At 36.4% G+C, this 230,686-nt stretch carries 208 protein-coding genes, 4 tRNA genes and 1 pseudogene (1 of these 213 only partly in view); 82 read left to right on the forward strand and 131 right to left on the reverse strand.

All coding sequences use genetic code 11. The features are described from left to right. The 5 genes from GGR42_RS10810 to GGR42_RS10830 all read right to left on the reverse strand — a co-directional run. Window positions 1-594, reverse strand: the 5' portion of a protein-coding gene (locus GGR42_RS10810; RefSeq protein ID WP_167963743.1) for an acyltransferase family protein. 510 nt of this gene lie to the left of the window's left edge; 594 of the gene's 1,104 nt are visible here — the first part of the coding sequence; its start codon is at window positions 592-594; its stop codon lies beyond the left edge, outside the window. A gap of 21 nt (window positions 595-615) precedes the next feature. Then, window positions 616-1,149, reverse strand: coding sequence for a hypothetical protein (locus GGR42_RS10815; protein ID WP_167963745.1), 534 nt, complete (start codon window positions 1,147-1,149; stop codon window positions 616-618). Between the two features lie 285 nt (window positions 1,150-1,434). Beyond that, window positions 1,435-1,845: an EthD family reductase gene (locus GGR42_RS10820; RefSeq protein ID WP_167963747.1), complete on the reverse strand. Its 411-nt coding sequence runs from the start codon at window positions 1,843-1,845 to the stop codon at window positions 1,435-1,437. A 192-nt stretch (window positions 1,846-2,037) separates the two neighbouring features. Next, window positions 2,038-2,664: a DUF4386 domain-containing protein gene (locus tag GGR42_RS10825; protein ID WP_167963749.1), complete on the reverse strand. Its 627-nt coding sequence runs from the start codon at window positions 2,662-2,664 to the stop codon at window positions 2,038-2,040. A gap of 169 nt (window positions 2,665-2,833) precedes the next feature. Then, entirely contained in the window at window positions 2,834-3,451 is a 618-nt protein-coding gene (locus GGR42_RS10830; RefSeq protein WP_167963751.1) for a class I SAM-dependent methyltransferase, read from the reverse strand. Window positions 3,452-3,619: 168 nt separating this feature from the next. Here GGR42_RS10830 and GGR42_RS10835 point away from each other — a divergent pair, with 168 nt between their 5' ends. The 3 genes from GGR42_RS10835 to GGR42_RS10845 all read left to right on the forward strand — a co-directional run bounded on the left by GGR42_RS10835 (window position 3,620) and on the right by GGR42_RS10845 (window position 5,242). Next, a complete protein-coding gene (locus GGR42_RS10835) occupies window positions 3,620-4,036 on the forward strand; it encodes a hypothetical protein (RefSeq protein ID WP_245201435.1) in 417 nt (138 codons plus the stop codon). Window positions 4,037-4,295: 259 nt separating this feature from the next. Further along, window positions 4,296-4,808, forward strand: a complete 513-nt coding sequence (locus tag GGR42_RS10840; protein WP_167963755.1) for a hypothetical protein — start codon at window positions 4,296-4,298, stop codon at window positions 4,806-4,808. A gap of 47 nt (window positions 4,809-4,855) precedes the next feature. Further along, complete coding sequence (locus tag GGR42_RS10845) at window positions 4,856-5,242, forward strand: DUF423 domain-containing protein (protein ID WP_167963757.1); 387 nt, start codon at window positions 4,856-4,858, stop codon at window positions 5,240-5,242. A gap of 1 nt (window position 5,243) precedes the next feature. Here the strand turns inward: GGR42_RS10845 and GGR42_RS10850 are convergent, their stop codons facing one another. The 9 genes from GGR42_RS10850 to GGR42_RS10885 all read right to left on the reverse strand — a co-directional run bounded on the left by GGR42_RS10850 (window position 5,244) and on the right by GGR42_RS10885 (window position 13,345). Further along, window positions 5,244-5,957 carry a DUF4097 family beta strand repeat-containing protein gene (locus GGR42_RS10850; RefSeq protein ID WP_167963759.1) on the reverse strand — a complete coding sequence of 238 codons (714 nt, stop codon included), beginning with the start codon at window positions 5,955-5,957 and terminating at the stop codon, window positions 5,244-5,246. A 49-nt stretch (window positions 5,958-6,006) separates the two neighbouring features. Further along, entirely contained in the window at window positions 6,007-6,759 is a 753-nt protein-coding gene (locus GGR42_RS10855) for a DUF4097 family beta strand repeat-containing protein (protein ID WP_167963779.1), read from the reverse strand. A gap of 20 nt (window positions 6,760-6,779) precedes the next feature. Further along, window positions 6,780-7,580 carry a HEAT repeat domain-containing protein gene (locus tag GGR42_RS10860; protein WP_167964477.1) on the reverse strand — a complete coding sequence of 267 codons (801 nt, stop codon included), beginning with the start codon at window positions 7,578-7,580 and terminating at the stop codon, window positions 6,780-6,782. Beyond that, window positions 7,580-8,104, reverse strand: a complete 525-nt coding sequence (locus tag GGR42_RS10865; protein ID WP_167963781.1) for an RNA polymerase sigma factor — start codon at window positions 8,102-8,104, stop codon at window positions 7,580-7,582. The genes GGR42_RS10860 and GGR42_RS10865 overlap by 1 nt, the downstream gene beginning before the upstream one ends. A gap of 156 nt (window positions 8,105-8,260) precedes the next feature. Further along, a complete protein-coding gene (locus GGR42_RS10870; RefSeq protein ID WP_167963783.1) occupies window positions 8,261-9,787 on the reverse strand; it encodes a carboxypeptidase-like regulatory domain-containing protein in 1,527 nt (508 codons plus the stop codon). Between the two features lie 167 nt (window positions 9,788-9,954). Further along, on the reverse strand, window positions 9,955-10,104 hold the full coding sequence (locus GGR42_RS16835) for a hypothetical protein (protein ID WP_209023957.1): 150 nt from the start codon (window positions 10,102-10,104) through the stop codon (window positions 9,955-9,957). Between the two features lies 1 nt (window position 10,105). Continuing rightward, the gene (gene feoB, locus GGR42_RS10875; RefSeq protein WP_167963785.1) at window positions 10,106-12,343 is read right to left on the reverse strand and encodes a ferrous iron transport protein B; all 2,238 of its coding nucleotides are present in this window, start codon (window positions 12,341-12,343) and stop codon (window positions 10,106-10,108) included. Further along, window positions 12,340-12,585 (reverse strand): FeoA family protein, encoded by a 246-nt coding sequence (locus tag GGR42_RS10880; RefSeq protein WP_167963788.1) that lies wholly within the window; start codon window positions 12,583-12,585, stop codon window positions 12,340-12,342. Before GGR42_RS10880 ends, feoB begins: the two co-directional genes overlap by 4 nt. Window positions 12,586-12,676: 91 nt before the next feature. Continuing rightward, a complete protein-coding gene (locus tag GGR42_RS10885; protein WP_167963790.1) occupies window positions 12,677-13,345 on the reverse strand; it encodes an SCO family protein in 669 nt (222 codons plus the stop codon). A gap of 158 nt (window positions 13,346-13,503) precedes the next feature. On the opposite strand from GGR42_RS10885, the gene rseP reads away from it, so the two are divergent. After that, entirely contained in the window at window positions 13,504-14,859 is a 1,356-nt protein-coding gene (gene rseP / locus GGR42_RS10890; RefSeq protein WP_167963792.1) for an RIP metalloprotease RseP, read from the forward strand. A 72-nt stretch (window positions 14,860-14,931) separates the two neighbouring features. Further along, a tRNA-Asn gene (locus tag GGR42_RS10895) sits at window positions 14,932-15,005 on the forward strand. A gap of 289 nt (window positions 15,006-15,294) precedes the next feature. On the opposite strand, the gene GGR42_RS10900 is transcribed toward GGR42_RS10895, so the two are convergent. Continuing rightward, window positions 15,295-18,540, reverse strand: a complete 3,246-nt coding sequence (locus GGR42_RS10900; protein WP_245201436.1) for a ligand-binding sensor domain-containing protein — start codon at window positions 18,538-18,540, stop codon at window positions 15,295-15,297. Window positions 18,541-18,985: 445 nt separating this feature from the next. Between GGR42_RS10900 and GGR42_RS10905 the strand changes: the two genes are divergently transcribed. From GGR42_RS10905 to GGR42_RS10920, 4 genes are all read left to right on the forward strand, one after another. Next, a tRNA-Arg gene (locus tag GGR42_RS10905) sits at window positions 18,986-19,057 on the forward strand. A gap of 171 nt (window positions 19,058-19,228) precedes the next feature. Further along, window positions 19,229-19,663, forward strand: coding sequence for a molybdenum cofactor biosynthesis protein MoaE (locus GGR42_RS10910; protein WP_209023958.1), 435 nt, complete (start codon window positions 19,229-19,231; stop codon window positions 19,661-19,663). Window positions 19,664-19,884: 221 nt separating this feature from the next. Then, complete coding sequence (locus GGR42_RS10915) at window positions 19,885-20,193, forward strand: hypothetical protein (RefSeq protein ID WP_167963796.1); 309 nt, start codon at window positions 19,885-19,887, stop codon at window positions 20,191-20,193. Window positions 20,194-20,289: 96 nt separating this feature from the next. Beyond that, window positions 20,290-20,781: a hypothetical protein gene (locus tag GGR42_RS10920; protein WP_167963798.1), complete on the forward strand. Its 492-nt coding sequence runs from the start codon at window positions 20,290-20,292 to the stop codon at window positions 20,779-20,781. Between the two features lie 19 nt (window positions 20,782-20,800). On the opposite strand, the gene GGR42_RS10925 is transcribed toward GGR42_RS10920, so the two are convergent. From GGR42_RS10925 to GGR42_RS10935, 3 genes are all read right to left on the reverse strand, one after another. Further along, window positions 20,801-21,496 (reverse strand): hypothetical protein, encoded by a 696-nt coding sequence (locus tag GGR42_RS10925; RefSeq protein WP_167963800.1) that lies wholly within the window; start codon window positions 21,494-21,496, stop codon window positions 20,801-20,803. Window positions 21,497-21,593: 97 nt separating this feature from the next. Beyond that, entirely contained in the window at window positions 21,594-22,403 is an 810-nt protein-coding gene (locus tag GGR42_RS10930; protein WP_167963802.1) for an SDR family oxidoreductase, read from the reverse strand. Then, entirely contained in the window at window positions 22,396-24,678 is a 2,283-nt protein-coding gene (locus tag GGR42_RS10935) for a M28 family peptidase (protein WP_167963804.1), read from the reverse strand. Before GGR42_RS10935 ends, GGR42_RS10930 begins: the two co-directional genes overlap by 8 nt. Window positions 24,679-24,798: 120 nt before the next feature. On the opposite strand from GGR42_RS10935, the gene GGR42_RS10940 reads away from it, so the two are divergent. Continuing rightward, window positions 24,799-25,269 (forward strand): CBS domain-containing protein, encoded by a 471-nt coding sequence (locus GGR42_RS10940; RefSeq protein WP_167963806.1) that lies wholly within the window; start codon window positions 24,799-24,801, stop codon window positions 25,267-25,269. Window positions 25,270-25,311: 42 nt separating this feature from the next. Here GGR42_RS10940 and GGR42_RS10945 read toward each other — a convergent pair whose 3' ends face one another. The 7 genes from GGR42_RS10945 to GGR42_RS10975 all read right to left on the reverse strand — a co-directional run bounded on the left by GGR42_RS10945 (window position 25,312) and on the right by GGR42_RS10975 (window position 29,934). Further along, the gene (locus GGR42_RS10945; protein ID WP_167963808.1) at window positions 25,312-25,662 is read right to left on the reverse strand and encodes a hypothetical protein; all 351 of its coding nucleotides are present in this window, start codon (window positions 25,660-25,662) and stop codon (window positions 25,312-25,314) included. A gap of 262 nt (window positions 25,663-25,924) precedes the next feature. Next, window positions 25,925-26,287 (reverse strand): nuclear transport factor 2 family protein, encoded by a 363-nt coding sequence (locus tag GGR42_RS10950; RefSeq protein ID WP_167963810.1) that lies wholly within the window; start codon window positions 26,285-26,287, stop codon window positions 25,925-25,927. Window positions 26,288-26,297: 10 nt separating this feature from the next. Next, window positions 26,298-26,927 carry a DapH/DapD/GlmU-related protein gene (locus GGR42_RS10955; protein WP_167963812.1) on the reverse strand — a complete coding sequence of 210 codons (630 nt, stop codon included), beginning with the start codon at window positions 26,925-26,927 and terminating at the stop codon, window positions 26,298-26,300. 14 nt (window positions 26,928-26,941) lie between these two features. Then, window positions 26,942-27,514: a pentapeptide repeat-containing protein gene (locus tag GGR42_RS10960; protein ID WP_167963814.1), complete on the reverse strand. Its 573-nt coding sequence runs from the start codon at window positions 27,512-27,514 to the stop codon at window positions 26,942-26,944. Window positions 27,515-27,648: 134 nt separating this feature from the next. After that, on the reverse strand, window positions 27,649-28,938 hold the full coding sequence (locus GGR42_RS10965) for a serine hydrolase domain-containing protein (protein ID WP_167963816.1): 1,290 nt from the start codon (window positions 28,936-28,938) through the stop codon (window positions 27,649-27,651). A gap of 31 nt (window positions 28,939-28,969) precedes the next feature. Continuing rightward, entirely contained in the window at window positions 28,970-29,236 is a 267-nt protein-coding gene (locus tag GGR42_RS10970; protein ID WP_167963818.1) for a hypothetical protein, read from the reverse strand. Window positions 29,237-29,238: 2 nt separating this feature from the next. Beyond that, on the reverse strand, window positions 29,239-29,934 hold the full coding sequence (locus GGR42_RS10975) for an SIMPL domain-containing protein (protein WP_167963820.1): 696 nt from the start codon (window positions 29,932-29,934) through the stop codon (window positions 29,239-29,241). Window positions 29,935-30,070: 136 nt separating this feature from the next. On the opposite strand from GGR42_RS10975, the gene GGR42_RS10980 reads away from it, so the two are divergent. The 6 genes from GGR42_RS10980 (at window position 30,071) to GGR42_RS11005 (ending at window position 34,970) form a co-directional block, all read left to right on the forward strand. Continuing rightward, window positions 30,071-31,537: a phytoene desaturase family protein gene (locus GGR42_RS10980; protein WP_167963822.1), complete on the forward strand. Its 1,467-nt coding sequence runs from the start codon at window positions 30,071-30,073 to the stop codon at window positions 31,535-31,537. A 5-nt stretch (window positions 31,538-31,542) separates the two neighbouring features. Further along, on the forward strand, window positions 31,543-32,379 hold the full coding sequence (locus GGR42_RS10985; RefSeq protein WP_167963825.1) for a phytoene/squalene synthase family protein: 837 nt from the start codon (window positions 31,543-31,545) through the stop codon (window positions 32,377-32,379). A 4-nt stretch (window positions 32,380-32,383) separates the two neighbouring features. Continuing rightward, the gene (locus tag GGR42_RS10990; protein ID WP_167963827.1) at window positions 32,384-32,830 is read left to right on the forward strand and encodes a sterol desaturase family protein; all 447 of its coding nucleotides are present in this window, start codon (window positions 32,384-32,386) and stop codon (window positions 32,828-32,830) included. Then, window positions 32,831-33,514 carry a lycopene cyclase domain-containing protein gene (locus tag GGR42_RS10995; protein WP_167963829.1) on the forward strand — a complete coding sequence of 228 codons (684 nt, stop codon included), beginning with the start codon at window positions 32,831-32,833 and terminating at the stop codon, window positions 33,512-33,514. 62 nt (window positions 33,515-33,576) lie between these two features. Continuing rightward, entirely contained in the window at window positions 33,577-34,500 is a 924-nt protein-coding gene (locus tag GGR42_RS11000; RefSeq protein ID WP_167963831.1) for a MerR family transcriptional regulator, read from the forward strand. A gap of 8 nt (window positions 34,501-34,508) precedes the next feature. Beyond that, complete coding sequence (locus tag GGR42_RS11005) at window positions 34,509-34,970, forward strand: hypothetical protein (protein ID WP_167963833.1); 462 nt, start codon at window positions 34,509-34,511, stop codon at window positions 34,968-34,970. Here the strand turns inward: GGR42_RS11005 and GGR42_RS11010 are convergent. Next, window positions 34,967-35,788 (reverse strand): DUF1349 domain-containing protein, encoded by an 822-nt coding sequence (locus tag GGR42_RS11010; protein ID WP_167963835.1) that lies wholly within the window; start codon window positions 35,786-35,788, stop codon window positions 34,967-34,969. The two genes, GGR42_RS11005 and GGR42_RS11010, sit on opposite strands and share 4 nt — an antisense overlap. A gap of 202 nt (window positions 35,789-35,990) precedes the next feature. Here GGR42_RS11010 and GGR42_RS11015 point away from each other — a divergent pair, with 202 nt between their 5' ends. Then, complete coding sequence (locus GGR42_RS11015; protein WP_167963837.1) at window positions 35,991-37,151, forward strand: endo-1,4-beta-xylanase; 1,161 nt, start codon at window positions 35,991-35,993, stop codon at window positions 37,149-37,151. Between the two features lie 411 nt (window positions 37,152-37,562). On the opposite strand, the gene GGR42_RS11020 is transcribed toward GGR42_RS11015, so the two are convergent. The 5 genes and pseudogenes from GGR42_RS11020 to GGR42_RS11040 all read right to left on the reverse strand — a co-directional run bounded on the left by GGR42_RS11020 (window position 37,563) and on the right by GGR42_RS11040 (window position 41,667). Continuing rightward, window positions 37,563-38,051 carry a hypothetical protein gene (locus tag GGR42_RS11020; RefSeq protein ID WP_167963839.1) on the reverse strand — a complete coding sequence of 163 codons (489 nt, stop codon included), beginning with the start codon at window positions 38,049-38,051 and terminating at the stop codon, window positions 37,563-37,565. A 78-nt stretch (window positions 38,052-38,129) separates the two neighbouring features. After that, the gene (locus tag GGR42_RS11025) at window positions 38,130-39,899 is read right to left on the reverse strand and encodes an FAD/NAD(P)-binding protein (protein ID WP_167963841.1); all 1,770 of its coding nucleotides are present in this window, start codon (window positions 39,897-39,899) and stop codon (window positions 38,130-38,132) included. Between the two features lie 136 nt (window positions 39,900-40,035). Then, complete coding sequence (locus GGR42_RS11030) at window positions 40,036-40,701, reverse strand: NAD-dependent epimerase/dehydratase family protein (protein WP_167963843.1); 666 nt, start codon at window positions 40,699-40,701, stop codon at window positions 40,036-40,038. A 201-nt stretch (window positions 40,702-40,902) separates the two neighbouring features. Beyond that, window positions 40,903-41,334, reverse strand: a pseudogene (locus tag GGR42_RS11035) (GDSL-type esterase/lipase family protein); the annotation flags it as partial. Window positions 41,335-41,352: 18 nt separating this feature from the next. Next, window positions 41,353-41,667, reverse strand: a complete 315-nt coding sequence (locus GGR42_RS11040; protein ID WP_167963845.1) for an SGNH/GDSL hydrolase family protein — start codon at window positions 41,665-41,667, stop codon at window positions 41,353-41,355. 327 nt (window positions 41,668-41,994) lie between these two features. Between GGR42_RS11040 and GGR42_RS11045 the strand changes: the two genes are divergently transcribed. Continuing rightward, a complete protein-coding gene (locus GGR42_RS11045; RefSeq protein WP_167963847.1) occupies window positions 41,995-42,327 on the forward strand; it encodes a single-stranded DNA-binding protein in 333 nt (110 codons plus the stop codon). Between the two features lie 119 nt (window positions 42,328-42,446). Further along, the gene (locus GGR42_RS11050) at window positions 42,447-42,719 is read left to right on the forward strand and encodes a GIY-YIG nuclease family protein (protein WP_317169692.1); all 273 of its coding nucleotides are present in this window, start codon (window positions 42,447-42,449) and stop codon (window positions 42,717-42,719) included. Window positions 42,720-43,054: 335 nt separating this feature from the next. On the opposite strand, the gene GGR42_RS11055 is transcribed toward GGR42_RS11050, so the two are convergent. The 5 genes from GGR42_RS11055 to GGR42_RS11075 form a co-directional block, all read right to left on the reverse strand. Further along, a complete protein-coding gene (locus GGR42_RS11055) occupies window positions 43,055-45,196 on the reverse strand; it encodes a Tex family protein (protein ID WP_167963849.1) in 2,142 nt (713 codons plus the stop codon). Between the two features lie 21 nt (window positions 45,197-45,217). Then, on the reverse strand, window positions 45,218-46,696 hold the full coding sequence (locus tag GGR42_RS11060; RefSeq protein ID WP_167963851.1) for a hypothetical protein: 1,479 nt from the start codon (window positions 46,694-46,696) through the stop codon (window positions 45,218-45,220). Window positions 46,697-46,712: 16 nt separating this feature from the next. Continuing rightward, entirely contained in the window at window positions 46,713-48,839 is a 2,127-nt protein-coding gene (gene metG, locus GGR42_RS11065; RefSeq protein ID WP_167963860.1) for a methionine--tRNA ligase, read from the reverse strand. Between the two features lie 117 nt (window positions 48,840-48,956). Continuing rightward, window positions 48,957-50,675 carry a DUF1501 domain-containing protein gene (locus GGR42_RS11070; protein WP_167963872.1) on the reverse strand — a complete coding sequence of 573 codons (1,719 nt, stop codon included), beginning with the start codon at window positions 50,673-50,675 and terminating at the stop codon, window positions 48,957-48,959. Window positions 50,676-50,686: 11 nt separating this feature from the next. After that, window positions 50,687-52,195 carry a DUF1800 domain-containing protein gene (locus tag GGR42_RS11075; RefSeq protein WP_167963874.1) on the reverse strand — a complete coding sequence of 503 codons (1,509 nt, stop codon included), beginning with the start codon at window positions 52,193-52,195 and terminating at the stop codon, window positions 50,687-50,689. A gap of 226 nt (window positions 52,196-52,421) precedes the next feature. On the opposite strand from GGR42_RS11075, the gene GGR42_RS11080 reads away from it, so the two are divergent. Then, window positions 52,422-52,781 (forward strand): YraN family protein, encoded by a 360-nt coding sequence (locus tag GGR42_RS11080; protein WP_167963876.1) that lies wholly within the window; start codon window positions 52,422-52,424, stop codon window positions 52,779-52,781. Between the two features lie 51 nt (window positions 52,782-52,832). Further along, a complete protein-coding gene (locus tag GGR42_RS11085; protein ID WP_167963878.1) occupies window positions 52,833-53,492 on the forward strand; it encodes an aspartate kinase in 660 nt (219 codons plus the stop codon). A gap of 11 nt (window positions 53,493-53,503) precedes the next feature. On the opposite strand, the gene GGR42_RS11090 is transcribed toward GGR42_RS11085, so the two are convergent. The 7 genes from GGR42_RS11090 to mfd all read right to left on the reverse strand — a co-directional run bounded on the left by GGR42_RS11090 (window position 53,504) and on the right by mfd (window position 64,435). Next, window positions 53,504-54,835 (reverse strand): TlpA family protein disulfide reductase, encoded by a 1,332-nt coding sequence (locus GGR42_RS11090; RefSeq protein WP_167963880.1) that lies wholly within the window; start codon window positions 54,833-54,835, stop codon window positions 53,504-53,506. Window positions 54,836-54,851: 16 nt separating this feature from the next. Continuing rightward, a complete protein-coding gene (locus tag GGR42_RS11095; protein ID WP_167963882.1) occupies window positions 54,852-56,777 on the reverse strand; it encodes a CocE/NonD family hydrolase in 1,926 nt (641 codons plus the stop codon). A 29-nt stretch (window positions 56,778-56,806) separates the two neighbouring features. Further along, window positions 56,807-58,090 carry a serine hydrolase domain-containing protein gene (locus tag GGR42_RS11100; RefSeq protein WP_167963884.1) on the reverse strand — a complete coding sequence of 428 codons (1,284 nt, stop codon included), beginning with the start codon at window positions 58,088-58,090 and terminating at the stop codon, window positions 56,807-56,809. A gap of 83 nt (window positions 58,091-58,173) precedes the next feature. Further along, complete coding sequence (locus tag GGR42_RS11105; RefSeq protein WP_167963886.1) at window positions 58,174-59,025, reverse strand: SDR family NAD(P)-dependent oxidoreductase; 852 nt, start codon at window positions 59,023-59,025, stop codon at window positions 58,174-58,176. A gap of 19 nt (window positions 59,026-59,044) precedes the next feature. Then, complete coding sequence (locus tag GGR42_RS11110; protein ID WP_167963888.1) at window positions 59,045-60,064, reverse strand: zinc-binding dehydrogenase; 1,020 nt, start codon at window positions 60,062-60,064, stop codon at window positions 59,045-59,047. 109 nt (window positions 60,065-60,173) lie between these two features. Then, window positions 60,174-60,881 (reverse strand): DNA alkylation repair protein, encoded by a 708-nt coding sequence (locus tag GGR42_RS11115; protein WP_167963890.1) that lies wholly within the window; start codon window positions 60,879-60,881, stop codon window positions 60,174-60,176. A 173-nt stretch (window positions 60,882-61,054) separates the two neighbouring features. Continuing rightward, window positions 61,055-64,435, reverse strand: a complete 3,381-nt coding sequence (mfd, locus tag GGR42_RS11120; protein ID WP_394352754.1) for a transcription-repair coupling factor — start codon at window positions 64,433-64,435, stop codon at window positions 61,055-61,057. A 62-nt stretch (window positions 64,436-64,497) separates the two neighbouring features. Here mfd and GGR42_RS11125 point away from each other — a divergent pair, with 62 nt between their 5' ends. The 4 genes from GGR42_RS11125 to GGR42_RS11140 all read left to right on the forward strand — a co-directional run bounded on the left by GGR42_RS11125 (window position 64,498) and on the right by GGR42_RS11140 (window position 68,713). After that, entirely contained in the window at window positions 64,498-64,920 is a 423-nt protein-coding gene (locus GGR42_RS11125) for a tellurite resistance TerB family protein (RefSeq protein WP_167963892.1), read from the forward strand. Window positions 64,921-65,083: 163 nt separating this feature from the next. Continuing rightward, on the forward strand, window positions 65,084-65,566 hold the full coding sequence (locus GGR42_RS11130; protein ID WP_167963894.1) for a GNAT family N-acetyltransferase: 483 nt from the start codon (window positions 65,084-65,086) through the stop codon (window positions 65,564-65,566). Further along, window positions 65,563-66,813 carry an aspartate kinase gene (locus GGR42_RS11135; RefSeq protein ID WP_167963896.1) on the forward strand — a complete coding sequence of 417 codons (1,251 nt, stop codon included), beginning with the start codon at window positions 65,563-65,565 and terminating at the stop codon, window positions 66,811-66,813. The genes GGR42_RS11130 and GGR42_RS11135 overlap by 4 nt, the downstream gene beginning before the upstream one ends. A gap of 85 nt (window positions 66,814-66,898) precedes the next feature. Beyond that, window positions 66,899-68,713: a GNAT family N-acyltransferase gene (locus tag GGR42_RS11140; RefSeq protein ID WP_167963898.1), complete on the forward strand. Its 1,815-nt coding sequence runs from the start codon at window positions 66,899-66,901 to the stop codon at window positions 68,711-68,713. Here GGR42_RS11140 and GGR42_RS11145 read toward each other — a convergent pair whose 3' ends face one another. From GGR42_RS11145 to GGR42_RS11240, 20 genes are all read right to left on the reverse strand, one after another. After that, complete coding sequence (locus GGR42_RS11145) at window positions 68,714-69,346, reverse strand: arsenate-mycothiol transferase ArsC (protein ID WP_167963900.1); 633 nt, start codon at window positions 69,344-69,346, stop codon at window positions 68,714-68,716. Between the two features lie 5 nt (window positions 69,347-69,351). Then, the gene (locus GGR42_RS11150) at window positions 69,352-69,840 is read right to left on the reverse strand and encodes a GNAT family N-acetyltransferase (RefSeq protein ID WP_167963902.1); all 489 of its coding nucleotides are present in this window, start codon (window positions 69,838-69,840) and stop codon (window positions 69,352-69,354) included. A gap of 13 nt (window positions 69,841-69,853) precedes the next feature. Beyond that, window positions 69,854-70,348: a DUF6428 family protein gene (locus tag GGR42_RS11155; RefSeq protein ID WP_167963904.1), complete on the reverse strand. Its 495-nt coding sequence runs from the start codon at window positions 70,346-70,348 to the stop codon at window positions 69,854-69,856. Between the two features lie 15 nt (window positions 70,349-70,363). Next, window positions 70,364-70,687 (reverse strand): ArsR/SmtB family transcription factor, encoded by a 324-nt coding sequence (locus tag GGR42_RS11160; RefSeq protein ID WP_167963906.1) that lies wholly within the window; start codon window positions 70,685-70,687, stop codon window positions 70,364-70,366. 81 nt (window positions 70,688-70,768) lie between these two features. Continuing rightward, a complete protein-coding gene (locus GGR42_RS11165; protein WP_167963908.1) occupies window positions 70,769-71,257 on the reverse strand; it encodes a TM2 domain-containing protein in 489 nt (162 codons plus the stop codon). Window positions 71,258-71,310: 53 nt separating this feature from the next. Continuing rightward, window positions 71,311-71,697, reverse strand: a complete 387-nt coding sequence (locus GGR42_RS11170; protein WP_167963910.1) for a VOC family protein — start codon at window positions 71,695-71,697, stop codon at window positions 71,311-71,313. Next, window positions 71,687-72,151 (reverse strand): DUF1801 domain-containing protein, encoded by a 465-nt coding sequence (locus GGR42_RS11175; protein ID WP_167963912.1) that lies wholly within the window; start codon window positions 72,149-72,151, stop codon window positions 71,687-71,689. The genes GGR42_RS11170 and GGR42_RS11175 overlap by 11 nt, the downstream gene beginning before the upstream one ends. A gap of 6 nt (window positions 72,152-72,157) precedes the next feature. Beyond that, window positions 72,158-72,667: a DUF4199 domain-containing protein gene (locus tag GGR42_RS11180; RefSeq protein ID WP_167963914.1), complete on the reverse strand. Its 510-nt coding sequence runs from the start codon at window positions 72,665-72,667 to the stop codon at window positions 72,158-72,160. Between the two features lie 95 nt (window positions 72,668-72,762). Next, window positions 72,763-73,179, reverse strand: coding sequence for a response regulator transcription factor (locus GGR42_RS16965; protein ID WP_167963916.1), 417 nt, complete (start codon window positions 73,177-73,179; stop codon window positions 72,763-72,765). Window positions 73,180-73,188: 9 nt separating this feature from the next. Beyond that, window positions 73,189-74,127, reverse strand: coding sequence for a 2-hydroxyacid dehydrogenase (locus GGR42_RS11190; protein WP_167963918.1), 939 nt, complete (start codon window positions 74,125-74,127; stop codon window positions 73,189-73,191). Continuing rightward, window positions 74,127-74,504, reverse strand: a complete 378-nt coding sequence (locus tag GGR42_RS11195; RefSeq protein WP_167963920.1) for a cupin domain-containing protein — start codon at window positions 74,502-74,504, stop codon at window positions 74,127-74,129. Before GGR42_RS11195 ends, GGR42_RS11190 begins: the two co-directional genes overlap by 1 nt. After that, window positions 74,504-75,460: a TolB family protein gene (locus GGR42_RS11200; RefSeq protein ID WP_167963922.1), complete on the reverse strand. Its 957-nt coding sequence runs from the start codon at window positions 75,458-75,460 to the stop codon at window positions 74,504-74,506. The genes GGR42_RS11195 and GGR42_RS11200 overlap by 1 nt, the downstream gene beginning before the upstream one ends. A 16-nt stretch (window positions 75,461-75,476) precedes the next feature. Beyond that, window positions 75,477-76,829, reverse strand: coding sequence for a magnesium transporter (mgtE, locus tag GGR42_RS11205; RefSeq protein WP_167963924.1), 1,353 nt, complete (start codon window positions 76,827-76,829; stop codon window positions 75,477-75,479). Beyond that, the gene (rsmA, locus tag GGR42_RS11210) at window positions 76,816-77,685 is read right to left on the reverse strand and encodes a 16S rRNA (adenine(1518)-N(6)/adenine(1519)-N(6))-dimethyltransferase RsmA (RefSeq protein WP_167963926.1); all 870 of its coding nucleotides are present in this window, start codon (window positions 77,683-77,685) and stop codon (window positions 76,816-76,818) included. Before rsmA ends, mgtE begins: the two co-directional genes overlap by 14 nt. A gap of 4 nt (window positions 77,686-77,689) precedes the next feature. After that, window positions 77,690-78,007: a gamma-glutamylcyclotransferase family protein gene (locus GGR42_RS11215; protein WP_167963928.1), complete on the reverse strand. Its 318-nt coding sequence runs from the start codon at window positions 78,005-78,007 to the stop codon at window positions 77,690-77,692. A 6-nt stretch (window positions 78,008-78,013) separates the two neighbouring features. Next, window positions 78,014-78,325 (reverse strand): DUF4286 family protein, encoded by a 312-nt coding sequence (locus GGR42_RS11220; protein WP_167963930.1) that lies wholly within the window; start codon window positions 78,323-78,325, stop codon window positions 78,014-78,016. Window positions 78,326-78,335: 10 nt separating this feature from the next. Further along, window positions 78,336-80,120 carry a tetratricopeptide repeat protein gene (locus tag GGR42_RS11225; protein ID WP_167963932.1) on the reverse strand — a complete coding sequence of 595 codons (1,785 nt, stop codon included), beginning with the start codon at window positions 80,118-80,120 and terminating at the stop codon, window positions 78,336-78,338. A gap of 87 nt (window positions 80,121-80,207) precedes the next feature. Further along, window positions 80,208-81,479 (reverse strand): serine--tRNA ligase, encoded by a 1,272-nt coding sequence (serS, locus tag GGR42_RS11230; protein ID WP_167963934.1) that lies wholly within the window; start codon window positions 81,477-81,479, stop codon window positions 80,208-80,210. Between the two features lie 96 nt (window positions 81,480-81,575). Beyond that, window positions 81,576-82,901 (reverse strand): HTTM domain-containing protein, encoded by a 1,326-nt coding sequence (locus GGR42_RS11235; RefSeq protein ID WP_167963936.1) that lies wholly within the window; start codon window positions 82,899-82,901, stop codon window positions 81,576-81,578. 7 nt (window positions 82,902-82,908) lie between these two features. Further along, window positions 82,909-83,829 (reverse strand): bifunctional riboflavin kinase/FAD synthetase, encoded by a 921-nt coding sequence (locus GGR42_RS11240; protein WP_167963938.1) that lies wholly within the window; start codon window positions 83,827-83,829, stop codon window positions 82,909-82,911. Window positions 83,830-83,880: 51 nt separating this feature from the next. On the opposite strand from GGR42_RS11240, the gene GGR42_RS11245 reads away from it, so the two are divergent. Continuing rightward, window positions 83,881-87,678 (forward strand): reprolysin-like metallopeptidase, encoded by a 3,798-nt coding sequence (locus GGR42_RS11245; protein ID WP_167963940.1) that lies wholly within the window; start codon window positions 83,881-83,883, stop codon window positions 87,676-87,678. Continuing rightward, on the forward strand, window positions 87,675-88,355 hold the full coding sequence (locus GGR42_RS11250) for a hypothetical protein (protein WP_167963942.1): 681 nt from the start codon (window positions 87,675-87,677) through the stop codon (window positions 88,353-88,355). The genes GGR42_RS11245 and GGR42_RS11250 overlap by 4 nt, the downstream gene beginning before the upstream one ends. On the opposite strand, the gene pth is transcribed toward GGR42_RS11250, so the two are convergent. From pth to GGR42_RS11265, 3 genes are all read right to left on the reverse strand, one after another. Beyond that, the gene (gene pth, locus GGR42_RS11255) at window positions 88,356-88,982 is read right to left on the reverse strand and encodes an aminoacyl-tRNA hydrolase (RefSeq protein WP_167963944.1); all 627 of its coding nucleotides are present in this window, start codon (window positions 88,980-88,982) and stop codon (window positions 88,356-88,358) included. A 71-nt stretch (window positions 88,983-89,053) separates the two neighbouring features. Next, a complete protein-coding gene (locus GGR42_RS11260) occupies window positions 89,054-89,698 on the reverse strand; it encodes a 50S ribosomal protein L25/general stress protein Ctc (RefSeq protein WP_167963946.1) in 645 nt (214 codons plus the stop codon). Between the two features lie 55 nt (window positions 89,699-89,753). Then, window positions 89,754-90,695, reverse strand: a complete 942-nt coding sequence (locus GGR42_RS11265; protein WP_167963948.1) for a ribose-phosphate pyrophosphokinase — start codon at window positions 90,693-90,695, stop codon at window positions 89,754-89,756. A 144-nt stretch (window positions 90,696-90,839) separates the two neighbouring features. On the opposite strand from GGR42_RS11265, the gene GGR42_RS11270 reads away from it, so the two are divergent. The 11 genes from GGR42_RS11270 (at window position 90,840) to GGR42_RS11320 (ending at window position 101,728) form a co-directional block, all read left to right on the forward strand. Further along, window positions 90,840-90,920 (forward strand) — tRNA-Leu (locus tag GGR42_RS11270). Between the two features lie 236 nt (window positions 90,921-91,156). Next, the gene (kduI, locus tag GGR42_RS11275) at window positions 91,157-91,993 is read left to right on the forward strand and encodes a 5-dehydro-4-deoxy-D-glucuronate isomerase (protein ID WP_167963950.1); all 837 of its coding nucleotides are present in this window, start codon (window positions 91,157-91,159) and stop codon (window positions 91,991-91,993) included. 2 nt (window positions 91,994-91,995) lie between these two features. Beyond that, window positions 91,996-92,760, forward strand: a complete 765-nt coding sequence (locus GGR42_RS11280) for an SDR family oxidoreductase (protein WP_167963952.1) — start codon at window positions 91,996-91,998, stop codon at window positions 92,758-92,760. 13 nt (window positions 92,761-92,773) lie between these two features. Next, complete coding sequence (uxaC, locus tag GGR42_RS11285) at window positions 92,774-94,177, forward strand: glucuronate isomerase (protein ID WP_167964485.1); 1,404 nt, start codon at window positions 92,774-92,776, stop codon at window positions 94,175-94,177. Window positions 94,178-94,195: 18 nt separating this feature from the next. Further along, the gene (locus GGR42_RS11290) at window positions 94,196-95,236 is read left to right on the forward strand and encodes a sugar kinase (protein ID WP_167963954.1); all 1,041 of its coding nucleotides are present in this window, start codon (window positions 94,196-94,198) and stop codon (window positions 95,234-95,236) included. A 12-nt stretch (window positions 95,237-95,248) separates the two neighbouring features. Further along, window positions 95,249-95,920 carry a bifunctional 4-hydroxy-2-oxoglutarate aldolase/2-dehydro-3-deoxy-phosphogluconate aldolase gene (locus GGR42_RS11295; protein ID WP_167963958.1) on the forward strand — a complete coding sequence of 224 codons (672 nt, stop codon included), beginning with the start codon at window positions 95,249-95,251 and terminating at the stop codon, window positions 95,918-95,920. 45 nt (window positions 95,921-95,965) lie between these two features. Then, a complete protein-coding gene (locus tag GGR42_RS11300; protein ID WP_167964487.1) occupies window positions 95,966-96,895 on the forward strand; it encodes a TRAP transporter substrate-binding protein in 930 nt (309 codons plus the stop codon). Between the two features lie 8 nt (window positions 96,896-96,903). Beyond that, window positions 96,904-97,365 carry a TRAP transporter small permease gene (locus tag GGR42_RS11305; protein WP_317169681.1) on the forward strand — a complete coding sequence of 154 codons (462 nt, stop codon included), beginning with the start codon at window positions 96,904-96,906 and terminating at the stop codon, window positions 97,363-97,365. Next, window positions 97,358-98,656, forward strand: coding sequence for a TRAP transporter large permease (locus GGR42_RS11310; RefSeq protein WP_167963960.1), 1,299 nt, complete (start codon window positions 97,358-97,360; stop codon window positions 98,654-98,656). The genes GGR42_RS11305 and GGR42_RS11310 overlap by 8 nt, the downstream gene beginning before the upstream one ends. A gap of 12 nt (window positions 98,657-98,668) precedes the next feature. Further along, window positions 98,669-100,114, forward strand: a complete 1,446-nt coding sequence (locus GGR42_RS11315) for a tagaturonate reductase (RefSeq protein WP_167963962.1) — start codon at window positions 98,669-98,671, stop codon at window positions 100,112-100,114. Window positions 100,115-100,123: 9 nt separating this feature from the next. Continuing rightward, entirely contained in the window at window positions 100,124-101,728 is a 1,605-nt protein-coding gene (locus GGR42_RS11320; protein ID WP_167963964.1) for a UxaA family hydrolase, read from the forward strand. Between the two features lie 4 nt (window positions 101,729-101,732). On the opposite strand, the gene GGR42_RS11325 is transcribed toward GGR42_RS11320, so the two are convergent. After that, window positions 101,733-102,773 carry a LacI family DNA-binding transcriptional regulator gene (locus GGR42_RS11325; RefSeq protein ID WP_167963966.1) on the reverse strand — a complete coding sequence of 347 codons (1,041 nt, stop codon included), beginning with the start codon at window positions 102,771-102,773 and terminating at the stop codon, window positions 101,733-101,735. Window positions 102,774-103,038: 265 nt separating this feature from the next. On the opposite strand from GGR42_RS11325, the gene GGR42_RS11330 reads away from it, so the two are divergent. The 9 genes from GGR42_RS11330 (at window position 103,039) to GGR42_RS11370 (ending at window position 116,912) form a co-directional block, all read left to right on the forward strand. Then, window positions 103,039-104,505, forward strand: a complete 1,467-nt coding sequence (locus tag GGR42_RS11330) for a glycoside hydrolase family 28 protein (protein WP_167963968.1) — start codon at window positions 103,039-103,041, stop codon at window positions 104,503-104,505. Window positions 104,506-104,516: 11 nt separating this feature from the next. After that, window positions 104,517-107,690, forward strand: coding sequence for a SusC/RagA family TonB-linked outer membrane protein (locus GGR42_RS11335; RefSeq protein ID WP_245201437.1), 3,174 nt, complete (start codon window positions 104,517-104,519; stop codon window positions 107,688-107,690). 13 nt (window positions 107,691-107,703) lie between these two features. Continuing rightward, window positions 107,704-109,320, forward strand: a complete 1,617-nt coding sequence (locus GGR42_RS11340) for a RagB/SusD family nutrient uptake outer membrane protein (protein WP_167963972.1) — start codon at window positions 107,704-107,706, stop codon at window positions 109,318-109,320. Window positions 109,321-109,471: 151 nt separating this feature from the next. Further along, on the forward strand, window positions 109,472-110,464 hold the full coding sequence (locus tag GGR42_RS11345; protein ID WP_167963974.1) for a DUF4861 family protein: 993 nt from the start codon (window positions 109,472-109,474) through the stop codon (window positions 110,462-110,464). Between the two features lie 48 nt (window positions 110,465-110,512). Then, window positions 110,513-111,748: a glycoside hydrolase family 88/105 protein gene (locus tag GGR42_RS11350; protein WP_167963976.1), complete on the forward strand. Its 1,236-nt coding sequence runs from the start codon at window positions 110,513-110,515 to the stop codon at window positions 111,746-111,748. 22 nt (window positions 111,749-111,770) lie between these two features. Beyond that, the gene (locus tag GGR42_RS11355) at window positions 111,771-113,006 is read left to right on the forward strand and encodes a glycoside hydrolase family 88/105 protein (protein ID WP_167963978.1); all 1,236 of its coding nucleotides are present in this window, start codon (window positions 111,771-111,773) and stop codon (window positions 113,004-113,006) included. Window positions 113,007-113,172: 166 nt separating this feature from the next. Continuing rightward, window positions 113,173-115,182, forward strand: a complete 2,010-nt coding sequence (pelA, locus tag GGR42_RS11360) for a pectate lyase (protein WP_167963980.1) — start codon at window positions 113,173-113,175, stop codon at window positions 115,180-115,182. Then, complete coding sequence (locus GGR42_RS11365) at window positions 115,166-115,921, forward strand: rhamnogalacturonan acetylesterase (RefSeq protein ID WP_167963982.1); 756 nt, start codon at window positions 115,166-115,168, stop codon at window positions 115,919-115,921. The genes pelA and GGR42_RS11365 overlap by 17 nt, the downstream gene beginning before the upstream one ends. Before the next feature lie 4 nt (window positions 115,922-115,925). Then, window positions 115,926-116,912, forward strand: a complete 987-nt coding sequence (locus GGR42_RS11370) for an alpha/beta hydrolase (protein WP_167963984.1) — start codon at window positions 115,926-115,928, stop codon at window positions 116,910-116,912. A gap of 116 nt (window positions 116,913-117,028) precedes the next feature. Here the strand turns inward: GGR42_RS11370 and GGR42_RS11375 are convergent, their stop codons facing one another. Continuing rightward, the gene (locus GGR42_RS11375) at window positions 117,029-118,642 is read right to left on the reverse strand and encodes a RagB/SusD family nutrient uptake outer membrane protein (RefSeq protein ID WP_167963986.1); all 1,614 of its coding nucleotides are present in this window, start codon (window positions 118,640-118,642) and stop codon (window positions 117,029-117,031) included. A 17-nt stretch (window positions 118,643-118,659) separates the two neighbouring features. Next, window positions 118,660-121,743 (reverse strand): SusC/RagA family TonB-linked outer membrane protein, encoded by a 3,084-nt coding sequence (locus GGR42_RS11380; RefSeq protein WP_167963988.1) that lies wholly within the window; start codon window positions 121,741-121,743, stop codon window positions 118,660-118,662. Window positions 121,744-122,059: 316 nt separating this feature from the next. Between GGR42_RS11380 and GGR42_RS11385 the strand changes: the two genes are divergently transcribed. The 4 genes from GGR42_RS11385 to GGR42_RS11400 all read left to right on the forward strand — a co-directional run bounded on the left by GGR42_RS11385 (window position 122,060) and on the right by GGR42_RS11400 (window position 127,949). Continuing rightward, window positions 122,060-123,079 carry a LacI family DNA-binding transcriptional regulator gene (locus tag GGR42_RS11385; RefSeq protein ID WP_167963991.1) on the forward strand — a complete coding sequence of 340 codons (1,020 nt, stop codon included), beginning with the start codon at window positions 122,060-122,062 and terminating at the stop codon, window positions 123,077-123,079. Between the two features lie 32 nt (window positions 123,080-123,111). Further along, a complete protein-coding gene (gene pgmB / locus GGR42_RS11390) occupies window positions 123,112-123,765 on the forward strand; it encodes a beta-phosphoglucomutase (protein WP_167963993.1) in 654 nt (217 codons plus the stop codon). Further along, window positions 123,762-126,065 carry a glycoside hydrolase family 65 protein gene (locus GGR42_RS11395; RefSeq protein WP_167963995.1) on the forward strand — a complete coding sequence of 768 codons (2,304 nt, stop codon included), beginning with the start codon at window positions 123,762-123,764 and terminating at the stop codon, window positions 126,063-126,065. The genes pgmB and GGR42_RS11395 overlap by 4 nt, the downstream gene beginning before the upstream one ends. A gap of 96 nt (window positions 126,066-126,161) precedes the next feature. Continuing rightward, a complete protein-coding gene (locus tag GGR42_RS11400) occupies window positions 126,162-127,949 on the forward strand; it encodes an alpha-amylase family glycosyl hydrolase (protein WP_245201438.1) in 1,788 nt (595 codons plus the stop codon). A gap of 52 nt (window positions 127,950-128,001) precedes the next feature. On the opposite strand, the gene GGR42_RS11405 is transcribed toward GGR42_RS11400, so the two are convergent. Beyond that, the gene (locus GGR42_RS11405) at window positions 128,002-128,424 is read right to left on the reverse strand and encodes a hypothetical protein (protein WP_167963999.1); all 423 of its coding nucleotides are present in this window, start codon (window positions 128,422-128,424) and stop codon (window positions 128,002-128,004) included. Between the two features lie 188 nt (window positions 128,425-128,612). Here GGR42_RS11405 and GGR42_RS11410 point away from each other — a divergent pair, with 188 nt between their 5' ends. After that, the gene (locus tag GGR42_RS11410; RefSeq protein ID WP_167964001.1) at window positions 128,613-129,365 is read left to right on the forward strand and encodes a glycerophosphodiester phosphodiesterase; all 753 of its coding nucleotides are present in this window, start codon (window positions 128,613-128,615) and stop codon (window positions 129,363-129,365) included. Next, window positions 129,365-130,645 (forward strand): BaiN/RdsA family NAD(P)/FAD-dependent oxidoreductase, encoded by a 1,281-nt coding sequence (locus tag GGR42_RS11415; RefSeq protein ID WP_167964003.1) that lies wholly within the window; start codon window positions 129,365-129,367, stop codon window positions 130,643-130,645. The genes GGR42_RS11410 and GGR42_RS11415 overlap by 1 nt, the downstream gene beginning before the upstream one ends. Here the strand turns inward: GGR42_RS11415 and GGR42_RS11420 are convergent. From GGR42_RS11420 to glpK, 3 genes are all read right to left on the reverse strand, one after another. After that, on the reverse strand, window positions 130,637-130,936 hold the full coding sequence (locus tag GGR42_RS11420; protein WP_167964005.1) for a LytTR family transcriptional regulator DNA-binding domain-containing protein: 300 nt from the start codon (window positions 130,934-130,936) through the stop codon (window positions 130,637-130,639). The two genes, GGR42_RS11415 and GGR42_RS11420, sit on opposite strands and share 9 nt — an antisense overlap. A 112-nt stretch (window positions 130,937-131,048) precedes the next feature. Continuing rightward, complete coding sequence (locus tag GGR42_RS11425) at window positions 131,049-131,777, reverse strand: MIP/aquaporin family protein (RefSeq protein ID WP_167964008.1); 729 nt, start codon at window positions 131,775-131,777, stop codon at window positions 131,049-131,051. 6 nt (window positions 131,778-131,783) lie between these two features. After that, the gene (gene glpK / locus GGR42_RS11430) at window positions 131,784-133,277 is read right to left on the reverse strand and encodes a glycerol kinase GlpK (protein WP_167964010.1); all 1,494 of its coding nucleotides are present in this window, start codon (window positions 133,275-133,277) and stop codon (window positions 131,784-131,786) included. A gap of 189 nt (window positions 133,278-133,466) precedes the next feature. On the opposite strand from glpK, the gene GGR42_RS11435 reads away from it, so the two are divergent. Next, the gene (locus GGR42_RS11435; protein WP_167964012.1) at window positions 133,467-134,000 is read left to right on the forward strand and encodes a DUF1697 domain-containing protein; all 534 of its coding nucleotides are present in this window, start codon (window positions 133,467-133,469) and stop codon (window positions 133,998-134,000) included. Here GGR42_RS11435 and GGR42_RS11440 read toward each other — a convergent pair. Continuing rightward, window positions 133,997-134,470, reverse strand: a complete 474-nt coding sequence (locus GGR42_RS11440; RefSeq protein WP_167964014.1) for a TspO/MBR family protein — start codon at window positions 134,468-134,470, stop codon at window positions 133,997-133,999. The genes GGR42_RS11435 and GGR42_RS11440 overlap by 4 nt on opposite strands. 96 nt (window positions 134,471-134,566) lie before the next feature. Between GGR42_RS11440 and GGR42_RS11445 the strand changes: the two genes are divergently transcribed. Genes GGR42_RS11445 through GGR42_RS11460 form a run of 4 tightly spaced genes read left to right on the forward strand, consistent with a single transcriptional unit; the run spans window position 134,567 to window position 138,380 of the window. After that, window positions 134,567-135,649, forward strand: a complete 1,083-nt coding sequence (locus GGR42_RS11445; protein ID WP_167964016.1) for a diphosphomevalonate/mevalonate 3,5-bisphosphate decarboxylase family protein — start codon at window positions 134,567-134,569, stop codon at window positions 135,647-135,649. Between the two features lies 1 nt (window position 135,650). Continuing rightward, window positions 135,651-136,589 (forward strand): mevalonate kinase family protein, encoded by a 939-nt coding sequence (locus tag GGR42_RS11450; protein WP_167964018.1) that lies wholly within the window; start codon window positions 135,651-135,653, stop codon window positions 136,587-136,589. An 8-nt stretch (window positions 136,590-136,597) separates the two neighbouring features. Next, window positions 136,598-137,503: a geranylgeranylglycerol-phosphate geranylgeranyltransferase gene (locus GGR42_RS11455; protein ID WP_167964020.1), complete on the forward strand. Its 906-nt coding sequence runs from the start codon at window positions 136,598-136,600 to the stop codon at window positions 137,501-137,503. A gap of 43 nt (window positions 137,504-137,546) precedes the next feature. Further along, window positions 137,547-138,380, forward strand: coding sequence for a pseudouridine synthase (locus tag GGR42_RS11460; RefSeq protein ID WP_167964022.1), 834 nt, complete (start codon window positions 137,547-137,549; stop codon window positions 138,378-138,380). Window positions 138,381-138,790: 410 nt separating this feature from the next. Here GGR42_RS11460 and GGR42_RS11465 read toward each other — a convergent pair whose 3' ends face one another. The 24 genes from GGR42_RS11465 to GGR42_RS11580 all read right to left on the reverse strand — a co-directional run bounded on the left by GGR42_RS11465 (window position 138,791) and on the right by GGR42_RS11580 (window position 164,874). Next, on the reverse strand, window positions 138,791-140,374 hold the full coding sequence (locus GGR42_RS11465; protein ID WP_167964024.1) for a M1 family metallopeptidase: 1,584 nt from the start codon (window positions 140,372-140,374) through the stop codon (window positions 138,791-138,793). A gap of 5 nt (window positions 140,375-140,379) precedes the next feature. Then, window positions 140,380-141,408 carry a glycoside hydrolase family 43 protein gene (locus GGR42_RS11470; protein ID WP_167964026.1) on the reverse strand — a complete coding sequence of 343 codons (1,029 nt, stop codon included), beginning with the start codon at window positions 141,406-141,408 and terminating at the stop codon, window positions 140,380-140,382. Window positions 141,409-141,411: 3 nt separating this feature from the next. Beyond that, on the reverse strand, window positions 141,412-142,698 hold the full coding sequence (argH, locus tag GGR42_RS11475; RefSeq protein ID WP_167964028.1) for an argininosuccinate lyase: 1,287 nt from the start codon (window positions 142,696-142,698) through the stop codon (window positions 141,412-141,414). Continuing rightward, window positions 142,695-143,765, reverse strand: a complete 1,071-nt coding sequence (locus tag GGR42_RS11480; protein ID WP_167964030.1) for a M20 family metallo-hydrolase — start codon at window positions 143,763-143,765, stop codon at window positions 142,695-142,697. Before GGR42_RS11480 ends, argH begins: the two co-directional genes overlap by 4 nt. Next, window positions 143,762-144,610 carry an acetylglutamate kinase gene (argB, locus tag GGR42_RS11485; protein ID WP_245201439.1) on the reverse strand — a complete coding sequence of 283 codons (849 nt, stop codon included), beginning with the start codon at window positions 144,608-144,610 and terminating at the stop codon, window positions 143,762-143,764. The genes GGR42_RS11480 and argB overlap by 4 nt, the downstream gene beginning before the upstream one ends. Before the next feature lie 95 nt (window positions 144,611-144,705). Further along, on the reverse strand, window positions 144,706-144,885 hold the full coding sequence (locus tag GGR42_RS11490; protein WP_167964032.1) for a hypothetical protein: 180 nt from the start codon (window positions 144,883-144,885) through the stop codon (window positions 144,706-144,708). 2 nt (window positions 144,886-144,887) lie between these two features. Then, entirely contained in the window at window positions 144,888-145,826 is a 939-nt protein-coding gene (locus GGR42_RS11495; protein ID WP_167964034.1) for an N-acetylornithine carbamoyltransferase, read from the reverse strand. Window positions 145,827-145,829: 3 nt separating this feature from the next. Beyond that, entirely contained in the window at window positions 145,830-146,591 is a 762-nt protein-coding gene (gene proB, locus GGR42_RS11500) for a glutamate 5-kinase (RefSeq protein ID WP_167964036.1), read from the reverse strand. Then, window positions 146,591-147,790 (reverse strand): glutamate-5-semialdehyde dehydrogenase, encoded by a 1,200-nt coding sequence (locus GGR42_RS11505; RefSeq protein ID WP_167964038.1) that lies wholly within the window; start codon window positions 147,788-147,790, stop codon window positions 146,591-146,593. The genes proB and GGR42_RS11505 overlap by 1 nt, the downstream gene beginning before the upstream one ends. Beyond that, window positions 147,787-148,914: an aspartate aminotransferase family protein gene (locus tag GGR42_RS11510; RefSeq protein ID WP_167964040.1), complete on the reverse strand. Its 1,128-nt coding sequence runs from the start codon at window positions 148,912-148,914 to the stop codon at window positions 147,787-147,789. The genes GGR42_RS11505 and GGR42_RS11510 overlap by 4 nt, the downstream gene beginning before the upstream one ends. 110 nt (window positions 148,915-149,024) lie before the next feature. Beyond that, window positions 149,025-149,825, reverse strand: a complete 801-nt coding sequence (gene proC, locus GGR42_RS11515) for a pyrroline-5-carboxylate reductase (RefSeq protein WP_167964042.1) — start codon at window positions 149,823-149,825, stop codon at window positions 149,025-149,027. Beyond that, on the reverse strand, window positions 149,822-150,244 hold the full coding sequence (locus GGR42_RS11520) for a VOC family protein (protein ID WP_167964044.1): 423 nt from the start codon (window positions 150,242-150,244) through the stop codon (window positions 149,822-149,824). Before GGR42_RS11520 ends, proC begins: the two co-directional genes overlap by 4 nt. 9 nt (window positions 150,245-150,253) lie before the next feature. After that, window positions 150,254-151,228 carry an N-acetyl-gamma-glutamyl-phosphate reductase gene (gene argC / locus GGR42_RS11525; protein WP_167964046.1) on the reverse strand — a complete coding sequence of 325 codons (975 nt, stop codon included), beginning with the start codon at window positions 151,226-151,228 and terminating at the stop codon, window positions 150,254-150,256. Further along, entirely contained in the window at window positions 151,221-152,411 is a 1,191-nt protein-coding gene (argG, locus tag GGR42_RS11530) for an argininosuccinate synthase (protein WP_167964048.1), read from the reverse strand. Before argG ends, argC begins: the two co-directional genes overlap by 8 nt. 87 nt (window positions 152,412-152,498) lie before the next feature. Further along, on the reverse strand, window positions 152,499-153,110 hold the full coding sequence (locus GGR42_RS11535) for a GNAT family N-acetyltransferase (RefSeq protein WP_167964050.1): 612 nt from the start codon (window positions 153,108-153,110) through the stop codon (window positions 152,499-152,501). 246 nt (window positions 153,111-153,356) lie between these two features. Further along, complete coding sequence (locus tag GGR42_RS11540; protein ID WP_317169682.1) at window positions 153,357-154,727, reverse strand: mannosyltransferase; 1,371 nt, start codon at window positions 154,725-154,727, stop codon at window positions 153,357-153,359. 301 nt (window positions 154,728-155,028) lie between these two features. After that, on the reverse strand, window positions 155,029-156,858 hold the full coding sequence (locus GGR42_RS11545) for a glycoside hydrolase family 2 protein (RefSeq protein ID WP_167964052.1): 1,830 nt from the start codon (window positions 156,856-156,858) through the stop codon (window positions 155,029-155,031). Between the two features lie 368 nt (window positions 156,859-157,226). Next, a complete protein-coding gene (locus GGR42_RS11550; protein WP_167964054.1) occupies window positions 157,227-157,832 on the reverse strand; it encodes a hypothetical protein in 606 nt (201 codons plus the stop codon). 387 nt (window positions 157,833-158,219) lie between these two features. Further along, window positions 158,220-158,402, reverse strand: coding sequence for a hypothetical protein (locus GGR42_RS11555; RefSeq protein ID WP_167964056.1), 183 nt, complete (start codon window positions 158,400-158,402; stop codon window positions 158,220-158,222). 148 nt (window positions 158,403-158,550) lie between these two features. Then, complete coding sequence (locus GGR42_RS11560; protein ID WP_167964058.1) at window positions 158,551-159,234, reverse strand: outer membrane beta-barrel protein; 684 nt, start codon at window positions 159,232-159,234, stop codon at window positions 158,551-158,553. 266 nt (window positions 159,235-159,500) lie between these two features. Then, entirely contained in the window at window positions 159,501-160,985 is a 1,485-nt protein-coding gene (locus GGR42_RS11565) for a cellulose synthase family protein (protein WP_167964060.1), read from the reverse strand. 1 nt (window position 160,986) lies between these two features. Further along, on the reverse strand, window positions 160,987-161,676 hold the full coding sequence (locus tag GGR42_RS11570) for a glycosyltransferase family 2 protein (RefSeq protein ID WP_167964062.1): 690 nt from the start codon (window positions 161,674-161,676) through the stop codon (window positions 160,987-160,989). A 259-nt stretch (window positions 161,677-161,935) separates the two neighbouring features. Next, on the reverse strand, window positions 161,936-163,528 hold the full coding sequence (locus GGR42_RS11575) for a 4Fe-4S binding protein (RefSeq protein WP_167964064.1): 1,593 nt from the start codon (window positions 163,526-163,528) through the stop codon (window positions 161,936-161,938). Next, the gene (locus GGR42_RS11580) at window positions 163,525-164,874 is read right to left on the reverse strand and encodes an NAD(P)/FAD-dependent oxidoreductase (protein WP_167964495.1); all 1,350 of its coding nucleotides are present in this window, start codon (window positions 164,872-164,874) and stop codon (window positions 163,525-163,527) included. The genes GGR42_RS11575 and GGR42_RS11580 overlap by 4 nt, the downstream gene beginning before the upstream one ends. 120 nt (window positions 164,875-164,994) lie before the next feature. Here GGR42_RS11580 and GGR42_RS11585 point away from each other — a divergent pair, with 120 nt between their 5' ends. Both GGR42_RS11585 and GGR42_RS11590 read left to right on the forward strand, forming a co-directional pair. After that, window positions 164,995-165,996 (forward strand): glycoside hydrolase family 113, encoded by a 1,002-nt coding sequence (locus GGR42_RS11585; protein WP_167964066.1) that lies wholly within the window; start codon window positions 164,995-164,997, stop codon window positions 165,994-165,996. Between the two features lie 85 nt (window positions 165,997-166,081). After that, the gene (locus GGR42_RS11590; protein ID WP_167964068.1) at window positions 166,082-167,155 is read left to right on the forward strand and encodes an N-acetylmuramoyl-L-alanine amidase family protein; all 1,074 of its coding nucleotides are present in this window, start codon (window positions 166,082-166,084) and stop codon (window positions 167,153-167,155) included. A gap of 14 nt (window positions 167,156-167,169) precedes the next feature. Here GGR42_RS11590 and GGR42_RS11595 read toward each other — a convergent pair whose 3' ends face one another. From GGR42_RS11595 to GGR42_RS11615, 5 genes are read right to left on the reverse strand one after another with little or no spacing between them, the layout of a single operon-like run. Further along, entirely contained in the window at window positions 167,170-167,877 is a 708-nt protein-coding gene (locus tag GGR42_RS11595; protein ID WP_167964070.1) for a TIGR04283 family arsenosugar biosynthesis glycosyltransferase, read from the reverse strand. Further along, entirely contained in the window at window positions 167,864-168,571 is a 708-nt protein-coding gene (locus tag GGR42_RS11600; RefSeq protein WP_167964072.1) for a DUF547 domain-containing protein, read from the reverse strand. The genes GGR42_RS11595 and GGR42_RS11600 overlap by 14 nt, the downstream gene beginning before the upstream one ends. A 10-nt stretch (window positions 168,572-168,581) precedes the next feature. Continuing rightward, a complete protein-coding gene (gene arsM, locus GGR42_RS11605) occupies window positions 168,582-169,547 on the reverse strand; it encodes an arsenosugar biosynthesis arsenite methyltransferase ArsM (RefSeq protein ID WP_167964074.1) in 966 nt (321 codons plus the stop codon). Beyond that, entirely contained in the window at window positions 169,544-170,359 is an 816-nt protein-coding gene (locus GGR42_RS11610; protein ID WP_167964076.1) for a purine-nucleoside phosphorylase, read from the reverse strand. Before GGR42_RS11610 ends, arsM begins: the two co-directional genes overlap by 4 nt. Continuing rightward, window positions 170,356-171,033: a TIGR04282 family arsenosugar biosynthesis glycosyltransferase gene (locus tag GGR42_RS11615; RefSeq protein WP_167964078.1), complete on the reverse strand. Its 678-nt coding sequence runs from the start codon at window positions 171,031-171,033 to the stop codon at window positions 170,356-170,358. Before GGR42_RS11615 ends, GGR42_RS11610 begins: the two co-directional genes overlap by 4 nt. Window positions 171,034-171,121: 88 nt before the next feature. Here GGR42_RS11615 and GGR42_RS11620 point away from each other — a divergent pair, with 88 nt between their 5' ends. Further along, complete coding sequence (locus GGR42_RS11620; protein ID WP_167964080.1) at window positions 171,122-172,675, forward strand: glycoside hydrolase family 32 protein; 1,554 nt, start codon at window positions 171,122-171,124, stop codon at window positions 172,673-172,675. Here GGR42_RS11620 and GGR42_RS11625 read toward each other — a convergent pair. From GGR42_RS11625 to GGR42_RS11640, 4 genes are all read right to left on the reverse strand, one after another. Continuing rightward, entirely contained in the window at window positions 172,665-173,942 is a 1,278-nt protein-coding gene (locus GGR42_RS11625; RefSeq protein WP_167964082.1) for an ADP-ribosylglycohydrolase family protein, read from the reverse strand. The two genes, GGR42_RS11620 and GGR42_RS11625, sit on opposite strands and share 11 nt — an antisense overlap. Further along, the gene (locus GGR42_RS11630; RefSeq protein ID WP_245201440.1) at window positions 173,939-174,913 is read right to left on the reverse strand and encodes a phosphotransferase; all 975 of its coding nucleotides are present in this window, start codon (window positions 174,911-174,913) and stop codon (window positions 173,939-173,941) included. Before GGR42_RS11630 ends, GGR42_RS11625 begins: the two co-directional genes overlap by 4 nt. A gap of 90 nt (window positions 174,914-175,003) precedes the next feature. Then, complete coding sequence (locus GGR42_RS11635; protein WP_167964084.1) at window positions 175,004-175,228, reverse strand: hypothetical protein; 225 nt, start codon at window positions 175,226-175,228, stop codon at window positions 175,004-175,006. A 338-nt stretch (window positions 175,229-175,566) separates the two neighbouring features. Continuing rightward, a tRNA-Phe gene (locus GGR42_RS11640) sits at window positions 175,567-175,639 on the reverse strand. A gap of 100 nt (window positions 175,640-175,739) precedes the next feature. Between GGR42_RS11640 and GGR42_RS11645 the strand changes: the two genes are divergently transcribed. From GGR42_RS11645 to lptC, 4 genes are read left to right on the forward strand one after another with little or no spacing between them, the layout of a single operon-like run. After that, entirely contained in the window at window positions 175,740-176,468 is a 729-nt protein-coding gene (locus GGR42_RS11645) for a type III pantothenate kinase (protein WP_167964086.1), read from the forward strand. Continuing rightward, entirely contained in the window at window positions 176,469-177,752 is a 1,284-nt protein-coding gene (locus tag GGR42_RS11650) for a hypothetical protein (RefSeq protein ID WP_167964088.1), read from the forward strand. A gap of 38 nt (window positions 177,753-177,790) precedes the next feature. After that, window positions 177,791-179,161 (forward strand): tetratricopeptide repeat protein, encoded by a 1,371-nt coding sequence (locus tag GGR42_RS11655; protein WP_167964090.1) that lies wholly within the window; start codon window positions 177,791-177,793, stop codon window positions 179,159-179,161. Window positions 179,162-179,163: 2 nt separating this feature from the next. After that, window positions 179,164-179,763, forward strand: a complete 600-nt coding sequence (gene lptC / locus GGR42_RS11660) for an LPS export ABC transporter periplasmic protein LptC (protein ID WP_167964092.1) — start codon at window positions 179,164-179,166, stop codon at window positions 179,761-179,763. A 38-nt stretch (window positions 179,764-179,801) separates the two neighbouring features. On the opposite strand, the gene GGR42_RS16970 is transcribed toward lptC, so the two are convergent. Beyond that, window positions 179,802-179,984: a hypothetical protein gene (locus GGR42_RS16970; RefSeq protein ID WP_209023995.1), complete on the reverse strand. Its 183-nt coding sequence runs from the start codon at window positions 179,982-179,984 to the stop codon at window positions 179,802-179,804. Window positions 179,985-180,031: 47 nt separating this feature from the next. Between GGR42_RS16970 and GGR42_RS11665 the strand changes: the two genes are divergently transcribed. Continuing rightward, window positions 180,032-181,261 carry a hemolysin family protein gene (locus tag GGR42_RS11665; RefSeq protein ID WP_245201442.1) on the forward strand — a complete coding sequence of 410 codons (1,230 nt, stop codon included), beginning with the start codon at window positions 180,032-180,034 and terminating at the stop codon, window positions 181,259-181,261. Window positions 181,262-181,351: 90 nt separating this feature from the next. Beyond that, window positions 181,352-183,472 (forward strand): peptidylprolyl isomerase, encoded by a 2,121-nt coding sequence (locus GGR42_RS11670; RefSeq protein WP_167964096.1) that lies wholly within the window; start codon window positions 181,352-181,354, stop codon window positions 183,470-183,472. A 12-nt stretch (window positions 183,473-183,484) separates the two neighbouring features. Here GGR42_RS11670 and GGR42_RS11675 read toward each other — a convergent pair whose 3' ends face one another. Both GGR42_RS11675 and GGR42_RS11680 read right to left on the reverse strand, forming a co-directional pair. Next, the gene (locus GGR42_RS11675; protein WP_167964098.1) at window positions 183,485-184,393 is read right to left on the reverse strand and encodes a GYDIA family GHMP kinase; all 909 of its coding nucleotides are present in this window, start codon (window positions 184,391-184,393) and stop codon (window positions 183,485-183,487) included. Then, window positions 184,394-185,707 (reverse strand): hydroxymethylglutaryl-CoA reductase, degradative, encoded by a 1,314-nt coding sequence (locus tag GGR42_RS11680; protein WP_167964100.1) that lies wholly within the window; start codon window positions 185,705-185,707, stop codon window positions 184,394-184,396. It lies immediately after the preceding gene. Window positions 185,708-185,873: 166 nt separating this feature from the next. On the opposite strand from GGR42_RS11680, the gene GGR42_RS11685 reads away from it, so the two are divergent. Both GGR42_RS11685 and GGR42_RS11690 read left to right on the forward strand, forming a co-directional pair. Then, window positions 185,874-188,105, forward strand: a complete 2,232-nt coding sequence (locus tag GGR42_RS11685; RefSeq protein WP_167964102.1) for a S9 family peptidase — start codon at window positions 185,874-185,876, stop codon at window positions 188,103-188,105. 21 nt (window positions 188,106-188,126) lie between these two features. Then, complete coding sequence (locus GGR42_RS11690; protein ID WP_167964104.1) at window positions 188,127-189,695, forward strand: peptide MFS transporter; 1,569 nt, start codon at window positions 188,127-188,129, stop codon at window positions 189,693-189,695. 14 nt (window positions 189,696-189,709) lie between these two features. Here GGR42_RS11690 and GGR42_RS11695 read toward each other — a convergent pair whose 3' ends face one another. The 5 genes from GGR42_RS11695 to surE are packed head-to-tail and all read right to left on the reverse strand — an operon-like array spanning window position 189,710 to window position 194,472. After that, window positions 189,710-191,722 (reverse strand): ComEC/Rec2 family competence protein, encoded by a 2,013-nt coding sequence (locus GGR42_RS11695; RefSeq protein ID WP_167964106.1) that lies wholly within the window; start codon window positions 191,720-191,722, stop codon window positions 189,710-189,712. Window position 191,723: 1 nt separating this feature from the next. Beyond that, the gene (locus GGR42_RS11700) at window positions 191,724-192,272 is read right to left on the reverse strand and encodes a C40 family peptidase (RefSeq protein ID WP_167964108.1); all 549 of its coding nucleotides are present in this window, start codon (window positions 192,270-192,272) and stop codon (window positions 191,724-191,726) included. Between the two features lie 32 nt (window positions 192,273-192,304). Continuing rightward, window positions 192,305-193,417 carry a lipid-A-disaccharide synthase gene (gene lpxB, locus GGR42_RS11705; protein WP_167964110.1) on the reverse strand — a complete coding sequence of 371 codons (1,113 nt, stop codon included), beginning with the start codon at window positions 193,415-193,417 and terminating at the stop codon, window positions 192,305-192,307. A gap of 1 nt (window position 193,418) precedes the next feature. Further along, window positions 193,419-193,700 carry a hypothetical protein gene (locus GGR42_RS11710; protein WP_167964112.1) on the reverse strand — a complete coding sequence of 94 codons (282 nt, stop codon included), beginning with the start codon at window positions 193,698-193,700 and terminating at the stop codon, window positions 193,419-193,421. After that, window positions 193,693-194,472 (reverse strand): 5'/3'-nucleotidase SurE, encoded by a 780-nt coding sequence (gene surE, locus GGR42_RS11715; RefSeq protein ID WP_167964114.1) that lies wholly within the window; start codon window positions 194,470-194,472, stop codon window positions 193,693-193,695. Before surE ends, GGR42_RS11710 begins: the two co-directional genes overlap by 8 nt. Window positions 194,473-194,668: 196 nt before the next feature. Between surE and GGR42_RS11720 the strand changes: the two genes are divergently transcribed. Further along, window positions 194,669-196,771 (forward strand): carboxy terminal-processing peptidase, encoded by a 2,103-nt coding sequence (locus GGR42_RS11720; RefSeq protein ID WP_167964116.1) that lies wholly within the window; start codon window positions 194,669-194,671, stop codon window positions 196,769-196,771. Window positions 196,772-196,850: 79 nt separating this feature from the next. Here the strand turns inward: GGR42_RS11720 and GGR42_RS11725 are convergent, their stop codons facing one another. After that, window positions 196,851-197,159: a hypothetical protein gene (locus GGR42_RS11725; RefSeq protein WP_167964118.1), complete on the reverse strand. Its 309-nt coding sequence runs from the start codon at window positions 197,157-197,159 to the stop codon at window positions 196,851-196,853. A 440-nt stretch (window positions 197,160-197,599) separates the two neighbouring features. Between GGR42_RS11725 and GGR42_RS11730 the strand changes: the two genes are divergently transcribed. Continuing rightward, window positions 197,600-200,503 carry a PEP/pyruvate-binding domain-containing protein gene (locus tag GGR42_RS11730; protein WP_167964120.1) on the forward strand — a complete coding sequence of 968 codons (2,904 nt, stop codon included), beginning with the start codon at window positions 197,600-197,602 and terminating at the stop codon, window positions 200,501-200,503. Then, on the forward strand, window positions 200,503-201,762 hold the full coding sequence (locus tag GGR42_RS11735) for a serine hydrolase (RefSeq protein WP_167964122.1): 1,260 nt from the start codon (window positions 200,503-200,505) through the stop codon (window positions 201,760-201,762). The genes GGR42_RS11730 and GGR42_RS11735 overlap by 1 nt, the downstream gene beginning before the upstream one ends. 77 nt (window positions 201,763-201,839) lie before the next feature. Here GGR42_RS11735 and GGR42_RS11740 read toward each other — a convergent pair whose 3' ends face one another. Further along, entirely contained in the window at window positions 201,840-202,775 is a 936-nt protein-coding gene (locus GGR42_RS11740; RefSeq protein WP_167964124.1) for a serine hydrolase, read from the reverse strand. Between the two features lie 244 nt (window positions 202,776-203,019). Here GGR42_RS11740 and GGR42_RS11745 point away from each other — a divergent pair, with 244 nt between their 5' ends. The 4 genes from GGR42_RS11745 to GGR42_RS11760 all read left to right on the forward strand — a co-directional run bounded on the left by GGR42_RS11745 (window position 203,020) and on the right by GGR42_RS11760 (window position 207,090). Beyond that, window positions 203,020-204,081: a pyridoxal-phosphate dependent enzyme gene (locus GGR42_RS11745; RefSeq protein WP_167964126.1), complete on the forward strand. Its 1,062-nt coding sequence runs from the start codon at window positions 203,020-203,022 to the stop codon at window positions 204,079-204,081. A 7-nt stretch (window positions 204,082-204,088) separates the two neighbouring features. After that, a complete protein-coding gene (locus GGR42_RS11750) occupies window positions 204,089-205,162 on the forward strand; it encodes a DUF1611 domain-containing protein (protein ID WP_167964128.1) in 1,074 nt (357 codons plus the stop codon). After that, on the forward strand, window positions 205,159-206,217 hold the full coding sequence (locus GGR42_RS11755) for a mandelate racemase/muconate lactonizing enzyme family protein (protein WP_167964130.1): 1,059 nt from the start codon (window positions 205,159-205,161) through the stop codon (window positions 206,215-206,217). The genes GGR42_RS11750 and GGR42_RS11755 overlap by 4 nt, the downstream gene beginning before the upstream one ends. A gap of 66 nt (window positions 206,218-206,283) precedes the next feature. Continuing rightward, window positions 206,284-207,090 (forward strand): DNA/RNA non-specific endonuclease, encoded by an 807-nt coding sequence (locus GGR42_RS11760; RefSeq protein ID WP_167964132.1) that lies wholly within the window; start codon window positions 206,284-206,286, stop codon window positions 207,088-207,090. On the opposite strand, the gene rodA is transcribed toward GGR42_RS11760, so the two are convergent. The 14 genes from rodA to miaB form a co-directional block, all read right to left on the reverse strand. Further along, on the reverse strand, window positions 207,087-208,370 hold the full coding sequence (gene rodA, locus GGR42_RS11765; RefSeq protein ID WP_167964134.1) for a rod shape-determining protein RodA: 1,284 nt from the start codon (window positions 208,368-208,370) through the stop codon (window positions 207,087-207,089). The two genes, GGR42_RS11760 and rodA, sit on opposite strands and share 4 nt — an antisense overlap. Beyond that, complete coding sequence (locus GGR42_RS11770; RefSeq protein ID WP_167964136.1) at window positions 208,360-210,228, reverse strand: peptidoglycan D,D-transpeptidase FtsI family protein; 1,869 nt, start codon at window positions 210,226-210,228, stop codon at window positions 208,360-208,362. Before GGR42_RS11770 ends, rodA begins: the two co-directional genes overlap by 11 nt. Further along, entirely contained in the window at window positions 210,228-210,734 is a 507-nt protein-coding gene (locus GGR42_RS11775; RefSeq protein WP_167964138.1) for a rod shape-determining protein MreD, read from the reverse strand. The genes GGR42_RS11770 and GGR42_RS11775 overlap by 1 nt, the downstream gene beginning before the upstream one ends. Then, window positions 210,724-211,542: a rod shape-determining protein MreC gene (gene mreC, locus GGR42_RS11780; protein ID WP_167964140.1), complete on the reverse strand. Its 819-nt coding sequence runs from the start codon at window positions 211,540-211,542 to the stop codon at window positions 210,724-210,726. Before mreC ends, GGR42_RS11775 begins: the two co-directional genes overlap by 11 nt. Before the next feature lie 49 nt (window positions 211,543-211,591). Beyond that, window positions 211,592-212,620 carry a rod shape-determining protein gene (locus GGR42_RS11785; protein ID WP_167964142.1) on the reverse strand — a complete coding sequence of 343 codons (1,029 nt, stop codon included), beginning with the start codon at window positions 212,618-212,620 and terminating at the stop codon, window positions 211,592-211,594. A 58-nt stretch (window positions 212,621-212,678) separates the two neighbouring features. Further along, window positions 212,679-214,211: a bifunctional phosphoribosylaminoimidazolecarboxamide formyltransferase/IMP cyclohydrolase gene (purH, locus tag GGR42_RS11790; RefSeq protein WP_167964144.1), complete on the reverse strand. Its 1,533-nt coding sequence runs from the start codon at window positions 214,209-214,211 to the stop codon at window positions 212,679-212,681. Between the two features lie 93 nt (window positions 214,212-214,304). Next, window positions 214,305-214,757: a GAF domain-containing protein gene (locus GGR42_RS11795; protein WP_167964146.1), complete on the reverse strand. Its 453-nt coding sequence runs from the start codon at window positions 214,755-214,757 to the stop codon at window positions 214,305-214,307. Between the two features lie 200 nt (window positions 214,758-214,957). Continuing rightward, window positions 214,958-216,592: a chaperonin GroEL gene (gene groL, locus GGR42_RS11800; RefSeq protein WP_167964148.1), complete on the reverse strand. Its 1,635-nt coding sequence runs from the start codon at window positions 216,590-216,592 to the stop codon at window positions 214,958-214,960. 20 nt (window positions 216,593-216,612) lie between these two features. Further along, a complete protein-coding gene (locus tag GGR42_RS11805) occupies window positions 216,613-216,891 on the reverse strand; it encodes a co-chaperone GroES (protein ID WP_167964150.1) in 279 nt (92 codons plus the stop codon). 153 nt (window positions 216,892-217,044) lie between these two features. Next, the gene (gene secG / locus GGR42_RS11810; RefSeq protein WP_167964152.1) at window positions 217,045-217,404 is read right to left on the reverse strand and encodes a preprotein translocase subunit SecG; all 360 of its coding nucleotides are present in this window, start codon (window positions 217,402-217,404) and stop codon (window positions 217,045-217,047) included. Window positions 217,405-217,407: 3 nt separating this feature from the next. After that, window positions 217,408-218,286: a hypothetical protein gene (locus tag GGR42_RS11815; protein ID WP_167964154.1), complete on the reverse strand. Its 879-nt coding sequence runs from the start codon at window positions 218,284-218,286 to the stop codon at window positions 217,408-217,410. Between the two features lie 5 nt (window positions 218,287-218,291). After that, window positions 218,292-218,810, reverse strand: a complete 519-nt coding sequence (locus GGR42_RS11820) for an LptE family protein (protein ID WP_167964156.1) — start codon at window positions 218,808-218,810, stop codon at window positions 218,292-218,294. A 127-nt stretch (window positions 218,811-218,937) separates the two neighbouring features. Next, entirely contained in the window at window positions 218,938-220,218 is a 1,281-nt protein-coding gene (locus tag GGR42_RS11825; protein ID WP_167964158.1) for a sigma-54 interaction domain-containing protein, read from the reverse strand. Window positions 220,219-220,222: 4 nt separating this feature from the next. After that, a complete protein-coding gene (gene miaB / locus GGR42_RS11830; RefSeq protein WP_167964499.1) occupies window positions 220,223-221,668 on the reverse strand; it encodes a tRNA (N6-isopentenyl adenosine(37)-C2)-methylthiotransferase MiaB in 1,446 nt (481 codons plus the stop codon). Window positions 221,669-221,810: 142 nt separating this feature from the next. Between miaB and GGR42_RS11835 the strand changes: the two genes are divergently transcribed. The 6 genes from GGR42_RS11835 to porM all read left to right on the forward strand — a co-directional run bounded on the left by GGR42_RS11835 (window position 221,811) and on the right by porM (window position 230,655). Continuing rightward, window positions 221,811-223,055, forward strand: a complete 1,245-nt coding sequence (locus tag GGR42_RS11835; protein ID WP_167964160.1) for an LVIVD repeat-containing protein — start codon at window positions 221,811-221,813, stop codon at window positions 223,053-223,055. A gap of 116 nt (window positions 223,056-223,171) precedes the next feature. Beyond that, the gene (topA, locus tag GGR42_RS11840; protein WP_167964162.1) at window positions 223,172-225,655 is read left to right on the forward strand and encodes a type I DNA topoisomerase; all 2,484 of its coding nucleotides are present in this window, start codon (window positions 223,172-223,174) and stop codon (window positions 225,653-225,655) included. Window positions 225,656-225,657: 2 nt separating this feature from the next. Further along, on the forward strand, window positions 225,658-226,815 hold the full coding sequence (locus GGR42_RS11845; RefSeq protein ID WP_167964164.1) for a formimidoylglutamase: 1,158 nt from the start codon (window positions 225,658-225,660) through the stop codon (window positions 226,813-226,815). A gap of 119 nt (window positions 226,816-226,934) precedes the next feature. Further along, a complete protein-coding gene (gene porK, locus GGR42_RS11850; protein WP_167964166.1) occupies window positions 226,935-228,296 on the forward strand; it encodes a T9SS ring complex lipoprotein PorK/GldK in 1,362 nt (453 codons plus the stop codon). 77 nt (window positions 228,297-228,373) lie between these two features. Further along, window positions 228,374-229,027, forward strand: a complete 654-nt coding sequence (gene porL, locus GGR42_RS11855) for a type IX secretion system motor protein PorL/GldL (protein ID WP_167964168.1) — start codon at window positions 228,374-228,376, stop codon at window positions 229,025-229,027. Between the two features lie 59 nt (window positions 229,028-229,086). Next, on the forward strand, window positions 229,087-230,655 hold the full coding sequence (gene porM / locus GGR42_RS11860) for a type IX secretion system motor protein PorM/GldM (protein ID WP_167964170.1): 1,569 nt from the start codon (window positions 229,087-229,089) through the stop codon (window positions 230,653-230,655). The last annotated feature ends 31 nt before the right edge of the window (window positions 230,656-230,686 follow it).

The following is a 230,686-nucleotide window of genomic DNA, read 5'->3' on the forward strand; positions in this document are numbered from 1 at the left end:
CCTGCCAAAAATTAAATGGTCAATGTACAAAGCAAAACTACTGTCTGGCAGTAACGTACTCCTTCCAACACCGGGAACATAGGGAACCGTTAGAATCACTGCGTAAAGAATAAGGCACAATACAAAAATGAGGTAGAGCCATTTTCTTTTCAGGTGAATATATGCAATGCAAGAAAAAAAGTAGCCAACAGCTATGGCCTGTAACGTATTGCTAAAGACATGAAATTTCTCGGCATCCAGTGCCAATAGATTGCCCTGCACGATCCACCCAAGAACAAATAATATGACAAAACGCTTTATAAGCTTTCTGTATATGGAGGCCGCACCCTTACTTTCTTGGATTCTTTTGGATAGTGAGAATGGAATTACCGCACCGACCACAAACAAGAACAAGGGCATTACTATGTCATAGAAAGTGGAACCAAACCATTCTGGATGATTAAATTGTTCTGCTAAAGATTTTGTAAAGGAAGACCCTACACCTTGGTGGAGATTTATAAAAAATTGGTCTGCAAAAATAATCAACAGCATATCAAAGCCTCTCAAGGCATCAATTGAAAGTATTCGTTCAGATTCTTTTATATTTTTATGCATCGTATTATTTCCTGATAAGCTTTAGTCCCATAAAGGTTTTACTTTCTTTACTGGATTAGAAGTTTTTGAAAACCAACTTAATCCATATCCAAATAGTTTTGGAGGTGAGTTCCTTACTGTATCCTTAACATAATCAATATTAACACTGCTAATTGACCCATTTGTTCCTAAAACCCAATTGGATTGTACAGGTAATAGGGTCATGCTCAAAGAATCACTTGTAAGATTTGGACGCTGAGCAAGGAAAGGCGTAATCTGCGCAAAAACTTCATTTCCATTTGCAATGGTAAGGAACTGTGCATCAACTGTATGTTCAACTGTTTTTGTTGTGTCATTCTTTCTTCTTGAGGCCCAACCAATTTTGATAGGATATCCCTTTCTTATTAAAGATATAAGTTCGTCTTTACTGCCAAAGACTTTGTTTCCGCCCCTATCCGTTTTGTAAACCAATTTCCATTCGTCAGTACTTAATGTATTCTCTTTTTTGTTTTCCCCTAGGCTACAGCCTACGAGAACTAGTGCTATTAAAATATTTAAAAGAGGTTTAATTTTCATGATGTTCTATTTAATGTACGCTATACCATTTGTTTGTGTATGGAACGAGTGTATAAAAGGACGCTAACTTTTCGGATTTACAAAGAGCCTAATTTTTATATTTTGTAATTATCTTTCTTTTTCAATATTCAAATCAAAGGATTTGGCAGACTTCGAAAACACGCCCAAACCAATTAATTTATCACTCTATGCCCTATTTGCAATTGCTAATGTTGTGGCCAGTGTCATCTTGGAAAATCTGGAAATAGCTTTTAGCTTGCCTCTTCTTGACTGACCTTTGCATAATCATTGGAATATTTTGCTAATTTGTACAACTGGCTGAATATTGGTATAGTTAGGGATGTCACTAACGATTTTTTCCGCATTTGGTCCGAAAGAATTTTGATAGGACGAAAGCTTGTCAAAGGATAAATATCCAATAGCCAAATATGGAATTGGGTCATCTGGCGTTCTGCCGGCTATTCCCTCATCAATTGCCAAAAGCTTTAATGAGTCGCCCAATAAACTAGCAACCATTGGCATGTGTTTATTGGAATAGTAGTCCATGTCAAATGTCTTTCCGTCACCGTTCGGATATAGTATCGTCACTTTGATCATGCCCTTTTTATTTGTGAAAGTATCTGTTGGTGCATTCTGCTGGCAATTGGCATGGAGTGCAATGACACCAAGGATTAAAGTGATAATTTTGATTTTCATTTTGTTGAGATTTAATGATTCGTTAAAAGCTAATATTTTCTAATGCCTTTGTTATATGGCGTTTTCTTTTCTTTAAAGATATCTTATTCATCGATATCTGCTATTTTCTTTACTTTTCCATCGTTCATTTAAACAAATCAAATTTCTTTTCCCTACCAATCCCACGGGGCTCTAATTGCAATTTTACTAAAATTAATTTTCAGGGAGTTTTTTTCTTTTCACTATAAGCCAGATACTTAGTGAAAGTTCTGCCATAAGCATTGTTGACATTATTATTAACTGAAGTGTTTTGGGCAGATGAAGATCTACAAAAAATACAATATATGTAAACGATGCAACCACTAACAAAATACCTAGGCTTTTTGGGATATAGCCTGACTTGAGAACCGAATAACCAAGTACAAAGATATGTAAGGCAAAAAATATGTATCCAATAAGTTTTATGGATGCATAGCCGTAAACATCGATAATTTGAATTGCCAGACAAAACAATCCAATTATTAAAGTAAAAGCGTATAAAAGCCTGAGAACTGCCATAAGCAAAGCAAGATTCTTATGGGCTGGTTTAAGCACCACAAATAGAGCGAGACCTATAATAGAATCAAGAATAAGTACGAGTAGATAACCAATTATAGCAAAACCAAAGAGTTTCCCATTAGCTTTAATATCGTTGGCTAAAGCTTCTGTATCACCAGGAACTACAAAATTAGCTAAAAGAAAATCATCAACTAAGGTTACAATGAAAACCGAAGTTATAAACGCTATCCCTACAACCATTGCTGCTTTGCTTGGTGATGAATGAGTTATAGAACTTTTCATACATATTACTTTTTATAGAATGCCATATAACCGTCTCGGCCATGAGTAGTTGCGTGGGTTAGTACTAAACTTTGCAAGTACGCACCAAACTGGAAATCCGCGAGGATTTTCGCAGGTAGGCTTGCACTAGCAATTAATTTTATATGGTGTTGGTCACTGGCTTTTTTGTTCAGTTCAATTGCCTTTTAAAACTACAAAACAAGAAATTCTGCGTGGTGTCAAATGGTGTTAAGTGGTCTTCTGTTACACACTTAATTTTGTCAAAACCATCCTTCAATTCCGATGTTAACTCCTCTTCGTTGTATTGTTTTATTTCAAGTCCGCTACATTTTTTAGGTCCATTTTGCGAAAAGGTTCCTATTGTCAAAAATCCGTTTACAGATTTTCTTGCTGTTTTCATATATTTTTTTATTTGGTCGGTCGAAGTTAGAAAATGAAAGGTTGCTCTGTCATGCCAAACATCAAAAGTCATATTTGGTTCAAATTCTGTAATGTCGCTTACAATCCAATTCACTTTGTTCGCTTTTTCCCCAAGTCGGTTTTTTGCTTTTTCAAGTGATTTAGAAGAAATGTCAAGAACACTAACATTTTCAAATCCTTCATCAAGCAAGTAATCCACAAGTTTACTGTCACCACCGCCTATATCTATTATTTTTGCAGTTTTCTCTAATCCGAAAGAAAGGATAAATTCAAGTGAAGTTTTCGGCTTTTCTTGCGTCCAACTAACTTGGTCTGGATTTTTGGTTTCATAAACTGTTTCCCAATGTTTTTTTCTGTTTAATTTCATTGTTAGGTTCGTTTTTTATGCTTGTTGCCAACTTTTGAGTTAAACGTAGTTCAGCTATGAGAATGAAGATACGATAAAATGGTGGTACAAAGCCATAGTTAGTGGCCAGTTGCATTCTTCCAATCTATTGCGTAGCTTAGAGTAACCAAAAGAATAATGAGAATGGCAATGAAGAAAAGAAATTGGTTTTGGAATGCGTTGATTGTACTTACACTGGTCACGTGTATATTGGCTTTTGTGGCACATTATAAAAATTGGACAAAAGTAGAGGGAGATGAGTTCCAGATATTATCTGGAATCTACTATCAAAAAATATTGTTTTCGGACATCGACAAGGTCTCTATGGTAGACAAACTGCCGGCGCTGGAAAGGGCGTCTGGATTTTCTGTGACCACCACTGAGAAAGGAGTTTTTAGGGATTCCATTTCCAATCATAAGGTGTATGTTTTTGTGGACGATCTAGAGCAGCAAAAGATAAAGTTGGAATATAAGGACTCACTAGAGCTGTTCCTTAATTTTAAGGATTCCCTTAGAACCCAAGAACAATTTAAATTTTTTAAGGCCAATGTGATGAAAGAAGAATAAAGTGTTTTTTACTCCTATACCAACCCATTGTTTTTGGAAATTTTACTATAAAATTTTTCTGTTGTTATTGGAGCCCAAAACCTTGGAATGGCCTTTAGTTATGGTGTAGGAAAAAGATTATTAATATTTTATAAGATATTAAATTCCAGCAGTTTGGAATAAACACGTTTTTTTTGCGTTCAATTATAGGGTGAGCCTACATGAAATTAGTTTTCCGTGAATGTAGAGATCCTAAATCTTAACCAAAAACCTTTAATCTATGAAAAAGAACACAAGCCTACTGTTTTTACTTTTCATCACATTGTCACATTCATTAAAGGCCCAAGAATCCGTAGATATTGATGGACGTTTGCAACCACTTTTAAATGATTTTTTTGAACAGTGTAAAAAGTACAATATTGACTATCACTCTAAATTATTTGAATTAGAAAAAATTGACATTGTACAAACTTTGCCACTGGCCGAAAACGGAACAGTTTTGGGTAAAGTCGAAAGGAACGCAGCTGGTGAAGCACAAAACATTCTAATAAATTGGGCCGCATTACTGGACCCAGAGATTCTAAAAGTGGTAGCGTTTCATGAGTTTGCCCACCACTTTTTAGATTATAAACACACTTGCCAAGATTGTAATGAAATTATGGCCGTAACCAATACCAGTTATTTTGATATAGCTAGGGATTGGGATAACCAAGTGGAACATTTGTTTATTAGTTCGCCTTTGTATATGGCCCAAAATACAAGTGCCCATGTAACATCTTTATCGTTTGATTGATATTTTTATGGTCTTTACCATTAAATTTGTGCTCTTAAAATAGAACTATGATTTTTTTGGTACAAATAGTAGGGGCGGTATATGGATTGCTGGCAGTGATTTTTGGTGCTTTTGGCGCCCATGCCCTAAAAAAGAAGTTTACAGAAGACCAATTAAAAAGTTTTGAAACTGGAGTTAAGTACCAAATGTACCATGCTATCTTATTGTTGGTATTGGGCTTTAATTTGCCGTTTAGTTCTTCTTTGGAAACTAATATGGCCTATTGTTTTATACTGGGCACTTTTTTATTCTCTTTTAGTATTTACGGCTTGTGCCTTACGGCTTCCAAAGGTAAAAAGTGGAAGTTTCTTGGACCTATTACCCCCATCGGCGGACTTTTTTTAGTCCTCGGATGGGGGTTGTTGCTGTATAGGTTTGTTAGGAATTTTATATAGCCTAAAGCCTTAAGTACATGTTTCCGTTGATTGTGTTCAAACGCAGTCTGTATTTGCCTTCTTGGACGCTGCCTTCTATTTTTTGACCTACATGACGATTGGTGGAAGTGAATTTTAGTTTTTCATCTGCATAGATATCCCCATGAATGGTTTCTGCAACTAAATTTGCATTTATCATTTTAAGGTCTATTTCGCCATTTATGGTTTTTAAATCCATATTTCCCGCATATTTGGCAATGTCTATATCTCCATTGATGAGGTCGGCACTAAATTCACCTTCAATAAGTTCGGACTTTAAATTTCCGTTGATGCTGCTAACATTGAATTTTGCATTTTTTGGCACGTAGAGAACGTAGTTAAATTCATACTCGTCACCCGTGGAAAAATATCTTTTTCTTTTACCGGGATTGTTCTTTTCGTACTCATCCCAAATCTTTTTAAAGATGGGCTCCGCATTGGAAACAATACTAATTGTGGAGCTATTCTCCTTTACATCCAATTCATACAAATCCAAATACTTACCATCTTCTGTAAAAATATCCGCCTTAAAATAAATGGTGGACTTATCCCAAGTTTTTACCTCAATCTCTGAGGCGAACTTTAATTCTACATCGATGGTTTGATTCTTGTACTCGATGTTCTTTTCAATAACTTTTTGCGCATTGATCGTAAAGCTGATGAAGCTTAACAAAAAAACTAATTTAATGTTTTTCATGACTGTTCGTTTTTTAGACGCTGTTCTGGTTTCAGCACCAATTAATTGATTATTCTTTTCTTAGATATATATTTCCGTTGATGGTATTTAGTTTAATAGCCACACCACCATTATTTATAGCACCTTTGATTTTGTTTCCGGCAACTGCCCTTAGTCCATTTTTATCTGGGAGGGCCAGGTCAAAGTTGGTATATACATTTCCATTGAGGGTGCCCATATTTAGGTCTGCAGGCGTATTGGCAGGCATGGTAATATCCACTTCACCATTTACTGTGTTAATTGTAATTGGAGATTTCTGGCTCACCTTGGTAAACAACACTTCTATAGCTCCGTTTAGAGAATTGGCCGTTAAGGGGCCAGTAACGTTTTCAATAGTAATACCCCCATTTAACTCGGCGGTGGTTTCTATTTCTCCCTGGAAACCCGATATTTTTATGTCTCCCTGCCATGTGGTCTTGACCAAAACGTTTTGTGAAGCAGGAAGATAGATTTCTGCACTTTCGGATTTCTTTAAATTTCTAACAATAAGATTGTTTCCTTCTTTAATTACATAGAAACCTACATTGGTATTGTCCGAACCGCCTTCGCCAACCAATTTTAATCCTTTGGCCCTATCCGGGGTCTCATTTGAGCTTCTTGATTTGATCAAAAGTTCATTACTGCTATGGGTTTTTAATGTTACATCTGCTTGGGATTCTATTTTTACCCACTCAATCCCATCCAAGGACTTCTTATAATCTTCTTGTGCAAATAAGGTTGCACAAATAAAGCATGCTAAAAAAGTGATTTTTAATGATTTCATAATTTTTCGTTTTTTGATGTTTAAATTATACTTGGCAATACTGTTTTAATATGTTTCTTTACATAGGGTTGGGTGTCTTCTTGTTCCAAAAGTTCCTGCATGGGAGCAACCGCTTTTTTCTCTTGTATTTTCACCAAGGTTTGTATTACAGCTATTTGTATTCCGGGGTCTTTTTCTGTTTTCAATGAAATAATAAGCGCTTTTTTTACGGTTTCGGATGTGGTAAATTTTTCCAATGCCTCTACCGCTGATAGCCTTACATTGGCGTTTTCATCATGTAGCATCCTGTCTGCCAAAGCTTTTACTATAGCTTCATCTGGGGCAGAAAATTCATCAATATAATTAACGCCCTGTATGCGCTTACTGGCAGATTTGTTCTCCATAAGGGAAAGCATTGCCATTTGCTTTATGCCCAAACTTTCATTTTGAAGGGTGGCAATTTCTAAATTCATTTTTTGTTCTTGTTGATATTTTCCAAGAGCAAAACCCCCAATAAGTAAAGCAATACTTGCCGCTAGTTTTAACAGGTTGGGCATCCAAGCATTTTTTCTTGCTTGGGGCTGGGAATCCATAACAACTACTTTAGGGTTTTTTTGTTTTTCCAGCTCCAATGCCTCATAAAAATTGGACTTCAATTTCTCTGATGGAAGCACTTCTTTTTCACTATCAAAGGCTGTATGGAGGACTTGGAATTGTCGTAGTTCTTCCTTACATGAATCACAATCCTTTAGATGGGTTTCAATATTTTTAATTTGGGATTTCGTTAGTATACCATCCAAATACTCTGGCAGTAAATCCGTTATATGTTTTTTGTTCATCATTATATATTTTCAAAATAAATGGTCTTCAATTTTTTTAATGCCCTACTCACCCTTGTTTTAATTGCACCTGGGGTACTGCCCATTATTTCTGCCAATTCCGCATATTTTATTTCTTGGAAGCGGTTTAAGATCAGCAACTCTCTATCTGCAGTTTCTAGCTTGGAAAGTGCCTTGTGCAAATGGGTGTGCTCTTCATTTTTTTCTTCTATTTCATCATGCTCAAAGTGGATTACAGTATCCAAATCTTGATGTTTTTCAGCACTCCTTGTATAATGTGATTTAAGGCTGTTTCTCGCAATAGTAAATATCCATGAAACAAATTTTCCATTATTATAGGAGGTTCTGTATTTCATCACCTTATAAAAAACATCTTGCGTAATATCTTCGCTCAACATTTTGTCCTTCGACATTTTTAGAAGAAAATTAAACACATGTACATGATGTCTTTCAAATAAAACCTTGAGAAGGTCAAGGTCTCCCTTGGCAACTTCAGCCATAAGTTTTTCATCTGTTTGCTCTTCCAAGAACATGCTTTTAGTTGGTGTTCGTTATTATATAGTCAGGAATTTACAAAAGGTTACAACAATGTTTAAAATTATTGCGACTTATAATGAAAGAACAAAGGAGCTTAGAAACAAGTTCAGCAGAAGAAATGCCAGGTATGGGGAGAGTTTAAGGGATTATTTTGGAGAGGCGGGAACGGCTTCAAACCCCTTTATAGCTTGGTTGGGTTCTATGATATTGTGGCCTTCCCAAAATGTTGGGTCATAGCTTGGCATATAGGTTGGGAGCATATTGTTGTCCTCTTTAAAACTTTCAAAATTTTCATTGCTAACACCTTCGGTTTCAAAAACCACAATTTCATTTTTATCAATACTGGAAAAAACAAGGTCAATGTCCGCTGAAAGTTCGTTTTGTTTCCTACGCCCTTTTACATGCTTGTTCTTTTCAATAATTTTTAGAGGCCTTTTTATACCCATTCGGTTTCCAGTTTCTGATTCAAAGAAGCGTAGGCCATATTGGTTGTCATCATCTTTTGAGAATATAATTTTTCCCCTGGACAGATATGCATTGAGCGAAATGCCCAATAACCTAAAGGTTTTAACAGATTTTACATTTTCATAATCTGCTCGGATCAGTGCAAAATCATCGACATTTATATAAAGGGTGCCTTTGTAATCTTCGGAACGTTTGGGTTCAAAATCTACCACGTAAACGGCATCTTTACCTAAGTAGGTAAAATCCTTTAAAACAAATTCATACCTATTGGATTTTGACAGAAAATTTAAGTGGGAATCCTCTCGTATGGGTAAGCTGTTAAAAATGTCACCAAGTGCTCCTCTGCGGTATTTGGCAAAGTTTTTCTTTCTTTCCTCTTCCCATTTTTTTGTTTGTTCCAATTCTTTGTTTACGGCTTCAACATCAGTGGAATCCACATCCCCTTCAAAAAGCTCATCAGCATCCAATTTTGTTCCAAAAAGACCAGATTTCACTTTAAAATAGGAATCGGTTTTCACATTTTTTTTGATGATGTCATTGAACTTTTCTTCCAATTTCTCAAAATCCATTTCCATACTTTTATCATAAAGTTCCGACGCTTTAATAAGATCTAGTTTTTGTTTTTCTTTATTAAAATTACCATACAGATCACCTAGAACTTCTGTGTAGTAACTGTTGCTTTTTGGGACTGTGCTGATAACACTGTCCAGAAATTTTTTGTTGAGTGCTTCAATGGTGGACTTTTTTAAGGTATAATCCGTTTTGTTCATATTCTGAAAGGAAGACTTTCTAAAGAACAATCTTTTTTTGGTATAATTGGAACTGTAGTTTTTATCCAGGTTTTCTTTCACCAAATCAATAATTTCTTCTGCAGTAAACTCTTTGTTGCTTACAATTACCTCATTTAGTTCAATTTCTTTTGGACGTAATTGAATTGCATTTTCTGTGAATTCGCGCAGTGGTTTCTTAATGGTTTCGTACCCGATACAGGATATAAAAAGAGAGTCTGTTTCGGTTGCTCCATTCTCCAAAAGAAAAGTAAACCTACCTTCTTCATTAGTGATAACGCCTTTGTTCTTAAGCTGAACAGTTGCATAGGGGACAGGTTTTTGAGTGGCGGAATCTATAATTTTAGAACTAATGGTCTGCCCATAAGAAAATGAGTAGAATGCCAAAAAAATTAGAATGGAGGTAGAGGTCTTGTTCATAGAATGGTTTTGCAAGTAACAAATAAAGTAATGCGTTCTGTGATAGCAGGTGCTTTTTGGATTTCTTTAATACCTATTTATCCTTTTTTTAACGATTAAAGAAAAAGCGTTCTATTATAAAAGACATCACAACCAAGGAAAAGGTTGCCTAGGTAAACAAAAATGTGCTAGTGACAACCACAATTATCATTTCCACAGGCAGAATCCTTGCCTTTTTTAGAGGAGAAGAGTTTTTTAGGAAGAAAATAGGTTTTAACTAGATAGGCAATTGCTGCAGCTAAGATCAAATAAACCACTATGTTTTGAAAAATATCCATGCTATTTCAAAATTTGATAAGCAATTAAAGCTACAATGTAAGCAAAAGCGCTCATAAATACCAATTGCATAATAGGCCATTTCCAACTATTGGTCTCCCGTTTTACAATGGCCAGCGTACTCATACATTGCATGGCAAAAGCATAAAAAAGCAACAAAGATATTCCGGACGCCAAATTAAATAAAGGCCGTTGTCCAGTTGGGTCAACTTCAGCAGCCATTCTGCTGGTAATGGTTTCTTGTTCATCACTGCCCACACTATAAATAGTAGCAAGAGTTCCCACAAAAACCTCTCTAGCAGCAAAAGAAGTAATAAGTGCAATGCCTATTTTCCAATCATACCCCAAGGGTCTTACAATGGGTTCAATGGCTTTGCCAGCATATCCTATATAAGAATGTTCCAATTTGTAACCTGCTACTTCTTGGCTTTCTGCCTTGTTTGTAAGGTCCAGCTTTCTAACTTCCAAAGAATCTTTAATAGCTTCAATACCTATGGTGTATTTTTTTTGAAGAACACTGTCATTAAGGGCAACGGAATAGGCATTTAAACTTTCCTCAATGTTTCTTTTATTATAGTCGGATAGACCCTTGGATGCAATTCTTTCTTTTACAATTCTTTCTGCATTCTTAAAGTTGGACGAAATCCCATTAGAGCCCAAAAACCAAAGAATAATACTAATGGCCAAGATTATTTTACCTGCACCATAAACAAAACTTTTTGTTTTTTCCAGAACAGTGTAGACTACATTTTTTAACAATGGAAGTTTGTAGGTGGGCATTTCCATTACAAAAAAGGAGCGACTCTTTATTTTTAAAATTTTGTTTAAAATCATTGCAGATACAATAGCCGCACCAAAACCGATAAGGTATAACAACATTAATGTTAATGCTTGATAACTTAATCCTAAAAATCTACCTTCAGGAATAACTAAAGAAATAATGATTAAATATACTGGCAAACGAGCGGAACAGGTAGTAAAAGGGGTCACCAAAATAGTAATTAGCCGTTCTTTCCAGTTTTCAATGGTTCTGGTAGCCATAACGGCTGGAATGGCACATGCGGTACCAGAAATCAAGGGAACAACGCTTTTCCCACTTAACCCAAATGGACGCATTAATCGGTCCATAAGAAACACAACCCTACTCATATAGCCTGTCTCTTCCAATAGGGATATAAAAAGGAACAGGAATGCTATTTGGGGCACAAAAACAAGAATACCACTAATTCCCGCTAAAATTCCTTCTGTAATTAAATTCGTCAATACCCCTGCCGGCAGCCCATTTTTTATCCATTCTATTGCCGATGCCATTAGATTATCAATAAAATCTGTAGGATAACTGCTCCAGTCATAAATGGCCTGAAATATTGTTAATAGGATGAAAAAGAAAATTAGGTAGCCAAATACCTTATGGGTAAGGATTTTGTCCAATTTGGCCCTAAACCCTTTTGCTGCGGATAAATCTACTTTATAGGCTTCTTTAAGGATGTTGTTTATAAATTGATAGCGAACTACAGTTTCTTTGTGCTGTAATTTTTTAAGTTCGGACTTGGATTTAATGTCAAATGAGGAGAACCCTTTTAACATATTTTTCTCTATGGGCATAAAGTTGACATCTTGTGTAATGACCAACCATAGTTTATATAAATCCTCATTTGGGAATGCCTTTTTTAATCGCTCAAAATAGTCCGGGGCAATAATGGAGGTGTCAATATTTGGCTTGGAGGAAAGGTTTTTATAGTCCGCAATGAGTTCTTTTATTTTCTCTACACCGGTACCCTTCCTGGTGCTCACCAAGGCAATTTTGGTGTCTAATTTTTCCTCCAACAAGGGAATGTCCATGGAAATCCCTTTTCGCGACATTCGATCGGCCATGTTAATTACTAAAAGCGTAGGGATTCTTAAATCCTTTATCTGCGTAAAGAGCAAAAGGTTTCTTTTTAGGTTTTCCACATCACTTATGACCACCGCAACGTCTGGAAAATCTTTATTGTTTCTATTTAAAAGTAATTCCACTACCACACTTTCATCCAAGGAAGTGGTATTAAGGCTATAGGTTCCTGGAAGGTCCAAAATGTGGGCTTTTACCCCTCTGGGCAATTTGCAGATCCCTTCTTTTTTCTCTACGGTAATTCCGGGATAATTACCTACTTTCTGTTTAAGGCCTGTAAGTTCATTAAAAACAGAGGTTTTACCTGTATTGGGGTTTCCAATGAGCGCAACGTTTATTTGTTTGCTCATGCTTTTTGGGTATCATCTATGAGTTCCAGCTCAATCTGAATGGCAACAGATTTTCTAATGGCGATATGGGTTCCGTTCACATTGATATAAATAGGGTCTTTTAAAGGAGCTACTTGTACCAATTCCACCGTGTTTCCAGGTAAACAACCTAATTCCAGGAGTTTTATGGGCAGTATATCATGAACAAAGTCCTTTATGATTCCTTTTTGGCCTTTTTTTAAATGTGCAACAGTAATATTCAATTCTTATTTAGATTGATTATAAGTAAGGCAAAAGTAAATTAAAAAAGTGAAACAGTGGGTAAATGGCTCATGGAAATAGTTAAAATTATGGTTAGTAAGAAGCTCTTAGGATTTCTAGATCTTCCAATAATTTTTTAATTTCTTCCTCCTTGGTGCCATCATAGAAACCTCTAATCCTTCTTTTTTTATCAACTAGAATAAAGTTCTCGGTGTGTATCATATCATATGGCCCTCCATCACCATCGGTCTTAACCGCTAAGTAAGATTTTCTGGCCAGTTCATAAATTTGTTTCTTGTCTCCCGTTACTAAGTTCCATTTGGCATCATTTACACCTTTTTCCAAGGCATATTTTTTAAGTTGGGCAACAGAGTCTATTTGTGGAGTAACGGAGTGGGAAAGCAATAAAACATCATTGTCATTTATAATGTGTTTCTGTAGATCTGCCATATTTTTTGTCATGATGGGGCAAATAGTGGGGCAGGTGGTAAAAAAGAAATCCGCCACATAGATTTTATTCTTGTAATCTTCTTGGGTAATGGTCCGGCCGTTTTGGTTGGTCAATGAAAAATTGGCTATGGTGTGGTATTTTTTTACATGATACAGGGTACTGTCCACCAATTCTACATTTACCATGGAAGGTTGATAAATAGGCAATGTTTTTTTGGGTTGTAACGCATTGTAGAATAAGTAAACAATAATGCCCGAAAGCACTAAAAGTGCTATCCCAAAGAATTTATATTTACTAAAAAAAGAAAGCATTTATTTTTGTACAAAGGTAAGGCAGGGATAAAGAATTTAAAAGCAATACCACTTCTTTGCTGCTAAATGTTTCTTAAAAAGGGATGGTAGAAATTACTTTGCTTTTATAAGACCTGCTAAAAGTGTACTTTTGGGCGTTTTAATTATAGAAAATATACATGAGTCCTATCGCGATAAAGGTTATCCAATTTTTTTTAAGCCTTTCCTTTTTAATTGTCCTACATGAATTGGGACATTTTATTCCCGCAAAACTATTCAAGACCAGAGTAGAAAAATTTTACCTCTTTTTTGATGTTAAGTTTTCCCTTTTTAAGAAAAAAATAGGAGAAACCGTTTATGGTATTGGTTGGTTGCCTTTGGGGGGTTATGTAAAAATTTCCGGAATGATCGATGAAAGCATGGATACCGAAGCCATGAAAGAAGAACCTAAGCCATGGGAATTTAGAAGTAAACCAGCTTGGCAACGTTTGATCATAATGCTTGGTGGTGTAACAGTGAATTTTATTTTGGCTGTTATAATTTATATTGGTCTTGCCTATAACTATGGAGAAGAATACATCCAGGCAGATAGTGTAAAGGGTGGTATCTGGGTCACTGAAAAGGCTTTGGGAGATAAGTTGGGAATAATGACAGGAGATAAGATTATTGCCGTGGATGGCAATAAGATTAATAAACTTAGAAGAATAATTCCTGACATTGCCTATGGAAATACAATTACAATCAATAGGGACGGTAGAACATTTGAACAAGAAATTCCGGTAGATTTTATATCGGCAATATCCGAGGACAAGGATAAAATGAGGTTCATTAACTTTAGAAGACCTTTTGTAGTTAAAGAGGTTTCCAAAGGCTCTATCAATGAAAATGCTGGCTTTAAGGAAAACGACGCGGTGCTTGCCATAAACAATATAAAGGCGACCTATTTGGATGAGGTATCCCCAATTTTGGAAGACAATTTAGGCAAGAGTATTGCTGTTACCGTAAAAAGGGAAACAGGGGAGACAGCAACTATAAATGCCATGGTTTCCAAAGAAGGGAAGCTCGGTATTGCATTAAGGGGAGGATCCTATGAAGAGTTTGAGAAAATGGGGGAGTTTGAGTTGAAGACCCAGAAATATACTTTTATGGAATCTATCCCTGCGGGAATTGATATGGGGATTAAAACACTATCTGATTACATAAAAGGGATGAAAAAAATATTTAATCCTGATACCGGGGCGTATAAAGAAGTGGGCGGATTTGCGGCTATAGGGAGTCTTTTTCCCGATAGCTGGGATTGGGTTGCTTTTTGGAACACAACAGCTTTTATTTCCATTATCTTGGCCTTTATGAACATATTGCCCATACCTGCCTTGGATGGGGGACACGTAGTGTTTTTGTTGTATGAAATAGTCACGGGAAGAAAGCCCAGTGACAAGTTTTTGGAATATGCACAAATGGTTGGATTCTTTGTTTTAATAGCCCTTTTGTTATTCGCAAACGGAAACGATTTGTATAAATGGCTTTTTAAATAAGAAAACCCATCTTTTTTCTTTGAGATATATGAAAAATACATTTATATTTGCACCCGCTTAATGAGAATAAATTCCTCCTTAGCTCAGTTGGTTAGAGCATCTGACTGTTAATCAGAGGGTCCTTGGTTCGAGCCCAAGAGGGGGAGCAAAAAGCGAAAAGAGCTGCACATGAGTGTGGCTCTTTTTTTTTGCCCTTTTGGCGAGAAGTTTATGCCGAGCGCAGTCGAGGTAAGCCCAAGAGGGGGAGCAAATTAAGCTAAAGCCTTATCAGAAATGATAAGGCTTTTTTTGTTTTAAGCAAGTACATGCAAGGAATACGGGTTTTGTTTATACCAACTACACACTCTCCAATAAAAAGTTGGCCTATAAAGTTTTTAGGGGAAAAAGGATCTTATTGCGTGTTCTATATAATAAATTAAAATGTTAAAGCTTAAACTAATTGGATTGTAGAGCACCAATACTTAATTCGCTATTTTCTATTGCAATGGCCGCTTTGGGTAGCGTAATGGAAAAACTTGTTCCAAGACCTTTCCCTTCTGATTCTACGGTAATTTGACCATTATGCGACTCTATGATTTTCTTTATCATATAGAGACCCAACCCGGTTCCCTTAACTTTGGAATGGAAGCGCTGAAAAGGTAAAAATAGCTTTTTTAAGGATTTTTTATCCATCCCTGATCCGTTGTCTATGACTTGAAATTTTACAGAATCATCTATCTCGTAGGCTTTAACATGAATTGTGGGCAGCTTTTGATCGCCCATATATTTGATGGCGTTGTCCAAAAGGTTTCCAAATACCTGAATTATTCTATTTCTATCGCCATAAATGCTAGGTAGATTATCCTGGATATGTAATTTTACATTACCTGTATTTAGCTTTGCACTTACCAAATCCTTGGCCACCATCATTATCTGGTTGGCATCAAGAAGTTCTTTTTTGTTCTCGATCGTTCCAAGTCTTGCAATTTCAGTGATGTCCGAAATTAGATCACTCATGATATTACATGAAGTGTCTATTAATTCCAGACATTTTTCCATTTCAGTAGTGTCTTCGGCATTAAACTCCATAGGTAGAATACTTGCGATTCCCTTTATATTGTTTAAAGGGGTTTTTAAATCGTGTGAAACTGCATATGTAAATCGCTGTACTTCTTCATTCTTGGCGGATAATGCGTTGGCCGCTTCGGCCAGCTTTTTTTTCTGAAGCTGGAGCTCTTTGGTTCGGTCATGGATAAGTTGCTCTAGGTGGGCTTGGTCTTTTTTCATGCTCCGTACCCTAATTTTATAAAAGAGTATACCACCAAGTATGATGCATGCAATGAGTAAAGAACGAAACCACCATGTTTTCCAGAAGGGAGGTGTTATGGTTATGAATAGGGATGTTTCTTCATTGTTCCATACCCCATCTGAATTGGTGGATTTAATGCGTAGCAAATAAGTGCCTGGATTTAGGTTGGTATAGGTTGCTGTTGTGGTATGCCCAACATAGTTCCAATCCTCCTCAAAACCTTGCAAGAAATAGGCGTAATTTACTTTTTTGGCATTTCTAAACGTAAGGGCATTAAATTCAAAATTGATTACAGATTGATTAGGACGCAAGGTTATAGAATCTACCTGGCTAATATCTTTTTTTAAAACACCAAAGGTATCATTGGGTTTTACCCGTTTGTTAAAAATTTTGAGTCCAGAAATAACTACCTTGGGTTGATCCGTTCTTTTTTCGGCCTTGTCCGCTTTTAAAATATTGAAACCGTTGTTTCCTCCAAAAAGTATTTCATTGTCCGCTGTTCTGTAAGATGCATCATCATTGAACTCGTTTCCTTGCAAACCATCATGTATGTCATAGTTTATGAATTCACCGGTGTCATCATTGTACCGCACAATACCCATACCGGTACTAAGCCAAAGAAAACCATATTCATCCTCTACAATTCCATTAATTACATCACTTTTTAATTCATTGGATTTGGTAATTGCCTTAAAAGTGTCTTTAGTGGGTAGATACTTGTTGAGCCCACCTTGTGTGCCCACCCACATAGTTCCTTGGTCATCTTCAACAATGGTTTTTATATTATTGTCGCTCAATACTCTATTCTTGCTCAAATTGTGGTACTGTTGCGAGGTCCAACCGTTATTAGTTTCTTTAATTCGAAAAAGGCCATTGGTGGCCGTGCCTACCCATATGTAATTGTTATCGTCTTCGTGCAATCGTACAAGTGTTTGTACTTCTTCACTATTTTTTTCAGATTGAATGCTTACATCTTTGAACTTTTTAGTTTCTGGATAGTATACTTGTAGCCTACCATTAAAAGCAGCAATCCAAATGCGCCCCTTTTTATCTTGAAGCATACTCTTTATGTTATTGGAGGCTAAAAAAGAATTTTCGCTGGTCCAAACTTCGCTATCCATGCTATTTAAATCAAAAATGGTAAGTCCATGGCCCCAAGAACCCACCCAAAGTCTATTTTGGTCATCGTGTAGCATTGAAATCACCACATTGCTATTTAGTTTGCCATTGTCCAGCGAATAGTGCTCAAAGGAACCAGTTTTCCTGTTCCAATAGTTTAAACCACCCCCATCCGTACCAATCCAAATATTTCCCTTTTTATCTTCACTAAAACAGTGCACTATATCATTGCTTAAAGATTCAGAATTAAAAGGATCTGTTTTAATGTGTCCAAATTTATAGTAGTCAGAATCATAAAAACTAAGCCCTTTTTTAAAGTAACCCATCCACATAACCCCATTGCGGGCTTTGTGTAAACTCCATATGGAGTTGTTTGATATGGAACCAGGTTTTTTATAGCTGGATTTAAAATTGTTTATGTTACCGGTTGAAGGAGTATAAATCCAAAGCCCATCATTTTCAGTGCCCAGCCATATATTGCCATGTACATCTTGCTCCATAGTCAAAATGGTATGTCCAGGACTAATTGAGATTGGGTCTTGGTAAATTAATTGATTGTTAAAAATATTGAACTGTAGAAGATTTCCATTTCTAAAGCCAAGCAAAAATTTGGACGAGTCCAGTTTATGTACACTACTTGTAAAACATGTCCCCTCGAATTTTTCCTTTATTTGCAATTGGAAATCTATAATATATCTAGAACCTTGTGTAACAACAAATAACTTGTTATTTGGCAATTCAAAAGTCTCAATGATTTCATTGTTATCCGGTTCACCCTTTTGTGGGGCTTTAAATCCTAGATGGGATGTTTCTCCAGTTAGTATATTATAACGGTACAAGCCGCTTTTGTAGGTGCCCAGCCATAGAAAATCTCCTGTTCTATTGATGGTTCTAATCAATTTAGATTGGATATGCTGTCCTTCAGGCTTAAAAGGATAGGGTTTTACTATGTTTAGTTGTCTATCATAATTGCTAAGCCCCTGCCCAGTCCCTATGTATAAATTTCCGTAGGTATCTTCATAAATACTTTCAATATTGGCATTGGTAAGCCCTTGGATACCGTCTAAACTTTTTTCATATACCTGAAAGTCTGTGCCGTCATATTTGTTGAGCCCGTTTTCCGTACCGACCCATAAAAAGCCCTGACTGTCTTCAAATATCTTTGAGATGGTACTATGGGACATTCCTGTTTTAATGTGCTCAAAGCGCAGTGTATCTTTATTTAGTTGCGCATATAAGGTTTTGTTTTGAGGGAAAAATAGGAAAAAGGCCAAGAAGATATAGGTAACATATCTTAAGGCACATGATATGGAGTACGTATGGCAGAAAATCAATTGTAGTTTATTTCTTACAAAAATAACTTAATTATTCCTTCGCTAAAATATTTGTTGGAAAATGGTGTAATAGTGTTGCGAAACGAAGAGAATTTGATTTGTAAGGTAACCAAAGTGTTTTTATATAGAGTCAAATCTTGGTATAACCAAATGGATACTATAATTGTAGAGAGGTAAGTTGAATAGTAATCCTGTAATTTAGCATTAAATCAAATGAAGCTTTAGGTTGGAGTTTTAGAGCAATGGGTATAAGTAGTTTGTCCCTTAACTTGTATTACCCAAATTGGATTCAATGGATAACGTGCCCATAAAGGCGTGGAATCCTAAACTTTAGTTTTTTATTTTGGGAAAAGGTTTATTTTTGCTATCCTTTTTTAATGGAAAAGGCCCCGTAGTTCAATGGATAGAATAGAAGTTTCCTAAACTTTAGATGCAAGTTCGATTCTTGCCGGGGCTACAAAGTGGGTTTGGCAATAGTGCCAAGTACTAAAGAGCTGTAGCTTTTCTAATAGAAGTTTATTCAAAACAGTGCCGAAGAGATTCTTGCATGGACTACAAGACCTATTTCTTTAACTTTTGTTTACTAAAATCTCTTTATCTTAGTAAAAAGTCTTTTTAAATAACTAAAATGGCCATAAAAAATGTATTTGTTCAAGGTGCTATTACTCCCGAGTATATAGCAAAGTCCATAGCCAATCACCAGTCCAAAACTACTATTGGTGCCCACGATATTTTTCTTGGCCAAGTACGTGCCGATGTCATAGATGGAAAAACCGTATCTGCTATTGAGTATTCCGCTTATGAAGAAATGGCCAATGCCAAGTTCCATGAAATAAGGGAAAGTGCTTTTGAGAAATACGACTTAAGCTGTATGCATATTTACCATAGCAAAGGAATCGTAAAAACTGGCGAAATTTGTTTGTTTGTATTTGTATCCTCTCCACATAGAAAAGAGGTCTTTAATGCGTTGCACCATATAGTTGAAGAGATAAAGTCACAGGTGCCTATTTTTGGAAAGGAGCTCTTCCAAGATGACTCTTACCAATGGAAGGTGAATACATAAAAACATCCTTTTTTACCTTAGTCCTTACTTATTAAACAATGTTTTATTGATAAATCCTTAACAAATAAACTTTTTTGGGAATATATCTTTACTAAAAATGTGGGCTTGATAAATATTTTTCAATTCTTATTGGTTGGGAATCTAACCATAGCATTTTTATTATAAATTTAGTTTGAAAACTATTCAAGCATTCATTTATATTATTTCATAAGTCATAGATTATGAACAATTTAAGAAGGGTAATAGTGGATTACAAGAAACTTACACCAGAGGTGCTAAAGCTATTGATAGATAGGTATCCAGATGGGTATGATGATAGTGATATTATCTCCTTTAAGAATGGAAGCGGAGAGCTTATTGAAGCTGTAGAAGTTACTACTTTGGACACCAAGTACTTGGTTAAAATCAGTGCAAAATTGGAATATACCATGGAGAATTATGATGAAGGTGATTATGAAGATTTTGATGATGATGACCCAGCCGCCATTCCTGACCTTATGATTGAAGAGAATTTGGACGAGGTGGACTAGACTATATAGGTTTTGTTATTGTTCCAACATATAAATTGTAGTTAAAAGGATTTACTCCTAAAGAAATCTCTTCCTAAAATTTGTACTTTCGCTCCCATGGAGAAGCTTTTTTGTTTGGGGATGATTTTTTTACTTTTTGTTTCCTGTGATGGAAATAAAAAAGATGAGGTAACCAATGTGGATACCGCTCAGGAATTTAGCTTGGGAAAACTCAAAAAACCAATTGCAACAAATCCCAAGGCCAAAGAAATACTTAACAAATGGCCAGAATTTAATGCCTTGGAAACTAGTTTTAATGCTTTGTACAACGTGAATAGCCAGGAGGATTTAACACTTGTGATCGAGGATTTAATCGAAAAACAAAAATTGCTTGCCGCTTCAAATTACCCCCTGCAGTTTAATGTAGCGCAGATAAAGAGTAGGCAAAATGTATTTAAGTCCTTTGTTTTAAAAACAAAGGGGGATTTGGAATATCGTATTGCTCCACAGGAATCGGTCAAAGAAATGGTAACTGCCTATAACGCCCTAAGAAACCAATTTAATGTTATCACGAACAACCCATTGGATATCAAATCTTTACTGGAATAGAAGGTAAATAGATGATTTTCTAATCAGTAGTCTCTGGTGTTTCTTTTCTAGCTTCCAAAGCCTGTTTGCTTAAACTCGCCAAATTAAAATTGGGTTCAATTTGTAAGGCTTCATCAATACTGGCTATCGCCTTATCAATGTCGTTTTTATCCATATTGTATTGTACCAGACCTTTTAAGTAAGTAAAAGCTGCTTTTAGCGGCACTTCATAAGGCTGTTGCCTTTCATAATAGGCATACTTCATGTCATCCTTGGAATTGGCAATTCCATACTCTATCAAGGTAGAGGCACCCGGGTTATCACCTGTTAGGATTTTTAAATCTGCCAATTCATAGGCCAAATAGGGGGAGGGTGTTCTTTTGTATAATATTTCAAATTGTTCCAAGGCGCGTTTTGGCTGGTTCATTGCCTTTAAAGAAATGGCCTTTACTTGTACGGCCAAATCAGAATCCGCTTCATTTTTTTCTATACCAATGGTATTCAAAGCCTGTAAGTGCTGATTGTTGTTGGCATAAATGTAAGCCAAGGTGTCTCTGCGCTCAATGGAAGGGGATAGTACATTTAAATGCGTCATGGCATTAATAACGCCGTTTACATCACCCTGCAATCTCATTTCATTATAAAAAGCCTCAAAATGCTTTTCCAATTCACTTTTGGTCTGTGCCGATATAGTTACACAAAATACCAAAGAAACAATTAATAATAACCTTTTCATTTTTACCATTTTAGTGCGCCAAAACTATTAAATTATTTTTAGTAATCTGTTAAGGAAACCTTTAAACATCATTATCCTTTAACTAAAAAGAGGAATTTTAACTTTCAATAGAACATTTAAATTGATAGTTGAGCTTATTGATGATTTTTTCTGAGGAGATTCTTTTTCCTCCTAGGAGAGTTGTTTCTGCATAGCTGGGCGGAGTTAAATTTCTTAAAAGAGCCTGTTTTTTGTAGTATTCTTTCTTAAATGGGTGATAGGGATATACCCCATTAAAAATTTCTCCCCAGCACCTATTTTCAAGAATGGTCTTGATTATGGTTATACAATCTTCCAAATGAATCAAATTAACATAGGAATTTCCATTGGTAAGTCCTTTTTTGCCCGAAAGTTGTTCAATAGGATGTCTATTTTGCCCAATAAGCCCACCAAATCGAATTATGGTAGTCTGTAATTCGGAATCGTTTAGGAATAGGTTTTCTGTTGCCAATAGTTGTTTTCCAGATTCTGTTGTTGGTTTGGAGTGTGTTTCTTCAGTAACAATCCCATTGATCTCACCATAAACAGAAGTACTGCTTATAAAGAGTATTTTTGGGGGTTTCACTTGCTTTAGTGCTTTGTGAAGCACTTGTATTTTACCAATATAACTTTCGGTGTTTGATTTCCTAAGCTTTGGAGGTACATTAATTATGAGAACATCCAAGCCTTTTAAAAAATCATCTATGGCACCTAATATGGTTTGTTCTCCCAAAGAAATTAAAAAGGGTGATATTCCCTTTTTTTTTAGAGTTGGTATTTTCTCTTTTGAAGTGGTACTTCCATTAACTGCATAACCATCTTTTATAAGAGATATGGCCAGCGGAAATCCCAGCCATCCGCAACCCAAGACGCCAATTTTTTTATTCAAATTTTACAGTTTTGGTGACTAAAATAGCATCATTCAGAACAAAGGGCATCGGAATATTGTCAATAGGTCTTTCTGGGACCGTAAATAAGGAATTGTTTAATAGATCGTTGGAAGCTTCATACAAAGTAAGCTCTAAGTTTGAATCTGTTGGTATTGTAAGGGACAATTCTGTTGGGGTATTATTGGTAATATAATGGGTCACCAGTTTACCTCTTCTTCTATGGGCCATGAACTCATCTGGCAGTTCCGTATTATTTACACGTGCATTGGATATGGAGTCCCTGGTAAAAATTTCCAACCTGTTTACATCTCTGTTTGGGGTAATGCATATTTCTAGCAGTCGCTTATTGCCAATGATGGTGTCCCATGTTTTTTCCACAGTAGGGGGGAGAATGTCTTTTATAGGGGCATTGGAAGTATAAGTAAAGCCCGTACCATACTTGCTGCTTATGGTATTACTGGATAAATTCTTGGGGTCTTCTTTATCGTCTCCAATATATTGGGAAGTCCAAGCCGAAATTTGTTTTTCATAGGTTGCCCATTTGGCTGTCTTGGTGTCTGCATTTAAAGTGTATAAAAGACTAGTGGGCTTGGCATTTTTCTCAGAAAAACCAGAATTAAAATGTGCAGAAATCATAAAGCCTATAAAAAGTAAAAAACAAAGGATAGCCAATCTACTTTTCTTTTTATAAAAACTAAAAAGAGGAAGTAGCAAGAAAAAAGTAAGAGTGGTCAAAAGAGTGGCGGCAACCATCATTTTGAGCCCGAGACCTACGGGGAACATTTTAATAAAAGGGGTGTATATCCAGAGTGCAGGCAATGCCAAAAAGACCAATAAATAAGGATTAGGTTCTTTTTGGTTAATAACTACCAAAAAAGAAGCTAGTAAAGCAATTGTTGGGACAATAAAGAAGCTTGCCCCCTTTAGATAAAAAGCCATAGCTCCACAAAGTACCAACCAAATAAAAATAGGCGCCACCAAAATATTGGGCGTGCTAATTTTCTTAAATTTTTGATAGCTCCAAAAACAGATAGCAACAGTTAGCAATACAAAAGCCATTATATAGGTATAGCCATTATACGTAAACCCATGCAATATATCTTGGTACTGGGGATAGAGCCATTTAAGAACAGACCAGCTATAGTACCCTATTAATCCAGTTAGAACTAATGCTATCAATAAGGGCAAAAACCCTTGGAGTATTTCCTTAAGATGCAATACCCCTTTTTTAAAACCAAGCACTAAAAGGATTATGAAAAGAACCACTCCCAAAGCAAACATGGGCCAAATCCATGAAAAAGGATAGGAAACCAATCCAAAAAAAGGAACATTAAAATAAATATAATCTGCTTCACTTTTTAAAATAGTCAAATCAGCATTGCTAAAATGGTTCAATAAAGGCATAAGATAGCTTCCTTGGTGTGCCAGTGTTTTTTTGTCCAACCGTTCGTAACTATCCCGAACCGTATGGTAATCATAGTGGTCATCAATAAATGCAAAATTTAACCCTTCTATATCGCCATCTTCCCTAAAAACGGTTAAATCCGTATCATTTGGGAGCATTTTATAAATACTATACACTAGGGAGTTGGCCACAGGATATTTGGGATTTGCTTTGGTAAATTCTTCAATTAATGTACTGTTTCCACCATTGGTCTCTATCAGCATATAACTTGGCCCACCACTTCCCCGTGCCTCAAAGTTCAGTACTAAGCCCACATCTTTGGCCCAAGGATGTTTTTTTACAAAAAGATCGGCGCCATTAAGACCTAATTCCTCAGCATCTGAAATTAGAATTATAATATCATTTTTTGGAGTTGGGTTGGTTGCCAAAAAGGCCCTAATACCTTCTAAAATGGTGGCTACGCCACTACCGGCATCACTTGCGCCCAAAGAGGAATGTGGACTGCTGTCATAATGACTCAATAAGAGTAATGCTTTACCTTCCTCAGCACCTTTTATTCTTGCCAATATATTAACGGCCTTACTTAAATTGGCCCAGTCCCCTGCAGTGTAACCTTCTTGAACATAGGTTTCCAAACCCATTTTTTCCAACTCTGAAACAATATAATTTCTAACCTCCCTATGAGCAGGAAAGCCTACGCCATGGGGTTTTGTGGAAATTGCCTTAACATGCTCCAAGGCTCTATCTGTGGAAAAAGAGTTTATAGGGTTATCTATATCTGATTTGTAAGTAGGCATGGAGGTCTTAAAACCCCAAAAAATTGCCAATAGAACAAGAATAAGAGTAAGGAAGGAGGGAATTTTTTTCATATGAAATTTGATATACTTATAAAAGTATGAAATTATATAAAATTGACATATTTTAACCTAAAAATTTACGTAATTCGCTAAAAATCACTAACTTCATTAATCAATCTAAAATTTAATGGTATGGGAATAAAGAGTTTTCAAGGCGTTAGGGCAAAAGAAGTTGCCAAAAAAGAATATAATGCTCCAATTCTTGTGTCTGATTATATGACGAAGAAGCTGATTACGTTTCGTCCGGACCAGTCAATTTTGGAGGTAATGGAATCTTTTGCCAAAAATCATATTTCTGGTGGTCCCGTTATGGATAACAATGGATTTTTGGTAGGAATCATTTCAGAGGCTGATTGTATGAAGCAAATTTCAGAAAGCCGTTATTTTAATCTTCCAATTTTAGACAAAAGTGTAGAAACATATATGACCAAGAATGTGGAAACCATTCCCCATGATATGAGCATTTTTGATGCGGCAGGGGTATTTGCCATGCACAAAAGGAGAAGATTGCCAGTAATGAAAAATGGAATTTTGGTGGGTCAAATAAGCCGAAAGGATATTGTGATTGCAGCCCTTAAGTTAAGTGGACAAAACTGGAAGTAAAATTTTTAAATTCTAAGGCCGTAATACGGCCTTTTTTGTTCTTCATTCCCGCTTAACAACCATAAAATAGTCATTGTCCAAGGGCAAGTAGCCCAAATCATATACAAAGTAATATATGGTGCCTTTTTGGGTAGTATATATGCTCGTAAAATGGTCAAAACTAAACCCTTTGTCCAAAAGTTTGTTCTTGGTGGTTTTGGTCTTGTTCTCTTTTAAAGGGAAACTTTCCAGAATTCTATAATTCTTGCGTAAACGATTGTTTATATTTCGAATAAGGTTGGTGCTATCCTTGTTCAATTTATTGTTATAGGCATTGCGGCAGTAGTCCGAGCAGAACTTTTTGTCTATTCTACCTGTTAATTTTTCACCACATTCCAAACACGATTTTGCCATTTAATGCGCTTATGTATTATTGAACAATATAAGAATAACAAGTTACTGAATAATTTTTTAGAAGATGGAACCCTATTTTTTATGTGGGCTTATTTCCTTAAAAAAACAAAGTCATAACTTATTGATAAATTAAAAGTGCATCGGTATAATTTTCAGATGCTATATATTTTTCGGTCTTAATGATTTCTTGTGGTTTCTAGCTTATTGGACATGAATGTTCTTCAAAATTATTAGGATGTATCTCATGAAGATTTTTTTTAATCTAAAACAATCCGTTTTCGTTTGGAGAACCTTTTTCAATTATTTGTCCCAAATCCCATAGCTCAATTATTTTCTCATTTTGGAATTTGAAAATATGGACAACGGCTATTTCCATATCATGTTTTATTACATGGGAGTGGGTTATAACAGTATCTCCATCCGTATAGCTATATTTAATATCTATGGATTTATTGGGGCTTGTGTAGTGTGCTTCTTCCATAGCTTTAGCAAGAGCCTCTCCATTCCCTTTAAAATATTGGTTATGATGTATAAAGTCTGAAGCAACAAATTTTGTAAAGGCTTGCTTTACCTCGCCTCCTCCCACTAATTTTAGAAATAATATTGCAATTTCTTTTTTGGTCATATCCGTTATTTTAATTGTAGCATGATTTGGTTTGTTCCGGTCCTATTTGCTCAATAAGTTCCAGTCTTTTTATGACAGAGTTTTTTTCCAAAATAGTTCCGGGGGAAAGTACCCCATTGGCTCCTATTCTTGAATTATCCCCGACCAAAGCTCCAAATTTCTCTACGCCGGTATCTATGATTTCATTGCTGTATTTGACTTTGATTCTTTTATTTTCCCTTTCATTGTAATGGTTGGCCGCTATAGAACCTGCTTCAAAATTTACATTTCTTCCAATGATACTGTTTCCAATATAATTTAAATGGGCAATTGCGGTTCCAGAGCAGATGATGCTGCTTTTTATTTCTGAACAAGGACCAATTCTTACGGAATTATCTAAAAAAACTCCTTCTCTAAAATATGCATTTGCCCCTATATAACAATTCTCCATTGCCACAAAAGGTCTTTTAATAGTAACCCCAGATTCAATGATTGTTGATCTATGAATGGCAATTCCATCACTAGTTTTAAAATCCTTACCTAGATTGGGGATTATTTTTTCTATAACTTCTTTTAGGTCAGTGGTTAGCTCCCAAGGTAATAGGTTCTGTTCTGTATTAAAATACACAGACATGTCAGAAATGAAATCTTTAATATCCATTCTTGTTTTCTATTTTAATTAATCATAATATCATATGTTTCTAAAAGTCCCACTATGTTCTCCTTGGAGAATTTTGCTTTTTTTATTCGGTTGTTTTCAGGATCAATGGAGAAACTATGGCTCGTTCTAAAATCAGCCTTTTCCAGAAGGGTATTTTCAAAGATGGCATGCTTAAGGTTACAATCATCAAATAGGGCCTCAGTCAAATCGGCTTCTACAAAATCTACCTCCTCCAAAATGCATTTTTTAAACCATATCTTTTTTAACTTCAATTGATAAAAAGAGGCCAAGTTTAACGCACAATCTTCAAAAGTGAAGGACAAGAGAAAATCATTACACTGATCAAAACGTAGCCCCAATAGTTTACAGTCTTTAAAAAGAACCTCGTTAAAGGAACTTGCGGTTATATTGGAGTTGCTCAGATTACAATCTATAAACTCGCATTCCAAAAAACTGGAATTAGTGAGATTCCCATTGGAGAAATTACAATTGGTAAACGTGCAATGTTCATATTCGCCTTTGGCTAGTCTGTTTTGGGTATAATTTTCACCTTTAAAATGCTCATCCTCTATAAAGGGTTTGTTCATCGTTATCTTTAATGATTTATTTGTTGGAGTGAAATTCTGATAATAATTTTGTAGCGAGAACAACCTAATTGTCAAATCTGTTCTCGATATAATTTTTCCAAGAAAAACCACTCGAACTGGTGTTATCTAAATTTCTAGTCATCAATGGAGCTCCACACCAATTGACTGAATTTCCATCTTGTTTGGTCCGTTGTAGGTCCTTGGGTCTGTTTAAAAATAATTCCGATTATCTTTTCTTTTGGGTCTGCAAAATATTGGGTATTAAAATACCCGCCCCAACTAAAAGTACCTATACTGCCTTGAGCTCCCATATTTTGACCTGTTTGGTTGACCACCCTATATGCCAAACCATAATGAGAGCCTTTATCATCCCAAACATTGTCAAATTGAAGCCCCATCATAGTTTCTATGGTTTTTCTGCTTAAAATACGAACTCCGTTAAGCTCGCCTCCATTTAGATACATTTGTAAAAAGGTAGCATAGTCCTTTACGGTGCTACTTAAGCCAGCACCTCCAGAGAAGAAACGTTTTGCTCCGGTAATGGGATAGTTGGTGTCATAAAAAGTGACAGGATATTTTTTCCATTTACCATCCACTTTGTGTTGAACGGATACTAAACGGCTATGTTTCTCCTTTGGCAAATAGAACCAGGTATCCTTCATTTCCAATGGGTCAAAGATTCGGGTTCTAAAAAACTCATCAAAAGGCATTCCCGAAACAATTTCGATAAAATAACCTAGAACATCCAACCCTTCACTATACGTGAATTTTTCACCGGGATTGTGGTGCAACGGAAGCTTTGCCAATTTTTTTACACTTTCTTCAATACTTATATTTTTTGTTGTAAAAAGGTCTGTAACCCCCGCCTTGTCATATATTTTTTTAAATCGTTCATCTCCATCGATTACTCCATAACCAATCCCAGAAGTATGGGTTAAAAGATGGCGAATGGTAATGGGAGTGCTTACGGGTGTAGTTGTATAGGTGCCATCTGCATCAGAATACGTATCCAAAACTTGCCCATTTTTAAATTCTGGAATATAATTTTCAATAGGGTCATCCAGTCTAAATTTGCCCTCTTCCCATAACATCATCACTGCAGTTGCCGTAATGGCTTTGGTTTGTGAAGCGATTCTAAAAATATCATCACGTTTTAATACTCTTCCAGATTCATTGTCGGCCATGCCAAAAGCCTTGTGATATACTATTTTTCCATTTCTGGCAACCAAGGCAATAGCGCCAGGTACATCTCCAGAATTAATAGACTCTTTCAACATAGTATCAATCCTGTCCAAACGTTCTGGGGACATTCCCAAACTTATAGGAGAACCTTCAGAAAGGGGAGGTGATTTTACAACGGATTTGGTCTGTGCAAAAGTTACAAGTGCAAAAAGGCTTAAAAAGATGGTGAGTAATCGTTTCATTTTTTTGTTTTAAGGTTGGTCAGTAGTGGTTTTATGTTTGTTTGTGGTCTCTATTTCTAAGCTCGTTGGAAATTAGATTTCTTTTCGTACTTACTATAAAGGAAAGAACTATGAAAATCATGGGAACAACAGTGGTCATAAGCATGTTACTTCCTATTTCATCTTTTGACATTAAATAAACCATAGTGCCCCCAAAAGCAAGAATAAAGGCCAATAAGACCAGTAAAATTACTTTTAGTTTTTTTTCTTGGGCTTTTAATTCTTCAGTAGTTTGATCAGCTAGTTTCTTTTTGGCCATAATCACTCAAGTATGAATTTAACATCTACAGCGGTTTCAACCTTAATTTTTTCAAAATCAAGATCAAGAGGTTCAGGTTCTCCCATTGCATCCATGGCCATGGTTTTCAACTCTGCCCTTTCATTATATCTTGGGTAGTAGGGTGTGGAGGTATCAGAAATATGAATGGCGATTCCAACTTTTTGACCTAACGGAGTAGTAAGGGCCACAGCTTTCTTTTTGGCTTTGATTACAGCTTTGGATTTTAAATCCAGTTCCAATGCATCCATTTTGGAATACTCAGTCTTCTGTAGGTAGGTATTGGCAATATCCAGTTCTTCCAAAGCAACCAATGCCTGTGCAGCCTGTTTTCCCGTATAGACCAATAGAACATAGCGTTTGCTTTTGAGCACATCTTTTTGACGCAGGAAATATTTTTTAAAACTACTGCTTAGGTCATCAATTACCAATTGCTTGTCCAAATCTATTCCCAGGTTGCGGAAGCTACGGGCCATTTTATTTTCTTGCTCTTCAACAGAGTTTCGGCCTTTAGAATCTTTTTCTGTAATGGTAATGTTTAGGTAAATCCTATCTGGAGTTACCAGCGTATCAGCACGGGCATTGGTTTCCAAATAGGGTTGGTCAATAAAATTTTTGGTTTGTGCAAAGCTGTATGCGGCAGCAAAAAGTAGGAGGTAAAATAAAACAAACTTTCTCATGTGATTATAATTTATGGGGTAATACTTTTTATGATTCTAAGATACTGATAAGATTTTAAAATAGTTTAATTTTAAAAACAATGGATATAATAAAAACAATCATTTTGTTTAATATTTTTATATATTTGTTAAACAAATGAAAGAAAAGATACTTGTCCTAGGGTCTGGGTTTTCTTCAATGGCATCGTCATGTTATCTGGCTAAAGCTGGCTATGATGTGACTGTATTGGAGAAAAACAGTGCTATTGGCGGTCGGGCCAGAGTTTTTAAAAAACAAGGGTTTAAGTTTGATATGGGCCCCACGTGGTATTGGATGCCCGATGTTTTTGAGCGTTTTTTCAATGACTTTGGAAAAAAGCCATCCGATTATTATCAGTTGGAAAAACTGAGTCCGGCCTATGAAGTCGTTTTTGACACCTTAAAATCTATTGTTATTCCTGATAACCTTTCGGAAATATGTGAAGTTTTTGAAAAGGAAGAGAAAGGAAGTTCCAAATACTTAATGGAATTTATTAATGCCGCTAAATCCAACTATGAAGTAGCCATAAAGGATTTGGTGTATAGACCCGGGGAGTCGATCACGGAACTCATCACCCCGGTTACCATTAAAAGGGCTCATCAATTTTTTAGAAGTATAAGCAAGCAGGTGCGGGGAAATATAAAAAGCCAAAAACTGATTCAAATACTGGAGTTTCCAGTGCTTTTTCTGGGCGCAAAACCGAGTGATACTCCTTCTTTCTATAATTTTATGAACTATGCCGATTTTGGACTTGGAACATGGCACCCCAAAGGAGGAATGTTTCAAGTGGTTAGGGCAATGGAGGACTTGGCCATAAGTTTGGGAGTAAAAATTAAGACCAATAGTGAAGCAAATAAAATTGTGGTTAAAAACGGAACAGCTACCGGGGTCATGGTCAACAATGAGTTTCTGGAGGCGGATATTGTACTAAGTGGGGCAGATTATCACCATACAGAAAGCCTTTTGGATACTTCCTATAGACAGTATTCTGAAGCCTATTGGGATAAAAGGACCTTTGCACCATCATCCCTTCTTTTTTATGTGGGGTTCGACAAAAAGCTTAAAAACGTATCCCACCACACCTTATTTTTTGATACTGTTTTTGATGAGCACGCCCAAGCAATTTACGACCACCCATCATGGCCCGTGAAACCTCTATTTTATGGTAGTTTCCCAAGTGTCACGGATGCATCTTTTGCACCAGAGGGTAAAGAGGCTGCTGTTTTTTTGATTCCTATTGCGCCAGGTATAGAAGATGAGCCTAAAATAAGAGACTATTATTTTGAACAAATAATTGATAGATTTGAAAAATTGACAGGCCAAGAAGTAAGGAGCAACATCCTATTCAAGGAATCCTATTGCGTAAAGGATTTTATAGATGACTACAATTCATATAAGGGAAATGCCTATGGATTGGCAAATACATTGAGACAGACTGCTTTTTTAAGGCCAAAGATTAAAAGCAAAAAAGTGAAGAATTTGTATTTTACCGGACAATTAACGGTTCCCGGACCAGGCGTTCCACCAGCATTGATTTCTGGCAAGATTGCTGCAAGTTTAATAAAAAACAATTTTAACTCATAAATGATATGAAAAAGTTATTTGATGATGTTTCCGTAAACTGTAGTAAGTTGGTAACAAGGACCTACAGCACTTCTTTTTCATTGGCTGTTAAGATGTTGGCACCTTCCATTAGAAATGCCATTTATAGTGTCTATGGATTTGTAAGATTTGCAGATGAAATAGTGGATTCTTTTCATGATTTTGATAAAGAAAAATTGATCAATAAGTTTGAAGAGGATTATTACAAAGCCTTTGAAGAAGGCATTAGTTTAAATCCTATACTTCATTCCTTTCAGTTAACAGTAAAAGAATATCAAATTGATGATGAGCTTATACAGGCTTTCTTAAAAAGCATGAAACTGGACCTTCATAAATCCGACTATACCAAGGAGGAGTATGAAAAATATATTTATGGCTCCGCAGATGTAGTGGGCCTTATGTGTTTAAAGGTTTTTGTGAACGGAGACCAGGAGAAATACAATGAATTAAAAGAATCTGCAATGCGCTTAGGTTCCGCATTTCAGAAAGTAAATTTCTTAAGGGATTTAAAAGATGATTTCGAGGTCCTAAACAGAACCTATTTTCCCAATGTAAACATGGCCGATTTGGATGCGGATTCCAAACTGAAAATCATTGAAGAAATAGAGGAGGACTTTAATGTGGCCTATAGAGGTGTCTTAAAATTACCTAGGGAAGCCAAATTTGGAGTGTATACGGCATATGTTTATTACAAACGTCTCTTGCACAAACTAAAAAAAACTCCGTCCAAAGAAATTATGAACACAAGGATTAGGGTTTCAAATCCTCGTAAATTGGGATTACTTGCCAAATCTTTTGTAACTTATAAGTTAAATTTATTGTAGTGATATGATAATCTTGTATATAGCGATAACAGTACTTACTTTTTTGTTGATGGAAGGGGTAACATGGCTTACGCACAGGTTTGTTATGCATGGATTTATGTGGTACTTCCATGAAGATCATCATCAACCCAAATACCCGGACACTTTTGAAAGAAATGATATTTTCTTTGTCATTTTTGCCATCCCCAGTATTGTGCTCTTTTATCTTGGTTTCCAAGAAGGTTTAAATTATAGGTTTTTTATAGGTTTGGGAATATTGTTTTACGGCATTGCGTACTTTTTAATACACGATGTGTTGATTCATCAACGCTTTAAATGGTTCAAGAAAACAAACAACAAGTATCTTATTGGCTTGCGAAAGGCGCATAAAACCCATCATAAACATTTGGGAAAGGAAGAGGGAGAATGTTTTGGAATGCTATGGGTTCCTTATAAATATTTTAAAATGTAAATGTCACTCTACTTAATTTTAAATCTTGCTTCTATAAGTATTCCCTTTCTCTATAGCTTTAATAAAAAAATGAACTATATAAAATGGTGGAAACAAGTTTTCCTTTCCATTTTTATTGTTGCCTTCCTATTTATAGTTTGGGACATTATTTTTACAAGAAATGGGGTATGGGGCTTTAACAATTCCTATTTGACTGGCCTTTATATTTTTAATCTGCCTATAGAAGAATGGTTATTTTTTATTTGCATTCCCTACGCAAGTATTTTTATTCATTATGCATTTCAACACTTTTTTCCTAATATCAGACTGAGTGTATTGAGCACAAGGACCATTACAATTGCATTGATACTACTAATTTCTGCTATTTTAATACTGAATTTGGATAAGGCCTATACTTTTTATAATTACGGATTTTTGTTATTGATTCTGGTTTTTTGCTTGTTTACCAAGAACAAGGAATTAGAAGTGTTTTATCTTACCTTCCTTATCATATTAATTCCTTTTTTTATTGTAAATGGAATTTTAACGGGTAGTTTTATTCCGAATGAGGTTGTATGGTATAACGATTTGGAGAATCTAGGAATTAGAATTGGAACTATTCCCATAGAAGATATTGGCTATGCATTTAATATGTTGTTTTTAAATATTCTCCTTATAGAAAAGTTTAAGTCAACAGTAAAGTAGCTGAAAAATATAGCTGTACTTAACTAAATGCTTTATTTTTGTTTAACGCAAAGAAGATTTTGATGAACGGGATTAAAACGATTTTTAGCATAAAAGATTTAGAAAATCTCTCTGGAATAAAGGCCCATACGATTAGAATTTGGGAAAAGCGTTACAATTTATTTTCACCAAAACGTACGGATACCAATATTCGCTTTTATAGCCAGGATACACTTATAAAGTTATTGAATATTACGTTGTTGTATGAAAATGGCTTTAAAATTTCCAAAATTTCGCGTTTAACGGAAACTGAAATTATATCAAACTGTAAAAGTATTATTTCAGAAAAAGCCGTAAAAAATAGGATGATCAACGACCTAAAGTTGGCCATGCTCAATTTTGACCAACCTCTTTTTGAAGAAGTGTATCAAAAATTAGCAAGGCAATACGATTTTCAGGACATCTATGTTTCCTATTTTATTCCTTTTTTAAGTGAAATTGGTTTGCTATGGCATACGCATACCATAAATCCGGCCCATGAACATTTTATAACCTCATTAATAAAGCAGAAAATTTTAATAGCAACAGAAAAGCTTTTGGGCACCCTGCCGAAATATCATGATAGGCGTTTTATCTTATTCTTGCCCTTAAACGAAATACATGAAATAGGGTTGGTGTATGCTAATTATGAGATATTAAAATCTGGGTATTCAACGATTTATTTGGGGCAGTCGCTACCTATAAGCTCCCTAAAATCCTTTTTAAATTCATCCAATGAAATAACATTTGTAACTTATTTTACTGTAGAACCTAAGACCAACAAAATCTATGAATATTTGGATGAAATACATGGCGAGATTCTTTCTAAATGCAATGGCGAACTTTGGGTACTTGGGAGTAAAACTAATGAAATTGAGAAAGATAAACTTCCCGATAAAATAAATATATTGAAGGTTGAAGAAATGATGGAGAAATTAAATGAGCACTCCAAACTTGTGGTAAAATAGAATAGGCTATGATAAAATACCTAGTAATACTCATGACAAGTATCTGTGCCAATTTGGGTTCCAGTTGTGATGATATGGAGTTGTGTAGGGAAACATACCACAAAATAACCTCCGAACAGGATTTGTTGGATTTTTTGAATGTTTTTGAAGAAGCCGATTGTTATTTGGCAAAGCCATATAAGGCTTCGGCTATCATGCATAAGGCGGCATTTACCATTTTTCCACATAAAAAAATGAGGTATTTTAAATTGGGTAAAAACCAACTTGAAGAGTTCATTAAAAATAACCCAAGTGATATAGAAGGTAGGTATGTAAGGGTAATGACGCAGGCAAATATCCCTTCGATTTTGGGTTATAAAGACCATATGGAGGGTGACGTCCTATTTATTAAAAATAATATTAAACATTCCAACTTGCCCGATAATTACAAAGAGTTGATTTTGAAAAACATTGCAGAAATTAAATTTTAGTTCATTTCCAGAGAAATATTCTCACATATAACCCGTAAATCAGCTGTGGAGGAACTGGAGGATATGGCAGTGTAAATATTAAAACCCACCTGTAAGGTATTGGGTAAGTCGGGTCTTTCATATGTAATGACTAAGTTCCAATCAGATGCATTTATATCCCTAGAATAAAGTGAAAATGTGCTTCCGCTTCTTACCATTCTCAACTCATGGTTAGAAGAACTCTCTGGAATTGCCTCATAGGAAGAATTACCGTTAGTGGTGGATTTATGTTCTACGCCAACCTCATCCATTCCATCGTTCACAGTTTCCGGAGTATTTCCAGCAACCACATGTACATAGTTTTCACTATTGGTGTCATTTGGATTACGGGCCATGAGCCCACCTAGACACACTTCACAGTTAGGTGCCAACATTTGGTTGCTTTTACGTCTAACATTTACCGCAGCAATAAAGGTAAAATCTCCTGTGATTGTCTGGTATAGTAGGCCGCCTTGAGCGCTATGGTACCAAATGGCATTTTGTTCCAAATCTAAAGCAAGGCCATTGTTTGTAGGCTCAACAGAAAACACTTCTTTATTGAAAAGGCTCCAAACCGTTCCATTAATTTCAATCTCATTCTCAGAAGTCTCCTCCTCTTCATTTTCAGATACTTCTTCTTCTTCTTCTTCTTCTTCAATTTCCTCATTATTGGTTTCATCTATCTGTTCTTCATTGGAACTGTTTTCATCATTTGAAATAGGCTCTATGGTATCCTGTGAACAGGACAAAACAATTAAAAAAGAAAGAATACAAATAAGGTGGTCAAATATATTTTTCATAAAATCAAAATTTGGACGATTTAGACATTTCGAAAGGGTAATAACCTGTTCATCAATGTTTTAAATAGTATAAAACGGAAAAATCCAGTAAATAGTATTACAGTGTGTCAATCAGTAACTTAGGAATGGAGACAAATTTTAAACCCCATAAATACATGTGGATAAAAAAATGACTAATTTGTTAGTCAAATTCCAGATACTCATGAAAAAATACGCGCTCTGTCTAACAGCATTTTTAACCCTTGTAGGTTGTGCAGAAACCGAAACCAAGGAAAAAACCGAGACTAAATCTTCATTAAAAGAGGCATATGATGGTGCTTTTCTTATAGGTAGTGCCCTTAACGGGGCTATAGTTTCGGGTGAGGACAAAGTTTCCCAAGACATTGTTTTGGAGCAGTTTAATACAATTACCATAGAAAATGCAATGAAAGCGGGTCCTATAAATCCGGAGCCAGGAATTTATAATTATGGCCCAGCTGATGATTATGTGGCTTTTGGGGAAAAGAACAATATGTTCATTATAGGGCATACCTTGGTGTGGCATAACCAGACACCGGCTTGGTTCTTTCAGGATGAAAACGGTAACCCCAATACTCCAGAAGCCCAGAAAGAACGCTTGCGCTCCCATATAGAAACCATTGCGGGAAGATACGCCGGTAAAGTACATGCATGGGATGTTGTAAATGAAGTAATAGACAACGATGGGTCCTATAGGCCTACCACTTGGGTAAATGGGATTGGAAATGGAGATGAACTGGTAAAACTATCGTTTAAGTATGCCAGTGAGTATGCTCCAGATACCGAGTTATATTACAATGATTTTAATGCTTGGCGGCCCGAAAAAAGAGATGGAATTGTTAGGTTGGTGCGGATGTTGCAAAAGGAAGGAATTCGTATAGACGGTGTGGGTATTCAAGGACATTGGGGTCTTAATTATCCCAAAACGGAATACATAGAAGCTGCAATTGATTCCTTTGCCTCTCTTGGGGTAAAGGTGATGATTACCGAGTTGGATGTAGATGTACTTCCCCTGACCAAAGAGGGGCAGATTATTGGCACTGGGATGCTGCACCCACAATATCAATTGGAGGAATTTAGGGAGTTTTTAAACCCATACCCGGATAGTTTACCAGCGGCCCAGCAAAAGGAATTGGCCGACCGTTATGCCGAATTGTTTGGCATCTTCTATAAGAAACGGGATAAAATAGACAGGGTGACGCTTTGGGGCGTACACGATGATATGTCATGGAAAAATGGGTATCCCATTGCCAATCGTACCAACTATACACTTTTGTACAATCGGGAGAAAAAACCCAAATTGGCACAAAAAGCTGTTTTGGGGGTACCTAAAAAGACAGAATGATGTTTTATTATAGTTGTCCACTTTTTTATTAGTTAAAAGTATCTAATTAAAACCAACACAAGTCCAATTAGAAAGATAGTGGTAAAAATAATTTTATTGTACTTGGCCAACCAATTAGGAAGATAAATATCAAAATTATCTTTTTGTGAATCTGAATATTTTCTTGCCCAAATGGTTAGGGGACAGAACATTTTAAAGATTAAAAGCACCAGTCCTTCTCCAACTATAAAGGCAATTGCAATCCAAGTAAAAAGGGTAATCTTATTTTTAATTCCAGAGTATAAAATGTAGAATATAAGAACCACAAAAAACAGCCATATTAGAGTGTGGATCCATTTAATAACTTTTAATTTTGAAGATTCATTCATACAATATCAAAAGGATTCAGGTTGTGTTACTTGTAATCTTATTTTAAAAGGCATACCCTAAGCTTACACCCACTGTAATAAAACTAGTATTGGCCCTAAAAATAAAACCTCCTTTAGGTTTTTGATAACGATATCCAACAGTAGCTATGGGATGCACAAAAGTATAATCCGAGTCTTTGCCTACAAAGACATTTCCATTCAGTTCAAAATGACCATTTTTCTTTCCTGTCAACATCGTAATTCCACCTAAACCACCATAACCATTGGCTGCTCCAAAAAACTGTGCCGCCGCTCCTGCTCCCAAACGACCATACCAGGTTACTTCCTTGGCTGAGTATATTTGCCTTTCATAATTAATAGAGGCCTGAGCAAATATCCCTAGAAATGTATCTACATACACATTGTTTTTACTTAAATCTATTGCTGTAGTCGATTGCGCCGATATTAAATATGTGCCACATAAAAACACCAGGCCAAGCAGTGCTATTTTACTTAATAACTTTGATTTCTTCTTTTGTTTGGTTTTCGTCATTGAGATATTTCTAAGCTAACTATTATCTGCTTAAGGGCAATCTTGGTTAGCAATGATAATGAAGATACTATAAAATGGTTATATAGTGCCGTTCTTAGTCTGTTTCAACCAATAGGAATGTCGGTTTGTGGCCTCCACAGCCCATTTTTGAGGACGTTCCCCAAAGCATTCCAAAATTGCATCAACTCCAATAATAGTTCCCTTGGCCAGTCTTCCAAGTAGAGCAATGGGTACATCGTTACTTTTTATATTAGAGGCAACATATCCGTTTTCATCTGTAGCTACACCCAAGTCATCATGAATAGGTTCTATTAGATTATTTGAAAGCATTTTTTTCACGATAGATGAATTTACATCTTGTATTTTAGGCGCATCTAAAACCGAATTTATCATAAAATCAGCAATTTGGGTCTTTCCATTAAGTTTAAAAAGCCAGCCTTCATTGGTCAATTCAAATTCAGGGTTGTTGAGCATCCCTAAGTCTATAATACCAGTATCAACTAAGGCCAACAATTGTTGGATGCTTTCTACAGGAGGGCCATAGGAATATCTTTTAATAGATTCATCTAATTCAATAATTTCTGCAAATACCTGTTCCGAACATTTATTGAACGAAAGCTTTTCATAGATAGAAGGCTGGCAATAACGCCAGACTTGGCCTATGCAATAATCCAAACTAATGTCTTTCCTTCCTATAGCCATGTTCACAAAATCCTGCATAGTTTTTTTTGTTGATTGTATTTGGGGTATAATTGTGGGGTGTTCAAAGTCGTTATTCTGTAACCATTCTTCTATAACTTTTTCAATTTCATGTATGGAAAACTCTCCTTTACAATAAGACTTGGCAAGCCCAGCATAAATTTTTGCAGCAATAGGAGTAAATGCACTGATTAGAAAATTAGGGTTAGCTGCTTTCTTTTGGGCAGAGGAATTACCAATTTTATATTCGAATTTAGAAATCTGCTCATCGGTGGGTTCAAACCATTCATCAATAAAAGGGTTCAGGGGTTTGGGAGCAGGAGGCATTCCATTAAGTGAAAATGGAACAAGAAGGGGTGTTTTGCTATGGTTTGATTCAAATGTACATACTTTTGTAAATTCATCTTGTGGGATAAAATTTCCAAATTTGTTCGCAATAGCTCTTGCTACATCTATCATTGCTAATCCAAAACCACGAATTCCTACAACGCTCTCATGGGTTAGTTCATCGTCATTCAAGAATTCTGTGATGGGATAGGGTGCTTTAAAAAGCTTAATGTTTTCATTATGGGCTGAATAATTGTCCCATTTCACAAGTTGCTTTGACAACTTAGTTGTCTGGTGTCCTATTGTTAATAACACCTCGTCTATTTCTTTGTAGGTGTTTAGGTCAGTTTTTATTGAAATTTTATTCTGGTTTACAATTGTTACTTCCTCTACGTGTTCTTGGAACAAGGAAACCATGTTTATTTTTATAAGAGGGTATACAAAAGATTGAAACCTTTGTTGTAAGTAGTTACCAATTTTTGCCCTTGGAGGGTAGGTATCGGCTTGGTCTTTGGACAAAACTTCAAAATCCTTGGCTGCCCATTGGTGGTAAGAAGGAAATGACGGGACTATAATATCTGTTAAAACAATTGCTTTTCGCTCATCTAAAAGTAAAATCCTTTCGGAAATGTTTATCCAGTTACTTTGGATTTGATTTGTATCATAGACTTGACCATTGCCAAATTTCCCAGTTTCTTCAAAAAGTAACAGGTGAATTTGCATAAGGCTGTTCCTTTTGTTGAGCTCAATAACCAAGTTTTCCATAGCCCATCCGCCTCTTGGTCCTATACCTATTATTCCTACTTTTCGCTTATTTGCCATATTTGTTTTTTTGCGCATTGCAACCAATACTTAAACAAAGAACAGTGTAGAGCAAAGCTTTTCTAAAAGTCAAGAAATGAACAGTCCAATTCATGTCTTATATTCTATTCTGCGTCTTTTAAGCCTACAGTGACACCTACCTATTTGTAGCAATCTCATTAATTTGTTTTCCTTCCAGATATTTTAAAGGTTGAGGATAATGATATGTATTGATCATTGCTTTTCCCAGGTTGCTGGTGGTTGTAACGGACTTCATTTTTATCAAAAGAGGAAAAAACGGTTTTGCAATGGTGTAGAACGTATTATACCATGATGTTTTAGATTTTATTCCTCTTTCTGGAAGAATGATTCCTGGTCTAAACATATAGGCATCTTTGAACCCCATATTCAAAATCATATTTTCCGTTTTACCTTTTACTCTTGCCCACATTATCTTTCCTTTTTCGGTTTTATCTGTTCCAGTTCCAGAAACATAGTTAAAAACCATATTGGGATTTACACTAAATAATATAGATGCCAATTGGTTGGAGATTGTATATGTAAGTTCAGTATACTTTTCTTCACTCATTCCAGAAACAGATACTCCCATACAATGAAAGCAAATATCATAACCTTTACATTGATTTTTGATAGCCGTAAAATCCATAAAATCTTTGTGGATTACTTCTTTGACCTTTGGATGGGAAATATTCAGGGAATTTCTGTTGATCAGCAATACCTCTTCAACTCTGGTGTCATCAATACATTCAAGTAAAACAGCTTTACCAACCATACCTGTACTACCGGTAATAATTGCTTTCATAAAAATCTAATGTTTAGTTTAAGCTCCAATAGCTATTGGGACTAAAACCTCGTAGTGCATTCTTAAATTCAATTTTGTTACTTTTTGAACAACCCAAAACGGATAGGAAATGGTTAGCATTTTTATTACTAATGCCTAACCATTGTATAAAGTTAATAATTTCAGTTTAGGAAATTAGCATCAATAAATTATTGGGTGTTGTTATCTATAATTTTTTAGAAAGTCAAGTTTTTTGCTTACTTCTTTTATCCAGTGACGGGCAATTAGTTCATGCCCTGCGGGCATGGGGTGTACACCATCCCAAACCCAATATTTTGCGGGAGCTTTTTCCTTTGCCTTGTTAAACGGTTCTTGCAATGAAACAAAAATGGTTTTGTGCTCTTTTGCCAACTGCCGGACAATTGTCTGCATGGCTTTCACAATTGCAACCCAGGATTTTGTCTTTCCCTCACTCCAATTAAATGGCAATAAAAATGGCTCACAGAGAACAAGGGTAGTATTTGGCAATGCAGCTTGGGTTCTTTTAATAACCTTTATGTAGGTCTCTTTCCATTTTTCAATGGAGTATTTGTTTTCCAAGATTTGGGGGATATCATTAACACCAATTAAAATACTTAGTACATCTGGGTTAAGAGCAAGAGCGTCCTTTTCTCATCTATTTTCCAAGTCTTTTATTTTGTCTCCACTTATACCTCTATTATAAAACATTAAATCTTTGCCTAGGTAGTCATGCCAAAGGCGACTTGCTATAAGATACGCATATCCATGACCCATAATGTGGTTCCAGTCCATATCCCGGGTTCGGTTTCCATCAGTAATAGAGTCGCCTTGAAAGAGGATGGTTAAACCTTTGTTTTTTATAAATGGATTGGGATGATTTGCGGCTAAAAGGATTTGTGGAATACAAAGTGAAGCCAAACCTGTTAGTCCAATTTTCTTAATGAAATTATTTCTAGAAATTTTCAAGTAGTATTTTTTAATGGTTATTGGACATTAAGTCGCTTAAAACCGAATTAAGTGGTTTCAATTTACCAAACAAAATCGTAAAAAGAGATTTTTGATGTAATAAAAAGAAGGACATTTTATTGCCCACATTGTATGTAGATGCCCCTTCTTGTGGGGACTTTTATCGTTTTTAAACGACTACAAACATTTGTAAACGAAAATAAACAATTCCCAACCGAATTTTTTTTCTGACCCCTTCTATGTTTGCAGTGTCGCTTGTGCTGAACTTCGAGTCAGTATCTAATAGCAGGTGATAGTATTAACTGTTTAACACAAAAATTATTTATTATGAACGCACTTAGAAACAAAGTACAGTTGATTGGTAACTTGGGCAATGACCCAGAAATTGTAAACTTGGATGGCGGGGCCAAACTGGCAAAATTTTCCATCGCAACCACCGAGAGCTATAAAAATGCCAATGGTGAAAAAGTAGAGGATACCCAATGGCACAACATTGTTGCCTGGGGAAAGACTGCTGAGATTGTAGAGAACTATTTAACCAAAGGAAAGCAGGTAGCCGTGGAAGGTAAGCTTACACACCGCTCGTATGAAACCAAAGAAGGGGAGAAGAGGTACATTACAGAAGTTAGGTGTAATGAGCTATTGATGTTGGGAAAGTAATATAGATAATGGGTCTCGACTCCGCTCGACCTGACAATAGATGTTTTCAATTAGGAGCTCTGTCAGGTCGAGCGGAGTCGAGACCTATATAAAGGAATATGAAGCAATAGTATGTATATATTTTACTCTGTAGTGATGAACTGACCTACACAGGAATTACCAACAATATTTCCAGTAGGTTGTTTGAACACCAAAATGGATGGAATAAAACCAGTTTTACTTTTAAAAGGCGACCTGTTGAATTGATTTTTTGTCAAGAGTTTAATGACATTATGCAGGCTATTTATTTTGAAAAGAAAATAAAAAAATGGAGTTTTATAAAGAAACTGGCCTTGGCAGACTATGATTACAATAGACTTAAGAAACTGTCTGTACGCATTCAGATTTTATGATTGATGATGGAGATTAGGTCTCCACTCCGCTCGACCTGACAATTTACAAACATAACTAAGCCACTTTCTTCAACAAATCAAAACAAGGGCAACGACGACAGCGTTTACTCTCGGACTTTTTGAATTTTTTACAGCATTTGGTTTTACAACCTTCAGGAACTAATTCCTTAAGAGCAACTTTCTTCTGCTTCTTTAATGCTTTTTTCGCCTGTTTTTTCTTTTTGCCCACGTACTATTTGTAGTATAGAAGAACAAAAGTAATTATTTTAATTAAATCTAAATAAGAGTAATTGTTAAATAATTTGTGGGAGTTTACACAAAAGCCGGTTACGCCTTTAAGCATGGGTCTGCACTCCCCTATGTAAGGCCAATTGAATTCTTTTTCTTGGAACATCTACCTGTAAAACCTTTACAATGATCTGTTGGTTAAGGCTTACGTGTTCGTTTACATCCTTTACAAAACTACCCGAAAGGTTGGATACATGGATCAGGCCACTTTCTTTAATGCCAATGTCCACAAAGCAGCCAAAATTGGTAATGTTGTTTACAATGCCCGGTAAAAGTTGCCCTTCCCTAAGGTCGTTTATCGATTTTATATTTTGATTGAAAGTAAAGACCTTGGCCTTTTCACGGGTGTCCAAACCGGGTTTTTCCAGTTCCTTTATAATATCCTTAAGGGTAGGGATACCAACCGTTGCTGTGACATAGGCATTTAAATCAATGCTTTTCAACACATTTTTATTTCCGATTAAGTCTGATATGGCAACCCCTTTGTCCTTGGCCATTTTCTCTATAATGGAATAACTTTCTGGATGCACGGCAGAATCATCCAAAGGATTTTTGGCCTGTTTTATCCTTAAAAAAGCGGCTCCCTGTTCAAAGGCCTTCCCTCCAAGTCTAGGTACTTTTTTAATTGCAGTCCTACTTGTAAAAGCTCCATGTTCATTTCTATGGGCTACAATGTTTTCTGCCAGTTTTGGCCCAATTCCGGATACATAACTCAACAAGGGAACACTGGCGGTATTAATATTTACCCCCACAGAATTTACACAGCTTTCTACCGCCGTGTCCAAGGAGGTTTTTAGTTTATTTTGGTCAACATCATGCTGGTACTGTCCAACACCAATGGATTTTGCATCTATTTTTACCAATTCAGCCAAGGGATCTGCCAATCTTCTGCCAATAGAAACCGACCCACGGACGGTAACATCATAATTGGGAAATTCATCGCGGGCAATTTTAGAAGCAGAATAGATGGAAGCACCGGCTTCGCTTACCACAAAAACTTCAATAGGGTTTTTAAACTGGATTTTTTTAACAAGTTGTTCCGTTTCCCTAGAGGCAGTACCGTTTCCAATTGCAATGGCTTCAATTTTATAGGCATCCGCTAAGGAACTAATTTTTTTAATGGCACCAATAGCATCGTTTTGTGGTGCATGTGGATAGATGGTTTCGTTATGTATTAAATCGCCCTGTGCACTTAAGCAAACAACTTTACAGCCTGTTCTAAAACCGGGGTCTATGGCCAGAATTCTCTTTTCGCCCAAGGGTGCTCCCAAAAGGAGTTGTTTAAGGTTTTTAGAGAATACTGCGATAGCAGCGTCATCTGCTTTTTCTTTTGCCTTGCGTAGTAGTTCATTGGATAATGAAGGTAGGAGCAAACGCTTATAGGTATCTTGGATGGCCAGTTTTATTTGGGAAGCGCAGGAATTATTGGATTTAATAATTCGTTGCTCTATTTTGTCCAGAGCTCTTTCATTGTCTATTTCAATCTTTACTCGTATAAACCCTTCATTTTCTGCTCTTAGGATAGCCAAAAAACGATGTGATGGGCATTTGCTCAAAGATTCGCTCCAATCAAAATAATCCCTAAATTTTTGTGCTTTTTCATCTTCTTTTTTAGCGGTCACCACTTTAGTGGTTATCTGTGCAAACCGCTCTAATTGATATCTAATCTGGTTGCGGATATCCGAACGCTCATTGATCCATTCGGCAATAATATGCCGTGCCCCTTCCAAGGCCTCATCTTCGTTTTGGATGTTGTCATTCAAGTATTTGGATGCTTCATACTCAATTTCATCATTTCGCTGGGCCATGATGATTTTGGCCAAAGGCTCCAAACCATTTTTTCTAGCTGTCTCTGCTTTTGTTTTTTTACTTTTTTTATAAGGTAGGTACAGGTCTTCTAAAGTAGTGAGGTCTCCGGCTCCATCAATTTTTTGCTTTAGGTCATCCGTTAAAACCTTCTGCTCTTCAAGAGCATTTAGAATAGCTTTTTTTCGCTTTTCCAGGGCTTCAAACTGAGCTTTAAAAGAAACAATATCCCCAATCTGTACCTCATCTAAATTCCCGGTAGCCTCTTTTCTATAGCGTGATATAAAAGGCACGGTACAATCTTGGTTAAGTAGATCAACCGTATTTTCTATGCTTTTTGCCGGTAGCTGGGTGTGTTTGGCAATGAATTGGAAAAGTAACATGGATATTAAAATCTTTCTTGTCTATTCGTTAAACTTTACTAAATGATAGGTTTTCTCTTTTTTATTGAAATATCCAAAAACATAATAATCTTTGTACTTAAAAAGAGACTTCAATTGCAAGCCTTTAATCTTTTCAGAAAAGGAATCCACATCTTCATAAATATTATTTTCAGATTCATTTTCTATAACCTCATAGTTGTCTGAGTCTAAAACAAGTAATTTTTCAAAACCAGATGATGATACGGGTCCTGAAGAGTTACCGATAAAAGAGGAGGCACCGTTGGTAATGGTAATTGGACCATTTGGACCAGCAATTGTTGATGAAGAAGCTCCGCCAAAAGTCATATAGCCTCCTCCCGATGGAGGTACATAACCTCCAATGGATAAAATTAAATGATTGCCCTTTTTAAATGCACCTATTCCAGAATAGGTGCTCATAATAAAACGCTTAAAAAAGGTTTTTGCTTTTTTAATTTTTGTTTTTGAACTATTAATTGTAGTTGAAACTACAACAAGAACCGAACCTAAAGTTTTACTAAGTTGAAATGCCAGTTCTTCATCCCCTTTATATATAAACTCTTTAATTGTTTCTTTGGTTTCTATATTTTTTATATTTATCACCATTAATTTATTCGATGTAATTATCGAATATAAATTACCTTCAAAGATGTAGGAGTTAGATTTAGTCCAATCTTCCGCCTTAAAGTGAGTTCTTGGAAGTGCTATGTAATCTGTCTTTCCTACGTTTTTATTTAAGTCCAAATTTAAAATCCTTGTCCCGTTTTTATGGTGATTTAGCGTAATGATAATTTTATCTTTTAAATTATAAAACTTCCGTCTACTGCTATAGGTAGATGCTTGGCTTGGCATTTCTTGTGAAATGGATTCTAGTGATGAAGTCGAAATAATATCATCCAGTGTAGTAAGTTTGGTTTCTTTATCATAGAAACGATCTTGACTAAAATCGAAAGAATTTTTTTCATAAGAATTACCTTTAAAGCTATAAACATGAATTACTGATCCATTGCGTTTTACTGTAAGCATTTTAAAATTATTTTTATGACTTACATAGTGTATGACTTTTTCTTTTTTAAGAGGAAGTTTAAACGTATTATACTCCAATTTCCCTTCATTATTAATACCAATTGAATTAAATTCTCCTTTAGCTTTATTATGAAAGTAGAGATTAATATTATTGTCACTATCAACTTCTATTCCTGTAATGTATTTTAAGGTGATAGTTGAAGGTGTTGGATATTCTTTTTTAATTATAGTATTAGTTGTTGGGTTATACTTAATATGAGTAATTTCCTGATCTATTAGAATGTTTTTAGAAACTGAGAAAATATGAATGTTTTGTTCATTATCCACTATTGGTATGGATATAGTAGATTTAAATTCTTTTAGTTCCATACTACTAGCAGCAATTTCCTCCTGAGCCAATAAAGGATTTAGGTATAAACAGAACATGAGTAGAGTAATGGAGAAAAGTGTTTTCATAGGTGTTGTTTTAATATTAATTAATGGTCTCTCCATTCCCGACACCTTCCGAATCAGGATTCACAAATACCAATTTTCCGTCTTCACTTTCGGTCATTAAGATCATACCCTCGCTTTCAACACCACGAAGTTTTCTTGGAGCAAGATTAATGAGTACGGTTACTTTTTTACCCACAATATCTTCAGGAGAAAAACTTTCCGCAATGCCCGAAACAATAGTTCTGGTATCTAGGCCAGTATCTACCTTTAAAACCAACAACTTATCCGCTTTGGGCATTTTTTCAGCTTCCATTATGGTTCCTACCCGGATATCTAATTTTGAAAAATCTTCAAAAGAGATTGTGTCTTTTTGTGGCATAAGTTTTTTGCTTTTTTGGTTAGCTATTTTTGTTGAGGCAGTATTGACTTTTTTTGTGGCTTTCAGTTTGTCTAACTGTGCCTGTATCTCTTGGTCTTCAACTTTACAGAACAATAATTCCGCTTTATTTATTTGATGCCCTGCAGGAAGTAAGGTCTCTTGGGTGGAAACACCCTCCCAGCTTAGAGGTTTCTCACTTTCGTTCGAAAAGACATTAAGGATGTTTTTAAGTTTAACAGAAGTAAACGGCAAAAAGGGCTCACTTAAAACAGAAAGTGCCGTTGTAACCTGGAGCGCAACAAACATTATTGTTTGGACTCGTTCTTCATTTGTCTTTATTAATTTCCAAGGCTCTTCATCGGCCAAATATTTATTTCCCAAACGGGCCAAGTTCATTAATTCCTGCCCTGCTTCCCTAAAACGGTATCGTTCTATGGAACTGGAAATAATCCCAGGATATTTTCTTAATTGTTCTAGCGTTTCTTTATCCACTTCAGAAAATTTCCCTGCTGCGGGTACTTTTCCACCATAATACTTATCGGTTAGGACGGCAACCCTGTTTACAAAATTGCCAAAAATTGCAACCAGTTCATTGTTATTGCGAGCTTGGAAATCTTTCCAAGTAAAGTCATTGTCCTTTGTTTCTGGTGCATTTGCTGTAAGGGTATATCTAAGGACATCCTGCATATCTGGAAAATCTTCCAAATACTCATGCAACCATACGGCCCAGTTTTTGGAGGTGGACAATTTGTTTCCCTCAAGATTTAAAAACTCATTGGCGGGCACATTTTCTGGTAGGATATAATCGCCATGTCCTTTTAACATGGAAGGGAAAATAATACAGTGAAAAACAATATTGTCCTTGCCTATAAAGTGAACCAATTTAGTGTCAGAATCTTTCCAATAGGGTTCCCAATCTTTTCCTTCTTTGGCGGCCCATTCCTTGGTGGATGAAATATAACCGATAGGAGCATCAAACCAAACATAGAGTACTTTGCCCTCTCCGCCCTCAACGGGGACCGGTATTCCCCAATCCAAATCCCTAGTTACGGCCCTTGGTTTAAGACCATCATCTATCCATGACTTACATTGCCCATATACATTGGCCTTCCAATCTTTTTTGTGGCCTTTTAATATCCATTCCTTTAAAAAATCCTCATATCTGTCCAAGGGCAAAAACCAATGTTTGGTTTCTTTTAAAGTAGGAACTGCACCAGAAATAGTTGATTTTGGATTGATGAGGTCAGTGGCATTTAAAGAAGAGCCACAATTTTCACATTGGTCCCCATATGCTTCTTCATGACCACATTTTGGACAAGTGCCCACAACAAATCTGTCTGCCAAAAACTGTTGTGCCTCTTCATCATACAACTGATTGGTGGTTTCTTCAATAAAATCACCATTATCATACATTTTTTTAAAAAATTCTGATGCCGTCTCATGGTGGATTTTTGCAGAAGTCCTGGAATAATTATCAAACGTAATTCCAAAATCAATAAAAGACTGCTTTATAATAGCATGATATTTATCGATAATGGCCTGTGGTGTAGTATGTTCCTTTTTAGCCTTCATGGAAATGGCAACACCATGTTCATCACTACCACAAACAAAGAGAACATCGTTGTTTGTTAGGCGCAAGTATCTACTGTAAATATCTGCGGGCACATAAACGCCGGCCAAGTGGCCAATATGGATAGGGCCATTGGTATAAGGCAAAGCAGCTGTAATAGTATACCTGCCTGCCACTTGGGTAGGACTATAAGGATTTTTAGGATTCTGAGACATCAAAATATGAATTTGCGCACAAAAATAAAGATTTTTATGGCGGAGATGCCCACCATTTTAAAAAAGAAAAGCCCTTGAATTTAATTTCAAGGGCTTTTCTGCATAATTAGGCAAGATTTATGAAATCATTACAGATTTACTCATTTTCTGGTCTTGAACCTGTATTCTATAGATATATTTACCTGTTGCCAGTGAATCTCTAACGTTCGCTCTAATATTTATTTCTTGAGAGCCCTCCAATACCATTTCATTAAAAACGGTTCCGACTTTTTGTCCCAATATATTGAACAGTTGAATGTCCACATGGGCCGTAAAAGGCATTTCCAAATAAATATGCGGAGTACTTTCTGTAGGATAGAAAGGTCTATGTACAATAGTATTTAATAAATCTGGATTAGGTTCCTCACCCATTTCATCACTTGGAGGTGTATCGGGTAATGTTGGCGGCTCATCACTATAGGCAATGTCCGGAAACTCAACACCACTACAATTAAACCCTAAATCTACGGGCTGATAGGTGTAACCATCCATAATATGTTGTTCTACCAATGGAATATCGACACATAACCATTCTGCCATTACAGTAGCATAAAGGTTTCTAAAATCCATGGTGTATTCCAAGTTTCCTCTTCCATTAGGGTTGTCCAATGCGGGATGATCACCTACAAAGGCACTACCATTTAAGCCAGAACCAAAAAATAATGTTGGAGCGGCTTTACCGTGATCCGTACCATTGGAGCCATTCTCAAATATTCTTCTTCCAAATTCTGAGAATGTCATACTTAATACATTTGTATCCTGTTCTGTACAAGCTAAATCTTCATAAAAATCTTTGATGGCAACGGACAAGGTGGACATTAACCTTTCGTGCGCTTGAGGCTGGTTACCATGGGTATCAAACCCACCCATGGAAATCATATATACTTTGGTTCCTAAATTGCCCTTAATTAATTTAGCTAATAGGGCCAATTGTCTTGCAAAGCCATTATCTTGATATTCAATACCACAATTTAAGGCTTCACCACGCTCATAAGCTTCATGGATAAGACCAGAATACTCATAGGTAGTATTGGCAACCCCTCTAAGGAATTTCAATTGGTCACCATACATACAATCGTTGAACAAGGTATCATCCAAAGGATATTGTACCCCAGATTCTGCAATTTGCTCCAATTGATCTATGTTGGAAGTTACAAAAGCATAGTTTGTTTCTTCGCCTTGGAAAACCAAACTGCCATATTGCCCCACTTGTATTGCCGCTGGTGCGGCTGGTGGATTTATTAAATAATCTGGATAAATATTTTCAAAATGCCTACCCATCCATCCAGTGTTTCTACCAAAAAAACCACTTGAGGATAAATCAGTATTGGCAAAGATATCTGATCCTGTGAAATGGGAGAGACTTTGTCCTTCATAACCAACACCATGTACCGCTTTAAACGATCCCTCTCCCCACATTGGTTCAAGAGCATTCATATAAGAGGGTACGCCAAATTCATCTGTAAGCTTTAAAACTTTACTTTCAGGAATATAAATATTGGGTCTGGCATTGGCATATGCATCATATTGTTCCAAAGGAATAACAGTGCTTAGTCCGTCATTACCACCTGATAGACGTATCAATATCAGAATATTGTCTGTTTCTGCTGCTGCAATAGCGGCTGCTAAAGGAGAAGGCCCAGATGCGGTAAGCAAATTACTGCCCAACATCATGGAACCGGATCCAGCTATTCCCAAAGCTTGTAAAAATGATCGTCTGCTCCAGGTTTTATGTTCTTCATCATGACCTTCGTTGTGTAAGGCCTTGTGAGGATGATTGTTATGGGTATCGCACATAGTAGTAGGTTTTATTTTAGTTGAAACTCTGGTTGTCTAGATAGGTGTAGCAATAACAAGTAAACTTGTGAGGGGACTTCCATGCTTACGGCCAGCATCCAAAGAGATAGTCCGCCAGCTATATAATCTGGCCCATAATAATTTTCTGGAACATCTTCTATTGTAAATACCGAAAGTGCATTGTCAAAATCTGCTTGAGTCAATAATCCTTTTGGGGTAAATTTATTGATGATTGCCTCAACCACGATTTGTGGATTACTGGTATTGCTATTGGCTGGTCCCACAGCATCCATGGCCAAAGTTCTAAATTGTTCTGGGTTGTTCTGATAGAAGCTTGCAATAAAGACCTCTATGGTTAACCATCTACCAATCATGAAATTGGTGTTGATCCATTGCCTATCTCTCTGCCATCCAGCAACATCTACTGGATTGAACAATTCTTGTCCAAGAAGCGGGCAGGCATCAATGGCACTATCAACCGTACTATCATCATAGGTGAAATTAGTTTCATTTATGAAATTAAAATAGTAATCCATTGGACTTTTTATAATAACTCCAATGGCCTCATCATCAAAAAAGTGCTCACTTTTAAATAATTGTGATAAAACTGGAGCAATGTCAAAATTATTGGCCACAAAAGTTGTTGCCAATCCTGATATTATGGTCTGTGCATTGCCAGCATCATCATTTGAGTCTGGGTGAACAAAGAATTCATATAATTTTTTACAGATAAAACCGGCAATTTCATTTGGCCTTTCATTGAATAGGATATCAATTACATCATCATATCCCCAGTTTCCCGTCTGGCCCAAAATTGTCTTGGCTCCGGTATCGTGCCTTTCTGGATTAAAAGTTACGGGCATACAACCTTCCTCACCACGCTCCGTATAACCGCTTAAAGCTCGGGCTGTTTCTATAATATCTTCTTCGGTATAAGCATTTCCTTCACCCAAAGTAAAAAGCTCATACAATTCTCTTGCATAGTTTTCATTAGGGTTGTTCCCATTATTATAAACACCATCTAAATAGTAGAGCATGGCACTGGTCAACCCTATTTCACTAACAAAATCCTTAAAATTGCCAATAGCATGGCGCTGTAAGCAATTTATATAATGGTATAGGAAAGAATTACATTGGTACACTCTAAACTCGGTAACTAAATGGTTGCTCCAAAAGAAACTTAACCTGTCTCTAAGGTTATTGTTGAGCATATCATTACCATAAGCGAGCTTCCATTCTTGTACTTGGGCTCTTCTCATATCTCTTGCAAGATCATCGTCTGCAGGATAATTGGTGTTGTCCCAGTCTGCCCATAGTGGAGCTGGAGTGGGAGCCATGGCAAGCGCCTCATTTATGAGGGTGTCTACTAAAGCAGTGGCGGACTGTCCAACTGCTGCATTAATGGTCTCAACAGATGCGCTAAAACCTAATCTTCTATACAAATGAGCTGCCTTTTGTTCATCCAGAGGAACGGCATAGGGAGCAAGTGTAGAAGTATTACAATTAATGAAATATTCCATAGTCTTTGGGGCATTTAATAAAATATAGGTTCATAGTTTGGGGCAACTAAAAATCCTTGATTATCGATAAATTACTTTTTTAAACGTTTATCAGTACAATTAAGTATTTAAAAATCAATATTTTCGATGTTCTACTGGGGAAATTACAATCTAAAGTTTAAAATTGTCGATGAAGAGGTTAATTTTTCGACCAAATACACACATATTTTACTTTATTTAAAAATTAATGGGAAAAAATAACGAGTTTGGAAAAAAAGGAGAGCAGTTGGCTGTCGATTTCTTATTAAAAGAAGGGTATTCTATTAAATATCGCAATTACAGGTATTTAAAAGCTGAAATTGATATTATTGCCCAAAAAGAAGAAATATTGGCGGTTGTAGAGGTTAAGTCTAGAAGTACTGATTTTCACGAAAATATTGCTGAAACTGTAACTCCAAAGAAAATACAGCTAATGGTATTGGGAGCTGATCATTATGTGACTGATAATGATTTGGATGTAGAAGTTAGGTTTGATATTGTTACAATTCTAAAAAAAAATGGCAAGTTTGAGTTGGAGCACCTAAAAAATGCATTTTATCATTTTTAAAAATTTGTTTTATTTATAACAATTTGTTATTTTTGCTCAAAACCAAAGATAATGAAGACCATTTCCTCTGTAGTAGAACAATACATTAAGAAAAAACCATTTTTGCAAAGTGCATTGGCACAAGGAATTATAAATTTAACATCCCTTTCCAGAATAGTGAAGCCTGAGATAGAGAGCGAACTGGGAAAGGATATTAGAAATGGTGCTATTGTAATGGCTTTGAAACGTCTTTCTGATGATTTGGAATTTAGGGCTACACATAAGATTATAAAAGTTCTAAAAAATATTGGGGAGATTACGGTAAGGTCCTCTTTAACAGATTATACTTTTCTGGCTTCGGATACAATTTTAACCCAGCAAGCAAAGCTTTTGGAAGCTGTGAATGCCAATCAGGATGTGTTTTATACTTCCTCTAGGGGAGTAAATGAAATAAATATAGTTATCAGCAATATCTTGGATAAAACAGTTGAAGAACTTTTCAGTTCTGAAAAATGTACCCAAAAAGCAAAGAATCTTTCTTCAATTACGGTTAAGCTGCCAGCAGAAAATGTTTCTGTACCTGGAATCTATTATTTTATCTTTCAACGTTTGGCATGGGAGGGCATTGTATTGTACGAAGTAATCTCCACTACCAATGAATTTACTATTCTAGTGGATGATGATCAAGTAGATGTAGCCTTTAAAACCATTAAGGATTTAAAAACTTTATAAAACTTAAGAATCTATTTATTTCTTAAAAACGTAATAACTTCTTTATCTGTTTGGGGTTTTGCCACTATGTGCTTATCCTTGTCAAGGATAAAATATGTAGGTGTTCTTTGTATGCCATACTGCTTGGCATAATCACTATTCCACCTTCCCAGGGCAATGGCATGTTCAAAATCTGAAAGTTTGGCAGCTTCTGGTTTCCATGTAGTTTCGTTATCTTCTAGACCTACTGCTACTACTTTTACCTTGGGATATTTTTTAAGCTCTTTGTGAAGTGCAGGTAACTCTTTTAGGCAATGTGAGCATGTGCTGCTCCAAAAAACCAAAATATAGGTTGATGCTCCTTTTAAGGTACTTAAGCTTTTGTTGGTATTACCATCTTTCCAAGTAATTTCGCTTGCAGTGGCTCCAATCCTTAAACTATTATAAAATTCTATATCATCAATAACTTTGGGTCGGTTGGTCTCATTTGCCAATTTTTTTATAAGTTCATTAAAAATAAAATCGGAAACGTTGTTCAATTTATCGCCTGCAGCCTGCCTCCATAATGAATGAAAAACATGTAGCTTATAGACGGCACTTACCCCGACCATTTCTGTATTTACCCGCTTAACATTTTCAATCATGGCATGTTCCTTTTCCTCTGTATTTATTGTCCCCATGGGAAGAGATGTGAATACATAATTGCTTATTTTGTCGGTTAGAAAACTCGAACTCTGTAAAATGGGGTCGGTAAGGTCTAGGGAATTAAAATAGTTCTTCTTTGTATGTTGAATATATTCCTGAATAGGTTCATATTTTGGAGAAATATAGGGGGAGTTTGCTTTGATAAATTTTTGCGCAATTAACCCTTCGGTTTTTTTCTCGTAAGCCTGTTGAACACTTTTTAATTTTTCGCCCAATTGAAGAAACACACTTTCATCAGTAATACCTTCTTGGTAGCAATTGATTATTTCTTGTTGTGTAGCGGCAATTTCAGTAAAGTAATCCCTAAAAGGAATATTTTCTTTAGAGGATAAAAAAGTGACGCCTTGTTTGGAATCAAAATTTAACTGTACATCTTCTTTTCCACTGTAGATAATATCAAAATACAGTTCTTCTTGTGGTACCCCATAGACCATTCTATAGGTCCCTGTCGGTGCGTCTTTAGGTATATTCAACGCAAAATTTCCATTTTGCAGTTTAGTATTTGCAACAAATCTATGATCTCCTGGTTTTAATTCATACGCAATAACCCATTTGTAATCTTTTGCAGGGGAAAAGGTGCCGTAAATAGAATGTTGCGCCTGTAAACCAAAACTAAATAGGACGACAAGAATGCTAATAATCTCTTTTATTTTATGCATGAGTAAGGGGGTAATATCAATCTTTAATAATAGGTTGTTGAACCATGAATGCGGGTAGGGTTTCGCAACAATCCACATTTCCACCTGCTTTTACCATAGATGTGCCATGTACTGTAATGGTGGATTTAATAAAATCTTCGTCGGTGGCCTCATAGATATTGTCCACATATTTTTGTGGATTGCGGTCAATAAACGGAAACCAAGTACTATGGATTTGAATCATTATTTTATGTCCTTTTTTAAAAGTATGCAATACATCTTGCAACCTAAAATTCACATCAGAAATCTCACCGGATACAAAGGGCTCTGGTTTTTCAAAACTATTCCTAAACCGTCCTCTGAAAACTTCTGACCTTACCAATTGTTGGTAACCACCCATGACCACATTTTTAGGATTATGATCATAATTTTCATGGTCTTGAGGGTATACATCAATCAATTTTACAATAAAATCGGCATCGCTACCTGTCATGCTTATCTTTAGTTGGGCCATGATTTCACCAGCAATAGTTCTGGGTTCAGTAAGTTCTTGTGTTTCAAATGTAAGGACATCGGGTCTGCGCGCTGCTTGGCGTTGATCATCACTCATATACCATCTGGGAGTAAAAGTAAGTCCTTCTGTTTCTGACCTATAGGGCACAGGTTTTTTAGGGTCGCTTACATAACTAAAACTAGCCTTTTCATCTATAGGTTTGTTGATTCCCAATTGACCATTTTCACCAAAATATAAGGAAACGGGTTCCACCTCTTTTGGTGGCCAATAGTCAAAACTTTTCCATTCTTTAATTCCTGTATCAAACATATAAGCTTCGGGCAGCTTATCATTTCCTTCACCTTTTAGGTGGTGGTTAAAAAAGTTCCGTTCTACCTCTTTTTGATAATAGGTGGAGATACTGTCCCCAAAATAGATGTGGTTGTGTGTAGTTTTTCCTTGTTCTCGGGCCCAACCCCCATGTGCCCATGGTCCCATAACAATAGTGTTCTTGGCTTTTGGGTTGTTCGCTTCTATACTTTTATATATGGATAGGGGTCCGTAAAGGTCTTCAGCATCGAACCATCCTCCTACAGTCATGACGGCATGGTCAATTCCTTTTAAGTGGGGTAGGATATTTCTTTTTTGCCAGAATTCATCATAATTGGGGTGTTCTATTATCTGCTTCCAGAAAAAATTATCGCTATGATATTTTTCGGTGATATTTTTTAGTGCTCCCATGTTTAAATAGAAATCGTATCCATCTGGGGCAGGATCATCATAAAAACGCATAATTTTATCAATGTACCAAGGTTTTCTTGTGCGGCCTTCCTTTTGATATCCGAATACGGCAAAGGCTGCCGTATAACTTTCTAGGTAGGCTCCTTGATGATGAAAATCATCAAAAAAGAAATCTGAAATTGGTGCCTGCGGTGATGATGCGACCAATGCTGGGTGGGCATCTGGCAAGGCTGCCGCAGTGTAAAATCCTGGATAGGACACTCCGTACATTCCCACTTTTCCATTGTTATTGGGGATGTTCTTAAGTAGCCATTCAATACTATCGTAGGTATCCGAACTTTCATCGATAGCTGTTTTGTTTTTGGGGTTGTTCCCAGGAATGTTGGGGGTCATATTATCAAATAAACCATCGCTCATGTATCGTCCACGTACATCTTGGTACACCAAAATATACCCATCTTGCACTAGGTATTTGGAAGGATATGTGCTTGCATTGTAGTCCGTATATCCCGATGCATTATAACAGGTACGGTTCATTAAAAAAGGATATTTTTTGCTTTTGTCCTTTGGAGTGTAGACCACTGTAAAAAGCTCAACGCCATCCCGCATGGGAAGATGATACTCTTTTAAATCGTAATATGATCTTAAATACAGGGAATCTGCATTTTGAGCCATAATAGAGGTACATGCCAACAGAATGGCCAATGCAAAAATAAAACGTATTTTCATAGTGAACTCGTATAGTTTAACAAGGATAATCATTCAATTTCTATGAGGCCATATACGGCATCCCTAAAACTTTTATGTAAACCAATTTGGTCATACGGAAAAAGTTGTACAAACATTACCGCGGTAAGCTCGTTTACTGGGTCAACCCAAAATAAAGTGCTGGCAGCTCCATCCCAGAAAAACTCACCTACCACACCATTGTTTTCTTCTTTGGTAGCTGGTGGACGCAAACGTACAGCAAAATCGATTCCAAAACCAACCTGTCCTTTGCTTGGCAACCACATGCGTTCCGTAATACTATCTGCCAAATGATTGGTTGCCATGAGCTCGACAGTTTCTGGTTTAAGAATAGTTGCATTTTCAATAGTCCCTTTGTGAACCAACATACGGGCAAAACGCTGATAGTTATCTAGAGTAGATGTTAGGCCCGAGCCCCCCCTTGTCAATGGCCAGTGCTCAAAATAATTTGGAAATGTATTTTCATCTGGTAATCTAGAGAGTTCACCCTCATCATTTCTAAGATACATAGCGGCAAATTGGTCACGATCTTCTTCAGGAATAAAATATCTTGTTTTTGAAAGCCCAAGTGGATCTAAAACATGTTCCCGTACATATTCTCCATAAGGTTGGCCAGAAATACGTTCGACCATAAATGCCTGTACATCTACACAGGGACCATATTCCCATTGTGTGCCAGGCTGAAAATGCAATGGTGTACTTCCCAATTTTTCTGCCATTTCTGTTAATGTATTCTCCCTATTCATGGCATCGGCCTCACCGATAAGTTTACCCAATCCAGGAATGCTGGCATTATTGCCAAACCCAGCTGTATGTCTTGTAATATCCCTAATGGTGATTTCTCTATTTACATCCTCTAGAATGGGTTTTCCAGAGGAGTCCTCACCTACATAGACTTTCATATTGGCAAATTCTGGAGCATATTTGGACAGTGGGTCATCTAGGTCAAATTTGCCTTGTTCGTATAAAGTCATTAAAGCAGTTCCCGTAACTGGTTTGGTCATTGAATAAATCTGTACTATGGTATTGCGGTCCATAGGTCTTTTGGCCTCACGATCTGCATATCCAAAAGCATTGTAATAAACCTCTTTGTCCTTTTCAAAAATAAGGGCAGAGACACCAGCAATATCACCAGCATCTACAAAACTTTTTAGGGTAGAATCCAAACGGGCAACAGCATCATTATTGACAACATATTCAATGGTTTTAGCTTCTTCATTTGATTTTGGATTCTCCTTGCAGGCCCCTAGAAAAAGAAATAACACGACTAAAATTAAAATGGGTTGGTTTTTCATGATTTCTTAATATCGTTAATTATTGTTCCCTTTGATTTTCATAAAAGTACGAAACTCTACTGGAAAAACTTACAACAATTAAATTAGAGAGGTTTGGGAATTTTTATACCCCCAATCAATGCATATTGTGTTTTTATTTTTTCTCGATTTTTCCATAAGATCCAATGACTCAACCTTGGAAAATAGCGTATTGTAAACTGAGCTAAAAGACCAAGCCCCGTAAGTGTAACAGAGTTTTTTTTGCTTAAAATCATTTGGCAAACACTTTTGGCAACATCATTTGGTTTTGCAAGGCTCACATTTGTTCTTTTGGGCAAATAGACCAACGAACCGTCTACATCCAAAATAGTTTTTTTAGGGTCATTTTCTGTAAATCCAACATAAGCCACTCCAACATGGATTCCATAATCGTATAATTCTATCCTAAGGGCATCGGCTAATGCGGATTGTGCCATTTTGGAAGCAGTATAAGCGGAGTTGTAGGGCATTCCTCGAAAGGCACCTACACTATTAATAAATATAAGATTACCCTTAGTTTTTTTTAAATGTTGAAAGGCATATTTGCACATATAGGCAGTTCCGGAATAGTTGGTCTCCATTAATGCCTTAAAATTTAAAGGCGCCATTTCCATTACAGATCCACGACTGCTTAGTCCAGCATTGTTTATTAAAATATTAATTTTTCCAAAACAATTAATGGTTTCTTCAATAAGATATTTACATTGTTCGGGGTCACATATATCCGCTTGGAAAGCAGAAACATCAAGGCCTATTTGTTTCAATTCTTTTTCAGTGTCTCTTAATTTTTTCTTGTCTCTGCCGTTTAGCATTACTTGGGCACCTTGTTCTGCCAAAACAATAGCAATTGCTTTCCCAATGCCCATACTGGACCCAGTAACAATGGCGACCTTTTCTTTAAATAGCTTTTTATTCATAATTGGTTCATAGGATTGGTCACCATTTTACGACAATTTTACCCTTGGATTTTCGTGATTCAAGGAATTGATGGGCTTCTGCCAATTGGTCGATAGAATATTCCGCTCCCACAAAGGGTGTTAAAACTCCTTCAGAATTCAATTTAATTACCGCTTTCATGACCTTTGCTATTTTTTCTGGTTTTTCCTCTGCTATTTTAAGCATGTTAACACCTATTATTCCATTGGACCTACTTAAAAACTGTAGGGGATGATATAGTCCAAATTGGGTAAGGACTTTTATTTTTCCAAAAATGGATTTAGTTTGATTCATGGAAGAAACGCCAAATGTTATAAGTCTTCCACTGGCTCCCAATAATCGATATCCTTTTTTTAAGGATTTACCACCAACGGGATCAAAAATGGCATCAAGACCTTCATCTCCAAGAACGGTCTTAATTTGGGATTCAAAATCTGTTTTTAGGTAATTAATGGGATGGTGTACCCCATTTTTTTTAAGATATTCCATTTTGTCGGCAGAACTACAGGTGCCAAATACAATGCATTTTTTATGTAGGGCCATTTGTGTCAAGGCAGTACCTACGCCACCAGCAGCGGCATGAATCAATACCTTATCATTCTCTCTTAGATTGGCCATTTCATGGGATAGAAAATAGGCTGTACTATATTGTGTGGCAAGGGCAACAGCACTGCCGGGTGATATGGACTCAGGAATTTTATTGGTCACTTCTTTCTCTGCAACAGCATATTCGGCATACCCTCCAAATCTGGTTAGGGAAGTGACTCTATCTCCCACTTTTAAATTTTTAACCTCACTTCCACATTCCACAATTTTTCCTACCACATCATAACCAAGTAAGGCGGGCAAAGGAGGCGCCCCTTTGTAGAGGCCCAAACGAGCCATGACATCCGCAAAATTTAGCCCAAATGCCTCTACTTTTATTAAAACCTGATTGGATGTTGGTTCAGGCTTTTTTATTTCCCTAATTTCAAAAGCGGTATCGGAGGAACCATATTTTACTAAATAAGCAGCTTTCATGGTTTGTATTATTTGGTTGAATATGGAAAGATATACAACTTGGTTTTATATTAGCATGAGCAATATCAGTTTTGAATATTGTAATTAGATGTTTTCTATGATTTTAAGACTATTTAGCCATTGCTATGGTTTTCATTTCTTTTGGCATTTTTTCAATGGCATATCTTAAAGCAGTTCTGGGCATATTGGATTTTTTGCTGATGATATAATCAAAAATTTCTTGCTGATGGGACTGGCTTGCTACCTTTAGCATCCATCCATATCCTTTTTGAACCAGATCGTCTTTGTCTAAAAGTAGTATATCGGCTATTTCTAAGATGTCCTTTAAAAACTTTCCCTTTCTGGCGGGGATAATCAAGGATACTGCCGAAGCGCGACGCATCCATCTATTTTCTGAGCGTGCCCATTTCTTTAATTCACTTAAATAGTCTGGGTACATTTCTATAAATTCTCCAATGGTATGATTACACAGTGTATCGCATGATGCCCAATTGTTAAGAAAAGTACCTACCCATTTTTCAAAAGTTTTAAAATCACTAGGAACATATTGCTTTCGAAGAAAATAGGACCAATTACAAGCAATAAAGGATTCTTCAATATACCCTGATTTCCATAATATTTCACACAAATCAAAAATTTCAGTTTTTGAACTTTTCTTTATGAGTTTAAAATATTCTTTTCCGATTTTTCTAACTGTGGCCGTTTTAACACCATATATATCAATAGGTTCTTTAAAAAATCTTTTGCCACTTTTTTGAGTTTTTTCATCACTACTGTTTCGTAGCTCTTTGCGAATATCATTAATGATGTCCTCCATTTACAAAAGTGGTTAGAAAATTAGATTCAATGAAAATATTTGTGATATACAGACCTAGTTCTTTTTAAGAAAGGGCTTCTTTAGAAAAGAAGCTAATAAAGGTAATGAATATATAGAATTATTAATTTAGAAGTGATTCCTTGCCAAATAATTAAGGGTAGAAGCAATATTTCTTATGCAACAACCGAGACCGTTTGTTCAAAGGGGCGCAATGCTTTCACAGCTTTATCTACAGAAGTAATATGTTCAAAAACCAAAAGTAAGCGCAGCCCATTTCTTGTTTGTTTTTCTTTCATTTTGCAAAGCTGTGAGTGGCTCTGCACAAATTGTAATACTTTGGTAAATAATGGACTTTGATAAAAAGGCGATTGTTGATCGGCAATAAAATAACCAATAAGTTTTCCCTTTTTCATGACCACTTTTTCCAGGCCAATACTATTTGCAATCCATTTTATGCGGACGGAATTCAATAAATCCTCTACCTGACTAGGAAATTCCCCAAACCGGTCCATGAGTTCTGTTTCAAATTTATGGAGGCTTTCCTCATTATTAACTTGGTTCAATTGTGTATATAGATTCAATCGCTCCGTTATATTATTAATATAATCATCTGGAAATAGCAGCTCAAAATCGGAATCAATTTGGGTTTCTTTTACGAATACTTTTTCATGATGCCCCTCTACTTCATCATATAATTCCTTAAACTCATTTTCTTTGAGTTCTTCTATGGCTTCCGCCAATATTTTTTGGTAGGTATCAAATCCAATTTCATTAATGAAACCACTTTGTTCACCTCCCAATAAATCACCAGCTCCCCTAATTTCCAAATCTTTCATGGCAATGTTGAAACCACTTCCCAATTCTGTAAACTGCTCCAAAGCTTGTATGCGTTTTCTGGCATCAGGAGTCATAGCATCATAGGGAGGTGTTATAAAATAGCAAAAGGCTTTTTTGTTGCTACGACCTACCCGGCCACGCATTTGGTGAAGGTCGCTCAAACCAAAATTATTGGCATTATTTATAAAAATTGTATTGGCATTGGTTACATCTAAACCACTTTCTACGATAGTGGTGGAGACCAACACATCAAAATCCCCGTTCATAAACGAGAGCATTAGTGTTTCTAGTTTTTTGCCATCCATTTGGCCATGTCCTATACCTATTTTGGCATCTGGAACCAAACGTTGTATCATGCCCGCAACTTCCTTTATGTTTTCAATCCTATTATGGATAAAGAATACTTGCCCACCTCGCTGAATTTCATAGGAAACGGCATCCCTAATAATTTCTTCGTTAAAACGGATTACCTGACTTTCTATGGGATATCTATTGGGAGGCGGTGTATTGATGACGGACAAATCCCGAGCAGCCATTAGACTAAATTGCAAGGTTCTTGGAATGGGTGTGGCAGTCAATGTTAAAACGTCCACATTTTCTTTGATAGATTTTAATTTGTCCTTTACTGCAACCCCAAATTTTTGTTCTTCATCCACAATCAAAAGCCCTAAATCTTTAAACTTTACATTTTTGTTGACCAGTTGATGTGTGCCTATGATAATATCCACTTTACCCGCTTCTAAATTCTCAAGAGTTTCTCTTTTCTCTTTTGCTGTTCTAAATCTATTTAGATAGTCTACAGTAACCGGTAAATCTTTTAATCGCTCTTTAAAGGTTCTACTATGTTGAAATGCCAAAATAGTGGTTGGAACCAAAACAGCGACTTGTTTACCGTTGTCCACAGCCTTAAAAGCAGCACGTATGGCCACCTCTGTTTTTCCAAAGCCTACATCTCCACAAATCAAACGATCCATGGGACGTTCATTTTCCATATCCCTTTTAATGTCTTCGGTAGCTGTGGTTTGGTCTGGGGTGTCTTCATAAATGAAAGAAGCCTCTAACTCTAGCTGTAAATAGCTGTCAGGAGCGTATTGAAAACCTTTTTTCAACCTTCTTTTAGCATATAGTTTAATAAGGTTAAAGGCAATTTTCTTGACCCTGGTTTTCGTTTTTTGCTTTATGGCTTTCCAAGCATTGGAGCCTAATTTGTATATCTTGGGAGGAGCACCATCTTTTCCATTGAATTTGGAAATCTTATGAAGTGAATGTATGCTTACATAGAGAATATCCCTTTCCCCATACATTAATTTTATGGCTTCTTGTTTTTTACCCTCTACATCTATTTTTTGAAGTCCACCAAACTTTCCTATACCATGATCTATGTGGGTTACGTAATCCCCAATTTCCAATTTTGTAAGCTCTTTCAGGGTTATTGCCTGCTTTTTGGCATAGCCATTTTTAAGATGGAACTTATGATAGCGCTCAAATATCTGGTGGTCTGTATAGCAAGCAATTTTTAAGTCAGGGCTTACAAAACCTTGATAAATTGGAAAAACGAGGGTTTTATAAGGAATGTGATTATCAACCTCTTCAAAAATATCATGGAAACGTTTAGCCTGTTGTTCCGATGCACAAAAAATATAGTTGGTATATCCTTTTGTATGGTTCTGGTTGAGGTCATCTATTAGTAAATCAAACTTCTTATTGAAAGAAGGCTGGGGTTTTGTATGAAAATTTATGGCAGTTCCTGGGTTTTGAGCAGACCCATCATTCAACTGAATTAATGTGTACTCTTCTAATTGTTTTTTTAGAAAATTGGAATTTACAAAAAGCTCATCAGGCGTTTGGTGTTTTATATCCCCGGATAATTTAACAAAAGCTTCTTGTGCTTTCTCAAAAAGAGAATCAATCCTGTCAGAAACCAGCTCTAAATTTTTACAAAAAACTACAGTTTTAGAAGATATATATTTTAGAAAGCTTTCCCTGGTTTCATTTAAAAATTTGTTCTCAACATTAGGAATAATTGTGATTTTAGACACCTGATTGGTTGAAAGCTGTGTTTCTACATCAAAAGTCCTAATGCTTTCCACTTCATCCCCAAAAAACTCTATTCGGTAAGGTTCGTCATGAGAAAAGGAAAAAACATCCACAATACCACCTCTAACAGAGAACTCTCCTGGTTCCGTAACAAAATCAACTCTTTTGAACTTGTACTCAAAAAGGACCTCGTTAAAAAAGTCCAATGAAAGCGTATCATTCACTTTTATTTTGAGTGTGTTTTTGTCCAATTCTTTTCTAGTGACCACTTTCTCGAAAAGGGCATCTGGATAAGTAACTATAATGGCTGGCTTTTTTCTGGAATTGATTCGGTTAAGCACTTCCGCCCGCAAAAGTACATTTGCATTGTCTGTCTCCTCAATTTGATAGGGCCTCCTATAACTGCCGGGGTAGAACAATACATCCTTTTCTCCAACCAACAGTTCCAAATCATTTAGGATATAGGCAGCCTCTTCCTTATCATTTAGAACAAGTAGAAAAGGAGCATCGGTGTTTTTAAAAGTCTCAGAAACAACAAAGGAAAGAGAGGATCCTATAAGCCCTTTTAAGAGCATGTGTTTTTCATTATTGGAAATAGTGGCTCCCAGTTTTTGCAGTTGCAAAGACTGTGCAAATAATTCCGAAATAGGGGATTTGTCCAATCCTGAAATTTTCTGCAAAGATAACAGCACTTTTCACTTTTAAAAAAATTATCTTTGCGCCAATTAAAAAGAAAAATAATATGTCTTTTACAGATTTATATGGCAATAGCGAGCATAGAAGGAATTTAGCTCATTTTGCTTCTATTGCATCGTTAGCGGCTGTTGATGGTGTTGTTAATGATAAAGAATTGGTCTTATTGAATCGTTTTGCAAAAAAATTGGATATTACAGAGGCCGAATATGAGGAAGTAATGAAAAAGGAGAATAAATATCCTATTGAAACACCTCATAGTTCAGAAGTGCGTTTGGAACGTTTATTCGATCTTTTCAAAATTATTTTTGCCGACCATGATATTGATGAAAACGAACTTTCTTTACTAAAAAAGTATGCTATTGGGTTGGGGTTTTCCAATGAAAATGCTGAGAGTATTATTCGAAAATCAGTACTTATTTTTAGTGGAAGAATAGATTTTGAAGATTACCTTTATTTGGTTAAAAAATAACAATCATTTAAATTAATAATAATAGACGGGGCAATTTTAAATTGCTCCGTTTTTTGTTTACATGTTTTATTTTCTTCTATAAGAACAAAATTTTGTGAAAGAATTAGTTTTATTTTCTGTTGATTATTGAATTTATAACTTTGTGTTTTATATATAACAATACATGGATTATATAATTAGAGATGCGGTTGCTGATGATATGCCTCAAGTAATGGGTCTTATTAAAGAGTTGGCAAAATTTGAGAAAGAGGAACATGCTGTAGAGGTTACGGTAGATGATTTGGTAAGGGATGGTTTTGGTGAAAAAAAGCTATTCCATTGTTTTGTGGCCCTATCCAGGGAAAAAATTATTGGTATTGCATTGGTATACCCCAGATATTCAACATGGAAGGGACCGGTAATCCATCTAGAAGATTTAATTGTTAGTGAAAATGCACGTGGAAAAGGATTGGGCTCTGCCCTTTTGGCCGAGGTGGTAAAATATGGATATTCCTTAGGAGTTAAACGTATTTGTTGGGAAGTCTTGGATTGGAACGATCCTGCCATTGATTTTTATGAAAGCAAGGGAGCAAGAGTGATGAGGGATTGGGATGTAGTGCAATTAGACGAAAAAGGAATACAGAATTTTATTGAAAATACTAAATGAGGGTCTTTAAGTTTGGAGGGGCATCTGTAAAAAATGCTGATGGAGTAAAAAATGTGGTACATGTTCTGAAAGAAGTTGGACATGAAAATACGCTGGTAGTGGTTTCAGCAATGGGAAAAACTACCAATGCAATGGAAGGTGTGGTGAAGGCATATTTTGATGATGATAATACTCTGGCTTCGGCCATACAAGATGTTGTGAAATATCATAATACTATTTTACAGGACTTGTTTTCCAATGACAGGCACCCAATTTTTGGAGAGGTGAAGTCTATTTTTGATGATGTTCAAGATTTTTTATCTAGAAATAAGTCACCAAATTATAGCTTTGTCTATGATCAAGTTGTGGGGTATGGCGAGTTGGTTTCCACAACAATAATCAACGCGTATTTTAACGAAATTGGAATTGAATGCAATTGGTTGGATGTTCGAGGTGTTATAAAGACAGATAGTAACCATAGAGAGGCACATGTAAATTGGGATGAAACGCAAACCAGAATTACTGCCGCTATAGATAAGAGCAAATTATATATAACCCAGGGATTTTTGGGGAGCGATGAAAATAATTTCACCACTACGCTGGGCAGAGAAGGATCCGACTACACAGCGGCTATTTTTGCTTATTGCCTAAATGCCAATTCGGTTACTATTTGGAAGGATGTTCCAGGTGTTTTGAATGCGGATCCAAGGTATTTTGAGAATGCTCAGTTATTAAATCAAATATCATATAGGGAAGCAATTGAGCTTGCTTTTTATGGAGCTTCCGTAATACATCCAAAAACATTACAACCCCTTCAGCGTAAAGAGATTCCCTTACATGTAAAATCTTTTATAAATCCAAAAGGGGCAGGAACAACAGTTGGAAAAGGTAACGGAATAGAGCCTAAAGTCCCCTGCTTCATTGTTAGAAAAGGGCAAGCTTTAGTGAAACTATCCTCTTTGGATTTCTCCTTTATTGTGGAGGATAGTATTAGTGAGATTTTTAAACTCTTCCATGAATATAAAATGAAGGTGGATTTAATTCAGAACTCGGCCATTAGTTTTTCAGTTTGTGTGGACAATAAGTTTGGTAGGTTACACGAACTTTTAAACCATCTAAAGGCCAAGTTCAAAGTAGTTTGCCATGAGAATGTTTCACTATATACCATACGACACTTTGATGTTCATGCAATAGAATCACTTCAAAACGGAAAAGAAGTACTATTGGAACAAAGGGGAAAAGAAACACTGCAATTAGTGGTAAAATAGAACATTCATTTTTTATTACATCATAATTTTGAACCTACATTTTCGGATTTCCCTATATTTATAGTTACCAAACTTAATAGAAGCAATGGGATTAGTGACGGCAAAGGAAGTAGCCAAGGCCATAAATATGGAAAAATATGGTTTTCTAGGTACTTTTATAGGATGGATATTGTTGAAAGTGACACGGATTTCCAGTATCAATTCCTTTTATGATACCATAGCCCATTTAGAGGGAGTGGAGTATCCCAATGCTATTTTAAAGCATTATGAAATAGATTATGAAATCCCTGAAGAGGATTTTAGGCGATTGCCAAAAGAAGGTGCGTACATTACGATTAGCAACCACCCATTGGGAGCTATTGATGGAATTTTGCTATTGAAATTAATGATTGGGCAACGGGCAGATTACAAAATAATGGCCAATTTTTTGTTGCAGCGCATGAAACCGATGGTGCCCTATATAATCCCAGTAAATCCTTTTGAAGGTCATAAGGATGCTCGTAGTAGTATTGCAGGGTTTAAAATGGCATTCCAACATTTAAAAGAAGGGCATCCTTTAGGGATTTTTCCAGCAGGAGAAGTATCAACATTTAAAGATGGGAAATTGGTTATTGACAAACCATGGGAAGAGGCCGCTTTAAAATTGATTCAAAAAGCAAAAGTCCCTGTGGTCCCCATTTATTTTCATGCTAGAAACAGTTCTTTGTTTTATAGACTTTCAAAAATAAACGGTGTTTTTAGAACAGCTAAAATACCTTCGGAGGTTTACACACAAAAAAATCGGCCTATAAAAGTTAGGATAGGGCAACCCATTTCTGTAAAAGCACAAGAGGAACAGAAAACCTTGGAGGAGTTTACAGATTTGCTTAGAAAGAAAACATACATCTTGGCAAATGCCTATGAAAAAGAAAGATTAAGAGACCAAATCCCTACTACCATAAAAATTCCAAAATCACCTAAAAAAATAGCTTCGGCGGTTAGAACAGAGGTGGTCCAAGGCGAAATAGATAAGCTTAGGGAAAAGGAATGTAGATTGTTACAAAGCAAAAATTATGAAGTATTCTTGGCCCAGGAATTGGATATGCCCTTTATTCTAAAAGAAATAGGAAGGCAACGAGAAGTTACATTTAGGGCAATAGGAGAGGGGACCAACAACGCAATAGATTTAGACCGATTTGATTCTTACTATCATCATTTGTTCTTATGGGACAATGAAGAAAAAGTCATTGTAGGCGCATACAGAATGGGAATGGGCTCACAGATATATGCAAAATATGGTATAGATGGATTTTATTTGCAGGACTTGTTTAGACTGGAGCCAGAGCTGCATGATATGATGAGCAAGTCCATAGAAATGGGAAGGGCCTATATTGTAAAAGAGTATCAACAAAAACCCATGCCTCTTTTTCTTCTCTGGAAAGGGATTGTGCATACTACCTTGCGTTTTCCGGAACATAAGTTTTTAATTGGAGGGGTAAGCATTAGCAATCAATTTTCTAATTTTTCCAAATCATTAATGATAGAATTTATGAAATCCCATTATTGGGACCCGTATGTAGCGCAATATATAAGGCCTAAAAAGGATTTTAAGGTAAAATTGAAAGATGCGGATAAGGAGTTCGTTTTTGATGAAACCCAAGCCGATCTGAACAAATTTGACCGTCTAATAGATGAGGTGGAACCAGGAAATTTGCGCTTACCTGTTTTAATTAAGAAGTACATTAAACAAAACGCAAAAGTTGTGGCTTTTAACGTAGACCCACTTTTTAATAATTCTGTTGATGGTCTTATGTACATTAAAATTGCTGACTTGCCAGAGAGTACGGTAAAACCCGTTATGGAAGAATTCCAGGCAGAACTGGAAAGAAAATTTTCAGAATCTTTGGCTAATAAAGCGTAATTAAGAGCTTGCTTTTGAAAGTGCGTACAATAATTCTGTTGCTATCTGCAGGCTTCTTTCTTTATATTTTTCTAATTGTTGAGGTGTATTGTCAAATGCTTTGGGATCTTCATACGTAATCGGGAAACGTTTTTCCGCCCCGGCAACAAATGGGCATCCCGCATCTGCCGATGAACAAGTCATTATTGCACCAAAACCAGACTTGGGATTAAAAGGGTCAAAATAGGTTTTGGAAAAACCAATGATTGGGTGCTCATTTTTAGCATATTTAATACTATAAACAGGATTGTTGCCCTGGGACAGGGTCACTACTTCAAACCCATGATTTTTTAATGTTTCCGCAGCTACAGGAAACAATGCAGTGGCTTCAGTGCCGCCAGAATAGCATTGTATATTTTTTATTCCTAGGTAATGCGCAATGGTTTGTGCCCAAACCTGGGATAGATGACTTCTCCGGGAGTTATGGGTACAAATAAAATTTAAATGTATTGGCTCCTTACTCTTAATCTTTTCTTTTATATAAGCTATTAAGGGCGCTAAAATTTCTTTTCTTTCCTGGGGGATTTCAGTAGTGTCCAATAAACCAATAGTATTGTCTATACCAGTAAATACTTGTTCTTTTGTTGTTTCCATTTTATTTAAATACCAATTTTTTCACTTCTTTTTTCAAATAGTAAGTTGTCTTTCCACGACCCAGCTAATTTTCCAACCCGTTCTCTTTTTCCTATATATCTAAACCCCATTTTTTCATGAAGTTTGATACTTGCAGTGTTTTCTGGAAAAATACCTGACTGCAAGGTCCAAAACCCTTGATTTTCACTTTCTTCTATCAATCTTTCCATCAATAGTTTACCAATACTAAGACCTCTGCTATTTGTGGCAACGTACACGCTTACCTCAGCAACACCTCCGTATACGCATCTACTGGAAACAGGTGACAATGCTGCCCATCCTAATACTGCCCCATTTTTTTCCACAACAAATCTACATTCTTTTAAATGAGCATTGTCCCAAGCATCATACTCTGGAATATTGGTTTCAAAAGTTGCATAGCCCGTAGCAATGCCATCGGCATAAATTGTTGATACTGTTGGCCAATCGTTTGCAATCATTTCTCTAATCAACATAGGACTTTTTTTACTAGCAACAACCACTGCCAGGTGAACAACTTTCTACATTAGTGGCTTTGGCACCAACAGTTTCTGGTACCCCACAAGTTTCCTTTGCTTTGCAATCGGTTTTCTCAACAGCAAGTTGTACGGTAAGATTTGTACCGTTCAATATATAGTCATTGACAAAAAGTTGAGCTGTATGGAAATTTTCATTGCTATATTCAAATTTAACTTCGGCATTTCTATCCATTGTTCTCATCTTGTCAACCTTATTTAGGATTCCCAAAGCCTTGTAAACAGACATGTACTCTCTTTTGTCTTTTTCTGATGGACTTTCCCATAATTGTATAATGGTTTCCTTCCAGGCATCTGTTCCCGCTCCACAATCAACGGACTCAATGGTTATGTTTTTTACCTCGGTGATATGATAGTTTGCACCAACCAATGCTCCTGTTTTATATTCAAAAAGAAGGTTCTTGTTTTGGTGCTCTTTTAGTAATTCTAAAAATTCGATTGTTTTCATAATTTACTTGTTTTATTAACAACAATTGGATTGGGTGTTTAAAAAAAAAGAGTTTAAAAGTTGCTGAATCTCTTTCCATTTTTGGAGGTTAATGCAGTAACAAATACTCTTTCCTTCTATTTCACCACTTATTAAATCTATTTTCTTTAGTTCTTTTAAATGCTGGGAAATGGTTGGCTGTGCCAAACCCACCTCTTCAACAATATCATTACATATACAGGCCTCTTGTGTGCTTATATATTCTAAAATGGCAATACGGGCCGGATGCGCCAAAACCTTTAAAACAATGGCCAATTGATTCTGCTTTTCTGTAAAAATTTCTGTTTTAGTAACACCCATAACATATTTATATATTGCAATATTACGATAATAAAGAATACAAAAAAAGCCAAATCAAAAAAATCTAGCTTTTTTATTTATTTAGAACCAAGGTTTTTTACCTACTTGATAGGTGTTAAAGAACTCTTCGTCCGATTTTGTTAAATAGATAATTCCTTCTATTAATCCAATAATCCACATTAATCCTGCAAGAATTCCACAGCTTATAACACTAATTATTAATGTTATTACCAACATTATAATTCCTTCTTTGGTATAACCTAGAATGAATTTGTGAATTCCAAACCCACCTAGAACTATGGCTAAAATGCCAGCCAATATTTTTTTATTGTCCCCAGTGGCATTATTAAACGTTTCTTTAGCGCTATCTGCAAATTCCTTGGCACTCTCTTTTGCATCTTCTGCAAATTCACTAGCGGCTTCTTTTGCATCTTCAAATGCTTCTTTTGCGTCTTCTTTTATATCTGATGCTTTTTCACTTGCCTTTTCGGCTGCCTCTTTTGCAGCTTCCTTGGCATCGTCCAGAGCGTCTTTTGCTTTATCTCCTAAATCTTTTTCTTTGTCTGACATAGTGTTTGTTATTGTTGGTTAATACAAGCTACAATGTAGTAAATATTTCCATTTTAAAGAAACGCTTTGTCAATAGGTTCCCAAAGTTCCAACTTGTTGCCTTCCGGATCCAAAATCCAGCCAAACTTGCCATATTCATACTCCTCAATTTCACCTACCACGGTAACACCTTCTTTTTTTAGCTGCGTTAGGAGTTCAACAAGATTTTCAACCCTATAATTAATCATAAACTGTTTTTCACTGGGTTTATAATACGAAGTGTCTTCACTCATTGGACTCCATTGGGTGGAACAATCCTTTCCTTCCTTGTCTTTCCACCAAAAAGTACATCCATATTGGTCTGTATTCAATCCTAAATGATTTTTGTACCATTCCTTTACTTTGTTTGGGTCTTTGGCCTTGAAGAAAAAACCCCCTAATCCCGTTACTCTATTTTTCATTTTTCTTGATATTTTGTTCATATAAATCAATCCAATCCTGTGTGGTCATTTTAGTGCAAAGCTCACCAATTAATCCATATGGAATATCATTCATGGATTTAAAACGAATACAGCTTTTCCCCATATCTAATTTTCGCTTACAATGTTTTGGAAATTCTTCTACAAACCATTCCATGAGATTTTTATCTGCATAAATTCCAGAATGATAGACCGCAACAAAATTTTTCTGCGAAGCTAGGTTTATAAAAGGTAGAGGTAGTTTAGGGTCGCAATGGTATCCATCTGGATAAATTTCATGAGGCACTACGTATCCAATCATCTTGTAATTAATACATTCTTGAAAACCCTTGGGTAGGTTGGCCTTAATAATTTTTCTTAGTTTGGATAGCACTGGTTTTCTTTCCTCAGGAATCTTGGAGATATAATCATCTGGTGTTGTGGCATCAATGGTCATATTTTTTTATTGTTTACGTTGAAGCATTAAAGAAGACAGCAAGGAAATTATAAAACCAATTACAAAGACGGTAATGAACATGAGGAAAAAACTTACTAGCGGGTTGGAAAAAAGTTCTTTTTCTTCTTCTAAATCAGCCAATTTCACCTTAAAATCTTCTGGGGATAAATTGGCTTTCATTTGCTCAATAGAGTGTGTGTAATAATCTTCCGTAAAATTGGGGTCTATAATTTTAACATAGATAACATCTAGCAGCCCGAAAGCCAATGCTGTAATAAGACTTATTAGAATACCAACGGCAAGACCTTTTTTTAGGGAAAGTTTCCCATTGTTTTCTTTATCCCTAAAATGCTTAATCCCAAAAAAGACAAAAGAAAGGGAGACTATTATGACGGCATAGCCAATAATTTCCTGGATAGCATAATCTAGTCCTTTTCCCAAAAACCATGAAGAAAGGAAGAGTACACAAATAGTGATGGCACCATAGAGACCATATCGAAGAACAGTGTTTTTCATTTTTTAAAAATTTTAGTTTGATTAAAAGTAATTGTGACCAAGGGTAAACCACTCATACTAAAGTACCAAAATGATATGGATTACATGATTTTTGGCTAAAATGATATGATTTGTAGCTCTTTGGCTTTTTGAATTGCTTGGGTTCTTCTCTTGACATCCAATTTTAGAAGCATATTGGAAACATGGGTTTTTATGGTGCTTTCCGAAACAAAAAGCTTGTTGGCTATTTCTTTGTTAGATAATCCATTTTTTATCTCCACTAGCACTTCATATTCCCTAGCGCTCAACCCCAGTTGTTTTATTTGATTTTTGTCAATTTTGCTTTCCAAAGAAGGCACTTTCTTTGAACTTTTTTTATTCAAGAACATTCCAATCGCAAAAAAGACAATGGCAATAGTTGCAATTATAATTTCAATGGATATTGTTCCCGATAAATAGGAGTAGGTGCTAATTTGAAACAGCGCCAACAAGGCAACAATCAATGAGGAAAAAATAAAAACGGTTCGCTTCACAGCATAAATTTAGCAAAATTTTGCCTTTACCTTGTCCACAATGGTCTGCGCCAATTTAATTTTGCTTTCAACGGTCCAGCCAGCAACATGGGGAGTTAAAATAACATTTTCTGCCTGTGTTAAATATTTAAATGCTGGCGGCATGGAATCGTCTGCAAATAAATTTTCAAAGGATTTTTTTTCATATTCCAATACATCTAAACCCGCACCCAATATTTTACCAGATATTAATGCGGCAACTAAGTCCTTTGTAACAACGGCTTTTCCACGTGCCGTGTTCAATAACCAAAAAGGCTTATGAAAAGCATTTATAAATTCTGAATTGACCATGCCAATAGTCAATTCTGTTTGGGGAACATGTAAGCTAACAACATCTACCTTTTGGTGAAACTCAAGAATGCCCACTTGCCGTGAATCTTCATTTCCTACACCGCCCAGGATATCATAACAAAGAACTTCTACCTCAAAACCTCGAAGTTTTTTAGAAAATGTTTTCCCCATATTACCATAACCAATGATGCCCACTGTGAGGCCATCCAGTTCAATCCCACGATTTCCTTCCCTGTCCCATTTTCCAGACCGTACTTCCTTGTCTGCTTTGTTCAGTTTATTGAAAAGGGAAAGCAACATACCTAGGGTATGCTCTCCTACAGCATTTCTATTTCCTTCTGGTGCTGAAGCCAAAAAGATTCCTTTTTGTTTGGCATAATCCGTATCAATATTTTCTAATCCAGCACCTAAACGGCCAATGAATTTTAAATTAGTGGCCTTTTCCAAAAAAAATTGGTCCAGGGTAAATCTAGAACGAATTATAAGTCCATCATACTCATGAATTTTAGCTTCTATTTCCTCTTTGGTGGATGTATAATCTTCATGGTTTTCAAAACCCAATTCTTTGAATTGTTCTATGATAAGAGGATGATTGGTGTCTAAGTGTAGTACTCGCATTAAATCTTTGGATATTCGGTTTGTGTTTTTTCGTGCAGCACATTTCCTGTATGTGATGTAGAAAGTTTTTCGAAAAGCAGTACATGAACTACTTCATCATTTTTGGTCATTGGATTATGTTCCACGCCTTTTGGAATTACAATGATTTCACCTTCTTTTACAACTTCGGTTCTGTCCCTAAATTGCATATGAAGCGTTCCTTTTAGAACTTGGAAAAGCTCATCTTCATTTTCATGTGCATGCCAGACAAATTCTCCTTGAACTTTTGCCAATAACACCTGCATATTATCCACTTTGGCAATTTGATGTGGGTGCCATTGTTTGGTAAATTCGGCGTGTTTTTGTTTTAGGTTGATAGGGGTAGGTTTTGCTTCCATTATTCTATATTTAGTTTCTCTACATCAATTCTGTAAATGTTCCCCATGCCGTTCAGGACATGTTTCGTCATCTCGTTAAACTCTAAAATAGTTGTTATTTTTTTGTTTAGTTGATGTCCTTTATTACTTGTAAAGTAAAAATTCTTTCTAGGAAGGTCTATAAAGGGGCAGTAATCCAACTTATCAGAGTTTACTATGGCACCCATATTTTTAGATTTGCTCCATTCTCCATGTTCATTTTTTGTACTATAATACAAATCACCGCCACCATAACCATCTTCACGGCCAAAAGAGCTAAAAATCAATAAATTTTCTTCTGGATTAATATAAGCATTGAATTCGAACATAGCTGTGTTAATATTGGCATCCAAAACAGTTGGGGCTTCAAAGGTATCTTTAACAAACTTGCTTATAAAGATATCCTCTCTGCCAATACCATTTTCTCTTGAAGAAGTAAAATAAAGATTACCATGTTTACTAACTGCAGGATAGAATTCATCTGTTTTTGAATTTATTATTGAATCTAACGGCATAGGATTTCCCCACTTTAAATTGATTTTTTCCGCCACCCAAATATTATAATCATTTCTTAGAGAATCCTTATAAATGGGTCTATTAGAAGAGAAATATAACTTTTCCCCATCTGGGGAGAAAAAAGGTTCTATGTCATTATATTTTCCCGAAAAATCCAGTATTTTCTTGTTTGTCCAGCCTTTGCCTTTTTTTTCAATTATTACCAGGCTTCTAATTGTTTGATCATAGTTGCCCAAAGAATAAATAATTTCATCCCCTTTTGAAGAAATAGCAATATCTCTTTCATATAAGTTGGTGCTAACAATATCTTTTCCATATAGTTCAAGAGAAGTTGGTCGTATATCTAAAGCAATATTCAAAGAGTTTTCCCTAGAACAACCACTGATAAATAAAAGTAGTATTAAGAATAGTCTTTTAAACATAGTTCTTAAAGATAATTTATATCCCCAGTACAAATTTGGCTATCAAAAAGTAGATGAGGATTCCAAAAATATCATTGCTGGTGGTAATAAAAGGCCCAGTGGCAATGGCTGGGTCTATACCACGTTTGTGCAAAAACAAAGGAACAAATGTGCCAATAATGCCAGCTACAACAATCACGACAACCAAAGAGATGGAGATTGCCAATGCAGTGTAAAAATGCCCTTTCCAAAACCATGTAAATATTAAGAGTACGGCAGCCAAAATAACCCCGTTTAAAAGAGCCAAAAGCATTTCTTTGATAAGTCGGTTGCTTATGCTGCCCTTAAAATCATCATTTGCCAGTCCTTGCACTATAATGGCACTGGACTGTACACCCACGTTGCCAGCCATGGCCGCAATCAATGGAGTAAAAAAGAACAGAACCGCATGCTTACTTATCATTTCTTCAAAACCGCCCATAATTGCAGCAGCTCCCAATCCACCAAAAAGCCCTAAAATAAGCCATGGTAATCGGGCACGTGTTAAATCCCAAATACTGTCATCTGCTTCAACATCTTGAGAGATACCAGCTGCCAGTTGGTAATCTTTTTCAGCTTCTTCCCTAATTACATCTACAATGTCATCAATTGTAATTCTACCTACCAAACGTCCAATTTCATCAATTACTGGAATAGCTTCCAAATCATATTTGGACATAATTTTTGCTACCTCCTCTGGGTTCTCAGTTACGTTTACCGAGTCAACTTTAGGGATGTATATTTCTTTGATATGTGTTTCAGTTGAAACAGTCAACAAGTCCTTTAATGAGAGTCTACCTTTAAGTTTGTCATCATTATCTACCACATAAATGGAGTGGACTCTTGTGACATTCTCTGCTTGACTTCTCATTTCTCTAACGCAACGCGTCACAGTCCAGTTTTCATTAACTTTTACAAGCTCTTTGGCCATAAGGCCACCAGCAGAATTTTCATCATATCTAAGAAGGTCAACAATGTCTTTGGCATGTTCTTTATCCCCAATCTCAGAGATAACTTCCTGGACAATCTCTTCTGGAAGTTCGGCAATAATATCGGCGGCATCATCTGTGTCCAGTTCATCCAGTTCTCCTGCAATTTCCTTTGCCGAGAGATTGTTAAGAATGGCCTCGCGGACATCCTCGTCCAATTCTGTAAGAATGTCAGAGGTTTTATCACTGTCCAAAAGTTTAATAAGATAGGTTGCCTCATCTTCATTTAGATCATTTATAATTTCGGCAATATCAGCATAATGATAATCCTCCAAGAGGGAAGTAAGTTTCTTTCCCTCTTGGTTTTCTATAAGCTGTTCAATTTCAGCTACTAGCTTGTCTGTTAGCTTAAACGGTATCATGTTCTATCTTCTTGGTCAGCGCAATAAAATCGGAAACAGATAATTGTTCCGGGCGTTGGTCAAAGATAGCATCTTCTTTTAAAACATTGGAAAGACCAAAGGTTTTTAAACTGTTGCGCAATGTTTTTCTTCGTTGGTTAAAGGCCGTTTTCACAACCTTAAAAAACAATTTTTCATCACAGTCTATATCATGGTTCTCTTTCCTGGTCAATCTAAGTACTCCAGAATGGACTTTTGGCGGGGGTTCAAAAACGGATGGAGGTACTGTGAACAAATATTCAGCATCATAAAATGCTTGTACAAATACAGATAATATCCCGTATGCCTTGCTGCCTTCCTTTTCACAAATACGTTGCGCTACCTCTTTTTGAAACATGCCCGTAAATTCTGGAACCTGCTTTCTCATTTCCAGCATCTTAAAAACAATTTGGGTAGATATGTTGTATGGAAAATTACCGGTAATGGCAAATTGTTCATTGCCAAAAAGCGTTGAGAGGTCATATTTTAGAAAATCGGCTTCCAAAACTTTAAAAGTACCTTTACGGTTCATTGTTTCTGGATGCTCCAATGAAAAGCTATGGTTTAAATAAATAATGGATTCCTCATCCAAATCCATAGCGACTAAATCTATGTCATGTGCCAATAAATATTTTGTTAGTACACCAGTCCCAGGACCAATTTCCAGCACATTTTTGTACTTGCTCAAAGAAAGGGTATCTGCAATATTCTTAGCAATTTTCTCGTCCTTTAAAAAGTGTTGCCCCAAATGTTTTTTCGCCCTGACAGGACTTTCCTCTTTCCAATTCTTTGAATTTCCATTTTTAAAGTTTGGGTTATATTTTTTCTTTTTTGACATTTTTTCAATCTAAATTTTCAACGTAGACCCAAGCATCAATACCTGATTTTAAGGTCGCTTTTTCCCGTCTGTAAGCATTGGTCTCATAAACATCTGTTTTCAAAAGTTCTTCATATGAGATATAGTATACCATTCCTGGGACAGAATCATTTTCATGATTAGTTTTTACCACTAGAGGATATTTGCCATAAACAGCATTTTTTAAACGTTTATGACCAAGGAGAAAATCTGGCTTGCCATCCAATATTCTTCCATAAATATAGTGTTGTACTTGTGGGTCTTGCAAAGTGCCATAGGTAAATAAAAATTCTGATATTTTCAAAGGAATCTAGTGTTCACTTACTACTTGTAATTCTGTTCTAAAGGCCACAAATTTGTTTGGAAAATGAATGTTCACCTCTCCCCGCAATCTGTCGGCATCTTCTTCGTAATATTTATCCAATGTTTCTTTGTTAATAGTGGTATATTGAACGGAATAGGTGATACCGCCCATATCCTCATCTACCAAAACCTTACACATTTTGGCATTTAGAAACTTCCCAGTTGCCAATACATCTGGAATATGGGTTTTTTTCATCCAAGACAACCATTTGTCATGAACACTTTCGTCTATGTTTATTGTAACATTGTAGATGTACATTTTTAACTTTTTAGTTTATAGAATCTCCTCTCAAAACCCTAAAATTCTTTCTGGCCTGAGGGAAGTAGTAACTATCTTGATAATTATAGATAATTTTCTCGTAATGTTGTTTGGCCAATTCAGGTTGCTTTAGAATGTTTCTATACAATTCTGCTAGAGCAAAATGGGCATCATCTGCTAAAATATCATTCCCATAAAACTCTACAATTTTTTGATAATTGAACTTTGCCGCTTCATAATCTTTTTGGCTTTCCAACAATTCTCCCTGCTTTAAAAGGGTTTCATCCTCGATTTTCTCACCTTTATGGTTCTGTAAAATATCTTCCAAGGCTCCAATGGCCTCTTTGGTTTTGTTTTGATAGGCCAACAAATCAGCCCTGGCATATTTCTTAAGTGCTGTTTGGGTGGAATCCTCCAAGGAGTTGTCCGAAATCAACAAACTTAATTGCATGGCATCATTGGCAATAAGTTGGGACGTGGAACCCCTTAGCACTTTTAGTTGGGTAAGTGCCCAATCAAAATCACCTTTATAAAAACTGGTCTGCGCTACTTTAAAACGGGCATTTTGGCCCATAACATCATTTTTTAATTTTTGTTGGATTTGGGAAAAATAAATAAGCGCCTCATTGAACTTTTTATCAAAAACCAAAATATCCCCCAAAGCCATTTTTATATATCCTTCACCAAATTTATTTAATGGCAGTTCCAAACTTGTTTTTAGAATATCAATGGCAGGTTGTGGGGTCTCTTTCTTAAAAGTTAGGAAATTGGCATAGGCAATGGGAAGTTGTAGGGTATTGGGTTGATATCCATATTCAGCGATTAATTTTTCAAACTTTTTTTGGACGCTATCATATTTTTTTGAATCGGCATCCAAAAGATCAATGTCAATAAGGTTCAACTGGGCATTTAATCGTGATACAGGGTCGTGACTATTCTCCACTATATAGCCAAAAACGTTTTTTGCATCCTCCAAGGCATGGTCCCCCAAAGCAATTTCTCCTAAGTTTTCCATTCGTAACAAAGAACTTCCTTGCTCTCTTTTAAAAATTGCCTTTTCTTGCGTAAAAGCGCTTTTATATTGTTTTTGTTGAACAAATAGCCAACTTAGAAGTTCGTTCCATAACACATTGGGATTTTTTTGAGCCCTTTGGAGCAATGTTTTTTTAAAGAGGATGTTATTCTCATTATCAGCATCTTCTGTAATAAAATCATCAATGTTCCTAAGCACGTTGGACTTAGAAGATCTGCCAATTACAATAAGTTCCAAATAACTATCATACATTTTGGAAATATTACCCTGCTCCCCATAGATGCGGGCCAATTGAAAATTAAAATCCAATTCTGGATTTAATTCCATGGCCTTAGTATAAGCCTTTATGGCATAGTCCAACAAAGCATATTTTTGAAATCTAAAACCTACTCCATACCCAAAGTTTGGGTTTTCCTCGATTTTTTGCACAGCCTCATCATAATAAACCAGGGCCTTTTCTGGCATGTCCTGCAAAGTAAAATTATATCCCAGCTCAACAAAAAGAACAGGATACACATTACCTGCATTTATTTTCTTAAGAAGAAACTCTTCTGCCTTTTTATAGTTCTCCAGTTGTTGATGGCATTCTATGAGACCTTCAAAATAATCCGTCCTACGGGGGTTTTGCTCTACCAGTTTTTCATAAAATACGAGGGCTTTTTCATACGCACCGTCGTTGAGGTACTGTTTTGCCAAAAAATCATCTTGGGAAAACCCAAATTGTAGGTAGCAGAAAACCAGGATGAAAAGTAGGGACCTCAAAAGTGTTGTTTTTCCAAAGATACGCAGTTTATGGAAAATTGGTGTTAAGGGAATTGTAAGGGGATTTAATACCTAACTTTTAGAAGGTTAATTAATCATATTAAATCCGGTATAGGGAATTAATACTTCGGGAATTTTAATTCCTTCTGGAGTTTGATAATTTTCCAAAATCCCAGCCAAAACTCTTGGCAACGCCAAAGAACTACCATTTAAGGTGTGCGCCAACTGACTTTTACCATGTTCATCTTTAAAACGAAGTTTCAAGCGGTTAGCCTGATAGGTTTCAAAATTCGATACAGAACTGATTTCCAACCAACGGTCTTGTGCCGTAGAAAAGACCTCAAAATCGTAGGTAAGGGCTGCCGTAAAACCTAAATCTCCTCCGCAAAGTCTAATAATTCGGTATGGAAGCTTTAAATCTCTCAAAATTTCTTTTACATGCTCTACCATTCCATTCAAAGCTTCATACGATTTACTGGGATGCTCCACACGTACAATTTCTACCTTATCAAACTGATGCAAGCGGTTTAATCCACGTACATGTGCACCATAGCTGCCTGCTTCTCTTCTAAAACAAGGGGTATAACCTGTTAGGCAGATAGGAAAGTCTTTTTGGTTGACAATTTCATTCCTAAAAATGTTGGTAACAGGAACTTCTGCTGTGGGAATTAGATAGAGGTCATCTGCCCCAACATGGTACATTTGCCCTTCTTTATCGGGGAGCTGTCCAGTGCCATAGCCAGATGCTTCGTTTACCAAGTGCGGCACTTGAATTTCTTTATACCCAGCTTCCGTGTTTTTATCCAAGAAATAAGAAATAAGAGCACGTTGTAGCCTTGCTCCTTTTCCCTTATATACAGGAAAACCTGCTCCTGCTATTTTTACACCAAGCTCAAAGTCTATAATGTCATATTTTTTTGCCAATTCCCAATGTGGTAGGGCGTCACCAGACAAAGTAGGAATGTTACCTTCCTTAAAAACTTCCTCATTGTCATCCTCTGTACTACCAGCAGGAACAGATATATGTGGAATATTTGGAATTTGGTATAAAAGGGCCTGTAATTCTTCTGCCGTAGTGTTTAAATCTTCACCCAGTTTTTTGGAATCTTCCTTTAATGTTCCTGTTTTCTCTTTTAGAAGGTTGGCTTCTTGTGCTTTTCCAGTTTTAAAAAGCATACCAATTTCCTTTGAAAGACTATTTAATTCTGCAAGAGCAGCGTCCAATTGGGTCTGTACAGCTCGTCTTTTTTCATCTAACTGCAATATGTTGTCCAACAGGGAGGAAGCATCCAAGTTACGTTTGCTCAATGCTTTGATAATTTCCTCTTTGTTTTCCCTAATGACCTGTAATTGCAACATTTTTCATGATTTTGAAGTGCAAAGTTAAGTTTAATTAATCAATGTATCAATTGGAAAAATTGTGATATTGTAATAGCGTTTTGGTTTGATTGAAAATTACTTATTTCCTTCCTTTGAAGGAAAAATCCATTCACTATGGGAGAAGGGTTTCCAGGGAATACTGGCCAAATCCACTTGTGGGTCTATAAAAGGAACAGAAGCTTTTCCATTTATACTTGCTCTGGAATTAACGGCATGCACCTCAATATTTTGCCCTTTTTTTGCATACTCCTTTTTTAAGCGTTGGGCAAATTGCCATATGAAATCTGGGTAAACAGCTATTCTTCGTGTTTGCTTTTTGGTAAGATAATCACTTGTCTTTATGGTTTCAACTTTCCCCGTTTCTTTATCTTTTACTTTGAAAATTATGGTTCCTGATCTACTGCGCAGCATCATCCTCCAACTTAACCTATGACCTTCTTCTGTCCATAAAACATTATCTTTTATAAAATGGTGACGTATAGGCAATACAAGTTGAATACAAAAATAAATACTTGTTCCAATTACAAAGATCCTCCTGTAGGATGGCGTTTCTATTTCTTTGGCAGTATATAAAGTCTTTTTTTTAAAGAAGATATTTTTAATGGTTTTTCCATCAAAAAAGAATACCGTAAATACCAATGACAAATAGGGGAAAATGCCTATTTGAAATACAAAAGAATTAAAGAGGTGAAAGAATACAGCAAAACAAAAAGCGATTTTTCTAGTGGGTTTCCAGAGTAGGGCGGGAACAATTAAAAAATCAAATAAAATTCCAAAGATTGCCACTATTTTATGTGCCGAGGACTGTTGCAAAAATTCACCAATTAAAAAATAATTGGCTTTACCCTGCATTAATAATTTTATAAAACTAAAATCCAGCCAGTCTCCATAAAGTTTGGCAAGTGAGGCGTAGGTGTACACTATAAAAAGCTGGGCAATGATGACCCATTTTACCCAATTGGGCATGGTATTTGTCTTTATGGAAGTATTCTTTTTTGCATCCAAGGAAATGGCCCTATGGGCGGGCATAAAAATCATTAAAAAGGAAATCAATATCAATAAATAATAATGGTTATTGTAAGATGTCTTTTGTAATAGATAGACGCCTGTCCATAAAATGGTAAAAGCAACCATACTAAACCGATATTTATATCCCAATGCAATAAGAATACCTAGGGAGCCCATAATAACGAAGTAGATATACATGCCATTTCCCACGAATAGCTGCAACCAATCAAAACCAATAAAATTAAAAGTGAATTTGGGTTCAACCAAATTTATGCGCACCCAACCCGTTACAATGGCACCGTAACATTCGCATGCAATAAGAATTCCAAAAAAAATCCGAAACAGTATAAGTGGACTATTGTCGATTTTTTTAAAAAGGAACCGGTCTATCATGATGGTTTTATATCAGGGAGAGGCAGGTTGCTTTATCTTTTTTTAACTGCTCTTTTAAAGCATCAATAGAATCAAATTTATGCTCATCCCGTATACGGTCCAAGATGGAAATCTGAATTTTTTTATCATAAAGGTCTTTGTTGAAATCGAAGAAATGAATTTCAATACTTTTTTCTGTTCCTTGTACCGTAGGGTTGTACCCAATGTTCATCATGCCGTAAACCTTAGTCTTGTCTAAAACAGCTTCTACTGCGTAAACTCCATTTTTTGGGATAAGTTTATAATTCTCCTCAATATGAAGATTGGCCGTGGGGAAATCAATTTTCCTTCCTAGGCCTTTTCCTTTTTTTACAATACCTGTCAACATGTAATTATATCCTAGATAGGCATTGGCTGTTTTAATGTCACCATCTATCAAAGACTTTCTAATTTTGGTGGAACTTACCGAAACATCCTGTATTTCTTGGGCGGGAATTTCCTCAACCTCAAAATCCAGTGCATTTCCAAAAGATATAAGGTCATTTATATTGGCATTTCGATTTCTTCCAAATCTGTGGTCATAACCAATGATGACTTTTTTAGTTTTTAGATTGTTCACTAAAATATCCCTTACAAATTCCGTTGCGGACAATCTTGAAAATTCATTGGTGAAGGGATGAATTATAAGATAATCCAGTCCAGATTCTTCCAAAATCTGTATTCTTTCATCAATGGTATTCAACAGTTTTATATCCGTATCTTTTTGCAGTACCATTCTAGGGTGGGGGAAAAAAGTAAGGACTGTAGATTTTAAATTCAGATCTTTGGCATTATTTATGAGCTTTTCCAGTATCTTTCTGTGTCCAATGTGTACACCATCAAAAGTGCCAATTGTTATGGCAGTAGAATGTTTTTTGTCGTATTTGGAAATGCCTTGGACTGTTATCACAGATTGGAAAAATAAAAAAGGATTAAATTTGAACTAGTTAACACCCCTTTGATGCTTACAAAATTACGTCTTGTTTTTTCAATTTCCATAACTTTTCTTTGCTTTTACGGTTCAGCCCAGACCAAGTATTGGGAAGAGGGCAATCCCAAGACTGTTAGGTTGACCAGATCCCTTGAAAATTTAGATGTGGACAAAACCAAATTGTTTACACTTAAATCTGACGTCTTCAAAAACGAACTTGCACCTATTTCAGCAAATAAAAATGTTGCTAAAGTGGTTTACTTTCCAAATGAAAAAGGAAACTATATTCCTTTTAAAGTTAAAGAAAAACCTATTTTATCCAATAAATTGGCATTAAAATACCCTGAAATAAAGTCTTATTCTGGTTATGGATTAGAAGACAAAAATAAAAGAATTCGATTTAGTGTTTCTCAAAATGGAGTGCAGAGTATGATTTTGCAAGCGGGGAATAACAGAGCCACATTTATGCAGAAAGCTGTAAAAGGAGATGATAAATATGTGGTCTACACAAGAGATGCAAACCTTTCTTCCAAGGATGGTTTTATATGTGATACACAGGCAAAGATTCAAGAGAGTGTTGACCAATTACCTTTTAGTTTGGTTGATGACAAAATTCTTAGGAAATATAGAATTGCTGTTTCCGCAACAGGTGAATATACTCAATACCATGGAGGAACGGTTGCAGATGCCTTAGCTGCAATAAACGCAACTTTAACGAGAGTGAATGAAGTTTTTGAGACTGATTTGGGGGTCACCTTGGAATTGGTGGCCAACAATGACTTGGTCATTTTTACCGATGCAGTAACGGATCCTTACAATGGAAATCTTAACTCCGAGACGCAAAATACCCTTACGAGTCTAATAGGGGAGGAGAATTACGATGTGGGGCATCTTTTTCATAATGATGATAACAATGGAAATGCAGGTTTTGTAGGCTCTGTATGTGTTACAAACAGAAAAGGAAGTGCTTTTTCTTCTGGTTTGGATCCAGAGGGTGATTTGTTTGACTTAGATTTTGTTTCTCACGAACTGGGACACCAATTTGGGGCTAACCACACTTGGTCTTTTGAATCTGAGGGCACTTTGGTGCAGGCAGAGCCGGCTAGTGGAACCACCATTATGGGGTATGCTGGAATCGTTCAGGGGAATAATGTGGCGCCCAATGGAGATGACTATTTTCACTATTATAGCATTCTTCAAATAAGCGAATACTTGGAGACTACCAGTTGTGGAGAACAGATTGCCATGACCAATAATCCACCATCATTATTTCCTGTTGGGGATTTTACTATTCCAAAATCGACGGCTTTTGTATTAACTGGAAATGCTTCTGACTCGGATTTAGGAGACATACTTACTTATACATGGGAACAAATAGATGATGGTGTTGTTACTTCTACCACCTTTGGCCCCAATAATCCTAGTGGAGCTAATTTTAGATCACAAAAACCACATATTGAGCCAGAACGGTATTTTCCAAAACTTTCTAGTGTAATCCTTGGTAACTTAACCCAAACAAATCCAACAGAAGGCTCAGCGTGGGAAACGGTATCAAATGTGGAGAGAGAAATGAATTTTGCCTTAACAGTGAGGGACAATGCCATTGGGGGAGGGCAAGTTATTTCTGATTTGGTAAAAGTGAATGTTGTGAATGCGGCAGGACCATTTTTAATTACATCCCAAGAATCAAATGAAATCTATACGGCTGGTTCTACCGAAGAAGTAACATGGGATGTTGCTAATACCAATGGACCTCTAGTAAATGCCCAAATGGTGGATATTTTTCTTTCTACAAATGGAGGCGTATCATTTCCCATTCAATTGGCAAATGACGTTCCGAATGATGGACAGCAGTCCATTTTATTGCCAGGAGTTGCAACAACATCGGCTCGGCTTATGATTAGGGCAAGCAATAATATATTTTTCGCAGTTAACACTTCAAATTTTACTATAACTTCCTCCGAAGTGGTATTGGCTTTTGACGGATTGGAATATGGAGTTTGTCAGCCGGCAGATTTAGTAGTTCCTTTTGATTATCAAACTTTTTTAGGGTTTAGTGATGAGGTCACTTTTTCAATACCGGATGCTCCCGCAGGTTTGGGAGTTGTATTTTCTCCAGCTTCGGCTACTGCAAATACACCGGTAAATATTACTTTTTCAAATACAGCTGGATTGGCCGCTGGCGACTATCCAGTTACGGTTACGGCAACCTCAATCGATATGACCAAAGAAGTAGTGTTGGAATTAGGTATAGGGAACAATACCTTTTCTGTTGTCACTCTATCATCTCCTATTGATGGAATGGTAGACGCAAGTCAGACTCAAATTTTACAATGGGAGGAAGTGCCCAATGCTGCGAATTACGACATAGAAATAGCCACCGATGATTTATTTACAAACATAGTAGAGTCTAACACTGTTATTTTTAGTTCATATGAGGCATCAAATTTAGAGCCGGAAACCACATATTTTTGGAGGGTAAAACCTAAGAATAATTGTGGGGAGGGTGTTTTTAGTGCCCCATTTAGTTTTACTACAGTAGAGATAAGTTGTACAAATTTAATTGCGAATAGTGTGCCCTTGGAAATATCTACTGTGGGAACCCCTACTATTTCTTCTAAGATAACCTTTTTGGAAGACTTACCTATATCCGACGTAAATGTGAACCTGGATATAGAACACAGTTTTTTGGCTGATTTGGTAGTTTCATTGACCTCTCCATCTGGAACAACAGTGGTGCTAACTTCAAGCTCATGTGGTGATAGGATAAACATCAATGCCACTTTTGATGATGACGCGAGTCCTTTTGTGTGTGGAAATAACCAAGTGGTAGATGGCATTATTCAGCCTTCAATTGGAGGTATTGTAAAACCTTTGGGGTCATTATCTTCCTTTAATGGAGAATCTACCTATGGAGAATGGGTTTTGGAAATTCAAGATACGGCACCGTCCGATGGAGGTTTTTTAAACTCATTTTCTTTGGATATATGTGTTGAAGGAGCTTTTAGACCAGATGCGGATGAGGATGGTGTTTATGATGATGGAGATGACCTCTGCTTGGGTACGCCAAAGGGAGCTGAAGTGAATGTGGATGGGTGCGCTATTTATAGATTTCCAACTGATAATTTTTTAGTTTCCATTAATAGTGAAACCTGTATAAATAGTGATAATGGTATAATTGAGATTGTGGCATTAGACCAAACTATTGACTACACCACTACAGTAACAGGTGGTGGGATTAATATTACAGGTGACTTTATGGATGTTTATACCTTAAGTAATTTGGCATCTGGAATTTACTCTGTTTGTATTACAGGTACGGACGGAATTATTACTTATGAAGCTCATTGCTTTGAAGCCATAATTACACAGCCAGATGCTTTGAGTGTTACCTCCAAGGTTTCCGTTGATGGTAGAAAAGCTCTTCTCGCCCTAAGTGGTTCTTCTTTATTTAATATTGAATTAAACGGACTTTTAATACAAACGGAGAATAAAGAAATAGAGTTGGACTTAAAAAATGGTCGAAATCAATTAAAGGTTTATACCAATTTAACGTGCCAAGGAAGTTTTGAGGAAGAATATATGGTTTTTGATGAACCCTTGGTCTATCCCAATCCTTTTGTTGATAGTATTAAGGTATTTGGAGGTTCAGGTGAACATGTTGCAATTGATATATTCTCCCTTAATGGTAAACACCTAAGGGCGGAAAATATTAATATAATTAACGGAGAAATAGAAATAGGACTTAGTGAGTATCCTTCCGGAATGTATTTTGTTAAGGTGGGTTCAAAAGAATTTAAAAGAGTATTTAAAGTTATTAAAAGATGAGATATCTTCTAATTACCATGTGTTTTCTGGTAGTCTTTGGGTGCAGGAAAAAATCCGCACCTAAAACTCCCAAAGCTAGTGTGTTGGTTTTTCCTAACAAAGATTCGGAATGTACTACTGGTGAATCCTTAAATGAGACTACCAGTAATGTTGAGTTTAGATGGTTGGCTTCTGATGATACGGAAACCTACGAGCTAAATGTTAGTAATTTAACCACAGGAATTACCCAAAAGATTAGTACTGCCTCTCTTTCCGCCAAGTTGCCATTGGAAAAAGGAGAGCCTTTTTCTTGGGTAGTAATTTCTAAGAATACCAAAGTAAATGAAACAGCGTCAAGTGAAACATGGCAATTTTATAATGCTGGATCGCAGACAACTTATGCACCTTTTCCAGCACAGATAATTTTTCCTGAATCTGGAGCTTCAGTTTTAAGGGATATTAACAATGAGATAGAATTAAGTTGGTCGGGTGCGGATATTGAAGATGACATAGAGGTATTTGAGGTGTATTTTGGTACTGAAGCAGATGCCAACACATTGATTGCTTCATCACCCTCAGGGGATACAAGCCACAAAGTGAGTGTTATTTCGGAAACTACGTATTATTGGCGAATTGTTACTAGGGATGTTGAGGGCAACACTTCGGATACGGGTATTTTTCAATTTAAAGCACTCTAACTATGTCCCGTTAAATTGGTTCATGGTATTTTGAAGACCTGAGAGGACAAAAGAACGAATGGCCTCTCTAGATTTTATCATTCTTTCTGGTAGTTTGGATGCTTCATCCTCATTCCATTCTCCTAAAACATAGTCTACCTGTCTTCCTTTGGAAAAGTCGGAACCAACACCAAACCTAAACCTATTGTATGTTGTTGTTTGTAATAGATTTTGAATGTCCTTAAGACCATTGTGGCCACCATCACTTCCTTTGGCCTTTATTCTAATAGTTCCAAATGTAAGATTAATATCATCCGTAACTATTAGCACATTCTCTAGAGGAATTTTTTCTTTTTCCAACCAATATTTAACGGCTTTTCCACTTCTGTTCATATAGGTGGAAGGTTTTAATAGTAAAACACTTTTTCCTTTAATTTTTATGAAAGCGGTGGCACCCAATTTATTGGACTCAAAAATCACATCCTCCTTTTGTGCTAAAGAATCTAAAATTTTAAAACCAATATTATGTCTTGTGTTTTCATACTCTGGACCTATATTTCCGAGACCGACAACTAGAAATTTTTTCATGCTAAGTTTTTCATCAAGTAGAGGAGATGTGTAAAAGAGTGATTTTATGAACTGCCACATACATAAAAATACAAAAGCATCCCAATATCTCTATATGGGATGCTTTTTTAATATTGAATTGATTTTCTATACTATTCGTTGCTTTCCGCTGTGGCTTCTTCAGCTGGTGCCTCAGATGTTGCCCCTTCAGCTCCTTCTTCTTCATCTTCATCCTCATCAACTTCAACTGCTGCACGAGCTGTTTTAACTTGTACCACTACCGTTGTGTCTGGGTGTAAGATGGTAAAGTCATCATTTAACAAAGACTCTACAGAGATACTTCCACCTATTTTTAGTTTAGAAATATCTATATCAAAGAAATCTGGAAGATTGTCAGGTAAAGCCTTAATGGAAAGCTTCCTTTTTCTAAACAATAATCTACCACCATTTCTAACCCCTGGAGAATTCCCGACCAATTGAACGGGAATGTTCATTGTAACAGGTTTGTCACTAAATAATTGGTAAAAATCGATATGTATGATTTTATCCGTTACAGGGTGAAACTGGATATCCTGCATTACAGCTTTAAAATTCTCGCTACCATCCAAATCAATCACAACTGTGTGTGCGTTTGGGGTATAAACCAAGTTTTTAAATGCCAGTTCATCTGCTGAAAAGTGCAATGGTTTATCTCCTCCGTATAAAACGCAAGGAACCTTTCCAGCATTACGTAAGGCTTTTGTTGCTTTCTTGCCCACGCTTTCTCTTTGTGATCCTTTAATTGTAATTGACTTCATTATATATATTTAATTAATAAATTCTTTTTTGGTAGTTTAAGCATACGGCTAAAAACTACATTAAAAACTTTGACGCTATGGATGTGTTGTTGTGTACCCTATGCATAACATCGGCAAATAGTTCCGCACAGCTCAATACTTTAACCTTGTCACTTTCCTTTTTAATTGAAATGGAGTCTGTAACAATAAGCTCTACTAACTCCGATTCTTCTATTTTTTTATAGGCATTTCCAGATAAAAGTCCATGAGAAGCTATGGCTCTAACACTTTTAGCACCTCTTTTCATCATTAAATCTGCCGCTTTGGTCAATGTCCCGGCAGTGTCTATCATATCGTCCACTAGCACAACATTTTTTCCTTGCACATCTCCAATGAGCTCCATGTGCGAGATAATATTTGCCTTTGCACGCTGCTTGTAGCAAATAACTACATCACTTTCCAGGGCTTTGGAATAAGCATAGGCTCTTTTGGAGCCTCCCATATCTGGGGACGCAATGGTTAAATTGTCCAAATTTAGATTTCTTAAATAAGGTAAAAACATTGTGGAGGCAAACAAATGGTCCACAGGCTTTTCAAAGAATCCTTGTATTTGGTCTGCATGTAAATCCATGGTAATAATCCTTGTTGCTCCAGCAGCTTCCAACATTTTGGCCACCAATTTGGCGGCAATGGGGACCCTTGGTTTGTCTTTCCTATCTTGCCTTGCCCAGCCAAAATAGGGCATAACAGCTGTAATATGCCTTGCAGACGCCCTTTTTGCGGCATCCAGCATCAACAACATTTCCATTAGATTTTCTGGGCCAGGATTGGTGGATCCAATAATGAATATACGTGCTCCACGAACAGATTCCTCAAAAGAAGGCTGGAACTCACCATCACTATATCTAGAGAAAGCTACCTTGCCTAAATCTAAACCATAAGATTTAGAAATTTTCTCTGCAAGAACCGTGCTTTGGGTGCAACCAAAAATTTTTGGCTCTGGGACCGTATATGACATTGTAATCTATTGTTAACTAATAAATTGGATTCCTTTTTGCAAAGGAGGTGCAAATTTAGAAATTTATTTGTGTTGCTAAAGGATAAATGTTGAATTTTTTCTTTAAAAGAAGAAAATATTTTTTAGTTTTGCAGTCCTTAATTTGCCTTGGTGGCGGAACTGGTAGACGCGCTGGATTCAAAATCCAGTTCCTTTGGAGTGTGGGTTCGATTCCCACCCAAGGTACATATTTAAGAAAAGCCGAGATTTAAATCTCGGCTTTTTGCTTTTCCAAGATGTATTTAAGTATTTGTATATAGTTCCATTTGTCAGAAGAGGGGAGTTGGATTGTAAATTCTTTTAAGGAATATGCTATGTTGAGGGCATATGAGTATGGGGATTTTAATTTTTGGCAATTTTTTTTGCCAGCCTTAATGATTCCATTATATTTGCGTAATCGATTACACAAAATTTTGTAAATTATGACTAATACCAAATATGAATTCAAATATGCCTCACACCCTGAGGATGCAAAAGCCTATGGGACAGATGAGCTTAGAAGTCACTTCTTGCTGGATAACCTTTTTCAAGATGACTTCATTAAGCTTACCTATTCCATGTATGATCGCTATGTTGTTGGGGGTATTAAACCTGTCAATAAAGATTTGCAATTAGAAACAATACCTTACTTTAAATCTGAGTTTTTTTTAGAAAGAAGAGAAATAGGGATTATAAATGTTGGAGGCACTGGAACAGTAATTGTCGATGGCACGCCGTATCAATTGGAAAAGAAGGAGGCCCTATATATTGGCAAAGGAATAAAGGAGGTTGTTTTTAAAGCAGATGGCAACCCTCTTTTTTACATCAATTCTGCTCCCGCTCACCAAAGTTTCCCTACTAAAAAGGTGGGAAAGAAGAGTGCTGAGGTGATAGAATTGGGAGATTCAAAATATGCTAATAAGCGTATTTTAAACAAATTGATTGTCAGCAGTATAGTAAGTACCTGCCAGCTACAAATGGGAATAACCGAATTGGTTGAGGGCAATGTTTGGAATACAATGCCAGTGCACACCCATGAACGCAGAATGGAGGCTTATTTTTATTTTGATTTAGAAGCAGGGCAGACTGTATGCCACTTTATGGGTCAGCCTCAAAATACACGTCACATTTTCTTAGAGAACAACCAAGCAGTGCTTTCACCTGAGTGGTCCATACATTCAGGTGCGGGAACTTCAAATTACGCATTTATATGGGGTATGGCGGGTGAGAATTTAGACTATAGTGATATGGACGTTTGTCCACCAAACCTAATGAAGTAATAATGAAGGAAATGTTTGATTTGTCAGGGAAGGTTGCATTGGTCACAGGCTGTAAAAGAGGAATTGGCTTTGCTATGGCGGAAGCCCTTGCGGAGGCTGGGGCGGATATTATTGGAGTTTCAGCAAGTCTTGAAACCTCAGGTTCAAGTATAGAAAAGAGGGTGCTTGATATTGGTAGAAAATTCAGGGCTTACCAATGTGATTTTTCCAATCGGGATTCTTTATATTCTTTTATTGAAGAAGTTAAGTCTCAGTTTTCTGTTATTGATATCCTAGTTAATAATGCAGGCACCATATTGAGAAAACCAGCAGCTGAGCACCCGGATGATTATTGGGACAAGGTCATGGAAGTAAACTTAAATGCCCAGTTTATTTTGAGTAGGGAGATAGGCGCAAGAATGATAGCCCTCGGAAGTGGGAAAATTATTTTTACAGCATCTTTATTGACTTTTCAGGGTGGAATTACCGTTCCTGGCTATGCCGCTTCCAAAGGAGCTATAGGGCAACTAACTATGGCTTTGTCAAATGAATGGGCTTCAAAAGGGGTTCAAGTGAATGCCATTGCTCCTGGATACATTGCAACGGATAATACTGAAGCATTACGCAATAATGAAAACCGAAGCAAATCTATCTTAGAGCGAATACCTGCCGGACGATGGGGGCAGCCAGAAGATTTTAAAGGCCCCGTGGTTTTCTTGGCATCAAAATCAAGTGATTATATGAGTGGTTCCATTGTAACCGTCGATGGCGGTTGGATGGGAAGATAATTAAAAAATGAACATGGTAAAGACCGGTTTTATTTCTGATAATTTTTTATTGCACAATAGTTTTGCTGAGGAATTGTATCACACGTATGCAGCAAATCAGCCTATTATAGATTACCATTGCCATTTATCTCCAAAGCAGATGGCAGAAAATCATATTTTTGAAAATTTAACTCAAATATGGATTTATGGAGACCATTATAAATGGCGTGCAATGCGGACTTTGGGAATAAATGAAAACTATATTACGGGTAAGGCTTCGGATATTGAAAAATTTGAGGCATGGGCAAAAACAGTTCCCTATACTTTAAGGAATCCTTTATACCACTGGACACACCTAGAGCTTAAGCGCTATTTCGATATAGATACTATGCTTACTTCTAGAACAGCTTTTGAAATTTACAGTGAAGCCTCGGAAAAATTGAATTCAATAGAATTTAGTTGTCAAAACCTGATAAAGAATATGAATGTGGAAGTGGTATGTACTACTGAAAATCCAACAGATTCTTTGGAATATCATCAAAATATAACTAAAAATGGGTTTGGTGTAAAGGTTAGCACTTCCTTTAGGCCGGACAAGGCGATTTTGATTGCTAATGAAGGATATAATGCCTATATTTCTGAACTTGAAAAGGTAACTCAAATTCAGATAACCACCTATAAGTCACTTTGTGATGCATTGGAAAATAGAATTAATTATTTCCATGAGAATGGATGTAGATTATCGGACCATGGCCTTAACTATATACCCTTTGTTGAGGCTTCAGATACGGAATTGGAGGTGATTTTTGAAAAGAAAATGCAAGGAAAAGATTTGACTGCAAAAGATGATGAAAAATTTCAAACCGCTCTTTTAGTGTTTCTAGGTGAACAATATCACAATAGGGGATGGGTGCAACAATTTCATTTGGGGGCACTTAGAAATAATAATAGCCGCTTGTTAGAAAGATTGGGTGCCGATACAGGTTTTGATTCTATTGGGGATTTTGCGCAAGCAGTAACCCTATCAAAATTTTTAGATGCCTTGGATAAGAATAATAAATTAGCAAAAACCATTTTGTATAACCTAAACCCTGCCGACAACGAATTGTTGGCTTCCATGATTGGTAATTTTAACGATGGTTTGGTTAAAGGGAAAATGCAATTTGGGTCTGGATGGTGGTTTTTGGACCAGAAAGAGGGTATAACCAAGCAGTTAAATGCTTTATCAAATATAGGCCTGTTATCCTGTTTTGTGGGTATGTTAACAGATTCGCGAAGTTTTCTTTCATATCCCCGACACGAATATTTTAGGAGAGTACTGTGCAATTTGTTGGGTGAAGAAATGAAAAATGGTGAATTGCCCGACGATATGGAGTTGGTAGGAAAAATGGTGGCAGACATATGTTACAATAACGCCAAGGAATATTTTGAATTTTAAAAATAATAACACTATAAAATGAAGAAAGCAGTAACCTTCGGGGAGATAATGCTCCGATTGGCCCCTCCAGGATTTTTAAGATTTTCACAGACCAATAGTTTTGATGTGATCTACGGTGGTGGTGAATCTAATGTGGCCGTTTCTTTGGCCAATTATGGAATAGATGTGGATTTTGTAACCCGACTACCCGAAAATGACCTTGGTCAATGTGCGCTTATGGAAATGCGAAAAAGAGGGGTTGGCACGGGTCATATAGCATTTGGGGGTGACCGTTTGGGTATCTACTTCTTAGAAACAGGTGCCGTTAGCCGAGGAAGTAAAGTAGTCTACGATCGTGCACATTCTGCCATGGCAGAAATAAAACCAGGGATGATCGATTGGGAAAAGGTTTTTGAGGGGGCCGAATGGTTCCATTGGACCGGAATTACCCCAGCCATATCCCAGGGAGCTGCAGATGCCTGTATAGAAGCTGTGAAAGTGGCCAAAAAAAAGGGACTGACCATCTCGACTGATTTGAACTATCGAGCAAAATTATGGAAGTATGGTGGTGATAGAGAGGCTATAATGACCGAGTTGACATCTTATTGCGATATTATTTTGGGTAATGAGGAAGATGCGGAAAAGCACTTTGGAATAAAACCAGAAGGTTTGGATATTACAACTCAGGGAGAACATGTAAAGGCAGAGGCCTTTTTATCTGTTTGTAAACAGATGATGAAGAAATTTCCCAACGCCAAAAAGGTAATCACTACACTAAGAGGGTCGTTGTCGGCTTCCCATAATACATGGGCTGGTGTACTTTATGATGGTAAAAGCATGTTTAAATCATCCGAATACCAGATTACACATATTGTTGATCGTGTAGGCGGAGGCGATTCTTTTATGGGCGGATTAATTTATGGATTAATGACTTGGTCCAATGATGATCAAAAAGCATTGGATTTTGCCGTTGCAGCATCTTGCTTAAAACATACTATTAAAGGAGATGCTAATTTGGCTACAGTGTCTGAAGTGGAAAAATTAATGGGAGGTGATGCTTCAGGTAGAGTGTCACGATAATTATATACAACTATGGCAAAGTATTCAAGAATAGAAGTGGCCAATACCATGAATGCAACAGGTATGGTGCCCTTGTTTTATCATCCCGATATTGAATTGGGAAAAAAAGTTCTTAAAGCCTGTTATGAAGGAGGTGCAAGGTTGATGGAGTTCACGGCAAGAGGTGATTTTGCTTTTGAAGTTTTCTCTGAGCTTAATAAATATGCTTTGGAAGAATTGGATGGAATGGTCATGGGGGTCGGGTCAATAACCGACTCTGCCGCCGCATCACTCTTTATACAAATGGGTGCCAATTTTATAGTTACCCCTTCATTGCGTGAGGATATAGCACTTACATGCAACAGAAGAAAAGTAATGTACTCACCAGGTTGTGGTAGTCTTACTGAGATTAACAGGGCCGAAGAATTAGGTGTTGAAATCATAAAATTGTTTCCTGGTTCAACTTATGGCCCTGGGTTTGTTAAAGCAATTAAAGGGCCCCAACCTTGGACAAGTATTATGCCCACGGGCGGAGTGAGTACCGAAGAAAGCAATTTGAGGGCTTGGTTTGATGCTGGTGTCACCTGCGTTGGAATGGGCTCCAAGCTAATTTCAAAAGATATCTTAGCAAGTAAGGATTTTGAGGGATTAAAAAGTAAAGTCAAGGAAACATTGGGCTTAATAGATAATATTCGAAATAATTAAGGCGTGAAATTTAGGCTATTTGTTTACCCAATTTTGGTTTTGTTCATGTTTGGTTGTGCACAAAAGGATGTCAAGGTGCTCAAACTTGCCCATGGGCTGGATGTTAATCATTCAGTTCATAAAGCAATGGTAAAAATGGGAGAGGACCTTAATAGAATTTCGGGTGGGAAAATGACCATTGAGGTTTATCCCAGTCAGCAGTTGGGTACGGAGCGTGAATGCCTAGAGCTTCTGCAAATAGGTAGTCTAGATATGACCAAGGTTTCTGTTGGTGTTATGGAAAATTTTGCTCCAAAGATGAAAGTTTTGGGTTTGCCCTTCATTTTTAGGGATAGACAACATTCTTTCAACGTGTTGGACAGTGATATTGGGCAACAACTCCTAGATGAAGGCAGACAATATCGGCTTAAAGGGCTGGCTTATTATGATGCCGGCAGTAGAAGTTTTTATACTAAAGAAAAACCTGTGGAAACACCTGCAGATTTGGAGGGGATGAAGATTCGTGTAATGGAAAGTATTACTGCTATGGATATGGTAAGAAGTCTCGGTGGTTCTCCCACACCAATATCTTGGGGAGAGTTATACACATCTCTGCAACAAGGCGTTGTCGACGGAGCAGAGAACAATCCACCAAGTTTTTATTTGTCAAGGCATTATGAAGTATGTAAATACTATGTCCTGGATGAACATACCACGCTGCCCGATGTTTTGGTCATTGGCACCCAATCATGGGATGTATTGACCGAGCAAGAACAGAACTGGGTGAAAGAGGCTACAGACCTCTCCGTGCCATATCAGCGAAAATTATGGGCTGAATCCGAAAAAGAAGCGCTGGATGCAGTAATTGAAGCTGGTGTAGAGGTCATTAAACCAGATAAGAACAAGTTTATGGACAAAGTAGATGGGATTTTTGATGCATATAAGGATGATGAAGAATTTTATGAAATTATCCAAAGAATTAGAAATACCAAATAATTGATACTGTGAGAAATCGAATAGACTTGGTTTTAGGTAAGGTTTTGGCGGTGATCATGGGAATTATGGTTCTTAATGTCTTATGGCAAGTGGCTAGTAGATATATAGTGGGCGAGCCAAGTTCTTTCACGGATGAATTGGCAAGGTATCTTATGATTTGGGTTGGGGTTTTGGGTGCGGCCTACGTTTCTGGGAAACAAATGCACGTGGCCATTGATGTATTACAAACCAGATCAGGAAAGAAAACACAACGTAGAATGAGGAGTATGGTATACGTGCTGATTATTCTTTTTGCCCTGTTTGCTATGGTAATTGGCGGTAGTAGACTTGTGTATATTAGTTATTTACTGGGACAAAAATCTCCCGCGCTACAAATACCATTGGCCTTTGTATATATGGTTATTCCCCTAAGCGGATTGTTGATTATTTATTACAAGTTTAATGATTTTATAAAAAACTTAAATGGCTGATTATATTCCCGTTTTGGTATTGGTGCTGAGTTTTGTGTTCTTTCTGTCGATAGGAACACCCGTAGCTTGGAGTATTGCTATGTCTTCTCTACTCACCATGTTGGTGAGCATCCCTTTGTTACCCGCTATCACTACTGTTTCACAACGCATGGCAACAGGCCTGGACAGTTTTGCCCTTTTGGCGATACCTTTTTTCGTTCTTTCTGGACAACTTATGAGCAAGGGTGGAGTAGCACATAGGCTAATTGCCTTTGCAAAAACCGTTGTAGGTGCATTACCAGGAGGTCTGGCATTAATAAATGTAATAGCGGCCATGTTAATGGGTGCCATAGCTGGTTCTGCATTGGCCTCTGCCTCGGCAATGGGCAGTATTCTAGGCCCAGAAATGGAAAAAGAAGGATATTCCAAGGAATTTGGAGCAGCTGTGAACATTACTTCAAGTACCACCGGCTTAATCATCCCGCCTAGTAATGTATTGATTGTCTATTCGTTGGCCAGTGGAGGGGTGTCAATTGCAGCTTTGTTCCTAGCAGGATATATCCCTGGAATTTTGACAGGATTATTTCTAATGATCGTGGCTTCCTTTTGGGCTAAAAAAAAGAAGTACAAAATAGGTAAACGTAGTAGCCTAAAAGAAGTTGGTAAAACCTTTATTGATGCTGTACCCAGCTTGTTGCTGTTGGTAGTTATTATAGGAGGAATCGTTTCGGGAAAGTTTACAGCCACGGAAGCTTCGGCAATTGCAGTTTTGTATTGCTTGGTTTTAGGTTTTATTTATAAGGAAATAAAGTGGAAGGATTTGCCGGAAATTTTACTGGATTCCTCGGCAACAACGGCTATTGTAATGTTATTGATAGGAGCTTCAATGAGTATGTCATGGGTAATGTCCTATGAGAATATACCTCAAGATATTAGTGCAACCTTATTGTCGTTGAGTGACAATCCAATTGTTATTCTATTGATAATCAATTTATTATTATTGTTTGTGGGTGTGTTCATGGACATGACTCCGGCGGTATTGATATTTACTCCTATCTTTTTGCCTATAGTGACTTCATTGGGAATGGACCCTATACACTTCGGTATTGTTATGGTGCTTAATTTATGTATTGGTCTTTGTACACCACCGGTAGGCTCCGTCCTGTTTGTAGGAGTGGGAATAGCGAACACCTCTATTGAAAAGGTTATAAAACCTTTATTACCCTTATTCTTGGCCATGATTGTTTCCCTGTTTTTGGTCACTTACTTTCCACAATTAACACTATGGTTGCCAAAAGTTTTTGGAGTTTAATAAACAATTTTTATGGAATTGCTAAAAAGAAGTACGCAAATAGTACCGGCCAAAAGGCCAATTAAGATAGTGCAGTTCGGAGAAGGTAATTTTCTTCGTGCTTTTGTAGATTATGCGTTTTATTGTCTAAATAGACAAAACAGTTTTAATGCGGGAGTTGCAGTGGTTCAACCTATAGATCGAGGGTTGATATCGCTGCTTAATGACCAAGATGGGCTGTATACTCTATTTTCCAAAGGGGTCGCTAGAGGTAAAGAGGTGATTGAAAAACACCTAGTAGACACGATAGTTAAAGGCATAGATCCTTATGTTTATTTCAAAAAGTATACAGAGTTGGCCAAAGAGCCAGAGCTTCAGTTTGTTATATCCAATACTACTGAGGCAGGTATTGTATTTGATGAAAATGACAGATTGGATATGCAACCACCAAATTCATTTCCGGCCAAGCTTACGATTTTGTTATATGAAAGGTTTAAATATTTTAAAGGTGATGCAAATATGGGACTGACCATAATTCCATGCGAGCTAATTAATTATAATGCGGACACTTTAAGGTCCATAATACTAAAATATGCGGCATTGTGGGATTTGGGAGAAAATTTTGTTCAATGGATAAACTTATCAAACAGTTTTCATAACACTTTGGTAGATAGAATTGTACCAGGATACCCAAAAGATGAAATTGATGCTTATAATGCTCAATTGGAGTACAAAGACAACCTAATTGTTACTTCGGAAATTTTTTTCCTATGGGTTATTGAGGGAGATGACAAATTAAAGGCCAAGTTGCCTTTTCATAAAACGGATTTGGATGTTAAAATTGTTAGGAACATGCAGCCATATAGAACCAGAAAGGTGCGTATTCTAAATGGTGCCCATACAAGTATGGTTCCCTTTTCTTTGCTTTTTGGAAATGAAACGGTGAAGGAGACCGTGGACAACCAATTTACGGGCGCCTTTGTGTTCAATAGTATATTTGAAGAAATTATTCCAACATTGGAACTGGACAGGAAGGAATTGGAAGACTTTGCCCATGCCATTTTGGATAGGTTCCGTAATCCTTTCATAAAACATAAGTTGGCCAGTATTGCCCTAAATTCCATTTCAAAGTTTAAGGTTAGGGTATTGCCAAGTTTGCTACGGTTTCAAAAACAGCACGGAAAACTTCCTGTGCATCTAACGTTTGCTTTTGCTTGCTTACTTAGATTCTATAAAGGGGAGTGGAAAGGAAAGCAATTAGCAGTAAATGATGATAAGGGAATTATGGACTATTTTATAAATTTATGGGCGACCAATGATGTTGAAAATTTGGTTCGGGAAGTTCTTTCCAACAAATTATATTGGGATACGGACTTAACCCAAGTAAAGGGCCTTCAGGATGCAGTTTTGGTAGGTCTAAATTTGATAGAATTACATGGAATAGAAGATGGTTTCGAAGCATTTAAACAAAGTATTTAAGTCTACCATATGAAGAAATTGATAAAAGTACATCCGGATGACAATGTGGCCATTGCATTGACTGATTTAGCCAAAGGAGACAAAATCATTTTTGAAGGGGAGACTGTCGTGCCCTTATCAGATGTTAAGGCAAAGCATAAAATTAGTCTGGGAGATTTAGAATCAGGAAGTAAAATAATTATGTATGGTGTACTTGTTGGCAAAACAAACATCAAGCTACCAAAAGGGGCACTTTTGACAATTGACAACGTAAAGCATCTAAGCTCAAAAACAACCGAAAAAACAACTAGTTTCAATTGGTCCCCCCCTGATGTTTCCCAATGGGAAAACAGAATTTTTATGGGATACCATAGAGAAGATGGCCAAGTTGGTACTGAGAATATTTGGTTGTTTTTTCCTCTGGTATTCTGTGAAAATAAGAACATAGAACGCCTTAAAGAAGTTTTTGAAAAAGAGCTTTGTGTAGAACAGGTAAGTGAGCAAAGACAATTGCTTAGAGGTTTACTTGGAGGAGATTCTGAAATTCAAGAAAAGCAACCAAAGAAGTCCATTTTTGAAAATATTAAGGTGAAATTCATTACCCATCAGGGTGGATGCGGTGGAATTCGACAAGATTCTGAGCTACTGGCCAAACTATTGGCGGGTTATGTAAATAATGGTAATGTGGCTGGGGCAACTGTGCTAAGTTTGGGTTGTCAAAACCTCCAAATTAATGTTTTTAAGGAAGCTCTTTATAAAGTCAATCCAAATATCAAGAAACCTGTGTTGATTTATGAACAGCAGCAAATGGGTACTGTTGACAATATGCTTAACACGGTTATTAAAGATTCTTTTCTCGCCATTAAGGAGGCCAATAAAGTGGAAAGAAAGCCAGCACCCCTTTCAAAAATAAAACTTGGGCTGGAGTGTGGTGGTTCTGATGGATTCTCTGGAATTTCAGCAAACCCAACGCTTGGGCATGCTTCAGATGTCATTGCCGCCCTTGGAGGCTCACCCATATTATCCGAGTTTCCGGAATTATGTGGTGTTGAGCAGGAGTTGGTGAACCGTTGTGTTGATAATGAAAAAGCTGAAAAATTCTTACGTTTAATGCAATCCTATGAACAATCAGCGGTGGATGCAGGTTCTGGATTTGATATGAATCCATCACCAGGAAATATCAAGGATGGATTGATTACAGATGCCATGAAATCGGCAGGGGCTGCTAAAAAAGGAGGCACATCACCTATTACCGATGTTTTGGATTATACTGAGTTTGTTTTAAAACCAGGCCTAAATTTATTGTGTACACCGGGAAATGATGTGGAAAGTACCACTGGAATGGTTGGGTCTGGAGCTAATTTGGTAGTATTTACCACTGGTTTGGGCACACCTACTGGGAACCCCATAGCTCCAGTTGTAAAAATAAGTTCGAATACAATTTTAGCTGAAAAAATGCCGGATATCATTGATGTTGATACGGGCCCTGTTATTCGCGGTGAAAAGTCAATTCAAGAAATGGGAGAAGAATTGTTGGAATACTTAATTAAAGTTGCCAGTGGAGAGCTAGTAGCCAAGGCAGATAAATTGGGCCAAGATGACTTTATTCCTTGGAAAAGAGGTGTTTCTCTGTGATTATTTAGTTAGCCTTTTTATTCGGCACTATGTGTTTGGATGATGAATCCCTGATAATTAATTTTGGGGATAGAACGACTTTCTTTTCAATTTTTACTTTCTTGTCCTTAATTTGTTCTAAAAACACCTTTGCGGACATTTTTCCCATTTCAAGGGGAGATTGATCTATAGAACTTATGGATAGTTCCATGAACTGTGTAAAAGGTTCATTACTAAACCCTACTACACACACATCATCAGGGATACTGTACCCATTGCCTTGAAGCCATTTAATGGCGCCAAGTGCACCATGGTCAGTAGATGAGAAAATAGCATCTGGAGGATCTTGAAGATTCATTAACTTTTGGGCTGCCTGTTTTCCTTCTTCAATATCACTTTTTAATTCAACAACTAGGTTGTCGTCAAAAGGGAGGTCGTTATCTTCAAGGGCTTGTTTGTAGCCATCAAAACGTTGCCGATAAATCCCCAACTCCTTGCCAACGGTCATATGGGCAACCCTTTTACACCCTTGTCCAATTAGATGCTGGGTGGCTTTGTAACTTCCTTGGAAATCATCAATGGTAACCGAGCTTACACCAGCAATATTTAGGCTTCTATCAAAGAAAATCAATGGAATATTTTTGCTTAGCACTTGATTAAAATGAGCTGTTTTATTTGTTGACTTGGAGAGTGACATTAAAATTCCTTCAACTTGCGCATTCATTAAATTGTTCACAATCTCTTTTTCACGTTCTTCAGATTCATGTGATTGGCTTATAATAACATTATAACCCTTAGGGTAAAGCTCCTCTTCAATTCCTCGAATAACACTGGAAAAAAAATTCCTGTTTATATAAGGTACTATAACCCCCACATTGTTACTTTTTCCTTTTTTAAGGGCTAAAGCTAGCTTGTTTGGTTCGTAATTCATTTCCTTAGCGGTTTCAAGCACCAATTTTTTTGTAGCCTTGCTAATTCTGGAATTGTCATTAAGGGCTCTTGAAACAGTAGCGGCCGTAATCCCTAATTTTTTTGCAATGTCGTAGATTGTTGTTTTACCCTTCATAAGCGGTTGTAGATTGACTTTAAAAGCCATTTCTACCACAATATATAAAAATTGCGTAACCGATTACTATACTTCACCATTTTTAATCAATTTTAGGTTCATTTCGCAGGACAATGTTTAAAAAGACAAGTTTTTGGCTCAAAAATTATGTATTAAATAAGCTTACCCCCTCTTTTTTTGTTAAAAATTCATTTTTTTGGCATTTAAATTTTCAATGTTAGCATTTAATTAGTATTATTGCGTAATCGATTACACAATATATTGAATGAAAAATTCCAACCTAACTATTTGGTTTACTAGTTCTCGGGCTTTTAACATACAGCTTAAAGTGAGCTGTGTATTACTTTTTTTATGTTGTCTGTATTCTTGTGGACAACAAGAGTCCCTGGATTTTTCAAAAGAATGGTTGCTTAAGGATGAAATAGTTGCCTCCATAACTGAGCCAAGTTTTCCAGACAGAATATATAGTATTATAGATTGGGGAGCAATTGGTGACGGAAGGACAATGAATACAAATGCTTTTATGCGGGCTATTCAAAAGTGTGCAGAAGAAGGTGGTGGGAAAGTGCTTGTTCCTAGTGGTAAATATTTAACGGCACCAATACATTTGGAAAGTAATGTAAATCTTTATCTAGAAAAGGGAGCAGAGATTTTATTTAGTAAAGACCATGGTGATTATCCTCTTGTTAATACTTCGTACGAGGGGACAGAATTGATAAATTTTTCCCCTTTGATTTATGCTAAGGGAAAATCTAATATAGCTATCACTGGTGAAGGTGTTTTAAATGGCCAGGCCGGCATTGAAAACTGGTGGCCTTGGTGTGGAAAAGATACGTATGGGTGGAAAAAAGGCCAGCCAAAACAGCATAGTTCCTTGGAAAAATTAAAAAATCACATGTCAGTAAAAGGCGTTCCTGTGGATGAAAGGGTCTTTGGTGAAGGGGAATACCTAAGGCCTACTTTTATAGAGCCTTTTGAATGTGAAAATGTACTTATACGAGGTGTAACTATTATTAATGCTCCTTTTTGGTCCATACATCCTTTTAGATCTAATAATGTTATAGTGGACGGTGTAACTATTAGTAGTCATGGTCCAAACAACGATGGCTGTAATCCTGAATATTCAAAAAATGTACTAATCAAGAACTGTACATTCAATACTGGTGATGATTGTATAGCCATTAAATCTGGAAGAAATGAAGATGGCCGAAGAGTTAACATAAAGAGCGAAAATATTGTTATTCAGAACTGTAAAATGATTGATGGACATGGTGGTGTTGTTATGGGTAGCGAAATTTCAGCCGGAGTAAAAAATGTTTTTGTTGAAAACTGCGAGATGAACAGTCCTAATTTAGATAGGGCTATTCGGATAAAAAGCAATACTAAAAGAGGAGGATTTGTAGAAAACGTATTCGTTAGAAACCTTAAGGTGGGCCAGGTAAGAGAGGCAGTGTTAAAAATTAATCTTTTCTATGGCATATATGGGGCTCAAAAGGGAGATTATATGCCAGAGGTCAAAAATATTGTTTTGGAGAATGTGCAAGCTGAAAATGGTGGCAAGTATGGTATCTTGATTCAGGGTTATGATGAAAAACCTATAGAGCGGGTTGTGTTAAAAGATGTGATCATACAAAAAGCGGATTCTTCATATTCTATGAAAGGAATTACCCATGTGAATTTTATAAACACATTCATCAATGGACAATTGATGAATAACTCAATTAACAATTAACTAACTAAAAAATGCAATTTAAGATTATGACTAAAACAAAATCTTTAGAACCAAAACTCGCACGGTGGGTTTCAATACTTGCATTCGCATTCTGCCTTTTAGTAGGGGGCAATGTGTTTGCACAGCAGGGTTCAACGGTAACAGGTGTCGTTTTGGATGGGACATATAATGATCCTCTTCCTGGCGCCAGCATCATTGAAAAGGGAACTTCTAATGGTACACAAACCGATTTTGATGGGAACTTTACTTTGACATTGACAACGGACAATGCCACTATAGTAATTAGCTATGTTGGTTTTGCTACCCAAGAAGTCGCGGTAAATGGAGGTACTCAATTTAATATCACACTTAAAGAGGATTTACAAGGTCTTGATGAAGTTGTAGTGGTAGGTTATGGATCAGTTAAAAGGTCTGATTTGACAGGTGCAGTTGCCAGCATAGACTCAGATGCGCTAACGGAGCGTAATTTTACAAACCCCATTGAATCAGTTCAAGGTAATATCGCAGGTGTTCAAATCTCTTCCAATACGGGTAGAGTTGGAGACGGCTTTGATATTCAGATTAGGGGTCAATCCTCATTCTTGGATGATGGTAGTCCATTATTTGTGGTAGATGGTGCGCCTGTAAATGATATTGACTTTCTAAATCCTCAAGATATTGCGCAAATAGATATTTTAAAGGATGCTTCTTCAACAGCTATTTATGGATCTAGAGGGGCTAATGGAGTGGTCATTGTGACAACTAAAAGTGGTTCTTCTGCTAGAGGAGGATTTAATGTTAGTTTTGATTCCTTTGTAGGTATTAAGGAAGTGGCACGTTTGCCAGAGTTAATGGATGGTCCTACTTGGCAATATTATCATCAATCCGCTTATTTGGCTACAATAGGTGGGGATCCAATGGATATTGATGCTGCAACTTTGGAAGGCACTGTTGTAGGAGGATCCAACACAATATTAAGAAGGCGATTTGATGCCAACGATACATACGATTGGTATGATGCCGTATTGCGCAGTGCTATTCAACAAAATAATTATCTAAACATTAATGGTAGATCGGAGAATGGTGTTGCCTATAATCTAGGGTTGGGCTATCAACACGAAACAGGTAATATATTAAATGAAGAATTAGATAAATATACCTTAAAAACAGGGTTGAGCCATAATGTTAACGATAAGTTCTCTTTTGGAGCAAATATCACTTTAACGCAAACAATTAATGAGCGTGGGAGCAGCAATGCCATGCAAGAGGCATTTCGGTTGAACCCATTTTTAAGCCCATTTGCGATTGATGATAGTGGAAACGAAACCACTGAATTGTTTAATCAACCTGGCAAGTTGGTTTTCCCAACATCTGGAGATTATGCCATCAATAAGACCAGCACATATAATCCTCTTTTGCAGATTGCCAATGCTTCGGATGAGATAAGAAGAATGAACATAGTGGGAAATGTATTCATGCAATACAATTTCTTGGATTGGCTATCATTTAGGACCACTTTTTCATCAGGATATGACCATAGAAGAAGAGGTAGATCTTGGGGAACACAAACTAATGAGGGCCTAAGTAATGGCAACCAACCCCTTGCCGATCTTGACAAAAGAAGTAATTTTAACTATACATGGGATAACCAAATAGATATCACTAAGACATTTAACGAGAACCATAATTTCAAGTTTTTAATTCTACAAAGTATTTTTTCTGAAAGAATTGAATCTAGTTTCTCATCTGCCCGTAACCTTTCTTTTGAAAGTGAATTTTATAACTTGGGTTCTGGTGCACAATCTACCTTCCAAGTAAATTCTGGTTATTTAGCTGAATCATTAAGTTCTTATGCATTAAGATTGAATTATGATTATAAAGAAAAATACTTTTTAACTTTAGCGAACAGATGGGATGGGTATTCTTTGTTTAGTGATGAAAACAAATGGGATTTCTTCCCCTCGGCAGCTGTAGCTTGGAGGATTTCAAATGAGGATTTTGTAGGAAATGAAAGTCTTTTCTCAAATTTAAAATTAAGGGCCAGTTATGGTTTTACAGGAAACAATGCATTTAATCGTAGTGATTTTCCTTACCCAACCCTAAATATTTTAAATGATCAATTATTCTATGATATTGATGGGGCAGTAACAGGATTTGTACCGTCTTCCTTAGCAAATTCTGATTTAACATGGGAAAAAACCAAAGAGTGGAACGTTGGTCTGGATTTTGGAATTTTTAACAATAGGGTCAATGGTAGCGTTGATGTTTATAATCGTCTTTCGGAAGACGTAATTTTTGGAAGACTACTTCCTATAGAGGTTGGTATAGAAGGTGGTATTCTAGATAATGCAAGTTCAATTAGGAATAAGGGTGTTGAGGCAATTCTTAATACAAAAATCATAGATTCAGATTTAGTTTCTTGGGATGTAACTTTAACGTATACAAATAATGATAATACAATTGAATCAATAAACGGACAATCTGAAGTTGATGATATTGGGAATGGTTTATTCATTGGTGAGTCAATTGGTGTTAGGGGAGAAAATAATAATCGCTCCAATTATAATTATGTTTTTGATGGTATTTGGCAGGCAAATGAGCGAGATGAGGCCGCCGCTTTTGGCCAAACAGAGGGACAGGCTAAGGTTAAGGACTTAAATGGTGACGGAGTAATTGATCCTGAAAACGACCGTGTTATACTTGGATCTGTTGATCCAGATTGGATAGGAAGTCTTTTTACAAGATTACGAGTGGGGAATTTTGACATTTCTGCTTCTATGATTACCAATCAGGGAGTGTTTACTTATAGCCCTTGGCGTGCAAATTTTACCGATACACGAGATAGGGGTAGGCAAAAAGCAAATATTTCTTGGTATGTACCAGATAATGGTGCAGGATTGACACCTCAGTTTTCTAATGAATATCCTCAGCCCAGAAATCAAGGGCAGTACTGGCGTGGGAGCCAGGTGGGCTACTACGCTGATGCCTCCTTTGTCAAGGTGAAGAATATTGCCCTTGGATATAATTTCGAAAATAATATCCTGGATAAGCTTAATCTTAAAGGCTTAAGAGTTTATGCCAATGTCTTAAATCCATTTGTTTTTACAGATTATATGGGTTATGATCCGGAAACGGCGAGTGCTTCTCTAGGTGTTGGTAGGGTTTCTACTGTCACATACCAATTAGGATTGAATGTTAAACTATAAATTGCTTGAAATCATGAAAAGAATTATTATATCCTTATTTGTCGCAACTGTTGTTCTAACATCCTGCGAAGATACTATTGAAGTAGATAATAAAGGTTTCGGTACTGCTGAGGAGTTCTATGTAACTAAGGACGGTTTCGAAAGTTTAATTAATGCCAATTATTCTCGACTTCGCGACATATATGGTGAAAGGCCCTATATGTTTAGTGCTGGAACTGATCTTTATGCAGAGGGCAGTGGACGGGCTGCTGAACCTATAGGTCTTAGCCAATATACACAATTAAACCCAGCATCGGAAGATGTGGATTTTATTTATATAAATGCCTACAAAGCAATTAGACAGGCAAACACAGCAATATTTTATTCTGATATCACTGAGCAGACTCCAGATATTTCTGCGCGTGTTGGCGAGGTAAAGTATTTACGGGCCAATGCTTATTTTTTATTGGTTCAATCTTATGGGGGTGTGCCACTAGTGGATGATTTGATTGATAGTCCTGTTACTGAATTTGATAGAGATAGTGCAGAAGCCGTTTATGACTTAATTCTTCAGGACTTAAATGATGCGCTGGGGAGTGTTGGTACAGGTGATGGCCGAGTTAATCGCAAAGCTGTTCTACATCTATTGGCAAAAGTCCATTTAACAAGAGGTTATGAATCTTTTGGTACGCCAACTGATTTTAGCATGGCTGCAGATTTTGCGGATCAGGCTATAGGAGGTCAGGGTCTAAACCTTTCATTTGCAGATTTGTGGGATTATTCAAACCAATCAAATGAAGAGGTCATTTTTTCTGTCAAATATTCGGCAGGATCTATTAGTTCAGACCCTACAGAATTGGGTAATCAACAAGCTACTTTCTTTGGTCCATATATGGGCGGAAATGAAGTTGCAGGAGATGCACCCAATAGGTCATATACATTGTTGGCAACTGATTTTGCCTTAAGATTGTTCACTGAAGATGATGAAAGGTATGAAGGAAGTTTTATGACACAAGTATATAAACCATATTATTTGGAACATGTAACGGATGACTTAAGTGGTGAGGGAATCAGTGAGTTTTATGAGCCTTATTGGTTTACTCCTGCAGACAGTGCGGCTTATGTAAATTCTATTGTTCAAAATACGGATTTTGAATATCACTCTTATGAAACTACTTATGCCCAGGTTGTTAGTGGTGACTGGGAAACCATTCCGCTTAAAAAATTTGATGACCCATCTGCGCCCTATGGAGCCGAAACCAGTACAAGGGACATTGTGCTTTCACGCTTGGGAGAAACTTATTTAGTAGCTGCAGAAGCTTATTTAATGTCCGGCCAAGCTGCTATAGGGCTTCAAAGGTTAAATGTTGTTAGACAAAGAGCAGGGGTAATGGATGCAACTTTGACGGATTTTGATATTGATTATATTTTAGACGAACGTGCACGAGAGTTATTTGGCGAGTATCATCGTTGGTTTGATTTAAAACGTACAGGAAAATTAGTTGAAAGAGCCTCAATGCACCACCCTTTGATTGAAGAATCCAATTTTGCCGGAACAGGTGGCGAGCTTAAAATATTGAGACCTATTCCACAGAGTGCATTGGATTTAAATGGAAATAAAAATTTTCCTCAAAACCCGGCATACAATTAACAACTGTACTAAACACATAACCAAAAAAATTAGTAATCATTTTTAAAAATTAATTTTGAGTTAGTAGTTCAAAGAGAGAGGAGGTCTGTGATTATACGGACCTCTTTTTGTTTAATTTTAAATTGAAAGAAGAATTTTACATTGAGAAATAATGAAAAAACTAATATTGATTACCAGCATTATCATTGTGGTGCTGACCGCCTGTAAAGAAAATAAAAAGGAAATAGGAACAGATACAAATGTTCAGGACAGCACAGCGATAGTATTAAAAACCTATGCTGAGTTATCCATTGCGGAAGGTGGTAAATGGAAAGAAAGGGTTTACGAGGGAGGCACATCATTTAAAAACGTAGATGAACTTTGGGTGCCCAAGAGACATACGGACCATTCATGGTACCTTCGTTATGAAGGACCCGGTTGGGAGAGCAACAAAGTAGGTTACCGTCTTTACTTAGATTGGCGTAATGCTATAGATATTTTTGGTAAAATCACAGACAGTATTGTTCTGGACCAAGTTGGTCAAGATGGGTTTGATAGCTATCACGAAAAACAAAAGTGGGGTCAAGATATCTTAAAGGTTGGAAAAGCACTGGGATTGGGTTCATATGGAAGATTAGTGGCTGATAGTGTCCATCATTTTCAAAACGTAGATTCCACTTATATTAAAGTCAATAACAACAAAAAGGCGTCTGGCGTTAACATCAGGTATCATGGATGGGCAACAGAAGATATAAAAACTGATTTAGATGTTTCCCTCTCTATCAAACCAGATTCAAGAATGACAAGGACAGTTTTGTCCACTTCAAAAAGTGTAGAAGGTCTGGTGACTGGCATTGTTAAGTCAGAAGGGGTAGATTTAATTGTAGATAATGCAGGCAATAGTGAGTGGGGATATATTGCAACCTATGGTGAGCAAACTTTAGTGCCCGACAATTTAGGTATGGTTATTTTTTATAAAAAAGACGAAGTAATATCCCTAGTGGATGGTGCGTATGATCACTTACTTTTATTCAAACCAACAGAGGAATCAATTACATATAGGTTTGGTGCTGTTTGGGAGGGTGAAAAGAATGGTGTTAAGACAAAAGAGGGATTTCTTTCCTATTTAAAAGATGAGCTTAATAATTTAAACTCAGTTTATTAGAGCATTTAGAATACTAAATGGTTGATTTATAAAGAAAATATCCAAGTAATGGCCAATATTTTAAAAAGAGGATTTTCAATACTATTTATCTTCTCATTATACATGTTCTACATAACGGCCTGTAGACAAATTAAAAAGGAAAATGCCAATATATCTGATGAAATGCCATTGACCGTGTCAGATACAATTCCTTGGTCTGAACGCATGGCATTGTCTATCATGAAAAGAAATCCAGAGATTTGGCAAACAGAAAATGATTCCATTCCCAAATGGAATTATAAAATAGGGTTGCTCTGTACCTCTTTTCAAAAACTTTATGAGAAAACTGGGAATGCCAAATATCTTGATTATGTTAAGAATTATACCAATAAAATAGTTGATCGTGATGGAAATATAGCCGGTTATAATAAAGAAGAGTATAATATTGATATGGTCAATTCGGGTAAAATGTTGTTTTGGTTATATGATGAGACAAAAGAAGACAGATATCTTAATGCTTTAATAACATTGCGAGAACAACTAGAAGGTCATCCACGGACGAATTCCGATGGATTATGGCATAAGAAAATTTATCCCCATCAAATGTGGTTGGATGGTCTTTATATGGGAGCTCCTTTTTATGCGGAATTCAATTCACGTTTTGAAAATGAGGATAAGCTAAATGACATTGCACATCAATTTGAATTGATTTGGAAAAAAACGTATGATGGTAATACAGGGCTTTTATTGCATGCTTGGGATGAAAGTAAAAAAATGCGTTGGGCCGACAAACAAACAGGTAAATCTCCTAACTTTTGGTCACGTTCATTAGGGTGGTATATGATGGCTTTGGTCGATGTTCTGGATTTTTTCCCTAAAGACCATCCAAAGAGAAAAGTGTTAATCCAACAATTAAATGACCTTTCAAAAGCCTTGGTCGAATTTCAAGATGAGTCTGGAGTTTGGTTTCAGGTAACTAACTTACCAGATAGAGAGGGAAACTATTTGGAATCATCGGGGTCGTGTATGTTTGCCTATGCTTTTGCCAAAGGCACCAAAAAAGGGTATTTGTCTAAGAATTTTAATATGGTGGCAGAGCTTACCTTTAGCGCTATCTTAAAAGAATTTATACAGGTGGATCAGGATGGGGAAATTCATATTAATAAAGTCTGTAAAAGTGCGGGGCTGGGAGGAAACCCTTATAGAGATGGTACCTTTGAATATTATATAAGCGAGCCAATTGTAACCGATAACCTCCATGGATTGGGGCCATTTATTTTGGCAGCAAATCAACTTAATAAATAACACCAATACAAATCAAAGCGCAATGAATAAGTTTGTTAAAGGGTTTCTAAGTTTATTATTTACGGTTTCTTTTACATTTAGTTGTAAGGAGATCAAGACTGAAAAAACTCAAAATAAGGAAACTGAAGAACAGTTGGTGTCCAAAGACCTAAAATGGTCGGAGCGTATGGCCCTTTCAGAAATACACCGTTTTCCAGACCCTACGCTATTGGACTTTAGGGATACTCCCAGATGGAGTTATACCAATGGACTTGTACTGCAAGGAATGGCCAAAGTGTACGAGCAAACCAAAAATAAAAAGTTATATGACTATATCTATGATTATGGCAATAGAATGATAGAAGAAGATGGGTCAATACACACCTATAAATTAAAGAATTACAATCTGGATATGATTAAATCTGGTGATGCAATTTTCTATTTATACGAAAAAACAAAAGAGCCCCGATTTAGGAGGGCTATGGATACTCTTCATTTACAAATGGAAGGACAGCCGATAACCTCTGAAGGGGGGTATTGGCACAAGAAAATTTACCCTTTCCAAATGTGGCTGGATGGTGTTTTCATGGCAGAGCCTTTTCATGCTAAATATGCGTTGGAATTCATAGAAGATGATGAGGTCAAAAGAATTATGGATAAGATTGTTCTTCAGTTTGATTTGATTGAAAAATATAATAGAGATTCTGATACTGGATTGTATTTTCATGGATGGGATGAAAGTCGTGAGCAGCGATGGGCAAGCAAGGATACAGGTCTTTCATCAAATTTTTGGTCCAGAGGTATGGGTTGGTATGGAATGGCCTTAGTGGATGTCTTGGATTATATACCTAAGAGCCATCCAGGTAGAGCGCGTATTATTGGCTATTTAAAAAATTATGCAGAAGCAATTGTGAAGTATCAAGATGTAACAGGGACTTGGTATCAAGTTCTAAATCTTCCAAAAAAGGAGGGTAATTACTTAGAAGCTACAGGAACCTCTATGTTTACTTATACCTTGGCAAAAGGAGCAAACAAGGGTTATATTTCAAAAACTTATCTGGAAAATGCAGACAAAGGTTTTGAGGGTATTTTGGAGCAGTTTATTACGGTCGAAGATAATGGAGTCATTAATCTTAATAAATGTTGTGGTGTTGCCGGTTTAGGAGGCAATCCATATAGAGATGGTAGTTTTGAGTATTATGTCAAGGAAATCATAAGGTCTAATGACCCTAAGGGTACAGGGCCTTTTATGTTTGCTGCTATGGAGTTAAATAAATAAGTATAAAGAAGCATCTCATTAGTATATCTGAAATAACAGACCTATGTTTTTGGCACGTTTGGAGATATTCCATTATGCATCTACTTAATAAGTCATATGATGATGTTGCAAAGATTGGTAAGGCTACTTGGTAATAGGATATCATTCGCCAGATTTTCTTAAAAATATGAGTTCACTTAAAACATTTTGTTTCGTTTTTCTACTACATTTTTCTTTAAATGGACAAATATTGAACCATTCTTGGGAAAATCTTGTGCTTAATGGAAGTGATGAGTGGTATGCAGGTGAGGAAGCCCTGCAGATCGTTGAAAATGTGCTTTTATACCAACTAAATAATGGAGGATGGCCTAAAAACAAGCAAATGCACAGACCATTATCATTGGATAAGGTAGAGCAATTAAAAAAGCATAAAACTACGGATGTTGGTGCAACTATAGATAATGGCGCTACTTCCTTGGAGCTAATATTTTTAGCTAAACTTTATAAATTTCAAAAGAGGGAAAAGTTTAGAAATGCATTTTTAAAGGGAGTTGATTATTTGCTTGAAGCGCAGTATGAATCTGGCGGATGGCCCCAATTTTATCCTCTTAGAAAGGGTTATTATAGCCATATTACTTATAATGATGATGCCATGGTCAATGTAATGCGACTTTTAAAGTCAATAATGGAAAATGATCATCCCTATAATCAATTGGAAATTCCAAAGGATAAAAAAAGAGAAGTGGCGGTAGCTTTTCAAAAAGGAATTAATTGCATTCTTAAAACTCAGTACCTGCAAAATGGTAAATTGACAGGCTGGTGTGCTCAGCACGATTCTAAAACCTATTTACCAGCAAAAGCGCGTTCTTATGAATTGCCTAGTCTAAGCGGAAAGGAGTCTGCTCCTATTGTACTTTTACTAATGGACATTGAAAAACCTACCCCAAGAATTGTAAAAGCTATAGAGGCAGCAGTACAATGGTTTGAAGACTCAAAACTTAAAAACACCCTAATTGAAAGAGTGTATGATGACAGAGGAAAGTTAATATCTAAAAATCTCATTCAAACCAAAGACGCACCTGCACTTTGGGCTAGGTTTATGAATTTGGAGAATAATGAGCCCTTTTTCTGCGATAGGGACGGAATTATAAAGCAACGACTTTCGGAAATTGGAGAAGAACGTAGGCTGGGATATAGGTGGTATACAGATCAACCTAAAAATGTACTAAAACATTATCCTAAATGGAAAGAAAGAATTAAAAAACAACGTGAATTTCCAGAAAAAGATCTATATGATGTTGTTGTTGCCCAGGATGGAACAGGTCATTTTGCAACAATACAGGATGCTATTAATGATGCCAAATCATTTCCCTACGATAGGTTAACTATTTTTGTAAAAGATGGAATATACAAGGAAAAAGTAAAAATTCATGAATGGAACACTAACATCTCATTAATAGGCGAGAGCAAGGAAAATACCATAATTTCCTTTTATGATAATTTTGACAAAATAGATAAAGGAAGAAATAGTACATTTTATACGCCAACTCTTCAAGTTGAAGCAGATGATTTTCTTGCCAAAAATCTTACCGTGATCAATACTTCGGGAGATAAAGGGCAAGCTGTGACTCTTTCTGTTTCTTCAACTAGAGTTTCAATTGTTAATTGTCGCCTATTGGGAAATCAAGACACTCTTTATACTTCTGGAAACGGAAAACAATACTATAGGAATTGTTATATAGAAGGTACTACTGATTTCATTTTTGGAAGCGCAACAGCGTTTTTTGAAAATTGTCAAATCCATAGCAAAAAAGATTCGTATATCACTGCTGCATCAACACCAAAAGGAACTCAATTTGGATATGTATTTAAAAATTGCTCATTGACCGCAGAACAAAATGTTACCAAGGTGTACTTGGGAAGACCATGGCGTGTATATGCACAAACTATTTTTATTAATTGTGATATGGCTAAACATATTATTCCCCAAGCTTGGCATGATTGGTCAAAACCTAAAGCTAGAAAAACTACATTTTATGCAGAATACAAGAACAAAGGTGAAGGTTTTAAGCCAAGCGCTAGGGAAAAATGGTCCCATCAACTTTCAAAGAAAGAAGCAAAAAAATACAGGAAGGAAATAGTTTTGGCAATGCCCTGGCATAAATTAAAAGAGGATTGGTATGCAAATCATAAATAAGTTTTGGTCTATACAAATAGTCCTTGGTTTTATATTTTTTAGTAATTTAATATTCGCTCAAGTTACACTGTATACCATTGGTGATTCCACTATGGCTAATAAACCCAGTCCTAAAGAGAATCCTGAAAGAGGTTGGGCTCAAATGCTTCCCTTGTTTTTTGGAAATGAGATTATCATTGACAATAGGGCCGTTAATGGTAGAAGTACACGGAGCTTCATTTTTGAAAAAAGATGGGACTCAATTTTAAGAACACTTAAAAATGGAGACTATGTCCTCATACAGTTTGGTCATAATGATCAAAAAATTAAAGACCCCAAACGTTACACCAACCCCAATACGGCCTATTACTCCAACCTAACAAGATTTGTAAATGAAACTAGGGAAAAAGGAGCATTTCCCATCTTATTCTCATCCATAGTAAGAAGAAATTTTAATGAAAATGGCACATTGGTGGATACACATGGCCAATATCCCTTTGTGGCTCGGATGGTTGCTAGGGAATTAAATGTCCCTTTTATAGACTTACAATTCTTAACAGAGCAAATGGAAGAATCTTATGGTTTAGAGAATTCAAAAAAACTGCATTTACATTTTGGACCTGGTGAGCATCCTTATTATCCTCAAGGAAAAGAGGATAATACACACTTGTCTATCTTAGGGGCAACTTTAGTTGCCCAAATGGTTGTTCAGGAGCTAAGAGTCCAGAGATTACCGTTGGCCAAGTTCTTAGAGAAATAGAAGCATGGTAAAGAAATATGTTTGTCCGTTATCGTTTGTTACGGCATTATCGTGCTCATTACATGTAATAGGACAATCTTATGAAGGAGTCACAAGAGAGCCGGACAGCTCCTATACTACGAAGATTGCTTTTGAAAAAACACTAAAAACGTATCCTAACATAGAAATTGTAGAAGAGTTTAATTTTGAAACAGTTGTTGAAGAAAAGAATATCGCGTACAATATAGTTGATGGAAGAGTATTAAAACTTGATGTATTTAGACCAAAAGTGATGCCCCAATTGGGAACCGCTATTATTATCGTTCACGGAGGTGGATGGAGGTCTGGGAATAGAACCCAGCACTATCCACTAGCTCAGAGTTTGGCTAATTTGGGGTATGTTTGTTTTACACCAGAATACAGATTGTCCACTGAAGCACTGTTCCCTGCAGCTGTTTTTGATATAAAAGCGGCCATACGTTGGGTTCGAGACAATGCCAGTGAATACAACATTAGTCTGGATAAAATAAGCCTTGTGGGGTTTTCCGCAGGGGGCGAACTAGCAGCTTTCGTGGGTGTTACGGGAGAAATGGACATTTTTAATGAAAAGAATAGTAGGAAGTTGCAATCTTCAAAGATAAATGCTGTAGTTAACATTGATGGAATACTATCTTTCACGCATCCGGATTCTGTAGAAGGAGATGATACTAAAAATACTTCTGCCGCAACTTATTGGTTTGGATATGCAAAAAAGGACAATCTAAAATTGTGGGACTTGGCTTCTCCCTTAACACATGTTGGGCCAAATTCACCACCCATACTTTTTTTGAACAGCAAAGTGTCCAGAATGCATGCAGGAAGGGATGATTATATACAAATTTTGGATAGACACACCATTGTTAGTGAGGTGTATGAGTTCAAAGGAGCCCCACATTCATTTTGTTTATTTCATCCTTGGTTTATGCCTACAGTTGAGTATGTGGATAAGTTCTTAAAAAGGATATTAGGCTAGGAAGGTTGTTTGGCAATGTATGAGCATTTTAGTTTATAGTTTTAGCCTATGATCATTAAAAAATAAAAAGACCGTCCTAGGACGGTCTTTTTTAACACTTAAATATAGTGGATAAATTAATATCCAGGATTTTGCACCAAGTTTGGATTAAGAATCACTTGACTTGCTGGAATAGGGAAAAGCTGACGGTCAGAGTTTCCTACAGCATCTGGATCTTTAAACTCCCAATCATTAGTATACTGTCCAAAACGAATTAAATCATTTCTTCTCCAAAATTCGATATATAATTCACGACCTCTTTCATCAATTAAATCTTGCTCAGTTACAGCACCAAGTGGAGTTGCATTTCTAATTGTACGCAATTCATTAACTAGCGCCGTAGGGTCACCACCACTTCTCATTAAGGCCTCTGCTTTCATAAGGTGGGCATCAGAATATCTAAAGAAAATCTCGTGCTCTGTAAATTCTCCATATCTAGGGGCATATTTAAGGACCCTAATACCTGTTATCTCATTGTTCTCCACAAGACTTTTCTCTCCTGTAGCAGTATTTGTGAAATCTCTTGTAAAAGCTAATGGACTACCTCCTCTATCGGTAAGTGGAGTTCCATCGGCACCATATTGTTGCCCAATTAAGAATCCGTTACCAATATTGGTTCCATCTGCCAACCCATCACCATTTGAATCTTTTGTTCCGGGAGCACCAGCAGGTTCTGCAGCCAATGGTACAAACCCTCTACGTTCTTCTTGACCACTTCCTTCAACATTGATATTAGGATCACCTTCAAAAAGGTCATAAAATTCTGCTAGCGTACTAAACCCATTCCAGCCACCAGCTTGGTCCGGTGTTGTTAAGTTATAGTGTAGGCCATTCCATATACGGTTACCAACACCTGTTGGGATATACCAAATAGTTTCATTGTCTGCCTCAGCTCTAAATAGGTCAAAATAACCCGATTGCAATTCATAGCCATCAGCTGCAATTTCATCTACCAAAGAAATAACCCTACTCATATCCGAACTGTCAGCCGTTCCAGTACCATTATAGATATGTCTATTTAATAGAACTTTAGCCAACAAATATCTTGCGGCAGCTTTAGAAGCCCTATTATTGTCACTTCCAGCAGTTGAAGTAGGAAGCGCGGAAATAGCCGCTTCTAAGTCACTAATGATAAATGAAACAGCTTCGTCTCCAGTTAATACAGAAGGATCATCTAATGGAGGTGCAGATGTATCTCTATAAGGAACTTGTCCATAATTATCTAAAATTACATATACGGCAAGCCCTCTCAAGAAAGCGGCATGTGCTTTAGCTTCCGGGGTTGATGCAGATCTATCGTCCAAAACTTCACTGGCTGTAAGTTGTAGCTCGTTCCATTGGTTCCAAACATTGGTAATGTAGGCATGGTCAGGAGTCCATGAGTGTTGGTGTAATTGTCTCCAAATACCATTATCACCCCAGTCAGAACCTCTGGTAGGAATCAATTGAGTGTCCGTGGTAACTTCACTCAGGGCAAATAAATTGGCCTGATCTCCAATGTATCCATTAAGTTGATTGTACATTGAGTTTACTGAACTTGTAGCTTCTTCTGCCGATGCAATGCCCTGAAAGTTAGGGGCAAGCAATGAGTCAGTTTCTTCTACTTCTAAATCCGTACAAGAAAAAAGCAAAACTGAAGCACAAGAAAAAAGTAATAAGCTTCTTGTTTGTGTTTTTAAATATTTATTCATCGCAGTTTTTTTTAAAATTAAAATTTAGCATTAATACCCAAGGTAACAGTTCTTGGTCTGGGGAAAGAAGTATAATCTATACCTGCACTTGGGATACCACTACCAAAATCACCTGTAGCAGAAGATACTTCTGGATCAAGACCGCTGTAATCGGTAATAAGCAATAAATTTTGTCCAGTTAGGGAGAACCTAAGGCTTTTAAAAGTCCCAGTGCCACTAAGTGGTACATTGTAGCCAATATTAGCATTCTGCAATCTTACAAAATCACCTTTTTCCAAATATAAAGTGGACACCTCTTGTGAACGAAGTTCCAAGCCTTCTGCAGTCGCATTACGTGATGTTTCAAAAGTTGGCCTGTTTAAGAAGGCATTTGCCGTATTGTTATACACATAGAATCCAAATTGTCCAGTAAAGAATACAGAGGCATCCCAATTCTTAACTTTAAGATTTAAAGCTAAACCACTGGTAATATCTGGTAATGCATCTTTTCCAACAAAATCTTTGGTGTCTGCGCTAAAGTTTGGAGTTCCACTTGAATCCTCGGAATACTCAGCCATATAAAATGAGAATAAAGACATTCCTTCTCCTAAACGTTGTGCAAAAGCACCGGATAGTCCGGGACCATTCAATATTCCAAAATCAGCTGTTGTGCCATTTAATCCTTCAACGGTATTGTCATTATAAGCAACATTGAAAGAGGTTGAGAAGCTTACATCTTCTGTTTGGATAAAGTCATAGTTCAATCCAAGTTCTACACCTTGGTTGATAAGTATTCCATTTTCAAGATTTTTAAAAGTAAATGGATCAAAAGCAGGGGCGGCAGCAGGCTGTCTAAATAATAAGTCTTTGGTTTCCCTGCGATATACATCAATAGAACCATTGAAACGATCATTAGCAAACCCAAAATCCAATCCAACATTCATGTCAAGAGTTTCCTCCCATTTAAGATCGGGATTCTGTACAGCAACAGTTTCTTGTCCTGGTCTAACCACAGATCCATTATCATTGATTCCGGGAGCTGCAAAACGAATTCTTTTTAGGTAGTTGGCATAACCCAATCCTTCTTGGTTACCCGTAATACCAGCACTTACTCTTAATTTCAAGGTAGAGAATGCTTCACCTACAAAATCTTCTTCAACCAATTGCCATGCAAATGCAGCAGATGGAAAGTATCCGTATTTGTTATTTCCACCGAACCTTGAGGAGCCATCAGCTCTTAAAGTTCCTGTAAAAAGATACTTACTATTTATTGAGTAATTAACTCTTCCAAAAAATGATTGTAATTCATCTGTGTTATCGAATGTGTCACCCCAAAGTGCACGATAATTTTTTACAATTCCAGCAGGAAGCGAGGCAGTTTCATCAAAAGGGATAATGCTATTTACAAAATCGCCGTCTACATCATATCCAAATTGCTGATATGGAATTGTAATAGCATTTTGAGCACTATTAATAGATTCAACCAATTGGTCTCCCATGGCATTCAAGTCTCTAGTGGAAGCTCCCCAACCTTGGGAATTTATACCCTGTCTTCTAAAATCTTGAAAAGTATAACCAACTATAACGTCCAATGAAGAATTTTCAAAATCTTTATTGTAATTCAAGGTAGCTTCCAACAATTTACTGGTAGCTTCTAAAGTGTTAAATGCAGCTTGTCCATTTCCTCCAACTCTGTTAAAGTTATTCAAGTCTGCTGATACTACTGTAATTGCATCGGCATTAGACTCATCATATCCAACTGCTATTTTTCCTGTTAGCTCATCTGTAATATCGTATTCTGCGGAAAAGTTTGCAAGGAACCTATTTGTAAAGGTTTCTGATTGCCAATTTGCCAAATAGTTTGCTGGGTTTATTAAGTTTCCATCAAGAAAGAAACCTGGGCTTGCTGGCCATGTAGGATTAGCTGAGTAAGCTGCACCGATTAAGTTTCCACTTGCACCAGAACCACCACTAATTGGAGGAGCCTCATCATTTACTCTAGAGATTGAAGATTGAAGACTTAATCTTAATTTATCTTCAAAAAAACGATGGTTTACGTTAATTCTTCCTGTAATACGCTCTTGAGAAGATTTCTCAATAACACCAAATTGTTTTCCGTAAGAAAAAGTAGCTCTAACGTTTCCACTTCCATAATTGTTGGAATAGGATAGGTTTTGATTTTGAGAAGCAGTACTTCTGGTAATATAGGATTGCCAATCGGTACTAGAACCATAATCATTTCCATCTGCAATAGCTTGAGAACGGATGGCCGCTGTTTGCGTTAAAAACTCTTCTGCATTGAACAAATCATATTCGTTTGCAGGAGTAGAGATGCTTAGATTGGAGTTAAACTCCCAAACACCACCTTGTCCGGTCTTTCCACTTTTTGTAGTTACGATTACAACACCATTGGCACCACGAGAACCATAAATTGCGGTAGCGGATGCATCTTTTAAGATAGAGATACTTTCGATATCCGATGGATTAATAAAACTCAAAGGGTTTCTAGAAGCATTGCTTCCATTGATTACATCACCACCACTTGGAGTGGTTGATTCTCCGGAAATAGGAATACCATCTACTACAAATAAAGGATTGTTGTTTGAGCGAATAGAGTTAGACCCCCTAATTCTAATATTGACACCAGCTCCTGGCTCACCACTAGATTGTGCAATTTGTACACCTGCAGTCTTACCTTGTATCAATTGTTCTGGAGATGAAATAACACCGCCGTTAAAATCTTCAGCAGTAACTGCCGAAACGGAGCCAGTTGCATCTTTAACAGTTGTGGTTCCATAACCAATAATGATAACTTCTTCTAAGGCTTCAGCATCTTCATCCAAGGTTACATTAATGGTAGATTGACCATTGACTGCGATTTCAGTCGTTTTAAAACCGATGTAACTAAAAACCAATGTTGCATCACTGTCAACATTGCTTATTGTATAGTTTCCATCAAAATCGGTTTGTGTACCATTGGTAGTTCCTTTCACCAAAACACTGGCCCCGGGTAATGGGCCATTGGCGTCAGAAACAGAGCCAGATACATCTTGCGCTTTTGCAAGACCAAAGCATAAAAATGCCCCAATAAGCAAATAGCTTTTTAGTAGCGTAATCTTCATAAATAGCGAATTTTAGTTTAGTTAAATTTTAATTCAGGCGTTAAACATATGTAAAAAATGTGTTAAATAATAAATTTTCGATATCTTAGAAATCACGAAAACGGTTTCGTGTTGATAACTTCCATGAATCATTGGTATTTACAATGTAAGACCGCATAAAATAGTGTATTCCTAAAAATAGGATGCGAAATTTGTTCATATAATAACGCAGGGGCAAATATAACATTTTTTTAACTTTGTACTATTTTGATAAATTATGATATTATATTGTCATAGAGATAGAAAAGTTTAATATTGCCTGACTAATTAAATAATCTTGAAAAAGAAAATAACCCTTAAACATATTGCCAGGGAATTAGAGGTTTCCATCTCAACTGTATCCAAAGCATTAAAAGATAGTGCGGAAATAAGTAAGGATACTAAGGAGAAAATTCAAGCTTTTGCAAAGTTGTATAATTACCGACCCAATAATATAGCTTTGAGTCTCAAGAATAGGCGAACAAAAAATATAGGTGTGATTATTCCAGAAATAGTCCACCATTTTTTTGCAACAGTCATTAGAGGGATTGAAAAATATGCCAATAATAGAGGTTATAATGTCATTATTTGTGTTTCCAATGAGTCTTTTGATAAGGAAGTTATTAATATGGAAATGCTTGCCAATGGAAGTACGGATGGCTTTATAATGGCCTTATCTGCTGAAACCGAGTTCAAAGAGGATTTTAATCACCTCAGAGAGGTTATGGAACAAGGTATGCCATTGGTTTTGTTTGATAGGGTAACCAATGAAATTGATTGCGATAAGGTTGTGATAGATGATAGGGAAGGAGCATATTCCGCAACTAAAAAACTTATCAATAATGGAAATAAAAGAATAGCCCTTTTTACAACAGAAAATTTTTTTAGTGTAAGTAGTGAAAGAGAAGAGGGGTATAAGCAGGCTTTGTTGGACCATAATTATGAAGTAAGCGAAAACCTGATCCTTAAGCTGGATTATATAGATATGGACAATAAACCTATTGAAGATTTTTTTGATAGAGAAAAAGTGGATGCCGTGCTTTGTGTTAATGAAACATTCGGTATAAGGGCAATACGTGTGGTGCAAGAAATGGGACTAAAAGTGCCAGAGGATGTATCTTTAATTGGCTTTACCAATGGTTTTCTATCCAAGTATTCATATCCAAGCTTAACTACAGTGGATCAACATGGTGGAGATATGGGTGAAAAAGCAGCTCAAATGCTAATAGATAGATTGGAAAGTGAAGATGAAAATGAAATCTATGAAACCAAAGTGTTAAAATCTACCTTAATAGAAAGAGAGTCTACCATTAATTAAGTTCCACTCCTTAATTTAGCAATTTTAATTTTATGACCGGATTTATTTTTGATTTGGACGGTGTTATAGTAGATACCGCCAAATACCACTTTTTAGCATGGAAGAAATTGGCCAACGAACTTGGTTTCGAATTTACTGAGGAGCAAAATGAACTTTTTAAAGGGGTGAGTAGGAAAAGATGTTTGGAAATCCTTTTGGATATTGGAAATATTAAAAGTAATCAGGAACAATTTGATACATGGATGGTTCAAAAGAACTTGGATTATTTGGAATATATTGAAAAAATGAATGAATCTGAGATTCTTCCAAATGTTCCCAAAATATTGAAATATTTAAAAGAAGAAGGTTTCCCAATTGCCTTGGGCTCTGCCAGTAAAAATGCAAGACCCATTTTAGAGAAAGTAAAACTATTGCCATACTTTGATGTCATTGTGGATGGAAATAGTGTTACAAAGGCTAAACCGAATCCAGAGGTTTTTCTTATTGCTGCAGAACAATTAGGGGTTGTGCCAGAGAATTGTATTGTATTCGAAGATGCGCTAGCTGGGATTGAAGCAGCCAATATTGCAGGAATGACAAGTATTGGGATTGGAGATGAAAAAACACTTTCCAAAGCCGATTTTAATTTTAATGATTTTACAGAAATCAGTTTAGAATTTATTGAAAAATTAGTTAATAGTAAATGAATCAAGAATATATACAGCCCAATGAGTGGTCCATTATTGAAGAGGGATTTGATAGGGAAAAAGTAAAATCTTCAGAAAGCCTGTTCAGTATTGGGAATGGCGCCATGGGACAGCGGGCAAATTTTGAAGAGCACTATTCAGGGAAGACCTTTCAGGGTAGTTACATTGCAGGAGTGTACTATCCGGATAAAACCCGAGTGGGATGGTGGAAAAATGGATATCCCGAATATTTCGCGAAGGTTTTGAATGCTCCCAATTGGATTGGGATTAATGTATTTATAAATGGGGTTGCCTTGGATTTGAACACCTGTAAAAAGGTGAAAAACTATAGAAGGGAACTTAATATGAAAGAGGGTTGGTACAAAAGAAATTTTGTTGCCCAACTTTCAAATGATGTAGATGTAGCTGTTGAAGCAACTCGCTTCTTAAGTTTGGATATAGATGAGATGGGTGCCATACAGTATGAATTGAAGGTGTTGAATTCTGATGCAGCTATTAAAATGACCCCCTATTTGGATAGTGGCATTACCAATGAAGATAGTAATTGGGACGATAAATTTTGGAATACAACCAATATTTCATCCCATAGAAATAGAGCTTTTATTGAGGCCCATACAATGAAAACCAATTTTGCCACCTGTACTTTTATGGAAGCAAGTGCGGTTTTAAATGGAGTTAAGTTACAGGGAAAAGTATGTGATAAAAAAGAAACATGGATAGGTTTAGAGTTTGAACAACTTCTAAAAAAGGGCGAGAAGATAACACTTCATAAATTTGGAGGCTACACGGTTTCTAGAAATCACAAAGCATCAGATTTGGTGGATGTAGCCAACAAAGTTTTGGATAAAACCACCCAGTTAGGTTTTGATGCCCAACTTCAAAAACAAAAAGAAGCTTGGGCGGCAATATGGAAAATGAGTGATATTGTTATTGAAGGCGATGTTAAAGCGCAACAGGGTATTCGTTTTAATATTTTTCAATTGAACCAAACCTATTTGGGGAAAGATTCTAGACTTAATATCGGCCCAAAAGGATTTACGGGTGAAAAATATGGAGGTAGTACGTATTGGGATACAGAGGCCTATTGTATTCCTTTTTATATGGCTACAAAAGACCAGCAAGTAGCTAGAAATCTTTTAAAATATAGGTATGATCAGCTAGGAAAAGCTATTGAGAATGCTAAAAAATTGGGGTTCAAGAATGGTGCGGCCCTATACCCAATGGTGACAATGAACGGTGAGGAATGTCATAATGAATGGGAAATTACCTTTGAAGAGATTCATAGAAATGGAGCAATTGCTTTTGCTATATACAATTACTACAGATATACGGGGGATTACTCTTATATTCCAGAAATGGGATTGGAAGTACTTATAGGCATTGCCCGCTTCTGGCATCAAAGAGCCACTTTCTCATCCCATAAAAATAAATATGTAATCTTGGGTGTCACAGGTCCCAATGAATATGAAAATAATATAAACAATAACTGGTACACCAATTATTTGGCAAAATGGTGTATGGAGTATACTATAAATCAGATTGAAAAGGTAAGAAAGGAGCATTCTAGTGATTATGCTAGAATAATGAACGATACCCAATTATCAGAAACAGAAATAGTAGAATGGAATAACGTGTTTTCCAATATGTATTTCCCATTTTCTGATGAATACCAAGTATTTTTGCAACAGGATGGTTTTTTGGACAAAGAATTGGTAAGGGTTCAAGACTTGCCAAAAACAGAAAGACCCATCAATCAAAAATGGAGTTGGGACAGGATTTTACGCTCCCCTTATATAAAACAAGCTGATGTCCTTCAAGGATTTTATTTTTTTGAAGACCATTTTTCTATTGAACAGTTAGAAAGACATTTTGATTTTTACGAACCTTTTACAGTCCATGAATCCTCGCTTTCACCATGTGTTCATAGTATTCAGGCAGCTAAATTGGATAGAATGGAGCAAGCTTATACTTTTTATTTGCGGACCTCTCGTTTGGATTTGGATGACTACAACAAAGAGGTGGAGGAAGGTTTGCATATTACTTCCATGGCAGGGACATGGATGAGCATTGTGGAAGGCTTTGGCGGTATGCGAATTGCGGAAAATACCCTTTCGTTTACTCCCAAAATTCCCAAGCAATGGGAGGCCTATGCTTTTAAGATCAACTTTAGAAACAATATTGTTAAGGTGAGGGTTACCACTAAGGAAACCAGTTTTTTTGTGGAGGGAGATACCCATATAACAATAAATGTAGATGGTAAGAAAGTTAATTTACCTCCATTTAAAGAAATTAATGTGTAATTAAATTACATGCAAAAGGCTCTTCTCTCAATTGTTTTATTTTTAGTGATACTATTTGCTTCGTGTATATCATCCAACAAAAGTAAAAAAGAGATAATGAATGAAAAAAAGGGAAAAAAGGTAGTATACCAAGTTTTTACACGCCTTTTTGGAAATACCAATAATACCAACAAACCATGGGGAACCATTGAGGAGAACGGAGTTGGAAAATTTGCGGATTTTACGGATAAGGCACTCCGAGAAATAAGGGATTTGGGGGTTACCCATATTTGGTATACAGGGATTCCACATCATGCTGTTATTCATGATTATACAGCTTATGGTATTTCCAATGACGACCCAGATGTTGTAAAAGGCCGAGCTGGCTCTCCCTATGCTGTTAAAGACTATTACAATGTAAATCCAGATTTAGCAGAAGACCCAGCAAATAGATTGAAGGAATTTAAAGAATTGATAGCACGCAGCCACAACAATAATTTGAAAGTTATTATTGACATTGTTCCCAACCACATTGCCAGAAAATATGAGGGGACTGTTAATCCACCTGGAGTTGAAGATTTTGGTGCAAATGATGATACTACAGTGGTCTATCATAAGGACAATAACTTTTATTATAATCCTAATGAAGAGTTTAAAGTCCCAGAATGGCAAGAAGGATATCTTCCACTGGGAGGAGAAATAATTGATTTAGTGGATGGAAAATTTAGGGAAATCCCCGCTAAATGGACTGGAAATGGTTCCAGTTTGTCCCAGCCGAATTTTAACGATTGGTACGAGACTGTAAAAATAAATTACGGGGTTAGCCCTGATGGAAGAAAGGATTTTGACGAACTGCCCAATGATTTTAATGATAAGGATTACAAATCCCATTTTGAATTTTGGAAAGATAAGGAAGTCCCTAATTCATGGAAAAAATTTAGGGACATTGCGTTGTATTGGCTGGATCTTGGTGTGGATGGTTTTAGGTATGATATGGCGGAAATGGTACCCGTGGAGTTTTGGAGCTACATGAACTCCAGCATCAAAATGAAAAATCCTAATGCTTTTTTAATGGCAGAAGTTTATAATCCAAGCATTTATAGACCATACATTAAGTTGGGTAAAATGGATTACTTGTATGATAAGGTAGAGATGTATGATAGTCTAAAGCATATTATGAAGGGGTATGGATGGACAGACCATATTCCTTATATGCAAGAAGGGATGATGGATATAGAACATCATATGCTCCATTTTTTGGAAAACCATGATGAGCAGCGAATAGCCAGTCCAGAATTTGTGGGAAAAGCGGAGATAGGTAAGCCTGCAATGGTAGTTTCGGCTACAATCAGCACGTCACCTACCATGATCTATTTTGGTCAAGAAGTGGGGGAGCCAGGCGCAGAGAATGCTGGGTTTGGAAATCCAAGCCGAACATCGATTTTTGATTATATTGGTGTTCCCCATCATCAACGTTGGGTTAATAACAAAAAGTTCGATGGAGGTCAGCTTTCTGAAACTGAAGCAGAACTTAGGGATTTTTATAAGAGACTATTAAATTTCACTGTTAAAAGTCCAGCTCTTATGGGGGAATATAGGGAAATACATAGATTCAACCGTGAGCATACCAAAAATTATAATCATAGAGTTTTGTCCTATGTTAGATGGTCAGCAGATGAAAAACTGATTGTTGTCTCCAATTTTGATGTAAATGATAGTTTTTCTTTTGAACTTAAAGTTCCAAATGAAATAGTTGCTGAATGGAAATTAAAAAATGAAAGTTATCAATTATCAGAAGAACTGTACCATAAAAAAAATCAAACTTTAAAAGTAGAAGAAGGTATGGGGAGGTTAAACGTTGAACTAGAACCTTTGGAATCAGTTATTTATAAGGTAAAGGAATAAAAAAAGGATTTGAACTAACCCAAATCCTTTTTACCTTTTTAGGGACTTGTTTCTAGCTGCTTTTTGGTGCTGTTGCCTTGTAGACAATGGCTATTACTACCCCTCCAATTCCATAATAAACAACATCAATTATTCCTTCGACAATATGACCAGTTAAATCAAGCATATCTGTTGTGGCATACATAACTAAATATATCCCAAAACCAATTAATAGCCCAATTAAGGCACCAAATTCAAAACCTTCCTTGATACTGTGTGCGCCTCTTGCCCATTTGCCATAAAGTGTACTCATAGCAAAAGCAGCAATTAGATTGCCAAGAAAGATTAGAGGAATGTTCATGGGGTCTTTTGCTATATTGTTCAGCGTGTGGGATTCATAAAAATCAACAGTTGCAATGCCCCATATTAAATAGCCCAATAAAAACATAACCACAGAAGCTGCTAATGTGGCCAATAAATTAGATTTAGAAAACATACTTTTAGGTTTAGTTGGTTAATAATCAGATAAATATATCAAAATGATTGATATATTTGCGTATTTTATTTAAAAATATTGCGAATTCAATAAAATTTTCATATTCTTTTTACGATTTTAGTATTCATGGATGCCAGTAAATTTCAACATCAAGTTGTATTTTTAGAATTTAAATGAAATTTTTAACAATGAGAAAGAGAATAATAACATGTGTTATTGCAGTAATTGGTCTTATGGGTTGTAGAAATGAAAATTCAGGATTTTTGGTGATAGGTCATAGAGGGGCTATGGGACATGAAACAGAGAACACATTGGCATCTGTTCAAAAAGCATTGGATTTAGGTGTGGATATGATAGAGATAGATGTCTTTAAAATTCAGAGTGGGGAAATTGTTGTTTTTCATGATGACCGTGTCGAGCGTCTTACAAATGGCGGAGGAAATATTGAAGAGTACAATATTTACGATTTAAAAAAACTATTATTGGATGGCAATCATAGAATCCCCATGTTACAGGATGTATTAAAATTGATAGACAACAAAGTAAAATTGAATATTGAACTTAAGGGAGCCAATACAGCGGATAGGGTCAATCATATTATCGGTTATTATGTTGAAGAGAGAGGTTGGTCTGCAAATAATTTCATTATTTCCAGTTTTAAGTGGGACGAGCTTAGAGCAATTAGAGGTTTTAATAAAGAAATCGAAATAGCCGTATTGACCGAGGACAATCCTTTGGATGCAATAGAAGTTGCCAGAGAACTGAATGCTGTTGCCATAAATCCAAATTTCAAGAGCCTAAATGAGGAAAATGTTCGTAAGATTAAGGAGGCAGGCTTCAAGATTTATACCTGGACTGTGAACGAGGTTTCTGATATAAGTAGAATGAAAGAACTAGATGTAGACGGAATATTTACGAATTACCCAGAGAGAGCGCATTAATGTTTGATGTTTTAGTAGTAGGTGGTGGCGCCGCAGGTTTTTTTGCGGCCATTAATATTTGTGAGAATTCCCCCAATTTAAATGTCGCCATTTTAGAAAGGGGAAAAGAGGTGCTTACCAAGGTAAAAGTATCTGGGGGTGGGCGTTGCAATGTGACCCATGCGGAATTTATGCCCAGTGAACTTGTTAAGAACTATCCAAGGGGAGAAAAAGAGCTTTTGGGTCCTTTTCATACTTTTTGCAGCGGTGATATTGTAGCTTTTTTTGAAAAAAGAGGCATTGCATTAAAGATAGAAGAAGATGGTAGAATGTTTCCCACAACCAATTCTTCCCAAACCATAATAGATTGTTTCCTAAACGAAGTGAAAAGGCTGGGGATTACAGTCCTAAAAAACAGTTCTGTAGTGGATATAGCTCCATCAGAATTAAAGGAGAACCCAAGTGGGTGGAGGGTGCAATCCTATAAAAAGGCTTATGAAACCAAAAAGCTGTTAGTGGCAACTGGGAGTAATACCAAAATTTGGAAAATAATGGAAGACTTAGGGCATACCATAGAACCTCCAGTGCCCTCTTTATTTACCTTTAACATTACGGACGATAGGATAAAGGGAATCCAAGGGGTTAGCACGAACGCTCGAGTTTTGGTGAAACCAAAAATTTTTAATAATTCAAAGATATTAGTAAGCCTTAAAAGCCAGCTACCAAAAACTCCAATATTGGAATCTGAAGGGCCTTTGTTGATTACCCATTGGGGGATGAGCGGTCCCGCAATCTTAAAGCTATCTGCTTGGGGTGCTCAGATTTTAAATGGTTATAAATACCATTTTAAAATTCGTGTTAATTGGATACCAGAATATCATATTGGGGGTGTTTTACCCTTATTAATGGAAATTAAGGAGGTGGAAACCAAGAAAACGGTGTTAAGAACCAATGCCGTAGAACTACCTAAACGATTATGGATAAATTTGGTAAAGGCTTCTGGCATAGCAGATTCTACAAAATGGGCCGATGTTTCAAAAAATCAATTACAGAAGTTGGCAGATCAGCTAACAAAATCTGAATTTTCCGTGGAAGGAAAAAGCACCTTTAAGGAAGAGTTTGTTACAGCGGGCGGTGTGGATTTAAAAGAAATTAATTTTAAAACTTTTGAAAGCAAGATTCATCCCAATCTATATTTTGCTGGAGAAGTTATAAATGTAGATGCCATTACTGGAGGTTTTAATTTCCAAAATGCATGGACTGGGGGGTATATTGCCGCTAAGGCAATTGCATCATTTTAATCCCAATCTATGTAAAAAATCTGCTCTATAACTTTCACCTATTGGAATTCTAATTTTGCCAATTATTATTTTGCTTTTTTGTATGGCTTCAATATGAGATGCGTTTATAATAAAGGATTTATGAACTCTAAAGAATTGTTGTGAGGATACTTTATCATTAATTTCCCTAAAACTCATCAACGTTAGAATGGGCTTTGGAGAATGGGATACATAAATTTTTAAATAATCCTTTAGACCCTGAATGTATTGTATTTTGTTTTTGCCCGAAAATGCAATGATAAGGTTTTTCATTGTCTCCAGTTACAACACTTTTAATTACAGTCATTTGGTTTTTAATAAACTTCTTAGCGTAATGTATTTTCCTTAGAAAACTAATCAATTAAAACCTAAAAACCTTAAGTAATCAAGAAAGACCTAACATTAACAGTGCGGCAAAAACAGCTCCTAAAACTGGACCAACTACGGGAATCCATGAATAGCCCCAATCACTAGAAGCTTTTTCTTTTATGGGCAGAAGAGCGTGAACTATTCTTGGTCCCAAATCTCTTGCGGGGTTAATGGCGTAACCTGTTGCGCCTCCAAGACATAAACCAATCCCCCATACCACAAAAGCCACAGGGAGTGCACCCAAAGACCCCAAACCAACTAGAGAACCAGAGTCTTCAATGGTGGCGTCTGTAAAATAGAGTACAGAAAAGACTAATATGAAAGTGCCAATAATTTCGGTCATAATGTTTGAGAATAGATGGGGAATAGCAGGTTTATTACAAAACACTGCTTTTTTAGTATCTCCATCAACAGTGCAGTCAAAATGGGGTTTGTGTGTTATCCAGACCAAAAAAGCACCAATCATGGCCCCTATAAATTGTGCCAAAATATAAGGTCCCACCAAACTCCAGGAAAATTTTCCGGCAACCGCCAAGCCAATTGTTACTGCAGGGTTTATGTGAGCTCCACTATATGGAGCTGCAACCACCACACCCATATATACCGCCATGGCCCATCCGGTGGTAATTACAATCCAACCGCCACCATTTCCAAAGGTCTTTTGTAAGACGGTGTTTGCTACAACGCCACAACCTAAAGTCAACAAAAGGGCTGTTCCAATAATTTCTGCTACAAAAGGTGTCATGGCTATTTATAAGTTGTTTTTTGACCAATATTGTATGGCATCGATAGCTTTATGCCAACCTTTGATGCCGTCACTAATTATATCTCTTTCGTTTGTTGGCTTAAAATGGACATCTACTTTCCAAATTTCCCGAATTTCCTCCAAACTGCCCCAGTAGCCCACTGCCAGTCCAGCTAAATATGCAGCACCCATTGCAGTTGTCTCCACAATTTGTGGACGTACAGTTACTGTATTTAAAATATCCGCCTGAAACTGCATCAATAAATCGTTAACCGTTGCACCGCCATCCACACGTAATTCATTTATTGCCACTCCAGAGTCTGCTTCCATTGCTTTTAGAACATCCATAGTTTGGTATGCAATGGCTTCTAAAGAGGCTCGAGCAATATGGGCATCCGTACTGCCGCGGGTCAACCCAAAAATAGTTCCCTGGGCATGCTGATTCCAATATGGGGCACCCAATCCCGCAAATGCAGGTACCACATAAACCCCATCAGAACTTTTGACACTCGTTGCCAATTTTTCAATATCTGATGATTTTTCTATTATTTTTAATCCATCCCTAAGCCATTGGACCACGGCACCTGCAATAAAAATGCTGCCTTCCAACGCATAATAGGTTTTATTGTTAATGGTCCAGGCCACTGTTGTCAACAAACCATTTTTGGAAACAATGGGTTTGTCACCAATATTCATCAACATAAAACATCCTGTGCCATAGGTATTTTTTACCATTCCTTTTTTTATGCACATCTGACCAAAAAGAGCAGCTTGTTGGTCACCGGCAATGCCCGCAATAGGAATACTACTTCCTAAAAAATCTGTGCCCCCGTAAACTTCACTGGACTGCTTTACTTTGGGCAACATACTTTTGGGAACATCCATAAGCTGAAGAAGTTCGTCATCCCATTCCATTGTATTGATATTGAAAAGCAAGGTCCTTGACGCATTGGTAACGTCTGTAATGTGCAACGCTCCGCTTGTCATTTTCCAGATAAGCCATGAATCAATGGTTCCCATAAGGAGTTCGCCATTTTCCGAACGTTTTCTGGCACCATCAACATGATCTAAAATCCATTTTACTTTGGTGCCAGAAAAATAAGAGTCTATCACTAGTCCTGTTTTTTCTCTAATGCTGTCTGATTTTCCTTGTTTTTTTAACTCATCACAAAAATTAGAAGTTCTTTTATCCTGCCAAACAATGGCATTGTAGATGGGCTTTCCAGTTTTTTTATCCCAAACAACAACGGTTTCCCTTTGATTGGTAATGCCTATGGCCCTAATTTGTGAGGAACTAATACTTGCGTTTGAAAGTACTGCTTTGGCGATGTCCGATTGTGTATCCCAAATTTCCATAGGGTTGTGCTCTACCCATCCTGGCTTTGGAAAAATTTGAGTAAACTCTTTTTGCTCAACAGAGATGATATCTCCCTTTTTGTTGAAAATGACAGCACGAGAACTTGTTGTTCCTTGGTCAAGGGCCAAAATGTAATTGCTCATACTGTAAATATTACAAAGAAGTTTTAAAGTTATTAAATATAGTGATTGTAGATTTATTTAAATTTAGCATTATAATAAATGTTTTAAGATTTAAGTGAATTGCTGAGCATCACTATATTAAAATTGATAATTATTGGTTATCATATAGGTATTCAATATATTGATTTTAAGTGGTTTAAAAAAATTGAAATGAAAACGTATATAGCTTTACTAAGAGGAATAAATGTAAGTGGCCAAAAGAAAATTCTAATGGTGGATTTAAAGAAATCAATGGAGCAATTGGGACTAAAAGAGGTGGTTACCTATATACAAAGTGGCAATGTAGTTTTTAAAAGTGAAGATGAATTGGTTGATATTTTGGAGGATAAAATAAAAGAGACAATTATGTCCAATTTTGGATTTGATGTCCCAGTTCTTGTTACCACTTTTGATATTTTAAACTCAATTTTGTTGAATAATCCCTTTTCAAAGGAAGAGGATAAGAAGCAATATTTTGTATTGCTCAAGGACGAACCAAAAGCATCATTAGTGGAGGAATTTCATGAAACAAGCTATAATAATGAAGATTTTGTAATTGCTGGCCAATGTATTTATTTGGTTTGTCATAAGGGAGCTGGGAATGCTAAACTGAATAATAATCTAATTGAAAGAAAATTAAAAGTTTCTGCTACAACAAGGAATTTAAGGACAATGACTAAGTTAGTGGAATTAGCAAGCGGTTAATTCATTTCCCATATTTTATAGTTCAGCAAGGTGGCAAAACATACCCACAACAAATAGGGAATCATAAGGTAGGCGGCGGTAGTGCTAACTATTCTAAACCAATTTATGGTAAATAAAATGAGCAATGCCAAAACCAAAATAATCAGAAGTGCCCAAAAAGGAGATTGAAATCCAAAAAATATAATACTCCAAAGAGCGTTTAGTAGAAGTTGAAATCCAAAATGGTATAGAGCTGTTTTTACCCAAATATGATAGAAACCTTTTGCCCAGACTAGGCCCGCTGCTATTCCCATTAAAATGTAGAGAACCGTCCAAACAGGGGCAAAAATCCAATTAGGTGGGTTATAGCTTGGTTTGTTCAAACCAATATACCAATCGTTAACAGAGTTTTGGGTAATCATGCTCGACAGAAAGCCAATGAGCAAACATATGCCAACAGATATAATTATATATGTGATTTTCTTTTTCAAAAGGTTGGTTGCAAGCCAACTAAAATAGTAATTTATTTCAATTGAGAGCCTATGAAAAGTTGGTAAAAACTATCTTTGTCCAAATATATTTTTTAAATGATTTCTACCCACTTTGTTCCCTCAGTGTATTCGCATCAAAAAAAAGAAGGAAAAGTAACATGGAAGGCCCCAAGCAATATTGCTTTGGTAAAGTATTGGGGCAAGAAAGAAAATCAGATTCCAGCAAATCCATCCATCAGTTTTACATTGGATGCCTGTGCTACAACTACAACTGTCAGTTACAAAAAACTTGAAAATAGAAGCCCAGAATTTTCAATAGACCTATTTTTTGAAGGGAAACCCAAAGAGGACTTTAGGCCAAAAATCGAATCATTTTTTAATAGAATAGAACCATATTTACCTTTTCTAAAAGAGTATATTTTTATTGTTGAAACGTCCAATTCTTTTCCACATAGTAGTGGAATAGCTTCATCGGCGAGTGGTATGGCTGCCTTGGCCCTTTGTTTAATGAGCCTGGAAAAGGAATTAAATCCAGAGATGAGTTCAGATTTTTTTAACCAAAAAGCTTCGTTCTTGGCACGTTTAGGCTCTGGGAGTGCTTGTAGAAGTATCGAGGGGGATCTAATTCAGTGGGGAGAGCACAAAGAAATTATTGGTAGTTCGGATTTGTTTGCAATAAAATATCCATTCAAAGTTCATTCTGTGTTCAAAAATTATTTTGATACTATCCTTCTAGTTGATAAGGGGCAAAAACAAGTAAGCAGCTCAGTCGGCCACAATTTAATGCACAACCACCCTTTTTCAGAAAAACGTTTTAAACAGGCACATGTAAATTTAAAAGGATTACAATCCGTATTTGAAAAAGGGGATTTGGATAAGTTTATTGAGATAGTAGAAAGTGAGGCGCTTACACTGCACGCCATGATGATGACCAGTTTGCCCTATTTTATGTTAATGAAGCCCAATACATTGAATATTATTAACAAAATATGGGAGTTTAGAAAAGCAACAAATACCCATATTTGCTTTACGCTGGATGCTGGAGCAAATGTTCATGTACTTTATCCAGAAAATGAGAAAGATGTCGTTTTTCAATTCATTAAAGATGAGTTGGTTGTATATTGTGAAGAACAACAGTATATTTGTGACAGAATTGGTTTTGGAGCCAAACAATTATAGTATGAAAGGACCTCTATTTTATTCTAAAATTTTGCTTTTTGGAGAGTATGGTATCATTAAAGATTCCAAAGGACTTTCAATTCCCTATAACTTTTTTAAAGGAGCGTTAAAGACGGATGAAAATTTAGAGGGAGAAGCAAAAGAATCTAATGAAAGTTTAAATAAGTTTGTTTCCTATTTAGAAGAAATACAACAAGAGCAACCAGAATTGGTAACTTTTGATTTGAATGCTTTAAAAAGGGATCTTTCCAAGGGAATGTATTTTGACAGTTCCATTCCACAAGGATATGGAATAGGAAGTAGCGGCGCTTTGGTTGCTGCTATTTATGATAAATACGCTCAAAATAAAATTACAGTATTAGAAAACCTTACTAGGGACAAGCTTTTAAAGCTTAAGACCATATTTGGTAAAATGGAGTCTTTCTTTCATGGAAAATCTTCGGGATTAGATCCTTTGAACAGCTATTTAAGTTTGCCTATCCTTATTAATTCCCAAGATAATATAGAGTCTACCAGTATTCCATCACAAAACTTAGAGGGAAAAGGCGCAGTCTTTTTGCTTGATAGTGGTATTACTGGGGAAACTGCACCTATGGTTCAAATTTTCATGGAAAAAATGAAACAAGAAGGATTTAGGAATATGCTCAAGAATCAGTTCATAAAACATACTGATGCTTGTGTGGAAGATTTTATTAATGGAAATGTGAAATCACTTTTTGGGAATCTTAAGCAATTGTCCCATGTGGTTCTCAAAAACTTTAAACCAATGATTCCAGCAGAGTTTCACAAACTTTGGAAACATGGTATAGATACCAATGAGTACTATTTAAAACTTTGTGGTTCTGGCGGTGGAGGCTATATTCTTGGTTTTACCCAGGATATAGACAAGGCCAAGTTGGCCCTAGCAGGACATAAATTGGAAGTGGTTTACAACTTCTAAAAATCAACATGTTTAGTCGAAAGAACAAACTCCTAATATTTAAATTAGTGAGCCTGTTTTCTGTTGTAAGGGGATATAACATCCTTATGATTACCCTTGCCCAATATTTGGCTTCCATTTATATTCTTGCACATGACTGGCCACTTAGAAAAGTGGTTTTTGACTTAAATCTTTTGCTTATTGTAACAGCCTCCGCTTTGGTAATTGCTGCAGGGTATATCATCAATAATTTTTATGACGCAGAAAAGGATTTAATCAATAAGCCGCGTAAGAGCATGTTGGATAAGTTGGTAAGTCAAAGATTTAAACTGACCACGTATTTTATTTTAAATTTTTTGGCAGTTTTTGCCGCCAGCTATATTTCTTTTAGGGCAGTGTTTTTTTTCTCTGCCTACATTTTTGGAATTTGGTTCTACTCCCATAAACTAAAGAGAATCCCTTTTGTTGGGAATTTGGTATCAGCTACATTGGCCATTGCTCCCTTTTTTGCTGTTTTTGTGTATTATAAGAATTTTGAAACAGTCATTTTTGTACATGCTGTTTTTCTTTTTCTACTTATTTTGGCAAGGGAGATGATTAAGGATTTGGAAAATGTTAAGGGAGATCTAGTGCAAAATTACAGAACGATTCCCATAATTTTAGGCGTAAAAGTTTCAAAAAGAATGATTGGAGTATTGGTGCTTTTAACTTTGATTCCCGCTTTTCTACTTATCAACAAGTTTGATGTTGGATATATGTACCTTTATTTTATTGGGAGTGTTATGCTCTTACTTCTTTTTTTGGTATTGTTGTGGAAATCAAGTAGTAAAAAACATTATGTATGGCTGCACAATATTCTAAAGCTTATCATCATTGTAGGTGTTTTTAGTATTTTATTGATTGATATTGATTTGGTTCTCCACCGAATTTTATGAACAAACCCATATCCTTTGCCTACCTTTGCAAAAAATACAGTTCATGGGCGACAGCAATGACAAAAGAGCTTCAGGGAGACAAGGTGGAAACTTTAGAAAGAAAAGCTTTTCCAGGGGAAATTCACCTTTAAAAAAGAAAACGGAACAACAAAAACCTTCTGATCCAAATTCGATTAGACTAAATAAGTATGTGGCCAATTCTGGAGTATGTTCTAGAAGGGATGCGGATATTTATATTTCTGCTGGGAATGTAACAGTAAACGGTAAGCCAGTTACTGAAATGGGTTATAAGGTGAAGTTAAGTGATGTTGTAAAATTTGATGGACGTCTATTAAACCCTGAAAAAAAAGTATATATTTTATTGAACAAACCCAAGGATTTTGCTACCACAGAAAAGGATGGTAGGGGAAGAAGAACTGCAGCGCAGCTGGTTCTTGGGGCATCAAAGTCTAAATTGACACCTATTGGGAAGCTAGAAAAAGCAACAACGGGACTCATTATTTTTACCAACGATGGAGAAATGTTGACCAGACTGGCCAGGCCAAAAAATGGATTACGAAAAATTTATCATGTGGAGTTAAACAAAGATTTGCGCTCGGAGGATTTAAAGAAGATACGGGAAGGAATTACTGTGGAAGAAAGTTTGGTTAGGGTTGCTGATATTAGTTATGTGGAAAACTCACCCAAAAGAGAAGTCGGAATAGAACTTTTTAGTAGTAGAAACAATATAGTACGTCGCATTTTTGAACATTTGGAGTATGATGTAGTAAAACTGGACCGTGTTGTTTATGCAGGACTTACTAAAAAAGACCTTCCACGTGGGCATTGGAGGCACCTTACCGCACAAGAAGTGGTTAATTTGGGAATGATTAAATAATAACCTTCTCCAATTTTTTTTGATTCTCAAAACTCAACAATAGATGTTAGTTTACATGACACTTATCTTAAAATCTCCCATGTATATCCTTAAAGTATTTTGTCATTTGGATTGGAAGATGTGGAATAGGGTATTGGCTTTTAATTTGGTTTAAGAAGATACCAATAGTATGGATGACCCTTTTATTTTTTGTTTCTGTTGTTGTTCCAACTTTTATTGTTCTGGACAAGTATTATGATTACAATATCCGGACAGATTTTAATATACTTCTTAAATATTCTAACAACCTTCTTTTTTACAAAAAGAAAGGTTGATTAATTATCTTCTATTAAGCTATAAATGGGATATTTCTATAGCTTTTGCAAAAGCTAGGCACTGACACTTTTATTTCAATGGAAAAGGAGAAATTTTCATCTTTCTTCAAACAATAACCAGACATTTGGGTCTAAAACAACACTATCAGGCTTACTTTTTATTTTAATTTCAAAGGTTTCGGAGCCTTTTGATATTTGTACAATTTCAGTTTTTAGATCTTCTCCATGGATAACTCCAATTTCAAGAGGAAATTGAAAGATATGATGGTCCTGAATTTGGTTGATGGTAACCTTGAGCAAACCTCTTTTATAGGCCCAGTCCCATTTTAATTGAGGGTGTCCTTTTGTAAAAATCCATTGATTAAAGAAGGTTTCAAGATTTTTCCCCGAAACTTCTTCCATGATTTTTTGAAAATCACTGGTCATGGCATTGGCATTTTGGTAGGTTTTGTAATAAGTTCTTATACCATTCCAAAAAGTTTCATCTCCCAGCTTATGTCGAAGCATGTTTAATATCCATCCTCCTTTTTGGTAGGTATTGGTGCTCAATACTTTCATGGGGTCAATGATTGAAGGGTCTACAATGGGAGCAGGCTTTTTCTTATAATAGTCAATCACCTGTTTTCTATCCAATATAGATTCTTCTTTTCTTTTTTCATTGCCGTAAACACTTTCTAGGTATAAAATGCCAAAATAAGTGGCAAAGCCTTCACTTAGCCATACATGGTTCCAGTCATTTTCTGTTGCGGAATTTCCAAACCATTGATGTGCAATTTCATGTGCTATTAAACCCTCTACTTCGTTTTTTCCGGTTACGGAATTTTCAAAATATGCAATGGTTCCGGCATTTTCCAATCCGCCCCATTGCGTTTTGGCCTGCATATTTGCCAATTTCGCATAGGAATAAGGACCAATATTGTCAATAAAATATTTTAGCACTTTTGTGGCTACCTTGTAATCATAAAAACCATCCAATCGGTTCTCTGGATATACCCAAGCAGAGACGGGAATATCGTAAACCTCATCCAATAACATACTGGCAAATTTGGTTACACCTATTGTAACCACTTTCATGGGGACAGGTGCAGGTTCCTTATAGGTTGTTAGTTTTAAGCCATTTCCTAAGCTACTCTCCTCAATTTTTTCACCTGTTGCTACTACATCATAGTAATCTGGTGCGGTTATTCTAAATTCAATGGTTGCCTTATCAGAGGGGTGGTCTACCGAGGGCAACCAGTGGCGAGCCAAATTGGGCCAATTATCTCCAAAGAAAGAACGTTGCCCATATTTAGTGGTATCAATGACCAATCCTCTTTCTGGAACCCCGCTATATTGAATTTTAAAGGTCCTGGTTTTTTCATTGGACGAAGTAGGTGTTATTTTAATCTTATTTTGCTCAAAAGTGTAATGAGTAACATTATCTCCTTCATAAACATTGGAAATCGTCATACCATACTCACCATTCTTGCCTACTAAATCCAAAGCAAACTGACCCACTTCTTTTGTAAAATCCACTGTAACCAGAGTCTCTCCTTTAATTTTGTCGTTTTCATCATTTAAAGAGAGGTTAAAAACATATTCTTTTACATCCGCAGAATTATTTCTTTGATACTGGTCTTGGGATTTGACGGAAGAAGTACCAATTAAAAGGAGTGTGACCAGTAACTGGAGATTTTTCATGTGTTTTATTTTTTTGAACCTATTTTATTGGCAGTAACGCCTTCAAAAGTCATCTTTACATTTTTGATGGTACCATCATGGTTAAATTCAAGCTTGTCAATACATGTAACACGGTGATCTCGCCCTTCATTGGGAATGGGACGCCTATGATACACCATGTACCAATCATCTGTTCCTGGAGTATTTAATACGGAGTTATGTCCTGCACCGGTTGCAATACTTTTATCCATCTCTAATATAGTTCCTATTTTTTTAAAGGGCCCTGTTACCTTATCCGCCATGGCATATGCAACCTTGTAAGAATCATTTGTCCAACCACCTTCGGACCACATAAAGTAATAAATGTTGTTTCTTATGAACATGAATGGCCCTTCAACATAACCTTCAGGAGTAATTTCTCTGAAAGTTTCACCACTTTCCCAAGGAACAAAACCCGTAAAATCATCATTCAAAATTCCTAGGTTACAATGGCTCCACCCTCCATAAAAAAGATAATGGGTTCCATCTGTATCTTTAAAGGCGAATTGGTCAATAGGTTGGGCATCGTTATAAAAATCAGAAATAAGGGGTTTTCCCAAATAATCCTTGAAAGGTCCGGCCGGGGAATCTGCAATAGCTATTCCGATACCTCCAAAATGGTTAATGTCATTATTGGGGTCCCAGGAATCCCGACTTGGTCTTTGAACATCGTTTGCAGAAAAGAAAAGGTAGTACTTGCCGTTTTTTTCTATAGCTGCCGGAGCCCACATTGCTTGTCTGGCCCATTTAATGATTGTAGTATCTAATATTTTGCTGTGCTTTTTCCATTTAACCAGGTCTTTTGAACTGAACGCGTCAAAAAAAAGCTGCTCTCCATAGGTAGCTGAATAAGTAGGATAAATCCAGTATTCATTATTAAAGACCACTCCTTCAGGGTCTGCATACCACCCTGTAAAAATAGGATTCTTAGAAGTCTTTTCATTAACCATTTTTGTTCCAGAACAACTCACTAAAATTCCGATAAGGAATATGTACACAATAAATTTTGATGTCATTATTTACGAGTTTAAGACCTTATTCATTTTCACTTTAATTTCATCCAAACACAAATTACCAAGACTTCCCTCATGGGTATGATTTATATCTCTTTTGGGAGTAAAGGTGCCTTTATTTATTTCAATGCCCATTTTCTTGTAAGCATCCCTAAAAGGCATGCCGTCTAATACTAGTTCATTTAAGGTATCCACACTAAAAAGATAATCGTATTTTGGGTCTTCTAGAATTTCCTTGTTGACCCTAATTTCTTTTAAACTAAAGGTCATCATTTCCAAACAAGCTTTCATATCTTGAATGGCCGGAACAATTACTTCTTTTACCAATTGTAGATCCCTATGATACCCACTTGGAAGATTGTTGGTCATTAATGTTAGCTGATTGGGTACAGCTTGAATTTTGTTGCATTTGGCCCTAATCAATTCGAAGACATCCGGGTTTTTCTTGTGTGGCATAATACTACTGCCTGTAGTAAGTTCATCTGGGAATTTAATAAAGTCGAAATTCTGACTCATATACAAACAGATGTCCATTGCCAATTTGGATAAGGTTGAAGCAATAGAGCTAATCCCAAAAGCAGTAGCTTTTTCTGCTTTTCCTCTACTCATTTGGGCGGCAACCACATTGTATTTTAAGGTTTCAAAACCCATTTCTTGGGTAGTATATGTTCTATCGACCGGAAAAGAGCTTCCATAACCCGCGGCGCTACCTAAAGGATTTTGATCGGCCACCTTAAAAGCTGCATTTACAAAGTGCAAATCGTCTATTAAGCTTTCCGCATATGATGAAAACCAAAGTCCAAAAGAGGAAGGCATGGCAATTTGTAAATGCGTATAGCCTGGTAGTAAAACGGACTTATATTTATTGGCCAAGACCATCAGTAAATCGAACAGTTCTTTCGTCTCATTTTTAATTTTGAAGAGCTCTTCTTTTAAATACAAATGCATGGCTACCAACACCTGGTCATTTCTAGACCTTGCCATATGTATTTTTTTTCCTGTATCTCCTAGTTTTTCAATGAGCAAGAATTCAATTTTGGAATGCATATCCTCAAAAGAATCTTCTATGGTAAAAGTACCTTCTTCAATAGATGTTCCAATAGCACTTAATTCCTTTGCCAATGCAGCTGATTCATCCGAAGTCAATAACCCGACTTTGCCAAGCATTTTAGCATGGGCCATAGAGGCAATAACGTCATATTTTGCTAAAAGCAAGTCTAGTTCCCTGTCATTGCCAACGGTAAAATGATCTATTTTTTTATCGGTACTGAATCCTTTATCCCAGAGTTTCATAACAAAAAGCCTTTTAAAATCTTAATATATAAATCTATTCCTTCTTCAATTTCTTGCACATAAATATACTCATCAGCTGAATGGGAGCGTGTGCTATCGCCTGGTCCTAATTTTAAAGATTGGCAGCTCAATGCTGCTTGATCCGATAAGGTTGGAGAACCATATGTTTCCCTGCCCAGTGCAATGCCCGATTGCACTAAGGGATGGTTTTTGTCTATTTTGGATGAATTGAGCTTTAGCCCACGTTCTTGTATCTTACATGGTGCTTCTTTCTTTAATAAATCAGCAATTTCTTTATTTGTATACGAATCATTTACACGAACGTCAATCACTAAATCTACTTGGGAAGGCACCACATTGTGTTCGCTTCCAGCCTTCATTTGGGTTACGGTTAGTTTTACATCACCCAAAGCCTCGGAAGTTTTTTCAAATCTGTAGTTCTTAAACCATTCCAAAACCTTAATGGTATTGTAAATAGCATTATTGCCATTTGGATGGGCTGCATGGGAAGGTGTTCCTTCCACAACGGCATCAAAAACTACCAATCCTTTTTCGGCAATTGCCAACTGCATTAAAGTGGGTTCTCCCACAATGGCCACATCAATTTTTGGGAGACTTGGCAATAATCCCCTTAAACTATTTTCTCCTGCATTTTCTTCCTCCGCCGATGCAACCATCAGCAAATTATGGTTGAGGTCCTCCATTAAATAGAGATGGGTAAAAGTTGCAATAAGTGAAACTAAGGCCCCACCAGCATCATTGCTTCCCAATCCAAATAATTTTCCATCTTCAATGTGTGCATGAAAAGGGTCTTTTGTATAGGCTTGATTTGGTTTTACGGTATCGTGATGCGAGTTTAAAAGCAACGTTGGTTTGGTATCATCCCAATACTTGTTCTTTGCATATATATTGTTATTTTCCCTTGTAAAAGGAATATCATGGGTAGTAAACCAAGCTTCAATTGCATCTGCGGTTTTATCCTCTTCTTTTGAAAAAGACTGTATTGAAATTAACTTTTTAAGCAGCTCAATAGCTTCTTTGGTTAATATATCTTGTGAGAAACTCATAGGGTTAAGGTGGTATATAGGGTTGATTTGGAATTCAGCATAGTAACATCTCCGATGCACACTTTCTCTACATTATTGTTCAATGCATGAAAGCAATTGTGCATTTTGGGAAGCATTCCGTCTACAATAATTTCTTTCTTCAATAGTTTTTGATAAGATTCTGTGTTGATATACTTTACCACTGAATTATCATCTTCTACATTCATTAAAACTCCTTTTTTCTCAAAACAATAATAAAGTGTGGTTTTATATTGATTGCTCATGCCAATGGCTATTTCCGATGCAATGGTATCTGCATTGGTGTTCAATAATTGTCCATTGCCATCATGGGACATGGCGCAAAAAACGGGGACCAAGTCTGCTTCAATTAGCTTAGCAATGGTTTCTTTGTTTATTCCATCAATATCACCCACAAAACCAAAATCTATTTCTTTTATAGGCCTTTTGTGGGCCTGAATACTATTTCCATCCGCTCCAGAAAGCCCTATCGCATTACAATTTTGAGCTTGTAATTGGGCCACAATGTTTTTATTGGCAAGCCCCGCATAGACCATAGTAATCAATTCTAAACTTTGAGCATCCGTAATTCTTCTCCCATTCACCATTTTAGATTCAATACCTAGTTTTTTGCCCAATTCCGTTGCCAGTTTTCCGCCGCCATGCACTAAAATTTTTGGGCCTTTAATTTTTGAGAAAGCAATAATGAAATCAGAAAGACCTTCCTTGTTTTCTATGACGTTCCCGCCAATTTTTATGATGGATAAGCCTCTCCTTGCATTCCTGAAGGGGAGGTTTCCATTTTCAATATGTTCTGAATCTAAACTCATTTTTTTTGTCTTTGTCATTTCGAACCTTTTTAAGGTGAGAAATCTAGATATCTCACATTCGTTCGATATGACATTTTATACTTTTCTTGACTATATGCTTTCCAATATCTTCTTCATTTTTCTTTTCTTTCTTGTTTAATGGTTATCCACATAGCAATTATCATTAAAATATTGGCTAAAGGGTTTAACAATGACCTAAAGGTTAAGTTGCTAAAATCTAATTCTAAAGTATTAATTATGAATATAATAATGAATGCAAAAATTAAAACCCAAGCAATTTTTTCTTTATTCATGATTACAAATTTTCAAGTATTTTTTTCAGCACAGTCTGTGCTGAAAAGGTTCTATTATTCGCCTGCTCAATTACTATGGATTGTTCACTGTCCAAAACTTCATCGGTTACAATTACATTTCTTCTTACCGGTAAACAATGCATAAATTTAGCATTCCCTAATTTCTTTTTGGTAATTGTCCAGTTTTTATCTTCATTCAATACTTTTCCATAATCAGAATAACTGCTCCAGTTTTTTACATATACAAAATCAGCACCTTCCAAAGCTTTGTTTTGGTCGTGCTCAATTTTAGAGTCTTTGGTAATTCTAGTATCCAATTCGTATCCTTTGGGATGAGTAATTACAAAATCAGCATCTTGCAATTGCATCATTTGTACAAAGGAATTGGCAACGGCATGGGGTAATGCTCTAGGGTGCGGCGCCCAAGACAACACAACTTTGGGTTTCTTTTTTGTATTTGCTTCATTCAATGTAATAGCATCGGCCAAAGCCTGTAAAGGATGCCCAACCGAACTTTCCATATTTACAATGGGTACTGTGGCATATTTTGTAAAGGCCATTAAAACCTCTTCTGATTCGTCTTGCTTTTTATCTTCTAATGAAGCAAAAGCACGTATGGCAATGATATCAGCATATTGTGAAACCACTTGGGCGGCCTCTTTTACATGTTCTGCCTTGCCTTGGTCCATTATTGTTCCATCAACATATTCCAATGCCCAGCCTTCTCCACCAAAATTCATGACAATGACATCCATCCCAAGATTAATTGCAGCCTTTTGGGTACTCAATCGGGTTCTTAAGCTATTATTAAAAAACAACAGGCAAATGGTTTTTCCTTCTCCCAAGGTTTTAAACTGGGTGGGATTGGCCTTTATATCTCTTGCTTCTTTTACCCAATCTGTAAGGTTATCTATATCGTTGACTGACAAATAATGCTTCATGGTCTACTTAATTTTTGTGTAAGCGCTAGTTCCTTTAATAGCAGAAGTAATAAAATTATCTTGGAGTCCGTTCACGATCCAAGTTTCAATGTTGGATTGCTTCGCAATGGTAATGGCATCAATTTTTGATTGCATACCGCCCGTACCATGACTTGATTTTCCTTCACTGATTTCAGTCGTTAAATCTGAAATATCGGAGACTGATTTAATAGTTTCCGGACTTCCATTTTCTAAAGATGCTTTGGTGTAAATGCCGTTTGTATTGGTAGCGATAATTAATAAATCTGCCTTTAAAAGGGATGCGGTCAATGCTGCTAGTTTATCATTGTCACCAAATTTAATCTCATCGGTGGCAACAGTGTCATTTTCATTGATGATTGGAATAAAATTATTTTGGACCAGTACATCAATTGTGTTTTTTATATTCTCTTTGGAAGCTGGTTTTTCAAAATCGGAATAGGACAACAAACATTGGGAAGTGAACAATCCCAGCTCTCTAAAACTTTCTTGGAACATTCGCATTAAATGGGGCTGACCTATGGCAGCCAGGGCCTGTTTTACAGTGATTTCTTGTCCATTATGCTCCAATTTTACGAATTGTTTAGCTGCGGCAATAGCACCTGAGCTTACCACAATGAATTCATATTCATTATTGAGACTGGCAATTTGCCTACCAATATCCTCAATTTTACCTCGGGAAATATGATTGGTTTCCTTGGTAAGGGTATTGGAACCTATTTTTAGTAAAACTCGTTTTTTGCTCATTATTCTCTAATTTGTCCATCACCATGAACATACCATTTGTTCGTTACCAAATGCTGCAAGCCCATAGGACCTCGTTGGTGTAATTTATTCGTGCTTATGGCCAATTCCCCTCCCAATCCAAACTGAAAACCATCGGTAAAACGGGTTGATGCATTTTGGTATACTGCTGCAGAATCCACAGAGTTCATAAAGTCATAAGCTGTTTCATTGTTCTTGCTGATAATTACAGCAGAATGGCCTCCTCCATATTTGTTTATTTTTTCAATTGCCTCATTGAGGTCATTGACTTGCCCAATTACAATTTTATAATCCAAAAATTCCTCGTACCAAATAGCTTCTTCCGTAAGTTCTGAAACATCATCCATAGAACTAAAATTACCATCGGCTAAAATCTCAACATTATGTTCCTTTAGTTTTGAAATTAGTCTGGTAACAAAAGCTTCTTTCTCAGGGAAAGCTTCATCAATTAGAACTTTATCCAACGCATTACAGGCCGATATTTTTGCCGTTTTTGCATTGATAATAATTTCCAAAGCCATTTTGGCATCAGCTTCCTTATCAACATATAAAAAGTTGTTGCCACGACCACTAACAATCACGGGGCAAGTGGCATGCTTTTTTACAAAGGCTATCAATTTTTCGCCACCACGTGGTACAATCAGATCTATTTTCTGAGTTGGATTTTCTAGGAAAGCCTGCGTTTCTGTTCTATTGTACTGCAAATAGGTAACCCAATCGGTAATGGCACCATTTTCCCGTAATGCTTTGTGCCATAAATCCACCAAAACCAGATTACTTTGTACAGATTCCTTACCACCTTTCAATAAGATTTTATTCCCTGATTTAAAGGCAATGCCTGCGGCTTCAATGGTAACGTCTGGCCTAGATTCATAAATAATTAAAATAGTCCCAAAAGGAGCTGTTTTATTACTGATATGCATTCCGTTTTCATGTGTAAACCGAAACCTTTCAATGCCCAAGGGGTCCTCTAAAGCAGCCAATTGATCAAGGGAATCTATCATGCCTTCAATTTTGCTGTGATCAACCTTTAAGCGATCTCTCATAGCAATATCGTCTCCGTCATAACTATCCATATCCTTTTTGTTGGCATCCAGAATACGAGCTTCCTCCTCTTTCACCAGTTTTGACATGGTATTCAGAACAGCGTTTCGGGTCTGTATGTCTAAATATAAACTCACTGCAATTCTACTTTTAAAGCGTCAAAAAATAGGTCTATATCGTGCTGGGTGATGTTCAACGGAGGTAAAATTCTTAATAGATGCTTGTTTTTGGCACCACCTGTGAATATGGACTGATTGAAAATCATTTTTTTTCTAAGTTCAGCTACTTCAAAATCAAATTCCAGTCCCAACATTAATCCTCTTCCTTTTACTTTCTTCACTTGGGGGATGGCTATCGCCTTGGCTTTAAAATAGTCATAGAGGCTAGCGGCGTTCTTCATCAAATTCTCCTTTTTCATTACTTCCAATACAGCAATTGATGCCGCGCAAGCCAAATGATTGCCCCCAAAAGTAGTTCCCAAAACTCCATGGGACGCTTTAATGTCTTCATGAATTAGAACCCCACCAACAGGAAATCCATTGCCCATGCCTTTGGCAATGGTAATGATATCTGGTTGTACTTTATGATGTTGGAAAGCAAAGAATTTTCCACTTCTCCCATAACCACACTGTATTTCATCAGCAATTAAAAGCGCCCCATTTTTTTTACATAATTTGGCAATACCTTTAAAGAATTCCGGAGAGGGTTCATCTAAACCGCCAATGCCTTGAATGGCTTCTAAAATAACAGCACAAACATCACCTTTTTCTATCTCTGATATAAAAGCATCCATATCTTCAAAAGGTAAAAAAGTTACTTTTTGTTGTTTGTTGATAGGTGCATTTATTTTTTCATTATCGGTTGCTGCAACTGCTGCCGAAGTTCTTCCGTGAAAACTATTGCTAAAGGATATAACCCTTGATTTCCCTGTTTGAAAGGACGCCAATTTTAAGGCGTTTTCGTTGGCCTCTGCACCCGAATTACATAAGAACAGATTATAATCTTTGCAGCCGGATAACTTTCCCAGAGCGGTTGCCAATTCTTGTTGTTTAGGGTTTTTTATATAGTTACTGTAAAAACCAATATGATCCAATTGCTCTTTTACTGTTTTAAGATAATGAGGATGGGAATGCCCAATGGAAATAACCCCATGACCACCATAAAAATCTAAATATTCTTTTCCTTTATTATCTGTAACAATATTTCCTTTGGCAGAAACCGGGGTTACATCATATAGAGGGTATACATCAAACATTTTCATAACTTTCTTTTTCTAAGCTTTTATCATTTCAAATCCTCCCGATTGATGGGAAAAGGCGAGAAATCTTCTAGATATCTCACGTTCGTTCGATATGACAATCTAGTTCTATCTTATAATTGTTTTGTTTTTATCTGACTTATTTTTTCAAAAGAAGTCACTATTCCTCTAATTAGAGAGGAGCTCAATCCTTGGTGTTCCATTTCGTTTAATCCTTCTATGGTACATCCTTTGGGAGTGGTTACCTTATCAATTTCCGCTTCGGGATGACTATTGGATTCAATTAACAAACTGGCAGCTCCACTACAGGTATGCATGGCCAGTTCTTGTGCCTCTTTGGCATCAAAACCTAATTGAATGGCTCCTTGGGTCGTTGCTCGTATTAAGCGCATCCAGAAAGCAATCCCACTTGCGCATATAACCGTAGCTGCTTGCATTTGCTCTTCGGGAATTTCCATGGAATGGCCCATTCGGTCAAAAATGGCCTTGGCCAAATCTATTTTCTTTTTGCCTTTTTCATTGGCACAAATACAGGTCATGGATTTCCCAACCGAAATGGCCGTATTGGGCATGCTCCTTATGATATGATGTTCTGCTCCCAGTATTCCTTCAATTTTAGCGATATTAAATCCAGTGATTGTGGAAATGATAACGTGATTCTCGGTAAGGGAGCCTTTAACGTCCTCTAAAATCTTTTCTAGGTGACCTGGCTGCACAGCAAAAATTAGAATGTCCGAGTTTTTGACGGCTTTTTGGTTATCCGAAGTAACAGTGACATTTCCATATTTTTCATATTCTTGAATGTCGGTCGTATTTCTTTTGGTCAAATACATGGTTGTTGCACCATTGGAATGTAAGATTCCCTTGGCAATTGCCAATCCTAAATTTCCGGCCCCTATGATTGCTATTTTCATATTATTTCTTTTAAAAGTCCTTTGTTTGTGGCACTAGGTTCCAATAAATCCCAGAGATTTCCATATAAATCTTCAAATACTGCCACTGTTCCATATTCTTCAACTATTGGCTTCCTTACAAATGTTACTTTTTTATTGGTCATGGCATTGTAGTCCCTCCAAAAATCATCTGTGAACAGAAAAAGGAAAACTCTTCCACCAGATTGGTCACCTATACTTTTGGATTGTCTTTCATTGGCTGCTTTTGCCAATAAGAGTGAACATTCATTAGCGCCTGGTGGGGATACGACCACCCATCTTTTTTCGTCAGTAAGTCTTGTATCTTCCACTAGTTTAAAATTCAGTTTTTTAGTGTAAAACTCTATGGCTTCATCATAATCCTCCACTACCAGTGCTATATGCGCTATTTTCTGTTTCATTTGAATGATTTAAAAAGCCCCTCCTTTTAATTGTAATCCTTCACTTTCATCAAAACCGAACATTAGATTCATGTTTTGTATCGCTTGCCCAGATGCTCCCTTTAAAAGGTTGTCAATGGCAGAAGTTATCAATAGAATACCTTCATGTTTATGTAAATGAATATGACATTGATTTGTATTTACTATTTGTTTTAGGTGTATGGGTTCATCTGCAATATGAGTGAATACAGCATCCGCATAAAAATCTTGATAAATTGTTTTTGCCTCTTCCAAAGAACCACTGAACTGGGTATACGCAGTTGCGAAAATTCCCCTAGTGAAATTTCCCCTATTGGGAAGGAAAAACAATTCTCCTATTTCATTTCCAAAAGAATTCAAACTTTCTCCTATTTCCCCCAGATGTTGGTGCGTAAAGGGTTTGTACCAACTTGCATTATTGTTCCGCCAACTAAAATGAGTAGTATCGGAGGGTTTTACACCCGCACCCGTACTGCCGGTTACCGCATTGATATGTACTTGGTTGTGCAATAAACCTGCTTTTGCCAGTGGTAATAACCCTAACTGAATTGCTGTTGCAAAACACCCTGGATTTGCAATATAATTACTTGTTTTTATTTTCTCTTTATTGGTTTCTGGTAAACCATAGGTGTAGGCATTCCCATTAAAGACAGCATCATTCTCTAATCTAAAATCGTTACTCAGATCAATAATTTTTGTGGTAGTTGAAAAACTTTGTCCATTTAAGAATTCTATGGAATTCCCATGTCCCAAACATAAGAAAACGACCTCAACGTTTGGATTTATACTTCCCGTAAAAGTTAAATCTGTACTTCCCAATACATCTGGATGAGCAGATGCAATAGACTTGCCAGCCCTTGTGGTACTGTACACAAAGTCAATTTCTGCCTTTGGATGGTTTAAGAGTATTCGTATTAATTCTCCACCGGTATAGCCCGACCCCCCTATGATTCCTATTTTAATCATGACTTCCGTTTACGTGGGTTGAAATTTTTCCTGCGTTGGACAAAATTTTAATGAAACCTTTTGCATCATTAGCTGTCCAACCTTTGTTTACTTCGCCATAAGTGCCAAAAGAAGCATTCATTAGGTCGTGCTTGGAGTTGATTCCGTTCAATTCAAATCGGTAGGGATGTAAGGTTGCCAAAACATCACCTGAAACATTACGCTGTGTGTCGGTCAAGAAGGCTTCAATATTTCTCATTACTTCATCCAAATAATTTCCTTCGTGCAATAACATACCATAGAAATTCCCTTGTTGTTCTTTTTGGAATTGTTGCCATTTGCTCAAAGTGTGTTTTTCCAACAAGTGGTGTGCTTTTATAATCAATAGGGGAGCAGCGGCTTCAAAACCAACTCGACCTTTGATCCCTATGATGGTGTCACCAACATGAATATCTCTTCCGATACCATATTTGGATGCAATGCTTTCCAATTTAATAATATTATTGACGGGCGTATCGGTTTTTCCATCAATGGCAACCAACTCTCCTTTTTCAAAGGTCAATTTTATATCGGATGGAGTTTGCTCCGTTACCTGGCTAGGGAAAGCACTCTCTGGTAAATTCTTATCCGAAGTCAACGTTTCTTCACCCCCTACGGATGTTCCCCATAGCCCCCTGTTAATGGAGTATTTTGCTTTTTCCCAAGAGTAGTCCACCCCGTTTTTTTGAAGATACTCTATCTCTACCTCTCTAGCGAGGGTATTATCTCTAATTGGCGTGATGATTTTAATCTCTGGTGCTATGATTTGGAAAATCATATCAAAACGTACTTGGTCGTTCCCAGCACCCGTACTGCCATGGGCAATATATTTGGCACCTATTTTCTTGGCATGTTTTACGATTTCTATTGCCTGTACAATTCGCTCTGCACTTACGGATAGGGGGTACGTGTTGTTTTTTAGCACATTACCAAAGATGAGGTATTTTACCACTTTATCGTAAAAGGTCTGTACCGCATCAATAGAGGTGTATGTTGTTGCTCCTAATTGGATTGCTTTTTCTTTAATGGAAGCAATTTCCTTAGTAGAAAACCCACCTGTGTTTACACTTACCGCATGTACTTCGTATCCTTTGTCCTGTGAGAGGTATTTTGCGCAGTAGGACGTGTCCAATCCACCACTATATGCTAATACTAATTTGCTCATAATTTATATTCTTAATGCTTTGTCATTTCGAATCCCTTTTTGGGTGAGAAATCCTATAGATGTCTATTTTCATTCTATATGACAGTATTATTTTTTTTGTTCTTTATTCTCTAATTCCTTTAGCTTCCTATTTTCTATAGCTTTAAGCCGTTGCTTTTCTTTTCTAAGATTTTCTTTTGATTCAGGGTCGTACAAAAGTCCAGTGCACAAACACATTTTACGCTCTGTACGAGTTAAAATGTCAAAATTCTTACAAGTTTGGCATCCTTTCCAGAATTCAGGGTCATCTGTTAATTCGGAAAAAGTAACTGGCTTAAAACCCAATGAGTAATTCATTTTCATAACGGCCAATCCAGTCGTAATACTAAAAATTTTGGCATCGGGAAATTTCTCTCTCGAAAGCTTAAAAATGGCATTCTTAATTTTTTTTGCCAATCCTTGGTTTCTATAATCAGGATGGACAATTAAACCCGAATTTGCCACAAAATCCTTGTTTCCCCAGACCTCTATATAACAGAACCCGGCAAATTTTTTGCCATCCAGGGCAATAATGGCGTTCCCATTTCTTAATCGTTGAAGAATATACTCTGGGGTACGTTTGGCAATACCCGTTCCACGAACTTTTGCAGAGTCTGCAATAGTATCGCAAATTATCTGGGCATATTGAAAATGAGACTCATTAGCAATTGTAATTTTCATTGCTAGTTATTGGTATTAAATAAATTGAAATAATGATTTTGAAACTTTGCGGAAATGGACTCACCTATTTCCATAACAGAAAACACCCTTACGGGCGACGGCGAGTTGGGGTAAACGAACGAACAGGAGCAAAGATGCTCTCAAAAGTGAATATGTCTTTTTGTTCTTTCATGGAAGGTCAAAAGTACAAATTATATTGGATTCTTACAGTTAGAACGCTATTTTTTGAAAAATATCACATTATTGTCATTGAATTTTAAATATTTTCTTGAGGTCAAATCTATTATGTTTCACTAATTCATAGGCCAAATAAGAAAAGGCGACCAAATATTCCAGTGCTATGAGCCATAGGTTTTCCTTAAAATCGGCATTGGAATACGCAAAGTAACTTAGTACCACTGTGCCAGACCAAACAATGGCAAAACGATAGTCTGTAAATACCGCTAATAACAAAAGTGATAGTATATACCAAGGATGTACCGTGGCAGATAAGAAATAGTAAAAGGTCAAGACCAAAAGCATGGATTGAAACAGGGTGCTTAATTTTTTGTTATCCTTTAAAAAAGTTAGGCTTATTGTACATGCAATAACAAGAAAAGGAATTATATCCCCATATTCTTTTATAAGTTTCCAAGGTTTGGCCTCGTAATAGGTTACGGCAAGCTTTTTAATGGCATTGTAGAACCCTGCATTGAACTCAAAATTTGAAAACCATAGGTCAACCGTGGCGGAATAGTTGGTGACGAATTCTGGGGAGTAAAAAGGTATAAGAGAAATTACAATGGTGAACCCGATAAGGGTATAAAAACCAATACTTTTTTTAAAGCCCAAATAGTTTAGGAAAAACGGTAAAAATAATAAAGGGACCAATTTCAATAAGATGGAAAATGCATATACTGGAGCTGCCAAAGCCCATTTTTTTAGGGAAACCAAATACATGGCCCAGACAAAGAAAAAGAGCATAACACCCTCAAAATGTAGATTGCCAGTGAGTTCTATTAGGACCAATGGATTTAAAAAATACCAAAAAATAAGGTGGGTAGGTTTGTTTAGGTTTTGCAATAATTTTTTTCCAAAAACCAGTATCCCTATATCTGCCAATATAATCATGACCCGCATGGCGATTATGGACCCTAAAATGCTTTTTCCTCCCAAAAATGCTGCGATAGTAAAAAGTAATTGATTTAGCGGAGGGTAATTACTAAAATGCTTTGCACTTAGACTGCCCATTCCATTTATGAGCTCTTGGGCATTGGCAATGGCAAAATTCTTTTGCTCAATTAATGCATTTGGAGTCTGTAAATAGGGATTTATACCTTTTTGGATAAGTTCCCCATCCCAAATAAAACGGTAAAAATCTTGGGAAAGATTGGGTTCTGCTATAAAAAAAACCAATCTAAAGAGTATCCCGACAACCACAAGGAACTTAAAGTTCCATTTTTCAAACTGCATAAGCTTATAGTATAGAAAAAAGAGAGCGGCAAAGAGAGTCAATAGTTTTATAAAATCTGTGCGCACCAAATCATACCCAAAACTGGCGTAAAATACCAAACTGCCCAGAACCATAAGGATTGGGATTTTATGGAGTTTAAAATAGGAAATAGCTTTTTTGCTCACTACTGGTGCTGTTTGGCTTGGTTATGAAATGAGCCATAACAATTGGTAATACCAACCGAAATGGTTAATGGTAAATATGTTTGACTTATAGAAAACAATGAAATTTACACATATGAAATGTAAGAAGAATAGAGGGATATTAAAAGAGTAAAGTACAGTTTAGCCGAATTTGACATAAAGGTTTTTTAACTGCATTGAGACTAATAGAAAGCATAACCTTCATATTCGATGTTAAACAAGGTTGATTCTTACTTCAATTAAATTAAATGCACCTTAAACCATGCATAAAACGTGATTTATTTTATTCAACTAACACCTTGTATACATTAGAATTTACCTTATTGGTCTTATTTATATCCATTTTTATTATTTCCCTATCATAAGTCATTAAACCATTGACTTCTCCCTCAACATCTGTGGTTTGTGTATAGATGGCCGCAGATAAGCCATTTTTGATCAGTGCTGGGATTTGATTTATTAGATTTGAATATGCCTCGAATAACTTCTCTTGATTTTCGATATTTCTATATCCCCAATTTTTATCTTTTTGCCATAAGTGACTTTTCATGACCAAGCCTAAACCTCCAAATTCTCCCAGGACCATAGACCTGTCTTTAAACATTATTGGTGCATGTAAATTCCTATTTGGCATTCCTGGACCAGGATAAACATGTGTGTCTATCATGTGGCCTACAGGGAAATAATTACCACCACTAGGACCATTTACCAGACGGGAAGTGTCATAGTCCATGGTCCAGTTTATAATGTTTTCTGTATCAAATTGGCCCCATGCCTCATTAAAAGGGACCCAAATTACAATAGATGGATTGTTGTAGTTGGCATCCATTATATTCTTCCATTCTTTTCGATATTGATGGGCAGATTGTGGTTTTCTTTTGTCTTCTGTCCAATCATATCCCGAGGGGCCTTTCCATGTGCCCAAACCATCTCCATTGGGCATGTCTTGCCAAACCAGCATTCCTATTTGATCACAGTGATAGTACCATCGAGCCGGTTCTACCTTTACATGCTTTCTAATGGTATTAAAACCCAGTTTCTTTGTGGTTTCAATATCAAATTTTAAAGCTTCATCTGTGGGTGCAGTATATAGACCATCTGGCCACCAACCTTGATCTAGTGTTCCAAAATGAAATAGAAATTCGTTGTTCAACATAAGGCGTTGATTTCCATTCTTATCTTTTCCAAGAGCTATCTTTCGCATCCCAAAATAACTTTTAATACGATCTACAGTTTTGCTGTTTTCTTCGAAACTCACTTCAATGTCATATAAATGAGGATTGTTGGGTGACCAAAGTTTCTGATCTTTAATATTCAATTTTACCCTTTCTCCAAAAGAAGCTTTTTTCATAACAACTTCTTTATTTCCATCAAAAACCTTGATGGTTAAACAATTCTCTTTCGGGTGAAAAACACTGTTCTTTATAACCACGGATAACGAACTATTATCAATATCAGGTGTCATTTTTAAAGAAGATATGGATTTACTTGGTACAGGTTCTAACCAAACGGTTTGCCATATTCCGGAAACAGGTGTGTAAAAAATACCTTCAGGATTTGTTTTTTGCTTTCCTATTGGTTGTGATCCCGTACTGGTGGGGTCCCAAACAGCAACTGTTATTACTTGTTTCCCCGATTCATGAAGTGCTTTGGTAACATCAAATGAGAAAGGATCGTACCCGCCTTGGTGCATGCCCATTTTTTGCCCATTTACATATACAGTTGCCTCCCAATCTACAGCACCAAAATGGAGCATTATTTGTTGGCCAGACCATTTGGCAGGTATTTCAAAATTGCGTTGATACCACAAAACATTTTGATCAGATACGTTTTTTTGAACGCCAGATAGTTTGGATTCAATTGGATAAGGTACAAGTATCTGGTCTTCAAAATTATTTGGTGTATTGCCTTCTGGTAAAATAATGTAGTCCCATAGACCATTTAGATTTTTCCACTCCTTACGTACCATTTGTGGACGAGGATATTCCTTTAGAGTATTTTCAGGAGTTACATGTTGTGCCCATCTACTTTGAATATGCTCTTCCTTATTTTGACTATAGGACAAACAGGAAATAGAGAGGAAAAGGGTTAAAAAGAGAATTTTTTTATTCATGAATTTTGCAATTAACAAGTTGGTTTGATCCTCACTTTTTATGTTGTCTAAAGGAACATTAAACAAAGTAAGGTTTGGCTTTTAAAATTAATGAATTTATTCATGGATTTTGGAAAGACAAGTAGATCTGTGTCAAATTGCTTTTTAGCGATTGTTGTAAAAAGTGTTCGGCTTGGGCCGGCAGCGCCAAAGCTGTATTTGGCAAAAGGTCCTGTAAATAATTTGGTTAAGCGGGGGCATTGTATATGGTTTGTTACGTGTTTTAAACACCTAAATAAGCTAAATACCAACCGAATAGAAAATCCGCGAGGACTTTCGTAAGTAGGCTAGAATTAGTAATGAATTATATACGGCGTTACCGTACATTTTTAACACATATAATATCCGACTTCTATTGATATTTGGGTATTATTTAATTTTTCAACAACTAATGTCATATCACAATACCTGTCAATTTGAAAATCATAATATTTTTGATTCTCTGATTGTTCTATTTCAAAATTTCTTTTTTCTAATAACTCCTTAATGAAATCAAAGTCAGATTTATGAAATAATTTTTTAGCAATCCACAATGCTTTTTTGAAAATTTCACTTTCGTCATTTAAATTTAGTTCTGAATTGTTTAGTATTAAATTTCCGTAAAATGAAAAATGAGCACAACCTCCTCTTGTTGCAATTAATGTATTTCCGTTGTCAAGTTTTATTGTAGCTTTTTTTTGTATGCTATCCCAAACGTAATCAGAAAATTCAGGTATTTCTTCAAGAAAATCATCGGTTTGAGTATTTAAGTCAAATGTACAGTCATCTTCGTTAAAATCCGATTCCGATTCAATTTCGGTTGTTTCTGTATTTTCGTTATTGGGAATTTTAATATCATTTTTCACACCTTTTGCAAAGTCATACACTTCAATTCCGAAATAAGTAATACCGATAATTATAATTCCAATTATTGTTATTAAAATTCCTTTTTTCATTAGTCTTGTCAAATGTGTGATAACGTTCAGGCTATGATTAGTGCGGCGCAGAAATCCGACTGATTTCCAGCTACGCGCTAAGCAAAAGCTTTTGGTTTTGATTTATTTTTTTCTCCAAAGCAAAATCCTAAAGATTTTGCGACATTATAAATATACACAGACCTTAGCTTAAAGCCCATAAGTCCTTATTAATTACGGGTATTGTTACATTCTGTAGCGACACTTTCGAGTAAGAACGAAATATTCTGTCTCTATTTTTTATTCCGGGAGAGTAAATTCCATAAACCTAACCTAGCTCAGGTCCATCTGTATTTTTGTTTACGTTTTTTTGCATAATTCCCTTGACTCTTTACTTTTTTCTTAGAGTATAAATTATAGGACCAATAATTATTTATTGGTCCGACTTTTTTTTAAATCGCTGTAACTTTTATAGGCAATTCCAGCGCTAGCTATTGAGCCAGAAATACCAATAAAATACTGTTTTGAAAACAAGAAAAAGATTCCGGCAATAAATCCAATTATGCCTATTATTAGTCCCATTTTTGATGCGTTTACTTTATTTTTATTCACTTTTTATTTTTTTAAGCTATTTTAGCATACACAAGGTACTAATTAATAATAAGATAGGGTTCAAGGGGAATTAAGGGTGTTTCAAGAGAAAAAATGTAAAAAACCCGCTACATTGGTAGCGGGTTCTTTTTTTGTATAAACTTATGGTTTAAAAATAATAGGAAAGCCCAAAAAGTAGGTCAGAAGAATTTAGGCTAAAATTAAAATTGCTTGCTTTTCCCGATTGATCAAAAGTGCCACTGTCACTTTTAAGCTCGGAATCGGTCTTGGTATATCCTAAGAACCCAATCCCAGTTTCCAAAGCCAGTTTTTTTGACACAAAATAGGTAATGCCCGGTCTAATGCCAATAAAATAACTGTTGTTCTTACGTTCATTGATAACCATATTGTTATTTTCATCGTCGCTGGTATTTTTGGTCTTGGAAAATCCAACCTCTCCCTGTGTGTAGAACGCCAGTTTTTCACCTAAAGGGAAATAGCCTCTTATATAGGGGGCAATGGTAAATGTTCTACTATCGTTGGAAGTAAAATTATTGATAGCTCCTTCGTTCGCCGATAAAATCTCTGATTTTGAATAGCCGTAGCCAAGACCTAATCCTGTGATTATATTTTTTCCTACTGCATACCCTACATTTGGGAAGAATGAAATGGACGTGTTTTCATTTTCCCGTATTTGGGATGCATCATTGTTGTCATTTTTAGAAACCCTAAAGGATAAATTGCCACCTACATTCCAGGTGCCTTTTTCTATGATTAACTTCTCTTTTTGGGATTCTTGTGCAGTAAGCGATCCAACACCTAACAAAGCAACTACTAGTACTACTTTTTTCATTTTTAATTGATTTAATGTTAAGTAGATTGGACATCAAGTATTGTTCCAAGCAGGTGTGCAAAGTTGTGAATTGACATTAGTTTAACAAGTCCAATAAATTCAACATTTACGCAAGCTTCATTGAATCAACTTGTTGCGGACATAAGGTTAACTATATGAAAATTTCTTGGCAATGGAAAAAGAACACCATTACACCTTTTAGCTGTATTTATATGAAAATAAGCCCAATGATAATAGAGCTTTTCTTGAAAGAAGAATTTAAAAAATTATGCCTTCGCAGTAAGCGATTTAAAGAAGACAAACCCAAAGCCCAAGAATAACATTAAATGAAAAGGAAAGAGTCCAAAATCATTTAAAGGAACTGCACTGTACATGCCAAACAAGAAGTAAAGCATTAAGGCAAATTCCAAAATCATGTTGGGAGATAATTTTTTGGCCAGATATTTATTGCCTTTCCAACTATCTGTAAGATTGTTAATATTGAATTTTGGAGTACGTACAAATTCACTTCTTTTTCCCATATGGCCTTCCAAAACGGCAACAGTATTGTGTAAGGAGAATCCCAATGCCACAGAGAAGAACGTAAAGAAGAGTTTTATATAATCCACAAAATTATCAAAACCACTTCCCTGTATGCTCTTATAGGTAAACCAATAACAGACAAAAAGAATAATGGTGCTTATGATAAAGAAGCTGGTCACCTCAAAAACAATCCCTAAGTGACCATAAATATTTTTAATGTACAACATGGGAATACTCAATAGAGCCACAATAAATACACATAAGAACATGGAACTGTTCAAAAGGTGCATAACTCCATGGAATTTTGTCTTAAATGGAATATTCTTGGCAGTAATAACACTCCAAACCGTTTTTCTAAAGTTTTCTGCACCACCCTTGTTCCATCTAAATTGCTGCGAACGTGCAGCACTTATTACTACAGGAAGTTCAGCTGGAGTCTCTACATCTTCCAAATATTTAAACTTCCAATTTTTTAATTGGGCACGGTAGCTAAGATCTAGGTCTTCCGTTAAGGTGTCACCTTCCCAGTTCCCCGCATCCAAGATGCACTCTTTTCTCCAGATACCGGCTGTACCGTTAAAGTTGATAAAATGTCCTTTAGAGTTTCTACCTACTTGCTCAAGGGTAAAATGGGCATCCAGAGCAAAAGCCTGAATCCTTGTCAACGTAGAATAATCACGGTTGATATGTCCCCAACGGGTCTGTACCACCCCAATTTCTTCATCTTTAAAGTAGATGACCGTTTTCTTTAACCAATCGCTCTCTGGCAAGAAATCCGCATCAAAAATGGCAATAAACTGCCCTTTGGCAATTTCCAAGCCTTCTTTAAGAGCACCTGCTTTATATCCCTGTCTATTTTCTCGGCGGATATGTTTAATATCCAACCCTGTTTTTTGTAGTTCTTTAATTCTTTCTGCAGTATCCAAAACTGAATCGTCCGTGGAATCATCCAAAACCTGAATTTCCAACTTGCTTTTTGGATACTCTATTTTAGCAATATTTTCCAACAAACGTTCCACAACATATTCTTCATTGTATATTGGAAGCTGTATGGTAACGTATGGAATTTCCTTGGGATCCAATAGATTGTATTTGGGAGCAACTTGATTTCTTTTTTTATAGCCAAGGTAGTTGATCAAAAGATTCAATTGAGCAAGGCTATAAAAGAATATCAATAACAGTGCAATACTGTAAATAGCGATAATGATATAAGCAATTGTTAGTCCCATTTTATTTTAAACTATATTTAAAAATCCAACCTAGAATCTTTACGCCTGCAAAGATACTACCTTTTACTGTACCAGATACTTTTGATACCCCAATTCTTTTTTTATAACGCACTGGTACTTCGACATATGTTAGTTTCTTTTTAAGTGCTTTCAACTGCATTTCCACTGTCCACCCATAAGTCTTGTCCGCCATATGCAACGTTAACAATTTAGGATATTTTATGGCTCTAAAGGGTCCCAAGTCGGTAAATTCTGCTCCGAAAAACAGATTCATCAAAAAAGTGGCCAGTTTATTGCCAAATATTTGCTGAGGAGTCATGGAATTTGCCTCTCTTAACTCCTTTACCCGTGATCCAATTACAAAATCAACGTCTTTTTCAATGATCGGTTGTACAATTTTTGAAAGCTCTTCTGGGTAATCAGAATAGTCTCCGTCAATAAATACGATAATATCTGGCTTCTTGGATTGTTTGGCAATATAATCCATGCCACAAAGGCATGCATAGCCATAGCCTTTTCTTATTTCTGTTAGTACGGTAGCACCAGCTTCTTTGGCATTTTCAGCGGTTTTGTCCGTGGAATTGTTGTTTACAACAATAACTTCTGAAACCATGTTGGGAATTTCAGCAATGACCTTGGCTATGGAGTCAGCTTCATTGTAAGCGGGAATAATTACCTTGATATCTGGCATAAAATAAACTTAGGGGCAAAAATCGGATTTTTTGGTTAAAATATGTGTGGAATGTCAATTCGAAATAAGATATAAAATATCCATTGAGAAATCTCACCTATTTCCGCATTCTTGTTTTTGGATTTCTCACATGCGTTCGAAATGACTCGGAGCTGTTTGCTTCATTTGCCCTTTGTTATTTTGAAGCCCTGTGGGGCGATAAATTCAATGGAAATTTTGACTGTTTGGATTTGTCACGTGCGCTCAAAATGATATTGATTTATTTCTTATTCATCAATTCCATTAAATCCACATCATTCCCGAGCAAGACTTGGTTGCTATCAATTCTACCTTCCAATGGGCCATTTTCCAATTTAAGAACGCCACGGGGGCAAACTGCTGAGCAAATACCACAACCTACACAACTGGAACGAACAATGTTCTCTCCTTTTTGGGCGTACGCGCGTACATCGATACCCATTTCGCAATACGTGGAACAATTGCCACAAGAAATGCACTGGCCACCATTGGTCGTAATCCTAAATCTGGAAAATAACTTTTGTTGAAAGCCCAAAATTGCCGCCATGGGGCAACCAAATCGGCACCAAACCCTATTGCCAAGAATGGGGTAAAAACCTGTTCCTACGACGCCAGAAAAAATAGAGCCAATCAAAAAAGAATAGGATTTACGCAGTGTTCCCGATTTAATAAGAAAAATGTTTCCGTCACCGCTAAGAAAATGAAGTCCGATCAAACCAATAATGACAGCAAAGAAACCAATAGCTCCATATTGAGCATCTTTCTGTAGTTGTTTACGCTTAAAAATCATGACCAGACTAAATACTATTGTTAAAACAACAGCAACACCGATTAAGAAAGTTTTTTTGGTCAACCAATATTTACTGGTGTCATTCCCTAAATAAGAATAAATAACAGCAGTAGTCATAATGGTTACAAAGACCACGACTGTATGCACTAACCAACGTTCAATTTTCCAAGCACTCTGTTTTTTACTACTTAATTGGCGGAATGGATCACCTATTGTTTCTGCCAGCCCACCACAACCACAGACCCATGAGCAGTACCATCTTTTTCCATATTTATAGGTAAGTATGGGTGATATAACAAAAACGGAAATGATCCCAAATAGTAGCATTGCCAAGCCAATATTACCAGAATTGATAAAGGCCTTCACCCTGTACCCTTCAAAATTATAGTAATTAAGCGGCCACATGTTTTTAAGGTCATAATAGGGAAGATTTAACTTGTCCCCATTTAACCGAGCCATAAATTCCGGAATTAAAAAAGCAAAAGCAGTTTGGAAGAACATTACGCTCACGGTGCGTATTTTTTCATACCTGTTATGACGATACTTCCAAAGGAATTTAATGCCGAAAGCCAAAATGGCCACTGTATACAACGTGCCATATACAAACCATTGACTTGCCGGGTTTCCGCTCAAGGCTATGCTCAAGGGGTCAAATAAGCTTATTACCCCTTTGTTTTCTCCATCACTCACAAGTCCCAAATATTCCGGGTAGAAATAAAGAATTATGTAAAAACAGGTCAATGCAATACCTGCAACCCATCCCCAAAGTCCTCGGTTGGAAATAGATTTAAACCAAACCCCATCATTTTTAATTCCGGGCTGTTTATTGGTATAGGCATCCCAAGCAAACCATAGTATTCCTAGAGAAATGGCAGAAAGAGAAATAGTTAACCATAGTCCTTTATTTTGGAAATTAAGATTAAATGAAGCTAAAAGCAAAATAGCTAAACCTCCCATCCCTAACAACGTAGCCATTTTTTGACCTGTACTTAGGGCGGCAGGTGGTTGCCCTGTTAATGCCATGCTTTTATCGTAAGTACTCATGATAAACTAAAAATTCGTTTTAGACTTTTCTTTTTGATATCAATGGATTTTCCAAAATCACCATTATATTTTGATATAATTTCTTTTTCAAAAGCTTTATAAAATTCTGGATCAAAATTGGCATCAGCCAAATGTTCCATTACAAAATCTACATTGCGCTCTTCCGTTAACCATCGGTCAAATAGCTCATGCCGCATTCGTATCCCAAAGGTATTAATGCCCAAAAACCGTCCTGTTTCTCTGTTGAAAGCAACCGTGATGCAGACTTTTTCTTTGGTATGTCGCCAATGAAAATGTTTTTCATATTCTTTTTTAGCACGTTCGCTAAATACCCAACCATAGGTTTGGTATTCAATATCCAAGAATTTGGCGGAGTTGAACCAATGCCCAGGTTTGTATTCAGTTGGATTGCCACAAATGGTTTGAGCAAGGGTTTCACCCATCATTCTACCTGTGTACCAAACGGCTTCTATGGGTCTTCGATGACCAATGGCTTCATGTTGTTCCGCACAATCTCCAATGGCATAAATATTTTTGATGTTGGTTTCCAGTAATCGGTTCACCTTAACCCCTCTGCCCAGTTCAATTCCAGAATCCTTAAGAAAATCAATATTTGGGGTGACACCTGCTGTGAGACCTACTAGGTTACAGGCAATTTCTTCTCCGGTTTCCTTAATGGTAATTGCCTTTGCACGTCCATTTTCATCCGCCAAGATTTCTCCAAGATTTACCCCAAGCCTTAAATTTATATGGTGTTCTTGTATATGTTCATTAATGAGTTGGGATTCTCCACTAGGTAAAACTCCGTTCCAAAAACTGTCTTCACGAACCAAAAAAGTTACAGGAATATCTCTACTTCTGAGCATTTCTGCCAGTTCTATACCAATAAGTCCGCCACCAACAATAACAGCACGTTTGCATACTTTTTTATTGGGGGCATTGGTTTCCAACAACTCCAAATCCTGTTTGGAATATAGCCCTTGTACACCTTCTAAATCTTGTCCTTTCCAGCCAAATTTATTGGGCTTGGATCCTGTGGCAATAATTAATTTATCAAAATTAATTTGCGTTCCATCAGATAATAAAAGCTTTTTGTTCTTGTGATTTACTTTAGAAACATAAGCATTGAGCAAATCAATCCTATTTTTCTTCCAAAACCAATTTTCGTATGGTTGGGTATGTTCAAACTTCATGTGACCCATATATACATACATAAGGGCCGTTCTGGAAAAGAAATAATTGGATTCTGCTGAAACAATGGTGATTTTTTTATTAGAAAGTTTTCGAATATGCCTGGCTGCAGTAACACCTGCAATTCCGTTCCCAATGATGACAATATGCTCCATTAATTTTTTACTTCTGTAGTCTGTCGATTCTAAAGGTAAGAACTTAATCAAAGAGTTTAATTTAGAACAATTTTAAATATTATGAAGATTGTATTAATTTAGGACTTCAATTCCTTCTCAATGAAAAAGTTAGTATTTCTCACCTTTTGCTTTATACAGTTTGGCTGCACACAAAAACCTGTTAAAAAAATGAACGGCGTAAGCTTTGTGGCCTCCAGGGAATTGGCTACTCAAGAGAATGTGCAGGCAGTGATGAATGTTGCGGCCAATTATGCGGCTGTTATGCCCTTTGGATTTATTAGAGAGATTAATTCTCCAGAACTTGTATACGATACAGATGGGCAGTGGTTAGGGGAAACCAAAATAGGGGCTAAACAATATATAGAACTATTGCACTCCAACAATATTGAAGTAATGTTAAAACCCCATATATGGATTTGGAGAGGTGTGTTTACAGGTAGTATGAAAATGGATTCTGAAGAAAAATGGAAAATTTTGGAGGAATCTTATGAGAAATTTATTCTTAATTATGCTGAGTTGGCCAAGGAAACCCAAGTTTCTCTTTTTTGCATAGGAACCGAATTGGATCAGTTTATAAGAAACAGACCGGAGTATTGGAAGGGATTGATAAAAAAAATAAGAACTGTTTACAAAGGGAAATTGACTTATGCGGCCAACTGGGACGAATGGCCCAGAACACCTTTTTGGGAAGATTTGGATTATATAGGAATTGATGCTTATTTTCCTTTAACAGAAGAAAAAGTTCCTTCCGTGGAACAGTTTAGGGAAGGATGGAAAAGACATAAAGAGAAAATATCAAAACTAGCTAAAGAGAAAGATAGACCAGTTCTTTTTACGGAATATGGATATAGGAGTATGGAGTATAATGGTAAAAGACCATGGGTGGTGGATAGACATGAAGCTGGCGTAAATCTAGATGCCCAGGCAAATGCCACAACCGCTATTTTGGAGGAATTTTGGAAGGAAAACTGGTTTGCGGGAGGCTTTGTGTGGAAATGGTTTATACATCATGAAAAAGCGGGCGGATTGGATAACAATAGATTTACCCCGCAAAACAAACCCGCCGAGGATATTTTAAAGGGATATTACTCAGTAAATTAAATACAATCTCACTTCTTTTTTTATTATCCTAAACTTGTGTTTTGTCGATTTTTTTGTTAAAATTTGTAATAAAAATAGCGCAATCTTGAATCTCAAAGCCCTTTTTCTTTCAGTTCTCTTCGTTTGCTGTGCCTTTGGGGCAGCTTTTTCCCAGGATTCCCTTGTGACCGTTATTGCGGAAAAAGGAGATGGTATCTATTCCATTTTAAGAAAACAAGGTATTGAGCCAACTAAATATTATGCTCAATTTGTTGCGCTTAATGAAACCAATCTTAGATTAGGAAGTCATTTGATGGAAGGAAAGGAATATATTCTTCCCTATGCTCCCGATTCATATAAAAAATTGGGTAAAGAAATAAATCTGGACGAGGGAACAGAATATCCCATTTTTGGAAAGAAATTTTCTTTTGTGAAATCAAAAAGTAAGAGATTGGAAGGTGCTGTTTATTATTTAGTTTCAGGTCACGGTGGCCCAGACCCGGGAGCAGTTGAAACCATGAAAGGAAAAGTGATAGCGGAAGATGAATATGCTTATGATGTTACATTAAGATTGGCTAGGGAGCTGCTTTCCCATGGCGCAATGGTGTATATAATTGTTAGGGATGAAGATGATGGAATACGAGAGGATGAAGCTTTGGAAATTGATCGGGATGAAGTAGTTTACCCCAACCAGAAAATACCATTGGGACAATTGGCAAGATTGGAACAAAGGGTGGAAACCGTGAACAAATTGTATTTAAGAAATTCTGGAAAATACCAGCGTTTATTGGTGACCCATGTGGATAGTAGGAGTAAGGGGCAAAATATAGATGTTTTCTTTTATCACCATGAGAAAAGTACAAACGGGGAAAGATTGGCGGAAAGCATTCATAAAACCTTTCAAAAAAAGTATAGAAAATATCAACCTAATAGACAATACACGGGAACTTTTTCGGACAGAAGCAATTTGTATTTGGTAAAGAATACATTACCCGCAATGGCTTATATCGAAATAGGAAACATAAGGAGCCAAAAGGATCAAAAGAGGATACTAAATCCGGATAATAGACAAGCATTGGCAAATTGGATTGCCCAAGGCGTTTTAGTGGATAGGGAAAGTGATCCATCTTTGTTAAATGACGGGGCCCTTACAAACATTAAATATGAGGGTGATAAATAGTTTTAGAATTTAGTTTACTCCAAAATATGTTTTTTGTAATAAGAATGGAGTTCTTTAGGATTAGCCCCCAATAGATTTTTTAAGTGAATCATCCCAAAATGAAACTGTAATCTAAACGCTCCATTCTTTCTATACTTTCTGGCTGAGGTTATTACCTTTTCTGGTAGAACAATAAAATTTGTAACGCCGTACAGCCTTCCAATAAATTCAGTGTCCTCATAAATAAGATAGGATTCGTTATATCCATTTAATTGATTAAAAATTGATTTTTTGACAAATAGGGATTGATCACCACCTCTACATATCTTATGGTTTAACCTTGTAAGTGCAGCAAAGAATCTCAGGAACGGATTTTTAGTATCAAAACACATCCTAAAACAACCTGAATTATAACCGCTTTTAACTGCTTTTACTATAGATTCATCAAAATTTTTGGGAGGAAGTGTATCTGCATGTAAAAAATACAAAATGTCTCCTTTGGCATTTTTTGCACCAAGGTTCATTTGTATGGGCCTTCCTTTTTCTGAATGTAAAATGTTAACCGCATGGGTATTGGAAATAGTTACCGTTTTGTCCTTACTACCACCATCAACAACCAATATTTCCTTAATATTTTTAGGGGAGCTATTGTTTTTAATGTAAGATAACAGTTTGCCAATATTTTCCTCTTCGTTAAGAACAGGAATAATAATGCTTATGTTTACTGGGTTACTTTTTTTCATTCAGACTCCAATTGTAGTCAAGGTATTCTATGGAAATGTTTTCTGGTAATTGTACACCAGAAGCACTTTCAATATAGTTAATTAGGTTTCCGCTTTTAGTGAAATCTTTATAATACCATTTAAAAATTTTGGACAACTGCATTTTTTCTGAAGTTATAGTATTCTTGGTGGAATCATTTAAAAAACTTGCTGTTGCCTGTTGTAATTGAGCTTCTATTTTAGTTGGAATATAGGCTTCATTAAGAAGTTTGGGACAAGAGTACGATGCGCAATTAATGGCAAAATGGATTCTTGGTTCATCCATTTTTCGAAGGATTTTATGCTCAATGTCACCCAAAGACCATTGTTTGTCTCCAATCCAAACCCATTTTTTACTCCAAGGTTTTTTAATATCCTTTATACTTTTTAGGGGGTAATTATCAAGAATCAGTTTTACGGTCGCTGCATTATATATATTTATGTAGTAGGCCAGTTTTTCATTTTTGCCCCAGTCTTTCTTGGGATTGTTGGTCGCCATTCCATCCAGATAGTCGTTTAGTAAATCCATATTATTTTTGAACTTTTTATAGTCCACATCACCATTTTTTGATACATGCTTTTGGAGAAGACTATCCCATTTAGGATAACTAATTTCTTGGGAATAAAGGTTCCCGAGAAAAAACAAAAATGTTGAAAAAATAATTGATTTTACCATAGATCAAACCTTAACAGCATCCTCCGCCATTATAGTGCCAAGTGCTTTCGCTTATATGTATTTGGTCATTTACCTTTGCCAAAGCAGTGGCGGTTTTATCGCAAACTGCCAAAGGCTGGTTTTGCAGTAAAACATGACCGTTACCATCATCTAGATATTCTTCGTCCCCATAATAAATGGCAGTTTTTCCTGTAAACATACAAGGACCATCTTCTGGCATTGGGTCTTTTATCGCTGCAATTTCAATAGATTCAATATACACCAATTCATCTGTGGGATAATGGTTGGGGGATAGTACCCGGTAGGATTTTCTTGCTCTAATCTCAATGGTTCCAAAACCCGCATCAGTCAATACTTTTACATAGTCTTTCAATGGAATGCTTCCACTTAAACATAATGCGCGTAACCTATCATCATTTCTAAGGTCATCGTTCATAGGTTGTTCACATATGGGGTCGCTCATTACAAGCCTTCCATGTGGTTTAAGTACGCGGTACATTTCTGATACCGCTTTTTTTAGGTCTTCCATTTTAAAGATATTGAAAAGGCAATTCTGTGCCGCTACATCGATACTTTCATCATCAATGGGAAGATTAAGAGCATCACCTTTTACAAGGTTTACAAAGTCACTTTTAAACCACTCATTTTCTTCCTCGGCTACCTTAAAGTTCTTTCTGGACGCTTCCAGCATTTCATTCACCATGTCTACACCGGTAACACCACCTTTTTGTCTGGAGAAATAGGAAAATTGCAATAGCTCCATACCACCTCCAACACCCACATATAAAACTTTTGGGTCGTTGATTAAATCTTGCGCCGATACAGTACTGCCACAACCATAATTCATCTCTTGCATTATTTTGGGAATGGAAAGCCCAGGAAATTGCCATATGGGATTTGTAGTACAGCATAGGCCAACATCAGGTGTTATGGCAGCTTCTTTATATAATTCCGCCGTAGCATCTAGGTAACTCATAAAACTTTTATTAATTCTTTAAATAACTTGATCATTTTGGGTTCTGTCTTTCCTGCAATTTCTATAATTTCCTGAATGTCAACCTGCTGTAAATTATCTGGATTGCATTCATCAGTCAAAACAGAAACCGCGATAATGGGTAGTCGTAAATGATTGGCGACAATTACTTCTGGCACTGTACTCATTCCTACAGCATCTGCCCCCAGTATTTTTAACATACGATACTCTGCCTTGGTTTCCAGTTGAGGTCCAACCACAGAAGCATAAACCCCTGACTTTAACGAAATGTTTTCTTTTTGAGCTATAGTTTTTAGTTTTTTGCACATTTCCATATCATACGGTTCGCTCATATCCACAAAACGGTCACCAAATTCCCCAACATTTTTGAACGCCAAGGGAGAGTTTCCTTGAAGATTAATATGGTCTTCCAGAAGCATCATATCTCCTTTCTTATAATTTAGGTTGATAGCGCCAGCAGCATTGGAAATAAATAGGCTTTTTATGCCCAATTGGTGCATTACCCTAATGGGGTAGGTTACATCCATTAGGCTATACCCTTCATATAGATGAAACCGTCCTTCCATAACCACTACTTTCTTTCCTTCCAACTCACCAAAAATTAATTTTCCAGAATGGAATTCAACGGTTGCCAAGGGAAATGAGGGAATATTGTGGTAATGGGCCACTATTGGATTCTTAATCTCCTCTACCAATTTTCCCAACCCCGTGCCAAGGACAACTCCAACCTCTGGAGAATCAAACCCTTTACTTATTAAATAATCAACAGATTTTTGTAATTGTTTCTTTGTCATAGTTTTAAATCTTTTAAAAAAGGCTGAAAAGCCTCTATGTCTTTAATGTCTTCGTATATATCTACATCATTTTTAGCGGACATTAATTTTACAGTTTCATTTTTTAAATTTTCTAACGTGTTTTCCAATACAGTATTTGTGCCCCAATTTTTGTTTTCAAAAATTTCTTTTTTCCATTTTTTCATTCCCAATAAATAGTATCCTCCGTCAATGGCTGGTCCAAGAACAAAATCGTTTTGGTCCAAGGCAGAAAAGGCCATTTCCAAATCTTGTAGGGTCAAATCATACATGTCACTCCCTATGATACATATTTTATCGAATCCATCCGCAAACCCATCATAAAAAGCTTTGCTCATTCGCTCCCCCAAATCCCCTCCTTGCTGTAGTTTTTTATCAAAAATGTGCGCATCCCAAACATCTTTCTCCCATATCTCTTCGGAGTAATGAACTTGCTTATTAACTGGTAAGTTACGCGTAAGATTGGCAGTGTGCTGTAAAAGAAACTTATAAATATCCAAAGCCTTTTTGTTGCCCACGGTGGCTGCCAATCGCGTTTTACATTTACCCAGTTGGGGATTGCGGGTAAAGATAATTAATAGATTTTTTGAGTCTGCCAAACTAAAATGAATGGTTAACTCGTCACGCTCTTCCCCCATTTTTTGCAGGATGCCCATTTTAAAATTAAGTTTGTAAATTAAGGAATTCAAAGATACTTCTTAACATCAAACGTTATAGAAGATTTTTTAAAATGATAAAAATATAATGAAGCAGTTTTTGAGAAATTTTGCCATATTATTGCTGTGTATAATTTGTTTTTCTTGCAAAGAAGAAAAGCAGCAGGGAGCTAACGAAAAAATGACGAAGAATTATCAAGAGGATTATAGACCACAATTTCACTTTTCACCAGAGGAAAAATGGATGAACGATCCCAATGGGCTAGTATACCATGAAGGGGTGTACCATCTTTTTTATCAATATTATCCAAATGATATTGTGTGGGGGCCAATGCATTGGGGCCATGCTGTAAGCGAGGACATGATTCATTGGGAGCACAAACCCATTGCCTTGTTTCCAGATGAACATGGACTTATTTTTTCTGGAAGCGCCGTTGTGGATGTTGTCAATTCTTCTGGGCTGGGAACCATAGAAAACCCGCCTTTGGTGGCTATTTTCACCTATCATTTAATGGAAGCTGAAGAAGCTAGTAGAAACGATTATCAAACCCAAGGTATTGCCTATAGCTTGGATAACGGAGATACTTGGACAAAATATAAAGGAAACCCTGTTATAAAAAATGATGGAATAAAAGATTTTAGGGACCCTAAAGTTTTTTGGAATAATATTACTGAGGAATGGACCATGCTTTTGGTAGCCGGCGACCATTTGCAGATATGGTCATCCGAAAATTTGATTGATTGGAAAAAGGAAAGCGAATTTGGAAAAAATCAAGGAGCTCATGGTGGCGTTTGGGAATGCCCCGATATCTTTCCTTTGAAAGTTGAAGGAACCGAACAGGAAAAGTGGGTGTTATTAATTAGTATAAATCCCGGTGCTCCCAATGGAGGGAGCGGTACTCAATATTTTATTGGTGATTTTGATGGAACCACTTTTACTTCTGAACAAAAAGAACATAGATGGATAGATTGGGGAACCGATAATTATGCGGGTGTAACCTATAATAATGTGCCCAATAATGATAGAATTTTTATTGGTTGGATGAGTAATTGGGACTATGCCCAGGACATACCTACAGAAAGGTGGAGAAGTTCCATGACAGTTCCTAGAAAATTATCCCTGAAGAAAATAGGAGAGGCCTATGAGCTTGTAAATTATCCCTTGGAAAGTTTTGATGGTAGTGTTGAAAAGGGAACAAGTCAAGATTTTGATTTGGACATAGGGAAAGAAAAACAATTTTCTTTTGAAAATTTTAATCAATCTGAGGTGAAATTTACAACATCTGCCAAGAGTTTTAACCTGATTTTCAAGAATGAAAAGAATGAAGAGTTAGTGTTGTTAATGGACAATCAAAATCAACTTTTCTCAATAGATCGGAGCAAGTCTGGAAAAATAGATTTTAAAGAATCTTTTGGTAAAACCCAAAATATGCCCATTCCCAATTTGCCTAAAGAAGCGTATGAAGTACGAATTCTAATGGATTGGTCTTCTATTGAAGTTTTTATCAATAAGGGGCAGTATGTAATGACGGCGCAGATATTTCCAAATGAAGATTATACTAATTTAATAATTGAGAATACTTCTGAAGATTCTGGAACGTTTAAGGATTTTGAGATTAATAAAGTGAAGTCTATTTGGTAGAAGCAATTATTTCTTCTGCCATGGCTTCCAAATCTATTCCCATTACCTCTTTGTTTACCTGTAATACCTGTTCTTTAAGGTCTTTGGGTAATTGGGAATAGCCATTCCTAGCTCCCAATATCATCCCTGCCACAGCGGCAACTGTATCATTGTCCCGACCATAATTAACAATGAACTGAAGGGTCTTTACAAAATCACCCTCCCCAAATTTAAGTCCTGTAAAAAGGATTTGCCATATTTCCCCGGCATGGAACGGAATAGCTTTTTGGTCTGCTTCCAAAGCGTCATATACATAATTTTGTTGTCGCCAATAAAATTTACTACCCGGAAAGCCTTTTGGGATTTGAATAGTGGAATTTGGATTTTCAATTAATTTTTGGGCGTCCAGGACGGCATTTTCACCTTTTGTTGCCAAATCCAGTGAAATGCGTCCAACCAAGCGACTGTCTTGGTAGTTGTGGGGATCCACAAAAACTGAGGTATTTAGAATGGAATCCATATCCTTTGTTTGCATGGCTGTATTCGTCATGGCCGCCACCAAGCTTGAAATATCTTTGGCATAACCGATATCAAAAAGAGAGTGGTTGTAAGCCTTTTTGTAGGCTTCAGTTGGATTTTTGGTCGTTAAACCAAACATTGGGCTGTACAGCATACCGGCACATGACATTTCTCCACCATAAAAGCGGTTCATGGACTGTAAATATTCAGTACTTCCTTTTTTGTATCCTAAGGCTACTCTAGCCCACTCCTTTACCCAGTCTATTTTTTCTATTTGGTGGTCCAATGCATCAGTATTGGTCAGGTTTTCTTTTGCCACCAAATCTTTTGTAAGAGATTGATAGTAATCAATTATAAAATCGGCAAAATGTTCTGGACCGGTTTCTTGGCCATAGGATGAGAAATATTTGGTGGTCAATAGTTTCCAACGGGTGTCATCAGTTGTGGCTCCTGAAGAAAGATTATGATTCCAGGTTCCCTCTGGGGATTGCGGGCGTACCGCAGGAGTAAGTCCTGTGATATATCCATATTTTTTTTGAATGTCCTCTCTGTGCCACATCTCTGTGGAAGCTCCCATGGCATCACCAATGGCAGAGCCAACCAATGCTCCCAAAACTTTGTCATAATACTCATCTTGTGAAAGTTTTGGTGCCTTAGTGCCATACTCACCTTTTGCTGGCTGGGGGATATTAACCGTTGTAGCTTTTGATTCCTCTTTGCAGGAATGAAGTAGAAAAGAAATGAGAAACAACAGGAAATATTTATTCATGGTAGAATTAATTTTTTAGCCATTTTTAAAAGCATTTCTTTTTCTTGAAGGGTTCTATTCAATGGCAGTTGAGCAAGACCAATAAGTCTTCGCATAATTTCTATTCCAGTAACTTGTTTAATTAGTTTGGAGTCCACTTTATGAGTATAATGTTGCAGAATAACATCAAGAAAATGATTTTCCATGGTTATCATAGTTAAATGAGCTGTCATTATCCCCAAATCAAATTCTGCAAAGCCAAGGAAGCTGAATTCTGGGTCAATAATATAGATGTTATCTCCTTCTGTCATCCAACTTCCAGGATAAAAATCTCCATGCAGAAGGGTGTTTCCTGTTGAAAGATATTTCTCTCCAATTTTCTTAATTTCTCTTTTTAAAGCAGCGTCTTTTTTATAGGGCAATGATAGTTCTTGCAGTCCATTTTGTACATCATTTAATTGAAAACCATTGTTCTCCATAAAGGGCAACACAAAAATATGTTGATGGTTTAATTGCCTAAGCCCCATATTTTTAGGAAAATCTTTTGGGGTGCTTTTGGCATGGATAATATTTAAAAATTGGATTAGCTTTAGAAGAGTCTTAATTTTGATTTCCCTAGTTTCATAGGCGGAAGTCATATCCTCACATGTGCCTAAGTCTTGCAGAATTAATATATGTTCGGATTCATTATAATCAATAATTTTTGGAATATGGCCAATTAAATTATCATCTTGAATACTTTCATAGAATTGATGTTCAACATCAATGCGTTCTACAGGGGCTTCAATTTGTTTGTATTTTTCCACATAGGGACGAGACTGCTTAAGAATAAAAGAACGTTCATTGGTTTTTATCCTTAGAACCACGTTCATGTTCCCTTCACCTGGTTTTTCAACGGAAAGCACCTCTTCCTTCTCGGAATTTAAAAACCCGAGGTAAAAAAGATGATTTCTTAACTCTTCAAGTGGAGTATCAAGATTTATTAATATCAACGCAATTCTTTTTAAGAAGCACTAATATAATAATCATTGTTTAATAACTGCTTGGAAGTTTATGGGTAATATTAATATATAGGCCCAGTTCTAAAGGTCTTTTGGTAATCCATTTAACCTTTTTTCTATCTTTTTTTTCTTTACGGTAAGCCTTTTCATAATATCCATCAAATCCGCATCTTTGGTTTCCTTGTATATTTCGTTAATGGACAGAATTAATGCTTTTGCCTCTCTTGTAGCTGCAACCCTGTCACTGGTGGACATGTTTGACATTTTTCTATGTTCAAATTCTAGGGCTTTTTCTAGTAATTCCATTTTTGCTGTAAAATTAATTGTCAACCTCCTGTAAAACAAGAAAATATGATTGTCTAATATTATTAAGTTATAATACTTATCTATTTTAGACTACATCTTTCTTTAGTTTCAAGACGAAGTGTTATTGTATTTAAACTTGTTATTCTAATTAGTATTGTCCTTATCAAGGAAGAGTGCTTACATAAATTTATGTAGCAGTTATTCTTGCTGGTAATCAATACCTATAAATGTCTCTAATCCGACTAATGTATATAAATTAATCATTTTTTCATAAATAAGTGTAAAATATTTATTTATAAAACAAGAAATCCCAATTCTACAAAGAACTGGGATTTTTGTGGTGCCTCCAGGAATCGAACCAGGGACACATGGATTTTCAGTCCATTGCTCTACCAACTGAGCTAAGGCACCATGCCGTTAAGCGGGTGCAAATATAATTTCAAATTTATGATATACAAACAAAAACACTAAAAAAGGTGTTTGTTATGTGAGGTTTTTTGATCTTTGCAGCATGAATCTTGTTATAGATTGCGGAAATACTATAGTGAAAATGGCTGTTTTTGAGAGTGGAACGGTAATTTTTCATGAAAAAACGGAGTTGACCGATTTTTCTAAAAAAGTAAAAAAAGTTTGTGATGCCTTTCCGGATATCACCCATGGAATTGTTTCCTCGGTTGGGTTTTTAAGTAAAAAGGACTTAGCGGTCCTTTCTCTATTTTGCCCAGTACATCTATTAAGCCAAGCCTCCAAAGTGCCTTTTAAGAATTCATATGCTACTCCTCAAACGCTGGGTGTGGATAGGATTGCATTGGCAACATCTGCTTTTTATTTTAACCCTAGGGGGAATACATTGGTGATAGATGCTGGCACTTGTGTAACATATGACATTGTAAATGATTATGGAGAGTATTTGGGAGGTGCTATCTCGCCAGGGATTTCTATAAGGTATGCTGCCATGCACGAACATACGGCGGGGCTTCCTCTTTTGGAGAAAAGGGACAGTTTGGATTTTATTGGCAACTCTACTGAAACTAGTATGCACAGTGGTGTTGTAAATGGAATTTGTAATGAAATAGATGGGGTTATCAATCAATATAAATCCCGTTTTAAAGATTTAACAGTTATTTTAACAGGAGGGGACGCCCAATTCTTGGCAAAACGCCTAAAAAATACCATATTTGCCAATTCTAAATTTCTCCTAGAGGGGTTAAATTATTTATTGGAGTACAACAAACACTAGATGATAAAAAGAGTTCTAATTGCATTGTTATGCTGTGCATCATACGGTATGTATGCGCAAAATGGGACGGTTTCCCCGTATTCATATTTTGGTATTGGAGATTTAAGGACTGTCAATACAGTTGAAAATCAAATGATGGGAGGGTTAGGGATGTATTCAGATAGCATTCATTTAAATATTAAAAACCCAGCCGCTTATTCCGATTTAAAATTGACAACATATGCAATTGGTCTTTCCCATAAAGAACTACGCTTAAAAAGCTTCACGGAAAAGCAAAGTACATCTGTGACTAATTTAGATTATTTATCTGTGGGTTTACCCATAAGTGAAAAAGGAGCAATAGGATTTGGTTTAATGCCTTATTCATCTGTAGGATATAGTTTGGTATCAGAAAGTGAAAATGATAATCAAAGAGCAGTAACCAATATTTTTTCTGGAGAAGGAGGGCTTAATAGAGTTTATGTGTCCTTGGGTTACAAAGTGGCAAAAAATTTGGGAATTGGGGCTACGGCGAACTTTAATTTTGGAACTATTGAAAGCCAAAGATTACAATCTGTAGAGGATGTTCAATTTGGAACCATAGATAGGAGATTGTCTAGAATTAATGGGTACGATTTTAACTTGGCGGCAAACTATACGCCAAAAGTGGGAGAGAAAACTACGTTGTATACATCTGTGATGATTGCCACACAATCCAATTTAGTTTCAAAGAATACACAAGCAATAGGGTCCTTTTCGTCCTCAACAGGGGCGGATATTGAGGTTATTGATGTAAATTTAGATGCTCTAAACCTTAGGAATACAGAATTAAAGGTGCCAACCACTACTACTTTTGGTCTTGGATATGGTGAAAATAAGAAATGGTTTTTAGGTGCCGAGTACAGTACTCAGGCACTAAGTTCTTTTAATAACGATTTTCTGGGAGCAGATAACATTCTTTATCAAGATGCTAGCAGCTTTGCTTTTGGAGCCTATTTGATTCCTGATTATACCTCATTTACAAGCTACTTAAAAAGAGTGACTTACAGGGCTGGAGTTCGTTTGGACAAGACAGGAATGGTTATCAATAATAAAGAAATAAACAACTTTGGCATAACTTTTGGATTAGGATTACCACTGGGTGCTCGTAACTCCACTATTCCTAATTTTTCCAATATAAATCTAGGTTTTGAAGTGGGAAGAAGGGGGACAACAGATGCCAGTTTAATTGAAGAGAGCTATTTGAAAGTCAACGTAGGCTTGACCTTAAATGATAAATGGTTCTTAAAAAGAAGAATAAATTAAGAAAATTTAGTACATTAACCACTTTAAATAACGAACAAATGAAAAAGAAACTTTACTTAATGATGATTGCTTTTTTGGGCATGATGGGTGTAAGTAATGCTCAAGCTCAGAACCAGGAATGTATGACCAACCTTTCTATATTTTCAGAGCATGTAAAGGTGAAAAATTATGATGCAGCATATGAGCCATGGAAAATGGTTTATGAAACTTGCCCAGATGTGCACCGTGCCATTTATTCTTATGGAGAAAGAATCTTAAAGGATAAGATAGACAAGGCCCCTGAAGCGGATAAGACAGCCTATATAGACGAATTGATGGGTGTTTATGACAATAGTCGTAAATATTTTGAATCTAAATTTCCTTTAGCGGGTGTTATTATTGATAAGACTTTGGTTCTACAAGAAAATAAAAAGATTTCTGATCAAGAAATATATGATCAATTGCATAAGGCATTTACAGAAGATAAGGCCAATTTTACAAACCCTAAAGCGTTGTACATGTATTTCTCCAGTTTGGTGGATTTGCATAATGCAGGGAGCAAAGATTTACAATCTGTTTTTGATGCTTATGATGATGTGACAGAAAAAATTGAGGTGGAGAATAAAAAACAAATTGATGTAATTACGAAGTTGTTGCCTAAAGAAGAAGCGGGAACACTTACTTCTAGGGAAAAAAGGACCTTAAAAGTAGCTACTAGTTATTCAGAGGCTTTTGGAACTATTTCAGGTAGTATAGATACAAAACTGGGTCAATTAGCAGAATGTGAAAATCTTATTCCGTTGTACCAAAAGAGTTTTGAAGAGAAAAAAGGAGATGTTACTTGGGTAAAACGAGCTGTGGGAAGAATGTTCAGTAAAGATTGTACAGACGACCCTATGTTTAGAAAATTATTTGAAGCCCAACTGGCCCTAGAGCCATCTGCTAGTGCATATATGTATGGTGGGGCACTTAAAATTAAAGCTGGTGACAGTAGCGGAGCTATAGCTGATTTTAATAAAGCGGTTGAGTTGGAAACTGATAATTATAAGAAGTCTGATATATTGTATAAAATTGCTACTATATACAGAAATGGTAGTAAATCAACAGCAAGAAATTATGCCCAAAAGGCTATTGATGCCAATTCGTCAAATGGAAAAGCATATTTATTGATTGCGAGTTTATATGCTGGTAGTGCTAATCAATGTGGAACTACTTCATTTGAAAAAAGGGCAATTTATTGGAAAGCAGCCGATATGGCTCGTAGAGCAGGTAGGGTGGATCCTTCTTTAAGTAGCAGAGCAAATCAATCTGCAACTAGCTATGCGGCCAAGGCTCCAGACAAGACCATGATTTTTAATGCTGGAATGGCAGGTAAAACAGTAACCTTTAGTTGTTGGGTAGGAGGTAGCGTAAAAGTGCCTAACTTATAGGAATGACTAAACATTCAAAATATTTTTTTGCAAACATTGCCATAGTTTTTTCTGTGGCAATGTTTTTTTTATCCTGTGAGGACACCTATGAAAGAGTGGGAGATGAAGCCCCGCCCATAATTTTTCCACAGGGAGTTGCTGAAAATTTTGTTCTCACCTATACGGAAACCAATGATAAAATGTCCAATGAGGATAGGGAAACCAGTAGGGTGTTGGCTATTTTAAAAAGTCCCGTTAGTGAAGATTTCGATAATCTTAGGTTTCCATATCGTACTTTTCCAAAAGGGCTACAAGTAGATTTTTTTGATGAAGAAAATAATAAAAGTGTTATTACTGCAGATTATGGAATTATCTACTCTGCAACAAATGTAGTAGATTTACAAGGGAATGTGGTCATAGAAAGTGAGGATGGTAAAAAGTTGGAAGCACCACAATTGTATTGGGACAGGCAAAATTCTTGGGTATTCACCCAAGAAAAGTTTAAATATACAAATCCGGAAGATGGAAGCATTATGGACGGTGAAGGAATGGATTTTAACTTGGACCGTAGTTTTTTTAGTGCACACAAAACCTATGGTTTAATGATGATTAAAGAAGAGTAGTTATGATCAATATTTTAAAATATACAGAATACTTGTACTTAGCGGTATTTTGTTTTTCGGTTTATAGAGTATACACAGATTGGAACATTGATAGAAATGGCACCTATTTGTTCATATTTTTTGCGCTGGTTTCCATAGGGATGTTCTTTTTTAGGAGAAATTACAGAAAGAGATTTGAACAGCATAAAAAGAATAACCAAAACTGATTTTGGAAACCTCATACTTAATAATTGTTATCTGTTTGTTATTGTCGGCTTTCTTTTCCGGCATGGAAATAGCTTTTATTTCCGCCAATAAAATCCATATAGAAATAGAAAAAAAACAAGAGGGTTTTTTGGCAAAAGTGCTTACTCGTCTTACTAAAAAACCATCCAAATTTATAGCTACCATGCTTATAGGCAATAATATAGCGTTGGTGGTATACGGTATTTTTATGGGAGACCTTTTAATGGAATGGTTCATTGGCCTGTATCCTACCAACTACGGGTTTTTAAATCTGATGTTTACAGATTTCAGCCTTCTGTCCCAGACCATAATCTCCACTTTAATTATTTTGTTTACGGCTGAATTTTTACCTAAAGTATTGTTTCAAATATATTCCAATACCTTGTTGAAGATTTTGGCTGCACCAGCTTATATTTTCTATTTGATTTTTTCTGTGATATCGGAATTCATAATCAAAGTATCAGACTTTATTTTAAGATTCTTTTTTAAGACAGAGGGTGATGAGGTGCAACTTTCATTTTCTAAGCTTGAACTTGGGGATTATATTACGGAACAAATGGAAACTGTGGAAGAGGAGGATGAAGTTGATTCGGAAATTCAAATATTCCAGAACGCATTGGAATTTGCTGCGGTAAAAGCTAGGGAGGTTATGGTCCCCAGAACCGAAATAATGGCGGTAGAGTTGCATGAAACCCCAAAGAATCTTGCCAAAATCTTTACAGATACCGGATATTCAAAAATATTGGTCTTTAAAGATACTATAGACGATATTATTGGTTATGTGCATTCTTACGAACTTTTTAAAAAGCCAAAAACTTTAAAAAGCATTTTACTACCGGTAGAGTTTGTTCCAGAAACCATGCTGATTAGTGATGTGTTAAATGTACTGACCAAGAAAAGGAAAAGTATTGCCGTGGTTTTGGATGAGTACGGGGGCACTTCTGGGATAATGACCGTAGAAGACATTGTTGAAGAACTTTTTGGGGAAATAGAAGATGAACATGATTCCACAGATTTGGTTGAAGAGAAGTTAAGCGAGGATACCTATAAGTTTTCTGCAAGAATAGAGGTGGATTATCTAAATGAGAGTTACAAATTTGAGCTGTCAACAAGCGAGGAGTATGAAACGTTGGGAGGTTTAATTGTGAATGAAACGGGTGAAATACCAGATCAAGACACAGAAATTAAAATAGAGAATTTCCTTTTTACCATTTTGGAAGTATCCAGCACAAAAATCGATTTGGTAAGCCTTAAAATTCTTGAAAAAGAATAGGTGACTACAGTAGATTACATGAGCTTTTTTATCTTTCTTTTTTCAAAAGAAAATGGTAATTTCGCCAACTGATTTAAACATAACAACATAATGGCCATTTTAGAGAATATAAGAAAACGCACCACTATATTAATATTGATTATTGGTATGGCATTATTTGCCTTCGTAATATCTGGAATATTTACGAGCAATGATTTCGGAGGTGCAAAGGTGGGTTCTAGTATAGCAGAAGTAAATGGGACAGATATTTCTGTTGATGACTTTAGAAGAAAAGTTGAGAGTGCTTCGAGAAGATATGGTGCCAGTGCCACAACCATGCAAGTGGTGAACAATGTGTGGAACCAAGAAATAAGAAATGCGGTTCTGGGTCAACAATTTGAAGAATTGGGAATCAATATAGAGCAGGATCAAATCATTAATTTCTTAAAGAGTAATCCATCATACAGTCAAAATCCACAATTTGTAAATGAAGATGGGGTTTTTGACGAAAATGTGTTCAGGGAATTTGTCTCCAATTTAAAGGAAAATTTACCAGCACAATACGAGTTGTGGTTGCAAGATGAACAAAACATTATTCAGCAAGCTAAGGAGCAAACGTATTTTAATTTGGTAAAAGCGGGTATTGGCGCAACTTTAAAAGAAGGAGAGCTGGATTATAAATTGGCCAATGACAAAGTGGATATTCAATACGTGAGAGTACCTTATACTTCTATTCCAGATAGCTCAATCAGTATCAGTAAGAAGGAGATAGATATTTACATTAATGAACATGAAGATGAATATAAGCAGGAAAGTGCCAGAGATCTTCAATATGTTTTCTTTGAAGAGAAACCTTCTATGGCAGATGAAAATGCGGTAAAAGAGGAAATCACAAAATTGTTAAGTAGTACCCTTGAATACAATGAGGCCGCTGATACTACGGATACCATTCCAGGTTTCAGTGCTGTTGAAGATGTTGCTGCTTTTTTAGATAGAAATTCTGATACTAAATTTGATACTATTTTTAAGGCTAAAACTAGTATCCCAAGTCAATTTTCAGATTCCATAATGGCCTTAAACGTGGGAGAAACTTATGGGCCTTACAGAGAGGGAGACTTTTTTAGGGTTGCTAGAATGATGGCCAAGAAGCCAAACGGAAATGTTAAGGCAAGTCATATTCTTATTACATATGAAGGAGCAGAGAGAGCTAATCCCGAAATAAAAAGAACAAAAGATGAAGCTGAAAAGAAGGCCAATGAGCTTTTAAAGGAAGTATTAAAAAGCGATGTGGTTTTTGCTGAATTGGCAAGAGAAAACTCTGATGGTCCTTCGGCTCCTCAGGGAGGCGATTTGGGTTATTTCCAAGATGGGGTGATGACACCAAAATTTAATGATTTTGCATTCGGTAATAGGGTAGGTCATGTTGGTTTGGTGGAAACGGAGTTTGGTTTTCATATTGTAAAAGTTGATGACAAGCAAGACCTTGTACAAGTAGCAACCTTATCTAGAGAAGTTGAGCCTTCAGAAGAAACTATCAATACCTTATTTACAGATGCTACCAAGTTTGAAATGGAATCCGTATCATCTGATAATCCTTTTACAGATTTGGCAAAGGAAAGAGATTATGTGGTAAGGCCTATAAATAAGATTAAGGCTATGGACGAAAGCTTGCCAGGTCTTTCTACGCAGCGTGCCATTGTGCAATGGGCATTTAATCCAGATAGTGAAGTAGGCGATATTAAACGTTTTGATCTTAATAATGGATATGCAGTTGTGCAGCTAACCAAGAAATATAAAGAAGGATTAATGTCTGTTGAGGATGCTTCTGTAACGGTCCTTCCAAAGCTGCGTAAAAAAATGAAGGCAGAACAGATTATAGCAAATAATACGGGCAAGGCCATGGATGCTTTTGCGAAAGATAATAATGTTAGTTTGTCCAATGCCACCGCGTTGACCATGAAATCGCCAACTATTGCGGGTGCAGGAAGGGAGCCTGTTGTTGTGGGAACAGCTTTTGCAATGGGTCAAGACGCAACTTCTCATTTAATTGAGGGGGAGACGGGTGTGTTTTTAGTGAAAGTTACCAAGAAGGAAGAGGCTCCAAAATTGGATAACTATGTTACCTATGCCAATACACTCCGTTCCACTGGTGCAACTAAAGTAACTACAGCGGTATACAACGCTTTAAAAGAAGCTTCGGAAATAGAAGATAATAGAACTACTTTCTATTAAGAATATTGGTGCCTATAGTGCCATTTCTTTGTAAGGAAGAATAGTATCAAAACCCTTGGATTTAAAATATTCAGGGGTTTTTTCATTTCCTGTGGCAAGAATAAAATCACCGCCCCAAGCCCCAAGACTTTTTATGGCACCCCAATAGTCTGGGAAAAGAGAAGTTTTTACAGGCGCTATTTTAATAATGTTGGAAATTATATGCTCATGTTTCGTCAATAATTTTTCAAAAGTTGATAAATCAGCACAATCTATTATTTCTTTGGTGATTTCTGAAATCTGCTGGATAAAGACAGCCGAATCAAATTCTTGTTTTCTATATTGTTCAATGCCATCTCTGCTGTTTTGTTTTTTGTTGAGATACACAAAGTATAGCTGATTCTTAAAATTGGGGCCAAAGGTGAGCTTTTCTATTTTTGGAAAACCCTTATTCAATTGATAGAGAATGGGAGTCTGGTGTTGGGCACAAGCAATATCGTAGCCACTGCCTCCCATGCTTTGCGTAAGTAAATAGTAAGCATTAACTTGGGCCCATTGGGCAATGTTATTAATTAATGTGGAAGAAGTTCCCAATCCCCAATCTTTAGGAAAAGTAAGCTTGGTTTCTACTGCCAATCCTGATGTCCCTTTCAAAAATGCATTGTTTGCCTTTTTTGCAGTCCATAGGATATTTTGAAGTGTTTTGGCAATTTCCGCATGTGAAGTTGATTTAATTTCAAAGCTTTCCATATTAAGGCTTGTTTTAAACCAGCCTTCGCTTTTTTCATCAAAACTCAACCAGGAAATTTCACCTGAATCGTTTTCTGTCACACTTAAATATTGTCCATACTTTGTGGGAATGGCCAAGCTCAATGCTCCATCCAACACGGCATATTCCCCTGTAATCAATAATTTTCCATTGCTGTAGAATGTCTTCTTCATCTACCTATTTCGGAACCTTTTATAAGCTTCATGGACTGCTGTATGGGTTACCGTATTTTTTTTGAAATATTCAACGAGTGTTTTCTTCTCTTCTTCTGTGGCACCTAATTGATTTATAATATTCATCAGGTGCATTTTCATGTGCCCTTTCTGTATTCCAGTTGTAATCAATGAACGAAGGGCAGCAAAATTTTGTGCCAATCCGGCCACTGCCACAATTTCCATGAGCTCTTTGGAAGAGGGCTTTTGTAAAACCTCAAGTGCAACTTTAACCATGGGGTGTAAACTTGTTAGACCACCAACTGTCCCCAGTGCTAAGGGAATTTCTATCCAAAATTTAAAAATCCCATTTTCTATTTCGGCGTGTGTCAGGCTGGTGTATTTACCATCTTTACATGCATAGGCATGCACACCTGCTTCAATAGCTCTAAAATCGTTTCCTGTCGCCAGGACAACAGCATCTACACCATTCATAATGCCCTTGTTATGTGTGACAGCTCTGTAGGGTTCAACTTTGGCTATGTCAACGGCACGGACCATTTTTTTGGCAAACTCGGTGGGTGAAATAGAATCCCCTGGATTTAACTCCTCTATGGGGCAACTTACTTCAGCTTTTACCAAGCAATTGGGAACATGGTTGGATAGAATGCTCATGACTACCTCAATTTCTTTGTCAAATAAAATAGAAGAATTATGGGCTTCATCCTTTAATGTTTTGGCAAATTGTTCCAAACAGGAATTAATGAAGTTCGCCCCCATGGCATCCATAGTTTCAAAGGTGCAATGGAGCTGGTAATAATTATTCAAATCTTTGGTTTTGGCCCGAAGTTCAACGGATGTAATTCCACCACCGCGCTTCTCCATACTTTTTGTAATGGGCAAAACATCAGCAAGCAATTTGTTTTTAATACTATTAAAAAACAATCTTAATTCATCTTCGGGTCCCTTATACATAAAATGTACTTGGCCCACTTTTTCTGTTCCAAGTACCGTGGTTTTAAACCCACCTCTATCCAACCAGAACTTGGCAGCTTTACTTGCTGCAGCGACAACTGAACTTTCTTCAATTGCCATGGGAATGGCATATAACCTATTGTTGATTAAAAAATTAGGTGCAATTCCAAAAGGAAGGTAGTAATTGGTAATTGTATTTTCTATAAATTCATCATGCAACTTTTGCAATTCAGTATCAGTGTTCCAATAGTTTTTAAGAACCTTTTTGGTGGCCGAAGAATTATTGGTATAGTGAGCAACAAGCCAATCTATTTTTTCTTCTTTGCTTAATTTGGAGAATCCCTTTTTGGGAGAAATCATATGTTATTTATTTCTAGGACAAAGATAATTATAAAGCAACTAAGTTTTATGGAAAGCATGTTGAGGCAATTTTAGACATAAGAGTTGTTACAAATTAGTGCTAAAGTTTAATTTATTGTGAAATTATTAGTAAACTTGGAGGTTTCAATCAATTTATGATTTTACAATGAGAAGGATATCAATACTACTTTTTATAACTACTTGTTTTACAACCCTTTCTTTTGGGCAACTAAAAAAAATAACTGTTGAAGATATATACAAAGGGGAGTTTAGAACAGAAAGAATGGATGTGCTGCGTTCCATGAACAATGGAACACAATATACAGTTTTAAATAATGACAGGGGAACCAATACAAGTACAATAGATAAATACGATTATAAAACTTTGGAAAAGGTGGAGACCATTTTGTCTTCTGTAAGCCTGAATGATATTCAAAGCTTTAGCTCTTACCAATTTAATGATAATGAGACAAAACTAATTTTGTCAACAGAGGTGGAATCTATTTTTAGACGTTCCACGCTGGGGATTTATTATATATATGATATTGCCAGTAAAATTGTTGTTAAGGTAGCTGATGAAAAAGTACAAGAACCTGCTTTGTCTCCCAATGGCAAACAAGTTGCCTATGTTTTGAACAATAATATTTACATAAAAGATTTGGCTGCAAACACAGTGCAGCAGATTACCTTTGATGGTGAAAAAGGGAGAATAATCAATGGGGTTACAGACTGGGTATATGAAGAAGAATTTGGCTTTGTAAGCGCTTTTGCTTGGAACTCTGATGGCTCTAAAATTGCTTTTTTAAGGTTTGATGAAACCGATGTCCCCAATTTTTCCATGGATGTGTATGGCACAGGACTTTATCAAACACAACATGAGTTTAAATACCCTAAAGCTGGTGAGGCCAATGCTATTGTAAGTTTACATATGTACGACGTGGCATCTGGAAATACTACAGAAATAGATTTGAACAATCCCTACTATATTCCAAGAATAAAGTGGATGCACAACCCTAATTATTTAAGTGTGCAAACCATGAACAGACATCAAAACCATCTTGTTTTGTATTCGGTGGATGCAAACAAAAATAAAGTCTCGGTCTTACTGGAAGAAAAAGATGAAGCCTATATTGATATTACAGACGACCTTACTTTTTTAGCTGATGATAGTTTTATATGGACCAGTGAAAAGGATGGCTATAATCATATTTATCTCTATAATGAGAATGGAGAGTTGATGAATCAAGTTACAAAAGGAAATTGGGAAGTTACCAGATATTATGGATACGACCAGAAAAATGATAAAATATTCTATCAGTCGGTTGAAAATGGCTCTATCAATAGAGATGTATTTAGTATTGATAGCAATGGTGGCCATAAAAAAAGATTGACATTTAAGGATGGCACAAATTCTGCCTCTTTTAGTACGGATTTCACCTATTTCATTAACACATTTTCTAGTGCTAGCACACCTCATGAATATACGCTACACAGGGCAAAAGATGGGAAAATAGTAAAAAGCATAAAGGACAATGTAGCTTTGACAGAGAAGTTAAAAGGTTATGAGTTAAGCCCAAAAGAGTTTTCTACAATAACTATCAATGGCAATGATCTTAACATGTACATGATAAAGCCCAGGGATTTTGATTCATCAAAAGAATACCCCCTTTTTATGTATCAATATAGTGGGCCAGGTTCGCAGAGTGTAAGTAATAGTTGGATGGGATCCAATGATTACTGGCATCAAATGTTGGTTTCCCAGGGGTATATAGTGGCTTGTGTAGATGGTCGTGGCACGGGGCTAAAAGGAAGTGAATTTAAAAAAATAACTCAAAAAGAATTGGGCAAGTACGAAGTTGAGGATCAAATAGAGGCGGCTAAAAAGTTGAGTGAATTGCCATATATAGATGAGGATAGAACAGGAATCTGGGGATGGAGCTACGGTGGGTTTATGTCCACCAACAGTATTCTAAAAGGGAACGATGTTTTTGAAATGGCCATTGCTGTTGCACCAGTTACTAGCTGGCGTTTTTATGATACCATTTATACAGAAAGGTATATGGAGACTCCTCAGGAAAACGCTAGTGGTTATGATGAAAATTCTCCAATGAATTACCCTGAACTTTTGAAAGGAGACTATCTCTTAATACACGGTACCGGTGATGACAATGTACATGTGCAGAATTCTATGAGAATGGCCGAAGCATTGATACAGGCCAACAAACAGTTCGATTGGGCCGTATATCCAGATAACAATCATGGAATTTATGGGGGAAATACACGAATACATCTCTTTAATAAGATGACAAATTTTGTGAATGAGCATTTAATGGATAGACAGGAAAAAGAAAAGGATACAGAGAAAAAGATTGTTAAAAAGAAGGAGATTAAGGGATAAAAACTAACCAACTAAGATATTATGGCAGACGCAAAGAAACAAGCACATCAAAAAGAACTTTTTGGACACCCAGTAGGACTTTATGTACTCTTTTTCACAGAAATGTGGGAACGTTTTTCCTACTACGGTATGCGTGCATTACTAACACTCTATATGACTGCCAAAGCTTTGGAAAATAATCCGCAAGGAGGATTGGGATGGACAACCACAGAAGCTCTTGCGTTATATGGGTGGTATACCATGTTGGTATATGTAATGAGTATTCCAGGCGGTTTTATTGCGGATAGATATCTTGGGCAAAAAAAGGCGGTGACTATTGGGGCTATATTGCTTACCATTGGTCATGGAATACTTGCAATAGACACTATATGGGCATATTATACAGGTCTTGGATTTGTTATAATGGGTGTAGGAATGCTTAAACCTAATATATCTACCATGGTGGGTGGTTTGTATAAGCAGAATGATATTAGAAGAGACAAAGGGTTTAGTATTTTCTATGTAGGAATCAATTTAGGGTCATTTTTGGCATCTTTAACCGTTGGTCTGGTTGCTAAGGTATATGGGTGGCATTATGGCTTTGGTTTGGCAGGAATCGGTATGTTGATGGGGCTTATTGTATACCTATATGGACAGCGTTTCTTGGTTCATGTTGGGAATGAGCCGACTATGGAGCAAAAGTCTGAAGATATTAGTCTGGGAAGCTTGTTTGGACAACTATTTAAATCGCCATTACAACTGGGCATAGTCCTTGTATTGCTGGTGCTATCAATTTATGCTGGATTTACTTTTGAAGGGCCTGATCATTGGGGATATGGAGCATTATTTATTGTGCTGTCCCTTGTAACTGGTCTGATGATGATGATATACAAAAACTTGAATGGACAGGTAGAAAAAGATAGGTATGTAGTTTTATTGTTGTCTTTATTGATGGTTTTGGTTTTCTGGGGATGTTTTGAGCAAATGGGAGGTTTAATGAATTTGTATGCACAAGAAAAAACCAATAGAATGTTTATGGGCTGGGAGGTGCCAGCTGCATGGTTCCAAGGAGCCAATGCTGGATTTATTATACTCTTGGCTGTTGTTATTGCTAATTTTTGGGCTAAGAGAAAATTGAAAGGAAAAGAAGCATCTTCATTATTTAAAATGGCAGTTGGTGTTATTATTATGGGAATTGGTTTTGTGTATATGGTTTTTGCTTCATTGCAATATGAAAGTAATGGTAGCTCTGCTATGTATTGGTTAGTACTGGCCTATCTTTTTCACACTATTGGAGAACTATGTTTGTCCCCTGTTTCCCTGTCTTTTTTCACAAAATTGGCACCAGCGAGATATATGGCATTAATGATGGGGGTGTATTGGGCAGCAACAGGACTAGGTAATAAGGTAGCTGGGGTAATTGGAGAAAGCTCGGTACAAGCCGGAGAATTAAAAGTGTTTGGTGGGCTATTTATTTTTGCCGTACTTTTTGGGATCTTAGTATTGTTGCTTTTAAAGCCCTTGAAACGACTTACACATGGGGCTGAAGATAAAGAAACTGTAATTCATGATGATGAAACAGAAGGCTTTGAATTAGCAGACCATGATTAGATAATAGAGAATCTTTATGGGATAAAATAATAAGCTCCTTTTTCACCAGTATAGTGGAAAGGGAGTTTTCTTTTTTTGCAGGTTTCTTTCCATCTTGATATATAGGTTTTATAATTAGTTCCATCGGCAATAATCATTTTTGGTTGAACGGAATCTACTAGTCTTTCTAAATTGATTTTTGGGGATTGGGTCATTAAAATATAGTTTACCTTGTGGGTACTATATATACTTGTGCTATCGATTATTAGGAGTTTTTTATTTTGAATTTGGTAATTGTTCTGCAATGAATCATAAATAAGGGTGTCGCTATGTTCGGCAATCATATAATTTTTAATTATTTGATTTGAACGACTTTTATTTCGTGTATAAAGATGTAACTTCTTTCCTTTTTGGTGTAACAGAACAGTGTTCCTTGATTGATGTAATAGGACCACTTGTTCTTTTTTCATAATTTCCCTTTTTTGATAAAAAGCCCAAGACTGCAATCCAATTATTCCTATAAGAAGAAAGGCCAATCGTTTAAAGGATGTTTTAGTAAAAACCAAAACCATGGAAATTATTATTACATAGCTAATGAGCAGTTGAACCCAATCAAAAGAAATATTTTTGAAAATAAAGGCTTCTTGCTGGGCCACCCAGCCAACAACGGAGGTCATTAAATAGATTAAGGTGTTATAAAAAGATGCAAGAAATGCAGGGAGTATATTAAGCATAGCAAGAAGTACAACCAAAATTCCCAAGCCAAGAATGATGCCCAAAAAAGGAACAATCAATAAGTTGGATATAAAGAACAATCCCGGAAATTGATGAAAATAAAACAAACTAATGGGCAAAACACCTAATTGGGCAGCAATACTTACAGATAGCAATTGCCATCCTTTTTGCAAAATCCAATATTTTGGAAACCAAAAATTTTGCAGCAAAGGATATACCCATACAATGGCAAAAACTGCCGCATAGCTCATTTGGAACCCTACTTGAAATAATAACATAGGATTAAACAGTAAAATGAAGAATAGGGACAATGCCAAAATATTGACCATATTGGTAGGCCTGTTCAAATGTATGGCATAGGCAATAAATGAGAACATAGTGACAGCCCTAATAATGGAAGCAGAAAATCCGGCCAAAAATGCAAACCCCCAAAGCAAAATTACAATTACTATTAACTTTAAAGTTTTGCCTTTTGGCAATTGTTCCAAAGGGCTTAGGATAAACTGTAGCAGAAACAAAATCACACCTATATGAAGTCCAGAAAGGGCCAAAACATGAACGGCCCCGGCATTTTTATATGTGTCGTAGGTTTCGTCAGAAATGTCATTTCGCTGCCCTAATATGAGTGCCTGTATAATTGCGAGTTCTTCTTTGCCAAAATTTGTTTGTTGGAGTTTTGATATAATTTTACTCCTTGTAGAAGCGGCAATTCCATAAATTGTTTGAGTGTTTTTTTTGGTTTTTATGTAGTTTCCTTGGTTCAAGGAAACTTGGTGATAGACGCCTAAATCATTTAAATATGAAGCGTAGTCAAATTGATGTGGATTTAGGGGCTGGCGTATTTTGGAAAACATTGTGTAAATAAGCAATTCATCATCTACCTTAAACTTGGAAATTGTGGAGTCAATGGGAGCATTGAGAATTATTTTTCCTGATTTTTTGACGCCTTCTGCACTTTGTACACTGGCTATATATCGGTCAGAAAATGAATTTGATTTTAAGACCTCCCTTATTTTTATGGTCCAGATTTCAGTATTTTCAAATTGGGAATTAGTATAGTGGGATAATTTATTTTTTGGCTGGGCCATACTATAGGTAAGAACTCCTAACGCAATTGTTGTAATGCCAAATAATAGCCCAAACAATTGCGTATTATGATTTCTTTTTTTGAAAAATAAAAAACCAAGAAGTCCAAGGTTTAGTGAAATAAAGCTAAATAATAGGACCGGGCTAATAGTTGTGTGTCGACCAATTAGAATTCCCAGCACCAATGAAATGCCCAGTTTAACTGAAATGAATTTGAACAAATTCATATTAAAGAACGCGGGTAGCCTTTACAAAAGCATAGTTCCAATAACCTTCGCGTAAAGAAGAGACAATTACTCCTCTAGATGTGGTGGAGTGAATAAACTTTATATCCTTTCCATCTACCGCCACTACCAAGCCTACATGATTTATTTTTTTTCCTTTTTTGGATGTTTTAAAAAACAGTAAATCACCCTTATCCACATTTTTCACTTTTATTTGTCTTCCCTTGTTTGCCATTACATAGGAAACTCTGGGAATGGCGACATCATGCTCATTAAATGCCACATATAATAGGCCAGAGCAGTCCATTCCTTTTCTGGTGGTACCGCCGTATCTATATTTTACACCGGTAAAAGTCAATGCTGTGGATATAATATTGTCGGCCTTAGTATTTTTTCTTGATGAGGTTTTGGTAGTTTCTTCTTTGGGAGCTCTATTCTCTGGCGAAGCTTCAACAGTTATTTTTCGCTGTTTTCCATATGTCGTTTTTTTCTTTACAAAGCAGGAACTTGCCAGTAAGAGAATTAAGGAAAAAAGTATTGATTTGCGAATCATCCAAGGAAAATTATGTCACTTGGATATCAAAATTAAGCATTTTCTACAATTAATGAAGCTGCCTTTTCACTAGCGCCTGTTCCACCCAACCTTTTTTCAAGCTCATAATAGTCTTCAAAAACATTCTTTCTCCTAGGCCCATCAATAATTTTAGTGAGTTCAGAAGTTAGATTTTTAGTGTTCAAATCATTTTGAATCAGTTCTTTTACGACCTCTTTTTTCATAATGAGATTTACCAAAGAAATGTACTCTAAAGTAATGATGCGTTTCGCTATTTGATAGGATATCCAGTTAGCCTTATAACATACCACTTGGGGAACTTTAAAAAGAGCAGTTTCCAAAGTGGCCGTACCGCTTGTGACCAAAGCAGAATGCGAAACATCCAACAATTGATAGGTTTTGTTACCAACAAAACCTATGTTGGGCTTGGTCATAAAAGGTTCATAAAAATCTTTTTCCAAGCTGGGTGCGCCAGCAATTACAAATTGATAATTGGGAAAGCTGTCTGTTACGGAAAGCATAATAGATAACATATTATTCACTTCTTGCTTTCTACTTCCTGGTAAAAGAGCTACAATGGGTAAATCTGAATCCAGATTGTGCTCTTTTCTAAATTCTTTTACTTTGGTTTTCTCTCTATTACTTATGGCATCAATAAGTGGATGACCAACAAAATGGACTGGGAAACCATGTTTTTTTTCATAAAATTCCTTTTCAAAAGGAAGGATTACATACATGGCATCAATAGTGTTTTTGATTTTTGTGATGCGCCCTTCCCTAGATGCCCATATTTGCGGAGAAATATAATAGTTGGTTCTAAAATTATTTTCTTTGGCCCATTTTGCAATTCGCAGGTTAAACCCAGAATAATCAATGAATATTATGACATCTGGGGAGAAATTTTTTATATCCTCTTTGCAAAAACTAATATTCTTGAAAATTGAACGAATGTTAAGAAGTACTTCGGAAAAACCCATAAAAGCCATTTCCCTGTAATGTTTTATCAAATCGCCTCCGGCTTCACGCATTAGATCACCACCCCAGCATCGTATATTGGCATTCAAATCCTTAACTTTTAAGGCCTTGATGAGATTGGACCCATGCAAATCTCCCGATGCTTCCCCAGCAATGATATAATACTTCATTCTAAAACATTTTATAATAAAGTATAATTAGGGCGGTCAAAATGGTCGCAATCATTACACCTCTTGCCCTATAATCCCTTCTTATTCTTAAAAACATAAAAAAGGCAACTAAATTAAGAATGGCACCCAAAGCCAAAAGACTTCCTATATGACCTTGTCGGATTGCTGCACTAAATGTGTCAACGATGTTCATATCCGAAAAGAGGACAATGTACAAAAGGGTGCCCAAGGTATTTGCAATTATTCCTACTGCAAAACCTATGAGAATTTCTTTTTTATTCATGTAGATTCCAATTGTTTATATGTTGAATGGCATGGTGCGCCGTTAAATCAAATTGTGTTGGGACTACAGAAATATATCCATTGGCCAAGGCCCATTCATCTGTATCCTCTCCTTTGTCCAATAACTCAAATTCGCCTGTAAGCCAATAGTAATCTTTTCCCATTGGATTTGTCCTTTTGTCGAACTTCTCTTTCCAATTGGCTCTGGCCTGTCTGCATATTTTTATCCCTTTTAATTCTTTTTTGCTCAATTTAGGAATGTTCACATTTAAAACTACCCCTTTGGGAATACCATTTTCCAAAGCTTCTTTTACAATTTTTATAATGCTCTCCTTGGCTTGATCAAAATCTGCTTCCCACGAATAGTCACAAAGGGAAAATCCAATGGCGGGAATACCTTCAATACCTGCTTCTATGGCAGCACTCATGGTGCCAGAATAAATTACATTAATCGATGAATTTGAACCATGGTTGATGCCGCTTACACATAAATTTGGTCTTCTGTCCAAAAGCTCTTGAAGCCCTAATTTCACACAATCGGCAGGAGTTCCACTGCAACTATACTCTTCTTTGGCACCATTCATTAAATCAACCTTCATTTTCTTGGAATATAAAGTATTATCCAAGGTAATTGCATGCCCCATGCCAGATTGAGGACTGTCGGGTGCCACTACAAATACATCGCCAACTTCTTTCATAAATTTAACCAAAGCTCTTAATCCAGGAGCGGTAATGCCATCGTCATTGGTCACTAGAATAAGAGGTTTTTGCATGGAACATAATTTATGTTGTAAAAATACGTTTTTCATTAGGAACTGTTCCCTATGCAGTTTAACAAAAAAATAAGGTGCTGACTATAAACTGGCATGGTTTTTTCAGTATATTAGGGAGTTCATTACTTTAATGAAGTTTTAATTTTATGATTTGCTCTATTTCCAAGTTGGATTTGGAACTTAAATAAAAGATTACATGAAAAAAAATTTAGCTTTCGCATTTTTGGCAATGTTGGTTGCCGTTGCTTCTTGCAGTTTTACAAATAAGTCTTTTGAGACCAATGACAAGGATAAATTGTTGTTGGATTTAATAACCTATGTTTTGGAAAGGGGACATTTTGAGCCCAAAGACATAAATGATGATTTTTCGGTCAATGTTTTTGAGAGTTTTTTAGATGTTTTGGATCCAACAAAAAGATACTTTTTGGAATCTGATATTAGGGAATTTGAGAAATACAAATTTCAGATAGACGATCAAATAAAGAATACAGAAATAGGTTTCTTTGATTTGGTCTATAACAGGTTGATGAAAAGAATGGGAGAGGCAAAAGAAATATATGGAGAAGTCCTTTCTACCCCTTTTGATTACAATGTGGAAGAAGAAATAAATATTGATTATGAGAACCAGCCTTTTGCGGATTCTAAAAAGGACTTAAAAGAAAGGTGGAGAAAACAGCTTAAGTATGCTACATTGGGAACATATGATTCTAAAGCGACTGATTCTGAAGCAAAAATATCGGTAGAAGAAGCAGAGCAAGAAGCGCGAGAATCTACAAGAGGCACATTGGATGATTTCTTTGACTTCATAGAGGACTATGAAAGAAAAGATTGGTTTGTACAGTACATTAATACGATTGTAGATCAATTTGACCCACATACATTTTATTTTGCTCCAGATGACAAAGAAAAATTTGATACCAGTATGTCTGGAAAGTACGATGGAATTGGTGCACGTTTGCAAAAAAGGAAAGATGAAACCAAAATTATCGAAATTATTTCTGGCGGGCCTGTATGGAGAGATCAGCAAATTGAGGTTGGGGATGAAATTTTAAAAGTAGGTCAAGAAGGTGAGGCTCCAGTGGATATAGTGGGAATGAGATTAGATGATGCCATTAAATTGATAAAGGGACCAAAAGGTTCCGTTGTTAACTTAACTATTAAAAAGGTAGATGGTAGTATACAGGTATATTCTATCACTAGAGATCAGGTAGAACTGGAAGAATCCTATGCCAAATCAGCCAAAATCAGTAAGGGAAATCAGAAATTTGGATTAATCAACCTTCCAAAGTTTTATGTTGATTTTAGTGATTATGGAGAAAGAAACGCTGCTACAGATGTTGCCAAAGAAGTGGAACGTCTTAGAAATGATGGCGTGGAAGGATTAATATTGGATCTTAGGGACAACGGAGGCGGATCATTGAAAACTGTTGTAGAAATGGCAGGATTGTTCATTAAAGACGGTCCTATTGTGCAAGTGAAATCTTCGGGTCAGGGAAAAGATGTATATGATGACAAGGATGAACGCATTCAGTGGGATGGACCTTTAGTGATTTTGGTAAATGAACTTTCAGCTTCTGCTTCGGAAATTTTGGCCGCAGCAATGCAAGATTATAAAAGGGCTGTTGTAATAGGAAGCAAACAAACCTTTGGCAAGGGAACGGTTCAAAATGTGATTCCTTTGGATAATATTGTAAGAAGCAATGAACATGGAGATTTGGGAGCAATAAAGCTTACTACCCAAAAATTTTATAGGATTAATGGAGGTTCTACGCAATTGGAGGGTGTAAAAAGTGATGTGGTTGTTCCAGATAGGTACAGTTACATAGAATTGGGTGAAAGAAACCAAGAGAATCCATTGGCTTGGGACAAAATTACTCCAGCAGATTATAAAGTATGGGAAGGATATATTGATTATGAAGAAACTATAGCCAATAGTTCCAAACGTATGGCAGTTAATGCTCAAATTAAGTTAATAGAGGAAAATGCCAAATGGCTTAAAGAACAACAAGATGAGGTAATTGTTTCTTTAAAGTATAGTGATTATAAATCTAAAGAAGAAAAATTTAAGCTGAAGTCGGATTACTTTAAATCTATTTCAAATTATGATTCCCATCTTAATTTTGAATCTCTAAAATATGAGCAAGAACTGTTTACTCAGGATTCTATTCTTAGGGAAAAAAGGGACCGTTGGCACAAAAATTTGGCTAAAGATGTTTATGTTGAAGAGGCTGTTAATGTGCTTCAGGACCTAAAATTGAACAGTATTAAGAATGCCAAACTTGCGAGTGTTAAGGGATAGGATATAAAGCTATTGGATAAAAAATGCCTTGGAAAATTTTCAAGGCATTTTTTTTGTCCTAATTCCAATATTACTTAAACTATTCCAACAGTTTTAAAGCAGTTATACTGTTAATTGTAATTTCTTCATCAAATTCATCCAGTTCTTCTATCTCTATATAGGTGATAAGAAAAGATTTGCCTTTGTAGGTGTCTTGGGTTAAATCATAGGATGCCATTGCTTCATCAGATATACTGGAAAATTCATTGGCGTAGCCATCTTTGTCTGTAAAATAATAGATTCCTTCTTCAAAGCCATCAAACGTAGCTGTCATGGTTTCACTTTCCTGTGAAATTTTTATATTATTTATGGAAACCATTAAAAAAAGTGAAATAAAAAGTGTTTTCATGATCAATATTTTATTTGTATTGTGAGTAGTCATCTCTTAAAATCATGATATTGCTTCAACACAATAACCTTAATTAAAAAAGACATTAATATGTTATCCGGAAGCTGACTTTATATTCGATTTTTCATCCTATGAAATGCTTTTGAAAATACCTTCCTGTTCATTCAAGAGCCCGAACCTATTAATGAATCTTATGAAGTCTAAATATTGTTTTTTAAGTTTTTTCAATACAAATGAAAACATTTTTTTAATATGAATTTTAATTATTTTACACATTTAAAGTATTGGTTGTTAGTCAGGTATACTTATTTTGGCGAACTGGTGTATTTTGGAAATGCGTTAATTTTGATTTGGATGAATTTCTATTGGTTTTTTAATACTGAATCAAAATAGAAACTACCTTTGACCCTATAATTTTAAGAGACCATAATTACATTTATATGAATACTAAGTTGTTTATTCCTTTATTTTTTATAAGTTTCTTTTTGTCTTCACAAGAGAAAGTTGATAATGTTAAATTAAGGTCAGATGTATTATCGTATAAGAATGATATTAGAGGACCTTATAAAGATATTCGATGGTTTTGTACAGATGGCAGCGTTAGGGCTCCTAAAGACCCCTGTCCAGATAATATAGGTCCTGGTGTGCAGCATGCACGCTATAAGGACGAAGTGGTCAATACAGGAAATAAGTATGGTATTTACTTAGGGCAAATACTTACTTATACAGACTTAACGGAATTTTGGGATATTAAGAATGACCATTCCAGATTAAAACAATATCAATTGGATAAATATTTGCGTCAAGTAGATAATGGTTGGATTAATCAGAAGGGTCAGTATTATAGAGGGTCAATACAGGTAGAAGATGAGGAGCAATGGGGTGTCTATTTTTACAAATGGCTACTAGGAAATGATGATTATTTAATTCAAAATTACTTTTTAATTCGCCAATCCTTAAAGGATATCCCGCATAGCGGGGATGATAATGTTGCTCAATTAATGCGAAGTCAATCCAAGGTTATATCTGACCTCTACCAACCCTTTATGGATTTAAGGGTTAAGATACATAGTCAACCACAGTTGGAGGATATTAAAAAGGTAAAAGATTTTAAACAAAAGAATAGCTCTAAACTTAATACTGATCTTAATAAAAAGTTGGACGAATTAATAGGCACAATGGACAAGTTCTTCGCTCCTTTTAATATTGTAGAGCTAGCCACAAAAGAAGATTTACTAAAAAACACATCTATAGGAGAGTCTATAAATTCATATGTAAACAGAAATAGTCAAAGTAATATGACTCCTAATTTTATTGTTGAAACTTCACAATTGCTCTTGAATATAAGACAAGGAATCCTGAGCGAAAAACGACCTGAGGCCAGGCTATATTTGTTGGATATTTCAATAAAATTAGAAGAACTGTTGTTTAAAAGTGTTCAAAATTGGGTGCCAAAAACCCTAGATGGACAATTAGAAAAAATATGTAGCCTTGCAACCGCTACTGTGGGTGCTGGATATATAGAACTTTGGGAGTGGGAGCAAATAAATAGTATTTTGAACCAAGCCAATCAAGATGAGCTTTCATTATCAGAATTAACTTCAATTTTGGAAACCGCAAGGGGGTCTGTGGAATGGAGTGTGGCCATGGTAAAGGCAAATTATCAAGACATTGTTGATATTTATACAGGTTTTGAACCCAAAGCTTATGGATTTATAGATGATCGTATAAGAGGCTCAATAGCACTGCACTTGGGAGAAAGTGTTGGAGAATTGGGGGATTTTATTTCCAGGGAGTCCGCTTTGACCAATAAGGTGTTGGATATCCCTAGTCAAAGTGCTTTCAGAGGTCTTAATCCTGGCTATGCTTTTGGGGAACTGGTTGTTGTTGAAGGTTCTTCAGAGGATATAGAAGTATCTTCGGATAAGATTTATATTTTTCAACGTTCACCTTCAGATTTAAAACCAGTAGCTGGCATCGCCACAGTGGCAGAAGGCAATATGGTATCACACGTGCAACTATTGGCTAGAAATTTAGGAATACCCAATGCGGCACTTGCTGGAGAAAATTTGCAGAGCTTAAGAAGATACAATGGTAAAAAGGTATTTTATGCAGTTTCCAACAAAGGAAACGTAATTTTAAAGTTGGAAGCTCAAATGAATGAACAAGAACGCGGCCTGTTTTTAAAGAAGGAGCGTAGTACTGACAAAATAGCTGTACCCATTGAAAAAATTCGTTTGAATGAAAAAAACATACTAAATCTTAGGAGTGTGGATGCTAATGATTCTGGACAACTATGTGGGCCCAAAGCTGCAAATTTAGGACAATTGAAGAAAATGTTCCCAGATAAAGTAGTGGAAGGGCTTGTTATTCCATTTGGGATTTTCCGTGACCATATGAATCAAGAAATGCCTGGGCATGGGATTTCTTATTGGGCATTTTTGAACAAGATGTTTGCAGAGGCTGAAAATATGAAGGGTAAAAACATTGCAGAAGCGGATGTAGAGAATTATCAATTGACTCAACTTGAAATCTTACGTGAGGCCATAAAAAAAATGCCTTTAAAAAGTGATTTCTTGTCCCATATGGATGAGGATTTCAAAAGCATTTTAGGAAAGCCAATGGGTCAGCTCCCTGTTTTCTTAAGAAGCGACACAAATATGGAAGATTTAAAAGATTTTACCGGCGCAGGATTAAACCTAACCCTTTTTAACGTTTTGGATAAGGAAAAAATTCTTAATGGTATAAAAGAAGTTTGGGCATCCCCTTATACAGAACGTAGTTTTAAATGGAGGCAAAAATACTTAATGAACCCAGAGAATGTATTTCCATCTATTTTGGTAATTCCCAGTGTGGATGTTGATTATTCTGGTGTGCTCATTACAAAAGGCATCAATTCTGGAAATGATATGGACTTAACAGTTGCTTTTAGCAGGGGTGCCGGTGGGGCTGTAGATGGCCAATCAGCTGAAACATATACCATAAAAAATGAAATAGGTTACCGTCTTTTGGCGCCTGCAAGGGAAAACCATTATAATAGCCTACCTATTACTGGAGGTACGGAAAAGAAAACTGCAACTTTTGAAATATCTGTTTTAAATAATAAAAATATTGAAGAAATTAGGGAGTTGGCATCCAAGATTAGAACCATATTGCCAAAGGAAACAAAGTCCGATTATAAAGGTGCCTATGATGTGGAGCTTGGATTTAAGAATAATAAATTGTGGTTATTTCAAATACGTCCTTTTGTAGAAAACAAAAAGGCATTGAGCTCAGAATATTTGGAATCCATAACTCCCAAAATTGATTCAAAAAAAGAAATAAAACTTTCAACCATATTGTAATGAAAAAAATAATCATTTCTGGTATCATTTTAATTTTCTGTTCTGCATTTTCTGCTATAATAGAATATCCGATTGATGGTTATGAACGTACCGGGATAAAAAGGTTAAAACGTTTAGAGCGTATAAAAAATGGTGAAATAAAGGACGCTTCCCCATTGCCTATTGGCGCTATGAAGTCCTACAGTGATATTACACTCAACCTTCTTTCCAAAAGAGATGATAGTGTCATGGCCTTGATGGAAATAGACGAAGATTTCCAAAAAGAAATAAATGCTTTGTTTAGGGGGTTAGATAGGAGTTATTCCATTACAGTATTGGATATTTCGGATGTGGATAATATTCGTTTTGCTAAGCGAAATGAAACGGCAGGATACCAACCTGGAAGTGTTGGTAAATTGGTGGTTTTAAATGCTCTGTTTACCCAGTTGGCTAAAATCTATCCTAATTCCTGGGAGCAACGAACGGAACTGTTAAAGAACAAATCTGTTAAAGCTGGAGTTTGGGGGTTAACAGATGAGCATACTATTCCAATTTATAATATAGAAAAGAACACCTTGGTCAAGAGACAGGTTATAGCCAGTGATGAATTTACTTTATATGAATGGGCAGATCACATGCTAAGTGTAAGTAATAATGGTGCAGCAAGTATAGTTTGGCGGGAGGCCATGTTAATGGCAGCTTTTGGAAATGAGTATCCAGGACTCAGCCAAGAGGAAGCAGATATATATTTTAAGGAAACCCCAAGAAAGGATTTAACGGATTTGAGCAATGATGTGGTAAACCTTCCTTTGCGGGATTTGGGTATTACAACAGATGAATGGCGTTTGGGCAGTTTTTTTACAAGAGGTGCCAATAACTATGTGGGTGATAAGGGGGGAAGTATTGGTACCCCAGCTGGTTTAATGAAATTTTTGATACAATTGGAACAGGGAAAAGTTGTAGATGAGCAGTCCAGTTTAGAAATGAAAAGATTAATGTATATGACAGATAGGAGAATTAGATATGCCCAAGCTCCGGCATTGAAAGAGGCTGCAGTATATTTTAAATCTGGAAGCTTGTATAAGTGCGATAGAAGTAAAGGGGAGGCCTGTGGAAAATATATGGGTAATGTAACCAACTTTATGAATTCAGTTGCAATTGTGGAGCATCCAGATAATTGTAGGTATATGGTTGTTTTAATGACCAATGTTCTAAGGAAAAACTCTGCTAGTGATCATATGTATTTGGCTGGAAATATAGATAAATTGATTAGGAAATAGAAGTTATAAATGATATTGACATTTTTGCTTTAGTTGCTAAAGAATAGGAAGATCACTAATTTTAGTTTAGACTATTTTTATTTAGGAATATTTAAGGTTGCAACTATTTTGTTTCCTTGCTTCTTTAGTACTTTCTCAATTGGATTAACTAAATTTCTTATTATTTGCTCACCATTAGGGTCATCTATCAAGGCAACTAGAATATATCTTCTATTTGGATTTTTTCCCCAAACCAAAATAGAATCCGAATGATAGGTCTTCCAAGAACCAGATTTTCTAAATAATCGGGCATTGGGTGCAATTTTGTCCAAAGTATTTACAAACTTATGATGAAGCTCTGGGTTTTCCATAATGTCCAGCATTTGTTTGGATCGTTTTTCATTTACCAAACTTCCATTGGCCAACAAGTAGTAATATCTGCATACCTGGGTTACAGTTGCAGCATGACTCAAATTTTTCAATGGCTCCCTATTAGTGTCACCACCACCACCATAGCGCTTGCCTACCCATAGTCCCCCACCTTTTTCCTTATCATAAAATTCATATTTTGGGTCAGTCATAACAGCCTCTATTTTTTCATATCCTACCCTATCAATCATTCGTGTAGAAGCTTCATTATTGGATTTGCTTATCATTAAACGCATATCTTTTTTTACATCAGGGGCTTCTATCAATTCTCCTTTTTCAATTGCATCCATGGCGGCCAAAAGAATGGCAATTTTAGGTAAGCTGGCAGCATACATCATGTGGTTGCCATTTACTCTTGCAAAACGAACTTTTTCAGGGTTGCTTAAATCAACAATGCCAATAGCCATTTTCTTTTCTGCTATAAGCTTGCTCCATTCGGAATGAGACATTAGTTCTTCTTCTAAACTACTTTGTAACGAATTGTCCAATAATGTAGGCAATGGTCTTATTTTGGAACTGGTTACTTGTAAAGGCAATTCACTTTGGGCAATTAATCCAGTGGTTATTGTTAGTAAAAAAAGCAGTGTAAAAATGTTATATTTCATATGTTGTTACAATTACTCCAAAATGTAGTCAAAAGTATTGAATCTGAGGAATGGTTGTTTGTTAAATTTTTGATTGAACAGCTTGACGATTAGTCCAATCAAATATAGGTTTTCCATAAAGTAGGCTAAAAATAATTGTTAAAATTTGCACTTTAAGAATCATAATAATACTAATTATGTACTACCTTTTATGTAGGGTATTTTTTTAGCTTTTAAATGAATATTGAAAATAAAAACTGTGCAAATGAACCTTAAAGATGGAGTGAGAACAGCCGAAAACAAGGTTTCTTCTGAAACTTTAAGGCTTAGTGCTTTTGTTCAGGATTTTGGTAACTCTTTGGTCGATAGGTTAGAATCCTATGAGGATATTATAAATCTTGAAATTGGTGATACAGGACTTAGCCGTGCAAAGACCATGGAAAGGGAGTTCGATATTCGTCAACTATATGTTAAATATGAAGGGGATAACCCAACGGGAACCCAAAAAGACCGCATTGCATTTGCCCAATTATATGATGCATTAAGAAGGGAATACAAGGTAGTTTCATTGGCTACTTGTGGTAATTATGGCGTAGCTGTTGCGCTTGCCGCTCAATTAGCCGGTATTACATGTAAAATATATATACCAGAGTCTTACAAGACGGATAGAATAGGCGAAATGATTTTACTAAACGCCGAAATTATTAGGTTGCCGGGAAGTTATGAGGATGTGGTAAAAAAAAGTAGCGAAATAGCATTGGATAAAGGGTGGTATGATGCAAATCCAGGTGGTACCAATACGCCAATACAAATTTCTGCCTACTCGCAAATAGCATTTGAGATTTTTGAAGATTTGGGAGATGCTCCTAAATATTGTGCTGTTCCCGTTTCCAATGGTACTCTTATTGCAGGTATTTTTAGGGGGTTTGTTAACTTGTATAAAAGAGGTAAAACTTCTAGAATACCAAAAATGATAGCTGCTTCATCCACACATAAAAACCCTATTATTGAATCATTTATTCAAAATCTTGATTATTGTAGAGATTTAGATCCACAAAAAATTAGGGAAACTAAATACAATGAACCTTTGATCAATTGGCATAGCTTTGATGGCAACGAAGCGCTCTATGCCTTACGTGAATCTGGTGGTGAAGCATTTAATATAAGTGATGCTAAACTAAAACAAATGACAACGCTGTTGTTGAAGAAGGAGGGATATCGAATTTTGCCTGCAGCGACAGCTGGTCTTATAGCACTATTAGAATTGGATAAAGAGTTAAACTTTGAACCGGACCGCTTCATAGCAATATTAACTGCTAAAAATTAAAAGAAAAATGAGAAAAAGTATTGATGGTAGTGCCCTAGTGTACTCTGAAGGAGCATTTAATACGCCAAATGGTAAAACTGCACATGGCCTTGTAAGGTTTACGGAACGATATAATATATTGGGAGTATTGGATAGTGCATATGATGGTATGGATGCAGGGAGTGTTTTGGATGGAAAACATAATGGGATTCCAATTTTTGGTAATATTGATGATGCCTTAAAGGAACTTAAAGCTGTAGGCAAAAGTCCAAAATTTTTGGTCATGGGACTTGCGCCAGATGGTGGGCGATTGCCTGATAATGCCAAAGGAGCTATTACAAAGGCCTTGGAAGTGGGGTTGAATATTGATAGTGGACTTCATGATTTTATATCCAACGATGAAAACATAATGGCGATTGCCATAAAAAATAATTGTCAAATTCGGGATGTACGTAAAACCCCAGATAGGGATAAGCTTCATTTTTTCACGGGAGATATTGAAAAAGTGGATTGTCTTAAGTTGGCCGTACTGGGCACAGATTCAGCTTTAGGAAAAAGAACTACTGCTTGGATATTAACACATGCATTTAGAAAGGCAGGAAAGAAGGCAGAAATGATTGGAACAGGCCAAACAGCTTGGATGCAAGGAGCCAAATACTCCATGGTAATGGATAGTTGTATAAATGATTTTGTTTCTGGTGAAATTGAACATGCGGTTGTAAGTGCATGGAAAAACGAGAAACCAGATGTTATAATAATAGAAGGGCAGGGTAGTTTAATGAATCCGGCTTATCCTGGTGGTTTTGAGATTTTGGCAGCTGGAAGGCCAGATTTTGTTATTTTGCAACATGCCCCAAGCAGATTGGAGTATGATGGATTTCCAGGGTATAAAATGCATTCCTTATCTAAACAGATTAATGCCATAGAGGTGATTTCAGGAAAAAAAGTTATAGCAGTAACGGTTAATCATGAATCAATGAATGAAAATGAAATTATTCCCGCTTGCGACGCTATTACAAAAGAAACGGGACTGCCTGCCTTTGATGTTTTAAAGTTTGGTGCAGAGGAACTTATTAATTTATTGAAGGCAGAACTAAAATGAAGATAACCCATATATCCTATGAACGATTAGATTTAAAGTTATCTTCTCCCTATACCATAGCCTATGAAACTATATCTAAAACTACCAATTTTATACTGAAAATAGAAACAGAAGGAAAACTTGTGGGGTATGGATGTGCGGCACCTGACAAAATCGTAACAGGTGAAACCCCAGATGAACTTGAAATAGCAATCAACACTATAATTACTGATTATCTAAAAGGTAAGGATGCTTCTTTCTATGCTCATATTTTGTGGGAATTAAAAGAGTTGTTGGGCAAAAAATCATCCGCTTTGGCTATGGTAGACATTGCTTTGCATGACCTATTTGCAAAAAAAGCAAAAGTTCAATTGTATAAGTTTTTAGGTGGCTATAGGAGTAGTATAGCTACAAGTATTACTGTTGGTATTTTACCCTTAAAAGAAACTTTGGAACTGGCTCAAAACTATGTATCCAAAGGATTTTCCATTCTTAAAATTAAAGGTGGTTCCCATCTTGGAGAGGATATAGAAAAAATGATAAAATTACGGGAGAAACACCCAAATATTACTTTTAGGTTTGATGGTAACCAAGGGTATTCCGTGGTAGATTCAATTGCCTTTGTAAAGGCCACAAGTAGTGTTGGTATTGAGATATTTGAACAGCCAACAAAATTAGAAGTAGAAGAACGTTTAGGTAAGGTTACCGAGCAAGTTTCAATTCCAGTTATGGCAGATGAAAGCTTAAAAACGTTGGGTGATGCCTTTCGTTTGGCACAGAATGAAAGGGTGGACATGGTAAATATAAAGCTTATGAAAGTAGGTGGGATAATGGCGGGTATGCATATTAATTCTGTTGCAAAATCTGCTAATATAGATGCAATGGTAGGTTGTATTGATGAGTGTGGATTGGGTATTGCCGCAGGCCTTCATTTTGCATTGTCAAGACCAAATATTTTATATGCGGACTTAGATGGACATTTGGACATCATAGATGATCCTTATCACAAAATGTTTAAATTGGAAAATGGTATAATGTATCCAAATGATACTTTTGGTTTGGGCATGTTTGTTTAATATTAAAGTCAATTAACCACTATATGGGGTTTGCTTATTATAAAGTTAAAATTAAATTCATTATACATGAAATTTACAAATAGGACGGTATACACCTTATTAATTGCTTTGTGCCTTATTGGCTTTTGGGTGTTTGAGAATTTTTACACCCCAGATTTATATTCAGCGCCAGATGGAGAGGCTTCAAAGACAGAAATGAACGAAATGTTTTTGCCAAGTTCAACAACTGGAGCAATAGTTCACCATGATCATTTCTCTCTTTCTTATCATGAAAAATATGAGCAAGCAGAATGGGTTGCTTATGTGCTCAGAAAAAACCACCTAACATATGATGATCGGGAGAGGCCCTATTTTATTGAAGACCCAAAGGTGAAAACAAAATCAGCAGATTGGCGCAATTATAAAAGGTCTGGATATGACCGTGGACATTTATGTCCAGCGGGTGATAGACGGTTTTCCGAATATGCCTATAATGAAACATTTTATACTAGCAATATTAGCCCACAAGACAGGGACTTTAATGCAGGAGTATGGAATAGATTAGAGATGCAAGTACGGCAGTGGGCCAAAAAATATGGGGATATACAGGTTGTAACCGGTGGTATTTTAGAGAAAGGGTTGTGGACTATTGGAGAAGAGGATGTCGCAATTCCCAAATATTATTATAAAATTGTTAGCAGAGGGAATGTAAAAAACCCAAAAGTATTGGCATTTTTAATTCCGCATGAAGAAAGTACAAGCTCATTGAAAAATTTTGTTGTTACTGTTGATGAATTGGAAAGAATGACCAAAATTGATTTTTTTGAAAAAATGCCGGATGCCTTGGAGAGTAAATTTGAAGCCGGGAAAAAAACCAATAACTGGAAATTTTAATGCCATTCATTTAATCTATTTGTATCCAGTTTTAAGAGTACAAAAAGTAATATTGAAAAGCCCAGCATGCTAGATCCCCCGTAGCTAAAAAAAGGAAGGGGAATTCCAATAGTTGGAAGGATGCCGATCACCATCCCAATATTTATGAAATAATGGAAAAGTAGTATTGAGATAACACCATACCCATACATTCGATTAAAAGCTGATTTCTGCCGTTCCGCTATATGAACTAGGCGTAATAATAACAATGTAAAAAGAATAATTACTGTAGCCGTTCCCACAAAGCCCCATTCCTCTCCCACGGTGCTAAAAATATAATCCGAATGCTGTTCCGGGACAAAATCCCCCTTTGTACGCGTTCCTTCCAGAAAACCCTTTCCAAAGAAACCTCCAGATTCGATTGCCTTTTCCGATTGATAGGTGTTGTAGCCAATGGATTTTCTAATTTCTTCCAATTTGTCAGGGTCTTTTTCCAAGCGAAGCCACAAACCAAATCGGTCTCTATGGCGCTGTTCAAAAACATTGTTAAACACAAAATTCACAGAAAGTGAGAATATTATGGTAGCAAGAAAAAATAAGACCACTGGAAATATTGGGACTTTAAAAGTTGCTTTCTTAAAAAAGAAGAAAAGAATAATGATAAGGGCCAATCCAATCCCGACCCATATAGTACCATACATCAAAGTCGTTACAAAAATGAGAATCAAAACGAGTCCAATCCCCAGATAAAATAGGGGGACTCCCTCTCTGAAAAGCACAAATATTAAAGCAAGAAATACCAAAGCACTTCCGGGATCTGGCTGTGGAATAATTAATAGGGCAGGGATAAAAATAATTAGGAATGCATAAAGTTGGTGCTTGCCTCTTTTAATATCTGTTTGTATATCACTAAGGTATTTTGCCAAAGCCAAAGCCGTTGCCACCTTGGCAAGTTCTGAAGGCTGAAAATTAAAAAAACCTAAATTATACCAAGATGTGGCACCTGCCACGGTTTTTCCAAAAACAAAAAGACCTAAAAGAGATGCTATTGCGATAATGTAAAGTAGGCCAGAAAAACGTTCGAAAAAATTGGTTTCAAGAGCGAGAATCACAATTATCACCAAAAAACTAAGTCCAATGAAAAACAATTGCTTGCCATACAGTTCGCTGAAGTCAAGTATAGATAAGCTGTCTTCTGAAAATGTACTGGAATAAATATTTAGCCAACCTATGCTTGTTAATAAGAGATAAAGTAAAATGGTGAACCAGTCTATTCTTTTAAGGACACTTTTACCAAACATACTCGTTTATCTTAAACGGTTGCCCACTATAAGGTTTGGCGTATTCATGCTCCAAAGTCTTTTCTAACATTCTCTGCTCCAAATCTTTTCTTGTAATCTCTCCTTTCAAATATTTTTCTATTAATAGAGAGGCAATATGCCCTGCATATCTGGAGCCAAAATATCCATTTTCTATATATACTGCTATAGCTATTTTTGGATTGTCTACTGGGGCAAAAGCAACAAATACGGAATGATCGGTGAGTTGTGTCCTTACACTATCAATTTTTGTAAAATTTTCAACTGTACCTGTTTTTCCTGCAATATCTATTCCATCTATACGAAGCCTATTGGCCGTTCCATGTTTGTACACATTGGCCATGCCTTCAATGATAGGTTCAAAATGTTCCTTGTCTATGGTAGTATACTTACGTTGAGTAAAATTTGGAATGTCTATATCGTCGTCTCCAATTTTTTTGATTACATGTGGAGTGTAATAATATCCCCTATTGGCTATAGCCGCAGTCATATTAGCCAATTGGATAGGTGTTGCAGCAACCTCACCTTGCCCAATGGAATTAGAAATTATAAAGGATGAGGACCAGCGGCCATCACCATAAACATTATCATAATATTTTTTGCTGGGGATTCTACCAGGGGCACCTGTATAAATATCGGACCCTAAATAACCACCCAGTCCAAAACTTTTCATGTGCTTTTCCCAAACATCCATGCCCTCATCTGTTGTGGGGTATTTATCATAGATTCTTCTAAAGGTGTGTGCAAAGTATGCATTGCAAGACTTATATATTCCTGAATTCATATCTCGTAGACCACCACCACAGTGGCAACCTCTTTTAATATTACCCACATAAAAGCCATTATAGCACCTAACTTTGGTGTCAGAGGTCATAACACCTTCCTGTAGGGCAACAAGTGCATTAAGGGTTTTAAATGGAGAGCCAGGAGAAGGCTGCGCCAAGATAGAACGGTCCCATGTAGGTTTTGCAATGGAATCATAATACAATTTTGTATAATTTTTGGAGCGTTCCCTGCCTACCAAAAGGGAGGGGTTGTATGTAGGTCCAGAAATCATGGCCAGTATTTCCCCGGACTCTGGCTCAATGGCAACAATTCCTCCACGCTTGCCATGCATTAGTTTTTCCCCATATTCCTGTAATACCTTATCCAAGGTAATTCGGATATCTTTTCCTTGTTTGGGAAGTGTATCCAATGTTCCTTCCTTATAAGGCCCTATATCCCTATTAAAGCGATCTTTCTGTATTAATTGAACTCCTTTTTTGCCCCTTAAAATGCTTTCGTATTGTTTTTCAATACCAGTTCTTCCCGTAAGTTCACCCGCTATGTAATACGTGTTTTTTGCCAAGTCACTATCGTTTACCTCACTAATATATCCTAAAACGTTGGCGGCACTGTGTGTTACATAATCCCTTAAGGATCTCTTTTGAATATAGAAACCTTCATATTTTCTCATTTTCTCTTGAAGCCCTGCATAATCTTCTTTCGACAATTGAGGGACCAAAACAGAAGGCAATCTGGGAGAATATACTTTCGCTTTCTTTAATTTTAAAATAAATTGTTCTTTGTTAATTCCCAGTAGACTGCAAAACTCCATAGTGTCCAGTGGTTCTACCTCCCTTGGTATAACCATTACATCATATGCAGGTTGGTTGGCGACCATAAGTTCCCCATTGCGGTCATAAATATACCCGCGTTCTGGATAGTCGTATATCGCTTTTACAGCAGTATCTTCAAGAATTTGATTAGGGGAAAAACTAAATACCTGTAAATATGATAGTCTACCAATAAAGGTAATCCCAATAATGATGATAATGGAGGATAATAAAAACTTCTTCATTATTTTTCAACTTTAAAAAGCAGACTTAAGAGAATACACATTAAAAATGTACCGCAAAAAGTAACTATTATTTTCTTTAAAATTAATAAAGCATTTGAAAAGCTTAAAATTTCCAATGAAAAGAAAACAATATGGTGTATTATAATCAATAACGCTAAAAAGGTAATTTGTTGTGCCTTTGTTGCGCTACTTATTCTAAAGCTTTGGAACTCGTAGTTGACCCCAAAAACAAATCTCATTAGGGAGGGTCTTAAAAAAGCAATAGTAACTGTAGCTGCTGTGTGCAGTGCTAGGGTGTCTGAAAATATATCCACAAACAACCCTAAAAGAAAAGCAATAACAATAAAAGCCCCTTTGTTCTCCTTAATGGGATACCAATACAAGAATAAAATATAAACAAATGGATTTATATAACCCAAAAAATTTAATTTATTGAATACTAATACCTGAACCAAAACAAGTAAGACAAACCTAAGGATGTTTATAAAGTAAAAATTACTGAACATTTTCTAGTTTAGACTCCAATTCTAGGATTTCAGCCCTATTGGTATTGATTATAATATATGCGTTTTTTAGGTTGGCCATGTCATTGAACAGTTGAACATCAATATTATATAAAGTTTTTGATGCATTTAGGTCGTATTTTCTAATGGTCCCAATGGGGATATTTTCCGGAAAAATACTGGACATTGCTCCCGTGACTATGGTATCCCCAACATGCAATGGTACAAGGCGGGGAATGTCTATTAATTGTACCACATCATATCTTTCTGTGTTCCATACTAAAGAACCAAAATAATCAGTATTCTTTATTTTGGCATTTATGTTGGATTTGGTATTGAGAATACTTTGCACTTTTCCATATTTGGATGAAGTATAATCTACAATTCCAATAATTCCGTTACTTGTGATAACGCCCATGTCTTGTTTAATAGAATCATTTCTCCCTTTATCAATGGTTAAGTAATTTCTTGGGCTGGCATAACTGTTCTTAATAATTTTGGCAGAAGTTAGGGTGTAGTTGATATTAGAGGTGTCCATTTTAAAGAGGCTCTCACCTTTTTTATTATACAATAAACCTCTTAGCCTTCTATTTTCTTCTACTAGTTTTTTGTTCTGTTCTCCCAAATCAAAATATGAAGAAACACTACTGGATATATTATAGACTCCTCCAGAAATTCGATTGGCGGAGTTAAAAAATTTGGATTTGTGAAAAGAATGGGATTGTATTGTGAATCCTAGCGCAATGGACATCAAAAAGATATAAAGTAAAGTAATTTTATATCTAATTATAAAATTGATAATCTGCTGCATTCACTTTTTGTTTTAGCAAACCCATTAAAAAAGCCTAAAAAAGAAGCTTTTATTTTATTAGGATACTCTTGTAACGTTCTAGATTTTTTAGCGCAATACCTGTGCCTCTTACAACAGCTCTTAGTGGGTCTTCGGCAATATATACAGGTAAATCGGTTTTTTGTGATAATCTTCTATCCAATCCTCTTAACATAGAACCACCACCGGCCAAATAAATACCGGTATTATAGATATCGGCAGCTAATTCCGGAGGAGTTTGTGATAAGGTTTCCATTACTGCATCTTCTACTCGTAGAATGGATTTGTCCAGTGCTTTTGCAATTTCTCTATAGGAAATAGACACTTGCTTAGGTTTACCTGTTAACAAATCCCTTCCCTGGACGGACATTTCCTCTGGCGGGGACTGCAAATCTTCTGTTGCGGAACCAATTTGAATTTTGATGTTTTCGGCTGTGCTCTCACCAACATACAGATTGTGTTGCGTTCTCATGTAATAAATAATGTCGTTTGTGAAAACATCACCTGCAATCTTTACAGATTTGTCACAAACAATTCCTCCCAAGGCAATTACAGCAATTTCAGTAGTACCACCTCCTATATCCACAATCATGTTTCCTTTGGGCTGCATAATATCCAACCCGATACCTATGGCGGCTGCCATGGGCTCATGAATTAGATAAACTTCCTTTCCATTTACACGTTCGGCAGATTCTTTTACCGCGCGCATTTCTACTTCCGTAATTCCAGAGGGAATACATATGACCATTCTTAATGCAGGTGGAAACCATTTTTTCTTTAGAGCAGGAATATTTTTGATGAACATGTTGATCATCTTTTCCGAAGCATCGAAATCTGCAATTACTCCATCTTTTAAAGGTCTAATCGTTTTAATATTCTCATGGGTCTTACCTTGCATCATGTTGGCTTCCCTGCCAACGGCAATAATTTTTCCCGTTATTCGATCTCTCGCTACTATGGATGGGCTATCTACTACTACTTTATCCAGATGAATAATAAGAGTGTTGGCGGTACCTAAATCAATAGCTATCTCCTCGGTCAAGAAATCAAAAAATCCCATTTATATTATTAGTTTCGTTTCGGATTAAAAGTAAGTTTTATCGATGAAAGTAACAAAATTAATGTTTAAAATGTCTAGTTCCCGTCATTACCATAGAAACGTCATTTTCATTACAGTAATCAATGCTTAACTGGTCCTTAATAGAACCCCCTGGTTGTATTACACTGGTAATGCCCACTTTGTTGGCAATTTCCACACAATCTGGAAAAGGGAAAAAGGCATCACTGGCCATTACAGAGCCTTTTAAATCAAAACCAAAGGACTGTGCTTTATGAATAGCTTGGTTAAGAGCGTCCACCCTAGAGGTTTGCCCAGTTCCACTAGCACATAGTTGTTTGTTTTTTGCCAGTACAATTGTATTGCTTTTGGTATGCTTGCACAATTTGGAAGCAAATATTAAATCTTCTAATTCGTTTTTGGTAGGGCTTGTAGTGGTAGCATTGGATAAATCTGAAATAGCATCCGTAATATTGTCTTTATCCTGCACTAGTACACCGTTTAGGCATGTTCTCACAGAAGTTTCTGGCAACTCAATGTCCTTAAGGATAAGAATAATCCGGTTTTTCTTTCCTTTTAAAATTTGCAAAGCTGCCTCAGAATAACTTGGTGCTATTACCACTTCGCAGAATAGTTTATGAATTTCTTCCGCTGTGGCAACATCAATTTCTTTGTTGCTTATTAAAACACCGCCAAATGCGGAAACCGGGTCGCCTGCCAAAGCATCTACATAAGCTTGGTGTAGGGTGTCACGCATTGCCAAGCCACATGCATTGTTGTGTTTTAGGATGGCAAAAGTGGGGGCGTCATTTTTAAATTCATTAATTAAATTTACGGCAGCATCAACATCCAATAAATTATTGTACGATAATTCTTTCCCGTGAAGTTTGGTGAACATAGCATCGAAATCACCAAAAAAGAATCCTTTTTGGTGGGGGTTTTCACCATATCGAAGCACTTTTCCATTTGGTTCGCTAATTTTTAAAACTGCCTCAACATGGTCTTGATTGAAATAGTTAAAAATAGCCGTATCATAATGAGAGGAAATATTAAAGGCCTTGGCAGCATAACGCTTTCTATCTGCAACGGTTGTTGTACCATTATTTGCTGTAATTACTTCAAGAAAATCAGCATAATCCTCCATAGATGAAACACAAAGTACATCCTTATAGTTTTTTGCGGCTGCTCGGATTAGTGAAATGCCGCCAATGTCAATTTTTTCTATAATATCTTGCTCAGATGCACCACTGGCAACCGTTTTTTCAAAAGGATATAAATCAACTATTACAATATCCAATTGTGGAATCTTAAACTCTTCCATTTGGGCAATATCGCCGTCATTGTCTTGGCGGTTTAAAATTCCACCAAAAACCTTTGGATGAAGGGTTTTTACTCGGCCTCCTAAAATGGAAGGATAATCGGTTACTTCTTCAACTGGAACCACATTGATTCCTAACTCTTTAATAAATTTTTCAGTTCCCCCAGTGGAATAAATAGTTATTCCAAGTTCTTTAAATTTTTTTACGATAGGTTCTAGGCCATCTTTATGAAAAACAGAAATTAAGGCCGATTTGGCTTTTTTAGAAGTGCTCATTTTGCTTGTGTGGTTATAAAAGAGTTAAGGCAACAAAAGTACTTTTTTTGAAGTTAAAAAACGATGCTGTTTATTAACAAAAGCCTTAAAGTTTTAAAGAATTTTGGCCACTTCTTGGTTTACAAATTCTAAAAAACGTTCGTCTTTTTCTGTGAATGGGTCTGCCGTGTTGGAGTCAATGTCTATTTGCCCAATATTTTCACCATTAACAAATAAGGGAACTACGATTTCCGCTTTTACAGTGATACTGCAAGCAATATAATTATCCTGTGCCATAACATCTGGCACCACAAAATTTTTATTGGATTCTGCTACCTGTCCACAAATTCCTTTCCCAAATGGAATAATTGTGTGGTCTGTTGGATCTCCTGCATAAGGGCCAAGTTTAAGCTCTTTTTTGTTTCCATTTTTAAAATAGAACCCTACCCAATTATAATAAGGGACATTGGCTTTTAGAAGGTTGCAGATTTGAAGCAATCTTTCATCAAGTACTAATTCCTTGTTTTGTGTGATAATGGATATTTTTGGTCTTAAACTTTCTAACATGGCGGACAATAAAAATAAATTGAGGGCACTAAATTACAACAATTATCATTTTGGATATTGCGACTGTGGGAGTTGATAAATCATTTTTTGATAAAAAAGTATTCAATGTGTCTATTTGGATGTTGATAATGAAATAGTTGTAATTAAAAAGCCCGCTTCAATATTGAAGCGGGCTTTTAATTTATTAAGGATGTGTGTTATTACATCATTCCTGGCATTCCACCGCCACCTGGCATTGCAGGCATGGCTGGTGCTTCCTCTTTAATGTCGGTCAAAGCACATTCAGTAGTTAAGATCATACCCGCAACAGAGGCTGCATTCTCTAAGGCAACTCTAGTTACTTTCTTAGGATCTATAATACCTGCTTTAAGCATGTCTACATAAGTCTCAGATTTTGCATCAAAACCAAAATCACCTTTTCCTTCTATAATTTTAGAAATTACAACAGAACCTTCTCCACCAGCATTTTCTACAATTGTTCTAAGCGGAGCTTCAATGGCTCTTGCTACAATTTGGATACCCGTTACTTCATCAAGATTTTCAGTGGTAAGCTTATCCAATACTGATTTTGCTCTTACTAAAGCAACTCCGCCACCGGCAACGATACCTTCTTCAACGGCCGCTCTTGTTGCATGCAAAGCATCGTCCACTCTGTCTTTTTTCTCTTTCATTTCAACTTCTGATGCAGCACCCACGTATAATACGGCAACACCACCGGCCAATTTAGCCAAACGCTCTTGAAGCTTTTCTTTATCATAATCAGAAGTAGTAGATTCTATCTGACTTTTTATCTGATTTACCCTTGCCTTAATATCTTTTGAGTTGCCAGAGCCATTAACTATAGTTGTATTGTCTTTGTCAATGGTAACCGTTTCAGCTGTTCCCAACATGGTTAAATCTGCATTTTCCAAAGAGAAACCTCTTTCTTCAGAGATTACAGTACCTCCTGTCAAAATAGCAATATCCTCTAACATTGCTTTTCTGCGATCGCCAAAACCAGGAGCTTTTACCGCGGCTATTTTTAAACCACCTCTCAGCTTGTTAACAACCAATGTAGCCAATGCTTGTCCATCCACATCTTCAGCAATAATCAATAATGGTCTTCCGGATTGGGCAACTGGCTCCAATATGGGAAGTATTTCTTGTAGATTGGAAATCTTTTTATCAAACAAAAGAATATAAGGATTTTCCAAATCGGCAATCATTTTATCTGTATCTGTTACAAAGTAAGGAGAAAGATACCCTCTGTCAAACTGCATTCCTTCAACAACATCTACATAGGTGTCAGTTCCTTTTGCTTCCTCAACAGTGATAACACCCTCGTTCCCGACCTTGTTAAATGCTTGGGCAATTAAATCCCCAATAGTTTCATCATTGTTTGCGGAAATAGAAGCTACTTGCTTTATTTTGTCTGTTGAACTACCTACTTTTTTTGCTTGTTTTTCAAGGTTTGCCACTAAAGCTTCAACAGCTTTGTCTATACCTCTTTTAAGGTCCATTGGATTTGCACCCGCTGCGACATTTTTTAAACCTTCTTTAACAATAGCCTGTGCCAATACAGTGGCGGTAGTTGTACCGTCACCAGCTTGGTCATTGGTTCTAGAAGCAACCTCTTTCACCATTTGCGCTCCCATATTTTCCAATGGGTCGTTCAATTCAATCTCTTTGGCTACAGTAACACCATCTTTGGTTACCTGTGGAGCTCCAAAAGATTTGCTAATGATTACGTTTCTACCCTTAGGTCCTAAAGTTACTTTTACAGCTTCTGCTAATTTATCAACACCACGTTTTAGTCCGTCACGTGCTTCTATATCAAATTTTATATCTTTTGCCATTTCTTAGTTACTATTTATAATTAAACAATTGCTAAAATGTCACTTTCGCGCATCATTAGATAATCTGTACCTTCTAATTTTAGCTCGGTACCAGCGTATTTTCCATATAGAACCGAATCACCCACTTTAACGGTGATTTTTTCATCCTTTGTGCCTGGTCCAACGGCCACTACTTTTCCCTTTTGAGGTTTTTCTTTAGCGGTGTCAGGGATAATGATTCCAGACGCAGTTTTGGTTTCGGCTGCCATGGGCTCAATAAGTACCCTGTCTGCTAATGGTTTAATACTAAGTTTCGCCATGTTTTTATTTTTAAGTTTGATATTTTAAATTCTTGGATTTAAATAGACAGAAATTGTGCCATTGCAAAAAAACTGACACATTGTTAAACAAAAAATGCCAGCTTGTCATTTTTGCTGGCATTTTGCTATATTTTTCACAATGTATTTTCTGTATTATTGAATCGTATCAATAGGGTCAGTTGTATTTGTCGCTGCAGGAGTATCGGGTGTAGTCGTTTCTGGAATGGTATTTTCTACATCATCACCTTGTAACAACTTGGAATCTGCATCCCCAAAATTTCCTTTTAGGGCCACATTGGACAAAAGAATAAGAACAATTAGCAAAGTTGCCAATGTCCATGTACTTTTATCTAAAAAGTCCCCAGTTTTTTTAACACCACCCACAACTTGGTTGCCACTGCCACCAAAAGAAGAGGAAAGACCACCTCCTTTTGGATTCTGAACCATAATAACCAATACCAATAAAAGGCATACTACGATTATTAAAATTAAGAAGATTGAAAATGTACTCATTATCTATATATTTTCCTGTTGTATTTTCTCTACCGCTTTAATTCGGTCTGCAAAGAAACTACTTTTTTCTGGATATTTCAAACTTAAAATTTTATAAGCCTGGATAGCTTTTTTGTACTTTTTTTGTTCCAAATAAACCTTTGCCAAAGTCTCTGTCATCAACTCATTTGAATCTATTTTGGATGATTCTTTGATGTTAATTTTTTGTTCTGAATTTTCCTTTGGAATTATTTTGGGATTGGTTTCAATGAACCGGTCAATTAAATCAAATTTTTTCTTTTTTAGCACATCTTGCTCTATTGCAAAATCTGCTTCTTCACTTTCGTTATCGACATCTTCTTTTTGTTTGGTAGAAGCTAATTGCAACCATTCGCTAAACGAGTGTTTTTCGTTTTTTGTAAACTCCAAAGGTTTGCCCAGTTCCAATTCTTTTTCTGCTTCTTTCTTAGCTCGGGATAGGGCTATGTCAATTTTTGGGTCTTTGGATTTAAAAAGTTTAGGGTCCAATATTTCTTCCGCTTCCTTAACATTCTGCGGAAGAGGTTTGTCTTTAGATTTGGCATCATGTAATGTTTGCGCCTCTTTTTCTGTGGTTTCTTGTTTATCTAAAAAACTTTTCGCTGCAGAAATATTTTTTTGAAGAAATTCTTTTGAAGTTATAAAATCAAAAAGTACTTCTCTATCAGCAATATGTGCGGCCGTAACCTTTAGGGCACTATTGTATTTATAACTGTTGAGGTTTTTTAAACCTTTTAAATGGACTGCCCTAGCAGCTTGAAAATAAGGGTATTCAGCAAGAACATCTTCAAGTTGTTTTGTTTGTACAGGGGAATCTACCTTGTTAGGTTTTTGCAATAAATATGTAAAGTCTTGTACATTCATAAATATTACCAATCTGCTAATGAAGCACTAAAAATATCTTGGTTTATACGTTCAAAAATTTCTTCATGAGCCTGGCTCTTAACAGCATCTAGTAACGAGTTAGCAGGATAGTCAAAGAAAAACGAAAAGCGTCTTTCAAAATCCACGTCTTCCTTAGTGGTATTATAAAAGCGCACATTTACGGACATGGTAAGCCTGTTTTGGGCTGCAGTTTGGTTGGCTGTTGCAGTCATTGGAGCAATACGATATTCCACAATTTCACCTTCATAAAGTAAATCGCCATTACTTGTTACCAGGTCCAAACTGGTTTGGTTCATAATTAAATCTTGCAAGGCCAATGTAAAATTTCTGTCCAGCCCGGGCTCTATAATTGACCCAGCACTTTGTGTGGCATAATTTTGAAAAAAATTCACTTGAAAAGTCTCGGCCGTCCCAACATCACCACCTGTAAAATTGTATATACCACAGCTGTTCAATAATAGAAGCGACAATAGGCCAATGGTTTTTAGCAATTTTTTTTTCACGTATTAAGTTTTGCTTTTTAAAAGCCCATTATGGACTTTAATATTGTTAAAATTCAAAAAAATAGTCGGCATGGCCTTAACCTTTATTCTTTTTTTAAGATTAAAGTTCTGTTAATAAGCCAGTAGTTTATAAATCGTATTGTTTAATTTTTCTATATAAAGTACGTTCTGAGATTCCCAATTCTGCCGCCGCCGCTTTTCTTTTTCCTCTATTGCGCTCCAAGGATTTTTTTATTAGTTCTATTTCTTTTTCTTGTAAAGATAGGGTTTCTTCCTCTTCTATTTCTTCTGCAAAATGATACTTATCTTCTTGAATTGGCGAAATATTGGTAGGGGGATGGTTTTCTATTTTAGGTTCTGGTAATTGCAAAACCTCCATGGCCTCTTCTTCTTCATCCTTTAAATTGTTTTCCCCATTGCTTCCATAAATTTTTCGAATAAGGGTTTCATTTTCTTCCTGTACTTTTTCCCCATTGTCATTTTTAAGAAGTTCCAAAGTCAACTTTTTTAAGTCATTCAAATCTCCTTTCATGTCAAATAAAACCTTGTACAAGATTTCCCTTTCACTACTAAAATCTCCTTCCTTTTTGTCTTTTTTTATCACAGCCGGTAAATTGGAATCCCCGGCGTTGGGCAAATAACTGTTAAGTGTTCCCAAAGAAATATTTCTTTTTTCTTCCAAAACGGAGACTTGTTCTGCAATATTTCTAAGCTGTCTAATGTTTCCGGGCCATCTGTATTTTAAGAGAAGTTGAACGGCATCCTCTTCTAAACGAATAGTGGGCATTTTGTATTTCTGTCCAAAATCTGAAGCAAATTTTCGAAATAATAAGTGAATGTCTTCTTTGCGCTCCCTAAGAGGGGGTATATTTATTTCTACAGTGCTTAATCTATAGTAAAGATCTTCTCTAAACTTTTCTTTTTTAATGGCCTCGAACATATTTATGTTGGTGGCAGCTACAATGCGAACATTGGTTTTTTGTACTTGGGATGAGCCAACTTTTAAAAACTCACCATTTTCCAATACCCTTAATAGTCTCACCTGCGTTGTTAAAGGCAATTCCCCAACTTCATCTAAAAAAATGGTTCCGCCATCGGCAACTTCAAAATATCCACTACGGGTTTGTGTTGCGCCGGTAAAAGCTCCTTTTTCGTGCCCAAAGAGTTCACTGTCTATGGTGCCTTCTGGAATGGCCCCACAGTTTACCGCAATATACTTTGCATGTTTTCTATGGGACAATGAATGGATAATTTTTGGAATGGATTCCTTGCCAACACCACTCTCTCCTGTAACCAAAACAGAAATATCTGTTGGCGCTACCTGTATGGCTTTTTCAATGGCTCGGTTTAACTTTAAGTCATTGCCAATGATTTCAAAACGTTGTTTTATGGATTGGATACTTTCCATTGCTCTAGTTATTGTCTGAATAATCAACAGCCTCGCCCAAAAGAGTAGCCGAGGTACAGTCATTCATTTTTACATTTACAAAATCACCTACTTTATAATGCTCTTTTGGGAAGATAGCAACAATGTTCTGAGAGTTTCTTCCCATCCAATGTGCATCAGATTTTTTGGAAGAACCTTCTATTAAAATCTCTTCCGTTTTTCCTAAATGCTCTTCTGTTCTATATTTGCAATGTTCCCGTTGCAAAGCAATAACTTCTGCCAATCTTTTTTGTTTTACTTCTTCAGGAATGTCATCATCTAATTTTCTTGCAGCCATTGTTCCGGGTCTTTCCGAGTAGGAAAACATATAACCAAAATCATACTTTACATATTCCATAAGGGACAATGTGTCCTCGTGATCTTGTTGGGTTTCTGTAGGAAAACCTATTATCATATCTTGAGATATGCCACAGTTCGGAATTAGTTCTCTAATATCATCTATCAATCTAAAATACTCCTCCCTTGTATGCAGTCTATTCATAGCCTTGAGAATACGATTGCTTCCACTTTGCACAGGTAAATGTATATGATTGCAAATGTTTTTATATTTAGCCATAATCTTAATGGCATCTAGAGTCATGTCTTGTGGGTTGGATGTCGAAAAACGAATCCTCATTTTGGGTTGGGCAAGTGCTACCATTTCCAAAAGGTCGGCGAAATCCACAGCGGTAGCTTTTTGCATATCGCTGGCATTTACAAATTCTTTTTTGAGTCCACCACCATACCATAGATAACTATCGACATTCTGGCCAAGAAGTGTAACTTCTTTATATCCTTTTTCCCAAAGGTCGTTTACTTCTTCTATAATGGAGTGTGGATCCCGGCTTCGTTCACGGCCACGAGTAAATGGAACCACACAAAAGGTGCACATATTATCGCAGCCACGGGTAATGGAGACAAATGCTGTAACTCCATTGGTGTTTAGTCTAACCGGAGCTACATCCCCGTAGGTTTCGTCTTTGGACAAGATTACGTTTACCGCATTTCTGCCCTCGTCAATTTCTTGGATAAGATTGGGCAAATCTTTGTAGGCATCTGGTCCAACGACCATATCCACAATTTTTTCTTCTTCTAAAAACTTGCTTTTTAGACGTTCTGCCATACAGCCCAAAACACCCACTTTCATATGCGGATTGGTTCTTTTTACCTTATTAAATTTCTCCAGCCGCTTTCTTACAGTAAGTTCTGCTTTTTCCCTAATGGAGCAAGTATTTACCAAGACCAAATCTGCCTCATTTAAATTCTGAGTAGTATCATAACCTTCGTTGGCCAAGATGGAGGCTACTATTTCGCTATCGGAAAAATTCATCTGGCAACCATAACTTTCTATATAGAGCTTGCGGGAATTATTCTTTCCTTTTTTAGTGTTTAAGGCAGTTCCTTGAACGGTTTCGTCTATTATTTTTTCCATTAATTCTATCTTCCAATGGGTTTGCAAAGATAGTGCTAATTGGGAGATAGTGACAAAGTGACAGTTAAATATTTGACAAAAACTTAACGCAACGTCATCATAAGAATTCCATCTATGGTATAACAACTTAAAGAAATCAATCATGAAAAAGACATTTTTAATAGTATTGTCCTTTGTGGCACTGGGTTTTGTGTCCTGTGATAAAGAGGATAGTGAATATGCCGACTATTTGGTGGCGAGACCACTAATAATGACCAAGGCTGAATTTAGGAACAGTGTAGATATTGTATCGCCTTTGCCAATTAATGAATCTGGAAAAATCTATGCCTATAAAGATTATATTTTTGTAAATGACAAATATAAAGGGGTGCATGTTATAGATAACAGTAATCCTGTTTCTCCGCAGAAAATAGCATTTATAAAAATTGCAGGAAATGTGGATGTTTCTGTGAAAGATGATATTCTGTATGCCGATAGTCTTACAGATTTAATTGTATTGGATATTTCCAACATGGAAAGCATAACAATTGTGAACCGAATGGAAGATGTTCTCCGCGAGAATATGGTTTGGCCTTTTGAAGCTGATTTTATTGAGTATGATGGTTTGGATTATGAAAATGAAATTGTAGTAGGGTGGGAAACAGTTACCGAAAGAAGGTTAATTGAAGAATACGAACAAAGGTTTGGCGGTCCAGATGTTTTGTTTGCAGAAGTTGCAAATGATGCAGGAGGGAATACAGGACAGGGGGGTTCATTGGCCCGTTTTAAAATTGTTAACGATTATTTGTATGCAGTGGATAGTCATTCTATTAATGTGTTCAATATTTCAGACTTGGAAAACCCTCAGGATTTGGAAGATGTATATGCTGGTTTTGATATTGAAACCATTTTTAATAGGGATGACCAGTTGTTTCTTGGTAGTATGAGGGGCATGTATATATATGATATTTCTTCGCCGGCCACCCCAACTTTTATATCGGAGTTTCAACATGGCACAGCCTGTGACCCTGTAGTGGTGGATGGGGATTATGCTTATGTAACTCTTCGTGGAGGTAATCAATGCGGCGCAACGGAGAGTGGTCTTTTTATTGTTGATATTTCCAACATATCCAATCCAGTCTTATCTGAGACCTATGCCATGGATGAACCTTATGGGTTGGGGATAAAAGATGAGAAGTTGTTTGTCTGTGATGGTGCATCTGGTTTAAAAGTTTATGATAAGACGGATATTTCAGATTTAAAGTCTTTAAACCATTTTAAGGACATTATTACTTTTGATGTAATTCCCTTGGAAGAAAACTTGCTAATGGTTGGAGATGAAGTGCTTTATCAATACAAATATTTGGAAGATGGTTTAGAATTTATAAGTTCTCTGGAGTTAAATTAACCTTTTGAAAATAAAATTGAAACACCCTTTTTTAAGGGTGTTTTTTTATGCATTCCATTAGAGTAAAGGTTAAAATCAAAAAATTGATATACTTTTGTCACTTCAAAACCCAATGAATGGCAAAGAACTTAGTAATTGTAGAGTCGCCCGCAAAGGCAAAGACAATTGAGAAATTTTTAGGAAAAGATTTTAAAGTGGAATCCAGTTTTGGACACATTGCAGACCTGCCATCCAAAGAGCTGGGTGTAGATGTGGATAATGATTTTGCACCTAAATATATTGTTGATAAAGAAAAGAAGGCTCTGGTAAAAAAACTAAGGGATTTGGCAAACAAGGCAGAAACTATTTGGCTTGCGAGTGATGAGGATAGAGAAGGGGAAGCCATATCATGGCATTTGGCAGAAGAGCTAAAGTTGGATAAGGACAAAACCAAAAGAATTGTTTTTAATTCAATCACCAAAAGTGCCATCCAAAAGGCGATTGAAAATCCACGGGAGATAAACTATAATCTTGTAAATGCACAGCAGGCAAGAAGAGTTTTGGACAGATTGGTGGGATATCAATTATCACCTGTGCTGTGGAAAAAAATTAAGCCAGGACTTTCTGCGGGTAGAGTACAGTCTGTGGCAGTACGCCTAATTGTTGAAAGAGAAAGGGACATAGAAGCCTTTGATCCGGTAGCATCATATCGGGTTGTGGCACAATTTAAAACAAGTTCAGGTAGTGCTTTTTCCGCCAAACTGGGAAAAACTTTCACTACCAAAGAGGAAGCTGAAAAGTTTTTACAACAGAATATTGGAGCCAATTTTTCTGTTTCTAATTTGGATAAGAAACCAGCAAAAAAATCTCCAGCGGCGCCATTTACGACATCAACCCTGCAACAAGAAGCCGCAAGAAAACTTTATTTTTCTGTAGGCAGGACCATGCAGGTTGCCCAACGTTTGTATGAGGCCGGTCTTATTACTTATATGAGAACGGACAGTGTAAATCTTTCTGCAGAAGCCATTAATGCGGCAAAGGACGCAATAGAGGAAAATTACGGGAAGGAATATAGCAAGGTCAGAAAGTATACTGGAAAATCCAAAGGAGCTCAAGAAGCCCATGAAGCAGTGCGTCCTACGGATATGAAAAGACAGTCGCCGTCATTGGAACGGGACCAATCCAAATTATATGAATTAATTTGGAAACGTACTTTGGCTTCCCAAATGAGCGATGCGGAGTTGGAACGTACCAATGTAAAAATAAAGGCCAATACCCATTCAAATGAATTCAGTGCCAATGGAGAGGTAATTAAGTTTGATGGATTCCTTAAAGTATACATGGAAGGTCAGGATGAAGAGGATTTGTCAGAAGAACAAGAGGGAATGCTGCCAGCTATGAAAGTCGGGGATGCTCTGCAGAATAATTACATAACGGCAACAGAACGTTTTACAAGGCCGCCCTATAGATACACAGAAGCTTCTTTGGTCAAGAAATTGGAGGAACTTGGGATAGGAAGACCATCAACCTATGCCCCTACCATTTCCACAATTCAAAATAGAGGGTATGTGGAAAAAGGAACTGTTGAAGGAACTGAAAGAAAATATTCTCAATTGGTATTGGAAGCCAATGTGGTTTCTGAAAAAGGCTTAACGGAAACTATTGGGTCCGACAAGGGGAAATTAGTGCCTACTGATATTGGTATGATTGTAAATGACTTCTTGGTGAGCAATTTTGCTACCATTCTAGATTATAATTTTACTGCTAAAGTAGAGGAGGATTTTGATGAAATTGCAGATGGGAGTGAAGATTGGCAAAAAGTAATGCGTGAGTTTTATAAGGATTTTCATCCCAATGTTTTGGATGTTGAGGAAAATGCCGAAAGAGCAAGTGGCGAGCGTGTTTTGGGAACTGATCCAAAAACAGGTAGACAGGTTGCTGTAAGATTGGGAAGGTTTGGTCCTATGGTTCAAATCGGAACTGTTGAAGAGGAAGAAAAGCCATTATTCGCCAGTTTGTTGCCAGACCAATCGTTACAGACAATTACCTATGAAGAGGCAATGGAGCTTTTTACCCTTCCAAGAAAATTGGGAGTGTTTGAAGGAGAAGAAGTAGAGGCCAATGTAGGAAGATTTGGTCCTTATGTTAGGTTTGGAAAAAAGTTTGTCTCTTTGGAAAAAGGTGAAAGTGCTTTTGATGTGGATTTTGAAAGAGCCATTGAACTTATAAAAGAAAAGCAAAAGGCTGATGCGCCCATAACTACATATGAGGATAAAGATGTTACAAAAGGTGTAGGTAGGTTTGGCCCTTTTATAAAGTGGGACAGCATGTTCATAAATGTGAACAAGAAGTATGATTTTGACAATCTTTCCCAAGAGGACATCGAGGAATTGATAGAGGCTAAAAAACAAAAAGAAATTGATAAACTAGTGCAAGAATGGCCCGAAGAAAAAATACGAATAGAAAAGGCCAGATGGGGAAGGCATAACATTTTAAAGGGTAAAATAAAAGTTGAGCTATCCAAAGATGTTGATGCTAAAAAAATCACATTGGAACAAGCAAAAGAATTAATAGAAAAGAAAACTCCAAAAAGAAAAACAAAACCAAAGGCTAAAAAATAAATATGGCATTTGATTTTTTGATACCAGTTGCGGACAAGGTATTAGCCCATTGCGAACTTCTTCCGCCTCAGGCGCTGGGAAGCAATATCCATAAGCATACAGAGAGAAAGGGTCTTCCTGTTCTTGCCAATGCCTCCTTTGCGATAGTAGGGGTGTTAGAATCCAGAAATGCTTTTGAGAAAAAATTAGAACCCCTGAATATTTCTGAGATAAGATTGCAATTGTACAAACTAATGATGGGCAATTGGGACGCTACAATTGTAGATTTAGGTGATATAGAAGAGGGTGATAGTGTTGAGGATACCTACTTTGTGGTAAAGGAAATTGTTGCCGGTTTGTTGGAGGAAAATATAATACCTATTATTCTAGGAGCAACACAAGATATTACATATCCGGCATACAGGGCTTTTGATGGTATCAAGGACATGATAAATTTAGTGGCTGTTGACAGTAGGTTCGATTTTGGACAGGATGAAGAACTTATTTCTTCTAATTCCTATATGAGCAAAATAATTACAGATGCTCCCAACAATCTTTTTAATTTTTCCAATATTGGATATCAAAGTTATTTTAATGCCCAGGAAGAAGTGGATCTTATGGAGCGCCTGTTTTTTGATGCGTATAGGTTAGGGGATGTTTCAGCGAACATATCTTTGGCGGAACCTGTACTAAGGAATGCCCATATGGTAAGTATGGATTTAAGGGCCGTTAGGGCGAGCGATATATGTATGTCCAGTAATTTTTCCCCAAATGGTTTTAACGGAAGGGAAATATGTGCAATCGCTAGATATGCCGGAATTAGTGATAAAGTATCTGTCTTCGGAATTTACGAAGCTGAGAATACCTCACAGACATACCAATTGATAGCTCAAATTGTTTGGTATTTTTTGGAGGGTCATAACTATAGGGTGGAGGAGTCGCCCAATTCTAAAAATGAAGATTTCACAAAGTTCATTGTTCCCACTGATACAGAGGAATTGGTGTACTACAAAAGCCATTTAACAGAAAGATGGTGGGTAGAAGTGCCATCTATTTTAACTTCACATACTAAAACAAAATCACCTGCGTTATTACCATGCACCGAACAGGACTATCTGGATGCATGTAACCAAAATATTCCTGAAAGGTGGTTCAAAGCTTATAAGAAAGGCTTTAATTGATCAAAATATTTTTTAAGGATATATCTTTCTTACACAATATTTTAATCAAAAATTAGTTTTAGAGAATAATAATTGTATAACAATTTTTTTGAAGTCTTAATCCAAATTTAACCTAAAGTATGAAGAAGCTATTGTTACTATCTATAGCATTTGGTTTTTTACTCACCAGTTGTGGGTCTAAAACACAGGGGGAACTCGTAGGAGCCAAAGGAAAGAAGTGGTATCCTGAAAAACCCTATGGAATGGAACTTATTCCTCAGGGTGCATTCATTATGGGTAAGTCTGAAGAGGATATGGCAAAAGTCATGAGCGCACCAACAAAAACAGTAACTGTAAGATCGTTCTATATGGATGATACAGAAATAACTAATAGCGAATATCGTCAGTTTGTGGAATGGGTTAAAGACTCCATTACTAGAACCAAATTGGCCATCTTGGCGGATGAGTTAGGATTAGGTCCAGAAGATGGAGGTATTGGTGATTATGCATTTAAAGATGCAGATACAACCAAGATGTCTGTTTATGACAAATACATGATGGACAATTATTCTGGAATGGGGGAAACAGGTTATGAAGGTAGAGCTTTGAACATGGATGAAAATCTTGTTTGGGATACTTCTGATTATCCAGATGAGTATTATGCCGAAATTATGGACTCAATATATATTCCAGAAGAAGAGTCATATAATGGTCAAAGAACTGTAGATGTAACTATATTAAAATATAAATACAGTTGGATGGATATTGAAGCCGCTGCTCGTTCTAGATCAGGTAGTAGAAAGGATTTTATAAGACAGGAGGAATTGGAAATCTATCCAGATACAACTGTTTGGATCAGGGATTTCTCATACTCTTATAATGAGCCCATGCACAACGATTATTTTTGGCACGATGCCTATAGTGATTATCCTGTTGTGGGAGTTTCATGGGCACAGGCGAAAGCATTCTGTAACTGGAGAACCAAGTTCAAGAATGATGATCAAAAAGATAAAGGCAAACAGTTTGTAAATCAGTTTAGATTGCCAACGGAAGCTGAGTGGGAATATGCGGCAAGAGGAGGTATAGAAAGTGGAACGTACCCTTGGGGTGGTCCTTATGTAATTAGTGATACAGGTTGCTTTATGGCAAACTTTAAACCCCAGCGTGGAGATTATGCGGCAGATACGGCACTGTATACTGTAGAAGCCAAATCTTTTGAGCCAAACGATTATAACTTGTTCAATATGGCAGGAAATGTATCAGAGTGGACCAACTCTAGTTACGATCCAAACTCATATGAATATGTTTCAACGATGAATCCAAATGCCATATCTGGCGATAACGAAAGAAAAGTTATTAGAGGTGGTTCTTGGAAGGATGTTGCATATTTTTTACAAGTTAGTACAAGAGATTATGAATACCAAGATTCTGCTAGAAGTTACATAGGATTCCGTACAGTACAGGATTTTATGGGCGAAGAGGACCCTAAAGGAATCAGATAAAATTAATATTAACCTTATCTTAAATTTAACCAAATACTTATTATTTTTAACATTAAACTTAAATTAAATCTTAAATTATGGCACAGTCGAAATCAACAAAAAAATTATTTGCAATGGCCTATGGCCTTGGAGCTTCAGTCGTTATTATTGGAGCGTTATTTAAAATCCTTCACTGGGAGTTTGGACCTTTAACTGGGGGACTTCTTTTAGCTGTAGGTCTTATAACAGAGGCTCTTATTTTTGCAATTAGTGCATTTGAACCAATAGAAGAAGACGTGGATTGGTCTTTGGTATACCCAGAATTAGCGGGTGGACAAGCTAGTGGTAAGAAAAAGAGCGAAGCTCAGGAAGCTCAAGAAGCAGAAGGATTATTATCTAAAAAATTAGATAGTTTGTTAAAAGAAGCCGGTGTAGATGCCGAGTTAATGACAAGCTTAGGTTCTAGCATTAAGAACTTTGAAGGTGCTGCTAAGGGAATTGCTCCTACAGTTGACGCTATGGAATCTACTAAAAAGTATTCTGATGAAATGTCTCAAGCGGCAGCTCAAATGGAGTCTTTGAACAGTTTGTATAAAGTACAATTGGAAAGTGCTAGTAGACAAGCTTCTATCAATGAAGAAGTTGTTGAGAAATCTGGAGCACTTAAAGATCAAATGGAATCTTTGGCAACTAACCTTTCTTCTTTAAATGGAGTTTACGGTGGTATGCTATCAGCTATGAGTAAAAACTAATTAGTGTTAGTAAATAACAAATCCAAATCAAATTATTAATTAAACCTAATTAGAAAAACATGGCATCAGGAAAACAAGGGCCACGGCAGAAGATGATCAACTTAATGTATTTGGTCTTCATATGTATGCTGGCATTAAATATGAGTAAAGAAGTTCTTGCAGCTTTCGGCCTTATGAACGAAAAGATGGAGACTTCAAACAAAAAAACCGGAGAGAGCAATCTTGCCTTCTTGACAGGTTTGGAGACTAAAGCGACTGAAAACGAGGAAAAGTTTGGTCCTCTATACAAAAAGGCGCAAGAAATTAAGAGCTTGTCCCAAGAGTATTATGATTATTTAGAAGGCTTAAAAAAGGATATTACCAAAGATGTGGAAGATCCTAAAGATTATGCCGTAATGGATAAGTCGGATCACTTGGATGAAAAATTCTTTCAAGGTGATAACTTGGGTAAAGAAGGTAAAGAGTTCGTGAAGAGGATTACAGATTACCGTACTAAGGTTTCGGCTATTTTACCAGCAGAAATGAAAGAAGTAAAGACAGCAGTTTTAACTCGATTTGAAACTGGTGATGCTAATGGTAAAGTTGAGAAAAGAGACGGTACAAAGCAAGATTGGATCAATTATCATTATGAAGGTTTTCCTTTGATTGCTTCTTTGACCAAATTAACTGCCTTGCAGGCTGATATTAAAGCAACTGAAGAAGACGCTTTAAAATCTATGTTGGAAGGTCAGTTGACCAGTGAAATCTCTATGACCAACTATACAACTTTATTGGAACAAGAAAAGTCAGCTTACTATGCTGGTGAGAAGTTCACAGGAAGTATAGTGTTGGGACGTAAAGATGCTTCTACTAGACCAAATGAGGTAAACATTACTTTGGATGGTAGAAAGTTGACTGAAGGTAAAGATTTTGCTATCGAAGATGGTAAAGTAAAATTATTGGTAAGTGCAGGCGGCCCTGGAGATCATGAATTAAAAGGAAACTTGGTATTCTTGCAGGATGGTGAGAGAACAGAAGTGCCTGTGTCTCAAAAATTCGCGACAATTACCAAGCCAAATGCTGCTTTAATTGCTGCTGATAAAATGAATGTTGTATATCGTGGTGTTGCTAACCCAATGTCTATTTCCATTCCTGGAATTCCTGACAATAAAGTTTCAGCATCTGCTCCTGGTCTTACCAAGAGAAGTGGTAGTAAATATGTAATGAATCCTGGTAAAGGTAGAACAGTAAAGATTATCGCATCTGGTGTATTGCCTGATGGTCAACGTATCTCTACTCCTGCCGAGTTTAGAATTAAAGATATTCCAAGACCATCTGGTTCTATTAGAGGAGAATCTGGTAGTGCAAAAATGCCAAGAACAAACTTGGAGATTGCAACTGTTGGGGCCTTATTGGAAGATTTTGATTTTGACCTTAATCTTGCCGTAAGTGGATTTAAGTTTAAAGTGCCTGGACAACCAACTATCAATGTAAGAGGTAATAAGTTGGACGGTAGAGCTAAGTCAGCTCTTAGAAGGGCAAAAAGAGGTGATGCTGTTCAGATTTTTGACGTAGAAGCATACATTACCAATAACAGAGGCTACAAGTTGAAAAAAGTATCTCCTGTTGTTGTTGAAATTACAAACTAGTACGTAGTACGTTTAATATAAAACTTTTTAG

The organism is Saonia flava, assembly GCF_011927795.1.
Taxonomy (GTDB): domain Bacteria; phylum Bacteroidota; class Bacteroidia; order Flavobacteriales; family Flavobacteriaceae; genus Saonia; species Saonia flava.

Bases quoted from the DNA above. Each gene is read 5' to 3' on its own strand.
- GGR42_RS11140 (WP_167963898.1), top strand. From the start codon at position 66,899: ATGGGATTAGTGACGGCAAAGGAAGTAGCCAAGGCCATAAATATGGAA.
- GGR42_RS11720 (WP_167964116.1), top strand. From the start codon at position 194,669: ATGAAAAAAAATTTAGCTTTCGCATTTTTGGCAATGTTGGTTGCCGTT.
- GGR42_RS11730 (WP_167964120.1), top strand. From the start codon at position 197,600: ATGAATACTAAGTTGTTTATTCCTTTATTTTTTATAAGTTTCTTTTTG.
- GGR42_RS11635 (WP_167964084.1), bottom strand. From the start codon at position 175,228: ATGGAATTACTAGAAAAAGCCCTAGAATTTGAACATAGAAAAATGTCA.
- GGR42_RS10860 (WP_167964477.1), bottom strand. From the start codon at position 7,580: ATGATGAACAAAAAACATATAACGGATTTACTGCCAGAGTATTTGGAT.
- GGR42_RS10935 (WP_167963804.1), bottom strand. From the start codon at position 24,678: ATGAAAAAAATTCCCTCCTTCCTTACTCTTATTCTTGTTCTATTGGCA.
- GGR42_RS10850 (WP_167963759.1), bottom strand. From the start codon at position 5,957: ATGAAAAACATTAAATTAGTTTTTTTGTTAAGCTTCATCAGCTTTACG.
- GGR42_RS11690 (WP_167964104.1), top strand. From the start codon at position 188,127: ATGGCAGACGCAAAGAAACAAGCACATCAAAAAGAACTTTTTGGACAC.
- GGR42_RS11340 (WP_167963972.1), top strand. From the start codon at position 107,704: ATGAAAAGAATTATTATATCCTTATTTGTCGCAACTGTTGTTCTAACA.
- GGR42_RS11445 (WP_167964016.1), top strand. From the start codon at position 134,567: ATGATTTCTACCCACTTTGTTCCCTCAGTGTATTCGCATCAAAAAAAA.
- GGR42_RS11755 (WP_167964130.1), top strand. From the start codon at position 205,159: ATGAAGATAACCCATATATCCTATGAACGATTAGATTTAAAGTTATCT.
- GGR42_RS11325 (WP_167963966.1), bottom strand. From the start codon at position 102,773: ATGAAGGGTAAAACAACAATCTACGACATTGCAAAAAAATTAGGGATT.
- GGR42_RS11145 (WP_167963900.1), bottom strand. From the start codon at position 69,346: ATGGAAACAACAAAAGAACAAGTATTTACTGGTATAGACAATACTATT.
- GGR42_RS11735 (WP_167964122.1), top strand. From the start codon at position 200,503: ATGAAAAAAATAATCATTTCTGGTATCATTTTAATTTTCTGTTCTGCA.
- lptC (WP_167964092.1), top strand. From the start codon at position 179,164: ATGACTAAACATTCAAAATATTTTTTTGCAAACATTGCCATAGTTTTT.
- GGR42_RS11245 (WP_167963940.1), top strand. From the start codon at position 83,881: ATGCTTACAAAATTACGTCTTGTTTTTTCAATTTCCATAACTTTTCTT.
- GGR42_RS11845 (WP_167964164.1), top strand. From the start codon at position 225,658: ATGGCATTTGATTTTTTGATACCAGTTGCGGACAAGGTATTAGCCCAT.
- GGR42_RS11200 (WP_167963922.1), bottom strand. From the start codon at position 75,460: ATGTTTAAAAGACTATTCTTAATACTACTTTTATTTATCAGTGGTTGT.
- GGR42_RS11775 (WP_167964138.1), bottom strand. From the start codon at position 210,734: ATGTTCAGTAATTTTTACTTTATAAACATCCTTAGGTTTGTCTTACTT.
- GGR42_RS11405 (WP_167963999.1), bottom strand. From the start codon at position 128,424: ATGTTTTCTAAATCTAATTTATTGGCCACATTAGCAGCTTCTGTGGTT.
- GGR42_RS10980 (WP_167963822.1), top strand. From the start codon at position 30,071: ATGAAAGAAAAGATACTTGTCCTAGGGTCTGGGTTTTCTTCAATGGCA.
- uxaC (WP_167964485.1), top strand. From the start codon at position 92,774: ATGGTAAAGACCGGTTTTATTTCTGATAATTTTTTATTGCACAATAGT.
- purH (WP_167964144.1), bottom strand. From the start codon at position 214,211: ATGAGCACTTCTAAAAAAGCCAAATCGGCCTTAATTTCTGTTTTTCAT.
- GGR42_RS11320 (WP_167963964.1), top strand. From the start codon at position 100,124: ATGAAGAAATTGATAAAAGTACATCCGGATGACAATGTGGCCATTGCA.
- serS (WP_167963934.1), bottom strand. From the start codon at position 81,479: ATGTTGCAATTACAGGTCATTAGGGAAAACAAAGAGGAAATTATCAAA.
- GGR42_RS11030 (WP_167963843.1), bottom strand. From the start codon at position 40,701: ATGAAAGCAATTATTACCGGTAGTACAGGTATGGTTGGTAAAGCTGTT.
- GGR42_RS11835 (WP_167964160.1), top strand. From the start codon at position 221,811: ATGAAAAAGACATTTTTAATAGTATTGTCCTTTGTGGCACTGGGTTTT.
- GGR42_RS10840 (WP_167963755.1), top strand. From the start codon at position 4,296: ATGAAAAAGAACACAAGCCTACTGTTTTTACTTTTCATCACATTGTCA.
- GGR42_RS11400 (WP_245201438.1), top strand. From the start codon at position 126,162: ATGAATGAAAAAAAGGGAAAAAAGGTAGTATACCAAGTTTTTACACGC.
- GGR42_RS11115 (WP_167963890.1), bottom strand. From the start codon at position 60,881: ATGGAGGACATCATTAATGATATTCGCAAAGAGCTACGAAACAGTAGT.
- GGR42_RS11180 (WP_167963914.1), bottom strand. From the start codon at position 72,667: ATGAAAAACACTGTTCTTCGATATGGTCTCTATGGTGCCATCACTATT.
- GGR42_RS11380 (WP_167963988.1), bottom strand. From the start codon at position 121,743: ATGAAGATTACGCTACTAAAAAGCTATTTGCTTATTGGGGCATTTTTA.
- GGR42_RS11655 (WP_167964090.1), top strand. From the start codon at position 177,791: ATGAAAAAGAAACTTTACTTAATGATGATTGCTTTTTTGGGCATGATG.
- lpxB (WP_167964110.1), bottom strand. From the start codon at position 193,417: ATGAAGTATTATATCATTGCTGGGGAAGCATCGGGAGATTTGCATGGG.
- GGR42_RS11615 (WP_167964078.1), bottom strand. From the start codon at position 171,033: ATGGGCATCCTGCAAAAAATGGGGGAAGAGCGTGACGAGTTAACCATT.
- porM (WP_167964170.1), top strand. From the start codon at position 229,087: ATGGCATCAGGAAAACAAGGGCCACGGCAGAAGATGATCAACTTAATG.
- argH (WP_167964028.1), bottom strand. From the start codon at position 142,698: ATGAAACTCTGGGATAAAGGATTCAGTACCGATAAAAAAATAGATCAT.
- GGR42_RS11710 (WP_167964112.1), bottom strand. From the start codon at position 193,700: ATGAATAAAAAAGAAATTCTCATAGGTTTTGCAGTAGGAATAATTGCA.
- GGR42_RS11060 (WP_167963851.1), bottom strand. From the start codon at position 46,696: ATGAAAACACTTTTCTCCATTACTCTACTCATGTTCTGTTTATACCTA.
- proC (WP_167964042.1), bottom strand. From the start codon at position 149,825: ATGAAAATAGCAATCATAGGGGCCGGAAATTTAGGATTGGCAATTGCC.
- GGR42_RS10925 (WP_167963800.1), bottom strand. From the start codon at position 21,496: ATGAAAAGGTTATTATTAATTGTTTCTTTGGTATTTTGTGTAACTATA.
- GGR42_RS11235 (WP_167963936.1), bottom strand. From the start codon at position 82,901: ATGATAGACCGGTTCCTTTTTAAAAAAATCGACAATAGTCCACTTATA.
- GGR42_RS11080 (WP_167963876.1), top strand. From the start codon at position 52,422: ATGGGAAAAAATAACGAGTTTGGAAAAAAAGGAGAGCAGTTGGCTGTC.
- GGR42_RS11100 (WP_167963884.1), bottom strand. From the start codon at position 58,090: ATGAAAAACCAACCCATTTTAATTTTAGTCGTGTTATTTCTTTTTCTA.
- GGR42_RS11195 (WP_167963920.1), bottom strand. From the start codon at position 74,504: ATGGAAGCAAAACCTACCCCTATCAACCTAAAACAAAAACACGCCGAA.
- GGR42_RS11000 (WP_167963831.1), top strand. From the start codon at position 33,577: ATGAACGGGATTAAAACGATTTTTAGCATAAAAGATTTAGAAAATCTC.
- GGR42_RS11315 (WP_167963962.1), top strand. From the start codon at position 98,669: ATGGAATTGCTAAAAAGAAGTACGCAAATAGTACCGGCCAAAAGGCCA.
- GGR42_RS11685 (WP_167964102.1), top strand. From the start codon at position 185,874: ATGAGAAGGATATCAATACTACTTTTTATAACTACTTGTTTTACAACC.
- GGR42_RS11150 (WP_167963902.1), bottom strand. From the start codon at position 69,840: ATGTTGATTAGAGAAATGATTGCAAACGATTGGCCAACAGTATCAACA.
- GGR42_RS11625 (WP_167964082.1), bottom strand. From the start codon at position 173,942: ATGAATAAATATTTCCTGTTGTTTCTCATTTCTTTTCTACTTCATTCC.
- GGR42_RS10835 (WP_245201435.1), top strand. From the start codon at position 3,620: ATGAAGAAAAGAAATTGGTTTTGGAATGCGTTGATTGTACTTACACTG.
- GGR42_RS10915 (WP_167963796.1), top strand. From the start codon at position 19,885: ATGAACAATTTAAGAAGGGTAATAGTGGATTACAAGAAACTTACACCA.
- GGR42_RS11135 (WP_167963896.1), top strand. From the start codon at position 65,563: ATGAGGGTCTTTAAGTTTGGAGGGGCATCTGTAAAAAATGCTGATGGA.
- GGR42_RS11675 (WP_167964098.1), bottom strand. From the start codon at position 184,393: ATGAAGAAGACATTCTACAGCAATGGAAAATTATTGATTACAGGGGAA.
- GGR42_RS11375 (WP_167963986.1), bottom strand. From the start codon at position 118,642: ATGAATAAATATTTAAAAACACAAACAAGAAGCTTATTACTTTTTTCT.
- GGR42_RS10985 (WP_167963825.1), top strand. From the start codon at position 31,543: ATGAAAAAGTTATTTGATGATGTTTCCGTAAACTGTAGTAAGTTGGTA.
- GGR42_RS11750 (WP_167964128.1), top strand. From the start codon at position 204,089: ATGAGAAAAAGTATTGATGGTAGTGCCCTAGTGTACTCTGAAGGAGCA.
- GGR42_RS11420 (WP_167964005.1), bottom strand. From the start codon at position 130,936: ATGAAAAACCTTATCATTGCATTTTCGGGCAAAAACAAAATACAATAC.
- GGR42_RS11740 (WP_167964124.1), bottom strand. From the start codon at position 202,775: ATGAAATATAACATTTTTACACTGCTTTTTTTACTAACAATAACCACT.
- GGR42_RS11535 (WP_167964050.1), bottom strand. From the start codon at position 153,110: ATGAAAATTACAATTGCTAATGAGTCTCATTTTCAATATGCCCAGATA.
- GGR42_RS11125 (WP_167963892.1), top strand. From the start codon at position 64,498: ATGTCTTTTACAGATTTATATGGCAATAGCGAGCATAGAAGGAATTTA.
- GGR42_RS11075 (WP_167963874.1), bottom strand. From the start codon at position 52,195: ATGGAATATTTCATTAATTGTAATACTTCTACACTTGCTCCCTATGCC.
- secG (WP_167964152.1), bottom strand. From the start codon at position 217,404: ATGAGTACATTTTCAATCTTCTTAATTTTAATAATCGTAGTATGCCTT.
- GGR42_RS11010 (WP_167963835.1), bottom strand. From the start codon at position 35,788: ATGAAAAATATATTTGACCACCTTATTTGTATTCTTTCTTTTTTAATT.
- GGR42_RS11450 (WP_167964018.1), top strand. From the start codon at position 135,651: ATGAAAGGACCTCTATTTTATTCTAAAATTTTGCTTTTTGGAGAGTAT.
- arsM (WP_167964074.1), bottom strand. From the start codon at position 169,547: ATGAGTTACCTAGATGCTACGGCGGAATTATATAAAGAAGCTGCCATA.
- pth (WP_167963944.1), bottom strand. From the start codon at position 88,982: ATGTGGCAGTTCATAAAATCACTCTTTTACACATCTCCTCTACTTGAT.
- GGR42_RS11395 (WP_167963995.1), top strand. From the start codon at position 123,762: ATGAATCAAGAATATATACAGCCCAATGAGTGGTCCATTATTGAAGAG.
- GGR42_RS11415 (WP_167964003.1), top strand. From the start codon at position 129,365: ATGTTTGATGTTTTAGTAGTAGGTGGTGGCGCCGCAGGTTTTTTTGCG.
- GGR42_RS11600 (WP_167964072.1), bottom strand. From the start codon at position 168,571: ATGGTAAAATCAATTATTTTTTCAACATTTTTGTTTTTTCTCGGGAAC.
- GGR42_RS11295 (WP_167963958.1), top strand. From the start codon at position 95,249: ATGGCAAAGTATTCAAGAATAGAAGTGGCCAATACCATGAATGCAACA.
- GGR42_RS11220 (WP_167963930.1), bottom strand. From the start codon at position 78,325: ATGTACATCTACAATGTTACAATAAACATAGACGAAAGTGTTCATGAC.
- GGR42_RS10855 (WP_167963779.1), bottom strand. From the start codon at position 6,759: ATGAAATCATTAAAAATCACTTTTTTAGCATGCTTTATTTGTGCAACC.
- GGR42_RS16835 (WP_209023957.1), bottom strand. From the start codon at position 10,104: ATGGATATTTTTCAAAACATAGTGGTTTATTTGATCTTAGCTGCAGCA.
- rseP (WP_167963792.1), top strand. From the start codon at position 13,504: ATGAGTCCTATCGCGATAAAGGTTATCCAATTTTTTTTAAGCCTTTCC.
- GGR42_RS11570 (WP_167964062.1), bottom strand. From the start codon at position 161,676: ATGCCAGATATCAAGGTAATTATTCCCGCTTACAATGAAGCTGACTCC.
- GGR42_RS11165 (WP_167963908.1), bottom strand. From the start codon at position 71,257: ATGTCAGACAAAGAAAAAGATTTAGGAGATAAAGCAAAAGACGCTCTG.
- GGR42_RS11350 (WP_167963976.1), top strand. From the start codon at position 110,513: ATGGCCAATATTTTAAAAAGAGGATTTTCAATACTATTTATCTTCTCA.
- GGR42_RS11595 (WP_167964070.1), bottom strand. From the start codon at position 167,877: ATGAAAAAAAGTAACCCAGTAAACATAAGCATTATTATTCCTGTTCTT.
- mreC (WP_167964140.1), bottom strand. From the start codon at position 211,542: ATGCAGCAGATTATCAATTTTATAATTAGATATAAAATTACTTTACTT.
- GGR42_RS11410 (WP_167964001.1), top strand. From the start codon at position 128,613: ATGAGAAAGAGAATAATAACATGTGTTATTGCAGTAATTGGTCTTATG.
- GGR42_RS11805 (WP_167964150.1), bottom strand. From the start codon at position 216,891: ATGGCGAAACTTAGTATTAAACCATTAGCAGACAGGGTACTTATTGAG.
- GGR42_RS11665 (WP_245201442.1), top strand. From the start codon at position 180,032: ATGGAAATAGCTTTTATTTCCGCCAATAAAATCCATATAGAAATAGAA.
- GGR42_RS11575 (WP_167964064.1), bottom strand. From the start codon at position 163,528: ATGAGTACTTACGATAAAAGCATGGCATTAACAGGGCAACCACCTGCC.
- GGR42_RS11025 (WP_167963841.1), bottom strand. From the start codon at position 39,899: ATGGCAAATAAGCGAAAAGTAGGAATAATAGGTATAGGACCAAGAGGC.
- GGR42_RS10960 (WP_167963814.1), bottom strand. From the start codon at position 27,514: ATGAACAAACCCTTTATAGAGGATGAGCATTTTAAAGGTGAAAATTAT.
- GGR42_RS11490 (WP_167964032.1), bottom strand. From the start codon at position 144,885: ATGAATAAAGAAAAAATTGCTTGGGTTTTAATTTTTGCATTCATTATT.
- GGR42_RS10870 (WP_167963783.1), bottom strand. From the start codon at position 9,787: ATGAACAAGACCTCTACCTCCATTCTAATTTTTTTGGCATTCTACTCA.
- GGR42_RS10940 (WP_167963806.1), top strand. From the start codon at position 24,799: ATGGGAATAAAGAGTTTTCAAGGCGTTAGGGCAAAAGAAGTTGCCAAA.
- GGR42_RS11545 (WP_167964052.1), bottom strand. From the start codon at position 156,858: ATGAATAAAAAAATTCTCTTTTTAACCCTTTTCCTCTCTATTTCCTGT.
- GGR42_RS11480 (WP_167964030.1), bottom strand. From the start codon at position 143,765: ATGAGTTTCTCACAAGATATATTAACCAAAGAAGCTATTGAGCTGCTT.
- GGR42_RS11095 (WP_167963882.1), bottom strand. From the start codon at position 56,777: ATGAAAATACGTTTTATTTTTGCATTGGCCATTCTGTTGGCATGTACC.
- GGR42_RS11175 (WP_167963912.1), bottom strand. From the start codon at position 72,151: ATGACCATTGATGCCACAACACCAGATGATTATATCTCCAAGATTCCT.
- GGR42_RS11795 (WP_167964146.1), bottom strand. From the start codon at position 214,757: ATGTTAGAAAGTTTAAGACCAAAAATATCCATTATCACACAAAACAAG.
- GGR42_RS11460 (WP_167964022.1), top strand. From the start codon at position 137,547: ATGGGCGACAGCAATGACAAAAGAGCTTCAGGGAGACAAGGTGGAAAC.
- GGR42_RS11700 (WP_167964108.1), bottom strand. From the start codon at position 192,272: ATGATTCGCAAATCAATACTTTTTTCCTTAATTCTCTTACTGGCAAGT.
- GGR42_RS10955 (WP_167963812.1), bottom strand. From the start codon at position 26,927: ATGGATATTAAAGATTTCATTTCTGACATGTCTGTGTATTTTAATACA.
- GGR42_RS11190 (WP_167963918.1), bottom strand. From the start codon at position 74,127: ATGCGAGTACTACACTTAGACACCAATCATCCTCTTATCATAGAACAA.
- GGR42_RS11005 (WP_167963833.1), top strand. From the start codon at position 34,509: ATGATAAAATACCTAGTAATACTCATGACAAGTATCTGTGCCAATTTG.
- GGR42_RS11045 (WP_167963847.1), top strand. From the start codon at position 41,995: ATGAACGCACTTAGAAACAAAGTACAGTTGATTGGTAACTTGGGCAAT.
- GGR42_RS10885 (WP_167963790.1), bottom strand. From the start codon at position 13,345: ATGCTTTCTTTTTTTAGTAAATATAAATTCTTTGGGATAGCACTTTTA.
- GGR42_RS11435 (WP_167964012.1), top strand. From the start codon at position 133,467: ATGAAAACGTATATAGCTTTACTAAGAGGAATAAATGTAAGTGGCCAA.
- GGR42_RS11260 (WP_167963946.1), bottom strand. From the start codon at position 89,698: ATGAAGTCAATTACAATTAAAGGATCACAAAGAGAAAGCGTGGGCAAG.
- surE (WP_167964114.1), bottom strand. From the start codon at position 194,472: ATGCAAAAACCTCTTATTCTAGTGACCAATGACGATGGCATTACCGCT.
- GGR42_RS10845 (WP_167963757.1), top strand. From the start codon at position 4,856: ATGATTTTTTTGGTACAAATAGTAGGGGCGGTATATGGATTGCTGGCA.
- GGR42_RS10975 (WP_167963820.1), bottom strand. From the start codon at position 29,934: ATGAGAAAGTTTGTTTTATTTTACCTCCTACTTTTTGCTGCCGCATAC.
- GGR42_RS11585 (WP_167964066.1), top strand. From the start codon at position 164,995: ATGAAAAAGTTAGTATTTCTCACCTTTTGCTTTATACAGTTTGGCTGC.
- GGR42_RS11455 (WP_167964020.1), top strand. From the start codon at position 136,598: ATGTTTAGTCGAAAGAACAAACTCCTAATATTTAAATTAGTGAGCCTG.
- GGR42_RS10965 (WP_167963816.1), bottom strand. From the start codon at position 28,938: ATGAAACGATTACTCACCATCTTTTTAAGCCTTTTTGCACTTGTAACT.
- GGR42_RS11510 (WP_167964040.1), bottom strand. From the start codon at position 148,914: ATGAAAATGTTTGATGTATACCCTCTATATGATGTAACCCCGGTTTCT.
- GGR42_RS11610 (WP_167964076.1), bottom strand. From the start codon at position 170,359: ATGACAAAGAAACAATTACAAAAATCTGTTGATTATTTAATAAGTAAA.
- GGR42_RS11085 (WP_167963878.1), top strand. From the start codon at position 52,833: ATGAAGACCATTTCCTCTGTAGTAGAACAATACATTAAGAAAAAACCA.
- GGR42_RS10920 (WP_167963798.1), top strand. From the start codon at position 20,290: ATGGAGAAGCTTTTTTGTTTGGGGATGATTTTTTTACTTTTTGTTTCC.
- GGR42_RS11785 (WP_167964142.1), bottom strand. From the start codon at position 212,620: ATGGGATTTTTTGATTTCTTGACCGAGGAGATAGCTATTGATTTAGGT.
- GGR42_RS11355 (WP_167963978.1), top strand. From the start codon at position 111,771: ATGAATAAGTTTGTTAAAGGGTTTCTAAGTTTATTATTTACGGTTTCT.
- pelA (WP_167963980.1), top strand. From the start codon at position 113,173: ATGAGTTCACTTAAAACATTTTGTTTCGTTTTTCTACTACATTTTTCT.
- GGR42_RS11345 (WP_167963974.1), top strand. From the start codon at position 109,472: ATGAAAAAACTAATATTGATTACCAGCATTATCATTGTGGTGCTGACC.
- argC (WP_167964046.1), bottom strand. From the start codon at position 151,228: ATGATTAAAATAGGAATCATAGGGGGGTCGGGCTATACCGGTGGAGAA.
- GGR42_RS10825 (WP_167963749.1), bottom strand. From the start codon at position 2,664: ATGAAAAGTTCTATAACTCATTCATCACCAAGCAAAGCAGCAATGGTT.
- GGR42_RS11130 (WP_167963894.1), top strand. From the start codon at position 65,084: ATGGATTATATAATTAGAGATGCGGTTGCTGATGATATGCCTCAAGTA.
- GGR42_RS11020 (WP_167963839.1), bottom strand. From the start codon at position 38,051: ATGACGAAAACCAAACAAAAGAAGAAATCAAAGTTATTAAGTAAAATA.
- GGR42_RS10945 (WP_167963808.1), bottom strand. From the start codon at position 25,662: ATGGCAAAATCGTGTTTGGAATGTGGTGAAAAATTAACAGGTAGAATA.
- GGR42_RS11560 (WP_167964058.1), bottom strand. From the start codon at position 159,234: ATGAAAAAAGTAGTACTAGTAGTTGCTTTGTTAGGTGTTGGATCGCTT.
- feoB (WP_167963785.1), bottom strand. From the start codon at position 12,343: ATGAGCAAACAAATAAACGTTGCGCTCATTGGAAACCCCAATACAGGT.
- GGR42_RS11580 (WP_167964495.1), bottom strand. From the start codon at position 164,874: ATGGAGCATATTGTCATCATTGGGAACGGAATTGCAGGTGTTACTGCA.
- GGR42_RS11090 (WP_167963880.1), bottom strand. From the start codon at position 54,835: ATGCATAAAATAAAAGAGATTATTAGCATTCTTGTCGTCCTATTTAGT.
- GGR42_RS11365 (WP_167963982.1), top strand. From the start codon at position 115,166: ATGCAAATCATAAATAAGTTTTGGTCTATACAAATAGTCCTTGGTTTT.
- GGR42_RS10820 (WP_167963747.1), bottom strand. From the start codon at position 1,845: ATGAAAATCAAAATTATCACTTTAATCCTTGGTGTCATTGCACTCCAT.
- GGR42_RS11055 (WP_167963849.1), bottom strand. From the start codon at position 45,196: ATGTTACTTTTCCAATTCATTGCCAAACACACCCAGCTACCGGCAAAA.
- GGR42_RS11825 (WP_167964158.1), bottom strand. From the start codon at position 220,218: ATGGAAAGTATCCAATCCATAAAACAACGTTTTGAAATCATTGGCAAT.
- metG (WP_167963860.1), bottom strand. From the start codon at position 48,839: ATGTCTCAGAATCCTAAAAATCCTTATAGTCCTACCCAAGTGGCAGGC.
- GGR42_RS11495 (WP_167964034.1), bottom strand. From the start codon at position 145,826: ATGAAGCATTATTTGTCAGTCAACGATATAGATAACCTTACAGATTGG.
- GGR42_RS11760 (WP_167964132.1), top strand. From the start codon at position 206,284: ATGAAATTTACAAATAGGACGGTATACACCTTATTAATTGCTTTGTGC.
- GGR42_RS11250 (WP_167963942.1), top strand. From the start codon at position 87,675: ATGAGATATCTTCTAATTACCATGTGTTTTCTGGTAGTCTTTGGGTGC.
- GGR42_RS11770 (WP_167964136.1), bottom strand. From the start codon at position 210,228: ATGAAGAAGTTTTTATTATCCTCCATTATCATCATTATTGGGATTACC.
- miaB (WP_167964499.1), bottom strand. From the start codon at position 221,668: ATGGAAAAAATAATAGACGAAACCGTTCAAGGAACTGCCTTAAACACT.
- porK (WP_167964166.1), top strand. From the start codon at position 226,935: ATGAAGAAGCTATTGTTACTATCTATAGCATTTGGTTTTTTACTCACC.
- GGR42_RS10950 (WP_167963810.1), bottom strand. From the start codon at position 26,287: ATGACCAAAAAAGAAATTGCAATATTATTTCTAAAATTAGTGGGAGGA.
- GGR42_RS11670 (WP_167964096.1), top strand. From the start codon at position 181,352: ATGGCCATTTTAGAGAATATAAGAAAACGCACCACTATATTAATATTG.
- topA (WP_167964162.1), top strand. From the start codon at position 223,172: ATGGCAAAGAACTTAGTAATTGTAGAGTCGCCCGCAAAGGCAAAGACA.
- groL (WP_167964148.1), bottom strand. From the start codon at position 216,592: ATGGCAAAAGATATAAAATTTGATATAGAAGCACGTGACGGACTAAAA.
- GGR42_RS11815 (WP_167964154.1), bottom strand. From the start codon at position 218,286: ATGAATGTACAAGACTTTACATATTTATTGCAAAAACCTAACAAGGTA.
- GGR42_RS11550 (WP_167964054.1), bottom strand. From the start codon at position 157,832: ATGAAAAAAGGAATTTTAATAACAATAATTGGAATTATAATTATCGGT.
- GGR42_RS10995 (WP_167963829.1), top strand. From the start codon at position 32,831: ATGTCACTCTACTTAATTTTAAATCTTGCTTCTATAAGTATTCCCTTT.
- rsmA (WP_167963926.1), bottom strand. From the start codon at position 77,685: ATGTCAAAAAAGAAAAAATATAACCCAAACTTTAAAAATGGAAATTCA.
- GGR42_RS11015 (WP_167963837.1), top strand. From the start codon at position 35,991: ATGAAAAAATACGCGCTCTGTCTAACAGCATTTTTAACCCTTGTAGGT.
- GGR42_RS11310 (WP_167963960.1), top strand. From the start codon at position 97,358: ATGGCTGATTATATTCCCGTTTTGGTATTGGTGCTGAGTTTTGTGTTC.
- GGR42_RS11155 (WP_167963904.1), bottom strand. From the start codon at position 70,348: ATGAAAACAATCGAATTTTTAGAATTACTAAAAGAGCACCAAAACAAG.
- porL (WP_167964168.1), top strand. From the start codon at position 228,374: ATGGCACAGTCGAAATCAACAAAAAAATTATTTGCAATGGCCTATGGC.
- glpK (WP_167964010.1), bottom strand. From the start codon at position 133,277: ATGAGCAATTACATTTTGGCCCTTGACCAAGGAACAACAAGTTCTCGT.
- GGR42_RS11650 (WP_167964088.1), top strand. From the start codon at position 176,469: ATGATAAAAAGAGTTCTAATTGCATTGTTATGCTGTGCATCATACGGT.
- GGR42_RS11620 (WP_167964080.1), top strand. From the start codon at position 171,122: ATGAAGCAGTTTTTGAGAAATTTTGCCATATTATTGCTGTGTATAATT.
- GGR42_RS10990 (WP_167963827.1), top strand. From the start codon at position 32,384: ATGATAATCTTGTATATAGCGATAACAGTACTTACTTTTTTGTTGATG.
- rodA (WP_167964134.1), bottom strand. From the start codon at position 208,370: ATGTTTGGTAAAAGTGTCCTTAAAAGAATAGACTGGTTCACCATTTTA.
- pgmB (WP_167963993.1), top strand. From the start codon at position 123,112: ATGACCGGATTTATTTTTGATTTGGACGGTGTTATAGTAGATACCGCC.
- GGR42_RS10910 (WP_209023958.1), top strand. From the start codon at position 19,229: ATGGCCATAAAAAATGTATTTGTTCAAGGTGCTATTACTCCCGAGTAT.
- GGR42_RS11265 (WP_167963948.1), bottom strand. From the start codon at position 90,695: ATGTCATATACGGTCCCAGAGCCAAAAATTTTTGGTTGCACCCAAAGC.
- GGR42_RS10970 (WP_167963818.1), bottom strand. From the start codon at position 29,236: ATGGCCAAAAAGAAACTAGCTGATCAAACTACTGAAGAATTAAAAGCC.
- GGR42_RS11160 (WP_167963906.1), bottom strand. From the start codon at position 70,687: ATGGGTGTTACTAAAACAGAAATTTTTACAGAAAAGCAGAATCAATTG.
- GGR42_RS11070 (WP_167963872.1), bottom strand. From the start codon at position 50,675: ATGTGCGATACCCATAACAATCATCCTCACAAGGCCTTACACAACGAA.
- GGR42_RS11290 (WP_167963954.1), top strand. From the start codon at position 94,196: ATGAAGAAAGCAGTAACCTTCGGGGAGATAATGCTCCGATTGGCCCCT.
- GGR42_RS10815 (WP_167963745.1), bottom strand. From the start codon at position 1,149: ATGAAAATTAAACCTCTTTTAAATATTTTAATAGCACTAGTTCTCGTA.
- argB (WP_245201439.1), bottom strand. From the start codon at position 144,610: ATGACAAAGACAAAAAAAATGAGTTTAGATTCAGAACATATTGAAAAT.
- GGR42_RS11300 (WP_167964487.1), top strand. From the start codon at position 95,966: ATGTTTGGTTGTGCACAAAAGGATGTCAAGGTGCTCAAACTTGCCCAT.
- GGR42_RS11425 (WP_167964008.1), bottom strand. From the start codon at position 131,777: ATGACACCTTTTGTAGCAGAAATTATTGGAACAGCCCTTTTGTTGACT.
- GGR42_RS11335 (WP_245201437.1), top strand. From the start codon at position 104,517: ATGCAATTTAAGATTATGACTAAAACAAAATCTTTAGAACCAAAACTC.
- GGR42_RS11470 (WP_167964026.1), bottom strand. From the start codon at position 141,408: ATGACATCAAAATTTATTGTGTACATATTCCTTATCGGAATTTTAGTG.
- GGR42_RS11465 (WP_167964024.1), bottom strand. From the start codon at position 140,374: ATGAAAAATCTCCAGTTACTGGTCACACTCCTTTTAATTGGTACTTCT.
- GGR42_RS11680 (WP_167964100.1), bottom strand. From the start codon at position 185,707: ATGATTTCTCCCAAAAAGGGATTCTCCAAATTAAGCAAAGAAGAAAAA.
- mgtE (WP_167963924.1), bottom strand. From the start codon at position 76,829: ATGATACCGTTTAAGCTAACAGACAAGCTAGTAGCTGAAATTGAACAG.
- GGR42_RS11170 (WP_167963910.1), bottom strand. From the start codon at position 71,697: ATGAAAAATAGAGTAACGGGATTAGGGGGTTTTTTCTTCAAGGCCAAA.
- GGR42_RS16970 (WP_209023995.1), bottom strand. From the start codon at position 179,984: ATGAGGTTTCCAAAATCAGTTTTGGTTATTCTTTTTATGCTGTTCAAA.
- GGR42_RS11725 (WP_167964118.1), bottom strand. From the start codon at position 197,159: ATGAAAACACTTTTTATTTCACTTTTTTTAATGGTTTCCATAAATAAT.
- GGR42_RS11110 (WP_167963888.1), bottom strand. From the start codon at position 60,064: ATGAAAGCTGCTTATTTAGTAAAATATGGTTCCTCCGATACCGCTTTT.
- GGR42_RS11745 (WP_167964126.1), top strand. From the start codon at position 203,020: ATGAACCTTAAAGATGGAGTGAGAACAGCCGAAAACAAGGTTTCTTCT.
- proB (WP_167964036.1), bottom strand. From the start codon at position 146,591: ATGAGCAAAAAACGAGTTTTACTAAAAATAGGTTCCAATACCCTTACC.
- GGR42_RS11280 (WP_167963952.1), top strand. From the start codon at position 91,996: ATGAAGGAAATGTTTGATTTGTCAGGGAAGGTTGCATTGGTCACAGGC.
- GGR42_RS11520 (WP_167964044.1), bottom strand. From the start codon at position 150,244: ATGAAACAGAAAATAGCGCATATAGCACTGGTAGTGGAGGATTATGAT.
- GGR42_RS10830 (WP_167963751.1), bottom strand. From the start codon at position 3,451: ATGAAATTAAACAGAAAAAAACATTGGGAAACAGTTTATGAAACCAAA.
- GGR42_RS11105 (WP_167963886.1), bottom strand. From the start codon at position 59,025: ATGAATAAAAAGCTATTTAAAGAAAAGGTCGCCATTGTTACTGGGTCC.
- kduI (WP_167963950.1), top strand. From the start codon at position 91,157: ATGACTAATACCAAATATGAATTCAAATATGCCTCACACCCTGAGGAT.
- GGR42_RS11330 (WP_167963968.1), top strand. From the start codon at position 103,039: ATGAAAAATTCCAACCTAACTATTTGGTTTACTAGTTCTCGGGCTTTT.
- GGR42_RS11645 (WP_167964086.1), top strand. From the start codon at position 175,740: ATGAATCTTGTTATAGATTGCGGAAATACTATAGTGAAAATGGCTGTT.
- GGR42_RS11370 (WP_167963984.1), top strand. From the start codon at position 115,926: ATGGTAAAGAAATATGTTTGTCCGTTATCGTTTGTTACGGCATTATCG.
- GGR42_RS11695 (WP_167964106.1), bottom strand. From the start codon at position 191,722: ATGAATTTGTTCAAATTCATTTCAGTTAAACTGGGCATTTCATTGGTG.
- GGR42_RS11565 (WP_167964060.1), bottom strand. From the start codon at position 160,985: ATGGGACTAACAATTGCTTATATCATTATCGCTATTTACAGTATTGCA.
- argG (WP_167964048.1), bottom strand. From the start codon at position 152,411: ATGAGCAAATTAGTATTAGCATATAGTGGTGGATTGGACACGTCCTAC.